The following is a 224,071-nucleotide window of genomic DNA, read 5'->3' as shown; positions in this document are numbered from 1 at the left end:
GCTCGGCCGTGAGGCCGTGGTACTTCTCGTCGGCCACGGGGGCCGCGGTGGTGTCGGTGCTCATGACGGTCTCCTCGGAGATCGGTGCAGGGGTTGCTGCGGAATGTTCAGAGGTCGATGTGGCAGTCGCCGCTCGCGGCGGTGACGCAGATGCGGATCTCCTCGTCCGGCAGGGACGACTCCTCGCCGGTGAGGACGTTGCGGACGGTCCCCGCGGTCTTGGTACGGGTGCACGAGAAGCAGATGCCCATCCGGCAGCCGTACTCGGGCCGCAGACCGAGCTCCTCGGCCTGCTCGAGCAGGCTCGCGCCGGTCGCGGTGGCGGTGACTCCCGAGCGCGTGAAGGACACCTCGCCCTCGACGGCGTCCGCCCCGGCCGCAGCGCGCGCCACGGCGGGCTTGAAGAACTCCATCCGCAGACGCGGGGACAGCTCGCCGGCGGCGTCGGTGTAGGCCGCGGTGACCAGCTCCACCAGGCCGGCGGGGCCGCACAGCCACGTGTCGGTCTCGCGGAAGTCCGGGACCAGGCGGCGCAGCTCGAACTCGCTGAACAGCTGGTCGCCGTAGCGCAGGTGCACGTCGACGCCGTTGTCGGCGGCCGCGATCTGCGCCAGCTCCGTTGCGAAGATCTGGTCCTGGGGACTGCGGGCGAAGTGCAGGAAGGTGACCTTGCGCCCCGCGTGGCCGTCGTACCCGTCACGCAGCAGGGTCCGCACCATCGACATGGCGGGGGTGATCCCGGAGCCGCCGGTGATGAACACCAGCCGGCTGATCGTCGGGGTGGCCGGGCTCTCGACCAGCGTGAACTCGCCCTGGGCCTGGCTCAGGTGCAGCAGCTGGCCGGGCCGCGCCTCGCGGACGAGGTACGACGACACCTGGCCCTCGTCGTGGGCGCGGATGGTGAGGGTGAACTGCTCCCCCGGCCCGGAGGCGGCCGAGGAGATCGAGAACGCCCGGGTGTGCCGCCGGCCGGAGCCGGGCAGGTCGACGCCGACGAGCACGTGCTGGCCGGCGCGGTGACCGCGCCAGGTGGCGGTGGGCTGCAGGGTCAAGGTCGCGACCGGGGCGGAGCCGGCGGCGCCGGACGTCTCCCGGTGCACGGCGACGACCTGCGCACGGACCTCGTGCGCAGCCCACATCGGGTTGAACCGCTCGAGATAGCGGTCGACGCCGTGCGGCGTGGCGAGGGCCGCGGCCAGCCGCGAGCGCAGGAGCCGCCCGGCCAGCCGCCCCGGGACGCCGGGGGCCGGCGGAGAGATGAGCGCGGACATCGCGCCTCCTTCGTTGGCGGAAGTTTCGGTGTACGTCTGTACTCTCAAACTCTGACCGCTGGACGTGGCGATGGTCAACGACCCCACCGCGTGACAGTGCACACATGTACACTCACGTAGGATCCGGGTATGACCGAGACCCGCGTCGAGCGCAAGGAGCGGACCCGCCGCGCCATCCTCGACGCCGCGCTGGACCTGTCCGAGGGCTCCGCGCTGGTCGCCCTCTCGCTGCGCCAGGTCGCCAAGGAGGTCGGCATCGTCCCGACCGCCTTCTACCGGCACTTCCCCTCGATCGAGGATCTCGGCCTGGCGCTCGTCGAGGAGGCGCTCGACACCCTCCGCGTGCTGCTGCGCGAGCTGCGCCGGGCGGCGGGAGAGGACGCCGCGACCATCATCGACGGCTCGGTGGCGGTGCTGGTCGAGCAGGTGCGCAAGGACCACGCGCACTACGGCTTCATCGCCCGCGAGCGGTTCGCCGGGCCGGCGGCGGTGCGCGACGCGATCGCCCGCGGCATCGAGCTGGCCGAGCGCGAGCTGGCGATCGACCTCGCCCACCTGCCCGGCACGGACGCCTGGAGCGCCGCGGACCTGCAGGTGCTCTCCGAGCTGATCGTCGCGGCGATGGTGACCACCGCCGAGCGGCTGCTCGGCACGGCCCCCGGCTCGGCCGCGGAGGAGCGGGTGGCCGCCGCCGCCCGCACGCAGCTGCGGATGATGCTGGTCGGCGCGCGGAACTGGCGCTCGCGGACGCCCTGACCGTCCCCGGCGTCCGGCGTCGCGCTCGTCACGTTCGGTGGACGCCCGTGGCGGTGGGCCGACACCATGTCGCGGTGCCGACCGCAGCCGACCTCCTCAGCACCGCCGCCCGCAACGCCTGGGCGATCTCCCCCCTCGGCGACGGCGTCGAGCAGTACGACGGCCTACCGGCCACCGTGCTCTCCGACGCCCCGCACCGGCGGCTCCTGCGCTACGACCGGACGCGGTCGGCCCGCGCCCGACGGCCGGTCCTGCTCGTGCCTCCGTTGGCGGTGTCGGCGCGCTGCTTCGACCTGCGCCCGGGCCAGAGCCTGGCCGCCCACCTGCTGGCGCAAGGCCGCGCGACGTACCTGGTCGACTACGGGCGGATCACCTTCGCGGACCGCGCGATGGGCTTCGAGGCGTGGATCGACGACATCCTTCCCACCGCCCTCCGCGCCGTGCTCGCCGACCACGCGGCCGGCGGCGACGAGGCGGACGGCGTGGACCTCGTCGGCTGGTCGCTCGGCGGCACCCTGAGCCTGCTCACCGCCGCCGCCCACCCCGACCTCCCGATCGGGTCCCTGACCGCGTTCGGCACGCCGGTCGACTACACCAAGATCCCCGCCATCCAGCCGCTGGTCATGGCGGACCGAATGCTCGGCACCCGCGCCGTCACGGCCCCGACCGCGGCCCTCGGCGGCGTCCCCCGGCACCTGGTGCGCGCCAGCTACCGCGCGATGGCGCCGAAGCGCGAGCTGACCAAGGCGGTGCACCTGGCGAAGAACATCCTCGACACCGAGGCGCTCGCCCGGACCACCGCCGTCGACGCGTTCATCGGCGAGATGCCCGGCTACCCCGGCCGCGCCTACCACCAGATCCACACCCGCCTCATGGTGCGCAACGAGCTCGCGACCGGCACGGTCCACCTGAGCCGCCGGCGGGCGGTCCGGCTCGCCGACGTCCGCACCCCCGTGCTCTTCATCGGCAGCGCGACCGACAACATCGCCGACGGCCCCGCCGTCCGCGCCGGCGCCGACGTCGTACCGGGTGCCCGGTACGCCGCGGCCGACGGGCTGAGCCACCTCGGCCTGGTCGCCGGGCCGCGCGCCCGCGAGCTCAGCTGGCCCCTGCTCGACGCCTTCCTGGACGGGATCCCGGCCCCCGCCGGGGCTGCTCATTGACCGGCTCCGGCGCTTCTTGACCGCTGCAGGGGGCAAGAGGCGCGGGAATCGCCGCTCCAGCGGTGACTCCCGCGCCTCTCGCGCAGCGTGTCAGTGCCCTGCGGCAGCACCCTCCGGAGCCTCGACCTTCGACGGCAGCAGCAGCGCCATCGCGATCACGACGAGGCCGATGGCGGCGCCGGTGAAGAAGGCCCACTGCAGGCCGCCCATGAAGGCGTCGGCCGGAGCACTGCCGGACTCGGCCAGGCTCTCGGTGCGGTTGGTCATGATCACCACGAGGAGCGCGGTACCGATCGCGCCCGCGACCTGCTGCAGGGTGCCGAGCAGCGAGCTGCCGTGCGAGTACAGCTGCGGCGACAGGTCGCCGAGGCCGATCGTGAACACCGGCGTGAACACGGTGGCCAGGCTGGCCATCAGCGCCACGTGCAGGGCGAGGATGACGGCGTACGGGGTGTCGACGCCGATCCTGCTCATCCCGAACAGCAGCGCCACCATGGCCACCGAGCCCGGGATGACGAGCGGCCGGGAGCCGATCCGGTCGTAGATCTTGCCGACCTGGGGGCCGAGCAGGCCCATCGCCAGACCGCCGGGCATGACCAGCAGGCCGGTCTGCAGCTCGCTGAGACCGCGCAGGTTCTGCAGGTAGAGCGGCAGCAGCAGCATCGACCCGAGGAAGGCCATGAAGCCAGCCGACATCAGGACCAGCGACACCGCGAAGTTGCGGTGCTTGAGGGTGCGCAGGTCCATCAGCGGGCGCTCGCCGCGCTGCAGGACCAGCTGGTAGACCGCGAAGGCCGCGATCAGCACGACACCGCCACCGATGAGCAGCGCGGGCTCGGGCCACTCGGCGTTGCCGACCTTGCTCAGGCCGTAGACGAAGGTGCTGAAGCCGCCCGCGGCGAGGAGGACGCTGAGCCAGCTGATCGGGCTGCGGGTGGTCTCGCCGACGTTCTCCAGCTGGCGGAACCCGAAGAAGCCGACCAGCACGGCGATGGGGAGCACGACGACGAAGATCAGCCGCCACGAGCCGAAGTGGAGCAGCACACCGGACACCGCCGGCCCCAGCGCCGGGGCGCAGGACATGGCGAGCGTGACCTGACCCATCACGCGTCCCCGGTCCTCGACCGCCACCACGGTCATCAGCGTGGTCATGAGCAGGGGCATCATCACCGCGGTGCCACCGGCCTGGACGACCCGGCCGACCAGGAGCACGCCGAAGGTCGGGGCGAGGGCGGCGACCAGGGTGCCGGCGCTGAAGGTCAGCATCGCGGTGGCGTACGCCGTCCGCGTGGTGACCCGCTGCAGGAACCAGCCCGTCACGGGGATGACCGCGGCCATGGTGAGCATGAAGACCGTCAGCGACCACTGGGCCGTCGTCTCGCTGATGTGGAAGTCCGCCATCAGCCGCGGCACGGCGTTGACCAGGGTGGTCTCGTTGAGGATGACGACGAAGGTCGCCGCGACCAGCAGCTTGATGACGAGCGGAGTCCGTCCCGGGGTCGCCGGGACGCTCGTGAGCTCCTGCTCGAGGTCGGCGATGTCGCCGGCCTCGGCGGATCCGGAGGGCGCAGTCATGACAGGTCCTATCGGTTGTGTGGCATGGTCCAGCGGTGGCCGACCAGGTGACGCCGGGGCGGTGCGGGCGGGCCGTCGCTTCATCTGAACGACGAACCTGCACCCACCGATTCGACACGGCGAGCCGAGGAAATTCATCGGCCTGCCGCGCCGGGCGCTGACAGGAGTCAATCGTCCCCCACCGGCAGGCATTCCCGCCAATGGTTAAAAAGGCCTCGCCAAGTCCCAGGAGCCACAAGTTTCACCGGCTGGCCGGTGAAACTGTCCAGGTTGGACGACAAAACTCACGCTTGGACGATGAAACTTCTTCGTCCAAGCGTGAGTTTCACCGGCTGGCCGGTGAAACTGTCGCGCGCTCAGCGCGTGAACACGATCTTCCCGAACACATCCCCCTGCGCCATGGCGGCGAAGCCGTCCCGCGCGTCGGTCATCGGGAGCACCCGGTCGATCACGGGGCGCAGGCCGGTGCTGTCGAGCAGGGTGACCAGGCTGGCGAGCTCGCCGCGGGTGCCCATGGTGGAGCCGATGACGCTGAGCTGGAGGAAGAAGATGCGGGTCAGCTCGGCGTCGTCCAGGTTCGGGCCCGAGGTGGTGCCCGAGATGACGATGCGGCCGCCGGGGCGCAGGGCGCGGATGGAGTGCGACCAGGTCGCGCGACCGACGGTCTCCATGACGGCGTCGACCTTGACCGGCAGCCGAGCACCGGACTCGAAGACCTCGTGGGCGCCGAGCTCGAGGGCCCGGGCGCGCTTCTCCTCGTCGCGGCTGGTCGCCAGGACCCGCAGTCCCCCGGCGCGAGCGAGCGCGATGAGCGCGGTGGCGACGCCGCCACCGGCGCCCTGGACGAGGACGGTGTCCCCCGCCTTGAGGTCGCCCTGCGTGAAGAGCATCCGGTACGCCGTGAGCCAGGCCGTCGGAAGGCAGGCCGCCTCCTCGAAGGACATGGACGCGGGCTTGGGCACGACGTTGCGCGTCGGTACGACGACCTTGTCCGCGAAGGTCCCCTGGTGCCGCTCCGAGAGCAGCGAGCGGCGCGGGTCGAGTGTCTCGTCGCCCGTCCAGCCCGGGTCGGAGACGACGGCGTGGACGACGACCTCGTTGCCGTCCTCGTCGTAGCCTGCCGCGTCGCAGCCCAGGATCATGGGCAGCGCCTCCGACTTGAGGCCGACGCCCCGCAGGGACCAGAGGTCGTGGTGGTTGAGCGAGGCCGCCTTGACGGTGACCGTCGTCCACCCGTCGGGGGCGACCGGGTCGGGACGCTCGCCGACCACGAGGCCGGTCAGCGGGTCGTCGGCGGAGCTGGCGAAGGAGTCGGCATAGACGGCGAACACGAGTCCCGACCCTACCGAGCCCGACGGGAGCCCAGGCCCCCCGTTCGGAGGGTGACCTCAGATCCGGGCGACGCCGTCGCGGCGCGCGGCCTCGGCGACCGCCGCGGCGACGGCCGGGCCGACCCGCGGGTCGAACGGCGACGGGATGACCAGGTCCTCGGAAAGGTCGTCGCCGACCAGTGCGGCCAGCGCGTCCGCCGCGGCGACCTTCATGCTCTCCGTGATCGCGCTGGCGTGGACGTCGAAGGCGCCGCGGAAGATGCCCGGGAAGGCGAGCACGTTGTTGATCTGGTTGGGGAAGTCCGAGCGGCCGGTGGCCACGACCCGCGCGTGACGGTGCGCCACCTCGGGGTGCACCTCCGGGTTGGGGTTGGCCATCGCGAAGATGATGGCGTCGTCGGCCATGGTGGCGACGACCTCCTCGGGCACGGTGCCGCCGGATACGCCGATGTAGACGTCGGCCCCGTCGAAGGCCTCGGCCAGGGTGCCGCGCCGGCCGCACTGGTCGGCGGTCAGCTCGGCGAGCGCCTTCTTCGACGGCGTCAGGTCGGTGCGGTCGGAGCTCACGACGCCCTTGCGATCGGTGACCGCGATGTCCTTGATGCCGGCGGCCAGGAGGATCTTGGCGATCGCGACGCCGGCGGCGCCCGCGCCGGAGATGACCACCCGGGTCGACTCGGGCGTGCGACCGGTCAGCTCGAGGGCGTTCACGAGGGCGGCCAGCGTGACCACCGCCGTGCCGTGCTGGTCGTCGTGGAAGACGGGGATGTCCAGGGCCTCCTTGAGGCGGTCCTCGATCTCGAAGCAGCGCGGCGCCGAGATGTCCTCGAGGTTGATGCCGCCGAAGCTCGGCGCGAGGCGCACGACCGTCTCGATGATCTCCTCGACATCGGTGGTGGCCAGGCAGATCGGGACGCCGTCGACGCCGCCGAACTGCTTGAACAGCACGGCCTTGCCCTCCATCACGGGCATCGCGGCCGCCGGACCGATGTCGCCGAGGCCGAGCACCGCGGTGCCGTCGGTCACGATGGCCACCGTGTTGGGCACCCAGGTGTAGTGCCGGGTCAGCGCGGGGTCGGCCGCGATCGCCTCGCACACCTCGGCCACGCCGGGCGTGTAGGCCAGCGAGAGCTGGTCGCGGGTGCTGACGTCGGCCGTGGGTACGGTCGCCATCTTCCCGCCGAGGTGCAGATCGAAGACCGGCTCACCCGCGCGCGGGTGGGGGGAGGGAACGACGTCAGCCACGGTCGTTCATCCTTTCACACCGACGGGGTGCGCCGCGGAGGTGTCCGCATGGGACGGGTCACAGCAGCCGGGGCCACGGCCACAGCCGGGCTCGTACGACGCCCGCGACGTCGTCGTCCGGCACGACTCCGCGGTGGCGGGAGTCGACGCCGGCGGCGGCGTTGTCGCTGAGCAGCCACCACCCGCCGGCACGCCGCTCCGCGGCGCGCTTCACGGCCAGCGTGCCGTCGGCGAAGCGGGCCACGACGACCTTCCCGGCGCGCACGGGCGCGCCGTACACCACCAGCAGGCGCTGTCCGGGGCGGAGCGCGGGGGTCATCGACGCGCCGCGGACGACCGCCATGCCGACCCGGCGCCGACCTCCCGTTGTCCCCCGACCCATGGCGAGTAGTGTCGCAGGCAGCATTTCCCTGCCCGTCTGAACTTCTGAGAGGACCGACATGTTCTCCCGTCTCACCGCGACCCTCCGCGCCGCCGTCCTGGCTCCCACCGTGGACGTCTCCGCCCACTGCGACCTGCCCTGCGGCGTCTACGACCCCGCCCAGGCCCGCATCGAGGCCGAGTCGATCAAGGCCGTGATCGCCAAGGCGCTCGACAGCGACGACCCCGACTTCCGCACCCGCGCCATCCTCATCAAGGAGCAGCGCTCCGAGCTGGTCAAGCACCACCTGTGGGTGCTGTGGACCGACTACTTCAAGCCCCCGCACTTCGAGGCCTACCCGCAGCTGCACACCCTGGTCAACGAGGCCACCAAGCTCGCCGGCGCCACCGGGACCAAGGGCACCCTCGACCCGGCCAAGGCCGACGAGCTGCTCGCCAAGATCGACGAGATCGCCGAGATCTTCTGGGCCACCAAGAAGGCCTGATCACAACGGACTAGTCCGCACGGGCCACAAGGCCCAGGCCACACGGGCCGCACGTCCATTTCGGGCGTGCGGCCTGTGTTTTCGGCCCCACGGAAGTCCTTCCTCCCCTAGCGTGACGGCAGGTCAGGCACGTCGTTGTCTGCACTGAAATCGCCAACCGACCAGGGAGCACGGGTCGGGGGGACCCACACCATCCGGAGGGAGAAGCCGCGATGCATCGCGCCCTTTTCAAGATCATGATCGGCCTGGCGGTTGCGCTCGGCCTGACGCTCACGTCGGCGCCCGTCGCCCAGGCCGCGCCCCAGGCGCAGGTCCAGCAGGCGGCCGCCGCGGCCGACTGCACCGGCCAGGCCAACGCCTACGTGAACGCGACCAACAACTACAACGCGGCCAACGCATACGTCGCCAAGGCGGACGCCAAGGTCAAGAAGCTCAAGAAGAAGCTGAAGAAGGCCAAGAAGAACCACGCGCCTGCCAAGAAGATCAAGAAGCTCAAGAAGAAGCTGAAGAAGGCCAAGAAGGCGCGCAAGGCGGGCATCGCCTACCGCGACCAGGCCGCGGCCCAGCGCAACGCCACGGCTGCCGCGCTCGTGGCCTGCCGCACCTCCGGCGGCACCCAGGCCCCCGTCACCGGCTCCAGCCCCATCCAGGCGCTGTGCGACGCCGTCCCGCAGCTCCAGGCGCTGTGTGACGCGCTCGGCAACCTCCCGGGCGTCGGCGGCACCGGTACGCCGTTCGACACCCTGTGCGCTCAGTTCCCGGAGGCCCAGCCGCTGTGCGACGCCCTCAACGCGGGCCTGAACGACCCGGCCGGTCTCATCCAGATCATCAAGACCACGCTCACGAACCTCGGCCTCGGTGACCTCGTCGTCGCCCTGGACCCGGTGTTCGACGGCCTGGACCAGATCCTGGGCCTGCTGATCGGCAACCTGCCGACCGACGGTGGCCTGCCGAGCATCCCGGGCCTGCCGAGCCTGCCCGGCCTGCCCGGCCTGCCGAGCGGCGGCGACAACCCGCTGTGCGCCATCCTCCCGCTCCCGGGCGTGTGCTGATCGCGACCAGCTGAACCTGCAGGGCCCCGGGACGTTCGTCCCGGGGCCCTGTCATAGAACCCGTACCACATGCCCTAGGCTCTCCTCCGAGCCGGGCATCCGTGATCCGCCCGGCGCCATCATCCGGCCGTCGTGGGGGGCACGAGGACGGCCGGCTCACCCTGAGGGAGATTCCGGCATGCACCGTGCCCTGTTCAAGCTGATCCTCGGCGTCGCCGTCGCACTCGGCCTCACGCTGACCGCCGCCCCCGTGGCGTCCGCCGCACCGTCGGCGGCCCCCGCGCAGGCGGCGCCCAGCTGCACGCTCCAGGAGAACGTCGCCAAGAGCGCGCAGAAGGCCCACGCGGACGCGCAGGCCAAGGTCGTCAAGCTCAAGCAGAAGATCAAGAAGCTCAAGAAGAAGATCAAGAAGGCCAAGAAGGCCCACGCCGTCAAGCTCGAGAAGAAGCTCAAGAAGAAGCTGAAGGCGAAGCGCAAGAAGATCCGCCAGGCGCGCCTCTTCCGCGCCCAGGCCGCGACCATCGCCACCTCGACGGCGTCGGCCTACGCCGCCTGCCAGCGCGGCGAGATCGCGCCGATCGGCACCCCGGACAAGGACAACCTGCTCGACTACGTCGGCGACCTGCTCGACAGCATCGGTCTCGGCGACCTGGTCCGGACCCTCGGGCTCGAGGCGGTCATCGACCTGCTCGACCAGACCGGCCTGCTCGACCTGCTGGGTCTCGGCGACCTGCGCGACTGACGACGTCCCTGACCCGTCCTCGACCAACGGCCGTGCCCTCGCCGGGCACGGCCGTTGGCGTAGGGTCGTCCCACCTGGTTTCCACGCCTACCCGGAGGATTGCGGCATGTCCGAGACGAGCAGCCCTGCTGTCGGTGGTACGACGGCCCCCGGCCGGTCGGACGAGGTCCAGCTGCGCCTGCCCGCCGACGGCGCCTACGCCTCGGTCCTGCGCACGCTGACCGCCGGACTGGCCGCCCGCCTCGACTTCACGATGGACGACATCGAGGACCTTCGGATCGCGGTCTCCGAGGCGGCCGCGATGGTGCTCGACGAGGCCGACCCCGGCGCCGTGCTGGAGTGCGGCTTCGCACTGGGCGACAGCGCCCTGGCGCTGACCATCGCCGCCGCCGCCCAGGCACCGAGCGCCCCCGACTACGAGAGCTTCGGGTGGCAGGTCCTCGCGACCCTCGCCGACGAGGCCGCGATCGACGCCGTCCCGGGCCACTACTCCGTCCGACTGCTCGTTCGGTCCTCGCTGGCGTCATGACCACCGACCTGTCTCGGGACGGCGTCCAGGACGGGGGGCCGCCGACGAACATCGAGCTGACCCGCCGCCGCAGCGCCCAGCTCTTCGACACCTTCCGCGACGACCTGTCGTCGCAGGCCGAGCGCGACGTCGCCCGCGAGTCGCTGGTCCACCTGCACATGCCCCTCGTGGAGCACTGCGCGCGCCGGTTCCGCAACCGGGGCGAGCCCTACGAGGACCTGGTCCAGGTCGGCACGATCGGCCTGATCAAGTCCGTCGACCGCTTCGACACCGACCGCGGGGTCGAGTTTTCGACCTACGCGACGCCGACCATCATCGGCGAGATCAAGCGCTACTTCCGGGACAAGGGCTGGGCGATCCGGGTACCCCGCCGGCTGCAGGAGCTGCGCATGCAGATCAGCGCCAGCACCGCCGAGCTGACCCAGTCGCTGGGACGCTCCCCCACCCCCCGCGAGCTCGCGGAGTCGATCGGCTGCTCGGTCGAGGAGATCGTCGAGGGCCTGGAGTCGAGCAACGCCTACTCCACCCTCTCGCTCGACGCCTCCGACGACGACTCCGACGGGGGCGCCGGCCAGAGCATGCTCGACGCGATGGGCATCGACGACGAGGCCCTCGAGCACGTCGAGATCCGCGAGTCGGTCAAGCCGTTGCTGGAGAACCTGCCGCCGCGCGAGAAGAAGATCCTGCTGCTCCGCTTCTTCAAGAACATGACCCAGTCGCAGATCGCCGAGGAGATCGGCGTCTCGCAGATGCACGTCTCCCGCCTGCTCACCCGGACCCTCGCCCAGCTGCGGGAGTCGCTGGAGGCGGAGGCGTAGGAGGCGCTGCGGCCCCGTCTCAGTCCTCGCCGCGCGCGGCGCCGGGCCGGTCGTCGAGGGCGGCGAGGGTGTCGCGATGGACCAGCGCCGCGACGACCACCAGGCCCACGACCGCGAGGCCGAGGGCGGCGAGGACGTGCTCGCGCAGGTTCCAGGCCAGCCCCAGCACGATCAGCTGGGTGATGAGGACCGGGCCGCGCGCCCAGCCGTGCCGACGCCACAGCGCGAACGCCGCACCGATGAGGACGACGCCGTACGCCGCGAAGAAGAGCGACGTGGACAGCCCGAGGCCCACGCGGTCCGAGGAGACGCTGGCCAGCTCCAGCACGGCCACCACGAGCAGCACGAGCCCTTGCACGGCGGCCAGCGAGGCGGCCACCGTCAGCGGCGGCGGGGGGCTCGCGGCGGCGTCGGCGGGGTGGTCGGTCGGCCCTTCGGTCACGGCCGCAGCCTAGGCCGTCGTCGCTCGGGCCGAGCGCCGGCGGGGGTCCAGCATGCGGTTGTGACCCAACAGACCACCCGAATCGCTTGATTCGCGGGGCAATCCTTGGAAACCTTGCGGGAGCGATCGTGAAGCCGTTCACTTTTGCGGCTTCATGCGTGCCCGGTCGAAGGGCACCCCCGGTAGTGAAAGAAGAGGGCATCCCCACCCATGGATTGGCGACACCGTTCCGCATGCCTCGACGAGGATCCGGAGCTGTTCTTCCCGATCGGCAACACCGGCCCCGCCATCCTCCAGATCGAGGAGGCCAAGGCCGTGTGCCGACGCTGCGACGTGCGCGAGCAGTGCCTTGCGTGGGCGCTCGAGGCGGGGCAGGACCACGGTGTCTGGGGAGGCCTGAGCGAGGACGAGCGCCGCGCACTCAAGCGCCGCAACGCCCGGGCCCGCGTCCGCACCCCCGTCTGATCGGAAGGGCGCGAGCGCGTCACTCCACCGGGATGCTGATCCCCGCCCGGGTGCCGCCGTCGGGCGCACGGCCCAGGGTCAGGTGGCCCCCGAGCTCGGACTCGACGAGCGTCCGCACGATGGACAGGCCCAGGCTCGTCGCCGTGTCGAGGTCGAAGTCCGCCGGCAGCCCCCGGCCGTCGTCCTCGACGGCGACGTCGAGCACGGCGCCGTGCCGCTCGGCGCGGATCACGATCTGACCCGAGCCGCCGGCGTCGTAGCCGTGCTCCGCGGCGTTCTGCATCAGCTCCATGACGACCATCGCCAACGGGGTGGCGACCTCGGAGTCCAGGACGCCGAAGCTCCCCTCCCGGCGGACGCCGACCTGCGCGGTCGTCGAGCCGACGTCGGTCACCAGGCGCGCCAGCCGGTCGGCGATGTCGTCGAACGGCACGACCTCCTCGACCGCGTGGCTCAGCGTCTCGTGCACGATCGCGATCGAGCCGACCCGGCGTACCGCCTCCTCCAGCGCGGAGGCGGCCTCCGGGGAGCCGATCCGGCGGGCCTGGAGGCGCAGGAGGGCGGCCACCGTCTGCAGGTTGTTCTTCACCCGGTGGTGGATCTCGCGGATGGTGGCGTCCTTGGTGACCAGCTCGCGGTCCCGGCGGCGCAGGTCGGTGACATCGCGCAGCAGGATGATCGCCCCGATGTGCTCCCCCTTGGGCCGCAGCGGGATCGCGCGCACGATGAGCGCCGCACCGTCGCCGGGCCCGCCGGAGGCGCCCAGCTCGGTGTCGCGGTGCGCACGGCCGCCGAGGACGGCGCTGAGAGTCTCCTCATCGGGCCGCTTCTTGGGCGGCACGAGCTCGCGGGTCAGGTCGGGCAGGCGGTGGCCGGTCAGGTCGCCGGTGAGGCCCAGCTTGCGATAGGTCGAGAGCGCGTTCGGGCTCGCGTAGATGACCCGGCCCTCGGCGTCCACGCGCAGGAACCCGTCGCCGACCCGCGGGGAGTCGGCATGGTCGCTGCGCTGTCCGGTGGCCGGGAACAGGCCGGCGGCGATCATCTGGGACAGGTCCGTGGCGGCCTGGAGGTAGTTGATCTCGAGCAGGCTGGGCGTACGGACGCCGAGCAGGTTCGTGTTGCGGCTGATCACCGCGATCACCCGTCCCTCCCGCCGCACCGGGATCGCCTCGACCCGCACGGGCACGTCGTCGCGCCACTCGGGGTCGCCCTCCCGGGCGATCCGGCCGAGCTCGTAGGCCGCATCGACCAGCATCCGGCGCCCGGCCGCGACGAAGCTGCCGACGATGTCGTCGACGTACGCCGTCGGGCCGGTCGTGGGGCGCATCTGGTCACCCGCCCAGAACCCCGCCCCGCCCCGGTCGGGCAGCCACAGGACCAGGTCGGCGAAGGAGAGGTCGGCGATGACCTGCCAGTCGGCCTGGATCAGCTGGAGCCAGGCGATGTCCGCGTCGTCGAGGTCGGTGTGACGCCGGGCGATCGCGGACAGGGAGGGCACAGGCACAACCTAGCGCCGCCGTACCACCGCGGACTCCCGACGCAGGGCCTCTTCAGGTCGTTTGGCAGGATGGACCCCTGGGGGATCAAGGCTCGGCTGCTCCGGAGGGTGTGGGTTGATGGTGTCGGTGGACTGGGCGCGCCTCCAGCAGGCCCTCCGCGACGGTGAACGGCGACCCCCGGCCGATCACTCGCTCGGCGACCTGACCGCGCAGCTCACCCAGATGCTGGGCGACCCGGATCCCCAGGTCCGCGACGGGATGGCGTACTCCTTCCTCGCGACCTGGATCGAGCACGGCGTGTACGACGACCTGCTGGCCGGGCTGGGGGACGGCATGTGCGCCGGCCTCAACACCGGCATCGGCGAGCGCGACACGGACACGGTCTTCCGCCGCAGCTTCTCGGTGCTCCTGCTCGCCGAGTGCATCCAGCGCGACACCCGGATCCGGCGGCTCCCGCCGAGCAAGGTGCTGCACTGGGGGGACCGGATCGCCGCGTGGTACGTCCGCGAGCGCGACCTCCGGGGCTTCGTGCCCGGCAAGGGCTGGGCGCACGCCGCGGCCCACGGCGCCGACGCCATCGCCGCGCTGGCCGCCTCGCGCCACTTCGGCATGACGGAGCTGACGGTCCTCCTCGACGTCGTCGCCGACCGCGTGCTCAACTCGGACAACCCACCGCTGGTCCACGGCGAGCCGGACCGGATCGCGCACGCGGTGATGGAGGTGCTCCGTCGCGACCGCGTGCCCCTGAACGTCCTGGAGCCGTGGGTGGTGCGCCTCGAGCAGGGCGCCCGGGCCAAGCCCCGCGGCGGGCGCGATCCCTACCGCGCCACCGGCAACGCCCAGGCGGTGCTGCGCGCGCTCTACCTGCAGCTCACGATCTCCCCCCGTCACCCCGCCGTACGGCCCGACCTGCTGCTCGCGCTGGTCGCCTCGCTGCGGCGGGTGCACCCGTACTTCCTCGACGACGTCGGCTGACCCGGCGGCTTCGACCTCGTGGGCGCGGCGCGGCGCGGCGCGGCGCGGCGCGGCGCGGATTCACCACGGGATGTAGGCCGATCCGAGCTTCCCCTGCGGAGTTCCGCTACAGAAGCGACGACTCACCTACATCCCGTGGTGAATCCGCCGCCCGCGCACCAGCCCCCGCGCCCACCTGCCCCACCGGCTCCGACTGGCTAGGGTGCGGGAGTGACCACCACCGCGGACGGCATCCCCGAGCCCAGCCAGCTGACCGGCCACGCCGGCGAGATCGCGACGAGCGTGGCGCGCGCCCACGGCGTCGAGACGATGTTCACCCTGTCGGGGGCCCACGTGTTCCCGATGTACGACGGCGCGGTGCGCTCGCAGCAGGACGGCGGGACGCCCGTGCGCCTCGTCGACGTCCGCCACGAGCAGACGGCGGCCTTCGCCGCGGAGGCGACCGGCAAGCTCACCCGGGTGCCGGGGCTGGCCGTGCTCACGGCCGGTCCCGGCGTGACCAACGGGGTCAGCGCGCTCGCGCAGGCGCGCTTCGCCGGCTCTCCGATGGTGGTCGTGGGAGGCCGGGCCCCCAACAACCGCTGGGGCACCGGCGCGCTGCAGGAGATCGACCACCTGCCGATCGTCGCGCCGGTGACCAAGCACGCGGCGACGCTGATGACCGCCGACGACGTGGCGGCCGGGTTCGACCGGGCGTTCACCGAGGCGCGGTCCTCGCACCGCGGCCCGACGTACGTCGACGTCCCGATGGACGAGTTCTTCAACGCCGGCACCGGTCCGGCACCCTCGGTCGGCTCCTTCCGCGGTGCGGAGCCCGACAGCGACGCGATCGCACGGATCGCCGCCCTTCTCGCCGCCGCCGAGCGCCCGGTGCTCGTGCTCGGCACCGACGTGTGGGCCGACCACGCCGAGGAGGCCGCGCTGCGGCTGGTCGAGGAGATGCGGCTGCCGGCGATCACCAACGGCATGGGCCGCGGCGTCGTCCCCGGTGGCCACCCGCTGCTCGTCACCAAGGCGCGCGGGATCGCCCTCAACGGAGCCGACCTCGTCGTCGTGGTCGGCACGCCCCTCGACTTCCGGCTCGGCTACGGCGTGTTCGGCGGCAAGGAGGGTGCCGAGCCGGCGGCGGTGGTCCACATCGCCGACTCCCCCGGCCAGCTCTCCGGGCACGCGAGCCTGGCCGCGTCGGTGAGCGGCGACCTCACCAGCGTCCTGGACGGGCTGCTCGAGGCGCTCGCGCGGTCCGCCCAGCCGGACCGCGCCGCCTGGCTCTCCCGCCTGCAGGACACGGTCGCCGCCGCGAGCGCGAAGGACGCCGAGCTGCTGGCCGCGGAGGCCGACCCGGTGCACCCCGCGCGGATCTACGGCGAGCTGGTCCCTCGCCTGGCCGACGACGCGGTGGTGATCGGCGACGGCGGCGACTTCGTGTCCTTCGCCGGGAAGTTCGTCGAGCCCCGGCGCCCGGGCTGCTGGCTGGATCCCGGGCCCTACGGCTGCCTGGGGGCCGGCCTCGGCGCGGCGGTCGCGGCGCGGATCGCTCGGCCCTCCTCGCAGGTCGTGCTGCTGCTCGGTGACGGCGCCGCGGGGTTCTCGCTCATGGACGTCGACACCCTCGTCCGCCACGGCCTGCCGGTCGTGATGGTGATGGGCAACAACTCCGCGTGGGGGCTGGAGAAGGGCCCGATGCAGATGCTCTACGGCTACGACGTCGCCGCGGACCTGGCGCCCCGCACGGCGTACGACCAGGTCGTGTCCGCCCTCGGCGGAGCGGGCGAGACGATCACCGACCCCCGCGGGATCGGGCCGGCCCTCGACCGGGCGTTCGCCGCGGACGCGCCGTACCTCGTCAACGTGATCACCGACGTGGACGCCGCGTACCCCCGCAGCACCTTCGGCATCTGATGTCGCCGACCATCCGAGGAGCCTGACGCCATGAGGTTCACCGTGACCGAGGCCGACACCGCCCTCGCCGTGGGCTCCGGGAGCCTGCCCGTCCTGGGCACGCCGCGGCTGCTCGCGTGGTGCGAGGCGGCCACCTGTGCGGCGGTCGAGGACGAGCTCGCCGAGGGGCAGACCAGCGTCGGCACCCGGGTCGAGCTGGAGCACCTGGCCGCCACCGCGGTCGGTGGCACGGTCGAGGTCACCGCCCGGCAGGTGTACGCCGACGGCCGCCTGCGCCGCTACGCCGTCGCCGCGCGCGAGGTCGGGCCCGACGACCGCCCCGGCAGGCTCGTGGGGTCCGGCGAGGTGACCCGCGTGGTCGTCGACGCCGCCCGGTTCATGGCCCGGATTTCGGGCTGACCCGGTCGGCTGAGAGAATGGGCCGATTCACGACTTCAGGAGGAACCATGGGCAAGACCGGCCGCAAGCGCCGCGCGCGCCGCAAGAAGGGCGCGAACCACGGCAAGCGCCCCAACAGCTGAGCGCAGGCACCGACGAACCCCCGAGACCCCCGTGGTCCGGGGGTTCGGTCTTTCCGGGCGCGGCCGCGCCGGAGACGGCCCTCAGCCCTCGGTGATCTGCACCTGGATCTGCTGGATCTGGATGCGGACCCGCTCGCGCAGCTCGACAGGAGCGGTCTCACCGCACGAGCGCGCGACGACGGCCTTCACCGTCCGCTGGAGGTCGTAGCGCTCCAGACACGGGCTGCAGGAGTCGATGTGGGCCCGGACGACGGCGCAGTCGCCGGCCTCGAGCTCGTTGTCGATCAGCCGGACGATGCGCTCGAGGAAGTCGGCACACTCGGCGTTGCTGGGGTCGTCGGAGACGTGGACGTGGTCGTGCCCGGCGCCGTCGCGGTGCTCGGCCATCACTTGTCTCCCTCGAGCGGGGCGTCGCCGCCGGTGCGGACGTAGTCGGAGAGCATGTCGCGCAGCTGGCGCCGACCGCGGTGGAGGCGGGACATGACCGTCCCGATCGGGGTGTCCATGATCTCGGCGATCTCCTTGTAGGCGAAGCCCTCGACGTCGGCGAGGTAGACCGCGAGCCGGAACTCCTCGGGGAGCCGCTGCAGTGCCTCCTTCACCTGGCTGTCGGGAAGGTGCTCAAGAGCCTCCATCTCGGCCGACTTCAGCCCGCCGGCGGTGTGCGACTCCGCGCGTGCCAGCTGCCAGTCCTCGACGTCCCCCGTGTCGCCGGCGAGGGCCTGCTGCGGCTGGCGCTGCTTCTTGCGGTAGGAGTTGATGAAGGTGTTGGTCAGGATCCGGTACAGCCAGGCCTTGAGGTTGGTGCCCGGCCGGAACTGGTGGAATGCGGAGTACGCCTTGGCGAAGGTCTCCTGGACCAGGTCCTCGGCGTCGGCCGGGTTGCGGGTCATCCGCATCGCCGCGCCGTACAGCTGGTCGAGGAACGGCAGCGCGTCACGCTCGAAGCGCGCGGCCCGCTCCTCGGGGGTCTCCGAAGCGACGTCGACGGGGTCGACGGCGAGCAGGTCCTCCTCGGGGGAGGTCTCGGCGTCGAGGGACGAAAGATCGGAAGTCTCGGTCATCGCGTCCCAGCCTACGATGCCCGCTCGGGTCGGGCGCTCCAGCGTCGCGATCATGGAGGCAGAACACCCTCCGCGCGACCGGCATTCCCGGGCTCAGCCCGCGCCGGCGACCTCGCGCACGATCCACTCCAGGGTCGACTCGACGACGATGCCCAGCGCCTCGTCCTGGCTCAGCTCGCCACGCTTGGGGACGGCGAGGCCGTGGTCGGCTCCCGGGACGACCGCGAGGTCGGTCCGCCCGGGAAGGGGGTCGGGGAACTCCTCGGGGCGGCCGAACGGGTCCCGCTCCCCCTGCACGACCAGGGTCGGCACGCCGGCACCGGCGAGCTCGGCGAGCCGCGAGCGCTCGGGCCGGCCGGGCGGGTGCAGCGGGAAGGAGAGCGCGAGGCAGCCGGCCGCACCGAGCGCGCTCGCGGTGCGGCACGCGGAACGGGCGCCGGCCGAGCGGCCTCCGACGACCAGCGGGCTGCGCACGCGCAGCGCCGCGGCGGCCGCCCGCAGGCCCCCGTCGAGGCTCGCCGGCGGGCCGGCGACCTTGCGCCCGGCGCGACGCCACGGCTGCTCGAACCGGGCGACGCTGATCCCCTGCGCGGGCAGCTCCGCGGCGAGCGCCTCGAGGTCGCGGGCCTCGATGCCGCCTCCGGCGCCGTGGCTGAGCAGCAGGGTCGCCAGCGGCGACCGTGCCCGGCGGACCACGAGCCGCCCCTCGCCGTACTCGGTCGCGACCAGGCGCTCGGCGCCCGCTGCGCTCACAGCAGCGTCCCCTGGGGGTCGCCGTCGTCGTCGCCGTCGAGCGGGATCGGCTCGACCAGCTCGGGACCGTTGTTGGCGACATTGCCCACCGCCGTCGAGACGGGGTACGCCGCGAGGCCGGTCTGCTGCGCGGGCCGGAGCAGGCCGAGAAGGCCCGGCAGGTCGTCGGCGGGCGTGCGCGGGTCGAGCCACTCCGCGCGTCGCTCGGGCTCGACGAGCAGGGGCATCCGGTCGTGGATGCGCCCGAGGTCGTCGGTGGCCTCCGTGGTGAGGATCGTGCAGGTCCAGCGGAACCGGTCCGCGGCGTCCTCCGGCTTCGCGGGGTCGCGCCAGATCTCGTACAGCCCGGCCATGGCGAGGCTGGACCCGTCACCGGACGTGATGAAGAAGGGCTGCTTGACCGGCTTGCCCTTCGCCGTGCGGCGCTGCGTCTCGTACCACTCGAAGTAGCCGTCCGCCGGCACGATGCAGCGACGGGCCGCGAACGCGCGGCGGAAGGCGGGCTTCTCGGCGACCGTCTCCATCCGGGCGTTGATCATCCGGCTCCCGATGCTGGCGTCCTTGGCCCACGAGGGCACCAGGCCCCAGCGCAGAGCGCGGAGCTGGCGGACCGGCTCCTCGGCGCGACGGCCGTCCTCGTCGCGTGGCGCGCGCTCCATCACGGCGTACACCTCGTCGGTCGGCGCGACGTTCCACGACGGCGGGATGGCCCGCTCGAGGCGCGGGTCGAGCACCTCGAACTCCTCGGCAAGGTCCTCCGGGCTCCGGCTGGAGGCATAGCGCCCGCACATGCGGTCAATGTAGCGGCCAGGCGCGCGGGCGGCGGACCTGTAGCTATCTGTTCGTGTCGCTACCTGACCCGTAGACCGGTACGCCAGTGACACGAACAGATAGTTACAGCCCCCGCCCGCGTCTGCCCGCACCCCGCCCGGGTACCACCCGACCATGGCACTGAGCAGACTGATCGCCCGACCGCTGCTGGCGTCGTACTTCCTCGCCAACGGCGCCCAGGACCTCAAGGACGCCCCGGCACTCGCGCAGCAGGCGGCACCCGTCACCGAGGCCGTCGCGCCCGTGCTCGACAACGCCACCCCCGAGAGCGTCTCGGTCCCCCGCGACCCCGTCCTGTGGGTGCGCGCGAGCGGCGCCCTCCAGGTGGCGGCCGGGCTGGCCCTGGCCACCGGCCGGCTCCCGCGGCTGTCCGCGGCGGTGCTCGGCGCGACCCTGGTGCCGTCGACCGCGGCGCGGTACCGGTTCTGGGAGACCACCGACAAGGACCAGCGGCGCGAGCAGCTCACCCACTTCGTGAAGAACGCCGCCCTGGCGGGCGGTCTGCTGATCGCGTCCCTGGACACCGCCGGCAAGCCGGGGGTGGCCTGGCGTGCCAAGCACGCGACCCACGACGCCCGTCGCGAGGCCGCCCTGGTGGGGGCGAAGGTGAAGGCGCGGGTTCACTAGACTCACGCGGGAGATGACGACTCCTGCCGCGCATGCCGACCTCTGGCCCGCCCCGACCACGACCGGGCCGCTCGACGCGACGGTGACCCTGCCGGGCAGCAAGTCGCTCACCAACCGCGCGCTGGTGCTGGCCGCGCTGGCCGACGGGCCGTCCGTCGTACGCCGCGCGCTGCGCTCGCGCGACACGCTGCTGATGGCGCGGGCCCTGACCGCGCTCGGTGCGACCGTGGACACCGCGACGGAGGACTGGACGGTGTCGCCGCTCGGCGGCGCGCTCCCCTCCGGCCGGGCCGAGGTGGACTGCGGACTGGCCGGCACGGTCATGCGGTTCGTGCCGCCGGCCGCGGGGCTGGTGCGCGGCGCGGTCGCCTTCGACGGCGACCCGCACATGCGCAAGAGGCCGGTCGGCGAGATCCTCACCGCGCTGCGCACCCTTGGCGTCGCCGTCGACGACACCGATGGCGCCCTGCCCTTCACCGTCCACGGCACCGGCGCGGTCGCGGGGGGCACCGTGGTGATCGACGCCTCCGCGTCGTCGCAGTTCGTCTCGGCCCTCCTCCTCGCGGGCGCGCGCTTCGAGACCGGGATCGAGGTGCGCCACGAGGGTGAGCCGATCCCGTCGCTGCCCCACATCGAGATGACGATCGCGATGCTGCGCGACCGCGGCGTCGCGGTCGACGACGGCGAGCCCGACCGCTGGGCCGTGGCGCCCGGACAGGTCGAGGCCCGCGACGAGACGATCGAGCCGGACCTGTCCAATGCTGCGCCCTTCCTGGCCCTCGCCGCGGTCTCCGGCGGCTCGGTGGTCGTGCGGGACTGGCCGACCTCGACCACCCAGGCGGGCGACGCACTGCGCGACCTGCTCGCCCGGATGGGCTGCACGGTCGAGCGCGTCCCCACGGGGCTGCGGGTCACCGGACCGGCCGACGGCTGGCGCGGTCTGCAGGGCCTCGAGGTCGACCTGCACGACGTCGGCGAGCTCGCCCCCGCCGTCGCCGCGCTGTGCGCCCTGGCCGGCTCCCCGTCTCGGCTGACCGGGATCGCCCACATCCGCGGCCACGAGACCGACCGGCTCGCCGCCCTCGCGGCGGAGCTCGGTGGGCTGGGAGCCGACGTGGTCGAGCACCCCGACGGCCTCTCCCTGCGCCCCGCGGCCCTGAGCGGAGGGGTGTTCCACACCTACGCCGACCATCGGATGGCGCACGCCGGCGTCATCATCGGCGCCGCGGTGCCCGGCGTCCTCGTCGAGGACGTCGCCACCACGGGCAAGACCTTCCCCGACTTCGCGGGCTTCTGGTCCGGGCTGTTCTGAGGCGCCACCGATGCCCCGGTACGACGAGCACGACGTCGAGCACTACGACCGTCCGCGCCGCCGTACCCGTCCCCGCACCAAGGAGCGCCCCGCCCACGACGACGCCGTCGACGGCGTCGTCGTCACGGTCGACCGAGGCCGCTTCACGCTGCTGGTCGGCGCGGGGTCCGAGAGCCGGGTGGTGATGGCGATGAAGGCGCGCCCCCTGGGGCGCAAGGGCGTCGTCGTCGGCGACCGGGTCCGGGTCGTCGGCGACGTCTCCGGCGCGGACGGCTCCCTCGCGCGGATCGTCGAGGTCACCCCGCGCGCCACCGTGCTGCGGCGCACCGCGGACGACGACGACCCGGTCGAGCGGGTCGTCGTTGCCAACGCCACCCAGCTGGTCGTCGTCACCGCCCTGACCGACCCCGAGCCGCGCCCCCGGCTGATCGACCGTGCCCTCGTCGCCGCGTACGACGCCGGACTGGCGCCCCTGCTCTGCCTGACCAAGTCCGACCTCGCTGATCCCGAGGTGCTGCTGTCGACGTACCGCTCACTCGGGGTGCCGTGGGTGGTCACCCGGCGCGGCCCCGACCGCTCGATCCTCGGCCTCGAGGAGGTCCGCGAGCGCCTCGCCGGCCAGGTGAGCGTGCTCGTCGGGCACAGCGGCGTCGGCAAGTCGACCCTGGTCAACGCGCTCGTGCCGGATGCGCGCCGGGAGACGGGGCACGTCAACGCGGTGACCGGGCGCGGACGGCACACCTCGACGTCCGCGGTGCTGCTGGCGCTCCCCGGCTGGGGCGACGGTGGCTGGATCGTGGACACCCCCGGGATCCGGTCCTTCGGGCTGGCGCACGTGCAGCCCGAGCACCTCATCGAGGCCTTCCCCGACCTCGACGAGATGACCGAGGACTGCCCTCGAGGATGCACCCACGGGGAGGACGAGCCGGAGTGCGGTCTGGACGAGGCGGTCGCCTCCGGAGCGGCGGACCCGGAGCGGGTCGCGTCCTTCCGGCGCCTGCTGGCGGCCCGGTCGGTGACCGACTACTGACGCACCCTAGGCGCCCCACACCGCGTCGGCGCCCGAGTGCCCGGTGACCACGACGATCACGATCACCGCGACGGCCGCGACCGCCACGAGTGCACCGAGCAGCCACCGCACCGCGGCCTTGGCCGGGTTCAGCACCGCGGAGACCAGCACGACGACGCCGAAGGCGATCGTCCACCACAGCAGGTAGCCGCCGAGGTCCTCGTGCGTCTGCAGCTTCTCCGCGAACTCACCGGAGGCGGTGGCGAAGCGGTCGGAGTCCCGGAAGTCGCCGCCGGACAGGTAGGCGGCCACCACGGCGCCCACGGCGACCAACGCGCCGACCAGTGCCGGCCACCGCAGCCGCTCGCGCCACGACGGCACGAGGGAGGCGAGGGCGAGCAGGGCGGCCAGCGGCGTCAGCACCACCGCGGCGTGGACCACGAGCGGATGCAGCGGGATGCCGTCGATCTCCATGGTTGAATCGTGCACTACCGCGTCAACCTCGGCCAGACCCCGGTGACGGCGACCACTAGGCTCCCCCTGTGGCAGCCCCCGACTACACCGACGACCTGCGCCTGGCCCATCTGCTGGCCGACGACGCCGACTCGCTGACCCAGGCGCGGTTCAAGGCGCTCGACCTGCACGTCATGAGCAAGCCGGACCTCACGCCGGTGACCGACGCCGACCAGGCCGTCGAGGAGTCGATCCGCCGTACCCTCTCGCGGGCGCGGAGCCGCGACGCCGTCACCGGCGAGGAGCAGGGCACCTCCGGGCACTCGCAACGGCGCTGGATCGTCGACCCGATCGACGGCACCAAGAACTTCGTCCGCGGCGTGCCGGTCTGGGCGACGCTGATCTCCCTCGTCGTCGACGACGAGGTCGTGCTCGGCGTCGTGTCCGCGCCCGCGCTGCAGCGGCGGTGGTGGGCCTCGGCCGGCCAGGGGGCCTGGACCGGGCGGTCGCTGATGAAGGCGACCCCGTGCCGGGTCTCCGACGTACGCCGCCTGGAGGACGCGTCCTTCTCCTACGCCTCGCTCGGCGGATGGGAGGACCGCGGGCTCGGCGAGGACGTGCTCGCCCTCATGCGCCGGGTCTGGCGGACCCGCGCGTACGGTGACTTCTGGTCCTATGTCCTGCTGGCCGAGGGCGCCGTCGACCTGGCGGCCGAGCCCGAGCTCGAGGTCTACGACATGGCGGCGCTCGACGTCATCGTGCGCGAGGCCGGTGGCCGGTTCACCTCGCTCGAGGGCCGCGACGGTCCGTGGGGCGGGAACGCGCTGGCCAGCAACGGGCATCTCCACGAGGCGGCGCTGTCCTATCTGGGCGGCGTCCCGGACAGCGACGACGACCCGGACTGGCCCCGCACCGGCCCCGGCAGCGTGTCGGACCTGCGCTCGCGCCGGCACCGCTCCGCGGACGAGCGCCGTGACGACGAGGACGGCGCAGAGTAACCTGCGTCACATGCGCATCGCTGACGTGCTCCAGTCGAAGTCGCTCCGCGACGTGGTCACCATCAGTCCCGAGGCGGGGGTGCGCGAGCTGCTCGCCACCCTGGCCGAGCACAACATCGGCGCCGTCGTGGTCAGCACGGACGGCAGCTCGCTCGACGGGATCGTGTCGGAGCGGGACGTCGTACGCCGCCTGCACAGCGACGGGACGGTCATCAACAACGTCGTCTCGGCGATCATGACCTCCGAGGTGAGCACCTGCTCCCCCGCCGACGACCTCGACCAGGTGCTGCAGGTGATGACGGAGCGCCGCTTCCGCCACATCCCCGCCGTCGAGGGCGACCAGGTCGTGGGGATCGTGAGCATCGGCGACCTCGTCAAGCACAAGATCGACCAGCTGCAGTTCGAGCGCGACCAGCTCGACTCGTACGTGCACCAGTCCTGACGCCACCCGGCAGCAACGGGCGCCCGGGCGACGCCGACCCGGCAGAGGCTGGCGTTCGTGGTGCCATTTTCTGCCGGGTCGGGGTGCAACTCAGGCACGTTCGCGCCGGGTGGGTCAGCGGCGGAGCAGGCGCCTGGCCCGGGCGACCAGGTTGTGCATCCCGCGGCGCACCCACGCGATGGGGCCGCGCCCGACCAGCGCACGTCCCAGCCGAGCGAACGCGCCGCGGACCCGGTCCACGCCAGCACGCCACGGCACCGACGCCAGGGAGAACCGGGCGAGCACCCGGCGCCACCACGGCGTCGCCTTGCGGATCCGGCGCAACGCGGTGTCGACGTCGGCCCAGTAGGCACGGGCCTCCTCGAGACTGGGCTCCACGGCGCCGTACACATGACGGTCCGCAGTGTGGGCCAGCGTGACGACAGGCACCGCGTCGTAGCGCTCCGCCGCGGCGTAGGCGCTCTCGCGGCGGGTGGCGCCGGGCGCCGGCCGTACGCCGAGGTCCCGCATCCGGTCCGCGAGCTCCCGCCAGGCGCCGGTCATCCGCACGGTCGCGTCGTCCGCCCGGCGGCGCCGGCGGCGGCGCAGGAACTTGTAGAGCAGCACACCCCACAGTGGCGAGAGGAGGAGCGCGACCTTCGCGACGTCGAGAGCGACGCCGAGGATCGTGCCGAGCACCGCGAGGATGTCGAGCTCCTTGCGGTGGCCGTCGCCCTGCTGGAGGTTGTCGGTGGCCTCCTTGGGCTCGCCGGGCACGCGCGGCGGCTGCAGGACCTGCGGCTGCGGGTCCTCGTTGGGGTCGTCGTTGGGACGCCGCAGCTTCTGGTCCTCGGGCGGGGTCGGGTCCAGGGGCACCCAGCCGGCGCCCTCGAGCTTGACCTCGGTCCAGGCCGAGACGTTCTCCCCGCGGACCTCGCCGCCACCGGGCGGCACCTTGAAGCCGATCACGACCCGGATGGGCAGGCCCATCCGCTGGCCCACGAGCGCCATCGCCGCGGCGTACTGCTCGGCGTTGCCGACGGGCGTCGCGGTCTTGGTGAGGACCGCGAGGCGTGCCGCGCCGTGTCCCGCGGGGACGTCGTCGTCGATGCCGTCGGAGTAGAAGCCGTGCTCACGGAAGGCATCGCGCAGGAACTGCGCCAGCAGGCCGTCGGTGCCTCCGCTGAAGCCGTCCTCGGTCTGCCAGCGCTGGACCCGGTCCACCAGCTCCTCGGGGACGATGGCCGGCGGCGGCAGGGACACCGAGTTGTCGGCGTTGAGCAGCGCGATCTCCTCGTCGACCAGGCTGGGCGGAGGGGTCGCCTCGATCTCGAAGGTGGTCCCCCGCTCGACGCCCCCGATCTGCGCGACCGTGCCGGTCTGCCGGTTGATGACGAGCTCGCCGACGGCCTCGCCGTCGGTGCGGCCGTCCTTGATGGGCGTCATCGCCAAGGTGTCGCCGACGCTGGGCACCCAGACGCCGGTGTAGTCGTTGACGGTGATCCGGCCGTGCACGCTCGCCTTGGCGTTGGCGTCCGGGTCGCTGCGCAGCCGCCGGAAGGTCCCCGAGTCGTGCGCCGACCCCGGTCCGCCGGAGACGTTCCAGACGACCCCGTCGTAGCTGTCCATGACCGCGAGCCGCACGAGGGTGCCGCTCTCCAGGCCGTCGACCGTGAACAGGGAGGTGCCGGTGCGCAGCGGCTCCTTCTTGTAGGCGCGGAACTTCGCGAGCGGGCTCGGGTAGTCGCGTGGGTCGAACGGCGGGTCCACGTGGTCGCGCAGCACGACCCGGTTGGCGTCGGGGTCCGCGGTCGCCGCCAGACCCGTCGCCGCGGCGCCGGCCACGCCGATCACGGCCAGCGTCGACAGGACCCGACGCCCCCAGCGGGCCCGGACGTCACGCATCGACCGCCAGCGCAGCCACACCACGCCGACGACCGCGACCGCCAGGCCGCGGGTGAGCGCGGCCGGAGCCGCGACGTCGCCGAAGGCCGAGGCGAGGACCAGGACCAGGCCGAGCACGAGGCCGGCGAGGCCGGGCCACCGCGACCGCCACAGCAGGACGGCGGCGACGAGGCCGCCGACCAGCCCCGTGACGAGCGGCACCAGCAGGACGATGCCGTTCTCGCCCAGCGGCACCGGCAGGGTGAGCGACTCGCGCCAGGCGCGCACCAGGCCGACCACCAGGTCGCGCAACGAGTCGGCCGTGGGCACGAAGCCGTTGGCGGTGCGGTTGGGCACGGCGACCGCGGAGCCGACCGCGAGATAGCCCGCCACCGCGGCCAGCGCCGTCAGCCACGGTCCCCACCGCCAGCGGGCGCCGAGCCAGCCGACGGCGACGCCGAGGACGAGCCCGGTGACGACGGCCACGAGCCACCGGTCCCCGGTGTAGGCCTGGCCGAGCGGCCAGGCGCACAGCGCGCCGAGCACCACGATGAGCGCCGCGTCGACCAGGGCCAGCCACCACGGCGGGAGCGAGCCACGGCCGCGGCGGCGCTCGGGGACGATCAGGACCGGGGCGCTCCGGCTGGCCGAGCGGACCGGGGGCGCGCTCGGCGGAGGCGGCGGGGGCGGGTGCTGCGACGTCATGCGGACACCCGCCGTACGGCGACGCCGAGCTCCTCGAGCCGGCCGACCGTCGCGACGCCGAGGTCGCCGAGCCAGCGCACCGAAGGGTCGTTCCCGACCAGGCAGCGCACCGCGATCACCCGCGTGTCGACGGGCAGGAACTGCCGCGCCCGGCGCAGCTCGGTGATGCTCACCCCCGAGCCGATGCACAGCACCATGACGCTCGCGGCGAGCTCGTCGACGCTGAGATAGCGGGCGACGTCGACGAGGTGCCGCGCCTGCCAGTCGTAGGTCAGCCCCGACAGGCCGTCGAGGAAGCGCTGCGCGCTGGCCGAGGGCAGCGAGGCGTGCGACGCGACCGCGCTGAGCTGCTGGCCGTCGGCGAGGGCCTGGGTGCCCAGCGAGCCCGCGATGGAGATGGCCAGCTCGAACTCGTCGTCGCTGGCGTAGTCCTCGAGCCGCGAGCTGACCATCGTCAGCAGGTGGGAGCGGCGGGTCTCCTCGAACTGACGGACCATGAGGGTGCCGGTCTTCGCGCTCGACTTCCAGTGGATGTGACGGCGGTCGTCACCGGCGACGTAGCCGCGCAGGGCGTGGAAGGAGACGTCGTTGTCGGAGACCTTCGGCACCGTGCGGCCCTCGAGGTCGCGGACCAGGCCGGCGGCCGAGCCTTCGACGCGCAGGGTCTTGGGGTGGACGTAGAGGGTGTCCATCTCGCTGAGATGGCGCTCGCGGCGCAGCAGTCCGAGCGGGTCCGCCCGGACGGCGGTCACGGGCCCGACGTCGAGGACCGCGCGGTGCGCCGTCGGCACCGCGAAGAGCTCCTCGTGCTCGGCACCCGGAGCCAGGCTGGGGAGCTCGAAGGCCGTGCGGCCCGCGCCGACGGGGAACTCCACGACCAGGCTGCGCGATCGGCGTCCGCTCGGGTTGGCGACGGTGAGATAGCCGTTGGCCCGCTCCCCCACGATGACGCGGTCGCGGGCCAGGTCGAGGCGCGCCAGCAGCGGCAGGCGCCCGACCACGAAGACCACCGCGATGAGGAGCAGCAGCGCCAGGAAGATCCCGCCGACGATCAGCTCGCGCCAGTGCAGCATCGGCCCGGCGACCAGGAGCGCGACCGCCATCACCGCCACGACCCAGCCCGCCGGCGTGACGGTGCCCGTGACCGGCGCGACGGCCCGGCGGACCCGCTGCGTCCGCTCGGCGATGCCGTCGCGCAGCCGCCCGCCCAGCGCCTGTCGGCGGCGGGAGAGGTCGGAGAGCGAGCGGCGCACGCCGGCCGCCCAGGAGCGGGGACCCTTCATCGGCTCATCGACCGGCCGGCTCCAGCGGCACCGAGACCCGCTCCAGGACCCGGCGGACGACCTCCTCGGTCGTGGTACCGCGGAAGTCCTCCTCGGGGTCGAGCACCATCCGGTGCGCCAGGACCGGCACGGCCAGGGTCTTCACGTCGTCGGGGACCACGTAGTTGCGCCCGTAGGACAGCGCCTGGGCACGGGCAGCCCGGACCAGGGCCAGGCCGGCGCGGACGCTCGTGCCGAGGACCACCTCGGGCGCCTCACGGGTGCCCTCGGTGATGCTCGAGACGTAGGAGTAGATGGCCTCCTCGACGTGGACCTGCTGGGCGAGGCGGATCAGGTGCAGCACGTTGTCGCCGCTGATGATGGGCCGCAGCACGGTGGCCGCCTTGCCCTTCGGGGCGTTCGCGAGGATCTGGACCGTGTTCGCGTGGTCGGGATAGCCGAGCGAGGTCTTGATCAGGAACCGGTCCAGCTGTGCCTCGGGCAGCCGGTAGGTGCCGGCCTGCTCGATCGGGTTCTGGGTCGCGATGACCATGAACGGCTGGCCCACCTGGTGGGTGACGCCGTCGACGGTGACCTGGTTCTCCTCCATCACCTCCAGCAGCGCCGACTGGGTCTTCGGCGACGCCCGGTTGATCTCGTCGGCGAGCACCACGTTGGAGAAGATCGGGCCCTGGTGGAACTCGAACTGCTGGCTGCGCTGGTCGAAGATGGTCACGCCGGTCACGTCGCTCGGGAGCAGGTCCGGCGTGAACTGGATCCGGTGGTGGTCGCCCTGGATGGTCTGCGCGATCGCCCGCGCCAGCGAGGTCTTGCCCGTCCCCGGATAGTCCTCGAGCAGCAGGTGGCCCTCGGCGAGCAGGGTGACGAACGCGAGACGCACGACGTCGGTCTTGCCGACGATCGCCTGCTCGACGTTGGCGACGAGCTGGGCGAAGGTCTGCGAGAACCACTCGGTCTCTTCGGAGGTGAGCGACATGGTGTCCTTTCGGGCGGGACCTGGCAGGCCCGGCGGGCCCGGGCGGGGTCGAGGCTAGTGGGCGGGCTAGTTGGCGGGGAGGTACTTGATGGCGGTCATGTCGCGGATCGTGACCTTCGCCGACCCGTTCCCGCTGAACCGGCACCCGTCTCCGACGTAGTAGGAGAAGGTGCCCAGCCCGTTGGCCGAGACGCTCCGGTCGTAGGCGCCGCACTCGCCCGACGCGGCGCCCTCGACGAGGCCGCTGATGGTCGTCTGCGTCTGGCTCGACTGGGGCGACTTGAAGAAGCCCTTGCCGTCGACCGCGAGGAGGCAGCCACCCCGGTTCGCGTTGCAGAACTCCCAGCTGAGCGTGAGCTCCTTCGGCTTCGACCGAGCCGTCAGCGGCACGACGTCGCTGTACTGCCGGTCGCCGCTCGCCGTGGAGACGGTGCGGGCGCGGATGGTCCGCTCCGTGCCTCCCTCGCCGACGTCGATCCGGTACGGCTGGCTGAGCGAGACCTCCTCGAAGGCGCCGCCGTCGACGCTGATCTCCACGCCCGTGACGGGCTTGCCGTTGGCGTCGCCCTGCTCGATCGAGAAGTCGACCGAGTACCAGCTGTTGCTCGTCGTGTAGCGAAGGGACGGCGTACCCGGCTTGCCCCAGGTGTCGATGCCGCCCAGCGAGTCGGACTCGCCCTCCACCGCGCGGTCGCCGTTGAAGGTGACCGCCCACACCTTGATCGAGTGGGTCGCGTTGGTGGGGAACTGGATGGCCGTGCCGTTGCCCGGCGCCGAGCCGACCACGGTGGTGGAGCCGGTCTCCGACTGCACGACGTAGTGCCGGATGGACAGGCCGCCGTCGTCGGCGGGCGGGTCCCAGGCGATCGTGGCCGTGCGGTCCGACGGCGACTCGCCGATCTCGCGCAGGTTGCGGACCGGGCCGGCCTTGGTCCACGGGCGTCCGGAGACGCTGGGACTCTTGTCGCTGGTGCCGGCGTCGTTGGTCGCGGCCACGGTGAACGTGACGGTCTTGCCCTTCTCGATCCCGTCGTTGACGTCGAAGGTCTTCGACGAGGTCGAGGCGTCGACGACGTACGTCGACCGGCTGCACCCGCTGCAGGTGATCGTGTAGCTGGAGACCGCGCTGCCGTTGCTCTGCGACTCCGACCACTTCGGCCACTCGACGCGGACCCACGGCTCCGCGGTGAACGGGCTGTCCTCGCTGGCGGTCAGCTGCGGCGCCGACCCCGAGCGCATGGGGATCCCGAACGGTGCGACCGCCTTCGACGGACCGGAGAACTGTCGGCGCGGCTCCACCTCGTTGATCGCGCGGATCTCGAAGGCGTACGGCGTGCCGTTGGTCAGGCCGCCGATGGTCATCGACCGCTCGTTGCCGCCGGCCTGCCAGGTGCGGCTGCTGCCCGCCTCCTTGATCTCGTACGCCGTGATCGGCGAGCCCTCGTTGGCGGGCGGGCTCCAGCGCAGGGTGAGCTGGCGGTCCATCCGCCCACCGGTCGGCTTGGGCTCGTTGACGATCGTGGGCGGGGACATGACGTCCGGCGCCTTGTTGGGGACGACCTCCTCCGAGGCCGGGCTCGCCTCACCCCAGCCCTCGCTGTTGTGGGCGCGCACGGTGAAGGTGTAGGCCTTGCCAGGAGTCAGGCCGACCAGGCGGCAGGTCGGCGAGCTGCAGCTCTGCTCGTAGCCGGGGCCGGTGACCTTGTACTCGTCGATGGGAGCTCCGTTGGAGTCCGGCTCCCGCCACGACAGGACGGCCGACGACGCCTCCACCGACGACAGGACCGGCCGCTGCGGCGCGCCGGGAACATCGATCACCTCGACGTTGATCCGTGCCGGCACCTCGCGGGCCTTGTCGCCGGAGGCGTCCGCGACGGTCACCTTGATCGTCGAGGTGCCCGTGGCCGTCGGCGTGAAGGACACCTCCGAGCCGTCGGCCTTGAGGTCCGCGAGCCGGCCATCGCCCTCGAGGACCGGCTTGCTGACCTTGATCGGCTCACCCGGATAGGGGTTGACGGCGTACTCCGCGACGTCGACGACCATCGACTTGCCCTCGTCGCCGGTGACGTTGATCGGCGGGATGTCGAGCAGCGGCCGGTCGCTGTCGACGATCCGGGCGGTGACGACCGCCTCGTCCGTGCCGCCGTGGCCGTCGTCGGCGATCACGACGACACGGAGCGTCTCGCCGTCCTTCGCGCCACCGCCCGCCTTGACCGAGAGGACGCTGTCGGACTCGATACGGGCCTCGAGGCCGCTGTCGGCCGACTCCACGGTCCACTTCATCGTCGACAGGTCGTCCTCGTTGGCGTCGCGCGTCAGACCGGCGAGGTCGACCTCCGCGGCGTCGCCGTCGGCGGTCACGTCCACGGCGGCGTCGCGCATCGTCGGCGCCACGTTCTCCGACGGCTCGACGTCGATCGGGATCGTGAGCAGGGACGACAGGGCGCCGTCCTCGGCGGAGGTGCGGCCGTCGGTGACCGAGACGGTGACCGAGGCCGGGCCGACGTGCCCACGCGCGGGCATGAAGGACAGGGAGGTCGGCTCGCCCTCGACGGCCTCGACGGCGCCGTTGACGGCCGTCGGCGTCGCGTCGGCCGCGATGCTGGGCTCCCGGCCGGCGCGGGTCACGACGATGTCCTTGAGGTCGAAGACCACCGGCTTGTCCACGACGGCCTTGACGGGGACCTTGCTCTTGTCGGTGGTCAGCTGCGGCGGGACGTTCTCGGTGCCCGTCACGTAGATGACGCCGAACGTGCCCGTCGACTCCTCGTCGGCGTCGTCGAGGCTGTACAGCACGATCTGGTCCTCGGCCTTCAGCTCGACCCGCACTGTGGCCTTGCCGACGACCTCGCAGGTGCCCTTGCTGCCGGCGTCGCAGCCACTGACCTCGAGGTCCGCCTTGGCGCCGTCGAAGTCGAGGTCGTTGTCGAGGACCGGCACCTCGACCATCGCCCCCGGCTCGCGGCCGATGATCTCGCCCAGCTCGGCGACGTCGTCGCGGGCGATGGGGGCGTAGAACGGCGCGTTGCGGCTGGCCGTCACCTTGAGCACGGCCTGGTCCGTCGCACCGCCGGCGTCCTGGATGGTGTACCCGACGTTGGTCGCCGCCACGCCGAGCTCCGGCGCCTCGCCGACCTCCAGCTCGACGAACCCGTTCTCGTGCTTGGGCTCGGGCGAGGCCGTGCTGTTGAGCTCCTCGACCCGCAGGGGGTCGTCGTCCGGGTCGACGTCGTTGGTGAGGACGTTGTAGGAGATCGTCCGGTTGGGCTGGACGAGCACGTTGTCGTCGAGCGCGACCGGGGCCTGGTTCTCGGTCTCCTCGGGTACGACGCCCACGCGGACCTCGGCGACGCCCGTGGCGCCGTACTTGTCCTGCACCATGATCTGGAAGAAGTCGGTGCCCGTCTTGTTCTCGAACGCCTCGTACCGGATCCAGTCCACGCCGGTGTCGAGCACGCGGCCGAACGACGGCGCGGTCAGGATGCTGCGGAACGACACCGCGTCGCCGTCGGGGTCCGCGCCGACGAGGTCGACGGAGATGACCTTCGGCCGCCCGGCGATGACCCGGTCGATGATGGGCTGCGGCAGCGGCGGGTGGTTGTTCTTCGCGGAGTCGGCGACGACGTAGATGCTGACCTCGGCGGACGCTTTGAGCCCGTCCACATCGCGCACACCGTAGATGACGGAGTAGTTGCCGGGCTCCTCGGGAGCGCGCAGGCGCAGCGTGTCGCCGGCGACCCACACGTCGAGGTCCTGGTCGTTGATCAGCTCGGACTGGAACAGCCGCGGCTTGCCGCCGTCGGGGTCGGAGTCGTTGCCGAGGACCGGGACGGTGGTCACCGATCCGGCGCGGACCGTCACCTGGTCCTTGTTGGCGATCGGGTGCCGGTTCTCCTGCGTGGCGCGGCGCTGGGCGATCACGAGCTGGCCGACGGTCGAGCTCCGGCCGTCGGAGACGACATAGTCGACCGTCGCCTGCTGGCCGACGATGTCGGTCGCCGAGCTGACGACGGCGAGCCGCTTGTCGACGATGGACACCTTGACGCCGGGGATCGACGGCCGCCCGACCCGCTTGACGACCAGCACGTCGCCATCCGGGTCGAGGTCGTTGAGCAGCAGGTCGACCTGCGCCGTGCCGCCCGCGGTGATCACGGCCTTGTCCCGTACGGCGACCGGTGGCCGGTTGTCCTTCGGCGGCGACTCGATGTCGAGGCGGATGAAGGACTTCTCCGTCGCCGAGGAGTTGTAGGCGGTGTACTCGAGGTAGTAGCTGCGCGCCTTCGAGGAGTAGAAGGTGAAGGTGCCGGACTCCAGGTCCTTGGAGATCTCGGTGCCCTGGTCGTCGCCGACCACCTTCACGCTCTTCAGGGTGAGGTCGCCGCCCTCGGGGTTGCGGTCGTTGGTGAGCGGCTGGACCACGACCCGGCTGTCGGCGACGCCGGAGGCCAGGTCGGGGACCAGCTCGGGCGGAGCGGTGGCGCCGAGGATCTGCACCTTGAGCTTGCCGTTGAGGACGTCGTCGAAGCCGTCCTCGATCGTGTAGTCGATCTCGGTGACCTTCGCGCCCGCGCCCGTGTCGGAGAAGGTGATCGTCCCGTCGGGACGGAACTCGACCTCGCCGCCGCGTGCGGTCGCCTCGGTCAGGGTGAGGTCGTCGCCGTCCATGTCGAAGAAGTCGGCCAGCAGGTAGTAGCTGGACGTCGCCCCGCTCGCCACGGTGAGCACCGGCTCGCGGTCCTCCATCATCTGCGGCTTGGCGTTCGCCCCGTTGTCCCGGATCGTCAGGTGGACCTCGGCCCAGACCTCCTCGTTGACCCGTCCGTCGGTCACGTAGTAGCGGAACACCGAGGTGCCGACGGCGTCGGCGGGAACGGCGACCTGCAGCTGGGTGCCGCCGCCGACGATGCGGACCTCGAGCTCGGGACCACTCACGTGCTGGGTCTTCGAGATGCTGATGATGTCGCCGTCGGGGTCGTGGTCGTTGAGCGCGACCACGGGGAGCACCGTCGACCGGCCCGGACGCGCACCGAGGTCGTCGTTCTGCGGCTCGGGCGGGCGGTTCTCCTGGTCGGGGATCTCCTCGGTCGTCTCCTTGAGCTTCGACTTGTTCTGGTTCTGCGGGTCGACCGCCGGCCAGTTGTCGATCTTCGCCTTGCCCGGCTCCTGGACCAGCCAGGAGTCTCCGGTGATGGCGTCGTTGAGCACGATCACGTCGCGGTTCACCCGGAACTGCAGGAAGGCCCCGGGCTGCATCGCCGGCAGCGGCGAGGTGTCGTCGTCGCTGTCGTCCTCGCAGTCGCGCAGGTAGTTGTTGGGCGACTGCGGGTCCGACCAGGCGGCGTACACGCAGCCGGTCCCGGTCATGTGGACGGGCGCCGCCGGGCGCCCGGCGACGGTCCCGCGGCTGATCCGCTTCAGGTCGCCGCCGCTGACCGGGGTCACCTCGAGGCCCTCGCGGGTGGCCAGGTAGAGCTCGTCGGCGTCGTCGGAGGGCTGCTGGAGCTCGACCTCGGACGGGTCGGGGGTGTCGACGGCGACGGGGTCGGCTCCCGGCCGGGTCAGCTCGAGGGTCGACCGGTTGAACAGCACCGGGGTGTCGCCCACCACGGTGAGAGCGACCATCGCCGGGTCCGTGCCGACGTGGTCGCCGAGCTCGATCTCGTCGCCGGCCACGGCGCTGCCGGACTCGTCGATGGTGAACGGCGTGACGACGCCCTTGCGGTCCAGGACGTAGGCGCGTCCGTCGGTGCCGACGGTGGCGCTCAGGGCGTTCTTGAGGTCGGGAGGCGTGGACTTGGCGGAGAAGCCGCGGAAGCCGTCGGCCGAGCGCACCCAGGCCTTCCCTGTGACCGCGTCGACGACCGCGAAGGTCTCGCCGCCGTTGGCGACGACGGCGCCGGTGGGCAGCGTCGTCGGGTCGAGGACCACGGCGGTCGCCACGTCGACGGGCTTGACCGCGCGCTCGGAGGAGGCGTCGTCGACGTACAGGTCGGTCTCGCGCTGGAAGATGTCGAAGTCGGTGCTCGTGGCGTCGACCCCGAGGTCGAGCTCCTTGATCTGCGGGTTGAGCCGGGCCACCAGACCCATGTCGCGGTTGGTGACCCACACCCCGCCGTCGTTGAGCTCCACCTCGGTGAACGGCTTGCCGTCGTGCTGGTAGGCCAGCACCACCAGGGTGCCCAGGAGCAGGGTCAGCGCCGTCGCGGACGCCACCCGGCGCCCGCGGCGCCACTTGTCGAACCACTTGCCGGAGCTGGTCATCGGCCCACCACACAGTGCTGGTCGGAAGGAGCGGAGGACTGGGCGCCCTCCCGCAGGACGGATACCTGGATGCAGACCGTCGCGCCGCGCGCCACGGTCACGGTCTTGCTGGTCGCCTCGGTGTACTCGGGCTCGGTCTGGTCGACTCCCCCACCCGTGAGCCGCACCTTGAACTCATCGCCCTGGCGCGGGTCGTCGTACGTCCACGAGAAGGTCCAGCGCGCGCCCTTGCGGTCCGAGGTGACCACCGGCGCCGGCGGCGCGTCGATCACCTCGACCGGGTCGGCCGGACCCTCGCCACGGACGGGGCCCTTGTCGGGACCCTCGTCGCCGGGCTTCCCCGCCAGGAGGGCGTAGCCGACCGCCCCGACGAGCGCGAGCACGACCGCCCCGATGCCCAGCCGGGCGGCCCAGCCGAGGGTGCGCTCCCCCGACCGCTGCGGGGGCGGACGGCGCAGCGAGCCGCCGCCGGTGGCGCCGTCGCCGGGCCGGCGAGTGTGCTCCTCGACCGCCGGCTGGACCGGTCCGGGCCGGTCGTGCACGGCGGCCGGGATGATCACCGAGACCGGACGCACCAGGGTGCGCGCGTCGTTGGGATGCTCCTCGCCGAGGGCGGACGGCGAGGCGTCCATCACCTCGAGCCGGGTCGGGGACTGGCGCAGCTCGATCTGCACGTCCTGCAGCTGGCGACCGAGCACCATCGCCGAGACGGGGCGCTTGTCCACCTCGACGGACATCGCCCGGCGCAGCACGTCGACGAGCGAGGGCGGGACGTCCGGCCGGCGCAGCGGCGTCATCTGGCCGCGCTCGATCCGGGTCATCAGGCTGGCGTTGTCGTTGGGCGCGTCGCGGCGCTCGAACGGCGGGTGCCCGATGAGCAGCGAGTAGAGCGTCGCCGCCAGGGAGTAGACGTCGCTGCGCACGTCGTGGCTCTCCGCGGACAGCGTCTCGGGGGGCGCCCACGGGATCGACAGCCCCTGCGCACCGGCCCCGGTCTCGCCGACGACGGACGCGATGCCGAAGTCGGTGAGGAGCGGGACGCCGAAGGTGCTGGTCAGGATGTTGTGCGGCTTGATGTCGCGGTGGAGGATCCCGGCCCGGTGCGCCGTCTCCACCGCGCTGGCGATCTTCACGCCGATGTCGAGCACCTCGCCGACCCCCAGCGGCTGGGTGCGATAGCGCTGGGCGACGTGGGGCGGCGGGCAGAACTCCATCACCAGGAACGCGCGGCCGTCCGAGCTCACCCCGGCCTGGTAGATCGGCACGATCGAGGGGTGGTTGGACAGCTGCGCCATCACGTTCGCCTCGGCGCGGAAGAGCTCGATGGACGCCGCGTCGCTGCCGCTGCGGAGGACCTTGATCGCCACCTGGCGGGTCGGCAGCTCCTGCTGGTAGCGGAAGACGTCGGCGAAGCCACCCTCGCCGACCAGGTCGACGAAGGTGAAGCCGGGGATCTGGGGTGCGTGCACTAGCCGACCTCGTCCGGGGCCGGGACGACGCTGGCCGTCAGGCCCTTCGAGAGCGTGAGGACGTCGCCGACCGCGATCTCGGTCGCCACGCCGGGCTCCAGGGGCTGCGGGAGCCGCCCCTGCCGCGCCAGCAGGGTGCCGTTCGTGGACAGGTCGGTCACCGAGACCCGCGCACCCTCGGCCGTCACCTCGAGGTGGGTGCTGGAGACGTAGGGATCGTCGAGGGTGACCAGGGCGGGCAGGTTCTGGCTCCCGCCGACCTGCTGGATGCGCGGGCTGCGTCCGATCAGCACCCGCCGCCGGACCGGGACGACACGGCCCGTCGACAGCGCCAGCGCGACCACGGCCCGGGGGGCGGACGCCTGCGGCGAGGGGACGGCGGGCTGGGCGGCGTTCGCGGCCCGCAGCGCCTGCAGCTGGGCCGGCGTGATGGTCCGGCCGTCGTGCTCGGCCGAGCCGGCTCCGGCCGGACCCGGCTGCCAGGCCGGCGGCGGTGCGGACGGCGGTGCTGATGGAGGTGCTGATGGAGGAGCGGATGGAGGAGCGGATGGAGGAGCGGACGGCGGTGCTGTCGGAGGCGCCGGCGGGGCGAACGGCGCGGCCGAGGGCGGCGCGCCGAGCGGGGCGCCCGCGGGAGTGCCGGTGGGTGAGCTCGCGGGCCGGCCGGCCGGTGGGCCCACCGGCGGCGTCGTGGCACCGATCGAGGACGCCGGGGCCGGGGGTGCCGGCGGGCTCGCCGGCGCGGCAGGACGGGGGGCGCGTACCACGGTGTACTCGGTGGCCGGGGGATGCTCAGCGGCCCCGGGAGCGGCCCCGGGAGCGGCCCCGAGAGCGGCCACGGGAGCGGCCGCCGGCGCGGGCTGCGGAGTGGGCCGCTCCGTCGTACCCGCCAGCGTCGGGCGCCAGGTGATCCCGGCGCTGCGGACCACACCGGCGACGAGAGGCAGCTCCGGCCCCGCGCTGGGCGGGCCGAGCGGGGCGATGTCGACGACGACGCCGGGCGCGACCGGCGCCGTGGCCTCGGTCCACATCGTGGCGTCCCGGCCGTCGACCTCGACGTCGGCCACGCGGACGGCGAGTGCGCCGCGGACCAGGATCCGGGCCTCGGCGCCGTCCAGGCGCACGACGGCGAACTCGGGCAGCGCCCGCAGGTCGCCGCGCGACAGCACCTCGACGACGGTGGGTGCCTCCAGGTCGCGCTCGCGCAGGGCGGCGACCTCGGCGAGCCGGTCGGGCGCGCACACCACGACCCCCTGGTCGGTCAGGAGCGTGGCCAGCTCGCCGGGCCGGTAGGTGGCGACGGGGTCGGTGCTCATCGGAGCCTCCCCGGGCCCGGCGCGGTGTTCTCGCTCGCCGGCGCGGTCGGGCCGTCCGCCACGACGTCGACCAGGACGACCGTGACATTGTCGTGTCCGCCGGCGGCGACCGCTGCGTCGACGAGCGTCTGGACGGTGTGGTCGGGGGCCATGCCCGCGGACAGGATGTGCAGGATCGCTGTGTCCGAGAGCTCCGAGGTCAGCCCGTCGGAGCACAGCAGCAGCCGCGAGCCCGGCTCGGCGGGGACCAGCGCGAAGTCGGCCTCGGACCGGGTCAGCGCCCCGATCGCACGGGTGATCACGTGCCGCTCCGGGTGACCCATCGCCTCGTCGCGGGTCAGATGGCCCGCGTCGATGAGCTCCTGCACGACGGAGTGGTCCTTGGAGATCTGCTCGAGCCGGCCGTCGGTGTAGCAGTAGGCCCGCGAGTCACCGATGTTGGCGAGCAGCCAGTAGCCCCGACCGTCCTCGAGGACGTACGCCGCGCTGACCAGGGTCGACCCCGGAGCGGAGCTGAACTCGGCGGCGAGGGAGGCGACGCGGGTCTGGGCGGTCGCGATCGCGGCCTCGACGTCGGCGGGCTGCACCTCGCGCAGCGTGGCCAGCGAGGCGAAGGACTCGACGACCAGCCGGCTCGCGACGTCCCCCCGGGCGTAGCCGCCCATGCCGTCCGCGACGAGGAACACCGGGGGTGCGACGAGCGAGGAGTCCTCGTTCACGGTGCGCACGCGTCCCGGATGGGTGCCGGCCGCATGGACCAGCCGCGTCGGCCGACCTGGCGACGACCAGGTCGCCGCACCCGTCGCATCGACCCGCACCGCTCGAACCCCCGAGACCCGTCCCATGTCCCCCCGCCCACCGGTGGGGACCCGCCGGGGGGCAGCCTAACCCGCAGGAGCGCGTCGTAACCCATCGACCGGGAGACAGTCCGCAAGACACTAGGGTGAGGGGATGAGCCAGAAGCCCGAGATCGACTTCGTCGACCCCACGCCCCCGACCGACCTCGTCATCACCGACCTGACCGTCGGGGACGGCGCGGAGGCCGCCGCCGGCAGCACCGTCTCGGTCCACTACGTGGGCGTCGCCCTGTCCAGCGGCGAGGAGTTCGACGCGTCGTACAACCGCGGCACGCCGCTGCAGTTCCGTCTCGGCATCGGCCAGGTGATCCAGGGCTGGGACACCGGCGTGCAGGGCATGAAGGTCGGCGGCCGGCGCCAGCTCGTCATCCCGCCCCACCTCGGCTACGGCGACCGCGGCGCCGGTGGCGTGATCAAGCCAGGCGAGACGCTGATCTTCGTCGTGGACCTGCTCGACGTGAAGTGAGCTGACGCGCGCATCGAGGGAAAGGGCGGGCCCGGAGGGTCCGTCCGCCGCCGGGCCCGGAGGGTCCGTCCGCCGCCGGGCCCGGAGGGTCCGTCCGCCGCCTCGATCGGCGACACGCTCGGCAGTATTACCAGGGCAGGTTGTCCGGGACGTCCTCGTCGGACACCCGGGCGGCCTGCCCCTGCAGCTCCACCACGTCGCCGACGACCAGCTGGCGGCCGCGGCGGGTCTCGACCTCGCCGTTGACCCGGACCAGCCCGTCGGCGATCACCGGCTTGGCCTCGGCACCCGACTCCACGAGGTTGGCGAGCTTGAGGAACTGGCCGAGCCGGATCGACTCGTCGCGGATCGGGACGTCCATCGGCTCGGGCACCCGGCCAGCCTAGGTCCTGGCGCGGCCCGGCTCAGTGCAGGGCCGACGAGAGGGCGTGGATCAGCACGCCGACGAGGCCGCCGACGATCGTGCCGTTGATCCGGATGAACTGCAGGTCCCGGCCGACATGCAGCTCGATGCGCCGCGCCGCCTCCTTGCCGTCCCACCGCTCGATCGTGTGGGTGATCACCGCGGTCAGCTCGGCGCCGTAGCGGTCGACGGCGAAGACGGCCGCGTCGGCCGCGAGCCCGTCGAGCCGCGCGCGCAGCGCGGCGTCGGAGCGCAGCCGGGCGGAGGCGCCCTCGACCTCCACGAGCAGGCGGCGGCGTACGGCGCCCTGCGGGTCGCTGAGCGAGCCGAGCAGGGCCTTGCGCAGGGCCTGCCACAGCGAGACGGCGCTCGCGATCACCGCCGGATGGTCCAGGACGCGGTCCTTGAGCCGCTCGGCGCGCTCCTGGGTGGCGGGGTTGTCCAGCAGGTCCTCGGCGAGCTGGCCGAGCATCGAGTCGAGGGCCCGGCGCGCGCGGTGGTCGGGGCGCGCCCGGATCTCCTCGACCCAGCGCACCATCTCCAGGTGGAGGCGGTTGATGACGTAGGTGTTGACCGAGTCCGGCGCCCACCAGGGCGCCCGCTCGCCGAGGACCTCGTGCACCGTGTCGGGGTTGGCGAGGAGCCAGGCGTGCATCTCCTCGAGCATGAGGTCGACCAGGCCGTGGTGCAGGTCGTCACGGATCGCCTCGGAGAGCAGGCCGCCGAGGAGAGGCGCGATCGGCTCCTCCCGGAAGCGCGGCACCAGCGCCTCCGTCACCAGCGCCTCGATGTGCTCGTCGCGGACCTTGCCGAGGGCGAGCGCGGCGATCTCGGAGCCTTCGGTGACCAGTCGCTCGGCGTTGGCCGGGACGGCGAGCCAGTCCGCCACCCGCTGCGCGATCTGCACGCCGAGCACGCGCTCGCGGATGATGTCCTCCTGCAGGAAGTTCTCCCCCACGAACTGCTCCAGGCCCTTGCCCAGGTCGTCCTTGCGCTTGGGCACCAGGGCCGTGTGCGGGACGGGCAGCCCGAGGGGGTGCTTGAACAGGGCCGTCACGGCGAACCAGTCCGCGATCGCGCCGACCATCGACGCCTCCGCACCGGCGTTGACGTAGCCCCAGGCGCCCTCGGTGCCGAGGGTCGCCACGTAGACCGCGGCGGCGAGCAGGAGCAGCGACACGGCGACCGTGCGCATCCGCCGCAGGGCGCTGCGGCGGGCGGCATCGGCCGAGGGGTCGGAGGGGATCAGCGGGCCGGACACGGGGCCCATCCTTGCCTACGCCGCACGCGACGGACGGGGGCACGCCCTTGCGTCGGCTCCGGGGCCCGACCGCGGGCCGCGTGGCCCCCGGGGCGATCACCCCGGGGGCCGCGGCGAGGATTCGCGGAACCCCCCAGTCACCGCAACCTCGTACGCGATCAACGAGCAGGCGCGGGAGAGGTTCCGGATTTACCCGTGATCTGTTGTCACGCCTATTGAACGCCTGTCAGTGAGCCGGGCGCGGCTCACCCGCAGAGCGGACCCGCGGCACCAGCGCGGCGGCGGCCAGCTTGGCCGGGGCACGGAGCAGGTCCACGCGCGTCGCCCGGTCGCCCACCACGGTGAGCAGCACCAGCGACGTCAGCACGCCGTCCTCGCGCAGGCCGATCGCGGGGGCGCCGTTGGCGTGGACGAGCTCGATGTCGACCTGCACCCCGGCCGCGGCGACGTACTTCCCGACCAGGCCGGCCAGGAAGCGGGCGACCCGGTCGGCGCCGTGGACCGGCCGCCGCGCGGCACTGACGACGCCGCCTCCGTCGGAGGTCAGGACGACGTCGGGGTCGAGGGTCGCCAGGAGTGCGGCGAGGTCGCCGCCGGCCGCCGCCGCGAGGAAGCGGTGGAGCACCGCCTCGTGCGCGGCGCGGTCGACCTCGAACCGGCCGGGCTGGGCGGACAGGTGGGCACGGGCCCGGGAGGCGAGCTGCCGCACCGCCGCGGGCGTGCGTCCCACGACGGCCGCGACCTCGGCGAAGGGCAGGCCGAACACGTCGTGGAGCACCCAGGCGGTGCGCTCGGCCGGGGAGAGCGACTCGAGGACGACGGCCAGCGCGTAGCTCACCGTCTCGTCCAGGGTCACTCGGTCCACGGGGTCGTCGAGGCCGTCGGACGGTCGGCCGACGAACGGCTCGGGCAGCCACGGGCCGACGTACTCCTCGCGCCGGACCCGGGCCGAGCGCAGCACGTCGGTCGCGGCGCGGGCCACGGCGACGGTGAGCCACGCCGAGAGGTCGCGGACCGCCTCGCGGCCGTCGGCCTCGACCAGCCGGGGCCAGCAGTCGGCGACGACGTCCTCGGCCTCCGCGCGGCTCCCCAGGATGGCGTAGGCGACCCGGGTCATGCGTGGGCGCAGCGCGTCGTACGCGACCGCCAGCTCCTCCGCCCGGGCAGCGGGCTCGACCGGTGGCTCAGCCACCGGCGAGCCAGGCGTCGAAGGTCTGGGTCCCGAGCGTGGCGCCCTCACCGGGGAGCAGACCTCCGGCACGCACCTGGCGGCCGACCCGTCCCACCATCGGCAGCGGTACGACGAGTCGGCGCGGTCCCCTCGTGCGGACGACGTCGCGCACCATCCGGCCCGTGTCCTCGGGCCGGGGACCGCCGAGATCGGGCAGCAGCCCGGCCGGCTCGCCGAGCACGGCCGCGACCAGCGCCGCAGCGACCTCGGCGGCCGCGACGGGCTGGCTGCGCATCCGCGGAGCCAGCGCGAGCGGGCGCGGACTGCGCTGGACGAGCTGCGCGGCGAACTCGTGGAACTGCGTGGCCCGCAGCACCGACCACGGCACCGGCCCGGCGGCGACCAGCTCCTCCTGGCGGCGCTTGCCCCGGTAGTAGGGCAGGTCGACGCGGTCGCAGCCGACGATCGAGAGCGCCACATGGTGCCGCACCCCGGCCTCCGCACCGGCGCGGAGCAGCTGGCCGGTCGCCGCCTCGAAGAAGGCGACGGACCGCGCCCCGCTCAGGGTCTCGACGTTGCTCGCGTCCACGACCGCGTCGACGCCGGCCAGCGCCTCGGCGAGCCCCGTGCCGTCGGTGAGGTCGATCCCCCGCGAGCGGGCGATGACGACCGGCGTCGCGCCGGAGCGTCGTACCTCCTCCACGACCAGCGCGCCGACCAGTCCCGTGCCGCCTGCGACGGCGATCCTCGTGTCCATGCCAGGAGGACGAGACGGCCCGGTCGCGTGTGACATCAGTCCCCGCGGGCCTCGAGCGCCGCCGTGAGCAGCGCGACCAGCGCCTCGGTCTGGAGGTCGACGGCGACACCCTCGACCTCGTCGCCGGCGCCGTCCAGCGCCCGCGCCGCGAGCCCGGCCTTCTTGTCGATCAGCTCGGCGATGCGGGTGTCGAGGGTCTGGGTCGCGATGACCCGCCAGGCGGTGACCGGCTCGGCCTGGCCGATGCGGTGCACCCGGTCGATCGCCTGGGTCTGCTCGGCATCGGTCCAGGAGAGCTCGGCGAGCACCAGGTTGGACGCGACCTGCAGGTTGAGGCCGACGCCGGCGGCGGTGAGCGAGCAGACCGCGACCTGGACCTCGGGGTCGTTGACGAAGGCGTCGATCTCCTTCTGCCGCGTGGTCGAGCTCTGGTCGCCGCGCACCGAGCTGTAGCGGATGCCGCGCTCGGCGAAGGTGCGCTCCGCGGTGTCCATGACGTCGATGTGCTTGGCGAAGAACACGACCTTGCCGACGTTGCGGGCCAGCTGGGCGGTGTAGTCCGCGGCCAGCCCGGCCTTGGCCTGGCCGATCCGCCGCATCATCGTGAAGACGTTCTCGCCGGTCTTGGCGGAGTTGTCCTCGCGCTCCCAGCCGGCGACCTGGCGGACCAGGCGGTGGTCGATGCCCTCGACCTCGGCTCCGGTACGCCGGGTGGCGATCGCGGCGTCGTACCGCTCCACCATCCGGCGGGCCAGCTCCTGCTCGGCCTTGCGGATCGAGCGGCCGGCCTCGCCCTCGAGCTCGACCGGGATGTCGGCGATCCGGCGGGCGGGGATGTCGGAGGCGACGTCGATCTTGCGCCGGCGCACGATGCCCTGCTCGATGACGGCGCGGCGGGCGGCCGGGTAGAAGGCCGGGTCGGCCGGGGTCAGCCCGGTCTCCTCCAGCGCCTCCATCAGCGCACCCTGCGGGACGACCTCGTCGATCCAGCCGAGGAACTGCCAGATCGCGCGGAAGTCCTCGATGTCGTTGATCAGCGGGGTGCCGGTGAGGGCCATCATCAGCGGCCGCGCGATCCGCGAGCGGATCCGCGAGGCGATCTCGAGGACGTTCTGCGATCGCTGCGAGGTCTTGTTCTTGATGTAGTGGGCCTCGTCGACGATCATCCCGCGGAAGCCGTGGGTGCCGAGCCAGCCGACGTGGCGGTCGAGGATCTCGTAGTTGACGACGAACACGTCGGCGAAGCCGTCGGCGTCGTCGCCGTCGCCGTGCAGCACGGTGGCCCGCCGGTTGGGGGTCCACAGCTGGACCTCGCGCGCCCAGTTGGTCTTCACGACGTTGGGCACGACCGCGAGCAGCGGGAACGCGCCGGCGGCCTCGGCGGCGAGCAGCGCCTGGGCGGTCTTGCCGAGGCCGGGCTCGTCGGCGAGTAGGTAGGTGCGGTGCCCGGACGCGGCCGAGGCGACGAGCTGCGCCTGGTGGGCCATCAGCTCGCGCCCCACCGGGGCGTGCCGGCCGGTGAGCGAGGTGAGCTGGTCGGCGTCGGGCAGCGGCATGCAGGCGGGCGCGTCGGGCGCGGCCCGCTCGAACGAGCGGAAGAGCGGCTCGAGCAGCTCCCAGCCGGCGAGCCGGCGCGGAGGCACGCGGACCCGGGCATGAGCGAAGTCGGGAGCGAGGAAGGGGTGGGCCAGCTGGTAGGCCTGGACCGACAGCGGGACGACCCGCTTCTCGGCGAGCGCGGCCAGCTCGGGGTCGACCGCGACCGGGACGGGCTCGGGCTCCGGCTCCTCGACGCCGGCCTTGCGCAGTAGCTCGCGGCGCATCGCCTTCGCCGACTCCGAGACCTCGGCGTTCTCGTCGAGCAGCGTGAAGAGCGTGCTGTCCCTCGCGGCGGTCTGCGCGAGGATCGTCGCGATGCCGTCGAGCCGCTTGAGCTCCTCGCCCCGCCGGCTGTCGGACAGGTCGGGGTCGGACTTGACCCGGGCCCGCTCCTCGCGCGCCAGCAGCGCGACGACCTGGAACTTCGCGCGGACCTCCGGCATGGCCGAGCGGCGGGCCACCGCCGCCTCGACCTCGCGCACGGCGCGGGCCAGCTGGGGGATGATGCCCTCTTCGTTGCGGCGCGTCCGCGCCGACTGCGAGCCGCGGCGCTGCTGCGTCGCTCCCCGCTGGCCTCCTCGAGCCACAGGTGTCCTTCCATGCGGTCACCGACCATCGGGACCTGCAGGTTGCGTCGGCGGCTCGCGCTGCTGCGGGAGAGCGCCGATCGGGCGTACGTCACCGGGTTCCCGTCGGGAGGACGGCGTCCGGTGGTGGGGCCAGCGTACCCCACCCCCTCCTCCCCCGCCGCGCGACGCCCGCCGCGCGCGCTCAGACCAGGGCCAGCGGAGTCCGCCCGCTGTACGCCGCCAGCCGGGTCAGCGCGTCGGCGTCGGCCGGCGCCGCGACCTCCTCGGCGAAGGCCCGTCCCCGCGCGCCCGGGACGACGCGGGCGGCGAGCCCGCCGACGTACCCGACGAGCTCGTCGCTGGCGGTGATCGGCGCTCCGGTCGCCTGGGCGTAGTCCCAGGCGTGGAGCAGCAGCTCGACGGCCACGATGCCGGCGAGGACCGGCGCAGGCGCCTCTCCGAACGGGCTGCGCGCCAGGCCGTCCAGCCCGCGCCGCCGCCACGCCTCGATGACGTCGGCGGCGAGCAGGGCGACGGTGTCCTCCAGGTCGATCCCGTCGCGCCTCGTCAGGTCGGCACCGGCCATGGCGCCGAAGGAGACCAGGGAGTCGAGGAGGTGCTCGGTGAGCTCCTCGACGGTGAACTCGCTGCACGGCGTCGGACGCCTCCCGTCCTCGGGCCGGACCTGACGCAGCACCTGCTGGAGCACCGCCAGGGCGGCCTCCGCGGCGACGATCTCGTCGAGCGGGTCGGGCGCCGCCGCCCAGGCGTCGGGGCCGGCGTCACCCTCGACCGCCGCGGTCTCCAGCCGCCCGAGGAAGTGGTCCCACCCCTCCTCGTGGCCGGCCTCCTGCTCGGCGTCGAGGCCGTCGTGGACGAGGGTGACGCTCGAGCCGTCGCCGTCGGGCTCGACCGTGATCGTCACGGTGCCGAGCGCGCCCTCGTCGGCGGGCAGGTGGCCCCATCCCCAGCCGAGCACCACCCGGCGGCCGGGCTCGACCTCGTGGACGGTCCCGGCCGCGACATTGCCCGGCGTCACCGTCCAGCGCCAGTCGCCGCCGGCGCGCAGGTCGATCCGCGCGGTGACGCCCAGCCAGCGGCGCAGCCGCTCGGGACGGGTGACGAGGTCGAACGCCTCGTCGGGCGGGATGGGCAGGGTGACGGTCTTGCGGTAGGTCATGGCTTCTCCTCGGTGCGTCGGTCGCGGCCGGCGGGTCGCGCGGCGGCGAGGTCGTGGGCGTCGGCGACGAGCTGGTCGAGCTCGGCGGTCCAGAAGCGGTCGATCTCGGCCTGCAGCCGACGCAGGCCGTCGGGCACGACCCGGTAGATCCGCTGGCGGCCGGCCTTCTCGGCCTCGACCAGGCCCGCGTCGACGAGCACGAGCAGGTGCTGGCTGATCGCGGACCGGGTGACCGGGAACCGCCCGGCCAGCTCGCTGACGCTCGCCGGACCGGCCGCGAGCAGCTGGAGCAGGCGGCGCCGGGTGGGCTCCGCTGCGGCGCTGAACGGGTCGGTCACCCCACATACGTTAGTCACTGCTAACGCGTTAGTCAAAACTGACGCATTGCGCCGACCCGAGGGCGACGCACAGGTGGCTCTCAGGCGGGTCGCAGCCGAGGCCCAGGCCCGGGTCGCAGGCTCGGACCGGCCCGCACCCGGCGGGCGACCTGAGAGGAGCAATCGATGAGCACGTACCGCATGCGCGCCGCGGCCCTGCTGGCCGCGGGCGCCGTCGCCGGCGGCCTGAGCGCGACCGCCCTGAGCGCGACCGCCGACAGCCCCGAGGACACCATCAGCGATACCGCGACCGACGCCGGCGCCACCGGGGGCCTCGCCCGGGCCGGACATCCCGGCGGCCCGGAGGGGCCGGGCGGGCGCATCGGGATCGACACCGCCGCGCTGGCGGAGGCCCTGGGCGTCAGCGAGGAGAAGGTGAGCGAGGCGCTCGACGAGATCCGTGAGCAGCTGCGGCCCGACGCCGCGGCGCGTCCGTCCGGGGACGAGCGGCCCGCCCCGCCGACCGACGAGGAGCGCGCCGAGCGGGAGGCAGCCTTCGCGAGCGCCCTGGCCGCCGAGCTCGGCCTGGACGAGCAGGCCGTGGCCGACGCTCTCGACGAGCTCCGGGCGGCGCACGAGGCCGAGCGCCGGGAGGAGCTGGCGGAGCGCCTCGACGAGGCGGTGGCCGAGGGCGAGCTCACGGACGCCGACCGTGCGTCCGTGCTCAAGGCGTACGACGCCGGCGTGCTCAGTCCGCGATAGGGACGGGCTGGCCGAGCGCGTCGGCTCCGAGGTGGACCAGCGTCGTCTCCGGCGTGAACGGGTGGAACTTCGCCGCCCTGATGTCGCGGTAGCACCGCTCCACCACGGATCCGCGGAAGAACGCCGGCCCGCCGGCGACCTCCATCGCGAGGTCGCAGACCTCGACGCCCGCCCGGGCGACCTCCGCCTTGGCGTTCATCACCGCGAGGAGGGTGGCCCGCGCGGGCGCGGGGTCGTCGCCGACGAGGCTCAGGGCGCCGTCGAGCGCCCAGGCGGCGACCTGGAGCCGGGAGCGCATCAGTCCGACCTGACGCTGGACGACGACGTCCTCGGCCCGGCGCGCAGCCGCGGCCACCGCAGCGTCGTACGCCGCCTCGGCGACGCCGAGATAGGCGCCGCAGATGATCGGGAAGGCGATGCTCGAGATGACCTGCAGCGGCGGGTCGACGACCCCGTAGGGCCGGTTGGCCAGCACCTTCTCGTCGGGGACGAACACGTCGACCAGGTCGATGTCGTTGCTGGCCGTGCCGCGCATGCCCAGCGTGTCCCAGTTGTCGGCGACGGTGACGCCGCCAGCGGCGACGGGAACGGCCATGTTCAGCACGCGCCGACCCTGCTCGGGGTCGTCGAAGCACGCCATCGTCGACATGACGGCGCCGTGCCGGGACTGGCTGGCGAAGCGCTTGCGGCCGGTGACGCGGTAGCCGCCCTCGACCTTCACCGCCTCGCCCTGCGGATGGGTGTAGTCGCCGCCACCCGTCGAGACCAGCAGGATCTGCTCCTCGGCGACCCGGCGCAGCGTCGCCTCGGCTCCGGGCAGTCCACGGCGGTAGCGCCACGCGGTGAACGCCACCACGTGCTGGTGCATGGCGCTCGCCAGCGCCGTGGCCCCGCAGTGGTGACCGAGCTCGCGCTGGAGGTCGACCAGCTCGCGGACGGTGGCGCCGTCGCCGCCGAGCTCGACCGGGACGGCGGCCCGGAGCAGGCCGGCGGCCCGCAGCTCGTCGTAGGCCTCGGAGACGAAGGTGCCCTCGGCGTCGTGGCGGGCGGCGTGGGCGGCGATGCGCGGGCCCAGCTGGGCGGCCCGTGCGGCAGGGGTGAGGTGGGTGGCCGGCTCACCGGTCGGCTGGAGTGTGGTGGTCATGGGTCCAATGTCCGCCGCAGGGGGTCCGGCCTCCAGTCCACAAAAATGACCTGACCGGTCCAGGTTCGGGACTACCCCGCCCGGCCCCGCGGGAGGACCATGGGCAGATGCCCGACTACGGCAACTACTGCCCCGTCTCGATGGCGTCCGAGGTGGTCGCGGACCGCTGGACGCCCCTGATCATCCGCGAGCTGGTGCTCGGGAACACCCGCTTCAACGACATCGCCCGCGCGATGCCCGGAATCTCGCGCTCGCTGCTGGTGCAGCGCCTGCGCCATCTCGAGCGCCGCGGCGTGCTGGAGACCTGGCCGGCGCCGACCGGACGCGGGAGCGAGTACCACCTCACCCCGGCCGGACGCGACCTCGAGCGGGTGATCGACAGCCTCGGGCGCTGGGCGATCGAGTGGCTCTTCGAGGAGCTGCGTCCGCACGACGTCGCGCCGACCACCCTGATGTGGTGGATGCACCGGCGCGTCGACCTCGACCGCCTGCCGCCGGGCCGGACCGTGGTCGAGTTCCGGCACACGGCGCCGGACCCGACCACGATCTGGCTGGTGATGGAGCGCACCGAGGTCTCGGTGTGCCTCCAGCATCCCGGCTTCGACGTGGACGTGGAGGTCGCGGCGAGCACGCCCGCCCTGGCGGACGTCTTCCAGGGCTACTGCTCCTGGCACGAGGCGGTCGACGCGGGACGGGTGCAGGTCGCCGGGCTCCCGCGCCTGGTCGGGGCCTTCCCGCAGTGGTTCCTGTGGAGCCCGTGGGCCGGCGTGACCCGCGAACGGGCGGACCGCGCCCTCGCGCACTAGAACCTGTTCTAGAGTCGCCCGGGTGAGCACCTACGCAGTCACCGGCTCGGCCTCGGGCATGGGCGCGGCGGTCGCCGCCCGCCTGCGCGCCGACGGGCACACCGTCATCGGCGTCGACCTCCGGGAGGCGGACGTCGTCGCGGACCTCTCGACCGCCGGCGGGCGACGCGCGGCCGCGGCGGCGGTCCTCGACCTGTCCGGCGGCCGGCTCGACGGGGCCGTCCTGGCGGCGGGCCTCGGTCCCGCCCCGGACGGGACCGACCCCGGCTGATCGCCGAGGTCAACTATCTCGGCGTCGTCGAGCTGCTCGAGGCGTGGCGCCCGGCCCTGGCGGCGACCGGGAGCGCCAAGGTCGTGGTGTTCTCCAGCAACTCCACCACGACGATGCCGGTCGTGCCGCGGCGGGCCGTGCGCGCCCTGCTCGACGGTGACGTGCCCACAGCACTGGCGGCACTGCGCCGCTTCCGCGCCATGGCCCCGTCGTTCGCCTACGGGGCGAGCAAGATCGCCGTCACCCGCTGGGTACGACGACAGGCGGTCACCCCTGCCTGGGCCGGCGCCGGCATCCGCCTCAACGCCCTGGCGCCCGGCGCGATCCGCACGCCCCTGCTCGAGCAGCAGCTGGCGACACCGGCCGAGGCGAAGCGGGTCAAGGCCTTCCCCGTGCCGGTCGGCGGCTTCGGCGACCCGGGCCAGCTGGCGGCCTGGGTGGTCTTCATGCTGTCCGATGCCGCCGACTTCCTGTGCGGGAGCGTCGTCTTCGTCGACGGTGGCTCGGACGCCTGGTTCCGCGCCGACGACTGGCCGCGGACCGTGCCGGCCCTGCGACTGCGGCAGTACCTGTCGCGGATGCGGGAGTTCCGCGCGTCCTGAGCGGCTACGGGGCGCAGGGCCGGGCGGCGTACTGCTCGCGCAGTGCCGCCACCATCCGCGTGGCGGCGGGGGCGACCGGCGGCCCTGCCGTCAGGGTCGCGTAGAGACCGCGGGTGGGCGCCTCCGCGACGGGGACGGCGACCACGTCGCGACGCAGCGCGGGGACGAGCAGCCCGGGGACCAGCGCCACGGCATGACCGGCCGCCACCAGCGCCACCTTGCCGACGAGGTCCGCGGCCGCGAGCTCGATGCGTGGGACGAAGCCGGCACGAGCCGCGGCCCCGCGCAGCAGCGCGGCGGAGCCGTCGTTGTCCTCGACCCAGGTCTCGCCGGCGAACGCGGCCAGGCCCGGCGGGCCCTCCCCCGTATCGGCCGGGCGCGGGGGCCGCACGGCCGCAGGGTGCCCGGCCGGGACGACGACGCACATCGGGTCGGACCCGATCGCGTGACGGACCAGCCGGTCGTCGTCCGCGAGCCCCGGCGGCGCGTCGGTCACCACCGCGAGGTCGAGCGCACCGGTCGCGACCAGCTCCTCCAGCTCCGACGACAGCCCGGTGGCCAGCGACCACGGCGTCGTGCCGAGCGCTCGCAGCGCCGCCGGGACCAGCCCGGCCGCCGCCGACGGGGTCGCCCCGACGGCCAGCACGCGCCCGCCGCCGGACGCCTCGCGGGCGGCGCGCAGCGCGCGGTCGGTCGCGGCCACCGCCGCGCGGGCGTGCTGCGCGAAGGCCTCTCCCGCGGCCGTCGGTACGACGCCTCGGGCCCCGCGCTCGAGGAGCGGCTGCCCCACCTCCCGCTCGAGCGCCGCGACCTGGCGCGAGATCGCCGACTGCGTGTAGCCCAGCTCGGCCGCGGCGGCGGTCAGCGAGCCGAGGCGGCGCACCGCGAGGAAGGTCCGCCACGGGGTCAGAGCCATGACTCCATGCTATGCCGGTCACGCATGGGGGTGATGCGACATCTGCGCTGGTGGCATCGGCGCGCGCGCCCGACGATGGACCCATGACCCAGATCGCCCTCCTCGGGCTGGGCCGGATGGCTGCCGCCCTGGCATCCCGGCTCAGCGAACGCGGCCACGCCGTGACCACCTGGACCCGCTCGGGCCGGACCCTCGACGGCCTCCCCGCCGCGCCGAGCCCGGCGGCGGCCGTGCGGGGCGCCGAGGTCGTCCTGCTCTGCCTGTACGACGGCGCTGCCTGCGAGGCCGTCCTCGCGGTGGTCGGGGACACCCTGGGGCCCGCCATGGCGGTGGTCAACACCGCCACGGTCGGCCCGCACGAGGCGACGCAGCTCGCGGCCAGGGTCGCGAAGTCGGGCGCGCGGTACGTGCACGCACCCGTGCTCGGCTCGACCGGCGCGGCAGCGGCCGGCACGCTGCGCGTGCTGACGGGCACGGACGACGTGGAGGAGGCCACCGACCCGGGCGATCCGGCGAGCGCGGCGGTGGACGTCCTCGCCGACCTGGGCGACGTGCTCGCCTGCGGCGACGTCGCCGCGGCGGCCGCCGCCAAGCTGGTGGCCAACGGCGTCCTCGCCGGAGCCCTCCTCACCGCCCGGGACGGCCTCGCCCGTGCCGACCGCCTCGGACTGGACGCCTCCGTGGCCCTCGACCTCCTGGAGCGGACCTCGCTCGGCGGGCTCGTCGCCGCCAAGCGGGACCGCCTGCTGACCGGCGGGCTCGCCGACGCCGACTTCACCGCCGCGGCCCTCGCCAAGGACGTCGGCCTCCTGGCCGCGGCGCTGAGCCCCGGCGACGACATCGCCGGCCTCGTCCGGCCGTTGCCGCACGGGCTCAGCCTCGCCCCCGGCATCGACGGCCCGCCCGCGGCGATCGCGCCGCTGCGGGACTACGTCGCCGGACATGCGACCGGCGACCCGTCGTACCACCGGCGTGCGTTCCTGCCGAGCGCCCACGTCGAGGGCCTGCGCGACGGCGCGTTCACGTCCTGGTCCCTCGACGAGTACTGCGCGCTCTTCACCGGCAGCCCCGCGCCGGACGAGGCGCGGCGGCGCCGGCGGGTCGACGAGCTGGTCGTCCGCGGGTCGACCGGCTCGGCGGTGATGACGCTGTGGCACGGAGCGGACGTCTTCACCGACACCTTCGTGCTGCTGCGGGTCGACGGGGCCTGGCGGATCGCGAACAAGGCCTACCACCGCGCGGCCTCCTGACCGGCTCCTGCGCCTCTTGACCGTTGCACCGGCCGGGAAGCGCGGGAATCACCGCTCCAGCGGCGATTCCGACGCCCCGCCTGCACCTCGTTGCGCAACTAGTTGCATAGCCCTCTGGATTGCTGCATCCTGAGCGCATGGCCCTCGAGCACGCGATCCTCGTCTCCCTGAGCGAGCGCGCGGCGTCGGGCGCGGACCTGGTGCGCCGCTTCGACGCGTCGATCGGCTTCTTCTGGTCCGCCACCCACCAGCAGATCTACCGGGTGCTGGGGCGGATGGAGGGCGACGGCTGGGTCAGCGCCGCGCCGGTCCCCCAGGCGGACCGACCCACCAGGAAGGTCTACGCGGTCACCGACGCCGGCCGGGCTGAGCTCGCGCGCTGGATCGCCGAGCCCACAGCGCCGGACGCCATGCGCAGCAGCGTCAGCGTGAAGATGCGCGGGGCGTCGTACGGCGACCGTGCGGCCCTGCTCGACGACCTGCGCCGCCAGCTCGACGAGCACACCAAGCGGCTCTCGCTCTACGAGTACCTCGCCGCCCGCGACTTCCCGGACCCCGAGGCACTCGACGGTGCCGACCTCGACATCTACCTCGTGCTGCGCGGCGGCCTCCTGATGGAGGAGTTCTGGATCCGCTGGCTCACCGAGTACATCGACGCCCACACCCGCAGGACCGGCAAGGAGACCCCCCGATGACGCACTACCCGCTGCTCACCTCGCCCGCCGTCGTCGGCGGCCTGGCCCTCCAGTCCCGCGCGGTGATGGGATCGATGCACACGGGCCTGGAGGACCGACCCTGGCACGTCGACGAGCTGGCGGCGTACTTCGCGGAGCGCGCGGCCGGCGGCGTCGGCCTCATCGTCACCGGCGGCTACTCCCCCAACATCCGCGGCTGGCTGCTGCCGTTCGGCTCGCAGATGACGACCCGTCTCAACGCGCACCGCCACCAGCGGGTGACCGACGCGGTGCACGAGAACGGCGGGCGGATCGTCCTGCAGCTGCTGCACGCCGGACGGTACGGCTACACGCCGTTCAGCGTCTCCGCCAGCGCGACGAAGTCGCCGATCACCCCGTTCAAGGCCTCCGCCCTCTCCGGGCGGGCCGTCGAGCGCACCATCGACGACTTCGTCGCCTCGGCGAAGCTGGCGCGCAAGGCCGGCTACGACGGCGTCGAGATCATGGGCTCCGAGGGCTATCTCATCAACCAGTTCCTCGCGGCCCGCACCAACCGGCGTACCGACAGGTGGGGCGGCTCGGCGGAGAACCGGATGCGCTTCCCGGTCGAGATCGTGCGTCGGATCCGCCAGGAGCTGCCGGACTTCTTCGTGATGTACCGGATGTCGCTGCTCGACCTCGTCCCCGACGGCCAGACCTGGGACGAGACGGTCGCCCTGGCGCACAAGATCGAGGCGGCCGGCGCCAGCGTCATCAACACCGGCATCGGCTGGCACGAGGCGCGCGTCCCCACGATCGTCACCAGCGTCCCGCGCGGCGCCTGGGTGGACAGCACCCTGCGCCTCAAGGAGGTCGTGTCGATCCCGGTCTGCGCGAGCAACCGGATCAACACGCCCGAGGTCGCCGAGTCCGTCCTCGCACAGGGCGTCGACCTGGTGTCGATGGCACGCCCCTTCCTCGCCGACTCCGAGCTCGTCAACAAGGCCCGTGACGGGCGCGCCGACGAGATCAACACCTGCATCGGCTGCAACCAGGCCTGCCTCGACCACACCTTCCAGGCCAAGCGGGCCTCCTGCCTGGTCAACCCCCGCGCCTGCCACGAGACCACGCTCGTCCTGGGTCCGACCCGCGCGGCCAAGCGGGTCGCGGTCGTCGGCGGCGGACCCGCCGGACTGGCCACCGCGGTCAGCGCTGCCGAGCGCGGTCACGACGTGACCCTGTTCGAGGCGAGTGAGGAGATCGGCGGCCAGTTCCGCCTCGCCATGCAGATCCCGGGCAAGGAGGAGTTCGCCGAGACCCTGCGCTACTTCCGACGCCGGATGGAGGTCCTGGGCGTCAACGTGAAGCTGGGCACCCGCGCGACCCCCGCCCTGCTCGACGGGTACGACGAGGTCGTGGTCGCCACCGGCGTCGAGCCGCGCACGCCGGCCATCCCGGGCATCGACCACCCGAAGGTCGTCTCGTATCCCGACGCCATCACCGGCCGGGTCGAGGTGGGCAGGCGGGTCGCCGTCCTCGGGGCGGGCGGGATCGGCTTCGACGTGACCGAGCTGCTCGCCCATCGCGAGGAGAGCCTCGCGGAGTGGAAGGCCCACTGGGGCGTGGCCGACCCGGCCGTCGTACGCGGCGGAGTGACGGACAAGGCGCCGCGCGACCCGAGGCGGGAGGTCTGGCTGCTGCAGCGCAAGGAGTCCGCGCAGGGCAAGGGCCTGGGGAAGACATCGGGGTGGGTGCACCGAGCCGTGGTCAAGGACCTCGGCGTGCACCAGCTCACCGGGGTCGCCTACGACCGGATCGACGACGCGGGCCTGCACGTCACCGTCGACGGACACGCGCAGGTGCTCGACGTCGACCACGTCGTCGTCTGCGCCGGGCAGGAGTCCGTTCGCGGCCTGTACGACGACCTGCTCGCCGCGGGCTTCCCGGGCACGGTGCACCTCATCGGCGGCGCGGACGTCGCGGCCGAGCTGGACGCCAAGCGCGCGATCAAGCAGGGCACCGAGCTGGCGGCGGCGCTGTGAGTGCCGGGGCCTCGGGAGGCGCCGGGGGCGGCTTCCGGGCCGCGGTCGAGGCACGCGACCTCGCGGCGATGCGCGCCTGCCTGGCCGACGACGTCGTCTTCCGCAGTCCCGTCGCCCACCGCCCCTACGAGGGCAAGGCGATCACGGGGGCGATCCTCGCCCACGTCATCGAGGTCTTCGAGGACTTCCGCTACGTGCGGGAGCTGGAGGACCGCGACGGCCACGCCCTGGTCTTCGAGGCGCGCGTCGACGGCCTCCAGCTCACCGGCTGTGACTTCCTCGTGCTCGACGAGGAAGGCCTGGTCACCGACTTCACGGTGATGGTGCGGCCGCTGCGCGCGGCCGAGGCACTGGCCGCGGCGATGGGCCGCCGGTTCGACCAGATCGTCGCGATGGCGTCCGAGGACGCGACATAACGCGAACTGGGACGAGGAAACTCACGCTTGGACGATGAAGCTTCCTCGTCCAAGCGTGAGTTTCACCGGCCGGCCGGTGAAACTCGCGCCGGGCCTCAGAGCGCCGGGTTGTCCATGTCTCCCGGCTTCACATCCCCACGCCAGGCACCGGTCTCGGTCCCGCGCGCCTCGATGAACTTCTTGAAGCGCTCGAGGTCACCCTCGGTGCGGCGGTCGATGATGTTGAGGGCGTCGCCTGCCTTCTCGACGATCCCCTCGGGCTCGAACTCCATCCGCAGCGTGATCCGGGTCGACTGGCCCAGCTCGTCGGGGGCGAAGGAGACGGTGCCGTCGTTCTTGGTGCCGTCCAGGGCGCGCCAGGTGATCCGCTCGTCCGGCGTCTGGTCGACGATCTCGGCGTCCCACTCGCGGTGCACTCCCGCGATGTCGGCACGCCAGTGCAGGTGGGTGTCGTCGAGCTGGCGGACCTCCTCGACGCCCTCCATGAAGGACGGGAAGGTCTCGAACTGCGTCCACTGGTCGTACGCCGTCCGCACGGGGACGTCGACGGTCACGGACTTCTCGATCGTGCTCATGGGTTCGTGCTCCTCTCGTCGGTTGTCCCGGGCGGTACCCGGGCCCTCGGAGCGGAACCGGGCCGATCCGTCCCTCGTGACTCCTGCCACGGTGCCTGGACCCCGCTGGCGCGAAGGTCCGCCGCGTTGTCCCCCGAGCACCGTAGGGTTCGACGCATGGGGATCGAGTTCCGCGATGTCGGCAAGACCTACCCCGACGGCACCGTCGCCGTGACGGGCTTCTCCTGCACCGTCCCCTCGCACCGCACGCTGGCACTCGTGGGCACCTCCGGGTCGGGCAAGACCACGCTGATGCGGATGGTCAACCGGATGGTCGAGCCGACCACCGGGACCGTTCTCATCGACGACCGCGACGTCCTCGGGCTCGACCGGGTGGAGCTGCGCCGCTCCATCGGCTACGTCCCGCAGGCCGGCGGTCTGCTCCCCCATCGCCGGGTGGTCGACAACGTCGCGACCGTGCCCGTGCTGACCGGTACGCCGAAGCGGGCAGCACGCGCGGCCGCGCTCGACCTCCTCGAGCTCGTCGGCCTCGATCCGGCGCTCGGCCGCCGGTACCCCACCCAGCTCTCGGGCGGCCAGCAGCAGCGGGTGGCGGTCGCGCGCGCCCTGGCCGCCGAGCCCAACGTGCTCCTCATGGACGAGCCCTTCGGCGCGGTCGACCCGATCGTGCGCCGCGGGCTGCAGGACCAGCTGCTCCAGCTCCAGGCCGAGCTGGGCAAGACCATCGTGCTGGTCACCCACGACATCGACGAGGCCTTCCGGCTGGGCGACGAGGTCGTCGTCCTCCGCACCGGCGGGATCGTGGCCCAGACGGGCACGCCCAAGGAGATCATGGCCGATCCCGCCGACGACTTCGTGCGCGACTTCATCGGCTCCGACCGCGCCGAGCGCTCCCTGCGGACCGTCGACGTCGACGGGCGCCACCTGGTGGTGGACGGCGACGGCCGTCCCGTCGGGGTGCTGGAGTGAGGACGCCGTGACCTGGCTCCGGGCCAACCAGGAGTACGTCCTGGAGATGCTGGTCCAGCACCTGCGCCTGGCCGTGCCCGCGATCGTCGTCAGCGTGCTGGTCGCCGTGGTGCTGGGCCGCGTCGCGTGGCGCTGGCCACGGGCCGGCACCGTCGTCCTCGGCACGGCGAGCCTGCTCTACTCGGTGCCCGCGCTGCCGCTCCTCATCGTCATCCCGGTCCTGCTCGGCATCCCGCTGCGCTCGGGCCTGACCCTCGTCGTCGCGCTCGCCGTCTACGGCACGGCGCTGCTCGCCGGCACCGCCGCCGACGCCTTCCGCTCGGTGGACCACCGGGTCCGGGAGGCGGCCGAGGCGATGGGCTACTCCCCCGTCGGGCTGTTCTGGAGGGTCGACCTCCCCCTCGCCGTCCCGGTCCTGCTCTCCGGGATCCGGGTGATCACGGTGAGCACGGTCAGCCTGGTGACGATCGGCGCGCTCGTCGGCATCCCGAGCCTGGGCAACCTGCTCACCGACGGCTTCCAGCGCGACATCCGTCCCGAGATCGTGACCGGTGTCCTCGCCACCATGCTGCTCGCGATCGCACTCGACGGCCTGCTCGTCCTGCTCGGCCGCGTGCTCACGCCGTGGCGCGGGACCGTCCCGACGGGGGTGACGGCATGACGCTCTTCGGCGACGCGCTGGCCTGGATCGCCGACGGCGCCCACTGGGGCGGTCCCACGGGGATCGACCACCGGATCGTGCAGCACCTGCTGGTCACCTTCGCGGCCGTGGCGATGGCGGCCGTGCTGGCGCTGCCGCTCGGGGTCCTCATCGGCCACACCGGCCGCGGGCGCCTCGTCGTGGTCGCCCTCGCCGGCGCGGTGCGCGCCGTGCCCACCCTCGGTCTTCTGACCTTGCTGGGGCTCGCGCTCGGGATCGGCATCGAGGCCCCGCTGCTCGCCCTCGTCGCGCTCGCCTTCCCCTCGCTCCTGGCCGGCGCCTACGCGGGCGTCGAGTCGGCCGACCGGGCCGCCGTCGACGCGGCCCGCGCCGTCGGGATGAGCGAGTGGCAGCTCGTCACCCGCGTGGAGATCCCCCTGGGAGCCGACGTGATCCTCGGCGGCATCCGCGCCGCCACGTTGCAGGTCGTCGCGACGGCCACCCTGGCGGCGTACATCTCCGACACCGGGCTGGGTCGCTATCTCTTCTCCGGCCTCAAGTCCCGTCAGTACGAGGAGATGCTGGCGGGCGCCCTGCTCGTCGCCGGCCTCGCCCTCCTGCTCGACCTCGCCCTGGCTGCGCTGCAACGGGCCAGCCGTCCCACCACTGGAAAGGTTCCGTCATGACCCGCACCCCTCTCCTGTCGGCCCGCAGGCCGGCCCGTCGGTCGACCCAGATCGGCCTGGCGCTGGTCGCCGTCGCCTCGCTCGCCCTCGGTGCCTGCGGCGACGGCGAGTCCGACCCGCTCAGCTCCGGCGGGGAGGGTGGCGACACGATCGTCATCGGCTCCCAGGACTACTACTCCAACGAGATCATCGCCGAGGCCTACGCGCAGGCCCTCGAGGCGGCGGACATCGAGGTCGAGCGCGACTTCAAGATCGGGCAGCGCGAGGCCTATCTCCCCGAGATCGAGGGCGGCTCGATCGACCTCTTCCCGGAGTACACCGGCCCGCTGCTGCAGGTCTGGGAGCCCGACACCGAGGCACGGCTCGCCGACGACGTCTACAGCGAGCTCGAGCAGGCGGCCGAGGACAAGGGCCTGCGCGTGCTCGACCAGTCCCCCGCCACCGACCAGGACTCCTATGTCGTGACCCGGGCGTTCGCCGAGAAGTACGGCCTGGAGACGATCGAGGACCTGACGAAGGTCACCGAGAAGATGACCTTCGGCGCCAACTCCGAGGCGGAGAGCCGCCCCAACGGCCCGAAGGGCCTCAAGGACACCTACGGCGTGGACGTCGCGTTCACGCCGATCGAGGACGGCGGTGGGCCGCTCACCGTCAAGGCCCTCAAGGACGGCGACATCCAGCTGGCGATCATCTACACCGCCGACCCGTCGATCAAGAAGAACGACCTGGTGGCACTGCAGGACACCAAGGGACTCTTCCTCGCCTCCCACGTGGTGCCGGTCGCCAGCGACGACCTGAGCGACGAGGCAGCTGGGATCATCAACAGGGTCAGCGCGGCGATGTCGCCGGAGGACCTCGTCGACCTCGACGCCCGCAGCGTGGACGAGCAGCTCCCCGCCGCCACGATAGCCAAGGACTGGCTCGAGAAGGAAGGCCTCGTGTGACGATCGCCGTCACCGGCGCGACGGGAGGGCTCGGGGGGCGCGTCGCCCGGGCCCTCGCGTCGCGCGGCATCGAGCAGCGCCTGCTGGTCCGCGACCCGTCCCGGGCACCGGAGCTCCCCCACGCCACCGTCGCCGCGATGTCGTACGCCGACGACGCGCTCGCCGCCGCCTCGCTGACCGGGGTGGACACGCTGCTCATGGTGTCCGCGGCCGAGTCGGCCGACCGTCTCGAGCAGCATCGCGCCTTCGTCGACGCCGCGGCGGCGGCCGGCGTACGGCACGTCGTCTACACCTCGTTCTACGGCGCCGGGCCGGACTGCACCTTCACCCTCGGACGTGACCACTGGGCGACCGAGGAGCACCTCCGCGCCGCAGGCCCGGACTTCACCTTCCTGCGCGACAGCTTCTACCTCGACTTCCTGCCCGCGCTCGTGGGCGAGGACGACGTGATCCGCGGCCCGGCGGGCGAAGGGCGCGTGGCCGCGGTCGCGCGCGACGACATCGCGGCGAGCGCCGTCTCCGTGCTGCTCGCGCCGGACGGCCACCGCGGCGCGACCTACGACCTCACCGGCCCCGAGGCGCTCACCTTCGCCGCGATCGCCGAGCTCCTCGCCCGGCACACCGGCCGGCCGGTCACCTTCCACGACGAGACGGTCGAGGAGGCCTACGCCTCGCGACGGCGGTGGAAGGCGCCGGACTGGCAGTACGACGCCTGGGTGTCCACCTACACCGCGATCGCGCGCGGCGAGCTGGCCGGGGTGACCGACCACGTCGAGCGGCTGACCGGACGCTCCCCCATCGGGCTGGCGGCGTACCTGTCGCGGGCGGGAGGATCGCCGACATGACGACCCTCGCCCTGGCGTTCGCGACCCTCGCCGCCCTGCTGCACGTCTACATCTGGTTCATGGAGTCGCTGACCTGGACCAGCCCCCGCACTCGGGCCACCTTCGGCACCAGCCTCGCGGAGGCGGAGGCGACCAAGGAGCTGGCCTTCAACCAGGGCTTCTACAACCTCTTCCTCGCCCTCATCACCCTCGGCGGCGTCGCCGCCCTGGCCGCCGACGAGGACACCGTCGGCGCCACCCTCGTCTTCTGCGGTGCCGGCTCGATGGTCGCCGCGGGGCTCGTCCTGCTGGTCTCGTCGCCCGACAAGGCCCGCGCCGCGATCACCCAGCTGAGCCTTCCGGCGCTGGCCGTGCTGCTGCTCGCCGTCGCCCGCTGACCCGGCTGGGTCACCCGGGCGAGGGGTACCAGCAGGGCCATGGACAAGACCGAGAACACCGGGCCGCTGCGTGCCCTCGTCCTCTGCTGCACGCTCAAGCCCTCTCCCTCGCGGTCGAGCTCGGAGCTGCTCGGCCTCCGCGTGCTCGAGGCGCTGCGCGGGCACGACGTCGAGGGCGAGATGGTGCGCATCGTCGACCAGCACGTGGCGTTCGGCGTCAGCACCGACGAGGGCGACGGGGACAGCTGGCCCGAGATCCGCGCGAAGATGCTGGCCGCCGACATCCTGGTGCTCGCCACCCCCATCTGGATGGGCCAGCCCTCCGCCGTCTGCAAGCTGGTCCTCGAGCGCCTGGACGCCGAGCTGAGCGAGACCGACGACGAGGGTCGCATGCTCACCTCCGGCAAGGTGGCCGGCGTCGCGGTGGTCGGCAACGAGGACGGCGCCCACCACGTCTCGGCGGAGGTCTACCAGGCCCTCAACGACGTGGGCTTCACGATCCCCGCGAATGCCGTGACCTACTGGGTCGGCGAGGCCATGCAGGCCGTCGACTACCAGGACCTCGACCCCGAGCCCGAGAAGAGCGCCGGGACCACGGCGACACTCGCGGGCAATCTCGCCCATCTCGCCGCGCTGCTGCGCGCCGCGCCCTATCCGGCGTCCTGAGCCGCCGACGCTCGGTCACGCTCCAGCACGAAGAAGTACGGCGGCGCGCCGCGCAGGTCCATGCAGCCGAGCAGGGTGTCGTCGTCGACGCGCCGGAAGAGGTCGATGATCGGCAGGTGGTCGTAGCTCATGCCGGCGGTGACGACGCCGCGGTACTCCACGTTGCGCAGTCGGGCCCGCGGCCTGCGGGTGCGCAGCACGGGCAGGGCCGCGCCCATCAGCTGCCGCCCCCGGGCGACCACGCCGGAGGGAATCCTGTCGACCATGCCGAACGGGATGCGCCGCGGGTCGACGGAGACGATCGCGCCGGACGGCGCCCGGAAGAGCAGCGGGTGGACCTCGTCGACCGAGTCGAACTGCTTGCCGTACCAACCGGAGGCCTCCAGCAGCCCGTCCATCGGGTGTCCCGTGGCGAGCTCGCGACCGTGCCACCGGCCGGTGACCGCCTCGGCCCGCACGGCGGGGAGGCTGTCGAAGAGCGCCAGTGCGTCGGCGAGGGCGCAGGCCGGCTCGAGCGTGGCGAGCCGTTCGGCGGGAATGACAGTCATGCTGTCATTGTCGCCTAGGTGGTCGCCGCACGCCGCTTGACCTCCGCCCACGGGAAGCGCTGGCGCAGCGTGGCACCGCTGGGCACGCCGTCCTGGTCCTTGGCCCAGGCGGCGTAGTCGGCGAACGTCCCGGCGCTGCCTGGCTCGGCGAGATAGCGGGCCACGATGGCGACCACGTCCTCGTCGCTCCAGCGGCGGCTGGTCGAGCGCGTCTTGTTCGTCGCGACGCCGGCATGCGCGCACGCCGCGTTCCAAGAGCCGAAGCGCCGGATCAGCAGCGCCGGAGACGCGGCCGCGCGCGGGCGCTGCCAGGCGTCGTAGCCCGCCGCGGTCAGCGGCTCGCCGAGCTCGGCGGCCGCGGCGGCGAGGTCCGCGGCGATCTGCTCGTCGGAGTACTCGGGATCGCGCATGCAGCCACCGTAGCGATATCCACCGGTCTGCCAGCATGGTCCGATGAGGCCGAGCATCCTGTGGCTGCGCCGCGACCTGCGGCTCGGCGACCACCCGGCCCTGCTCGCCGCCGCGGGCGACGGTCCGGTGCTGCCGCTCTTCGTCCTGGACGACGCCCTCCTCTCCCCCTCCGGCGCGCCCCGGCGCGCCTTCCTGCTCCGCACCCTCCGCGCGCTCGACCGGGACCTGCGCCGCCACGGCCCGGGCCTCGTGGTCCGCAGCGGCCGGCCCGAGGACGTCGTGCCCGCGCTGGCGGCGGAGGTGGACGCGGCGAGCGTGCAGGTGAGCGCCGACTTCGGTCCGTACGGCGCCGCGCGCGACCACCGCGTCGAGGCGGCCCTCGGGGCGGTCCCGCTCGTGCGCACGGGCTCGCCGTACGCCGTCGCGCCGGGGCGCCTCCTGACCGGGAGCGGCGGCCCCTACCAGGTCTTCACCCCGTTCCACCGGGCGTGGGCGCAGCATGGCTGGCGACCTCCGGCCGAGTCAGACCCCGCCGCCGTGACCTGGGTGGAGGCCCCCGGAGAGGACCTGCCCGCCGAGCCCGACCTCGACGGAGTCGAGCTGCCCGAGGCGGGCGAGGCAGCGGCGCTCGCCCAGTGGCGGGAGTGGCGGGGTACGCCGTACGAGGACGTCCGCGACCGTCCGGACCTCGACGCCACCTCCCGGCTCTCCCCACACCTGCGCTGGGGGACGATCCACCCCCGCACTGTGCTGGCCGACCTGGACGTCCCGCCGGGAGACCCGGACGCCTCCCATCGCGCCACCTTCCGCAAGGAGCTGGCCTGGCGCGAGTTCTACGCGCACGTGCTGCACCACTGGCCCGGCTCGGCGCGGAGCTACTTCCGACCCGAGCTGCGCGCGCTGCCCTATGTGAGGGGCAGGGAGCGGCGACGGCGGCTGGAGGCATGGGCGGCGGGGCGCACGGGCTACCCGATCGTCGACGCCGGGATGCGCCAGCTGCTCGCCGAGGGCTGGATGCACAACCGGGTCCGCATGATCGTCGCGTCCTTCCTGGTCAAGGACCTGCACGTGGAGTGGCAGCACGGCGCCCGCCACTTCATGACCCACCTCGTCGACGGCGACCTCGCCAGCAACCAGCACAACTGGCAGTGGGTCGCCGGCTGCGGCACCGACGCGGCGCCGTACTTCCGGGTCTTCAACCCGACCACGCAGGGCAGGAAGTTCGACCCCGACGGTGCCTATGTGCGGCGCTGGGTGCCCGAGCTCGCCGACCCGTCCCTGGGCGCGTACCCGGAGCCGATCGTCGACCATGCCGAGCAGCGCGCCGCGACGCTCGAGGCATACCAGCTGCTGCGGCGTCATGGATCCTGACCCATCCGCCGACGGGGCCGGCTCCGAAGGACGAGTGATGCCCGAGATGACCTCACCCCCGGCCGGCACCGCGCCCGCCCTCACCGACGCCTGGCTGCCCCGCAGCCCGCGGGCGATCGCCCTCGTGCTCCACGGCGGCGCCCAGCACGGCACGCAGCCCGTCGACGGGCGCAGCCTGTCCTGGCGACGGGGGCGGGCGCTGGCGCGGCAGGTGGCCCGCCCGCTGCGCACCGACGGCATCGGCGTCCTCGTGCTGCGCTACCGCACGCGCGGCTGGAACGCGGGACACGGCCCCGTGCCGGCCCCCGTCGCCGACGCCCGCTGGGCCCTGGACGAGATCGCCCGGGCCCACGGCCTGCCGGTCGCGATCCTGGGCCACTCGATGGGCGCCCGCACCGGCGTCGCCGTCGCGGACCACCCGTCGGTCCGCGGTGTGGTCGCCCTCGCACCGTGGCTTCCGCCGGACGACCCGGTCCGTCCCCTGACCGGCAAGGTGCTTCGTGCCGCCCACGGTCGCCGCGACCGGATCACGTCCGCCCGCGCGACCCGCGCCTTCGTCGCCCGCGCCGCGCGGGTGGCCGACGCGGAGTTCACGGACATGGGCGCCGTCGGGCACTACCTCCTGCGACGGGTCCCCGCCTGGAACGCGTACGCCGTCGCGGGTGTCCGGGAGATCCTCGCCCCCTCCCGGTGACGGTGCGCCGACGACTCCGGGGTCGAGTCGTCACTTCCGACCCGTCGAGTCGTCACTTCCGACCCGTCGAGTCGCCATGTGTCGGCCGGGGCCGGCGACGGCGATTCCCTAGGGTTCCCCTATGAACTGGCTCGTGCCGACGTCGACGCTCGGCTGGATCATCTTCGGCCTGGACATGGTGCTGCGCCTCGCCGCGCTCGGCATCATCCCCGGCAACCGCAAGCCGTCGACCGGCATGGCCTGGCTGCTCCTGATCCTGATCGAGCCGATCATCGGCTTCTCCATCTTCCTGCTGTTCGGCCGGATCCGGCTCGGCACCCGTAGGATCCGGCGCCAGCGAACGGCGATCGCGGCGATCCGCGAGCGCAGCGAGCAGCTCGAGCTGTCCTTCGACACGACCCGGCTGCCCAAGCAGGTGGCCGGGGTCGCCGCCCTCAACCAGAGGCTGGGGGCGCTGCCGATCACCGGCGGCAACGAGGTCGAGCTGTGGTCGGACTACCGCGCGCTGATGAGCGAGATGGCCCGGGAGATCGACCGGGCCCGCAGCCATGTGCACGTGCAGTTCTACATCGCTGCCTGGGACGACGTCACCGACCCGGTGTTCCAGGCGCTGACCAGGGCGACCGCGCGCGGCGTCGACGTACGCTTCCTCTTCGACCACATCGGGTCCCGCCGGATCCCGGGCTACCGCAGGATGGTGCGACGGCTCCGCCGCACGGACATCGCCTGGCACCCGATGCTGCCGATCAAGCCGCTGCGGGGCCGCTTCCGCCGCCCGGACCTGCGCAACCACCGCAAGATCCTGGTGATCGACGGCAGCGTCGGGTTCACCGGCTCCCTCAACCTGACCGAACCCTGCTACAACAAGCGGGCCAACCAGCGGCGCGGGCGCGAGTGGGTCGAGCTGATGGTGCGACTCGAGGGACCGGTGGTCGGCGCGCTGAACGCCGTCTTCGCCTCCGACTGGTACGTCGAGACCGGCGAGGTGGTCGACCTCGTCGCCGTCCACGGCGAGCCGGACCGCCGTCCGGAGGAGATCTTCGACGTCCCCTGCCAGGTCGTGCCGAGCGGGCCCGGCCTGGTCGCGGAGAACAACCTGCGGATGTTCACGACCCTGCTCTACGCGGCGACCGAGCGGATCTCGCTGACCTCGCCGTACTTCGTCCCCGACGAGTCCCTCCTGTACGCCGTCACCACGGCCGCCGAGCGCGGCGTCCAGGTCGAGCTGTTCGTCAGCGAGGTGTCGGACCAGTTCCTCGTCGGCCACGCGCAGGCGTCGTACTACAAGGCGCTGTTGGAGGCGGGGGTGCGGATCTACCGCTATCCCGCGCCGTACATCCTGCACTCGAAGCACTTCACCATCGACGACCAGGTGGCCGTGGTGGGATCGAGCAACATGGACATGCGCTCCTTCGCCCTCAACTACGAGGTCTCGCTGATGATGCCCGACCCGGCGGTGGTGGCCCGGATGCGCCGGATCGAGGACGGCTACCGGGCGCTGTCGACGGAGCTCACCCTGCCCGAGTGGACCGAGCGCTCCCCCGGCGCGAAGTACGTCGACAACGTGGCGCGACTGACCGCTGCGCTGCAGTAGGCGGAAGCCGGGACCGTCCGGCCCGCGTCGCGTAGCCCCTTCGGGCGGTCCGGGCATGTCGATGGTCCCGACCTCGGCCGAACCCGTTGCCGTGGGCCGCGCCGGCCCCGATCCTCGAAGGACCGACCGTCTCGGTCACCGCCGGGGAGGAACCCATGAACGCAGTAGCCGCCGAGCAGGAGCCACGGGCGCGGAGCGCCGCTCCACGTCTCTCGCCCGCGCTGGAGGAGGTCATCCTCGAGATCGCCGCCTCGGAGCGGGCACTGGACGAGCTCCTGGTCCGCGCAGCGCGGCTGCACGAGAGCAACATCCGCCACGACCCGCGCTCCTGCCTGGTCTGCTTCGGACAGCGCTGACGAGGACCTGACGTATCACGGGCCCGGTTTCGGGCACCTTGTGACCATGTACATCGGACTCGGCATCGTCCTGCTCGTCCTCGGGCTGATCCTGGCGCTCGACGTCATCACCGTGGACCTCGAATTCATCAACGACGGCGCGCTGGGCGCGATCCTGATCGCGGCCGGCGTGCTCGCCATCGTCCTCTCGCTGATGATCGCGCCGCCGTGGCGCCGCGAGCGGACCGTCCACCACTACGACGACCGGGTGTGAGGCTGTCATCCGTCCTTCCTTCGTCCGCCGGCCTATGTCCGCCGGTGGAAGCGCACGTCCCCGCTGGCGAGCAGCTCGTGCCGGAACGCGTGGTCGTGGATCCGGTGATGGTGGTGCGAGCAGAGGCTGATCGCGTTCGCGAGGTCGGTGGGTCCGCCCGCCGACCAGGGCGCGAGGTGATGGGCCTCCGTCCAGCTCGCCGGGATGGCGCATCCCTCGGCTCGGCACCGCCGGTCCCGTAGTCGCAGCGCTCGGCGCTGCGCCTTCGAGAACAGCCGCATCCGACGGCCGAGGTCGAGCACCTCCCCCTTCCCACCCAGCACCGCGGGGATGATGTGCGCCTGGCAGGCCAGCCGCCGTGCCTCCCCGGCCGAGATCGCGCCCTCGCCGTCGCCTGCGATCACGCCCGCGGTGGCCAGGTCGGACAGGATCTCGGCAAGACCCAGCGTCACGATCACCGTCGTGGCGTCACCGCCGTGTTCGGGGAGCCGGTCGGGGTCAAGCAGCTCGAGGAGGGCTTCGAACGCGTGCGCGTAGGCGCGGTGCTGCGGCACCCGCTCGCTCCCGGGGGAGTCGTGGCCCCGATGCCGTGGCGACGTGAAGGCCTGGAGGTAGTGCTCGAGTCGCTCGGCCACCGGGGTCGGCAGCGTCCCCCAGATCCGCGTCCGACCGTCGCCGAGATCGCGCAAGCGCAGGGACGCCTTCTCGCGCGCCCGCCGCTCCTCGTCGGCCAGCCGACGCCCTTCCTCCGCCTCGGCGACCTCGGGCGCGACGACCTCCAGGATCCGGCGCCCCAGCCTCCTCAGCTCTCGCGGGGGATGTGCGGCGGCGTACTCCACCAGCGTCCGCTCCGCCTCGACGGCCAGCTCCGGTCCGAGCTCGGGGGCAGGTCCTCGACGGCATCGACGATGACCCGCGCCTGTGCCACGGCGACGACCCCGTCCCGCATCCCGGCCGCGACCCACGGCCGCCGCTCCAGTGCCCTGGCCAGGTGGAGGTCCGCTCGCGTGGCCCGCGGATCCGCCTGCGTGGCATGAGCCAGCCACGCCGCGACGTCCCGCGCGCCGTGCTCGGCCGCGACGTCGTCGCAGGCCGCCAGCACGCGCGCCTTCAGCTCCGCGACCTGGGCCTCGGCCCGCGCGAGCTCGACCAGTGCCCGCTCCTTCTCGGAGGTCGAGAGGAACACCGGCTGGGAGTCGGCGACCCCCGCCACCACCTCGCGCACGCGCGTAGCGCACGCCACCACCGGATGGGGCGGCACGAGGACGGCGGTCGACATCGGTGCTCCAGCAGACGGGCGGGACGGGCGGGGTCTCGCCCTCCAGGAGGAGCCCGACGGCTCAGCGGTCGTGACGACCCTGTCCTGCAGCGCTGCGCCTCAGGTCCCCGGGACCACTCGAAGCATCCCGCCGTACGGCCTGCAGCCATCCTACACGACGTCGAACAGATGTTCGATATCTCGTGCACACCCCTGTCGGCCCATACTGCTGCGGTGACCGACCTCGCCGCGCTCCTGCGCCAGTGGAGCGAGACCCAGCTCGCCGCGCTCGGCACGCACGAGCGCCTGAACGAGGAGGCCGCGCGCTCGGGGAGCCTGCTTCGTGCACCGGCCACGACGGCCGACGTCGTCGCCGCCGAGCAGCGGCTCGGCACGCGCTTCCCGCCGTCGTTCCGCGCCTTCCTGCTGCTCTCGGACGGCGCGTACGGCGACACGATGGGGCCGGTGACCGACAACCCGCCGGGCGAGTCGATGGGCTTCCTGCCGGCGGCCGAGCTCCGGTGGTACCGGGACGTCGAGCCGGAGCTCGTTGCGATGTGGGTGCGCACCCAAGACGAGATCGACGAGGCGAACGGCGGTCCCGACCTCACCCCTGTTCACGAGTACGGCGAGGTGCGGGATCACCGGCCGGTCCGCGACGCGCTGCTCATCGCGCGCGGCTTCGACGCCAACTGCTCACTCCTCGTGCCCGTCGGGGGGCCGGGACCCGGCGAGGAGTGGGAGGTCTGGGACCACTACAAGGAGGGCGCCAGCCGCTGGTCGTCCTTCCGCGCCTTCCTGGTCGACGCCGTCGAGGAACAGGTCGGCGTCGAAGCCGACGAGGGCACGACGCGTCACCTGCTGGCCGCAACGCAGGCGGGAGACGTGCGGGCATCGATCGTCCTGGGCCGGGTCCGCTCCCCCGAGGCCGCGCCTGCATTGATGGCGGCCGCGCGCGACGGAATCGCGACGACGAGCGTCCTCCAGGCGCTCGCCCGCATCGGCGGCCCCGAGGTGGTCGCCTTCCTCGTCGGTCTCGACCTTCCGGACTGGGAGGAGCGTCAGCGACAGCACGCCCTGGCGACCATCGGCACCCCCGCCGCCCTGGACCATCTCGCGGCCGTCGGCGGGTGCTACGAGCTGGCACGGGTGGGTGACCCGCGGGGCACGGAGATCGCCGCGGCACAGCTGCGCTCCACCGACGACGTCTCCACGGCCCTGGTGGCGGCGAGCGTGCTGCGGGCGCAGCCCGACCCCCGCTGGGTGCCCGACCTGCTCGTCGCCCTCGACCGAGCGACCAACGACCAGCTACGGCTGAGCGTCCTCGGCGCGCTGCAGGCGTGCGGTGCGCACACCGACCCCGGCGCTCAGAGTCCCAGCGACTCCAGGTAGAGGTCCCCGAGGTGCCCGGCGCCCAGGATCGCGGTCCAGGCGCCGAGCACCATGAAGGGCCCGAAGGGCAGTGCGGTCTTCCGTCCTGCCCTTCCCCCTGCCATCAGCAAGACGCCGGCCACCGCGCCGAGGAGGAAGCCGAGGAAGGCGCCCACCAGGAAGGTTCCCCACGTCAGGTAGGCGGTCATCGCACCCACCAACCCGGCGAGCTTCACGTCGCCGAAGCCCATCCCGCCGGGTGCGACGTACCAGACCACGAAGAAGAAGAGGGTCAGCGCCGCCGCGCCCTCCAGGGCGCGCAGCAGCGCACCGCCGTCCCCACCGAGCGCCAGCAGGACCGCGAGGACGGGGTACGACGGCAGCACGATCACGTCGGGGAGCCGGTGCACGTCGAGGTCGATGAGGGCCAGTGCGATGCTCACCGCGGCGAACACCAGGTACGCCGGCAGCAGCCGCGGTCCGCCGCCGTCGCTCCCCAAGCGCAGCGCCACCAGGACGAACGCGAGCCCGGTCCCCGCCTCCACCAGCGGGTAGCGCGCGCTGACCGACGCGTCGCAGTCGAAGCACCTGCCGCGCAGCACCAGCCAGCCGAGCACGGGCACGTTGTGGCGGTGGCGGATCGGATGCTTACATGCCGGGCAGGCCGACGGCGGGTGCACCACCGACTCCCCCGCCGGCACCCGGTGGGCCACGACATTGAGGAAGGACCCGATGGCCAGCCCCAGCAGGCCGGCGAAGACCGGGACGGCGACCTCGAGGAATCCCTGCTCGCTCAGCGCTGGTGGCTCCAGTTCAAGACCGTGACCTCGCGGTGGGGAGGGCCCGGCGTCCCGCCCTCGTCGAACAGCTCGACTCGTGACTCGAGCGCGAGCTCTCCAGCGCCGGGCGTGCATCCCGATGACACGCCCGCGCACAGGTACACCTTCAGCCGGACGATCGTGCGCTCGAAGCCGAAGCCCGGCGAGTTGTCAGGCAGCTCGATCACTGCCCCCGGATAGCTGAAGGATCCCGTCTCGAAGACCTTCAGAGATCGGGCGACGACCCCGAACCGGAAGACCGACTCGTCGATGTTGTTGAGCGCGAGGTCGATCAGAGCGAGGGGCGTGTACGTCGTCCCCTGGACGTAGTAGGTCGTCGAGTTGCCGGAGACCTTGATCACGGGGTCTCCTCCCGGGGACGCGACCGAGCCCGACTGGGCCCGCAGGTCCGGGACGTAGTAGGTGAGCTCGAGCCGGATCGAGTCCACCGATGCGGTCTGCGCAGCGCTGCTGAGGGCTGCCCGGTAGGCGAGCGTGGCACCGGTGAAGCCCTTGTCGTGGACGGCTCGCTTCAGGGCCGTCCAGTTCGCGCTGTTGGCACTCGCCAGGACGATCTGGTCCTCCGTCATGGTCGTGCGCACCGGCAGCGGGTAGCTGGTGGCCAGGGCCGTGGTGCCCGACGCGTCCTTGGAGGTGAAGGCCACCGTCGAGGCCGTGCTGTTCGCCGCGCCCTCCTTGTGCCGGATCCGCAGCGTGGCGGCGGTCAGGACTGCCCCCTTCGGGATGGCGGTCGCCGGTGCGAAGCCGTCGACGGTCATCGTCGAGGTCTCGCTCCCCGGGCCGACCTTGGTCCACACCGCCTCGCCTCCACCGGCGTCCTGGAGGGCCGCCGGAGTGGCGCCGGCGAAGCTACCCGGCACGGGCACGGACGTCGCCGTCCGAGCGTTGGCCCCGTCGACCACGGTCGGGGACGGCGTCGATCCGGTCCGCTGGCCGTAGATCGCGATCGGCGGACGGCTCGCGTGGTAGCTGCCGCAGATCTCGACCGCGGTGGACTGGCCGTTGGCCTCGATGAGCAGTCGGCTCGTCCCTCCGAAGATGAACTGGACGCCCTGGGCGTTGACGTCGTCGATCGGGTTGACGCAGCGGCCCGGCACGGTGGTGTCGCTCGTCAGCGTCCCCGCCACCACCGTCTTGCGACCACCGATCGTCCACACGTTTCCGGTGTTCGGGGCGATGTCGCTGTCGTGCAACGCGTCACCGCTCGCGTTGTGGAAGTCGAAGTAGTACGCCCCCGGCTTGAAGTGGATGAAGCACTGCTGGTTGGTGTTGGTCAGCGCATTGAGCTTCGTGACGTCGTCGTAGTAGCCCGGCTCGAGCTGGACCGAGCCGTTGTTCGGGCAGGTCGCCGGCGGCGTCTGGAGAGACGGAATGCCGCTGCCCGCCAGGACGAGGTCGCTCTGATAGGCGGGGTCCGCGGCGGTGCCCGCGTTGCAGTCGACCACGGGCGCGACCATCGCCGCCGCCGGCGTGCAGCCGCTGTGAGCCCGGATGCTCTCGGTCGACTCGAGGTTGCCGTTGTTGTCCCGCACGATGTCGGAGTTGACCCAGATGCCGCCCTTGACCCGGAAGGCCGCGCCCGAGCCGTTGGTCTTGAAGTTGAACCCAGTCTCGCCTCCGGTGCCGAGTGTCAAGATCGCATTGCCTGGCTTGTTGGAGCTGTTGATGGGAACGGCGGAGCCCTGCTCCCCGGTCGCGTCCTCGGGCTCGCAGACGACCGCGGCGGAAATCACGCTGGCGGTGTCGCCACCTTGCGTCGGAATCAGGTTGTCGAGGGTCAGTGTGTCCTTCGGCGTCGTCGCCCCGCCGCTGCCGTCGAACCCGAAGCAGCCGGTGCCGACCCTGTTGGTGTAGTACCACGGATCTGGCTCGCCCGAGCCCACGTTGTGGCCCGTGCGCAGCGCGTTGATCGCGGTCTGCGCTGCCCCGTCGGCGGCGTACGACGAGCGCGCCACGTCCCGCAGGGCGACCGTGGCCCGAAGGCTCCCGTCGCCGCGGGTCAGGACGACCCCGGTCACGACCGCGACGACGGCGACGACGAAGATCGCGATGATCAAGATGGCGCCTTCGTCGTCGCGTCGGCGAAGGGAGGGACGGTGGCTCATGACTGTCTCCGTTCGCCGGCGAGCGTGGCCGTATGGGCGACCGTGCCGTTGCCCTCGGGATCGAGGACCGACATGCTCAGCCGGACGACACGCGGCACCTGAGCACCCGACCCGCTGCAGGCGATATCGCACGTCACCGTGGGGATCTGGTTGAGGCTGTGCGCGACCTCGACCGTGGAGACCACTGTCGAGCCGTGGCAGCGGCGCCGGACCAGGTCGTACCGACCACCGTCGGGTTGCGCGACATAGCTGACCGTCACCGGGCTCGGCACCGCCGTGGAGTCCAACGAGGTGTAGGCGCTCCATGCCAGGGTCACGACGGTCGTCCCGGCGGGAAGGGTGCAGGCCGGCGTGACCCCCACCGACTGCTGGAGGGGGAAGGTCTTGGTCCCGGCGTCATAGGACCGCACACCGATGCTCGCGACGTCGCGCTGCCAGTAGGCCGCCGCGAACTGGACGTCCAGCGACTCGGTGAACCGCGCCTGGGTGTCGACGGTGGTCTTGAAGTAGCTGATCACGATCCCGCACAGGGCGGTGACGATGACGCCCATGATGGCGACCGTCATCAGCATCTCCACCAGGGTGAAGCCACGGTCGTCACGCAGCGGGCGCCTGTCGGTCATGGGCACGCCGTACCCGTCCCGCACGCTCGTCGGACGACGATCGTCAGTCGCTCGGTGGCCCGCCCGTCGGCACTGCCGACCGTCAGCCTGAGCCGCTGGACGCCCCGGTCGCGGCCCGGGCAGGCGCCGGTCGCGATGACCGCACCGTTGCCGTCGAGCGGCTCGGCTGCGGCCTGTGCCGCCGTGTAGCCGGTCGGCGGCGAGTATCCGACGACGGCCGGTGCGTAGGCACCGGCGCCGGCGCAGCGCACGTAGTGGGCGTCGTCGTCGAGATATCTCTCGATGGCCTCCGCGTAGCTGCGGACCGACGACCCGCCGGTCGACTGCTTCCGGTGGATATCGGATGTCTGCACGCTGAGCTGGAGCCCGGCCAGGATCGCGACGCCCGCGATGCTGAGGACCGCCAGCGCCACCAGCGTCTCGACCAGCGTCACTCCGGCGTCGGGGCCGGAGGCCAGTCGGCGGCGCAGGCGCGGGACCATCAGATCTCGACCTGCTGGAAGATGCCGTACATCGCGGACACCAGCGCGACCGCGACGAAGCCCACGATGCCGCCCATCACGATGATGACGGCCGGCTCGAAGAGGGCGGTCAGCTTGCTGATCTTGTAGTCGAGCTCGTCCTCGTAGTACTCCGCCGTCACCTCGAGCTGGGTGTCCATGGAGCCGGTCTCCTCACCGACCCGGAGCATCGCCGTGGCGGTTCCAGGGAACAGGCCGGTGCGCGCGAGCGGACCTGCGATGCCCTGGCCTTCGAGCATCTGCTCGGTGACGCCGTTGAGTCGCCGTACGAAGACGCGGTTGCGCAGCGAGTCGGTGGCGACGCGGATCGCCTCGGGGAGGTTGACCCCCGCCGAGACCATCGAGGCCATCACGCGGCAGAAGCGCTCGACCAGGGCGTACTGGATGGTCTCCCCCAGCACCGGCACCTTGAGCAGGAAGGCGTGCCACGCGTGCTTGCCGCGCTCGAAGCGCTGGGAGAGCGCGAAGAGCAGCGTCCATGCGCCGACGGCCGCGGCGACCGCCCACCACCACTGGCCCAGCCAGCGCGTCGAACCGAGCAGCATCCGCGTCGGTAACGGGAGCTCGGCGTCGAGCTCGAGGAAGAAGTCCTCGAACTTCGGGAGCACGTAGAGCGCGAGAACGAGGACGGTGACCACCGACATCACGGCCACGGCGATGGGATAGATGAGGGCAGACTTGATCTTGCGCCGCGCCTCGAGGTCGCGCTCGATATAGCGGGCCAGCCGCGCCAGGACCGTGTCGAGCTCGCCGGTCAGCTCCGCAGATCGGATGATGCCGCGGTAGTACTCCGGGAAGACCTTGGGATAGCGCTCCAGGGTGTCGGAGAACCGCTCCCCCGTCCGCAGGCCGTCCTCGATGTCGTGCATCATCCTGCGGACCGACGAGTTCTCGCTCTCCGCGCCGATCGAGTGCACGGCGTCCAGGATCGGGAGACCGGCGCGGAGGAAGGCGGCGATCTGGCGGGAGAGGTGCATGACCTCGTCCTTCTTAATCCGCGGGCCCGTGATCTCGTACTGGAGGATGCTCTTCTTCTCGGTGACCCGCAGGTCGCGCAGGTCGCGCTGGTAGAGAGCGACCTCGGCATCGCTGCGGCTGGGCGCCCTGTGCGTGCCCTTGACGCGCTTCCCTTCCAGGTCGACTCCGGCGAAGGCGTACTTGGGCATCTCAGACTCCCGCGACGTAGATCGAGCGCATGACCTCGGCCGCCGTGGTCGTGCCGTCCGAGACCAGCCGGACGGCCTGCTCCTGGAGGGTGCGCATGCCCTGGCTGCGCGCCAGCTTGCGCATCTGGTCGTGCGGCGCGCGGTCGACGATCAGCTCGCGCACCTCGTCGGTGACGACCAGCATCTCGTAGACGCCGATCCGCTCCAGGTAGCCGGTGTGGGCGCAGAGGTGGCATCCGGTGCCGTGCCGCCAGCCGGCGATCGGCTCCTGGCCACCGAACTGCTGCACGAAGGCGAGCTCGTCAGGCGAGGGCTGGTAGCCCTCCAGGCAGGACGTGCAGCTGCGCCGGACGAGGCGCTGGGCGACGACGGCGGTGACGGAGGAGGCGATGAGGAAGGCCTCGATCCCCATGTCGAGCAGCCGGTAGAGGGCAGAGACCGCCTCGGTGGCGTGCAGCGACGACAGCACGAAGTGGCCGGTGAGGGCGGACTGGACCGCGATCCGCGCGGTGTCGACGTCGCGGATCTCGCCCACGAGGATGACGTCGGGGTCCTGGCGCAGGATCGACTTGAGCCCTCCGGCGAAGGAGATGCCTGCGGCCTCGTTGATCTGGATCTGGTTGATCGAGTCGAAGGTGTACTCGACCGGGTCCTCGATCGTCATCAGGTTCTTCTCGGGGCTGTTCAGCTCGCCGAGGGACGCGTACAACGTGGTGGTCTTGCCGCCGCCGGTCGGCCCGGCGCAGATCACCATGCCGAAGGGTGAGCGGATCAGCTGGGAGTAGCGGAGCGCGGTGTCGGCCGGCATGCCGAGCTGCTCGAGGTTGAAGAGTGACCGGCTCTTGTCCAGGAGCCTCATCACGACCTTTTCGCCGCCCACGACGGCGGTGGTCGACACACGGATGTCGATCTCGCGCCCGTCGGCCTCCATCGTGATCTGCCCGTCCTGCGGTCGACGGCGCTCCACGATGTTCATCCCGGCCAGGATCTTCACCCGGCTGACGATCGCCGGGCCGATCGATGCGGGCAGGTCGAGCACCTCGGTCAGCGCGCCGTCGATGCGGTAGCGCACCCGGACCCGCTCCCCCGTCGGCTCGACGTGGATGTCGGAGGCCCGGTCCCGCAACGCCTGCGTGATCACGGAGTGGACGACCCTGACGACCGGCGCCTCCTCGTTGACGGTGACGTCGGAGAGGCCCTCTGCCTCCCGGCGCAGGACGTCGCGGGCCTCGAACGCCTGGATCTGGCCCCCGACCTCCTGGGTCGCGCGGTACGACGTGGCGATCCCGCGGTCGAGGTCGCGTCGGGTGGCGACGACCGGCCGCACGGGCAGCTCGAGCACGGCGGCGATCGCCCGCACCCGCTCGGGAGCGGGGTCGAGGACGGCGACGAGCACGCCGGTGTCGTCGACGGCGATCGGCAGCGCGTCGAGGGTGACCGCCTGGTCTCGGGTCAGGAGGCTGAGCGCCTCCGCCGAGGGCACCAGGGCTCGGAAGTCGGCCAGGGCGACACCGTGGTGCTCCGCCAGCGTGCGAGCCAGGGTGTCGTCCGTGATCGCTCCGCTCGCGACCAGCCGCTGACGCAGCGGGCCGTCCTGCTCCCGGACCGCGTCCAGCTGGTAGGGCTGGACCCGCCCCGCGGAGACCAGGATCCGGCCGAGTCGCTCGTCGTCCTCGTCCGTGCGCGGGACGGCGACCGGCGCCTCGACCTTGCTGTGCCTACCCTTCAGCCTCATCTGGTGCGCCGCCTAGCCGCCGACACCCGCGGCGAACCGCGGGCGCGCGTCGATGTCCTTCGGATAGAGGCTGCGCGCGACGGCCTCCTCCTCGGCGACGACCCCGTGCTGGATGAGGTGGGAGAGCGACTTCTCCAGAGTGACCATGCCGTCCTGGGCGCCGGTGACGAGGGAGTTGCGCAGCTGGTGGGTCTTGCCCTCCTTGATCAGGTTGCGGACCGCGGGCGTCGCGGTCAGCACCTCGTACGCCGCGACCATGCCGCCCCCGATGCGCGGGATGAGCCGCTGGTAGACCACGCACGAGAGAGCCGCCGCGAGCTGGACCCGGATCTGGGACTGCTGCTCGGCCGGGAAGACGTCGATCATGCGGCCGAGCGACTGCGCGGTGTCGTTGGTGTGGAGGGTGGCGAAGACGAGGTGTCCGGTCTCGGCGACGGTGAGGGCGAACTGGATCGACTCCAGGTCGCGCATCTCGCCGACCAGCAGCACGTCCGGGTCCTCGCGGAGCACCGAGCGCAGCGCGTCGTGGAAGCTCCCCGTGTCGGTGCCGACCTCGCGCTGGTTCACGGCGGCCATCTTGTGGTCGTGGACGTACTCGATCGGGTCCTCGACGGTGATGATGTGGCACCCGCGATGCGTGTTGATCAGGTCGATCAGCGAGGCGAGCGTCGTCGACTTGCCCGAGCCGGTGGGGCCGGTCATCAGGATCAGCCCCTGGTGACGCATCGCGAGCTCGCGCAGGACCGGCGGCAGGCCGAGCTCGTCGGGCGTCGGCACCGTCCGGGGGATCATCCGCAGCGCCACGGCCGTCACTCCCCGCTGGGTGAACGCGTTGCCTCGGATCCGCGCGTGCTCGCGCCAGGAGAAGGAGAAGTCGTACTCGTGGCTGATCTGCCACACCTCACCCTGCTCGGGTGTCAGCACCTCGGCGAGCAGCGCCTCGGTGTCCTCGCGGGTGAGCGCGGAGTGACCGGGGACCGGGGCGAGCGTGCCGTCGATGCGGAGCATCGGCGGGAGGCCGACCGTGAGCATGAGGTCTGTCCCCCGGGCCTCCCAGAGGGCGGAGAGCAGCTGGTCGACGCGGTCGCCGATGCGGTGCGGATGCTGGAACAATCGAATCTCCCCGGAGTCTTTTCAGTCCCGCGGGGCGGACCGTGCGGGTAGCACGGTCCGCCCGCATCGAGCCAGATCAGCAGGCCGCGGCGGCGTCCTGGTCCGCAGCGTTCAATGCCTCCGGCGGGGTGCCGCCGATCTTCGTGACGTACTCGGTCGGCACCTCCTTGAGGAATTCGGGGACCAGGGCAGCGACATTCGCCGGGTTGGAACCGTGCTCCGCGTAGTAGGCCTCGATCGCGGTGTTCACGATGCGGTACTCGGTCTTGCAAGCCGCCGACTTGCTGTTGTCAGAGATGCCTCGCACGGAGAACACCACGATGGCGGCGAGCACGGCCAAGATGATGATGACCACGAGGAGCTCGATGAGCGTGAAGCCGCGGTCCTCGCGGCGTGCCGCCGCAAGGCGGTCGAAGAGTCTGCGCATGCCAAAGCCTCCGGAAGGAGAGAGGGGTTGATGAGAAGGAGCAGCCCCCGAGCGCCTGTGACAAGGAAACGCCTGTCCCGACGCGGCGTCACGACAATCCAGATTTCTTTACCGACCGTCGGAAGACCCCGAACTTTCGGGCTTCTCGGCGTCCACCGGCATCGAGGAGGCCGGACGACGCAGCGCGCGGTCGACCACGAACGGCAGGTGCCGGATCGCGAGAGCGGCGAGCCGGCTGTCGCGACCGGGCACGACGAGGAAGCCGCGGCGCCGGCGCAGCGCGCGCATCATTGCGTCGGCGACGGCCTCGGGAGTGAGCGTCGCGACGCTCTCCTCGGCCGCAAGCACCTCCGGGGGCTTGAAGCGGCTCTCCTCCTCGAAGCCGGGGGTCAGCGTGTTCGGCGGGCAGAGCGTGAGCACGCGCACGCCGTACGGTCGAGCCTCGCGGCGCAGTGCCTCGGAGAAGCCGACGACGCCGAACTTCGTCGCGCTGTAGACGGTGTAGCCGAACACGCCGGCGAGACCGGCCATCGACGAGGTCGTCACGATGGTGCCGCCGCCCGCGGCGCGCAGGTGCGGAAGCACCGCCCGGCAGACGTGGACGGTGCCGAGGAGGTTGGTCGCCACCATGCCGCTGACGTCCTCGGCCGGGATCTCCTCGAGCCAGCCGGGCCGCGCGTAGCCCGCGGTCGTCACCACCAGATCCGGTACGCCGACCGCGGCGACGACCGCGTCGACGACGGCGCGCGTCGCGTCGGCGTCCGTCACGTCGACGACCTCGGCACGCGCTCGCTCCCCGAGCCGGGCCCGGGCCGCGTCGAGCTTGCGCGCCGACCGCGACAGGACGACGACCTCGCGGCCCTGCGCGACCAGGCGCTCGGCGACGGCGAGCCCGATCCCCTCCGACCCGCCGAACACGAACGCGACACCGACCATCGGCACAGGCTGCCAGATCAGTGCCCCACGTGCTCCTCGAACACCAGGACCGTCTGCGTCGCCACGACCTCGGGCAGCGACTGGATGCGCTCCAGCACCAGCTCACGCAGGTGCTCGGCGTCCCGTGCCCGGACCAGGATGACCGCGTCGAAGTCGCCACTCACCAGCGCGACGTGCGCAGCCTCCTCCAGCGCCCAGACCTTCTTGCGGAAGGACTTCCAGGAGTTCTGCTTGGTGCGCACGTGGATGTACGCCGACAGCCCGAGCCCGACGGCGGCGGGATCGACGTCGATGGTGAACGCACGGATCACCCCGGTGTCGACCAGCCGCTTCACCCGCGCGTAGGCGCTGGCCCGGCTGATCCCGAGCCGCTCGGCCACCTCGCGGATCGAGGTCCGCGAGTCGGCGCGCAAGATGTCCAGAATTCCCTGGTCGACGGCATTCATACCGGACAGATTGCCACCAGATCGGCCCTCTCCGCAGCCAACCGTCTGAGGACGCTCGCAATCGTCTGGACCGGGTCACACAATGCCGACATGTTCGAGGAAGCCCAGTACTTCGCCCCGGTCACCGCCGACGAGGACGGATCGCTCAAGGTCCACCTCGGCGCCGACCACCCCGGCTTCGCGGACCCGGAGTATCGCGCCCGCCGCGACGCCCTCGCCACGCTCGCCAGCAACTGGCGCCCGGGTGAGCCCTGCCCGACCGCGGAGTACACCGACGAGGAGCACGAGGTCTGGCGCGTCGTCAGCGAGGCGCTGGTGACCAAGCACCGTGCGTACGGCTGCCGCGAGTTCCTCGACGGCAAGGAGTCGCTCGGCCTGCCGATCGACCACATCCCCCAGCTGGCCGAGGTCAGCGAGTGGCTCGCCCCGTTGACGGGCTTCGGCTACCGCCCGGCCGCCGGCCTGGTCCCGCTGCGGGAGTTCTACGGCTCGCTGGCCGACAAGGCGTTCTGGTCCACGCAGTACGTCCGCCACCACTCGGTGCCGCTCTACACCCCGGAGCCGGACGTCCTGCACGAGGTCGTCGGGCACGGCAACACCCTCGCCAACCCGCGCTTCACCGCCCTCTACGAGCTCGCCGGCCAGGCGTCCCGTCGGGTCCAGACCACCGAGGCCCTGGAGTTCGTCAGCAAGGTCTTCTGGTTCACCCTCGAGTTCGGCGTCCTCTGGGAGGCCGGCGAGCTCAAGGCGTACGGCGCAGGCATCCTCTCCTCCCCCGGCGAGATCGAGGCGTTCCGCGGAATGACGATCCGCCCGCTCGACATCGCGACCATGGGCACCCAGGTCTACGACATCACCGACTACCAGGACGTCCTCTACGTCGCCGAGTCGTTCGCCCAGATCGAGGACGTGGTCGGCTCCTTCTGGGCCGAGTGCACGGACGACTCGATCGCCGAGATCCTGGCGCGCACCCCCGCCCACGCCTGAGCGCCGGGGCCCGCCCCGGCGAGGAGACCTAGCGGCGCGCGGCCCACGCGACGAGCTCGCGCGCGGGCCCCTCGGGCGGGTGCGGCCCGCCCTTCCAGACCGCGTGCAGCCGGCGGGTCAGGTCGAGCCCCGTGACCTGGATCCGCACCAGCCGCCCGGTCGCCAGGTCGTCGCGGACCGCGTGTGCGCCGACCGCCGCGGGGCCGGCTCCCGCGGCGACCGCGGCGCGCACGGACGCCGTACTCGACAGCTCCAGGGCCGGCGCGGCCCGCGGCAGGTCCGCGAGCGCACGCTCCAGGACGGTCCGCGTCCCCGAGCCCTCCTCGCGTACGACGAGGGGCGTGGCCGCGAGCGTCTCCGCGCTCACGCGGCGGCGGGACCGCTGGGCCCACGGGTGGCTCGGGCCGACGACCACGACGAGCTCGTCGGTGCCCACCAGCCGGCGGCGCAGCCCGCGTGGAGCCTCGGGCCCCTCGACGAAGCCGAGCGCGACGTCACCGGACTCGACGAGCTCGGCGACCCGGGCGGTGTTGGTCGCCGTCATGGTGACATCGGTCGGCTGCTGCCCGCGCTGCACCTGCTGGGCGCGCAGTCCGACCAGCCAGCCGGGCAGCAGGTGCTCGGCGATGGTCAGGCTCGCCGCGATGTCGAGATGCCCGCGCCGGTCCGCGCGCAGCGCGGCGATGCCGGCGTCCAGCTCCTGCGCCGCGTCGAGCACGCGGTCGGCCCACTGGACCACCAGCTCCCCCGTCGGGGTCAGCTCCGAGCCGCGCTTGCTCCGGGCGACGAGGGGCTCCCCCACCAGCGCCTCCATGGTCCGCACCCGCGAGGATGCGGCCTGCTGGCTGATGCCCAGCTCGGTCGCCGCGGCGCCGAGGCTGCCCGTCCGCGACACGACGACGAGCAGCTCCAGCGCGCGCAGGTCGGGCACATGAGGTCCGAGCATGTCACAAGGCTACCTTGTGAGCACCCAACCACAACCTCGTTCTGTGACCGGGTCGGGCCGACGAGACTGACCAGCATGACTCTTCGGGTAGCGATCGTGGGCGGCGGCCCCGCCGGCATCTATGCCGCCGACATCCTCACCAAGTCCGACGCCGACGTCTCCGTCGACATCCTGGAGCGCCTCCCCGCGCCCTTCGGGCTGGTCCGGTACGGCGTCGCCCCGGACCACCCGCGGATCAAGGAGATCATCAAGGCGCTGCAGCGGGTGATCGCCAAGCCGGAGGTGCGCTTCCTCGGCAACGTCGAGTACGGCGTGGACGTGAAGCTCGAGGACCTGCGGGAGTTCTACGACGCGGTCGTCGTCTCCACCGGAGCCATGGCCGACCGCGATCTCGGCATCCCCGGCGAGGAGCACTCGCTCGGCGCCGCCGACTTCGTCTCCTGGTACGACGCCCACCCGGACGTCCCGCAGGAGTGGCCCCTGGACGCGACGAGCGTCGCGGTGCTCGGCGTGGGCAACGTGGCGCTCGACGTCGCGAGGGTCCTGGCGAAGACCGGTGACGAGATGCTGGTGACCGACATCCCGGCCCACGTCCATGCCGCCCTCCGGGCGAAGACGATCACCGACGTGCACGTCTTCGCGCGCCGCGGCCCGGCGTACGCGAAGTTCTCCCCGCTCGAGCTGCGCGAGCTCAACCACTCGCCGAACGTCGAGGTGATCGTCCACCCCGAGGGCTTCGACGTCGACGCGCACGGGATGGCCCACATCGCGGAGCACAAGTCGCAGAAGATGGTGCTCAACACGCTGACCAGCTGGGTCGGCGCGGACCCGGTCGGCAAGCCGCACCGGATCCACCTTCACTTCGCCGAGGCGCCGGTCGAGATCCTCGCCGACGACGCGGGCCGGGTGACCACGCTCCGCACCGAGCGCACGCACTCGCCGAACGCCGACGGCCGCGTCGAGGGCACCGGTGAGATCACCGACTGGGAGGTGCAGCAGGTCTACCGCGCGATCGGCTACCGCAGCACCGCGCTCCCCGGCCTGCCCTTCGACGACCGCGCCGCCGTGATCCCGAACGACGGCGGCCGGGTGCTCGACCTGGACGGCGACCCGATCCCCGGCACCTACGTGACCGGCTGGATCAAGCGCGGCCCGGTCGGCCTGATCGGGCACACCAAGAGCGATGCCGCAGAGACCGTCGGCCACCTGCTCGCCGAGACACGGCCGACCGCGACCGCCCGCCGCCCCGAGGACGTCGACGCCTATCTCGCCGAGCGCGACATCGAGGTCGTCACCCACACCTCGTGGGAGCGCCTGGACGTCCACGAGGTCGCCCTCGGCGAGGCCGAGGGCCGGGCCCGGGTGAAGGTCGCGACGCGCGAGGAGATGCTGGCCGCGGGCCGTCCCACCGGTGGTTGAGAGGCCGGGCCGCCCGCGACCGAGCCTCGACGGCTCCTCTACGTTGGACGGGTGAGCCGACCGACCATCCTCCGCGTCCCGCCACTCAGCCCGCAGCTGCACGACGCCGTCGCCGAGCGGTACGACGCCGTGGACCCGGCCGACCTGGACACCCGCGCCGGCGACGTGGTCGGGATCGTGTGCACCAACACCGGCCCGGTGGACGCCGACCTGATCGCCGCGCTGCCGCGGCTGGGGGTCATCGCCAACCACGGCGTCGGCTACGACAACATCGACGTCCCGGCGGCGCTCGCGCGGGGCATCGCTGTCAGCAACACCCCCGAGGTCCTCGACGACGCGGTCGCCGAGACGGCGCTGGCGCTGCTGCTCGCCGTACGCCGGCAGGTCGTCGTAGCGGACCGCTTCGTCCGCGACGGCCGCTGGCTCGACGGCGCCTTCCCGCTGACCGACCAGGTCGCCGGCAGCCGGGTCGGCATCCTCGGCCTGGGCCGGATCGGGCGCGCGGTCGCCACCCGGCTGGAGGCCTTCGGCTGCACGGTCAGCTACCACAACCGCCGCGAGGTGCCCGCGGTGCCGTACGCCTATGCCGCGTCCGCCGCCGAGCTGGCCGCCGGCGTCGACAGCCTGGTGGTCGTGGTCCCCGGCGGCGCCGGCACCGAGGCGCTCGTCGACCGCGAGGTGCTCGACGCCCTCGGCCCGGAGGGCGTCCTGGTCAACATCGCCCGCGGCTCGGTGGTCGACCAGCCCGCCCTCGTCGCCGCGCTCCGGGAGGGTCGTCTCGGCGGCGCCGGGCTGGACGTGTACGCCGACGAGCCGCGGGTGCCCCAGGAGCTGACCGCCCTGGACAACGTGGTGCTGCTCCCCCACGTCGGCTCGGGCACCCACCCGACCCGGGCCGCGATGCGCGCGCTGACGCTCGACAACCTCGCGTCCTGGCTGGCGGACGGCACCCTGCGCACGCCGATCCCCGAGATGGCCGACCGCCCGGGTCAGTAGCTGAACGACGTCGCGGCGTCGTCCCCGATCCACTGCCACATCGGGATGGTGCCCCCGAGCTCGGCGCCCTCGACCAGGTCCTCCGGGTCCAGTGCCTTGGCGTTGAAGCACAACGGACAGACCAGGTAGGTGCCGCCGGCGGCGAGATAGCGCTCGAGCAGCTCCGGCAGGGTCGGGCAGCCTTCGCAGGCCCGGCCGACCGCCGTACCGGGCACCGCCAGGCGCACCGCCTCCTTGGTCAGGAACATCAGGGTCGGGCGACCCTGCTCGGCCGCACCGAGCGCGACCAGGAAGGCGACGGTGACCCGCTCCGGGTCCTCCATCCCGGTCGCCAGACTGATGACCGCCTTGTTCGACATGTCCTTCTCCTTCGCGTGGGATCCACCTCGGGGCGGTGGCTCCACCCCCGCCGCCGAAGGTAGGAGTCCGGACCCCGTGGCGCGTCCGCGCCGGCACGCAGTCCTGCGGCGCCCCGCCCACCGCACGCGTACGCGTGCGGGCAGCTCAGGCCAGCACCCGCGCCACCGCGGCCGCGCGGGCCGTCCGCCCGGAGAGGCCGAGCTTGAGATAGGCGTTCTGGAAGTGCCGCTCCACGGTGCGCACGCTGAGCGTGAGCCGATCGGCGATCGCGGTGTTGTCGAGCCCCTCGGCGGCGAGGAGCAGGATCTCCCGCTCGCGGGCCGACAGGTGACTCGCCGGTACGACGACGCGGTCGGCGTCCAGGAAGGCGGTCACCTCGTCCCGGAAGACCTGCCAGGCAGGCTCGTCGGCCAGCAGCACGTGGTTGCGCGACTGCAGCAGGACGAGCCGGGCGTCGGGCACAGCGGCCGCGAGCCGCGGCCCCCAGCCCGGAGCGACCCGGTCGCCCTCGGCGTGGAGCACGAGGGTCGGCGCCGCGATCCGGGGCAACAGCGCGCGCACGTCCACCTCATGACGGGCGACCCTGCTGCACACGGCGTTGTCGGTGTTGGTCGACGTGCGCTGCAGCTCGTCCATCCAGGCCATCTGCTCCTCGGTGGCGTCCGGGATGAAGGCGTTCGTGAAGACACGACGGAAGAGTGGGTCCGGCCGCGCCCAGCCCGCCCGGATCATCGCGCGGAACGCCTCCTCGGCCGCCTCGTCCTCCTGTTCGAGGCCACCGCCGGCCATCCCGCCGTAGAGCACCAACCGGCTCACCCGCTCGGGATGCGCGTGTGCGTACGCGATCGCGACCGGCGCGCCGCCGGACATCCCGAGCACGGCGAAGCGGCCGAGCCCGGCCGCCTCGACCAGGGTCTCGAGGTCCGCCACCCGTCGCCCGAGGGAGAAGTCCGAGACGTCCCATTCCGACAGGCCGAAGCCGCGCTCGTCGTACCGCACCACGGTCGCGACCTCGCCGAGGTCGTCGAGGAAGTGCCGCCACACCGGGCTGTGCCAGTCGTGCTGCAGGTGACTGAGCCAGCACGACACGATGAGCAGCGGCGGACCGGACCCGTGGCGCGCCCACGCGAGCCGCACCCCGTCGTCGGCGCGACAGAAGCGCACCTCCTGCTTGTCGGCGCCGGCCATCTCGGCAGCGTACGCCGCCCGGCGCGCCCGCGGGCTTCATCCGCCGGCCCCAACCGGGTGCCGGATTCTTGGCCGGGACGACAGCACGGAGGCGTGCCCGACTCCCGATGCTGGACGTCATGCACCAGCAGGCACCCGGCCATGCCCTCCCGGCTCTCGCGGAGATGGTCGCCGACATCGAGGCCCTCGTGACCTGCGAGTCGCCGAGCGAGGACCTCGACGCCGTCGCCCGCAGCGGCGAGACCGTCGCGGCTCTCGGCACCCGCCTGCTGGGTGTCGCCCCGGAGCGGATCGTGCTCGACGGCTGGACCCACCTGCGCTGGCGTTTCGGCGCGCACCCCCGCGTGCTGCTGCTCGGGCACCACGACACCGTGTGGCCGCTCGGCTCCCTCGAGACGCACCCGTTCGCGATCGACGGCGGCGTGCTGCGCGGGCCCGGCTGCTTCGACATGAAGACCGGCCTGGTGATGGCGATGCACGCCCTCGCCGTCCTCGACCTGCGCGACGGCGTCACGCTCCTCGTCACCGGCGACGAGGAGATCGGCTCGCCGTCCTCCCGCCGTCTCATCGAGCACGAGGCGCGCGGCTGCGCGGCGGCCCTCGTGCTCGAGGCCGCCGCTCCCGGCGGCGCGCTCAAGACCGAGCGCAAGGGGGTGTCCCGCTACGACGTCCTGGTCACCGGCCGCGCCGCCCATGCCGGGCTGGAGCCCGAGCGCGGGGTGAACGCGACCGTGGAGGTCGCGCACCAGGTGCATGCGGTCGCGGCGATCGCCGACCCCGAGCGGGGTACGACCGTCACGCCGACCCGGCTCGACGCCGGCACCACCATCAACACGGTCCCGGCCGCGGCCGGCTTCGGCGTGGACGTACGCGTGCGCGACCAGGACGAGCAGGACCGCGTGCACCGCGCGATGCACGGCCTGCGGCCGGTCCTCGCCGGCGCGGAGGTCGAGGTCGTCGGCGGGCCCAACCGCCCGCCGCTCACGCCGGCCGCGACCCGTGGACTCTACGAGCGCGCCGCCCGGATCGCGGCCCGCCTGGGCATCGACCCACCCACGTCCGCGTCGGTCGGCGGCGCCTCGGACGGCAACTACACCGCCGGGGTCGGCACCCCCACGCTCGACGGCCTCGGCGCGGTCGGCGGCGGAGCCCACGCCGACGACGAGCACGTCGTCCTCGCGGAGCTGCTCGACCGGACCCGGCTGCTGACCGCGCTCGTGGCGGACCTGCTGGCCGAGCCCACCCGTCCCGCGGGCTCCGTGGGGACCGAGGGCCGCCCGTGACGAGCGAGGCATGGGACGCGGCGGAGAAGGCCGCCGCAGGTGCCGGGATCGCGATCCGCACTCTCGACGACATCGCCGCGCTGGAGGACGTCCGCCGCCTCTTCGAGCGGATCTGGCGCACCGGCGCGACCAACCCGCCCGTGACCGCCGACCTGCTGCGCGCGATGGCCAAGGCGGGCAGCTACGTCGGCGGCGCCTACGAGGGCGACGAGCTCGTCGGGGCCTGCTTCGGGTTCTTCGCCGCCCCCGTCCGCGACGCCCTGCACAGCCACATCGCCGGTGTGGCCCGCCGGGTCGCCGGGCGCCATGTCGGCCTCGCCCTCAAGCTGCACCAGCGGGCGTGGACCCTCGCCGAGGGCGCCGGGGCGGTCACCTGGACCTTCGATCCGCTCATCCGCCGCAACGCCTGGTTCAACCTGGGCAAGCTCGCGGCGGACGTCGTCGAGTACCTCCCGGACTTCTACGGACCGATGGACGACGACATCAACCGGGCCGACCCCACTGACCGGGTGCTCGTGCACTGGCCACTGCGCGCGCCGGCGACCCTCGCGGCCTGCGCCGGGACGCCCCGAGCGCGCGACGCCGCGCGACTGCGCGCGGACGGGGCGGTCGTCGCGCTGGAGGCCTCCGCCGCGGGCGGCCCGATCGTGCGACCCGCCTACGGGCGCACGGTCCTGGTCGGCGTACCGGCGGACATCGAGGCTCTGCGCGAGCAGGACCCCCGCTGCGCCGCGGAGTGGCGCACAGCGCTGCGCGAGGTGCTCGGCGGGCTCCTCGCCGGCGGCGCGCGGGTGCGGGGGTTCGACCGAGCCGGATGGTACGTCGTCGAGAGGCAGGACGAGCAGTGAAGCTGACCGGAGTCGAGACCAGGACCGTCGAGGTGCCGCTGGTGGCGCCCTTCCGGACCTCCTTCGGGACCGAGACGGTCCGCAGGGCCCTGCTGGTCCGCGCCGTCACCGACGACGCCGAGGGCTGGGGCGAGTGTGGCGCGGGGACCGGGCCCTTCTACTCCTCGGAGTACACCGAGGGGGCGGCCGACGTGCTCGAGCGCTTCCTCGTCCCCATGGTGGCCGCGGTCGACGACCTCGACGCCCACCGGGTCGCGCCGGCGCTCGAGAGCGTCCGCGGCCACAGGATGGCGAAGGCCGCCCTGGAGACCGCCGTCCTCGACGCCGACCTGCGTGCGCGAGGAGTCTCCTTCGCGCACGCCCTCGGTGCCGTCCGGAGCGCCGTCCCGTGCGGAGTCTCGGTCGGCATCACCGACTCGATCCCCGCCCTGCTCGACGTCGTCGAGGGCTATCTCGCCGAGGGCTACCTGCGGATCAAGCTCAAGATCGAGCCGGGATGGGACGTCGCCCCGGTGCGCGCCGTCCGCGAGCGCTTCGGCGACATCCTCCTGCAGGTCGACGCCAACACCGCCTACCGCCGCGGCGACGCGCGCCACCTCGCCCAGCTGGACGCCTTCGACCTGCTCCTCCTCGAGCAGCCCCTGCCGGAGGACGACCTGCTCGGGCACGCCGCGCTGGCCCGGCAGCTGGCCACCCCGCTGTGCCTGGACGAGTCGATCGTCTCCGCGCGCGCCGCGGCCGACGCCATCGCGCTCGGCGCCTGTGCCATCGTCAACATCAAGCCGGGCCGGGTGGGCGGCTATCTCGAGGCCCGGCGGATCCACGACGTCTGCGCCGCGCACGGCGTACCGGTGTGGTGCGGCGGCATGCTGGAGACCGGCCTCGGCCGGGCCGCCAACCTCGCGCTTGCCGCCCTCCCGGGCTTCACCCTGCCCGGTGACACGTCGGCGTCCGAGCGCTACTACCGCACCGACCTCACCGCGCCGTTCGTGCTCGACGAGGGGCATCTGGCGGTGCCCACCGGTCCCGGCCTCGGCGTGAGCCCCCTGCCCGACGTCCTCGACGAGGTCACGATCGCCCGGTCCTGGCTTCCCCTCGGGTGACCCGCTCACTGGCCTGGGACTGATGGCGACCGACGAAGTTCTGTGATGATTTCGTCGTGCAGGACGAACGGGGACCCCGCCTCCCCCGGCTAGCGTCGGGTGGGTGACCGTGGCCGACCTGCCCCGCGCCGGGCTCGCTCGCGTCGTCGAGGAGCTCGGCAGCACCCTGCTCGACGTCGTCTGCGGCGACGTGCAGCGGCCCGAGGAGATCGGCGGCGTGGTGATCCACGACCCCCTCGACGAGCCCGAGCTCCCCGAGCACGCGCTCGTCCTGGGCGTCGGGCTGCACGAGCCGGGTGAGATCGCCGAGGCGCTCACCCGGATCGGCGGCCAGGGCGCGCTGGGGCTCGTCGTACGCGCGCCAGTGGAGGTGACCGACGAGCTCGCCACCGCGGCACGGCGCGCCGGGGTCACGCTGCTGACCCTCGCCCGCGGCGCGGCGTGGACGCATCTGGCCGGCATGATCCGCAGCCTCACCCACGAGGGGGCCCAGCTCGACCCCGAGCCGCTGGGCCGCACGGGCGCGGGCCTGCGGCAGGTCGTCGGCTACCAGTCCGGGCTCGACGACCTCTTCGCCGTCGCGAACGCGATCGCCGCGCTGCTCGACGCGCCGGTCACCATCGAGGACCGCAGCTCGCGGCTGCTGGCGTTCTCGAGCCGGCAGGAGGAGGCGGACACCTGGCGGGTGCAGACCATCCTGCGCCGACAGGTCCCCGAGGAGTACACCCGGCTCCTCGAGGAGCGCGGGGTCTTCCAGGAGATCTACCGCAGCACCCGCCCGGTGTGGGTGCCTCCGCTGTCCGCCGACGAGCCCGCCGGCAGCGGTCGCGCGGCGATCGCGGTCCGGGCCGGCGACGAGATCCTCGGGACGATCTGGGCCGTCGTCAACGAGCCGATCGACGAGGCCCGCGGCCAGGCGCTGTACGACGCCTCGAAGCTGGTCGCGATGCACCTGGTGTGGGCGCGCGCCGACGCCGACGTGGAGCGGCGGCTGCGCGCCGACCTGCTCAGCACGGCGCTGGAGAGCGGCCCGCGCACGGTGGAGACGCTGCGCCGGCTCGGGCTGAAGGACGAGCCCGCCGTCGTCCTGGCGCTCACGGTGGTGGGGGCGGGCGCCGAGCACCCCCTCCCCGCCCAGCTGGCCGTGGAGCGCAAGCGGGTCGCGGACGCCTTCGCGCTGCACCTCACGGCGGTCCATCCCCGCAGCGCCGCCGGTCTCGTCGGCGACGTGGCCTACGGGATCCTGCCCGTCGCCCGCGGGCGGAAGGACGGCGAGGAGCGGGCCGCGGAGATCGCGGCCGACTTCCTGGCCCGCGTCGACTCCCGGCTCCGGCCCCTCGTGGGCGTCGGCCCCCTCGCGCCGGGCAGCGCCTCGCTGAAGCGCTCGCGCACCGGGGCCGACCGCGCCCTGCGGGTGCTGCGCTCCCGCCCGGCCGGCGTACCGTCAGCGGCGCGCCAGGTCGCCCGGCTCGACGACGTCCATCTCGAGGCGCTGCTGCTCGAGCTGGCCGACCGCGTCCCGCGAGGCGACATCCCGAGCGGACCGGTCGCCCGCATCGTCGCCTACGACCAGGAGCACCAGAGCAGCCTGGTCGACACCCTGCGCGCCTGGCTCGACGCCTTCGGCGACGTCGCGCTCGCCTCGGCGGCGATGTACGTCCACGCCAACACCTTCCGCTACCGCCTGCGCCGCGCCGCCGAGGTCGGCCGGCTCGACCTCGCCGACCCCAACGCCCGCCTCGCGGCCATGCTCCAGCTGCGCCTCATGGACCTCACCGCCCCCGACGAAGTGTGACGTGCGGGGGCGCGAGGTGTGACTTGTGGGGGCGCGACGTGTGACTTGTGGGGGCGCGAGGTGTGACTTGTGGGGGCGTCAGGTGCCCTCGTACACCCCTTTCTCACGCCTCGTACGCTCACTTCTCACACCTCGCGCCCCCACACCTCACACTTCGTCGATCCCGAGCTGTTGGAGGAGGAAGCCGAGCCACTCGACGTCCTGGGCGAGGATCACGTCGGGGTCGGTGGCGGCGCCGTGGCCGGCGTCCTCGAACACGTGCAGGAGGATCGGAGCCTCGCCCTGCTGGGCGGCCTGGAGCCGGGCGACGAACTTGCGGGCGTGCCAGGGTCGGCACCGCGGGTCGTTCGCGCCGGCCTGCACGTAGACGGCGGGGAACACGCCCGGACGCACCAGCTCGTACGGCGAGCGCCCGATCATCCGGCGTACGTCGACAGGATCCTCCGGGTCGCCCCACGCCTTGCGGATCACGAAGTCGAGATAGGGGTCGCGCATGCCGGCGACGAGGTCGAGCAGCGGAGCCCGTGGGAGGACAGCCCGCCACAGGTCGGGGCGCGTGGTGAGCGCGACGCCGCACATCAGGCCGCCGTCGGAGCCGCCGGTGAGCGCGAGCCGGTCGGACGTCGCGCGGCCGCTCGCCCGCAGGTGCTCGGCGACGGCGACGAGGTCGTCGTCGCGGACGTGCTTGTTCTCGCGGTGCCCGGCCAGGTACCAGTCCCGTCCGAGCTCGCCCCCGCCGCGCAGGTAGGCCTGCACGACCGTGCCGCCGGCGGCGACGAACGCTGCCAGGTCAGGCTGGTACGACGGCAGCGTCGGCACGTTCGCGGCGCCGTACGCCGTGACCAGGGTCGGCGCTGGTCGGGCAGCGGCACCACGGGGGCGGACGACGTGGAAGGGCACGCGCACGCCGTCGGGCGCGGGCGCCGCTCCCTCCTCGACCTCCGCGTCGAGGGTGACCGCGGGCGGCACGAGAAGCTCCGTCCGCGCCCTGCCGGGCCGGTGCCGGTGCACGCTCCACGAGGTGGTGAGGGTGGAGAACGCGAACAGGAAGTCGGGTGCCGGCGGGCCGACTGCGAGACCGGTGAGCGCGAAGAAGGGTGCGGCCAGGGCGCCTCGACCGGGCAGCGGCAGCTCGCCGACGACCCGGCCGGAGCCCTCGAGGATCCGCACCCGGGCGAAGGTCCGGTCGAGCTCGCTGAGGTAGAGATGCGCACCCACGGGCGTCACCCCGCGGAGCACGGTATCCCCTTCGGGCACCAGCACCTCCCAGCCCGTGGGGTCGGCGGGGTCGGCGGCGTCCAGCGGGATCGCCACGAGCCGGCCTCGGGCCGCGCCGACGTCGGTCACCGCGACGTACCGGTCGCCGACGACGTGTCCCGCGATCGTCCCGTCGCAGGCCGTGACGAACGGTCGCCAACCCTGCTCGGGCCGCGTGAGGTCGCGTACGGCGACCGGTACCGGACTGCCCACGCGATGGGCAGCGAGCAGCCAGCGTCCGTCCGGCGACGGCTGGACGAGCGTGTACTCCCGCGACCCCGCCGGCACCGGCACCGGCTCGACGACGGTCGCCCCGGTCGCCAGGTCGTGCCGGAAGGTCGCCTGCACGAAGTCCTCCGGCGCCCCGGTCAGCGCAAGGAACCAGAAGGCACTGCTGTCGACCGCCCACGCGACGCCGCCCGCCCACGCGCTGTGCAGCACCTCGGCCGGCGCCGGCAGCCGCTCACCCGACGCCACGTCGACGAGGCGGATGGTGTTGTGCTCGCTGCCGTCGGTGCAGACTCCGACCGCGAGCACGCGCCCGTCGGGCGAGGGGACGAACCACGAGAGCACGGCCCCGTCCTCCAGTACGACGACCGGCCGGCCCTCGGCGTAGGGCTCGTCGGCCACCACCACCGCGCTACCGGACGGGCGGAACCACCGCCCGGCGGCGTGCCGGGGCAGGGCCGGGCGCGCGCCGGCGTCGTGCCGTTCGACGAGGGCGCGCAGCGCGTCCCGGTCGTGGCCACCGAGGATCGAGCCGGTCGCGATCTCCGCCTGGCGCCGCTGCCAGGCGTGGACCTCGTCGTCCTCCGCCTCCAGCCATCGATAGGGGTCGGGCACCCGGACCCCGGCGGGGGTGGCGACCGCGTCGACCACGCGCGCGGGCGGGTACGGCGCGGCGAGCTCGCGGCGCAGCCGCTCGAACGCGCCGGGGACGCGGTGCACCTCACCGAGCTCGACCACCAGGTCGAACCCGTCGTCCAGCGTCGGTCCGGCCACGTCCTCCTCCAGCGCCACACTCCAGTCGAACGCGCGCGCCGAGCGGTCGGTGATCCGGACCACCGGCCCCGAGGCGAAGGTGGTTCCGATGACCACCAGCTCGCCGCCGAGCCCCCTTGCGAGCAGGCCGCCGAGCGTGGGGGCGCCGTCGTACGGCATGCGCTGGACGTGCCCGTTGTGGGCGCTCACCAGCACCCGCTCCTCGCGCTCCAGGACCCAGCGCACGGTGTCCGCCATGAAGGCCTCGCGGTCCGGCCCGTCGGCCCCGTCGGCGAACGCGCGGACGCAGGCGGCCAGCCGCGCCGTGACGGGGTCCGGGTCGGCGAGCGCCCGCTCGGCGAGGGCACGCAGGTCGCTGCGCAGCCGTTCCCGCTCACCGTCGACGAGTCCGGCGTACCGCAGTGCCGCCTCCACGCGGCCACCGAGATCGCTGCGGGCCAGCAGCTCTGCGTCACCCGGCTGCGCAGGCAGGCGGTCGAGCAGGGCGCGGACGGCAGGGCCCGGCGAGGTGGTCCCTCCGGCGAGGTCCATGCCGTAGACGCGGACCCCGCCGTGCGAGCGCATCCAGGCGAGCTGACGGTGCACCTCGACGGCGTTGCCGAAGCCGTAGGAGACCGCGTCCCGAGCGACGTCCTCGACGGAGCCCGGCCCCCCACGCACCCACGCGTCGAGCTCGAGGCCCTCGGGGAAGCCCGACTCCACCACGAGGGCGGTGAAGCCGCGCTGCTCCACGAGCTGCCGGAACAGCCGGTCCCGGAGCTCGTGGAGCTCGGCGATGTTGTGGCCGGCCTCGCCGAGCGCGACGACACGGGCGTCACCGATGGCGGCGAGCACCGCGGCGAGGTCGACCATGCGTGTCTCCTACTTCGTGAGGTACCAGAGCTCGGGGCTGTACAGGAAGCTCAGCAGGGAGTGGAAGGACTCCGGCGGCCCGGAGAGCGTGTCCTTCCAGACCACCAGCGTGTGCGGCGTCGGGAAGAAGAGCACCGGCAGGTCCTCGGAGACGGCGGTGGTCTCCTTCGCCAGCACGCTCGGGTCCGCGCCGAAGGTCGACTCGTCGATGAGGGCGTCGACCTCCTCGTTGGAGTAGGACCCGAGGTTGAAGGTGCCGGTCGTGTTGAAGACCGTGTTGCTGCTCGGGTAGCCCGCGGCGAGGTAGATCGCTCCGTAGTCCTGCATCCCCCACTCGTTCTTCTTCGCGGGCGCGAAGCTGTTGCCGTAGTTGGAGTACATGTAGTTCAGCGACTTGGTGACGACCTCGACCTCGATGCCCAGCTTCTTCGCCTCCGAGGCGAAGGCGACGTCGCGCGCGCCGACGTACGACGGGGTGTTGGCCGAGGCGAGCGTGAAGCTGATCTTCGCGCCCTGCGGGATCCCCTCGCCGCACTGGTCCTCTCCGGTGCCCGGCCTCTCGCAGGTGGTGGTGCCGTTCGGCACGACCTTCCAGCCGTGCTGGGTGAGCAGCTCCTCCGCCTTCGCGGGGTCGAAGGGGTAGGTCGCCTCGGCGCCGAACTCCGGCGGGTACGGCGTGTCGGCTCCGGCCACGCTGTAGTTCTCCGAGGCCGTGCCGTTGTAGACGCCGCGGCTCTCGATGTAGCCCTTCTGGTCGATCAGGTGCTGGAGCGCCTGCCGGACGTACGGCTGCGCGGCGATCTTGCCGAAGCTCTCGACGGTGTTCTCGAAGTTGAACGTGAGCGGGTCGATGCGGGCCGGCGCGGGGGCGCCGTACACGTGGTAGCCGTCGCTCTTCAGCGTGTCGATCTCGGAGGCGAAGCTCGCGTCCAGGGTGCCGACGGTCAGGGTGCCGGCCTTGTACTGGTTGAGCACGGCCGAGGCGGAGGTGAACGCCTTGAAGTCGACCTGGTCGAGCCGCTGCTCCCCCGGACCGCTGAACTCCTCGTTCGCCACCAGCGAGAACGAGCCGGTGGTGGGGTCGAAGCTCTTCAGCCGGAAGGGTCCGTTGACGACCTGCCACAGCGGGTTGGTCGTGAAGCCCGCCTGGTCCTCGGCCTGCTGGGTGAGATACGTGTAGATCGCCTTGGCGTTCTTCGGGTCGCGGAAGTCCAGCCGCGGACCACCCGTCTCCGCGATGCTCCACTCCTCCGACGGCATCACGTAGAGCAGGGCGAGCATCGACAGCAGGTAGGACTCGTTGTACGCCGTCTCCAGGCTGAGTGTCACCGTGCCCTCGTCGGTGGCCTCGGCGCTCACCCCGTCGGGGAACTGGCCGGGCGTGTAGAAGCTCCAGTTGCCCGGGCTCTTCGCGATCGCCGCCTTGAGCAGCTCCAGCGAGAACACCACGTCGTCGGCGGTGACCTTGCGCCCGTTCGACCACTGGTAGTCCTTGAGGCGGATGGTGACCGTCGTGCGGTCCTCGCTCGTCTCCGGCAGCTCCGCCAGGCTCTGCTCGGCGTTCACCACGGCGTCGCCGGTGCCGCTGGGACGGTAGAGCGCGCGCCACATCAGGCCGCGCGCGATGACCGTGCCGCTGACGGACGCCGGCGGGTAGGGGTAGATGTAGTTGGGCGTCAGACCCGGCGTGAGCGCGACGGTGATGGTGCCGCCGTCCTGGGGCGTGCCGGTCTCGGCGGGGATGTCCTTGTACTTCTTCGCGACGTCCTTCGTCGATGCTCCCTCGCTGGAGCATCCCGAGACGAGGAGGGCGACCACCGCGACCAGGGCCACGCCGAGGCGGCCGCGTCGCTGTCCACGCAGGTGGGTCATGTCAGTTCTCCGCAGTGTGGGTCGGGTGTGGGCTGTTCGGTCGAAGATGCACCAGCCGCGAGGAGCCCGGTTCGTCCGCGCCGACGATTCCTCGGCGAGGGCTCGGTGGACCTGGACAGGGACGGGCCTGGTGGTCTTCTGGGTCAGTCGGCCTTGCGTCCGACGGCGTCCCGGAGCGCGTCGGCGAGCAGGTTGAGGGCGAGCACGGTGAGCACGATGAAGCCGCCGACCGGGTAGATGAGCCACCAGTAGTCGGCAGAGATGTAGGTGACCCCGCTGGCGAGCTGGCTCCCCCAGTCGGTGGTCGGATAGCTCAGCCCGAAGCCGAGGAAGCCCAGCGCGGCCACCACCAGGACCGCGTCGGCCACCTGGAAGGTGATGTTGACGATGATCACGCCCATCGCGTTCGGGATCAGGTGGGTGAGGATGATCCGCCGCCGGGACGCGCCCATCACCTTCGCGGCGAGGACGTACTCCCGCACCCGCAGGGTGAGCACCTCGCCGCGCACCAGGCGGGCCGAGATCAGCCACGAGAAGGCGCCGATGACGAGCGCCAGCGTCCAGGCGTTGGCGTCGAAGCGCGCGGACAGGATGAGTACGAAGAACAGGAAGGGCACGGACAGCAAGACGTCGACCAGGCGCATCATGAAGCCGTCGACCACCCCGCCCGCGAGGCCGGCCACGGCGCCGTACACGGTGCCGAGGGTGGTGGCGAAGAGCGCGGCGAGGAGGCCGATCTGCAGCGACACCTGGCCCCCCTCCATCAGCCGGCCGAGGACGTCGAAGCCGTTGGTGTCGGTGCCGAGCGGGTGCCCCGGACCGGGTGGGAGCGCGGCGTCGAGCAGGTTGACGTCGGTCTGGTTGGTGCGCCACAGCAGCGGTCCGACGAAGCAGAACGCCACGATGGCCAGCAGCAGGCCGGCGCCGGCCAGGCCGAGCGGGTGATGGCGCAGCTGACGCAGCGCGGTGCGCAGGGAGGTCGGCGGGGCCGGCGCGAGGGCCGCCTGCTCGGCGGCGTCGGTGGCCGCGGCGGTGGCGGCGTCTGCGGCCCCCGGACGGGGGTTCACGGTGCTCATGCGGCCAGCTCGATCCTGCGGTCGGCCAGGGCCACCGCGATGTCGGCGATGAGATTGCCCACCACGGTCAGCACGCCGCCGATCAGCGTGTAGGCGAGGAGGATGGGATAGTCCTCGCGGTGCAGGCTGTTGAGGAAGAGCAGCCCGAGCCCGGAGTAGTTGAACAGGGACTCGACGATCAGGTTGCCCGCCAGGAGCAGCGGGATCATCGTGCCGACCAGCGTGACCACCGGCAGGCAGGCGTTGCGCAGCAGGTGCCGGGTGAGCACCAGCCGCTCGGGCAGGCCCTTGGCGCGCGCGACCCGGATGTAGTCCTGGCCGAGCTGGTCGAGGGCGGCGGAGCGCTGGTACTGGCTGAAGATCGCGATGCTCGTGACGGCGATCGTGATGACCGGCAGAGCCATCGAGCGGGGGTCGGTGAACACCACCCACGGTGAGTGCGACTGCGAGGCCTCGGCGGGCAGCAGGTCGAGCTGCTGGCTGAACACGGCGATCAGGACGAGGCCGAGCAGGAAGGCCGGTGTCGCATAGAGGACGTACGCGACACCGGTCGCCAGCCGGTCGACGAGGCTGTTGCGCCGCACGGCCTGGAGGATCCCGAGCGGGACGGCGACGAGGAGCGCGACCACCAGGCCCGCCAGCGAGAGCATGGCGCTGCGTCCGGCGTTCTGCTGCAGCAGGGTGGAGACGTCCTGGTTCAGCTTGTACGAGCGACCGAGGTCTCCCTGCAGCAGCTGGCCGAGATAGCTGAGGTACTGCACCACGACCGGCCGGTCGTACCCGTGCTGGTGGTTGAAGTCGGCCACCGCCGCGGGCGAGGCGCGCTGGCCCAGGACCACGCGGCCGGGACTGTCGGAGACCAGGTGGAGCAGGAAGAAGACCACCGCGGAGATGCCGAGGAGGACCACGACGGAGACCGCGAGCCTCCGCGCGACGTACCAGGCCATGTCAGGAGCCTCCGTCCTTCTGGGCGACCGCCGGGGTGCTGGGCTGGAGTGGGAAGTGGCAGGCGACCTGGTGGCGGGCGCCGTCGGGCGCGAGCACGTCCGCGAGAGCGGGCTCGACCTGCGCGCACAGCTCGGTCGCCAGGGGACAGCGGGTCCGGAAGCGGCAGCCGCTGGGAGGGTCGAGCGGGCTGGGCAGCTCTCCGCGCACCCGGTCCACCGTCGGGACGGGGAGCTCGGGGGCGCTCGGCACCGCCTCCGGAACGGCGGCCAGCAGACCCGCGGTGTAGGGGTGCGCCGACGCGGCGTACACCCGCTCGGTGGGGCCGGTCTCGACGATCTTGCCCAGATACATGACGCCCACCCGGTCCGCGAGATAGCGCACGACCGCGAGGTCGTGGGAGACGACGACGCTGCTCAGGCCGCGATCGCGCTGGATCCGCCGCATCAGGTTGAGCACCTGCGAGCGGATGGAGACGTCGAGGGCGCTGACCGGCTCGTCGGCGACGAGTACCGTCGGGTCCAGGGCCAGCGCACGAGCGAGGGCGACGCGCTGGCGCTGACCGCCGGACAGCTCGTGGGGGAAGCGCTCGAGGACCGCTGCGGGCAGGCCCACGTCGTGGAGGAGCTCGCGGGCGCGGGCGGTCCGCTCCGCGCGGGTGCCGATGCCCTGGATGGCCAGCGGCTCCCGCAGCGCCGCGCCGATCCGCATCCGCGGGTCGAGGGCGGCGCTGGAGTCCTGGAACATCATCTGCAGGCGGGCGCGGTGCGCGCCGAGCTCGCGGGGACGCATCGTCGTGACCGAGCGTCCCTCGAAGACGACCTCGCCCGAGGTCGGCTGGTCCAGCGCGACGAGCATCCGCCCGAGCGACGACTTGCCGCAGCCCGACTCCCCTACCAGGCCGTAGGTCTCGCCCGCGGCGACCTCGAGGCTGACTCCCGACACGGCCCGCACGGTGCGCCGCGGACCCAGCCAACCGCGGTGTCCGGCCGGGTACTCCCGGTGCAGGTCCACCGCGCGGAGCCGCGCGGTCTCGGTCCCGGTCGGCGTGGTCACGGCGGGCGCGCTCTCCGCGATGCGGACCGGGACCCGCTCGAGGGGGCCGGCGGCCGGGTGCCAGCAGGCGAAGGCGTGGTCGCCCTCGGTCACGACGGGCGGCCGCTGCGTCCGGCACTGCGCGGACGCGGCCGCGCAGCGCGCGGCGAACCCGCAGCCGACCTGCTCCGCACTGAGATCCGGCGGGGCGCCGCCGATGCTGAACAGCTCCTCGCCGCGGTCGTGGGTCAGCGAGGGGATCGAGGCCAGGAGGGCCTGGGTGTAGCGGTGGCGGGTCCGGTCGAACAGGGCGGCGGTCGGTCCGGTCTCGGCCAGCCCGCCGGCGTACATGACACCGACGCGGTCGGCGTGCCGCGCGATCACCCCCATGTCGTGGGTCACCAGGATCATCGCCATGCCGAGCCGGGCACGGAGGTCGTCGAGCAGGTCGAGGATCTCCGCCTGGATGGTCACGTCGAGGGCGGTCGTCGGCTCGTCGGCGATGACCACCCGAGGCTCGCACACCAGCGCCATCGCGATCATCACCCGCTGCCGCATGCCGCCGGAGAGCTGGTGCGGATGGTCGTCCATCCGCTCGGCGGGGCGCGGGATCCCCACGAGCGCCAGCATCTCCTCCGCGCGGCGGCGGGCCGCGCGGCGCGACAGGCCCAGGTGGAGGCGGGCGGGCTCGGCGACCTGGTCCCCGATGCGGCGGGTCGGGTTGAGCGCGGTCAGCGAGTCCTGGAACACCATGGCGATGTCGTTGCCGCGGATCGCGCGGTACTGCGGGCCCGGGAGGCCGACCAGCTCGGTGCCGCTGAGGTCGATCGAGCCGGACGTCACCCGCCCGCCTGCCGGGAGCATCCCCATGATGGCCAGACCGGTCATCGACTTGCCCGAGCCGGTCTCCCCGACGATGCCCAGGGTCTCGCCGCGGTGGAGGTCCAGGCTCACCCCGGAGACGGGCCGGACGACCCGGTCGCCGCGCCGGATCTCCACCCCCAGGTCGCGGACGGTGAGCACCCGCTCCGACGCGGCCGGCTTGCTGTTCGCGGCGCGCACGCCAGGGCGGTCCCCCACGTCCCCTCCCGGGCTGCTCCCCGGGCTCGTCCCCGTGCTCACTGCTGCGCTGTGCTGGGCCACGGCACGATGGTGCGACGCGCGTCACCCGCGATGTTGGTGCGAGCCACCGGAGCTGGGGGTCGCGGTTCGTCCGGCCGCACGAACGGCGCCCAGGGGCTCATCCAGCCCGACCGAGCTCGGCGCGGTAGAGGCGTCGTACGTTCTCGCCGAGCACGGCGACCACGTCCGCCTCCGGCCAGCCCCGGCTCAGCAGGGCCTCGGTGACGAGGGGCAGGCCTGCGGGACCCTCGAGGCCCGGCAGGTAGGCGTCGGCCCGCACGCCCTCGACGAAGGCCACCTCGCAGCAGGGCGGCGTCGTGTCGGCGAGCACCTCCTTGATGAAGTCCGGGCCCAGCCCCACCTGCGCGATGCCGGCGACCGAGACGACATGCTCGAGGTGGTCGACCAGGCGGTCCACCGTGAAGTCCACGGCGTGGAGATAGGGCGCGAAGAAGTTCACGCACACCACGCCTCCACGCTCGGCGATCCCCCGGATCTGCTCGTCGTCGAGGTTGCGGTGGTGGTCGAAGAGCGCGCGGGCCGCGGAGTGCGTGGCGATCACCGGCCGCGACGACGCCTCGAGGACGTGCTCCACGCCGGCGCGGCCGAGATGGCTGACGTCGAAGAGCATGCCGAGCCGCTCCATCTCCGCCAGCGCGGCAACGCCCGCCCTCGTGAGCCGGCCTCCCGTCGCGTCCTCGCCGCTGCCGTCGGCGAGCGCGGTCCGTCCGAAGTGGGCCAGCGAGGCCACCCGCACGCCGAGGCGGAACAGGGTCTCCAGCAGCTCGACGTCCTCCCCCACTCCCGGCGCGCTCTCGAGCGCCAGGACCAGCGCGATCCGCCCGGACGCCAGTACCTCGTCGATCTCGTGCCCGTCCCGGCACAGGGCGACCTCGTCGTCGTTCCCCTCGGCCAGCCGGTGCGCGGCCTCGACCATCCGCAGGGTGCGGCGCAGCGCGCCCTCCGGGCGGTACCCGTCCTCCACGAACACGGGCAGGGTCTGCAGGTCGACCCCGCCGGCACGCAGCTGCGGCAGCCACTGCTCACGGAAGAACGCGGCCCAGCGGTCGGCCGGGCGCGCCACGACGGCGCAGAGGAGGTCGTTGTGCGTGTCGGCGACGACCGCCGACCGATGCAGCTCGTTCACGACACCCTCCGGTCGGCGCGTCCGGTGTGCAGGTACGCCGCCCGGCCGGTCCCGTCGTCGCCGAGAAAGGCCACCGGCTGGTGGGTCCCGCCCTCGGGATCCACCGGCCACAGCGTGTCCCCGCGCCAGGCGACCAGCTCGGTGCGGTACGGCGGCTCGTCGATCTCGGCGAGCACCCCGCGCGGCGTGCGACGCAGCCAGAGCCGGCCGTGCGCGTCGCCGCTCACGACGGTCTCGGCGACGTCCGAGACGTAGGTGCCGGCGTACCGGAGGGGCTCGGGGGTCCGACGCGTCGCCGGCGGGTCCGGCACGCCCGGCAGCTCGACGTCGGCGAGCGTGCGCAGGACGTGGCCCGCGATCGCGCGGTGCAGCCGCTTGCCGTCGCCGCCGTTGGTGAGGACCGCGACGGCCAGGTCGTGCTCGGGGAGCAGGCGCAGGAAGGCCGACTGGCCGATGGTGTTGCCGTCGTGGCCGACGACCGGCGTGGGCGCGAGCCGGAACAGCTCCCAGCCCAGCCCCCACGCCTCGCCCTGGCCGATGTCGGGCAGGGCGACCTGGGGCGCGCGCATGGCCGCGAGCGCCGGCGCGGTGAGATGGTGGCGGGCGAAGGCCACCAGGTCGCGCGCCCGCATCGCGAGCATCGACCCGGCGGGCGCGTTGGACCGGGCGAGGGCCCAGGTCGTGGTGGGATGCAGCCCGGCGCGGTGCGCGGTCTCCACGTGCCCGACCGCCACCCGGTGCAGCACCGCCTCGTAGGGGTCCGTCGCTGCGTGGCTCAGGCCGAGCGGGGCGAGCAGGTGGGCGCGCAGGCAGGCGTCGTACGGCGCTCCGCGGACGACCTCGACCAGCCGGCCGAGCACGCAGAACGCGGCGTTGTTGTAGGACCACATCGCGCCGGGCGGGAAGAGCTGCGGCACGTCGGCCAGCAGGTCGACGTACCGCTCCAGGCAGTCGTCGCCCTTGCCGGTGTCGGTGAAGACGTCACCTTCGAAGCCGGCGGTGTGGGTGAGGAGCTGGCGCACGGTCACGGTCGCGGCCGCGCCCTCGTCGCCCAGCCGCAGGTCGGGCAGCCAGGTGCGCGCCGGGCGGTCGAGCTCGACCAGGCCCTCCTCGACCAGCTGGTGCACCAGAGTCGCCGTGAGCACCTTGGTGATCGAGCCGATCTGGAAGATGGCGTCGGTCGTCGCCGCGACGCCGGTCGCGGTGCTCAGGGTCCCTGCGGCGGCGTCGACGAGCTCGTCCCCGTGCACGACCGCGACCGCCGCCGCCGGCACGCCGGTCTCCTCCAGCAGCTCCGGCAGCCGCTCCCGCAGCCACTCCCCGATCCCACGCATGGCCGCAGCCTAGGCGCGCACGTCCCTCGCCCCTTCGTCGAACGGCACCACCTCACCGCCACTCCTTCGTGCGCCCCGACCGTGGAGTCGTCACTTCCGACCCGTCGAGTCGTCGGTAGCGGCCGCTCGAGTCGTCGCTCGTGACCCGTCGAGTCGTCACCTCTCAGGTGAGCGCCTCCGGCGACTGCCGAACAACGCCGGGTCGACGGGTCGGAAGTGACGACTCGACGGGTCGGAAGTGACGACTCAACCCGAACGGGTCAGGACATGTGGGGGTAGCGGTGGTCGGTGGGCGGGACCAGGGTCTCCTTGATCGAGCGGGGGGAGGTCCAGCGGAGGAGGTTGAGGGCGGAGCCGGCCTTGTCGTTGGTCCCGGAGGCGCGGCCGCCGCCGAAGGGCTGCTGGCCGACCACGGCACCGGTCGGCTTGTCGTTGACGTAGAAGTTGCCGGCGGCGAAGCGCAGGTGGTTGCTCGCCCAGTCGATCGCGGCGCGGTCGGTGGCGAGCACCGAGCCCGTGAGCGCGTACGGCGCCGCGGACTCGGCCTGCCGGACGACCTCCTCGAACGCACCGGGCCGGCTGTCGTCGTACACGTGGACGACGAGGATGGGGCCGAAGTACTCGGTGGAGAACATCTCGTCGGCCGGGTCCTGGGCCACCACGACGGTGGGCCGCACGAAGTAGCCGACGCTGTCGTCGACCTCGCCGCCGGCAACGATCTCCAGCCCGCTGGTGGCCCGGGCCCGCTCGATCGCGGCCTTGTGCTTGGCGAAGGCGCGGGCGTCGATGACGGCGCCGGTGAAGTTCGCGAAGTCGGTCGGGTCGCCCACCGGCAGGGCGTCGGTCTGCGCGGCGAGGTCGGCCCCCATGCGCGCCCACAGCGAAGCGGGCACGTAGGCGCGCGAGGCGGCCGAGCACTTCTGGCCGGAGTACTCGAACGCCCCGCGGATCAGCGCCGTGCGCAACACGTCCGGGTCCGCCGAGGGGTGCGCGATGACGAAGTCCTTGCCGCCCGTCTCGCCGACCAGCCGCGGATAGGTCCGGTACGACGACAGGTGGGCGCCGACGCTCGCCCACAGCCGCTGGAAGGTCGCCGTCGACCCGGTGAAGTGGATGCCGGCGAGGTCCGGGTGGGCGAGCGCGACCTCGGAGACGGCCAGGCCGTCGCCGGGCAGCATGTTGATGACGCCCGGCGGCATGCCCGCCTCCTCGAGGAGCTCCATGGTCAGCGAGGCCGCGAGCTGCTGGGTCGGCGACGGCTTCCAGATCACCGTGTTGCCCATGAGTGCCGGGGCGGTCGGCAGGTTGCCGGCGATGGCGGTGAAGTTGAACGGGGTGATCGCGTATACGAAGCCCTCGAGCGGGCGGTGGTCGGTGCGGTTCCAGATGCCCGGCGCGTTCGCGATCGGCTGCTCGGAGAGGATCTGGCGGGCGAAGTGGACGTTGAACCGCCAGAAGTCGATGAGCTCGCAGGCGGCGTCGATCTCTGCCTGGAAGGCGGTCTTCGACTGGCCGAGCACGGTGGCGGCGTTGAGCCGCTGGCGCCACGGGCCGGCGAGGAGCTCCGCCGCGCGCAGGATGACCGCGGCCCGCTCGTCGAAGGGCAGCGCCTGCCAGCCGGGGGCCGCCTCCCGGGCCGCCGCGATCGCGGACTTGGCGTCGTCGGCCGTGCTGTTGCGCAGGACGCCGAGCACCTTCTGGTGCGCGTGCGGCTGGACGACGGCGATCTCCTCGCCGCCGCCGACGACCCGTTCGCCGCCGATGTGGGCGTCGAGCTGGCGCGTCGTACCGCTCAGGGCGTCGAGCTGCGCGGCCAGCTCCCCACGCTCCGCACTGCCCGGGGCGTAGGTCAGGTTCGGCTCGTTGACCGGGGCCGGCGGGGTGGTGATGGCGTCCATGTCGGGTCCTCTCGGGGGCGGGATCGGCGGGTCAGCGGGGTGAGCGGGTCAGCGGTGCGCGAGCGCGCGCAGGAAGAAGGCGACATTGGCCGGGCGCTCGGCGAGGCGCCTCATGAAGTATCCGTACCAGTCGGTGCCGAACGGCACGTAGACGCGCATGCGGTGGCCGTCGTCGACCATCCGCTGCTCCAGGTCGGTGCGCACGCCGTAGAGCATCTGCGCCTCCCAGCGGTCGGGGCCGCGCCCAGCCACCGCCGCCTGCGCGACCGCCCGGTCGAGCATCGCCGGGTCGTGGGTGGCGATCATCGGGTAGCAGTCGGAGGCCATGAGCGCGTCGATCGCCCGCTCGTAGGCGTGGTCGACCTCGGCCTTGCGCTGCAGCGCCACCGACGCGGGCTCGCGGTAGGCGCCCTTGACCAGGCGGATCCGCGCGCCGGTGCCGTCGAGATCGGCGATGTCCCCGGGCGTACGACGCAGGTTGGTCTGCAGCACGTTCCCCACGAAGGGGTACGTCGCCCGCAGCGCGGCGCCGATCGCGAGGGTGGAGTCGACCGTGGTGTGGTCCTCCATGTCGAGGGTCACCGTGCAGCCGAGGGCAGCGGCTGCGTCGGCGATCTCCGCGGCGTGGTCGGTCGCGACCGGCGTACCGCCGTCCAGCGCCTGGCCCATCGCGGACAGCTTGAGGGAGACGTCCGCGTCGGCGGCGCAACCGGCCTCGGCGAGGGCGCTGAGCAGTGCGAGATAGGCGTCGCGCATCGCGCGCGCGCCGGCGAGGTCGAGGACGTCCTCGCCGAGCACGTCGATGGTCACCGAGCGCCCGGCGGCGACGAGGCGGCGAGTCGCCGCGACGGCGTCGGCGGTGGTCTCGCCGGGGACGAACCGGTCCACCACCTTGCGGGTGAGCGGGAACGACTCGACGGCGCGTCGGGTGCGGGCGCTGCGTGAGGCGCGGTTGAGGGTGGCGCTCAGGGCCTGGTCGAGCATGCCTCCACGGTAGGAGCGTCCCGGGTCACACGAAAGCGACACCTGCCACGCCTTGACGGGCGAGCGGTGTGACACTTGTCCAATGAGTTCGCTGGACGACCTGGTCGAGGACATGGCCCGGCTGACCGACGCCCCCTGCACGCTCGAGGACCCCGCCTTCCGCCTGATCGGCTTCTCCGACCACCGCGGCGACGACGTCGTGGACTCGATCCGGCAGCGCTCGATCCTGCAGCGCCGCTCGACCGACGAGGTGCGCGCGTGGTTCCGCGGCCAGGGCATCGAGGACTCCCAGGGGCCCTTGCGCACCCCGGCGGACCCCGACCTCGGGATCGTGGCCCGGCTGTGCGTCCCGGCCCGTCACCTCGACCGGGTGCACGGGTACTTCTGGCTGATCGACCCCGACGGCACGATCCCCGAGTCGACCTGGCCCGAGGCGGTCCGGATCGCGGAGTCGGCGGCGCGCCTGCTCAACGTCGCCGAGCGGCGCCAGTCCCATCGCGACGCGCTCTTCCGCGAGCTCGTCGAGGGTGGCCGCCTCGCCGCGCGCGAGTCGGCCGCCGACCTCGCGCAGGCGGGCGGGCTCGACCTGCAGGAGCCGGTGACCTGCGTGCTCCTCGAGCGCCCCGAGCTGCTCGACCAGGTCGCCAGCCGGCCCTCGCGCCCCGGGGTGGTGTGGGTGCGGTCGAGCCCGGGGGCGGCGTGCGCCGTCGTCCGGGCCGAGCTCGTCGAGCCCACCGCGGGGCTCACCGACCTGCTGGGCGCGCTGGGCCTCGGCCGCCGGGTCGACAGCCTGGACCGGGTGACGCGTGCGGGGACCGGCCCGACCATCGCCGGGATCGACGCCCTCGCCGCCGCACACCGGGGCGCTCGGGTCAGCCTGCGCGTCGCGCGCACCGCCGCCCCCGGCACCGTCGTGCGCTGGGAGGCGCTCGGTCCGCTCGCCCTGCTCGGCGTCACCCGCGACGACGACCTCGAGGCCGCCGTGATCGACCCGCCCGTGCGCGCCCTCCTCGCGGGGGCCGGACCCGACGTGCTCGAGACCGTCCGGGTCTGGCTCGACGAGGCCGGCAGCGCCTCCCGTACGGCGGCCCGGCTCGCCGTGCACCGGCAGACCGTCTACCACCGGCTGGGCCAGGTGGAGCAGGCGACCGGGTACGACCTCGCTCGCGGCGCCGACCGGCTCCGGCTGCACCTCGCGCTCGAGCTGGCGCCCTATCTCAGCGCAGGATGAGGCTCTGCTCCAGCCCCGCGAAGGCGTGGCACAGGGCCGGGTCGACGACCTGCGCGCCGGACTCGACGTCGAACCAGCGGTCGACGTGCGCCCAGTGGTGCGGGTGGACCATGTAGTCCACCACCAGGCCGTCGAGGTCGGCGTACTCCTGCTCCCAGACGAAGGTCCACGGCGCGCCCGGGCCGGCGTCCCACGCGAGGGGGACCGCGCGGCTGAGCCGCCAGTTGCGGATGGCCGGGATGTGCGCGGGCATCGCGAGGGTGTCGCGGGCGAAGGCGTCCGCCACGTCCGCGGACACCCCGGGCAGCAGCCGGAAGAGCGCGGTGCGCTTGACGCCGTCCTTCAGCCCGGGGTCGCGGCCGCCGGCGCCGACGGTCTCCAGCCCGAGAGCGGATCGGGCGGCGCAGTGCTCGTCCAGCGCGGGCAGCAGGACGTCGGTCCACAGCGGCGAGGTGCGGGCGGCCTCGGCGGTGGCGCGGTCCGGGTAGACGAGGTCCCAGGTGAAGTGGCCGGCACCGTAGTCGGCGACGTAGTTCGCGCTGAGGACGGCCGCGTCGATCCCGGGCAGCTCGACCGCCCGGGCCAGCACGGCCGCCAGCGCACCGAGCTGCGCCTCCCCCGCCCCAGCAGGCAGGTGGAGCTGGGCCGTCTCGCGCCACGCGGTGGGCTCGGCCGCGAGGCCACTGGTGTCCTCGGGGGCGGGTGGCAGGGCGTCCGGCGCGAGCGGGTACTGCCGCGACCGGGCGACCACGAGGGCGTCCACGGCTGCCCAGAACGCGCCGACAGCGGGGTCGTGCGACTGGGCGCGGGCCGACCAGAAGGCGCCGACGTCGGGCAGCGTCCAGCGCACGGCGAGCGTGACCGGCTGGTCGGCGAGGCGCAGAGGTGGCGCCACCCGCTCCTCCACGAGGGTGAGGCCACGCGCCGCCGCGCCGGCCGCATAGTCGGCGAGCAGCGCGCGCAGCCGTGGCAGGTCCGCGGCGAAGAGCTCGAAGCGGTCCTGGACGACGATCGGGTCGCCCACCGGGGCGGCGCTCACAGGTCCGCCACCTTCAGCACGATCTTGCCGCGGGTGTGCCCGGTCTGGATCGCCTCGTGTGCGGCCGCCGCATCACGCAGGTCGAGCACGCGGATCTCCGGCAGCAGCACCTCGCCGCTCGCGACCATCGCGGCGATGGCGCCGAGCGCCGGGGCACAGTCGACGTCCGTCATCATCGAGTACACCCGCTCCACGCCGCGCTCGGCGGCGGCCGCCATCTCGGCCGGGATGTCCCCGTCGTCGACGAGCGTCGGGATGCTCACGAAGGTGCCGCCGCCGCGGACCAGGTCCAGACCGTGTGCGAGCGAGCTCGCGCCGGCGGTGTTGACGAGCAGGTCGAGCCCCTCGGGCGCCCACTCCTTGACCGCCGCGGTGACGTCCTCGGCGACGTAGTCGACGACCCGCTCGACGCCGAGCCCTCGCAGGTAGGCGACATTGGCGGTGCTGCACGTCGCCGCCACCTCGGCGCCGGCGGCCCGAGCGAACTGCACGGCGAACCCACCGAGGCCGCCGGACCCTCCGTGCACCAGCACCCGCTGGCCGCGTCGGACCCCGCCGTTGTGCTGCAGGGCCTGCCACGCGGTGAGCGCGGCGACCGGGAGCGCCGCCGCCTCCGCGAAGCCCAGCCCGTCCGGCATCGGCGCGACCCGGTCGACCGCCGCGACCACCTGCTCGGCGTAGCTGCCGTGCGCCCCCTGGCCGTGGTTGGTGGGCGTGAGGACCCGGTCGCCGACGGCGAAGGCGGTGACGCCCTCGCCGAGCGCGTCGACCACGCCGGCGGCGTCGAAGCCCAGCACGTACGGGAAGACATAGGGCCGGAAGGCGGCCAGCATGCCCTGCCGGTTCTTCCAGTCGGCGGGGTTGACGCCGGCGTACGCGACCCGGATCCGCACCTCCCCCTGACCGGGCTCGGGCGTCGCGATCTCGCCGTACTGCAGGACCTCGGGCCCACCTGTCTCGTTCATGATCACTGCGTGCATGGGCGCGAGCGTGGCCGCGGTCACATCGCGGCCCGGCGGTTCTCCCGCTCAGCGGGACGTCCGAACAGGACCCCCAATTCGGTGGAGCCCAGCCCGCGGGTCGACGTACATTCGACGGGTCGGACCTCGCGCAGAGGTCTTCTGCCTTTCACGCCCTCGTGGCCGAACGGAAATCCGGACCCTGGACGATCCATCCGACAGGCGCCGGACGACCACGCGACCGAAGGAGGTGACGGCAGCCGTGACCACCGTGACCCTGCTCAACGCCTCCTACGAGCCGCTGGGCACCGTGACCTTCCAGCACGCGGTGCGCATGCTGTTCCGCGAGGTCGCCACCGTCGAGGAGGCCCACGAGGACCGGATGATCGGCCCGCACCCGTGGCCGCGGGTGATCCGGCTGGTCCGGTACGTCGCCGCGAAGTGGATGTACCGCCCGGCGGCGTACTCGCGGGCCAACGTGCTCAAGCGCGACCGCCACCGCTGCGCCTACTGCGGGTCCCACGCGACGACCGTCGACCATCTGCTCCCCCAGAGCCGGGGCGGCGGGTGGACCTGGCACAACACCGTCGCCGCCTGCGGCCCGTGCAACGGGCGCAAGGCCAACCGCACCCCGGCCGAGGCGGGCATGCGCCTGCGGCTGGACCCGTTCGTGCCGACTCGCGCACAGCTGGCCGTGGCCTGACCCCGCCGCCCGACCGTCGCCTCGGTGTCTGGCATCCCAGACACCGAGGCGCCGCCGGGTGTTCCGCCGCGCCTCGGGACGCGGTGCACTGGACGGCGATGAGTACGACGATCACCCGCGCGGCCGACCTTCCCCGGGTCCCCTGGCGCAACGGACAGGGACGGACCACGGAGATCGCACGCGACGGCGCCGGAGCCGAGTTCACCTGGCGGGTGAGCCTCGCGGAGGTCGCGCGCAGCGGCGACTTCTCCCCGTTCCCGGGCGTCGACCGGATCATCGCGCTGGTGGAGGGAGACGCGATGACCCTGCACCTGCCCGACCGCACGCACGTCCTGCGGCCGGACGAGCCCTTCGCCTTCGACGGCGGTCTGCCCGTGCGCTGCGAGGTGGACCGGCCGACCCGGGACCTCAACGTGATGACCCGGCGCGGGGCGGCCGCCGCCAGCCTGCGCGTGCTGCGCCTGGCCGCGGGCGAGCGGCCCGTCGTCGTACCGGCGGCGGACGTGGTCGTGCTCGTGGTCCTCGACGGCACCGCCGAACTGGAGGCCCCCGACCGACCCGCAGGGCTGCGGGCGGGTGACGCGGCCGTCACCGACGCCGCGGTGCGGGTGAGCGGAGCCGGACGGGTGGCGGTCGCCACGATCTCGGGACTACCCACGAGTAGGTAGTGACGAACCCTCTCCACAACCGGTAGAACACGTTTCAACTCTTCCGGTTGTGATGGAGGTCACATGTCTCACCGCCCCCGCTCCGCGTCCTCGCGCCTCACCCGCCGCGGCTTCCTCGCTGGCACCGGCGTCGCGGTCGGCGCCGCGTCCCTCGGCGCGCCTGCACTGACCGCTCCCGCCGCCGGCGCCGCCATCGGCAACGGAGCCCAGGTCCCCGCGCTCGTCATCGGCACCGGGTACGGCGGCGCGGTGGCCGCGCTCCGCCTCGCCCAGGCCGGCGTCCCGGTCGAGATGGTCGAGATGGGGATGACCTGGGACACCCCCGGCCCGGACGGCAGGATCTTCCCCAAGGTGACCTCACCGGACCAGCGCGCGTACTGGCTGCGCACCCGGACCAAGGCGCCGGTGAGCAACTTCTTCGGCTTCCCGATCGACAGCGACATCCCGCGCTACACCGGGATCCTCGACGCCGAGGAGTTCGCGGGCATCACCGTCTACCAGGGCCGCGGCGTCGGAGGTGGCTCGCTGGTCAACGGCGGCATGGCCGTCACGCCGAAGCAGTCCCGGTTCGCCTCGATCCTGCCCTCGGTGGACCCGGTCGAGATGTACGCCACCTACTACCCGCGTGCGAACGCCGGTCTGGGCGTCAGCTCGATCGACCCGGCGTGGTTCGAGACCGCGGCGTGCTACCAGTACGCGCGGGTGGGCCGGAAGCATGCGCAGCGCTCCGGCTTCGCGTGGACCTTCGTCCCCGACGTCTACGACTGGAGCTACATGAAGGCCGAGCAGGCGGGCACCGTCCCCCGCTCGGCGCTCGACGGCCAGGTCATGTACGGCAACGACCACGGCAAGAAGTCCCTCGTGCAGACCTATCTCGCCCAGGCCCTCGCCACCGGACGGGTGAACGTCTCGGCCTTGCACAAGGTCACCTCGGTCGCTCCCGCGGCAAGCGGTGGCTACACGGTGACGATCGAGCAGATCGACACCAGCGGCGCCACGGTCGCCACGAAGACCGTGACGGCGGCGAAGGTCTTCTTCGCGGCGGGCAGCGTCGGCACCAGCAAGCTGCTCGTGCGGCTCAAGGCGACGGGCGCGCTGCCGAACCTCAACGGCGAGGTCGGCAAGGGCTGGGGCGACAACGGCAACGTGATGTGCGGCCGCGCCAACCACATGTGGGACCCGACCGGCACGCTGCAGTCCACGATCCCGTGCTCGGGCATCGACAACTGGGACGCGGGCGGCGCCTTCGCGGAGGTCGCTCCCCTGCCGACCGGCATCGAGACCTACGCCTCCCTCTACCTGTCGATCACCAACACCACGCGGCGCGCGGAGTTCACCTGGAACGCCGCCGCCCAGCGGGTCGACCTGTCGTGGCAGACCTCCTGGAAGCAGGACTCGATCACGATGGCCAAGACCATCTTCGACAAGATCAACAGCAAGGAGGGGACGATCTACCGCACCGACCTTTTCGGCGGCTACAAGATCTGGCAGGACGGCCTCACCTACCACCCCCTGGGCGGCGCCGTGCTGAACAAGGCCACCGACAACTACGGGCGCCTCCACGGGTACGCCGGCCTCTACGTCATCGACGGCGCGCTGATCCCCGGCAACACCACGGTGAACCCCTTCGTCACGATCACCGCCCTGGCCGAGCGCAACATCGACGACATCCTCGCCCACGACGTCTGAGGGGACCGGCGGGCAGCTGTAACTACCTGTTCGTGTCACCACCTGAGCCGTCTACGGGTCAGGTGGTGACGCGAACAGGTAGTTACAGCTCCGTCCGCGCGCCGCGCCCGGCTGACGCCAGGGCATGGACCCGGCGCCGCTGGGCACCGCGCGGACATGGGTGACCAGGCGGACAGGGGTGACCAGCTCGCGCGGTACCGGCGGATGCGGGACTTCTCACGGACGCCGGAGCCGGCGGGCGCCGTCGCGCCCGCGAAGGATGCCCCGCGCTTCGTGGTCCAGCGGCACCGCGCGAGCCGCCTGCACTACGACCTGAGGTTCGAGATCGACGGCGTCCTGGTCAGCTGGGCGGTGCCCAAGGGGCCCACGCTGGACCCCGAGTCCCGCCGGCTCGCCATGCACGTCGAGGACCACCCGATCGAGTATCTCCACTTCGAGGGCGTCATCCCCTCCGGCCAGTACGGCGGCGGCGACGTCATCGTGTGGGACACCGGGACGTGGGAGCCGGTGAAGACCGACGACCCGGGCGCGGCCGTCCGCGCCGGCGAGCTGCACGCCGAGGTGCACGGCCACAAGCTGCGCGGCCGGCTGGTCCTGGTCCGCACGGGCGGGGACGGCGACCGCGAGTCGTGGATGCTGCTGCACAAGCACGACGAGCACGCGGTCGACGGCTGGGACCCCGAGGACCACCCGCTCTCCGTCCTCAGCGGGCGCACCAACGAGGACGTCGCCGCGGACCCCGACCGTCAGTGGCGCTCGGGGGCGGACGCCGCCGAGGCGGAGGAGGTCCTGCTGCCCGACCCGCTGCCCGACGAGGCGCTCGACAAGCTCGGCGCCTTCGGCAAGCAGGGAACCTGGGAGGTCTTCGGCCGCTCGCTCAAGGTCACCAACCTCGACAAGGTGCTCTTCCCCGGCGACCCGCCGGTGACCAAGCGCGAGCTCCTCGCCTACACGGCGCGGATCGCCCCGGTGGCGCTGCCGTACCTCAGGGGGCGAGCGCTCAACCTGCACCGCTACCCGGACGGCGCCGACGCCAAGGGCTTCTGGCACAAGCAACGGCCCGACCACGCACCCGAATGGCTCGGCGCCTGGGACAACCCCGACGCCGACCCCGGCGAGACCACGACCTATGTGGTCGCCGACGAGCCGGCGGCGCTCGTGTGGGCCGCCAACTTCGGAGCCCTCGAGTGGCATCCCTGGACCTCGCTGACCTCGGCACCGAACGAGCCGACCTATGCGCTGGTCGACCTCGATCCAGGCGAGAGCACCACGTGGGAGGAGCTCCTCACGCTGGCACGGCTGCACCGTACGGCCCTCGACCACCTCGGCGTCACCGCCCGGCCCAAGGTGACCGGCCGGCGAGGGATCCAGATCTGGATCCCCGTGGTCGCGGGCTACACCTTCGACGACACCCGGGCGTGGGTGGAACAGCTCTCGCGCACCGTCGGCAAGGTCGTGCCGGAGCTGGTGAGCTGGAAGTGGGAGGTCAAGGCCCGCGGCGGGCGCGCCCGGCTCGACTACACCCAGAACGCGATCAACAAGACGCTGGTCGCGCCGTACTCGCCGCGCCCGGCCGCCGACGCGCCCGTCTCGGTGCCCCTCGGGTGGAGCGAGCTCGACGATCCGGACCTGCGCCCCGACCGCTGGACCATCCGCACCGTGCTCGACCGGCTCGCCCGGCGGGGCGACCCCTTCCAGGCACTGCTCGGCTCCGCGCAGGAGCTGCCGGAGATCACCTGAGCGGGCTCCCGGGTGGCCGGGGTGAGCGGGGGTACCACCAGGTCCCCCTCGAAAGGAGATGCGCCATGGTCCTCATCGTCCTCATCGCCGTCCTGGTCATGGTCGGCGCCACCCTGTGGTGGATGCGCGAGCTGCGCCACAAGCGGGTGATCGAGTCGCCCGACGACACCGTCCGGGAGGCTCAGCACCGCGAGGGCTGACCCGCCGAGCCGACCGGCCCGCCGGCGCTGTCGACGGCCCGCCCTAGGGTGTGGCCACCATGCGCAAGACGGACTTCAAGCGAGAGCTCCGCGAGCTGTACGCGCCGACCTACCGCGACTGGCGACCGGTCGACGTCCCGGCGCTCCGGTTCCTGATGGTGGACGGTGCCGGCGACCCCAACCGGGCGCCGCGCTACCGCGAGGCCGTCGAGGTGCTCTTCGGCCTGTCCTACCGGTTGAAGTTCCTCAGCAAGGCCGAGCTCGGCCGCGACCACGTCGTGATGCCGTTGGAGGGCCTGTGGTGGGCTGACGACCCCGGCGTCTTCGTGCGGCGCGAGAAGGACGCGTTCCGCTGGACGATGCTCATGATGCAGCCCGACTGGGTGAGCGAGGCGATGCTCGCGGAGGCACGCTCGGCCCTGCGCGCGAAGGCCGACCTCCCCGCGCTGGGCGACGTGCGCCTGGAGGAGTACGACGAGGGCAGGGCCGTCCAGCTGCTCCACGTCGGTCCGTACGACGACGAGGGCCCGGTGCTCGCCCGGCTCCACGAGGAGTACCTGCCCGCCCACGGCCTGACCTTCAACGGGCACCACCACGAGATCTACCTCGGCGACCCGCGCCGCTCGGCGCCCGAGCGCCTGCGGACCATCCTGCGCCAGCCGGTGAGACCCGTCCGCGGAGAGACGTAGCGCTCAGCGCGCCGCGTAGTGGGCCCGCACCCGCGCGCCCGTCAGGGCCGAGGGATACACGGCGACCTGGTCGACCTCGCCGGGGAAGCCGGCACTCGTGGTGAGCCCCAGCGAGGTGCGCACCTTGCCGTGGCCCACGCGCCACCAGCCGCTGTAGGAGGTGGTCCGGGTCGTCGTCCCCGTCGCGACCGCGACACCGTCGACGTACATCGTGCTCTGCTGCTGGTTGCCGGCCGGCACCGCGGTGAGCACCAGGTGGTGCCACTGCCCGTCGTTGTACGTCGCCGGCGAGGTGATGGTCCGGATCTGGACGGCGTTCCAGTCGCCGTACACCAGACGCCCGTCGGTGCGCAGCGTGACCTGCCGGTCGTAGAGCGCGGAGGTATCGCCCTGCGCGGACTCGAAGCCGACCAGCTTGCCCCCGGCGCGCGATGTGGTGCGGAACCACAGCTCGAGGGTGAAGGTCGTGGGATCCCACTGTGCCGGGCCGCCGGACACCACGCGCCCGGTCGTGCCCAGGCTCATGGCGTAGCCGAAGTTGCGCGGCAGCGCGCCCGGCGCCCGGTAGCCGGCGATGCCGGACAAGGTGCCGCGGCGGTCGCGTCCGGAGGCGTCCGCGGCGGTGCTGCCCGACGCCTCGTCGAGGAGGTAGTAGAACGACGGGTCGTCGGCGAGCACCTCGGCGCTGTAGGGCTGCTGCGTGGACCCGGAGATCGCCCAGGAGTTGCCGGGGTTGCGGGTGGTCGCGGTGAACCCCGCGTACGCGCTGTTGGCGTAGGCGACCGCCAGGGCCAGGGCCCCGGCGAGCACGAGGCCCCCGACGACGACCGGGGCTCTCGTCGGCCGGCGCTCGCCCCGGCGGTCCCCCCGGCGGTCCCCCCGGCGCCGTCCCGCCCCCGGAGCGGCGAGGAGGACGACGAGGATCGCCGTCAGGGTGAGCGCGGTCCAGGCGACCAGCGCGGTCACGTCCCCCGTGCGCCACCAGTACGACGGCAAGCCGATGAGCGGGACGAGGACCCGAGCGCGGGCGCGGAAGGCCTCGCGCGGAACGGCCTCGACGTCTGCGGACGCGTTGGCGTCGCCCTTGGTCACCCAGTCGCCGGTGGCACTGCGCTCGACCACGCGGTGCACCAGCAGGCGACGCGCCTCCGGCCGGGCCGGGTCCTCGAAGACGAACACCCGGCCCGGCTGGACCTGCTCGGTGCGGTCCATCCCGCGCGCCACGACCACGTCGCCGACCTCGATCTCCGGTCTCATCGAGCCGCTGTCGACGACGTACGACTGCCAGTCGGCGACGGCCGGCGCCACCGCGATGACGGCGAGCGTGAGGAGGAAGGCGAGATAGGCGCGGGCGAGCACCTGGGCCGTCAGCGCCGGCCACGTGGTCATCCGCTGCTCCTGTCGGGACGCCTCCGTCAGGAGGACTGCAGCTCCCACTGCATGTCGACACCGGTCTTGTCGCCCTGCAGCTGGTCGATCTCGTTCTGCGTCATGCCGGCGGTGGTGAAGGTCCAGGTGAGGCGGTAGGTGCGGCTCGTCGTGCCGGCCGGCACCTGCCAGCCTCCGACGCCCTGCGCGAAGCTGTCCACGCTCATCATCTGCGCCAGGGTCATCGACGGGACGACCGTGTCCTCCAGCTGGAAGCCGTCGCAGCTGCCGAAGCCGCCGCCCGTGCCGGCCTCCATGCTCACGGTGATGCGGTTCTCGAGCCCGTGCACGGACCGCACCGGGTTGACGGCGTAGCCCTTCACGACGCCGGGAACGGTGGTGTTCGCGGTGACCTTCAGGCACTTGGTGCCCGTCTGGCCGGGGACGAGGTTCTCGACCTGGAAGCGCGCGGCGCCCGCGTCGTCGTCGGTCAACGCGACCGCGCCCGTCGACCAGTTGTTGCCCGAGTTGCGGGTCTGGCCGCTGAAGGCGGCGTTCGAGGACTGCCACACCATGCCCGCGGCGACGAGGATGGCCAGCGGCGTCGCCGCCGCGGTCGCGATCTTGGCGGTCCGGGGGTTGATCGACTTCATGGTCTCTGCTTCCTGCCGAGGCCACCCCCTGTGGGTGGCACGCTCGTCCCATCGGCAGGCTCCGGCAGCGGCGAAGTGCCCACCGGACCGTCCCGGCATGGCCACTTCGGGCCAGGTCCGGCGTCGATCGGCCCGTCGCTCAGGTGGCGGTGAGGGCGCCGTAGGTGTCCGGCCGGCGGGTGCGCAGGAACGGGAAGAGCGCCAGCCAGTCGTCGCGCTGGCCCAGAGCGAGGTCGGCGACGAGAACGGCCTCCTCGTCGCGCGGAGCCTCCACGAGCACCCGGCCGTACGGGTCGGAGATGAAGGAAGAGCCGTAGAAGCGGATCTCGCCCTCGTCGCCCGTGCGGTTGGGCACCACCATGAACGTGCCGTTGGCGATGCCGTTGCCGACGATCACCTGTCGCCACAGCGGCGCGGTGTCGAAGCCGGGATGGTCGGGCTCGGAGCCGATCGCCGTCGGGTAGGCGAGGACCTCCGCGCCGGCCAGGCTGTAGATCCGCGCCACCTCGGGGAACCACTCGTCCCAACAGGTCGGCAGGCCCAGGCCGACGCCGTCGAGGAAGTCCGGCCGGTGGACGGGGTACGCCGACGCCGCCGGTCCGCCCCGGAAGTAGGTGTCCTCGTGGTAGCCGGCCGTCACCGGGATGTGCAGCTTGCGGGTGCGCCCGGCCAGCTCGCCGTCGGGGCCCACCAGGATCGCGGTGTTGAAGCCGAGCCCGTCCTCGGCGGGGGCGCGCTCGTAGAGCGAGGCATGCACCGCCACCCCGTGCCGCCGTGCGGCCGCGGCGGCGAAGCGGTAGGTCGGACCGTTCGACAGCTCCTCGGCGGCCTCGCCCGGCATGCCCTCGGCCGGTACGAAGGCCGGGTAGCGCGAGAGGGTGAGCTCGGGCAGGAAGACCACCCGAGCACCCCGCCGCGCCGCCTCGGCGATGGCCCGGTCGAGGTGGTCCGCGAGTGCCCCGGCGTCGGCTCGCCAGGCGTGCTGGACGAGGCCGACGCGCAGCGGCGGACGGTCGTCGGGCCCGGTCGCCGCCAGGGACGGGGGCGGGGTGAGCGCGGTGCGGACGAGCATCGAGATCTCTCCGATCAGGTGTAGAGGTGCGGCCGCCGGTCGGCGAGCCGGTCGTTGTGGCGGGAGACGGACTTGTCGCGCGCCTCGGCGAGCGCGCAGGGCGCGAGCAGCGTCTGTGCGCGTCCGTCGAGAGCGCTCAGCGCGAGCGGGTAGCCGTCGGGTCCGGCGACGACCGACCCGCCGATCCACGACGTCCCGCGCTCCTCGCCGACGCGGTCGGCGACCGCGACGAACACTCGGTTGGTGGCGGCGGCGACCTGCGCGGTGGCGACCTCCACGGGTCGCTCCCCCGCGGGGCGCCCGGGGTCGGGCCAGTTCACCGGCGCGCAGACCAGCTCGGCGCCGTCGAGCGCCACCCGGCGTACCCACTCCGGGAACTCGAGGTCGTAGCAGACCAGCAGCCCGATCCGGCCGTGGGCGGTGTCGACGACGGGAGGCGCGGCGTCGCCGGCGGTGAAGATCTCCGGCTCGCGCCCCCACAGGTGGACCTTGTGGTAGACCGCCCGCACCCCCGTGGCGTCGACCAGGACGGCGCTGTTGCGCAGCACGCCGGCCTCGTCGAGCAGGGCCAGGCCGGCCGCCACCACCAGGTCGTGCCGGGCGGCCGTGGCGACCAGTGCGGCGACGCTCGGGCCGTCGATGCCCTCGGCGAGCGTGCGCGCCTGCTCCGCGTCAGTGAAGCAGTAGCCGGTGGTCACCAGCTCCGGGAGTACGACGACGCGCGCGCCCGCCGCGGCCGCCGCAGTGACCGCCTCCAGCGCCCGCCGCCGGTTGCCGGGCACGTCGCCGAGGACGGGGGCGAGCTGGACGACGGCGACGGTGGTGGTGGTCGTCGCGCTCATGCCGGCTGCGCCGTCGCCGGGTCGGCGTCGGCCTCGCTCTCGGCGAGATCGAGCTCCGGGGGACGGCGGGTGAAGCCGCGGGTCAGCACGACCAGGTAGAGCAGGCCGAGCCCGAACCAGCTCAGACCCACCTTGAAGGTCGTGGCGGACAGGCTGGTCCACAGCCACGCGGTCAGCGCGAAGCCGATGAGCGGCACCACTCCGTAGCGCACCAGGTCCGCTCTCCCGCGGCGCCGCTCGTCGTGGAGGTAGTGCTTGACCACGGCGAGGTTGACCATCGAGAACGCGACCAGGGCGCCGAAGCTGATCATCGCCGCGGCGAGCCCCAGGTCGATGACCAGCGCGGTGAGGGAGACCGCGCCGACGACGAGCACCGCGAGGACCGGGGTGTTGAACCGCGCGTGCAGCCGTCCGAACACCGCCCGCGGCAGCACCCCGTCGCGGCCCATCGCGAACAGGATCCGCGCGACGCTTGCCTGCGAGGCCATCGCGGAGGCGAAGCAGCCGGCGACGTAGGCGGCCGTGAAGAAGGAGACGAGGAAGCCGCCGCCGGCCACGCGCATCACGTCGGTCGCGGCGGAGTCCACGTCGGTGAAGAGCGACGGGTCGGGGAACACGAGGTGGCCCACCCAGGCGAGGGCGATGAAGAGGAGGCCGCCGTAGAGGGTGACCAGGCCGATCGCCCGCGGGATCGTCCGCCGGGCGTCCCGCGCCTCCTCGGACAGCGTGGAGATCGCGTCGAAGCCGAGGAACGACAGGCACAGCACGGCGGCACCCGCCGCGAGCGAGGAGAACTCCGCGCCCTCGCCGAAGAACGGGGTCCCGAGCGACGGTGCACCCTCGCCGGCCAGGTGGGCGAGCGACGTCGCGACGAAGACCACGATGAAGACGGCCTGCGCTCCCACGAGCACGAGGTTCATCCGGGTCACCAGCTTGATGCCGAGGACGTTCAGCCCGGTCACCACGGCGATGGAGGCCAGGATCCAGACCCACGCCGGGACTGCGGGCCACTGTGCCTCGAGGAAGATCCCGATCACCAGGTAGTTGATCATCGGGAGGAAGACGTAGTCGAGCAGCAGGCTCCAGCCGGCGAGGAAGCCGGCATGGGCGCCGAACGCCTTCTGGGTGTAGGTGTACGCCGAGCCGGCGTACGGGTGTGCGACGACCATCCGGCCGTAGCTGTAGGCGGTGAACAGCATCGCCGCGAGGGTGAGGACGTAGGCGCCGGGCAGATGGCCGTCGGTCATGTCGGTGACGACCCCGTAGGTCGTGAACACCGTCAGCGGGACCATGTAGGCCAGGCCGAACAGGATCAGCTCGGGCGTGCCCAGCACGCGCTGGAAGCGGCCGGTGGGGTGGGACATGGTGGCTCCTGGGTGCGGGATCAGGCGGTGTGGACGACCCGGCCTGCTGCCACGGTGGCGGTGACCCGGGCGTCGGTGGGCAGGACGTCGAGGGCGCGGGTGGCGCCGGGGACGGGCAGGACATCGGTGTCGAGCACGGCGAGGTCGGCCCGGGAGCCGACCCGCAGGACGCCGGCGTCGTCGTCGTGGTTGACATAGGCCGAGCCGGCGGTGAAGGCGCGGAACGCAGTGGTGACGTCGAGCGCCTGGTGCGGCAGGAAGGGCGTCCCGCCGCGGTCCGAGGGGTCGGTGCGGGTGACGGCGACCTCGATCTGGGCAAGGGGGTCCGCGGTCGACACCGCCCAGTCGCTGCCCATCGCCAGGCGCGCGCCGTGCCGCACCAGGTCGGCGAAGGGGAACTGCAGGCGCGCGCGCTCGGCGCCCAGGAAGGGCAGCGTCAGCTCGTCCATCTGGGCGTCACTCTGGGCCCAGTAGGCCTGGCAGTTCGCGACGACGCCCAGCTCCGCGAAGCGGGGCAGGTCCTCGGGCTGGACCAGCTGGAGGTGCGCGATGTGATGGCGCAGGTCGTTGGGCCCGTGGGCCGCCCGTGCGGCCGCGACGGCGTCGAGGCAGTCGCGGGCGGCGCGGTCCCCGATGGCGTGCATGTGCACCTGGAAGCCGTGGCCGTCGAGAGCGGTGACCGCCTCGGCGAGCAGTGCGCGCTCGACGTACGTCAGACCGCGGTTGTCGGTGTGGCCGCCGCAGCCGTCGCAGTAGGGCTCGAGCAGGGCGCCGGTGTAGTTCTCCATCACCCCGTCGGCCATGATCTTCACGGTCGTGGGCCAGAAGCTCCCGACCGCCCCGCCGCCGCGGCGCGCGACCAGCTCGTCGACCTGCTCGAGGCCGCGGTGCCGGTCCCACCACAGCGCGCCCACGACGCGGGCGGTGAGCTCGCCGTTCTTGGCCAGGGCCTCGTACGCCGCCTGCGTGTCGGGCGTGACCCAGGCGTCCTGCCAGCCCGTGATCCCGAGGGCGTGGAGGTGGCGCTGCGCGACCCGGATCGCCTGCTCCCAGTCCGACTGCGCCGGACGGGGCACGAAGCGGTCGTTGAAGGTGTAGGCCGCTCCCTCGTGCAGCGTGCCGGTCGGCTCGCCGGTCGCCGGGTCGCGCTCGATGCGCCCGTCGACCGGGTCGGCGGTGGCGCGGTCGATGCCGGCGAGCTCGAGGGCGCGGGAGTTCACCCACGCGCCGTGCACGTCGCGGTTGAGCAGGAAGACGGGGCGGTCGGGCACGACCGCGTCGAGGTCCTCCTTGCGCGGCGTCCCGCCCGGGAAGTGCTCCATCGCCCAGCCGCCGCCGACGATCCACGGCGCCTCGGGATGGGCTGCGGCGTAGGCGGCGATGTGCGCGAGATAGGCGTCCTTGCCGTCCAGGTCGTTGAGCCAGACCCGCAGCAGGTTGTGTCCGGCGAAGGGCGCGTGGACGTGCGCGTCCTGGAACCCGGGCAGCACGAGGGCCCCGTCGAGCACCGCGGTACGCGGCCCGGTGACGGCGGCAACGTCCGCGGCCCCGAGCGCGACGACCCGGTCGCCGCGCACGGCGATCGCGTCGGCGCTCGGCCTGCTCCCGTCCCACGTGACGACGCGGGTGTCACGGACGACCAGGTCGGCATAGCTCACGGGCATGACTCCTTCTCGTGTGGCGCGGGCCACAGGAAAGCACGTGCCGAAACGTTTCGGCAAGACCCTCCGGCGAAATTCCTCCGACTCGGTAGGTTGTCCGCATGCCGTCCCGCCGCGTGACCATCCGCGATGTCGCCCGGGCGGCCGGCGTGTCGACCACGACGGTCTCCGAGGCACTCTCCGGGCAGGGGCGGATCGCCGTGGAGACCCGCGAGCGGGTGCGCCGGGTCGCCGAGGAGATCGGGTACGTCGCCAGCGCCGCCGCGCGCAGCCTGCGACTGGGCCGCTCGGGCGCCCTCGGTCTCTACGTGCCGGACCGCACCGTGGGCTTCGAGTACTACGTGCAGCTCTCCCGCGGCGCCGCCGAGGCCGCGCTCACCCACGGCATGGCGCTGACCCTGGTGCCCGCCTGGGACAACGTCGAGCAGCTGCGCGCCCTGCACATCGACGGCCTCATCGTCGCCGACCCGGCCGTCGGAGACCCGGTCCTCGAAGTGCTGCGCTCGCTGCCGGTGCCGATGGTGACCGTCGAGGTCGACCTCAGCCCGGGCGCCCAGCCGGCCGGCGTCGTCGCCTCCGACCACGTCAGCGCGACGGGCGAGCTGCTCGACCACGTCGTCGCCACCGGGGCGGGGTCCATCGCCGTCCTCGCGCCGGGCGAGGAGACCTCCTTCGGCCGGCAGATCCGCGCGGTCTGCCGCCGCTACGCCGGCATCCGCGTCGTCGACATCCCCCTCGCCTACCGGCCTGAGGACGCGACGGGGGCGGTCGACGCGGCGCTCGCCGCGGGCGCCGACGCCCTGGTGCTCGTCCCCGACGGCTCGGCGATCGTAGCCCTCCACCACCTCCAGGGGCGCGGCATCCGGGTCCCCGACGACCTCCTGCTGGCGTCGTACGTCGACGGGCCGTCGCTGCAGATCGCCCGGCCGCGGATCACCGCCGTCGACATCGATCCGCGGGGAACCGGGGAGGCGGCCGTCCGAGCGCTCGTCGACATCGTCGTCCACAGCCGCCGCGACGTCGTCGAGACGCGGGTGCCGTCGCGGCTGCACGTGCGCGAGTCGACCCGCGCCTGAACGACCGTCCCCGGCGACCCCGGCCGGAACATCGGGAGCCCACCTCCCTGACCAGGGCCTCGCCGGCGTCACACCTGCCCGCCGACTCCTTCCCCGCTACCCGGGCGAACGCGTCGTAGACGCTCCGGCGGAGGTCGAGGAGGCGTAGTCTGGGATCAGCCGTCCTCGCCGCACCCGGCGCCGAACGACCGGCGGCTGGAGGACAGATGTCAGCATCGCCGGAGCGCATGCACCGACCGCAGCGCGACGACCGGGCACAGCTCGCCGCCTGCCGCGCCGAGGTCGCGCTCGCCCGCTCGCTGCTGCAGGAGGCGCGCACCAGCGGCACCCGGCAGGAGATCGCGCCGCTGCGCGAGCGGCTCGTGGCGGCCCTGGAGGAGTTCGCCTCGCTGGTGGAGCGGTCCGGGGCTCCCCTCCCCCAGCACCTGCATGCCGAGCTGCAGATGTACCGGCGGCTCGGGTCGCACTGAGGACCGCCCGAGCGGGCGTCACCGCCGTCGGAGGCCGCTCCCGACGCGCCGAGCCGAGGCGTCGCGACCCAGCCGCCGCGCCACCTCGCCGAGCCGTTCCGGCGGGACGCCCGGACTGTAGAGGTAGCCCTGCCCCTCGTCGCAGGCCCGGCGCCGGAGATAGGCCTCCTGCGCGGCGGTCTCGATCCCCTCGGCGACGACGCCCATGCCGAGGGCGTGGGCCATCACGATGATCGCGTCCACGATGGCGGAGTCGTCGCCCTCGGCGGTGATGTCGGCCACGAAGGAGCGGTCGATCTTGATCCGGTCGATCGGGAAGCGGGTGAGATAGGCGAGGCTCGAGTAGCCACGGCCGAAGTCGTCGATCGCGATCCGGACGCCCAGCGCGCGGAGCGCGGTCAGGATGTCGGTCGCGTCGCCGTTGTCGTCGATCAGCAGGCCCTCGGTGATCTCGATCTCGAGCTGGTCCGGCTCGAGACCCTCGCGGGCGAGGGTGTCCGCGACGGCGCCGGTCCAGGTCCGGCTGCGCAGCTGGCGCGGCGAGACGTTCACCGCCAGGCGCAGCGGCCGGCCGAGCTCCCGCTGGAGGCGGGCGACGTCCGCGCAGGCGGTGGCGAGCACCCACTCTCCCAGCTCGGTGATCATCCCCCCGTCCTCGGCCACCGGGATGAACCGCTCGGGCGACACCGGGCCCAGGTCGCGGCTGTTCCAGCGCGCCAGCGCCTCGACGCCGACCAGCCTCCCGGACGGCAGCTCGACCTGGGGCTGGTAGACGACGGAGAGCTCCCCCCGGTCGAGCGCCCGCCGGAGCGCGCTCGCCAGGGCGAGCTTGTCCCGGGTCGCGTCGAGCATCTCCGGAGCGAACCACTGCGCGTGGTCGCGCCCGGCGGCCTTCGCATGGTTCAAGGCCGTGTCCGCGTGCCGCAGCAGGGTGATCGGCGCCGACCCGTCGCGCGGGTACGTCGCACCGCCGAGGCTCGCGGTCATCGCCAGCTGGTAGCCGAGGACGTCGAGCGGCGCGAGCACGCCGCGGAGCAGCGCCTCGAGACGCTCGGTGACCTCCTCCTCGGCCCGGAGGCCGGCGAACATCACCGCGAACTCGTCGCCGCCGAGCCGGGCCACCAGGTCTCCGTCGCGGCGGTGGGCTGCCAGCCGCTCCGCCACCCGCACCAGCAGCTCGTCGCCGGCGTGGTGGCCGAGCGAGTCGTTGACCCGCTGGAAGTGGTCGAGGTCCAGGAGGACCAGTGCGACCTGTGCACCGGTGGGCTCCGCCGCCGCGATCGCCTCCGCCAGCGCGGACAGCAGCAGCGCCCGGTTCGGCAGGTCGGTGAGCGCATCGTGCGTGACCATGTGCTCCATGCGGTGCCGTGCCTCGATCCGGCTCCCGATGTCGTAGGCCACGACGAGGAAGCCGGTCCGGGCCTCCCCCGCCACCTCCATGGCGACGACCGACTCGCTGACGGGCACGCGGCTTCCGTCGTCCCGCACGTAGGCCCATTCGCGCTCGCTTCCCTCGAGCGCGTCGAGGTCCGGTGACCCGTCGCAGCGCAGCGCACGCGGCTCGGCGTCGATCTCGCAGACGGACGCCCCGACCAGGACGGCACTCGGCCGGCCGAGCAGCTCCTCGGCGGCGGGGTTGACCGTCGTGATCCGGCCGGCCTCGTCGGTCGCGATGATGCTGAGAGGGATGCTGTCCAGGATCGACCGACGCAACCGGTCCTCGCGCACCGCGGCGATGGCCGCCTGCCCCCGCAGCCGCTCGGTGATGTCGATGACCGACGCCAGCACGAACTGCTCGTCACCGATCCGGATCGGGTTGAGGCCGATCTCGATGGGCAGGTCCGTGCCGTCCTTGCGGACGCCGCGGAGCTCACGGCCGAGGCCCATGCCCCGCCTGCTGGGGTCGGCCAGGTACGCCGTGCGGAACAGCTCGTGCGCGGCGCGCGACGCGGCGGGCACCAGCTCCTCGACCGCCATCGACAGCAGCTCGTCACGGCTGTAGCCGAACGCCCGGACCGCCTCGGAGTTCGCCAGGACGATGCGACCCGAGTGGTCGACCATCACCATCGCGTTGGGGGCCGCCTCGATGACGAGTCGGAAGCGCTCCTCGTCGTACGCGGCACGTGCCTGCGGTTCCATCGTCCCTCGCTCCCTGGGCAGTCGGCCGCACGACACTCACGGGACCGCACGGGGAGTCTAGGGACGCGTCCCGGCGATGAGCAGGACAACGTCCGCAAAGGACACGATCGGCCCGACCTCGTGGCCCGTCGGGACTATTTCAGGGTCGTCACGGTCCGCCGGGACGCCGGGGACGCCTAGTCTCCGGGGGACGAAAGGGACACGACATGTGGAGTCTGCAGCGCACCGCGGGGGTGTTGGTCCTCGGCACCGCGGCACTGGGCGCCGGGCTGATCTGGTGGTCGGTCGCGGACCAGGGCAGCCGGTTCGCCGAGCGTCCATCCCACACGCTCGTGCTCGGCACCTGGGACGTGCTCTACGACCGGGCGGTGCCCTCGGTGGGCACGCTGGCGGCGGCCTGCGGCCTCGCGCTGCTCTTCGCCGCCGGCGTGGCGGCGCTGGAGAGGCGGTTCTCCAACACGGCACGACGCAGCGTGGACCCCGCCCACCGTCCGCTCGCCCCGCGGATCGTCATGCGCGAGACCCGCGGCGTCTTCCACGGCCCCGTCACCCTCACGGTCCTGATCCCGGCGCACGACGAGGAGGCGTGCATCGGCGCGACCATCGCGTCGCTGCTGGGACAGTCACGTACACCGGACCGCGTCGTCGTCGTGGCGGACAACTGCACGGACGGCACCGCAGCCGTCGCACGGGCCGCCGGCGTCGAGGTCTTCGAGACCCGGGGCAACGCCGACAAGAAGGCCGGAGCGCTCAACCAGGCACTCGCCGGCCTGCTCCCGGAGCAGGGCGAGAACGACCTCGTCATGGTGATGGACGCCGACACCGTCCTGGACGACGGATTCCTCGAGAGCGCGGCGCGACGGATGACCGACGACCGCGCCCTGATGGCCATCGGCGGGCTGTTCTACGGCGAGGAGGGCCACGGCCTGATCGGTCTGCTCCAGCGCAACGAGTACACGCGCTACGCCCGCGACCTGCGCCGCCGCCGCGGGCGGGTCTTCGTGCTGACCGGCACCGCCACGGTCTTCCGGCCTCGCGCGCTGCGTCGCGTCGCAGCGGAGCGCGGCACGAACCTCCCGGGAGTGCCCGGCGACGTCTACGACACCACGGTGCTGACCGAGGACAACGAGATCACCCTCGCCCTCAAGAGCCTGGGCGCGCTGGTCATCGCCCCCTCGGACTGCACCGTGGTCACCGAGGTGATGCCGACCTGGCGCGCCCTGTGGGCGCAGCGGCTCCGCTGGCAGCGCGGTGCGCTCGAGAACCTCGGCGCCTACGGCGTCCGGACGCAGACCTTCCGGTACTGGGCCCAGCAGCTCGGCATCGGGTACGGCGCGATCGCGCTGGCGTCCTATCTGCTCCTGATGCTGCTCATGCTGGTCTCGTTCGACTCCTGGGTCTGGTTCCCCTTCTGGCTCGGGACCGGCGTGCTGTTCGCGCTCGAGCGCGTGGTCGGCGTGTGGCGGGGCGGCTGGCGGGCGCGGGTCCTCGCCGCGCTCGTCGTACCGGAGCTGCTCTATGCGCTCTTCCTCAACACCGTCTACGTCAAGGGCGTCATCGACGTCGCCCGCGGCCGGCAGGGCGCGTGGGAGCACGTCGCCCGCGGCCGGCAGGTCGTAGCGGAGGCCTCGTGAACGGCTTCGTGGCTCCGCTGGGGATCCTGCTCCCCGAGTCCGTGCTGCGCGCGGAGTGGTTCGGCGTGCTCGCCGCCTTCGTCGCGCTCAACACGGTCATGTACCTGGCGCTCGCGGTGGCCAAGATGCTGCCGAAGGTCTACTTTCGCGACCTGCTGCCCCGTCGCTACGAGCGCGCCGAGACGCGCAGCATCCATCCCGACGGCCCCCGCTAGGCCCTCGTCTCCCGTGCGGTCCGGAGTGGGCCGCGCGGCGTACGAGCGTGCCCTCGGCACGCCGGGGGGCCGTTCGGCTCCACTTCGCCACCCGACCGGACTATTCGGACCGCAAGCGCCCACGCCGGAGCCGCCGCGGCCCTAGCGTGGATGACATGGACACAGCCAGTCTGCGCGTGGCATTCGCCGTCGTCGCTCTCTGTGTCCTCGTCCTCTTCTACGGCGCGACCTACCGCACCACCCGGGCGCCGTACTCGGGCTGGTGGTGCGTGTCGATGGCGCTCTACATCGTCGGCGCCTCGGCGTTCCTCGCCAACGGCACGGCGTTGCAGGCGGTCGGAACCCCCACCGGCAACACGCTCGCGGTCGCCGGCGCGGCCAGCGTCCTCGGCGCGGCCCGCAGTCTCCGCGGGCGGCGGACCTCTCTGCGCTTCCTCCTGGCGTTGCCTGCGCTCGTCCTCGTCGTCACGGTCTTCGACCACCCCGGACGGGACATCTGGGCGGGTGGCACCATCTTCCTCATCGGCATGGCACTGTCCTTCGGGCTGGCTTCCTGGGAGCTGCGCCAGGTCCTGCGCGAGGGTGCCGAGGCCGAGGACGGATGGGAGCAGCACCGCTTCTCCCTGGGTGCGGTGCTGGTGGTCGCGAGCGCGGTCGCCGTGTTCTACAGCCTGCGTGCCCTCGTCTTCGTGGCCGTCGGCCCGGAGCATCCCGCCTTCCGGTTCGGGTTCGGCTCCCAGGTCACCACCTTGCTGTCGATGGCGATGCTGGTGGTCGTCACGTTCAGCATGTCGTCGCTCAGCCACCTGCAGCAGACCAGTGAGCTCAGGGTGCAGGCGGCGCACGACGGCCTCACCCGGCTGCTCAACCGCAACGCGTTCCTGCGGCAGGCCGAGCTCGTCTTCGACGACGACAGCGCGCTCGCGAGCGGTGTGGTCATGGTGGCGGACCTCGACGGGTTCAAGGCCCTCAATGACGGCTTCGGCCACGCCGCCGGGGACCGTGCGCTCACCGCCTTCGCCGACGTGTGCCGCAGCGTCGTCGGCCAGGACGGCCTGGTCGGCAGGCTCGGCGGCGACGAGTTCGCGGTGCTGCTGCCGCGCGGCGAGCACGCGGAGCAGATCGCCGACACCATCAGCCGGCGATTCCAGGAGTGCAATGCCGAGCTCGCCAACCCGACGGTCAGCTTCGGCATCGCCCCGATCGACCGCGATGTCGGCGTCAAGGACACGATCATCCGTGCCGATGTCGCGCTCTACCAGGCCAAGGCCGCCGGTCGCGACCGGGTCGAGAGGTACGACAGCACGGTGCCCTGAGGCGCTCCCCGGATCGGCGCGTCCACGCACGCGGCCCGTTCGCCACGCAAGCCGTCACAGGCGCGGATCGACCGGCTCCGACTCGAGCGCGAGGACCGCGAAGACAGCCTGGTGCACCTTCCACAGCGGCGCGCGGTCCACGAACGCGCTGAGGGCCTCGAGACCGAGACCGTGCTCCCGCAGCGCAAGCTGCCGCTTCTTGCCGAGGTGGCGCTGGCGGAGCACGTCGAGCGAGTCGGTGTAGTCGGGGCCGTAGACGATCCGAAGGTACTCGCGGCCGCGCACCTTGATGCCGGGCTGGATGCGCCCGGTGGTCAGGTGCGCGGGCTTGACGACCATGCCCTCTCCGCCGGCCGCGGTCAGCTCGAGCCACCAGTCGATGGCCGCCTGACGCTCCTCGTCCGATGAGAGGTCCACGAAACGGTGCCGGGTCGGCGTGATGAGGTCTCCCTCGAGCGTGGCCAGCTCGGCGAGATGCCACGCGTGGGACTCGGTCAGCGCGAGGGCACGGCCTTCGACGGCGAGGATCTGGAACGGCGCCAGGGTCACTCCCTCGAGGCCGTCGGTGGGATGGACGTAGGCGGCGTACGCGTCGCGGAAGGCCTCGGCGTTGTCGAGGCGCCGCTCGACCCGACTGGTCAGCTCCGCGACGTCGAGGCCGCGGGCCGACGCCTGCTCGAGGAGCGCCCGCGCCCCGGGCAGGACACGGCGCGCGGCCGCTCCCACGGAGGCGTACTGCTCCTCGATCAGGCCCATGGCCTTGGCCGACCAGGGCAGCAGCTCGCAGTCGAGGGCGAGCCAGTCGGTGTCGAGCGACTCGAACAGCGGCGCGGCGCACAGGCGCAGGCGGTCGACCAGCTCGGTGGTGTCGGCGAAGAACGGGCGCCCCGTCCGGGTGTAGACGACGCCGGTGGTGCCGTCGCCGACGCCGAAGCGGCGCTCCGCTGCGTCGGCGTCCCTGGCGATGACCGCGATGGCGCGCGAGCCCATGTGCTTCTCTTCGCAGACGACGCGGCCGACGCCCCAGCCGGCGTACTCGTCGAAGGCCTGGGCGGGGTGCTCGAGATAGCCGTCGAGCGTGGAGGTGGCCACCGGCGACATGGTCGGCGGGAGGTAGATCAGCCACCGCGGGTCGACGGCGAACCGGCTCATCACCTCGAGCGCGGCAGCGGCGTTCTCCTCGGGGATCTTGACCTTCCCGGCGTGGGTGGTCTCCAGCCATCGGGTGCCGGCGACGTCGCCGATCTTGAGCACCGATGCCTCACGGTCGCCAGCAGTCGGCGCGAGGGGCCGGACCGGTTGGTACCACTCCTTCTCGGCAGGTACCGAGACGATGTCTCGCTCCGGGTAGCGCAGCGCCGTGAGCTCGCCGCCGAAGACGACGCCGGTGTCGAGGCAGATGGTGTTGTTGATCCACGCAGGCGTAGGGACCGGGGTGTGGCCATAGACGACCATGGCCTCTCCGCGATACTCCTGTGCCCACGGGTAGCGCACCGGGAGGCCGTACTCGTCGGTCTCGCCGGTGGTGTCGCCGTAGAGGGCGAACGATCGGACGCGGCCGGAGGACCGGCCGTGGTAGGCCTCCTTGAGTCCGGCGTGGGCGACGACGAGCTTGCCGTCGTCGAGGACGTAGTGGCTGATGAGGCCGTCCATGAACGCCAGCGCCTGGGAGCGGAAGTCCTCGGACTCCTCCTCGAGCTGGGCGAGTGACTCGGCGAGCCCGTGGGCCACCGTGACCTTGGAGCCGCGCAGGGCACGCACGAGCTTGGCCTCGTGGTTGCCGGACACGCAGAGCGCGGTGCCGGACGCGACCATGCCCATGACCAGGCGCAGTACGCCGGGAGTGTCCGGGCCGCGGTCGACGAGGTCGCCGACGAAGACCGCTTGGCGGCCCGCCGGGTGGGAGGCACCGACGGCCGCGGTGCCGTCGTACTCGATGTCCCAGCCGAGCCGGACGAGCAGGCTGCGGAGCTCGGATGCGCAGCCGTGGACGTCGCCGATGATGTCGAAGGGGCCCCGGATCTCCCGGCGGTCGTTCCAGGGCCGCTCGCGGAGGATCTCGACGGCCTCGACCTGGTCGGTGCCGCGCAGGACGTGGACGCGCCGGAAGCCCTCCTTGTGGAGGCGTCGGAGGGAGCGCTCGAGGTCACGGTGCTGCCGGGAGATGACGTGGTCGCCGAAGTCGCGGTCGGGCCGTTGCTTGTTGCGTGCGATCGCGACGGACTCGGGGACGTCGATGACGATGGCGTCGACGAGGACGTCATGGCTCTTGGCCAGCTTGACGAGCGAGGCACGTGCGGCCTGCTGGACGTTGGTGGCGTCGACGACGGTGAGCAGCCCGCGTCGCAGCCGCGTGCCGACGATGTAGTGGAGCACGTCGAAGGCGTCCGGGGTCGCGGACTGGTCGTTCTCGTCGTCGGCGACGAGACCCCGGCAGAAGTCGCTGGAGACGACCTCGGTCGGCTTGAAGTGGGTGCGGGCGAAGGTGGACTTGCCGCTTCCCGAGACTCCGACCAGGACGACCAGGCCCATGGCGGGCACGGTGACCTGCTGCTTGTCCGTTGCTGCCTCAGTCATCGGTCCCCTCCTTCCGGGTGAAGATGGCCATCTGGGTCGGTGTGCCGTGGGCGTCGTCGCGGTCGCCGATGCCGCGTCGCTCGACGGCGTAGCCGTGGGCGGCAGCGACGCGCTCGGACCATTCGGCGAACTGGTCGCGGGTCCACTCGAACCGGTGGTCGGGGTGCCGCATGCCGACTAGGCCTTCGTAGAGCACGTTGTACTCGCTGTTGGGCGTCGTCACGATGACGGCACCGGGTGCCGCGGCGCCGAAGACGACCCTCTCCAATGCCTCGAGGCGAGGCGGATCGACGTGCTCGATGACCTCCATGAGCACCGCGGCGTCGTAGCCGGCGTAGCGCTCGTCCTCGTAGGTCAGCGCACCGTGGAACAGCTGGACGCGCTCGGCCTGTCGCTCGCTCATCCGGTCGAGATGGAGGCGTCGGGCGGCGTCCTGCAGCGAGCGCGTCGAGACGTCGGAGCCGGCGACGCGCGTGAACGCCGAGGTCCTGACGAGCCGGTCGAGGAACTGACCGGGGCCGCAGCCGAGGTCGATCACGGACCGCGCGCCGAGCTCGAGCAGCACCTGGTGCACGGCCTCGTGGCGCTGGGTGTTGAGCGGGACCCTCGTCTCGGCGGGCTGGAGGACCTCCTCGTCCTCCGCGGACTCGACGGCCTCCTCCACCTCGTCGCCGACCTCCGCGAGACGGGCGAGAGCGACGCAGGTGAGTCCGCCGCGGCGACCGAGGTAGCGACGGGTGACCAGGTGGGCGTCCGGGTGGGTGGCGAGCCACCCCTCCCCCGAGCGCATCAGCTTGTCCACCTCGTCGGGTCCCTGCCAGTAGTGCTTGGACTCGTCCAGCGCGGGCAGGAGGACGTGGAGCTGGTTGAGCGCGTCGGCGAGGCGGAGGACGCCGGTCAGGCGAAGCCGGACGTAGCGGGAGTCGCCCCAGTCGGCGAAGGCGTCGTCGAGCGGGATCGGGTCGGCCTCGACCGTCCAGCCGAGCGGCTCGAACAGGCGGTGCGCGATCGCGGGACCGCCGCGACAGGGCAGGACGGGAACCACGATCTCCAACGGGATGGCGGAGTCGGCGAGCTCCTGTCGGGAGCCGCAGCGGCCGCTGCGGGCGGTGCTGAAGACGTCGGCCATCGCGACTCCGAGGAGCGACGAGGCGGCGTACGAGCGGTCGTTGACGTACTGGGCGAGGCTGAAGTCGGGCGCGTTCCTGCCCCGTGACCGCGCCAGCCGGACGGGGTCGACGTCGAGCATGAGTGCGGCGGTGCACCGCTCGTCGCTGGCTTCGGGGTAGAAGACCGTCGCAGTGCCGAAGGACTGCTTGAACTCCTGCACGCGCTCAGGATGCTTGTGCAGGAGGTAGCCGAGATCGGTCGCCGGCCGGTGGGTGGTCGTGACGGTCAGGAGCACAGCGTCATCCTGTCTGAGGTCGGGGGTCGAGTGGTCGGATTCGGCGGCGCCGGTGCGGCGACTGCCCGCGAGGACAGCCGCCGCACCTCAGACCCCGGTCAGAACGGCCAGCGCTGCTCGCGTCCCGCCTCGAGGAGCGGGATCGCGGCGAAGCCCTGGTCGGTGAGCCCGCCGAAGGTGTGCCGGTTGCCGGCACCCGACGGGCCGTGGCCGTACTGGTAACCGGCGAGGTTGAACGTGTACACCGGCACCCGCTCAGGCACCGCCTTCGTCGGCTCCTGGCCCCACCGGCCCGCCCACGCCTGCTCGTCGGTGACGATCACGACGCGGTCGTGCCCACGGTAGTGGCGACGTACGGCGTCCGCGGTGTTGGTTCCACCGAGATTGCCGAACCGGCCCGCCAGCGCCAGCACGGACTCTCCGCGCCGGATCCGGACGACCCGGTTGTCGGTCCCGAACTCGACGAGGTCCGCGTGGGCGGCACGCATCGCGAGGGAGGCGCCGAACACCGCCGCGGCATCGGCCCGCGTGAGGACCGAACGCCGCGAGAGCCGGGTGAACATGGACCCGGACCGGTCGACCAGCACCAGCGTCCGACCCGGCAGCGACGGCACCGCGCGGAGGCTGGTCTGCAGCGCCCGCTCCAACGCCCAGCTCCAACGGAGCGAAGGCGCGGTGCGGTAGGCCGCGAGGAACCGCAGCGGCAGCTGCCGCGAGCGAGCGACCTCCGCCGGATCGGACAGGCGCTCCGCGACCTGCGACGCGACCTCGTCGGAGACTCCCGCCTCGTCGAAGTTGCGCAGGTTGCGCAGCAGCGCCATGTAGCCCATCGTCGGGATCAGCGCCTCCCACGCGGCGGCGTCCAGCGGACCCTGCAGCCAGCCGGCGACCTGCTCCCAGGTCATCGCGGCCGGCGCCAGCACCCGATCGCCCTGCGCGAGGACGGCGCGCCGCTGCTCCACGGGAACCGACAGCAGCTGCTGCCGAGCCCGCAGCACCCCGAGCTCGTCGGGGATCACCTCGGGCCGGTCGTGGCGACGGTCGATCGCGTGCCGGAACAGAGCGCTCTGCCGGGCATCGCGCGGCGAGGGGTGCGTCAGCTCCAGCACGTCGGCGAAACGGAAGCCGCGCGCCTGGCCGTCGTACTTGACCAGGGAGCGCTCCGAGTACAGCCGAACGGCACCGTCGGCGACACCCCGCTTGACGGGCTTCGGGAAGGTGCGGCCGTAGCGTCCAGCCCAGTAGGCCAGGAACTCGCCGGGCTCATCTCCACGGTCCAGAGCAGCATCCACGATGGCTCGGTTGCCGCCCGCGATCCCCGCCGCGAGCCGAGCGCGAACAGCCTCAGCCGCGACGACCATCGCTACCGAGCGCAGGTGGACGCCCGTGCGCAGCCAGCGCACGAGCCGCAGGACCCAGTCACCGTCGTCGACGGCGACCGCGGCCACCAGGTCGCGCAGGCGGGCGTCCCGCTCGGCCGCCGCCTCGTAGAAGGTGTCCTCGGCGACGAAGGAGGTGACCGCGAGCAGGAACAGCTCGCTCTTGGCGTCGCGCGCGTATCCCGGCGCGCCCTCGAAGGTCACGCCGGTCGGGCGCTCGGCGGTCACGACGGCGCTGGGGCCAGTGCGGAGGACGCCCCGCAGGTTGAACTTGCTCATCTTTGTGTCCCTCCTTCCGAGGGGTCTGTGGGTTGATGTGATTGGAATGGGGTGTCCGAGGACAGAGGCGACGGCGGCAGCGTCCTCGCTGTGAGCGAGGTTTCGATGTGGAGGCGAAGTAGCCGCTGTCTTCGCACCGGACACCTGGCGCAACGCGGAGTGCCGAGGACAGAGGTCGACGAAGGTGCTCTTGGAATGCTCTGCCTGGCTGAGCTACATCCGGCTACCCGGATGGCGGGATTCGAACCCGCGCCCGTCCCATCAGTTGGAGTGAAGTAACCCTCGTCTTCGCACCGGCACTACGGCGTTGCGACGTCTTCAGTTGTGCTCGCCCCGGGGGTCTCGGAACGACGAGAGCCGCCGGCTGCGACAGCAGCGGGCGGCTCTCCTGCGGTGCGGTGACGCACTACAGGAGAGACCCAGGGGGCTCGTTCTCGAAGCGACCCTGGCGTCGACACGGCAGGCTCGCGGCGAGCCTGCCGGCCCACCGGGTGATCTGCGCCGTGCGCGTCATCGGATCTCCTCGACTTCGTCCGCGGCGGGTGCCGCGGGGAGACAGTCTGGATGCCGCTCGGGCGTGGCGCCAAGCGATTTATCGCTGCGCTGGATGCTTCGACAGTCGCTGGGCTGACCGATGTAGGTCACCTCGATGACGACAAGGAAGGGTCAGGAGCGGTGGCGTCGCCAAGAGAACTCGACAACTGAGTGCGGCGATCCCCCTGCTACTGGTTTCAAGCTGCTCCGGACTGCGAGCGGACAGCTGCTAGGAGCGTCGCCATCAGAGGTCCAGGACGATGCGATCGGACTTGGCGCGAGAGACGCAGACCATGATGGTCTTGCCAGCCTCGCGCTCGGCCCCGGACAGGATCGAGTCCCGGTGGTCGGGCTCGCCGTCGAGCACCGCGACCTCGCACGATCCACAGGTGCCCTCCTGGCACGAGTACACGACGGGGACCCCTGCTGCTTCGGCGACGTCGACGATCGACTCCTCGGGTGACACCGTCACGCTGACGCCGCTCCGGACGAACTCGACCTCGAAGGTCGAGTCCGTGCCGTCCTCCTCGACCGGGCGGGCAGCGAAGCGTTCAACGTGCAGGGAACCGGGGGACCAGTGGGCGGACGCTGCCTGGACTGCGGCGAGCAGCGGCTCGGGTCCGCAGCAGTAGATCAGGGCATCGGGGTCGGGTTCCGCCAGGAGACAGGGGATGTCGAGATGGCCGTACTGGTCCTGAGGCCTGAGGAGGACGCGCCGGCCGCCGATGGCGAGGAGCTGTTCGGTGAAGGCCATCGATGCGGCTGTGCGGCCGCCGTACATGAGACTCCAGTCCGCTCCCGCTCGATGCGCTGCCTGGATCATGGGCACGATGGGCGTGATGCCGATGCCACCGGCTATGAAGAGGTAACGGCCGGCGTCGACCAGGCCGAAGTTGTTGCGGGGACCGCCGATGCGGACCTCGTCCCCCACGGCCAGGACGTCGTGGACGAACGACGATCCGCCGCGCCCCTGCGGCTCGCGCAGTACCGCGACCTGGTAGGTGGTGAGGTCGGCGGGTGAGGAGCACAGGGAGTACTGCCTGACGCGAGACGGGTCTCCCAGGTGGAGGTCGATGTGCGCGCCAGGATGCCAGGGTGGCAGCTCGGCCGCCTCTGATCCGGCAAGGGTCAGAAGCACCACCCCGTCGGCCACCATCTCCTTGGCGACGACGTTGGCCCGTAGGGTCGCGGTGGGGGGCATGATCAGCTCCTCGTTCGATGCGTCTCGCCGACGTGGCGGTAGAAGTCCAGAAGCTCGGGACGGTCGACGGCGTGTGCCTGAGCGGCCCCGGGGATGCCGCGCAGGATCGTCTTCACCGGGACCTCCAGCTTCTTGCCGGTGTGGGTGTGCGGGATGCCTGGGGCTCGGATCACCTCGTCGGGGACGTGGCGCGGAGAGACCTTGTGCCGCACTGCCGCCTTGATGGCGGCCACGAGCGCGTCGTCGAGAACGACTCCCTCGGCGAGGGTGACGAACAGGGGCATCCAGTAACCGCCGTCGGGTTCCTCCAGGCCGACGACGAGCGCCTCTGTGACCTCGGGAAGCTCCTCGACCGCGTGGCAGATGTCGGCGCTGCCCATGCGGATCCCGGCCCGGTTGAGCGTCGCGTCGGAGCGGCCGTGCACCACCACCGAGCCGGTCGCGGTGACGGTCACCCAGTCCCCGTGCCGCCAGACACCGGGGAACGTGTCGAAGTACGCGGCGCGATAGCGGCTGCCGTCGGGGTCGTTCCAGAAGCGGATCGGCATCGACGGCATCGGGGAGCTGACGACGAGCTCGCCGACCTCGTCGACCAGGGGCTTGCGAGTCGGGGACCAGGCGTGAAGGTCCACGCCGAGGCAGCGCACTGCGATCTCGCCCGCGCGGACCGGCTCCGTGGGCACGGACCCGGCGAAGCCGCTGACCACGTCGGTGCCGCCCGACGTCGAGCCGACCAACACGTCCGGACCGAGCTCCGAGGCCGCCCACTCGTGGATGGGCGCCGTCAGCACCGAGCCGGTGCAGCCCACGGAGCGCAGGGCGGAGAGCGTGAAATCGACGGCGGGGCGTATGCCGGCGTCCCGTGTTGCGGCGAGGAACCCCGGACTCACCCCGAAGTAGGTCAGTCCGCCATGGCTGGCGAGGCCCCACAGGTTCGCCGGGGTGGGGGCACCGTCGAAGCAGTGCACCGTAGCGCCCCGCAGCAGCCCGGCGGTGCGGAGGTTCCACATCATCCAGTTCAGCGTCGTGTACCAGAAGAAGTGGTCGCCGGGGCCGATGTCGAGGTGCAGGCTGAGGGTCTTGAGGTGCTCGACGACGACGCCGGCATGGCCGTGCACGATGCCCTTGGGCGGGCCCGTCGTTCCCGAGGTGAACAGCACCCACAGCGGATGTCCTGCCGGGACCGGCAGCGCCGAGAGCGGCCGGCCTCTGGGCGCGGTGGCAGCGTCCCAGGCGAGGACCGGGTCCGCGTCGTGGACCTCGCCGACGAGCACAGTGGCACGCAGGCTCGGTAGCTCCGCGCGCAGCCGCGAGACGTCCTGGGCCCGGTCGATCCAGCGGCCGCGATGGTGGTGCCCGGCCGCGGCCACGAGCACGACTGGCTCGAGCTGGCCGAAGCGGCTGCGGGCGGCGTCGGCCGCGAGGTCGGTGCCGCAGCCGGCCCAGACCGCGCCGATGCTCGCCGTGGCAAGGAACGCGATGATGGCCTCCGGGATGTCGGGAAGGTAGCCCACGACCCGATCTCCGGCGACGACGCCCAGATCGGTCAGGGTGGCCGCGAGGGCGGCGACCCGGGCCTCGAGCTCGTGCCAGGTCACCGACCGCCTGGCACCGGTCTCGTCGTGACCGACGATCGCGACACCGTCGCGGGGTGATCGGAAGACCTGGGACACATAGTTGAGGCGCCCGCCGGGGAACCAGCCGGTAGCCGGCATCGGTGCGCCGTCGGTCACGGCCGAGGGCGCTGTATCCCATGCGACGTCGCAGAACTCGGCGACGGCGTTCCAGAAGGAGGTCAGGTCCCGGACCGACCAGCGCCAGAGCTCGTCGTACGACGAGCCGGGTGGCGGGCCGCCGTACCGGGCAGCGAGCTCGGCGAACGCGGTGATGGCCGCCCGGTTCACCGCTTCGGCGGTGGGTGTCCAGACGGTCGCCGGCGTCACGCGTGCGCTCCTCGAGTCCAGGGGCGATCCCGGCGGGGCAGTCCGACCCGGGCGGTCGGCACCGGGATCGGCTCGACTCCGGGCACGATGCGGTTCGAGACCGACCCGATGCCCTCCACCACGAGGGTGACCATGTCACCGGGTTGGAGCGGCGGCGGCTCCTCGACACCGAGACGGGCCCAGTACTCGAGCAGGCAGCCAGCCCCGGAGGTGCCCGAGGCGAGCACCTCACCTGTCCGCAGCTCCACGCCACGCGAGGCGTAGGCGACCAGCTCCTCGAACGACCACGACATGTTGGCGGAGCTGTCTCCGCCCGCGGGCAGGGGGACGCCGTTGAGCTCGGCGTGCATCTCCAGCGCGAGCCGATCACCCTGGCGGTAGGGCTCCAGCTCGTCGGCGGTGACGATCCAGGGGCCCAGCGTGTTGGCGAAGTCCTTGCCCTTCACGGGCCCCATCCCGAACCCGATCACCGGCCCCATCAGGTCACGGGCCGACCAGTCGTTGAAGATCGTGTAGCCGGCGATGTGCTCGGCCGCCTGGTCGGGGCTGAGGTCCTTGCCGGGCTTCCCGATCACCGCGGCCAGCTCCAGCTCGAAGTCCAGCTTCCTGCAGCCGGGCGGCACCTCGATCGGCGCGTCGGGCCCGACCACGGCGTTCGCGTTGGAGAAGTAGAACAGCGGTTGGCCGAACCACGCCGGATGCGGCTCCTGTGCGCCGAGCAGGCCGAGGCTGCCTTCGAGGTGCTCCTCGAACACTAGGAAGTCGCGCAGAGCGCTGGGCTGGACCGGCGCGAGCAGAGGTGCGCCCGACAGCGGCACCGGGTCACCTTCCCGGGAGTTGTCGACGATCTCCGCGCGCTCCTCGGGTGAGGCTGCCAGGAGGCGCTCGACCGTCGTGTCCGCCGTCAGCGGCTGCAGGCCCTCGTCCTCGACGACGCCCACCCGTGGGTCGCCGTCGACCTGGAGTCGAGCGATCCTCATGCCGGCGTCCCGTCCGCGGGGCCCGCCGTACGGGCGCACAGATGCACCGAGGCCATCAGATCGAACTGCTCCAGTCGCCCGGCGCGCGGCATGGCCGGGTCGAGCTGCTCGTAGACGTTGGTGACGTTGGCGGCGATGCGCTCGTGCTCGGACATCTCGGGGAACCCGCTCAGGTCGATCGACGCGATTGCCTCGGCCAGGTCGAGTCCGGCCTCGAATCGCCTGGTCGCCTCCTGCTCGACGTACACGAGGTAGTCACGAACGCGTGCGACACCCTCCTTGCCGGTGACGGGCCCGTGACCCGGGACAACGGTCGTGACGTCGAGGTCGAGGAGCAGGTCGCATGCGGCGATGCAGCGTGACAGCGGACCGTCCCACACAAGGGGCGCACCGCCGATGAAGAGGATGTCGCCGGTGTAGACGACCTTCGCGTCGGGGACGTGTACGACGACGTCACCGGCCGTGTGCGCCGGGCCCACCTGGACCAGCCGCACGTGCCGGCCGCCGACGTCGAGGTCCAGCTCGCCACTGAACGTGCGGGTCGGCGCGGTGGCTGTGACCCCGGTCGGGTCGAAGGACCCCGCCACCGAGCGAACGAAGTCGCCGACCCGGTCCTCGCGCGCCCACAGGCTCGCCAGCTCGGCTGCCACCGCCGCGGTCATCGACGCAGCGGCACTCTCGGAGGCGATGATCTCCACCCCGGGACCCGCAACCAGCTCGTTGCCGAACCAGTGGTCGCCGTCGGCGTGGGTGTTCACCACGGTGCGGATCGGGTGGTCCTCGACCAGCGTCGCGATCCCCTCCAGCATCTGCCTGGTCTGCGTGAGGTCGATGAGGGTGTCCACCAGGAGTGACTCGCCCGACCCGCGGACCAAACCTGAGTTGCTCTCGCCCCAGCCGCCCTCGCCGACCAGCCACGCGAAGCAGTCCCGGCCGAGGTCGTGCGGCCCGTACGACGCGGCCATCAGGCCCCTCCCCCCGCTCGAACCACGCGGACCGGCAGCGAGGCGAACTTGCGCACTGTCTGGCTCGGGTCCCGCTGGGGCGTGCCCGCCCGCTCGAATCGCTCGACGAGAGGGATCAGCGCCGTGAGCACCGACGCCGCCTCCATCCGAGCGAGCGGCTGGCCCAGGCATAGGTGCAGCCCGGTGCCGAACGCCAGATGCGTGCGGGCGTTCGCCCGCGTGATGTCGAGCCGGTCGGGATCGGCGAACTGGCGGGGGTCACGGTTGGCGGAGCCGAACAGCACGCCCACCGACGCGCCCGCCGGAACCGTGACTCCCCCGATCTCGGCCTCGGCCCGGGTGTGCCGGTAGAAGACCCGGAACGGTGCCTCATACCGGAGCAGCTCGTCGACTGCGTTGGGGACCAGGTCCGGACGCCTCCGCAGGAGCTCCCACTGGTCCGGGTGCTCGATGAAGGCGTCGATCGCGTTTCCCAGCAGGGCGCCGGTCGAGTCGATACCGGCGAGCCAGATCGAGGCCAGCGTCATCAGCCGCTCGGAGCCTTCGGGGTCGAGCCGGCCGTCGACCCCACCGTTCGCCATGATCAGGTGGCCCAGGCAGTGTGCGGGCATCTGCCCGATGCCCTCGGCCACCAACCAGCCCAAGGCGTCGCTGAGCAGCTCGAAGTGGCGCGTCGTACCCGCCGGCTCCTCTGCCCGTACGACCGCGTCGCTCCAGGCCACGAGCGTCTCCGGGCTCGGCGGAGTCAGGCCCGTCAGCAGCTGCATCGCCCGGTCGGGCATCGGGGTCGCGACGGCCTCGACCGCGTCGAACTCGCCCAGGGCGACGGCCTCCCCCGCGATCTTCGCTGCGGCCGCCTCGATCTCGGGCCGCAGCGTCTCGATCGGGTCCTTCATGAAGGCGGGCTGCAGGGACCGGCGGATGCGTGTGTGGTCGGGCGGGTCGCTCTCGAGCAGCGGGAAGCGCTCGGTCCGGAGCGTCGCACCGGCGTAGGTCACTCCGTCTCCTGAGACGAAGGCGCCGTGGTTGCGCAGGACGCTGGATGCCTCGGCGTGCCCTGACACGAGCCAGATGTCGCGACCCGGGACGTAGACGACCGGACCATGTTCGCGAAGCCGAGCGTAGAACGGGTAGGGGTCGGCCAGGGCCTCGGGCTGATAGGGGTCGAACTCGCTCGGGGCGACCGGAGCTGCTGTCGGTAGGTTGCTCACAGAGGTGCCTCTCCTCGGCTGATTTGCACTCGGGTGCAGATGGGCTGGAGAAACTCTGCACCGCAGTGCAAATTGTGTCAAGCGTCACGACGCACGATGAGGAGTGTGTATGTCGGCAGTCGGGCCAGGACCGGCGTCGCGGCCGGGACAGCGGCGTGCTGAGATCACCCGGGATCTGCTCTACGAGGCAGCAGCGGAGCTCTTCGTCGAGCGCGGCTACGAGAACACCACGATGGCCGACATCGCCGAGCGGGCACGGACCTCTCGCCGTACGGCGTTCAACCACTTCCCCAACAAGAGCGACATCCCCATGCGGTGGGTCCGGCGCATGGCCGATGTTGCGATCGACGCCAGCGGCCCACCCGAGCATGAGGACACCACCGCGTGGGTGCGGTCCTACTTCCACCTCATCGGCGAGATGGTCCAGGCCGAGCCCGAGCTGTCCGGGCAGATGCTGTTGGGCTGGACGGTTGCCGCCGGTCCCATCCGCTACGAGTCACAGCTGCTGGCTGACCTCACCCCGACACTGCGGAACGGTCAGGCTCGCGGGCACATAGACCCAGCCGTCGACGCCGCCACCATCGCCCGCACTCTCAGTGACGTCCTGATGGGCGCCGCCTTCCGGTGGGTCCGCGAGCGTAGCGCCCAGCACTCGATGCGGGAGCTCGTCGACGCCGGCATCGATCTCGTTCTCCGGGCTTGCAAACCCTCCGAGCCGACTCGGTGATTGCTGGCGATCCGTCCGCTGGCCGAGATGGAGGCTGGCCCCCAGGACCGCCACGTCTTCTCGGCGAATCCGCTTGCCGCCTACGGCCGTACTGCGCGGCACGGCGATCGACCGGTTCGTCATTCCGTCCAGCGCTCCCTTGACCTGAGGACCATCCCGACTTTGCTTCCCGCCGAGCACGAAGGATGGGCTGGTCGCCGCGCTCCCGTCCACCACCGGCCGGTGGAGAACGTCGGGTCGAGCCAGGCGCACAGCACTACTCGACCAACGACGAGGGAATGCGTTGAGTTCGGGATGGGTCGACCGCGACCTCCAAAAGCAGATCGAGGCCAGACGATGTCTGGCCTCGATCTTTTGGTAGCGGGGGCAGGATTTGAACCTGCGACCTCTGGGTTATGAGCCCAGCGAGCTACCGAGCTGCTCCACCCCGCGTCGGTGAACCCAACGTTAGGGCATCGCCCCAAACAGAGCCAAATCGGGGGCGTCAGGCGGCGGACGGCGGAGGCGGCTCCAGCCGCGAGACGGGCGCCCGCCAGCCCCGGCGTACGGCGACCAGGCGCCAGCCGATCGTGACCAGGGCGGCGGGGGCGAGGATCACGCCGTGGGCGACGCCGAGCTCGGCGCCGGTCGCGGCGATCGCGGCGCCGGCGAGCGCGGGGATCGCGTAGAGCTCGCCCGTCCGGAAGATCACGGGGACGCGGCCGGCCAGCAGGTCGCGGATGATGCCACCGCCCACGCCGGTGACGACGCCGAGGGCGGCGGAGGGCGCCGGGCCGAGGCCGTACTCCTGGGCCTTGAGGGCGCCGGCGACACAGAACAGGCCGAGGCCGAAGGCGTCGAACACGTTGATCTCGCGCTCGAGGCGGCCGACGGCGGGATGGAGCCAGAAGGTGACCAGGCCCGCGACGGCGGGCACCACGAGATAGCGCCAGTCCGCGACCGCCGGTGGCGGCACCGCGCCGATCACGACGTCGCGGATCACACCGCCGCCGAGTCCCGTCGCCATCGCCAGGACGACGACCCCGACGATGTCGAGCTGGTTGCGCACGGCCACCAGCCCCCCGGAGATCGCGAAGACGAAGATCCCGACGAGGTCGAGGGTCAGCAGCATGCGGCGATGATGCCGCATGCTGCCGGCCCACGGAGAACCGCTACTGGGCGTCCCTCTGGTCCGCGAGCTTCACGGCCTTCTCGACGGCTGCCTGCGCCTTCTCCAGCTGCGCCGCCCACTCGGCGGTCTCGTTCGCGGCCTGAGCCTTCGCGGCCGCGTCGAACGCGTCCTGCGCGTCGCGGAGCGCCTGCGCGATCTGCTCGTCGAGCGACCCGGTCGGCGGGTCCGGTGTCTCCTCCCCCGGCTCCTCCGGGTCCGGCGTCTCCGGGTCGGTGCCCGGCAGGGGCGCGCCGGTCTCGAGGTCCACACCCAGCGCCGCGGCCAGCGCGAGCGGCAGGTCGCGGTCGATGCCGACCTTGTCGCCGTACTTCACGATCACGTACTGCAGGATCGGGAACGCCGAGGTGGCGCTGCGCGCGGCGTACACCGGCTGGATGTAGATCAGACCGCCGTCGACCGGCAGGGTCAGCAGGTTGCCGAACCGCGGCGGGGTCGCGCCCGACACGCGGTACTGCTGCAGCTTCTGCGAGACGTCGTCGTTGCCCTGCATCTCGTTGGCGACCTGACCGGGGCCCGGCGTGTCCTGGTCGGCCATCTCGAGCAGCCGCAGACGCCCGAAGTCGTCGGAGGTGGCGTCCGAGTTCACCTGCAGGTACGACGTCAGCGTGTTCTGGTCACCCCACGGCTTGAACACCGAGGTGAGCGACCAGTCGTTGGTGCCGTCCACGCCCGTCGAGAACAGCCGATACGGCGGCTGGAAGACCTCGCGCGACGCGTTCGGGTCCTCGGGCACCTCCCACCGCTCGTCGTCGGAGAAGAAGATCCCCGGGTCGGTGACGTGGTACTTCGCCAGCTGGTAGCGCTGCACCTTGAACAGGTCCTCGGGATAGCGGATGTGCTCCATCAGCGCCTCGTCGATGGACGACTTGGGCTCGACCGCGCCGGGGAAGACCTTCATCCAGGTCTTGAGGATCGGGTCGCTCTCGTCCCACTGGTAGAGGGTGACCGTGCCGTCGTAGGCGTCGACCGTCGCCTTGACCGCCGAGCGCATGTAGTTGATCTCGTCGGTGGGGATGGTCTGCAGCCCGGTCTCCTGCTGGAGCGAGTCGTCGATCATCGCGTCGAAGGACTCGCGCTGCGCGTTCGGGTAGCGGTCGGTGGTCGTGTAGCCGTCGAGGATCCACTTGATCCGCCCGTCGACCACGGCCGGGTAGGGGTCGCCGTCAACGGTGAGCCACGGCGCGACCCGCTCGACGCGCTCGGTCGGAGTGCGGTTGTAGAGGACCTTGGAGTTCTCGTTGACCCGCCCGGAGAGCAGGAAGTTCGGCTCGCCGAACTTGATGGCGTACATCAGCTGGTTGAAGGTGCTGCCGACCGGCACACCGCCCTTGCCGTCGTACGTCGTGCGGGTGTCGGCGTCCTCGTCCTCGGTGTCGCTCTCGTCGAGACCCAGCTCGACGTCGTTGCCGCCGGGCGCCTTCCCGACGACCGAGTACGACGGGCTCTGCTCGCCGTAGTAGACGCGGGTCTCGAACTTCTCCGCGTTGGTGAGGTCGGATCCGCCTTCGTCGCCCTCGCTGCGGATGCCCTCGGCCCAGACCATCCGGCCGTTGGCCTCGTCGTTGACGTCGATCTGGTTGGCGTAGGCGGCGATCAGGCCGTCGCCGTGCGTATACACGGTGTGCAGGTTGAGCCAGTTCTGCGAGGACGCGCGGATGCCGCTCTGGTCGAGCTCGCGCACGCCCAGGACCAGGGGCACCTCCTGGCCGTTGAGCTCGTAGCGGTCGACGTCGAGCACGGCCGGGACGGAGTAGTAGCCCTTGCTGCGCTGACGCTGCTGGAAGGTCTCGCGGACCTGCAGCGGGTCGACCACCGGCGTGGTGCCGAGCTGGGCGAGCACCTGGTCGCCCTGCTCCTTGGCGCCGGCGCCCTCCTCGGCCTCGGTGGAGGCGATGCCCTGGTAGTTCGGCACCACCTCGATGTCGCTGAGGCCGTAGGCATCGCGCGTCGCGTCGATGTTGGCCTTGATATAGGACTTCTCCTTGTCGGCCGCGGACGGGTTCACCTGGACGTTCTGGACGATCGCCGGCCAGATCATGCCGAGCAGCACGGCCGACAGGGCCAGCAGCGCGAGGCCGACGGACGGCAGCTGCCAGGTCTTGCGCCACACGTTGAGGAAGAACAGCACGGCGCAGATCAGCGCGACGCCGACCAGGATGTTGCGCGCCGGCAGCATCGCGTTCTCCGCGGTGTAGTTCATGCCCGTGAAGAGCCGGTGGTCGTCGGTGACCAGGTCGTAGCGGTCCAGGAAGTAGTCGACCGACTTGGTCAGGACGAAGGCGCCGAGCAGCACCGAGAGCTGCACCTGCGCGGCCGCGGAGAGCCGGTCATGAGCGACCTGGAGCCGGATGCCGCCGTACAGGTAGTGCACGACCGCCGTGGCGATGATCGAGACGACCGCGACCGCCATCACGAAGTCGATGACGAAGTTCCACCAGGGAAGGTCGAAGACGTAGAAGCCGATGTCCTTCTTGAAGTACGCGTCCTTGCTGCCCCAGGTCTCGCCGTTGCGCCACAGCAGGAAGGTGCGCCACTGGCCGATGGCCGAGGTGCCCGCGAAGATGCCGACGACCACGCCGACGCCGGCCAGCAGCCAGCCGCGGATCGGGGTGACCGCGTCGCGATAGCGGTCGACGCCGTCGGGCCCGGCCATGAGGAACATCGGGCGGAAGCGGAAGGCGAGGTACATGTTGAGCGCGACGACGCCGCCCATCAGCGCGCCGAAGGCGAGGAAGAGCCCGACCCGGGTCCACAGCATCGTGCTGAAGACCTCGCCGAAGCCGACCTCCTTGTACCAGAGGCGGTCGGTGTAGATCCCCGCGAAGGCGCTGAGCAGGAAGAACCCGACGATCAGCACCACACCGGTGATGACCAGGGCTCGGGTACGGCGACCCGGTCGCTCGGGCGCCGGACGCTCGGGCTCCTCGTCGAACAGCTCACTCATCGTTCTCGTCCTCCAGCAGGGTGGCCCGGAGCAGCTCGATGAGCCCGGGCACCAGGTCGTTGCCGCCCATGACGGCACTGTCCTCGTCGTGGCTGCGCATCCGCAGCGCGCAGTAGCTCGCGCCGTGCCGGGTCACCCCGGCGACGATGCGGACCTCCTCGGCGTCGGGGTGCTCGCGCGCGAACTCCGCAGCCGCCTCCGGGTCCTCCGGCACCTGGCCGTCCGCCGCGGGCGGCAGCACGAGGCGCTCGACGACCGCCGCGCAGCCGGTGACGACGTCGGGCCACTGGATGCCGGGGAGCACCTCCTCGAGCTGCTGGCCCTCTGGCAGGTCGTCCTGCTCGACCGGCGTCAGCGAGCCCTGCTCTGCGGGGGCGTCGAGGCCGAGCTGAGCCGCCAGCGCGGGCTCCTGCGCGACCAGGTGGCCGGTGTCGACGAGCGCGTAGAGGCGCGCCGGCTGGTCCCAGCCCGCGCGCGCGTGGTGGCCCTCGATCTCGAGCACCGCGGCGGCCAGCGCCGGGTCGACGTCCAACTCGTAGTCCATCGGTTGTCCGCTCGCTCCTTCAGGATCCGTCAACAGCTCGGCAGGTCCGCGTCGTGGTCGCCGACCCACGTCTCCAGCGCGAGACGCGCGTCGTGCATGGTCGTCGCCTTCACCAGCCGCAGGTCGGGGTCGAGGCCCTTCACGTCGGGGCAGTTGGCGGCGGGCACGAAGAACAGGTCGGCGCCCTCGGCCTCGGCGCCGGCGATCTTCTGCTCGATGCCGCCGATCGGGCCGACCTTCCCGTCGGGCGCCAGCTCGCCGGTGCCGGCGACGTTCGCGCCGCCGGTCAGCGAGCCCGGGGTGAGGGTGTCGTAGATGGCGAGGGAGAACATCAGGCCCGCGCTGGGGCCGCCGACGGCGGGGTCGACGCGCAGGGTGATGTCGAACGGGAACTCGTAGCCGAGCCCCAGCGTGACGCCGACCCGCGGCTTGCCCTCGATCTGCTCGGGCTTGAGCCGCACCGTCAGCTCCCGGTCGTCGCGCAGGATGCGGAGCTCGACCAGGGACCCGTCGTCGTGCTTGCGCACGGCCTCGACGACCTGCTCGGCCTTCGTGACCGGCTCCCCGTCGACCTCCTTGAACACGTCGCGCACGAGCAGCTTGTCCTTGGCCGGCCCCTCGTCGTCGACCTGGGCGACCTGGACGGCCTTGGGCACGTCGTACCCGAGCTCGGTGAGCGCGACCGCCTTGGCGACGTCCTGCGAGGTCGTCATCTGGATCGCGCCCTCCGCCTCCTCGTCGGCCCGCGTCGTCTCGGGCGGATGCACGACGTCGTAGGGCAGGACCGCCTTGTCGGGGTCCACCCAGCGCGACAGTGCCTCGCCCAGCGAGAGCCTCTGGCCGAAGGAGGAGGCGACGACGGTCGTGAACCGGATCTGCCCGTCGTCGTAGTAGGCCTCGTGCCCGTCGACCTGGATCACCTCGGCCTCGTCGGAGTCCTTGCCGAGGATGTCGTACGTCGGGCCCGGGCTGTAGGAGGCATAGGGCAGCGGTACGACGAGCGCGATGCCGCCCAAGATCAGCACCAACGGAGCCGCGATGCACGCGGCGATCAGGCGCTGGCTCATGGCGCCTACCTTGTCAGACGTGTCCAATCAGGACGCGCGGCGGTCACCCGTCGCGCCGTCGGTCTGGCGGTCGGGCTGCGGGTCCGACGCATCCGACGTCTGCTCCCCGGCCCCCGCGACCACCGACGGACGGGTCTGCGACGCGCGCAGCGCGACGCCGGTGTGTCGCTCCGGTCGTCGCTTCGGTGCGGCGTACCCGGGACGCGAGGCCTGCTCGCGGGTCAGCGCCTCTCCGAGCCGTCGTGCCGCGGTCTCGCGGTCGACCTCGCCCCGGCCCTCACGGCCCCACCACGCGACCCACGCCATGGAGGCGAGGGTGAGCGCGGCGGCCGGCAGCAGCCAGAGCAGGATCTCCACCCCACGAGAGTAGGTCGGGTGCGGTCGCCCGACCGTCAGGACACGCGGCCCCCGGTGGTCGAGGTGCGAGGAGCGCCGGCGACGAGCCTCGAACCGCCCCGCTCACCTACGGACTCCCCACCCACTCGTCCGAGCCGTCGGTGAACCGCTGGTGCTTCCAGATCGGCACCTCCGCCTTGAGGGTGTCGATCAGCGCCCGGCTGGCCTCGAAGGAGGAGCCGCGGTGGCCCGCGGTCGTCGCGACGACGACGGCGAGCTCGCCGATGTCGAGGTCGCCGACCCGGTGCACGGCGGCGACTCCGGAGACGTCGTACGCGTCCGCGATCCGCTCGCACACCTCGCGCAGCCGGTCGAGCGCCGAGGGGTGCGCGGAGTACGACAGACCGGTGACGCCCTGGCCGCGGTCGTGGTCGCGGACCCGCCCGACGAAGAGCACCAGTCCCCCCGACGCCGGGTCGTCGAGGCTATCCAGCACCTCGCTCACCGAGAGCGGCTGGTCCGAGATCGCGACGAGGCGCACGGCGGGGTGGGTCATGGCCCCACTCTAGGGACCGGGACCGGGGTCCGCTCAGGGCTCTCCCCTACACCGACGGTTGGTGATCGGGCGTAGTTTTGACCCATGAGCGATAGTCCGGGCACCCCGGGTGACGACCAGCCGAACCCCTTCAAGGGCACGCCGTTCGAGCAGATCTTCGGCGCCCTCGGCGGCGCGCTCCCCGGCGGCGCCTTCCCGGGTGGCGCGGGTGGCGGCATGGCGTTCTTCCAGCAGCTGCAGTCGCTGATGCAGCCCCACGACGGCCCGCTGAACTGGACCGCCGCCACCGACATGGCCCGCCAGGCGATCGCCCAGGAGCAGGACCCCTCGCCGTCACGGCGCGACCAGGACCGGGTGGCCGACGCGGTCCGGCTGGCCGACCACTGGCTCGACACGGCGACCGGCTTCCCCTCCGGCGTCGGTACGACGGCGGCGTGGAGTCGCGCCGAATGGCTGGTCGAGACCCAGCCGGTGTGGAAGGTGCTCGTCGAGCCGGTCGCGGCCCGGTCGGTGACCGGCCTGTCCAGCGGCCTGCCCGAGGAGATGAAGGCCGCCGCCGGCCCCCTGGTCGGCATCATCGGCCAGGCCGTCGGCGGGATGATGGCGATGCAGATCGGCCAGGGCCTCGGCGCGCTGGCCGGCGACGTGCTCACCGCGTCCGACATCGGCCTGCCCCTCGGCTCCCCGGGCAAGGCGGCGCTGGTGATGAGCAACGTCCGGGCGTTCGCCGACGGACTCGACGTGTCCGAGGACGACGTGGTGCTCTACCTCGCGCTGCGCGAGGCGGCCCACCAGCGCCTGTTCGCCCACGTCCCGTGGCTGCGCGAGCACCTGATCGGCGCGGTGACCGACTATGCGCGCGGCCTGGAGATCAACGCCCAGCAGATCCAGGAGCGGGTCCAGGAGCAGCTGCGCAGCATCGACCCGACGAACCTCGAGGCGATGCAGGGCCTGCTCGAGGGCGGCCTGTTCGACCCGCCGCAGACCGAGGCGCAGACGGCGGCGCTCTCGCGCCTGGAGATCGCGCTCGCCCTCGTCGAGGGTTGGGTCGACGAGGTCGTCGGGCAGGCCACGGCGGAGCGGATGCCGGCGGCCGCCAAGCTGCGCGAGGCGGTCCGCCGCCGCCGCGCCGCGGGCGGTCCCGCCGAGCAGACCTTCGCCGCTCTCGTGGGCCTGGAGCTGCGCCCCCGGCGCCTGCGGGACGCCTCCACCCTGTGGGGTGGGCTGCGCACGCGCTCGGGCCAGGAGGCCCGCGACGGCGTGTGGATGCACCCCGACCTGCTCCCGACCGCCGCCGACCTCGACGACCCGCTGTCCTTCCGCGACGAGGCCGTCGCCCCGGAGGCGCTGAGCGAGGACGAGTTCGACGCCGAGCTGCGCAAGCTGCTCGAGGGCGGCCCGGAGTCCCCCGGCGCCCCCGACTCGCCCGGCTCGCCCGGCTCGCCCGACGACGAGTGACGCTCCACGCCGACGCGCTCGCCACGCTGACGGCGTGGAGCGCGCCCGACGCCACCCAGGAGGCGCTGCGCGAGCGCTATGTGCGGCACCTGAGCGCGACGCCCGACGGCATGTGGCGATCGTCGTACCCCGACCACCTGACCGCCGGCACCCTGGTCCTGGACGCCTCCGGCGACCGGGTGCTGCTGAACCTGCACCGCAAGGCCGGCCGCTGGTTCCACTTCGGCGGGCACGCCGAGGAGGGGGACGCCACGCTGGCGGGGGTCGCGCTGCGCGAGGCGCGCGAGGAGAGCGGACTCGCCGAGCTCGACGCGCATCCCGAGCCGCTGCAGCTCGACGTGCACGTGGTGCCCTTCTGCGACCCGCGGGGTGGGGTGAGCCATCTCGACGTGCGCTACGCCGCCCGGGCCCGCCCCGGGGCGCGGGAGACGGTCAGCGACGAGTCGCTCGCGTTGCGCTGGTGGCCGCTGGACGGGCTCCCCGAGCTGGAGCCGGCGATGCACGTCCTCATCGCGCGCGCCCGCGAGGTCCTCTGCTGAGGAGGGGCGCGCTGTCGGCTCAGTCGACGTCCTCGCCCGGGACGACCCGCTCGGCCGGCGGCCGGTCGATCCGCGCGGCGTCGGACCACCCGGCCAGGTAGCCCTTGGCCTTCTCCGCGGCCGGGTAGTGGGCGACCCACCCCCAGAACCTCTCGTCGTGGTGCGGCTCGATGAGGTGGGCCAGCTCGTGGACGATCACGTAGTCGATCACCCACTCGGGCATCCGCTGGAGTCGCTCGGACAGCCGGATCGAGCGGTCCTTCGGGGTGCACGATCCCCAGCGCGCGCGCTGGTTGCCGACCCAGCGCACCGACTCAGGGACGGCCAGGCCGCCCAGGTACTCGTCGCTCAGCTGCCGCGCGCGTCGCGCCAGGTCCTCGTCGCTCCACCGCCGCGGCGAGCCGGCGCGGCGCTCCTTGCGCTCCACCCGGGCCACCATCTTCGACACCCAGGCCCGCTCCTCGGTCACCGACAGGTTGTCGGGCACGAGCACCACGATGGTCTCCCCTTCGCGATAGGCCGTGACGGTACGGCGGCGGCGCTCGGACCGTCGTACCTCCACGCGCGGGGTGGGCATGTCCCGACCCTACGGCGTCGCCCACTCCAAGAGGCGCTCCACCGGCCACGTGTTGACGATCCGATCGGCGTCGATGCCGGCGGCCTCGGCACGCTCACAGCCGAGCAGCGGGTAGTCCAGCTGGCCGGGAGCGTGCGCGTCGCTGTCGATCGAGAACAGGCAGCCGATGTCGCGCGCCAGCTCCAGCAGGCGGGTCGGCGGGTCCCGGCGCTCGGGGCGGGAGTTGATCTCGACCGCCACGCCCTCCTCCGCGCACGCCTCGAAGACCGCCCGCGCGTCGAAGCGGGACTCCTTGCGCACCCCACGGCTGCCCGTGACCAGCCGTCCGGTGCAGTGGCCGAGCACGTTGGTGAACGGGTTGCGGACCGCCGCGACCATGCGGCGGGTCAGCGGCTCGGGGTCCATCGCGAGCTTGGAGTGCACGCTGGCGACCCGGACGTCGAGCTGCGCGAGCATCTCGTCGGTCTGGTCCAGCGAGCCGTCGTCGAGGATGTCGACCTCGATGCCCTTCAGCAGGCGGAAGGGCGCGGAGCCGGCGGCCTCCCGCACGTCGCCCATCGCCGCACCCAGGTGGGCGTTGACCGCCTCGACCACCCCCAGCTGGCGCGTCAGGCGCTCGGCCGAGAGCCCGCGCGCGACCTTCAGCCGGGGCGAGTGGTCGGTGAGCACGAGATACTCGTGACCGAGCTCCATCGCCGTCATCGCCATCTCCTCGATCGGCGAGCCCCCGTCGGACCAGTCCGAGTGGGAGTGGAGGTCGCCGCGGAGCCGGGCGCGCAGCGCGGTGCCGGCGCCGTCGGCGGTCTGGGGCCCGCCGTACGTCGCCTCGGCCTCGGCGAGCTTGTCCGGCACCCGGCCCTGCACCGCCTGCGCGATCACCCGGGCGGTGCTCGCGCCCACCCCGGGCAGCTCGGTGAGCGTGCCGGCCGACGCGCGGGCGGCCACCTCCTCCGGCGCCAGGGACAGGATCGCCGACGCGGCCCCCCGGTAGGCCTTGACCTTGTAGCTGTCCGCGCGACCGCGCTCCAGCAGGAACGCGATCCGGCGCAGCGCCGCCACCGGCGTGCCGCCGTAGGCCTCCTCGCTCACGCACCCTCCTCGGGAAATCTGTTGTCCACAGGCAGTGGAGGAACCTGTGGGCGCCATCCTCGCTGGTCACCCTCGGGTAGGCCGCCCCCAGCCTCCCCCGGACCGGCGCTCCTTCCACAGGCTCGTCCCCATTCTTGCGGGTCCATCCACGGCTCCCGCGGTTGGTCCACAGCTCTATCCACAGCTGTGTCCACAGCTAGCGCGCCACCCGGATTGACCGCGCCGGCCCGGGTGCCTAGCGTCGTCCCCGACGAGGCCCCTGGGGCCGCAGCACCTCGCTCGCAAGGGGAAGGCAAGCGAGGCGCCGCGGCACCGGGGGTCTCCTCACGTCCCGCCGGTCCCCGCGCCTCCAGGCCCGGTCAGCGGCCGGTGAAGACCGGGGCGCGCCGCTCCTGCGCGGCGCGGATGCCTTCGAGCAGGTCAGCGGTCGCCAGGGTGACCGGCTGGGCGAGCCCCTCCCACTCCAGCGCCGTCTCGAGGTCGGCATGGCCCCGCTGCAGCGCCCGCTTGGTCAGCCGCGTGGCGATCGGCGCCGCCGCCGCGACCTGCGCCGCGCTCTCCAGCGCCTGCCCACGCAGCTCCTCCGGCTCGGCGACGCGCGAGACGAGGCCGAGACCGAGCGCCTCCTCGGCGTCGACCAGCCGTCCGGTCAGGAACAGGTCGCGCGCCGCCGCGGCGCCCACGACGTCGGGGAGCAGGTAGGTGCCGGCCATGCCGGGGTGGATCCCCAGCCGCGTGAACGGGACGCCCATCCGCGCCCCGCGGGCGGCGTAGCGGATGTCGCAGGCCAGCGCCAGGCACAGGCCCGCTCCGATCGCGGCGCCGTTGATCGCCGCGATCGTCGGCACCTCGAGGCGCCGGATGGACAGCCACGCGCGGTAGAAGGGCAGCATCCGCGCCCGCAGGTCGTCCACGGTGGCGTCGGGCTCCGAGGCCAGCCAGGAGAGGTTCCCCCCGGAGCAGAAGGCCGGGCCCTCACCGGTCACCACGACGGCCCGGACCGTGGGATCCGCGGCCAGGTGGTCGACCGCGCGGACCCACGAGGAGGTCATCTCCTCGCTCATCGCGTTGCGCAGGTCGGGCTGGTCCAAGACGAGCAGCGCGACCCCCTCACTGGGCCGCTCGAGGCGCAGGTGGGTGAGGGACGGCGGCTGCGCGGGGTTCACACCGGTTTCAGACATGCGGGGCACGCTACTGCGACTGCGCGGCGGCGTGCCGTAGGGTCGTGGGGGTTCGGAGTGATCCTCCGGACCCCGACGGGCTTCCCCCCATGTCCCCCCGTCGCGACGACCGAACGAACAAGATGAGCAAGGAGGCCGTCATGGCGGAGACCTGGAGCGGCGAGTTCTACTGCGTGAAGTGCAAGGAGAAGCGCGAGGCCGAGGGCGAGGTCAAGGTCAACGACAAGGGCACCCGGATGGCCAAGGCCGTCTGCCCCGTCTGCGGCACGAACCTCAACCGCATCCTCGGCAAGGCCTGAGCATCCCACTCAGAGGCTGACTGCCGACCTGACGCGGGCGGCTCCACTGCGGTGGAGCCGCCCGCGGCGCGTTCTCAGCCCCGCACGGCCCCCGCAGCTGCCTGTGGAGGACGGCGGCCGGCCGGGGCGCGGCCATGGCACCCTGCCGGCATGGCCTCCGCTCTCCGGCCCCTGCTGCGTCCCGGCACGGTGGTGCTGCTGCGCTCCCCCGGCGTGCTGCAGGTGGGTCTGAGCGGGCCCACCCTGTGCCTGCCGGACCTGCCGGAGGTGCGCCGCCTCCTCACCGGGCTCCGCGAGCCGCACGGCCCCCACGCCGTGGCCGAGGCCGCGCAGCTGCCGGCCGCGGCCGCCCAGGCGCTGGAGCGCCTCCTCGGGGCCGGTCTCGCGCTGCCCGCCCCCGCCGCGGCCGCGACGCCCCCCGAGCTCGCGCCCTTGCTGCCCCCACTGCTGGCGCAGACCGGCCCCGACGCCGTACGACGGGCCGCGGCGCGCCGCTCGGCGGCGGTGGTCCTCGACGTGCCCGACCGGCTCCGGCGCGTCCTGGGGCCCCTGCTCGACGCGGCGGGCCTGCGCGCGGTGGAGCCGGGTGACGAGGGACGGGTGCGTCTCGTCGTCGCCGACGGCGTCCTCGCCCGCGAGCGGCTGGACCCGCTGGTGCGCTCCTCCGTCCCGCACCTGGTCGTGGCTGGCGACGCGGCGCGGCTGCGCGTCGGCCCGTTCGTGGACCCGGGCCGCACCGCGTGCCTGCGCTGCGTGGACGCTCACGAGTCCCTGCACGACGAGCGGCTCCCGCTCCTGGTGGCCCAGGCGGCCGAGCAGTGCTCCCAGCGACCACCGCCACGCGACCCGCTGCTCGACCGGCTGGCGCTCACCTGGGTCGTCCGCGACCTGGCCCGCTGGCTCGAGGGCGACGAGCCCAGCACCTGGTCGGCGACGGTGGACCTCGACCCGACGGCCGCGCCGTCTCTCACCCGGTGGGGACGCCACCCCTACTGCGGGTGCGCCTGGGACGGATTCCTCGACGTGCCCTGACCACGCGAACGACTCGGCCCGCGCGTCACCACCACTCGGTGGCGAGCTTGGCCTCGAGGGAGCGCAGGTGCGTCCGGGAGCACTCGTCGCAGAAGCGCAGCAGCCGACCACGCTCCACGGACGAGGTCCAGGTCAGCGGCGGCTCGTCGCTCCCCGCAGGGCGGCCGCAGAAGTCGCAGGTGACGCTCACGCCCCCAGCCTAGGCCGGCACGGCCGGCATGCCGCGGAAAAAGCCGGAAGGGCCGGACCGACGATCCGTCGGTCCGGCCCTTCCTCGTCACCCGCGATCAGGTGCTCTCCGAGGAGGCCTCGGAGAATTCCGGTCTCGCTGGTCCGCGGTGCGGACCTAGCCGTCACAGAGCGCGAGCGAGGGCGAGACGAGCCTGCTGCGCTGCACGCTCGGCCTTGCGGCTCAAGCGGCGGGCGCGGGCCATCCTGCTGGCCGCGCGCAGCTGCTGCGCCTCTCCCAGGCGCATGGCCATCTGGGCACGGGCCAGGTCTTCGTTGATCAAGTGGGACATCTCAAGCTCCAAAAGGGTGAAAGGTGGAAGGTTCGAAGGGAGGGTGGCTGCTGGACTACGCCGCGGCGTCCTTGCGCGGGCGGCCGCGGGGCCGCTTGCGTGGGATCACCACGCCGGCCAGGAACAGCTCGCCGCCCCAGACGCCCCACGGCTCACGCCGCTCCAGGGCACCGGCCAGGCACATCTCCTGGACGGGGCAGTCCAGGCACAGCGCCTTCGCGGCCTCGACGTCCGACGGGGACTCTGCGAACCACAGCTCCGCGTCGTTCAGCCGGCACGGCAGCAGCTCGTCCAGCGTCGGCTCGAGAACACTGGTCGTCATCTGCTTTTCACCTCCTCAACTCTGACCTGATCGCGTTGTCATTTCCGTGGGGTCCGGGACTTCGCGATTTCTCGGTCGGAGAAGCACGAAGGCCGCGGATCCCGGTCTGTTCGGGTTCCGCGGCCTGGAGGCTGCCGAGCTGATGGTGGATCAGATCGGTGGGCTCCAGGCGGGTGAACCCGGGACGAGGGCGAAGACGCCACGGTGTCCCTTGCCGGTGAAGGCGCGCTCCCGCTTGGCGGCATCGGTGGCCACGGCGGCGCACGGCGCGACGAGGGTCGTCGCCGGACGCGTGGCAATGCCCTGGACCTCGAGGGTCGCGAGGGCAGAGGTGGCCGCGCCGAGGGATGCGGACAGCGTGAGCTGCCAAGCGGACGCGTTCGCCGGGATCGCCGGGTTCATCGTCATGTTCTCCATGGGTGCCACCTCCTTCGGTGCGTAACGGGCGCCAGCCGTGCCAGGGCTGTGATGCGCAGTGGAACTTGCCTGACGACCGTAATGGCCCGTCAGCAGGGCGCGCAAATCATTTATCGAGGTTTTTTCGAGGTTTTTTCAAAGCCCGCTCGCGCGGGGTCCCTCAACCGCCCTCGGCGACCAGGGCGAGGACGGCCTCGCCGTACCTCTCGATCTTGTGGGGGCCCACGCCGTTGACCTTCGCCAGGGCGGCCATCGTGGCCGGCTTCTGCTCGGCGATGAGCTCGAGGGTGGCGTCGGTGAACACGACGTACGCCGGCAGCGGCTTGCCCTCGTCACCCGCCTCCCGAGCGGTCTCGAGGCGCCAGGCCTTGAGCCGGTCGAAGAGCGCCTCGTCGTAGCGGACGGGGTGATGGGCGCACCGACCGCGCTTCTTCTCCGCCGCGCTCGACAGCGGCTGCAGGCACTCGCGGCAGCGGGCGACCTTGGTGCGCCCGCGGTTCTGCTGCGGCTGCTGGCTCGCGGGGAGCATCGGCACGATGAAGCGCGAGGGCTGCCTGCGCGGCGCCTGGCCGGGGTTGCGCGCGGCGGCCCAGGACACCATCAGCTCGCGCCGGGCGCGGGTCACGCCGACGTACAGCAGACGGCGCTCCTCCTCGACCGCGTCGGGCCGGGCCCCACCCTGCTCGGCGTACACGATGGGGACCGTGCCGTCCTGGACGCCGCAGCAGAACACCGCGTCCCATTCCAGCCCCTTGGCGGCGTGGAAGGTCGCCAGGGTGACGCCGTCGGCACTCGGCGCGTGCTGCTCGGCCGCGCGGCGGTCGAGCTCCTCGACGAAGGCCGTCACCGACGCCTCGACGCCGCGCTCGGTGGCGAACTCCTCGGCCTGGTCGGCCAGCGCCTGGAAGGACTCCCAGCGGTCGCGGACCTGACCGCGCGAGGTCGGCGGCTCCGCGGTCCACCCCATGCCACCGAGCACGCCCTTGACCGCCTCCAGCCACGGCACCCCGTCGCCCTCACCCGACCGCGCGGCGCCGCGCAGCCGGGTCACGGCCTCGCGCACCTCGCGTCGCTCGAAGAAGCGCGCGGCGCCGCGCACGATGTAGGGGATGCCACGGTCGGCCAGGGCGTCCTCGAAGGTCTCTGACTGGGCGTTGATCCGGAACAGCACCGCCATCTCGCCGTAGGGGGTCCCGGCCCGGTGCAGGCGCAGGATCCGGTCGGCCACGCTGCGCGCCTCGGCGACCTCGTCGGGCTCGCCGGAGAAGCGCACCGGCGAGCCGGAGCCCTGCTGGGAGCGCAGCTCCACCCCGGCGCTCGCGGTGCCGGCGAGGAGGCTGTTGGCGGTCTCGACCACCTGCGGGGTCGAGCGGTAGTTGCGCACCAGCTCGATCGACGTCGTGCCGGGGTAGCGCTGCGGGAAGTCGCGCAGGTAGGTCGCGTCGGCGCCGGCGAAGCTGTAGATGGTCTGCGCGGGATCGCCGACGACGCACAGCTCGTCGCGTCCGCCGAGCCACAGGTCGAGCAGCGCCGACTGCAGCGGCGAGACGTCCTGGAACTCGTCGACGACGAACCACTTGTACTGGCGGCGGACCTGCGCAGCGACCCGCTCGTCGGAGGCGAGCACGCCGGCCGTCAGCAGCAGCACGTCCTCCATGTCCATCCGGCCCTGGTCGCGCTTGACCTGCTCGTAGGCCGCGATGACCCGCCCGATCGTCTCCGGCGTCTGGTCCGCGACGGAGCGCCCCTTGGCCGGTGCGATCCGCGGATAGTCGTCGGCGCTGACGTTGCTGACCTTGGTCCACTCGATCTCGGAGGCGAGGTCGCGCAGGAGCGCCTGCTCGGTGCGCAGCCCGAGGTTGCGGCACGCGAGCGCCAGCATCGGGATCTTCGACTCCGTCAGCATCGGCAGCTCGGTGCCGTGGACGTGGGGCCAGAAGTAGCGCAGCTGGCGCAGGGCGGCGCTGTGGAAGGTCCGTGCCTGCACGCCCGGAGCTCCCAGCGCACGCAGCCGCTGACGCATCTCCCCGGCGGCGCGGGTGGTGAAGGTCACCGCGAGCACCTCGGTGGGCGCGTAGACGCCCGTCATGACCCCGTGCGCGATCCGGTGCGTGATCGCCCGCGTCTTGCCCGTTCCCGCACCCGCCAGCACCCGCACCGGGCCGCGCAACGTCTCCGCGACCTGCCGCTGCTCGGGGTCGAGCGCGGAGAGGAGCCGTTCGATGGACTCGGACATGGCGGGGGAACATCTCCTTCTGCAGCATGGTTGGGTGGACGCACAGACCCTAGACGGCGGAGGCGACACAACGATGAGCTCGTTCACCATGTACACGACCCCCTGGTGCGGCTACTGCAAGCGGCTCAAGAGCCAGCTCGACCGTGAGGGCATCGCGTACGAGCTGGTCGACATCGAGCAGCAGCCCGAGGCGGCCGCCATCGTCGAGTCCGCCAACGACGGCAACCAGACCGTGCCGACCCTGGTGTACTCAGACGGCACGGCCCAGACCAACCCGAGCGTGGCCCAGGTCAAGGCCAAGCTCGACGAGCTGCAGCAGCTCGGCGCCTGACCCTCACCAGCTGCCGGGCAGCGGCCCGCCGTACCAGTCCTCCACGAGGGAGCGGCTGATCGAGACCCCGCCGGGCAGCACCAGGCTGCCGTCGGCGGCCTGCCGACGCATCTCCTCGCGGGTGAACCAGCGCGCGTCCTCGACGTCGTCGTCCTCGAGCCGGATCTCCTCCGACAGCGCACGGCCGTGGAAGCCCAGCATCAGGCTGGACGGCAGCGGCCAGGGCTGGTTCCCGAAGTAGCGCACCTCCCCCACCGCGACCCCGGTCTCCTCGAGCACCTCGCGGCGCACCGCGTCCTCCAGCGACTCCCCCGGCTCGCAGAACCCGGCCAGGGTGGAGAAGCGGCCCTCCGGCCAGCTGTGGTTGCGACCGAGGAGGCACCGCTCGTCGGGAGCTCCCGGCTCGCCCGCCGCGACCAGCATGATGACCGCCGGGTCGGAGCGCGGGAACTGCGGCTTGCCGCAGTCCGCACAGACCAGCTCGTGCCCGGCAGCGCGCGGCAGGAGCGCGCCTCCGCAGCGCGGACAGAACCGGTGCGACCAGTGCCACTCGGCCAGTCCGATGGCATGGAACACCAGGGGGGCCTCGCCAGGACGGTCGCCGGCCAGGAAGGGCAGCAGCCCGCGCAGCGGGAGCCACCGGTCCGGCTCGGCACGGGCGACCTCGCCCGGGACGATCACGGCCCACCAGGTGACCTCGTCGCGGATGCCCAGCAGGAGGCGGAGGCCGTCGGGAGCCTCACTGGTCGAGAGCCATTCCAGCCCCTCGGCGCCGGGGCGCACCCGGGTGCCGGAGATCACCAGGACCCGGCCCGCCGGGTCGGCCCACTCCCGCTCCAGCCAGGCGTCGTCGGTCCGGTGCAGGCCGCGGCGGTCGTGGGGGTCGGCGACCAGCGAGAGGTGCGGGAACGTCACGGACCGAGCCTAGGGCGTGGCTCAGCCGAGCAGCTTCTCCACCTCGCCCCGACCCGGGAGCTGGTCGTGCACGACCAGCTCCCCGGTGCGCACGTAGAAGAAGCCCGCCCGTACCCGCTCCGGCGCGATCCCCTCGAGCTCGGCCCAGGCCAGTCGGTACAGCGCGAGCTGCAGCGGGTCGGCGTCCTGACGCGCGTTGGTCTTCCAGTCGACGACGAGGAAGGAGCCGTCCGGCTCGGCGTACACCGCGTCGATCCGGCCGCGCACGACCTGGCGCCTGCCCTCGGCACCCTCCAGGACCAGGGCGAAGGGCGCCTCCACGGCGTGCGGCACCCGCGAGCCGAACGGGCCCTTCTCGAAGTGGGCGATCAGCTCCTTGAGGTCGGCCTCGTCGTCGATGCCCGCATCGGCGCGGCCGGACAGCTCGTCGGGGTCGAAGAGGCCCTGCTGGCCGAAGCGCGCCTCGACCCACGCGTGGAAGCGCGTGCCGAACCGGGCGGCCGGCGCCGGCGGGCGCGGCATCGGTCGAGCCAGCTCGCGGGCGAACCCCTCCGGGTCGTCGCGCAGGCGCCCCAGAGCGGTCGCCGACAGCGAGGACGGCAGGGGGACGACGACCTCGCTGCCGGCTCCCGCCGCCAGCCGCGCCTCAGCGAGCAGCTGGTCGATCTCGGCGTCCCATTCGGCGACCCGGGCCGCCGTGACGATGTCGAGGTCCGGGTCGGGCTCGTCTGGGTCGGCCTGGGCGACGCGCGCCGCGGCTGCCAGACGCAGCCGTGCCTCCTCGCCAAGACCGTCCACCGGCCAGGGTCGGGCAGGGTCCTCGGCGTCGTACGGGTTGGCCGCACCCTTGTCGGGTCGGGCCAGCCACGGCTCCGGCGCGCATCCCCAGGAGGTCAGCATCTCGCGGACTGACTGCTGGTAGGCAGAGGGGCCGAAGGGCGTCTTGCGCGGGCCCCACTGGTACGACGTGACCGCGAGGCGGTGCGCGGCGCGGGTGAAGGCGACATAGCCGAGGCGCAGCTCCTCGTCGGCCTCGTGCGCCTTCGAGCGCTGCCGGTAGTCGTCGAGAGCGGCCTTGTCGAAGCCCTCGAGCTGCGGAAGGTCCCCTGCGTCGCCGCGCAGGGGCGAGGGCAGCACCGCCGGGGAGGACACCCACAGGGTGCGCCCCTGCGACGAGGGGAAGCGCGACTCGCACACGCCGACACAGAAGACGGTGTCCCACTCGAGTCCCTTCGAGCGGTGGACGGTGAGCAGCTTGACCGAGTCGGCCTCGGTCGGGGTGGCCACGTCGAGCCCGTTGCCCTGGTCGTCCTCGGCGGTGAGATAGGCCAGCAGCGCCGGCAGGGTGACGTCGCCGTCGACCGCCTGGAAGTCGGCCACCGCCTTGACGAAGAGGTCGAGGTTGTCGCGCCGCGCTGCCGCGGCGGGGCTGACGGCCGAGGCCAGCTCGACGTCCGCGCCGGTGACGTCGATGATCCGCCGCACCAGGTCGAGCAGCGGCTCCCCGACCGCGGAGCGCAGCAGTCGCAGCTCGTCGCGCAGGAGCGAGAAGCGGGCGAGCGCCTCCGCGGAGTAGGGCGCCTCACCGGGGTCGGCGAGAGCGTCGTCGAGCGCCGGGAGCTCCGCCGGGTCGATGCCGTCCGCGATCGCGACGAGCTGCTCGGTGACGGAGACCTGCTCCCCGGAGCGTCCGCGGCGGCCGGCGAGCTCGGCGGCGCGCTGGCCGAGCAGGCGCAGGTCGCGCGGGCCGATGGCCCACCGCGGTCCGGCGAGCAGGGTCAACAGCGCCGCGTTGTCGGTCACGTCGTGCAGCAGACGCAGGACGGCCACGATCTCCGCGATCTCGGGCAGGCGGAGCAGACCGGAGAGGCCCACGATCTCCACCGGGATGCCGGCCGAGCTCAGCGCGTCGAAGACCAGCTCGGCATGGGCGTTGTCGCGCGTGAGCACGCCGATCCGCGCCCAGTCGCCGGGGTCGCCGCCGTGGGCGTCGCGGACCGCCTGGGCCAGCCAGGCGAGCTCGTCGCGCTGTGTCTCGAAGGTGTGAGCCTCCACCTCCCCGTCGACGGCTCCCTCCGGCGCACGCAGCCTCGCGACGCCGGCGCCGCGCGCCTCCAGCGCCGCGTACAGGGGCTCGGCGAGGTGGCTGGCGACGTCCAGGATCCGCCGGTCGGAGCGCCGGTTGACGGTCAGCGCGTGGGTGTGCGGGGTGCCGTCGAGTGCGGGGAAGGTCTCGGCGAAGTTGAGGATGTTGGCGACCGAGGCACCCCGCCAGCCGTAGATCGCCTGGTTGGGGTCTCCGACCGCGGTCACCGCGTGTCCCCGGCCGGACGAGGCGTCGGGACCGGAGAAGAGCCGGGACAGCATGATGGCCTGGGCCACCGAGGTGTCCTGGTACTCGTCGAGCAGGACGACCTTGAACCGGCCGCGCTCGATGGCCCCCACCTCGAGGCGCTCGGCCGCGAGTCGGGCACCGAGCTCGATCTGGTCGGAGAAGTCCATCAGCCCGAGGTCGGCCTTGAGCCGCCGGTACGACGCCACGAGCTCGAGCAGCTCGGCCCGCCGGTCGATCGCCGAGATCGCCCTGTCGATCGCGTCCAGATAGGTCTTGCGGGCCTTGCCGGACAGCTCCTCGGCACGCGCCCGCTCGAAGCCGCGGCGCGCGTTCGCGTCGTGCGCGCGCACCTGGTCGGGACCGACGAGGTGCTCGCTCATCGCCGAGTCGAGGGCGAGCAGGTTCTGGATCGCCGTCTCGGGGTGGTCGGTGAGATGCTCGATGTCGCCGGTGAACCGGTCGACCACCCGGGCGCCGAGCTGGTAGCGCGCGGCGTCGGTGATCACGCGGGTGTCGGGCTCGTGCCCGATCCGCAGGCCGTGGTCGGTCAGCAGCGCGGAGGCGTAGGCGTTGTACGTCGCGACGGTCGGCTCGAGCACCTCCTCGGCCTCGTCGTCGGCGGGACCGCCGGCCAGGTCGAGCGCACCCGCGTCACGCAGGGCGGTGCGGATCCGCTGCCGCAGCTCGGCGGCGGCCTTGGTCGTGAAGGTCAGGCCGAGCACCTCCTCCGGCCGGACCTGGCCGGTCAGCACGAGGTAGACGACACGTGCCGCCATCAGCGTGGTCTTGCCCGATCCGGCGCCGGCGATCACCACCGCCGGCCGCAGGGGGGCGCTGATCGCCGCCCACTGCTCCTCGCTCGGCGGGAAGGGGGCGTTCATCGCCCGCTGCAGGTCGGCGGGCGTGTCGATCGGCCGGGCGGCCACCGAGGTCGCTGTGCTCATCGGGCCACCACCGACCCCGCGCTCTTCGCCGGGCACAGGGACAGGAACGTGCAGGTCCGGCACTGCTGGCCGGCGACGGCCGGGAAGTGCTCCTCGCGGATCAGCGTGGCGGCGTGGGACAGGCGCAGCCGCAGGTCGTCACGCTCCGGACCGTCCTCGGCGTGCACCGGCTGCCGCTGGACGGTCGCCTCCGGCCCCCCGTCGACCAGGCCGAGCTGCACCAGCTCCGCGCCGCCGGCCCGGCGGCGCTCGGCGGGCCCGTCGGCGGGCTCCTCGGGCGACGGGTCGAGGGCGCCGTGGTCCACGGCGTACTGGTAGAGCGCGAGCTGGACGTGGGTGCGCACGGAGGTCTCGCTGGGCTTGGCGCGACCGGTCTTGAGGTCCACCACGATCACCCGGCCGTCGGCGCCGAGCTCGATCCGGTCGGCGTACCCGGTGACCTGTACCTGGTCGCCGTCCACCTCGACCACCGTGGAGAAGCGCTCCTCCCGGCCGACCAGGATCCGTGGGTTGGCCTCGTGCCAGTCGACGAAGCGCTCGAGGGCCGCCCGGACGCGGTCGTGCTCGCGCTGCTTGGACCACGGCGTGCGGAAGTCCAGGCGGTCCCACACCTCGTCGACGTAGGCCATCAGCGCGTCCGGGTCGGGTGGCGCGTCGCCCGCCGCGACCCGCTCGGCGAGGGCGTGCACCAGCTCGCCGAGGTTGGCCGACTGGTGCGCGCGGGCGATCCCGCCGGCCTCCCGGGTCAGGAACCACTGGGTCGGGCAGACCGCCAGCGCGTCGAGCATGCTCGCCGAGACCGGGACCGGACGGCTCTCGTCGCGGATCGGCTCGGGCGACCGGGTGAGGGCGCGGGTGCCCCACCAGGTCGCCGGGTCGGCCGCCGGCACGGCGGGGCGCCGGCCCACCCGCTCGCGGGAGAGGCGGGCCAGGCGCCGGGCGGCCGCGTCGCGCAGGGCCGGGTCCGCCTCCGGGTCGGCGAGGGTACGGCGCAGCTCGGCGACGAGGCCGTCGAGCGAGAGCGGGCGGGGCGGACGGCCCACGACGTGCTCCACGGTCGAGCCGAGCTCCTCGAGGAAGCGGGAGGGCTGCTCCCCCTCGTCCTCCGCTGAGCGCACGGCCGTCACGACCAGCCGCTCGCGGGCGCGCGTGCAGGCGACGTAGAAGAGCCGGCGCTCCTCCATCAGGAGCTCACGGACCGTCACCGGTGGCACCACCGAGCCGACCAGGCCGCCGGCCGTCGAGGGTCCGATCCGGTCCGCCTGGAGGAGCGTCGAGCGCCGCCGCAGGTCGGGCCAGCCCTCGGCCTGGACGTGGGCGACCACCACCAGGCGCCATTCCAGGCCCTTGCTGCGATGGGCCGTCAACAGCCGGACCGCGGCACCCCGCGCGCCGCTCTCGGCCAGCGTGTCGGCCGGGATCTCCTGCTGGACGAGCTCCTCGAGGAAGGAGGCGACGGCGAGATGCTCGCGCCGCTCGCCGGCGCGGACGGCGACGTCGAAGAGCGCGCAGATCGAGTCGAGGTCGCGATGGGCGCGACGCGCGGCGGCGCCACCGGCCTCGACCGAGCGGCGCAGCCGCTGCGGCCAGGAGGTGCCGGACCACAGCGTCCACAGCAGCTCCTCGGCACTCGCCCCGGCGTCGAGCTCCGCGCGGGCACGGGCGAGGAGCGCCCCGAGGGCCTTGGCCCGCTCGGCCTCCGGGGCGTCGACGGCGGCGAGGTACGACGGGTCGAGGACCGCCAGCCGGACCAGCTCCCGCGAGCTGCGCGGGGTCCCGCCCGTCTCCTGGCACAGGTCCTTCTCCCGGTTGCGCAGCAGCCGCGCCAGGCGACGCACGTCGCCGGCGTCGAGACCGCCGAGCGGTCCGGTCAACAGCGCCTCGGCGCGCGCCGCGTCGACGTGCTCCACGTGCTCGGGGTCGTCGTTGTCGAGGTTGACCACCGCCCGCAGGGCGTCGAGCAGCGGCAGCACCGCCGGGTCCCGGACCAGCGGCACCTCGTCGCGCGCGACCTCGACCGGAACCCCGGCCGCACCGAGCGCGCGGCGCAGGGGCGCGATGCTGGCCCGGCCGGACCGGACGAGCACGGCCATCTCGTCCCACGGCACGCCGTCCTCGAGATGCGCACGGCGGAGCAGGTCGGCGAGATGCTCGGCCTCGGCGCGCTCGGTGTCGAAGGTGCGGACCTGCACCCGGCCCGGCCCGTACGCCGACCCGTCGGCCTGCGGCGCGAGGAAGCGCTCACGGGCCTCCGCGGGAATCGTGCCGCGCAGCCCGATCCGGCCGGCGACCCGTTGCGCAGGGGCGAGGATGCCGGGACCGAAGCGGCGTACGGTGCGCAGCGCCACCACGTCGGCGGGCGAGCCGTCGGCGCGGGCGAACTCGGTGGGGAACTCCAGGATGCCGCGCACCTCCGCGCCCCGGAATCCGTAAATGGACTGGTGCGGGTCGCCGACCGCGACGAGGTCGCCCCCGTCCCCCGCGATCGCCTGCAGGAGGGCGACCTGACCGGGGTCGGTGTCCTGGTACTCGTCGACGAAGACGTAGCGGAACTGCTCGCGCAGCTCGGCGCGATGGTCCTCCGCCTCGATCCGGGCCCGGCGGATCAGGTCGGCGTAGTCGGTGGCGCCGAGCGAGTCGAGCGAGTCGAGGTACTGCTCGAGGAAGAGGCCCGCGGCCACGAACTCCTCGATGCCCTCCGTCTCACCCAGGCGCCGCAGCGCCTCGCCGTCGAGGCCCTTCTCGCGGGCCCGCCCGAGCACGGCGTGCACCTCGCGAGCGAAGCCGCGGGTCGTCATCGCCTGCCGGAACCGCTCCGGCCAGCGCACCGACTCCGGGTGGTCGGTGAGGAGCTCGCGAAGGATGACGTCCTGCTCCGGGGCGGAGAGCAGACGCAGGGGCGCCTCGTAGAGCTCCGCCGGGGCGTAGCGCCGGACCAGCGCGTAGGCGAAGGAGTGGAAGGTGGAGCTCAGCTGGGTGCCGGTGGTGCGGCCGAGCCGGGCGGTCACCCGGTCACGCAGCTGGTCGGCGGCCTTGCGCGAGAAGGTCAGCGCGAGCACCTGGTCGGGGCGCGCCCCGCGCTGCTCGACCCGGTCGACGATGGCCTCGACCAGGGTCGTGGTCTTCCCGGTGCCGGGACCCGCCAGGACCAGGAGCGGACCCCCTGGGTGGTCGACGACCTGCCGTTGGTGCTCGTCGAGCACCGGCACCGCCGCGACCGGGGGCGCCGGCGCGAAGCGGTAGCGGGTCGGGGCGGTCGGGCTGTCCACGGGCGCCACTCAACCATCCCCGCCCGACAGAACCTGCTCCTGGCTCCGCGTGCTCGCCGGTCAGACGAGCTCGAAGTCGGCGAAGTCGAAGCCCGGGGAGACCAGACAGCTGACCAAGGCGTCGTCGTCGGAGACGACGGTCCGCTGCCAGACCCCCGCCGGCACCAGCCCCTGCCCGGACCCCGGGCCGACGACCAGCGCGGTGCATCCGTCCTCGTCCGGGGCGGGGCCGGCGCCGCCGAGCTCGACCGTCACGCTGCCCTCGTGGGCGAGCCAGATCTCGTCCGACGTCACGCGGTGCCACGCCGACGACTCCCCGGCGGGCAGCAGGAAGTAGATCAGCGTCGCCGTCGGCCGCACCCGGCCGTCCGGGAGGCTCACGCTGACCGGTGACGCCCAGGTCTGCCGGTACCAGCCGCCCTCGGGATGCGGCTGCAGGTCGAGCTGGACGGCGAGGGGTGGGCGGGCATCCATGGCGCCAGTCTGCCGGGACGCGGGTCGAGCGCGGACCGCGGCGCACGCTCCTCCACAGGCTTTCCCCCATCCTGGGGATGGCGTGGGGATGAGCGCGGGCGTGCTGTGGAGAACCTGCGGCAGCTCTGTGGAGGACACGCCGAAGCTCAGTGGATGACCGGAAAACCCCGAAAAACTTGGCGGAAACCCCTTGCGAGCATTCGATGGACGGGCGTAGAACTTCACCCACGCACTCCTCCGGGAGAGCGGGATCAGCCGGAAGGCGTCGATCCAGCCGGCCGGGCCGCGACCTTCGGGTCGAGGCCGAGGCGGCCCCTCACGGGGACGCTGGCCGCGCGAGCCGGGTGACGAGGCTCGCGGGATCGCAGCAGCCGGGTGGTCGACCGGGAGCGTCACCAGTACCGGTCACCTGAAGGGCCCTTGTGACTCATACTCACGAGGGCCCTTCTCCTTTGTGGGCCCCGTCGGGGCGGGCAGGGGCGCGGGCGCGGGCAGGCGCGGATTCACCACGGGATGTAGGTGAACGCGCACACCCCGTGCGGAACTCCGCTACAGAAGTTCCGATCCGCCTACATCCCGTGGTGAATCCGCCCTCCGGGCACCCGGACCGAGCCATCCCACCGCACCCGTCTGAGTACCGGTGCTCATCCCACGTGAGTCAGCGCCCGCTGCCGGAGGGCGGCCCGCGCTGACGCAATGGACCCATGCGCTACGCCGACCCTCTCCTGTGCCCCGACTGCCGCTCCGCGCTGCCTGCCGGCATCCCCGTCTGCCCGAGCTGCGACCTGCTCGTCCGCCACCCCCTCGCGGTGGAGCTGTTCGGCACGCTGCAGCGCGCCGACCTGGTCCTCGGGCGGCTGCGCACGGCGAGCGCCGCGTTCCACGACCGGCCTGCCGCGGTCGCCGCGCAGTCGGGCCTGGGCGGCCCGCTCGTCCCGCCGTCCACGCCCATGCCCCCGAAGCGCGTCGCGCCCGGGCTGTCGTCGTACCCGGCTCCCCCGAGCGGCCCGGCCGGTCCCACCAACCCGACCGTTGCGGCCGGCGGCGTCTCGTTCGCGTCGGTCCCGAAGATCCTGCTGGGACTCGGTGCGCTGTGCCTGCTGGTCGCCGCGGTCACCTTCCTCGCGGTGTCATGGTCGGCCCTGGGCGTCGGCGGACGTACGGCGGTCCTCGCGGCGCTCACGATGGCGTCCGGCGCCGCCGCCCTGCTGCTCCACCGGGCCGGGCTCCGCATCGCCGCCGAGTCCCTCGTCGTCGTGGCGCTCGGCCTGCTGGGGCTCGACGTCCTCGGAGCCGGGGCGGCCGGCTGGCTGGGCGACGGAGCCGACGCCGCGGTCGTCTGCACCGCCGGGGTGGTCGTGGCCGTCGCTGGAGCCCTCCTCGGGCTCGTCCGCCTCGGTGGCCGTCCCCGCCTGGCCGCCCCGCAGGTGGTCGCGGGCCTCGGCCTGCTGGTCGGGTACGCCGGCGGGGTCGGGGCCACCGACCACGTGCTGGTCGTCGGCCAGGTCTTCACGCTCGCGGCTCTGCTGACCACGGCAGTGGCCGCCCGCTCGGGCGCGTCCGTGCTGCTCTGGAGCGCGGCGGGCACGGGCGCCCTGACCTGGCTCGCCACGGCCGGCTCGGCCTTCGTCGCGTCCGCGGTGACGCCCGACCTGCGCCAGCTCTGGGTCGAGGGCAGTGGCTGGTCGCTCGTCGCCAGCGCCGCCGCCCTGGTGGCGCCGGGCGTCGTGGCACGTCGCCGTCGTCTCCTGCTGGCCGGGACCAGCGGTGCCGCTCTCCTGGTGACCGTCGTCCTCACGCTGCCGTGCATCGGCACCGACCCGCGCACGGTCGGCCTGGTCGCCCTCGGTACGACGGCCGCCTGGGCGCTCGCACTCGGCCTGCTGCCCCACCCGGTCCGGCTGGTCGCGGTCGCCCCCGCGGGCGCGGGCAGCCTGGTGCTGGTCGCGCTCGCGCTGCAGGCAGTCGCCGACGTACTCGCCCGATGGAGCGGCATCGCCGCCGTCTTCGACCGGCCGGCCGGCGTCCGGCTCACCGGCCCCGATCCGGTCACCGAGCCGTTGCTGCTCGTCCCGTCCCTCCTCGCCGTGCTCGGCTGCCTCGCCCTGGCCGACCGCGAGAGGACCCGCCGCACGCTGCCCGTCTGGGGCCGGGTCGCGGGTCTCGTCACCAGCGTCGGGACCGCCGCCACCTTGGCGTCGTACGACGTGCCGCTCGTCGTGCCGCTCACCGTGCTCGTCCTCGTGGCTGCCACCGCGGCGGCGCTCGCGCTCCTCGTCGCGAACGAGGCGGCGGCGTGGGCGGGCATCGCGGCGACCACCACGGCGGCGGTCGCGCTGGGTGCCCTGCCGAGCGACGGGCTCGTCGCGGCCGCCCTCCTGCCCTTGTCGGCCGCCCTCGTCGCCGTCGCGGTGCGCGGACGGGACGCCACGACGCGGGTGCTCGCGGGAGCTGCCGCGCCCGCGGCGCTGGGCCTGGCGACCGCGGCGGTCGTGAGTCTCGTCGCCGACGACGCGACCTGGACGGCGCTGCTCGTCCTGTTGGCCGTGGGGGTCGTCGCCCTGGCCGTGCCCCGGCTCCCGGTCGAGGCCACGGCGGTCGTGGTGGCCGTTCTTGCGCTTCCGGTCTCGCTGGCGTCGGTCGACGACGTCGGCGGCCACGTCGCCTTGTGGCTCACCGTCGCCGGGTTCCTGGTCTCGGGCACCGCGCTGCTGCACGAGACCCGGCGTCCGTGGGCGTGGGTCGGCAGTGCGCTGCTCCTCCTCGCCAGCTGGGTCCGGCTCGCGGACCTCGGCGTCACCGCACCGGAGCCGTACACGCTGCCGCTCGCCGGAGCGCTGACCGCCTTCGGGCTGTGGCGGCTCGGGCGCTCGCCGGCCGCCGGGACCCTGACGACACTCGCGCCCGGCCTCCTGCTGGCGACCGTGCCGTCCCTCATGTGGGTGCTCGAGGACCCGGTGTCGCTGCGCGCGCTCGCCCTCGGCGGCGCCTGTCTGGCGCTCACGGTGGCCGGCGCGTCACTGCGCTGGAGCGCACCGCTGGTGGTCGGCGCCGGGATCGGCGCCGCGGTGGTCCTGCGCGAGCTGGGCCCGTACGCCGGCGAGTTCCCGAAGTGGGTCTGGATCGGGCTGGCCGGCGCTCTCCTGACCGTCGTCGGGATCACCTGGGAGCGGCGCCTGCTCGACGTGCGGCGCGCGGTCGGCCTGCTCGGCCGGCTCCGGTGACGGACCGGTCCCGACGACCTGCTAGACAGGAGACATGGCTACCACTGCACTCGGGGGGAACCCCGTCAACACCGTCGGCGAGCTGCCCGCCGTCGGCGCCCCTGCCCCGTCGGTCTCCCTGGTCGGCGCGGACTTCTCCGCCGTCACCCTCCCCGAGGGCCAGCGCACGGTCCTCAACATCTTCCCCAGCATCGACACGGGCGTGTGCGCCGCGAGCGTGCGCAAGTTCAACGAGCTCGCCGCCGGCCTCGACAACACCGCCGTCATCAACGTCTCGCAGGACCTGCCGCCGGCGCTGAACCGCTTCTGCGGAGCAGAGGGCATCGAGAACGTCCAGGTCGGCTCCGCCTTCCGCTCCACCTTCGGTGACGACTACGGCGTGCGGATGACCGACGGCAAGCTCGAGGGCCTCTTCGCCCGCTCGATCGTCGTCCTCGACACCGACGGCACCGTGCTGCACTCCCAGCTCGTCCCCGAGATCGCCACGGAGCCCGACTACGACGCCGCCATCGCGGCGCTCGGCTGAGCCTGCCCCTCGCTGCGGGGGAGCCTTACTCCCCGGTCGCCGGGTCCCAGAAGGCCCGGCGCATGTCGAGGGTGCCGCTGCCGCTGCGCAGCGGTGTCCCCTCCGCCAGATACTCCGCGCGGGCCCGGTCGTCGTGGCTCGGTGGGAGCGTGCCGTCAGCACGCACGACCCGCCACCACGGCACCGGGCCCCCGTACCGCGCCATGACGGACCCCACCTGACGCGGTCCGCCTCCCGCCACGGCGGCGACGGCGCCGTAGGTCGTCACGCGCCCCGGTGGCACCTGCTCGACCAGCTCGAGCACCCGCTCGACGTATCCCTCGTCCACAGCGCGATCATGCCGTGCCCGCCGGGCAGGCCGAGAGCCCCGTCCGATGGGACGAGGCTCCCGTTGCTCCCTCGGTGCGCCGGCGCAGGATGGCCGACGCATCTCCGATTGGTGCGACACGGCCACCTGGCCGCGTACCCGGACCAACGACGGATCGCCCCTCCGGTTACGCTCCCGCGCCTCGCCGACCCCGCTCCCGGACAAAGTTCGACCGTCCCTCTTGCGCGCAGGCGGGCGCGTCGTGTGGGCTACGTCACGCACCGGATTTGCGCTCGGGGGGCCGGTGCACACTCGGGCCTCCCTGTGCGACTGCCGGTCGCTCCACCCACCCACTCGGAGGCAACCGTGAAGAAACTGGCATCCGGCATCGTCGCCGGCGCCGCAGCCCTCGCACTCGGAGGCACTCTGGCCCAGCCCGCGCAGGCGATCCCTGCAACGGACGGGCCGGCGCCGCAGGCTCACGCCCACGGCAAGAAGCACGACCGACCTGGTCCGAAGACCAAGGAGCAGCGCCAGAAGATGCGCAAGGCGCGGACCCTGCTGGCCAACGGCAGCGCGCAGCTGCAGCGGCAGGCCGGCGGCGGCGCCGTCGTGGAGCTCGCCGACGGGGAGTACGTCGAGTTCCCGGTCGACCGGACCGACAAGGTGCTCACCATGCTCGGCGAGTTCGGCACCCAGACCTCGGGCAGGTACGGCCGGACTCCCGGTCCCCGCCACAACGAGATCCCCCAGCCGGACCCGGCGGTCGACAACTCGACCTACTGGGTGCCGGACTTCAACAAGGCGCACTACGACGAGATGTTCAACGGCGACGGCGAGTCCTTCCGCGACTACTACCGCGAGGTCTCCGGCGGCCGCTACGACGTCAGCGTCACGACCGAGGACTGGGTGACGGTCCCCGGCAACGCCTCCAGCTACGGCGACAACGCGATCGAGGACAACGGCGGCTCGTGGGCGTTCATCGCCGACACCGCCGACGCCTGGTACGCCGCGCAGGTGGCGGCCGGCAAGACCCCGGCGGAGATCGACGCCTATCTCGCGCAGTTCGACGTGTGGGACCGCTACGACTTCGACGGCGACGGCGACTTCAACGAGGCCGACGGCTACATCGACCACTTCCAGGCGGTCCACGCCGGTGGCGGCGAGGAGGGCGGCGGTGGCGAGGACGCCATCTGGTCCCACCGCTGGTACGTCAACGGCAACCTGTACGGCCAGACCGGCCCGACGGTCGGCGGCACGCAGAACCTGTACGGCGGCACGCAGGTCGGCGAGTCGAGGTACTTCATCGGCGACTACACCGTCGAGCCGGAGAACGGTGGCCTCGGCGTCTTCGCCCACGAGTACGGACACGACCTCGAGCTGCCCGACTTCTACGACACCGCGGGCGGCGAGAACGGCACCGGCTTCTGGACGCTCATGTCGTCCGGCTCCTGGCTGGGCCACGCTCAGGGCAACATCGGCACCACCCCCGGCCTGATGGGGCCCGAGGAGAAGCTCTTCCTCGGCTGGCTCGACTACACCGAGGTGAACGCCGGACAGAGCGGCAGCTTCACCCTCAGCCCGTCGCAGGAGACGGCGGTCGGCCAGGACCAGGCGGTCAAGGTCAACCTGCCCGACAAGACGACCACGGCGACCTACACGACCCCGGCGACGGGGGCGCACGCGTGGTACTCCGGTCGCGGCGACAACCTCGTCAGCACGCTGACCCGGCCGGTCGCAGCATCCTCGCGGGTCACGGTCAGCGCCGACGTATGGCATCAGATCGAGGCCGACTACGACTTCCTGTACGCCGAGTACTCCACCGACGGCGGCAAGTCCTGGACCCAGCTGGGTGCCCTCGACGGCAGCTCCGACTGGTCGGGCCACCGCTGGGCCTACCGCCCGAAGGGCGCGGCCTCCCTGTTCCGGTTCCGCTACGCCACCGACGGCGGCGTCAACGAGGCCGGCGCGTTCATCGACGACATCGTGATCAACGACGGGACGACGACCTTCACCGACGGCGCCGAGAGCGGCGACAACGGCTGGACCGTGTCCGGCTTCACCGCCTCGACCGGCACGGAGAGCAAGACCACCGGCCGCTACTACCTGCTCGAGAACCGGCAGTACGTCGGCTACGACAGCACGCTGCAGGTGGGTCCGTACCAGTTCTCCGAGGCGGTCACCCGCCCGGACTGGGTCGAGCAGTTCCCGTACCAGAACGGGATGCTCGTGTGGCTGGTCGACCTGGCGCACGCCGACAACAACACCAGCGTGCACCAGGGTGAGGGCTACGCGCTGCCCGTCGACGTCCGGCCGGACTCGTTCACCTACCCCGACGGCACCAGCCCGTCGAACCGTCGTGAGCCCTTCGACGCCACCTTCGGGCTGGCGTCCACGACGACCGACGCGGTCTGCCTGCACAAGCAGGTGGCGACGAAGACCGGCTACACCACCCAGGAGGCCTGCGCGCCGTCCGTGGCGAACGTGCCGACCTTCGACGACAGCGACCCGAACCGGTACTGGACGGCCGCGAACCCGGAGAACTCCGTCAAGGTCGCCGGCGCGGGGGTGACCGCGACGGTCACCGCCGAGAACACCGACGGCAGCATCACCGTCCAGGTCCGCAACCCGTAGCGGACCAGGGCTGATCGGGGACGAGCGAAGGGCCCCGCGATCCGGTCGGATCGCGGGGCCCTTCCGCGCGACGCGCCCGCGCCGATCAGGGCAGCGCTGGCGCCACGCTGATCAGTACGACGGCTGGCTGGGGTCGATCTGGTTCACCCAGGCCACGACCCCGCCGCCCACGTGGACCGCGTCGTCGTACCCGGCACCCTTGATGATCGCCAGGCACTCGGCCGAGCGGACGCCGCTCTTGCAGTGCAGGACGACCTGCGTGCCGGAGTCGACCGGCGGGAGCTGGCCGAGGGCGTTGCCGTTGAGGAACTCGCCCTTGGGGATGAGGACCGCGCCGGGGATGTGGTTGATCTCGGCCTCGGCGGGCTCGCGGACGTCGACGAGGACGAAGTCGCGGCTGCCCTCCTCCTTCTCCTTGATCATCGAGGCGAGCTGGGTCACCGAGATGGTGGCGTCGACCGCCGCGTCCGCTGCCTCCTCGGAGATCGCGCCGCAGAAGGTCTCGTAGTCGATGAGCCCGGTGACGGTCGGGTTCTCGCCGCACAGCGCGCAGTTCGGGTCCTTGCGGACCTTCAGCTTGCGCCACTCCAGCTCGAGGGCGTCGTAGATGACGAGCTTGCCGATGGCGGGCTCGCCGGCGCCGATGAGCAGCTTGATCGCCTCGTTGACCTGGATCGAGCCGATGCTCGCGCACAGCACGCCGAGGACGCCGCCCTCGGCGCAGGACGGGACCATGCCCGGCGGCGGCGGCTCCGGGTAGAGGCAGCGGTAGCACGGGGCGTCGTCGGCCATCGTGGGCGCGAAGACGGACGCCTGGCCGTCGAAGCGGTAGATCGAGCCCCAGACGTAGGGGATCCCGAGGAAGTACGCCGCGTCGTTGACCATGTACCGCGTGGCGAAGTTGTCGGTGCCGTCGACGATGAGGTCGTAGCCCTTGAAGATCTCGAGGACGTTGTCGTTGTCGAGCCGGGTCTCGTGGAGGACCACGTTGACCAGCGGGTTGATCTCGAGGATCGACTCCTTGGCCGAGAGGCCCTTCGACTTGCCGAGGTCGGACATGCCGTGGATGACCTGGCGCTGCAGGTTCGACTCGTCCACCTCGTCGAACTCGGCGATGCCGAGCGTCCCGACCCCCGCCGCGGCCAGGTAGAGCAGCGCCGGGCTGCCGAGGCCGCCGGCGCCGATCACGAGGACCTTGGCGTTCTTGAGGCGCTTCTGCCCGTCCATCGCGACATCGGGGATGATCAGGTGGCGGCTGTAGCGGCGGACCTCGTCGATGGTCAGCTCGGCGGCCGGCTCGACCAGCGCGGGAAAGCTCACGGCGTACTCCTCGGGTACTGCAGATGGGATGGGGGCGGTCCAGGGCCAACACGGCGGTGGCCCCGGGTGTTCCCTCGACCCTGCCATGGTCCCTGTCGGATGCTGGGCACGGGCGCCACGTCCCGACATCCGGACCCGGGCTACCAGCGAGTAGTCTCAGGTGCGTGGTGACCGAGCAGTTCGACCTGGACGAGCCCCGACCCCGCGGCGTACGACTCCCGCGGCGCGAGCGACGCGCACAGCTGCTGTCCGCTGCCCTGGAGGTCTTCGTCGCCCAGGGCTACCACGCCGCCGCCATGGACGACATCGCCGAGCGGGCCGGGGTGTCGAAGCCGGTGCTCTACCAGCACTTCCCGGGCAAGCTGGAGCTCTACCTCGCCATCCTCGACGCCGCGTGCGACTCGATCATCGCCAACTGCCGCCGCGCGCTGGAGTCCACCCAGGACAACAAGCAGCGCGTGGCTGCTGCGATCGACGCGTTCTACGCCTATGTCGGCCACGACACCGGCGCCTTCCGGCTGGTCTTCGAGTCCGACCTCACCAACGAGCCGGCCGTGCGCGGCCACGTCGACCGGGTCACCACGGAGTGCGCCGCGATGATCGCCGCCGTGATCGAGGACGACACGGGCCTGCCCGCGGCGGCGTCCCAGCTGCTCGCCGTCTCCCTCGTGGGAATGGCCCAGGTCAGCGCCCGGTTCTGGCTCACCGAGAACGACGGCGCCATGGCGGCGCTGAGCCGCGACGAGGCCACCGCCCTGGTGGCGGGCCTCGCGTGGCGCGGCATCCGCGGCTATCCCAAGACCGACGAGCACTGAGGCCGACACCGTGGCCAGCACGCCGGCGGCGGATCCAACCGGCGCGTCGCTAGGCTGGCGTCCCCACGAACGAGGAGAGTGACATGACCGTCGAGGTCAAGATCGGTGTGCAGAACACCGCCCGCGAGCTGGTCATCGAGACCGGGGAGACCAACGAGGCGGTCGCGAAGCTCGTGCAGGACGCCATCGCCGCCGGCGAGGGCGTGATCAGCCTGACCGACACCAAGGGCAAGGTGACGGTCGTCCCGACCGCCAAGCTCGCCTACGTCGAGATCGGCCGCAGCACCTCCGGCCAGGTGGGCTTCCGCTCCTGAGCGGAGCGAAGGAGCGGAAGCGCTCGCCGGTTGAGGCGCGACTGAGCCTGCGAAGTCGCCGCGAAACCCGCTCCTGAGCGGAGCGAAGGAGCGGAAGCGCTCGCCGGTTGAGGCGCGACTGAGCCTGCGAAGTCGCCGCGAAACCCGCTCCTGAGCGGAACTCCCCCGTGCCGCCGGACGTTGACGGAGCACGACCCCGGGAGGTGAGCGCCGTGCTGCAGTTCCGCTTCGCGGCGCGCAGCGAGACCGGCCACGTGCGCGCGAACAACGAGGACGCGGGCTTCGCCGGTCCGTACCTGCTGTGCGTCGCCGACGGCGTCGGTGGCGCGGAGGCGGGCGAGGTGGCCGCCGCCACCACGGCGTACGTCGTGAGTGCCCGCTCCCTCGCCCATCCCGGCCACGAGCCGGCGCGCCTGCTCGGCGCCGCCGTCCGCCAGGCCCACACCGAGCTCGCCGCGGGGATCGCTGCCGACCCTCGCCGCACGGGCATGGCCACGACGCTGACCGCCGTCCTCACCGATGGCCGGCGCACCGCCCTGGCGCAGGTCGGCGACTCGCGGGCCTACCTGCTGCGCGACGGCGAGCTCAGCCAGCTCACGCACGACCAGACCCTGGTCCAGTCCATGGTCGACAGCGGCCAGCTCACTCCGGAGCAGGCGGCCGCCTCGCCCCTGCGCAGCATGGTGCTGCAGGCCGTGGACGGCGAGCACGTCCCCGAACCGGACCTGCTCCTGCTCGACCTGCGTCCCCGCGACCGGCTCCTGCTGTGCAGCGACGGGGTCAGCGACGTCCTCTCCCCCGACGCGATCGGCTCCTGCCTCCGTCTCGGGAGCAGGACCGCCGCGGTCGACCGGCTGCTGGGCTCCGCGCTCGACGGCGGCAGCCGGGACAACGTCACCGCGATCGTCGCTGACGTCGTCGACGCTCCGGCCATCGTCGCCGCCGGCCTGGTCCTGGGGGCGGCGTGGGACCTGGGGAACGTGGTCGACCCGGCCGCGGTCCGGCCGCTGCGCTCTGCGTGACGGGCCTCCCGCGGCCTACACTGGGAGGATGAGCCAGCGGTCGTACGAGTACGCGCGCCTGTGGGTGCCGCTGTACGACGCGGCCGCGCTCGCCGTGACCCGACCGGTGTACCTCATCGAGGCGGCCGACGGCTTCGAGGGCGTCGCCGCCGAGAAGAACACCACGCTGATGGGCCTGTTCAACGAGCTCGGGCGCGCGGGCTGGCGGATCGACACCACCGCACTGCGCGTCGACCACCCCTCGCCCGAGTTCCAGCTGCTCATCGACGCCACGCTCGACGAGGCCGACCACGCCGTCTCCCCGGCCGAGGTGGCCCACGCCGTCGGCTCGGGCGGTGACCCCGCGGGGGCGGTCACGGAGTTCGACGTCTACGGCATGCGCCGGCGCAGCGACGTCTGAGCCACGGCCGACCCCGCACGCGCGAGGTCAGCCGAACAGGTCGCCGTACACCTCGACGCGCTCCAGCACCTGCGCCGGCGTGAGCTGGTCGAGGCCGAGCGGGTCCTCGGCGCCCTCGGCCACCTCGTCCCAGCCGACCGGCGTGGCCACCTGGGGGCGCGGCGTCCCCCGCAGCGAGTAGGGCGACACGGTCGTCTTGGAGCCCGCGTTCTGCGACCAGTCGAGGAAGACCTTCCCCCGGCGGCGCGCCTTGGTCATGGTGGCCGTCACCAGCTGGGGGTGGGCGGCCTGGAGCTCCTCGGCGATCTCCCTCGCGAGCTCGCTGGTCTCCGCCGACGGCATCGGCGTCGCGAGCGGCGCATACAGATGCAGCCCCTTGCTGCCGCTGGTGACCGGGACCGCCTCGAGGTCGCGCTCCGCCAGTGCCTCCCGGACGTGCAGCGCGACCTGGCAGCACTCGTGGAGTCCCGCGGGCTCGCCGGGGTCGAGGTCGATGACGAGGCGGTCGGCGCCCACCGGCTCGTCGTCCTCGTCGACCGTCCACTGGTGCACGTGCAGCTCCAGGGCGGCGAGGTTCACCGCCCACACCAAGGTGGGCAGGTCGTCGATGATCGGGAAGACGAGGGTGTCGCCGTGCCGGCTGGGGCCGCGGCTGCCGGTCGTCGGGACCTCGGCGGTCCGCACCCAGCTCGGTGTGCCGGCGGGGGCGTTCTTCTCGAAGAAGCTCATGTCGCCGACACCGTGCGGCCACCGGATCCGGGTCACCGGACGCCCGGCCAGGAGCGGCAGCAAGACCGGCGCGATCCGCACGTAGTAGTCGAGCACCTCCCCCTTGGTCGTGCCGCTGCTGGGGTAGAGCACCTTCTCGAGGTTGGTGAGGCGCAACGTGCGGCCCTCGACGTCGACGTGGACCTCGGTCTGCGGAGCCTGGGGACGGTCGGCCTTCGCCATCAGCGCTCCTCGAGGTCGTCGGGCACGAGGTCGCTCCGCACGCCCTGGTAGGACGGCTGCCGCAGACGCTGATAGCCGATCCCGTGGGTCTCCACGTCGACGACGACCACCGGATCCACCCAGACCGTCCCCGTGGCGTCCACGCGCGGCACGTCGTCGACGAAGGGCGGACGGGGCCGGACCAGGGGCGCGAGCAGGTCCGCCAGCATCCGTGACTGCTTCGCCCCGATGCCGCTGCCGACGCGCCCACGGTAGGCCAGCCCCTCGGCCGTGGGCTCCCCCACGAGGAGCGCCGCCAGCCGGTCGCTCGTGCCGACCTGCGGTCGCCAGCCGCCGACCACATAGGACCCGCGATAGCGATGCGGGAACTTCAGCCAGTGGGGAGTGCGCTCACCGGGCCGGTAGGTCGACGCGCGGCGCTTGCTGACGATGCCCTCCAGGCCCTGGGCGCGGGTCGCCTCGAACAGCATCGCGCCGTCGTCGTACTCCCCGGGCACCTGCCAGCCGGCCCGACCGAGGTCGAGGTCCGCGAGCCGGCGCCGGCGCTCGTGGAGCGGCAGCGCGCACAGGTCCTCGCCGTCGAGGCGCAGCAGGTCGAAGACCATGAACATCGCCGGGATCCGCGTGGCCAGACGGGAGACCGTCGCCGCGTTGCGGACGTGCATCCGCTCGGCGAGGACCCGGAAGTCCGGCACGCCCCGCTCGTTGAGCGCGATGATCTCGCCGTCGACCACGAGCTCCCGGAGCCCTGCCGGGGGCGTGACCAGCTCGGGCCACGCGGGCGTGATCCGGTTGTCGTTGCGGCTGGTGAGGGTCACCGTCCCGTCGGCCACCGCGGCCAGCGCGCGCACGCCGTCCCACTTCACCTCGTGACACCACTCCTCGCCCTGCGGCACGTGGGTCCCCGGCGTCGCGAGCATGGGGCGCAGATCCGGCACGCGCCCATCATGCCGGTTTTCGACACCCGGTTCGCTCGCCCGCGACCACCCACGCGGGTAAGTTCGTCTCATGCGAGCGATCTGGAAGGGTGCCGTCTCCTTCGGCCTCGTGAGTGTGCCGGTCAAGCTCTACAGCGCGACCGAGAGCCACGACGTGTCGTTCCGGCAGGTCCACGCCAAGGACGGCGGCCGGATCAAGTACCAGCGCGTCTGCTCCATCGACGGCGAGGAGGTGCCGTACTCCGACATCGCGAAGGGCTACGAGACCGAGGACGGCGAGATGGTCATCCTCACCGAGGACGACCTGGCCAACCTGCCCACGACCTCGTCGCGCGAGATCGCCGTGGAGAAGTTCGTCCCCAGCGACCAGATCGACCCGCTGCTCTTCGAGAAGTCCTACTACCTCGAGCCGGAGGGCAGCGGCGCGAAGCCGTACGCGCTCCTTCGCCAGGCCCTGCTCGACGCCGACCGCATGGCCGTCGTGACCGTCGCCCTGCGCCAGCGGGTGACCACCGCCGTCCTGCGCGTGCGCGACGACGTCATCGTCCTGCAGACCATGATGTGGCCCGACGAGATCCGCAAGCCCGACTTCTCCATCGAGACCGGCGAGGTCAAGGACGCCGAGGTCAAGATGGCCCACATGCTGGTCGACACGCTGGCCGGCGACTTCGACCCCTCCGAGTTCGAGGACGACTACGCCGAGGCGGTCCAGGCCGTCGTGAAGGCCAAGATCGAGGGGGGCGAGGTCAAGCGCACCGAGACCTCGGCCAAGTCCGGCGGCGAGGTCGTCGACCTGCTCGCGGCGCTGCAGCGCTCGGTCGACGCCGCCAAGTCCTCGCGTGGCGAGTCCGAGGCGAAGCCGACGGCCAAGAAGACGGCGAAGAAGACCGCGAAGAAGGCAACGACCAAGAAGAGCGCCGCGAAGAAGACAGCCGCCAAGAAGACCACCGCCAAGAAGACCGCGAAGAAGACGGCGGCCAAGAAGGCCAGCTGATCTCTGGGCGGTCTGACCCGTTGAGTCGTCGGTTGTGACCCGTCGAGTCGTCGGTTCTGACCTGTCGAGTGGTCGGTTCTGACCTGTCGAGTGGTCGGTTCTGACCTGTCGAGTGGTCGGTTCTGACCTGTCGAGTGGTCGGTTCTGGCCTGCGGGGGTGGTGTCGTGTCCGTTTCGGGTTTGCTGGGTGCCAGGTTGATTTTTCGATTGGCGTGGTGGCGCGCCGCTGTGGTTGAGCTGGTTGGCTGGACGCCGCATTTGGGCGTCAGGTCTCTGCCCGTCTGACCCCTGTGGTTGCGGTCGTGTCGGTCCACTTTCGTCACGTCATGTTGCAGTGGTTGTTCACACCCTGCCGGACGGGTTTCGCCTGTCCCCAGGCGGGTTTTCTCCCGTTCGTTGTGTCGTAGGTCGGTGGGAGAATCCAGTCATGGATCTCGGGACCACGGCTCGTTCGACAGCAGTGCTGCTGTCCGAGCTGCGTGCGGGTGTCCAGGACCGTGAAGCCCTGGTTGTCCGGGAGTGGGTCGGGATCGTGGAGTGGGCCAGCCGCCACGTCGTGACCGGTCCGGAGGGTGCGGCGACGATCACGGAGGGCTACCTCGACACCGGGGTTCCGATCGCCGGCGAGGGTGCACCGTTGGTGTCGGAGTTCGCGCTCATGGAGCTGATCGCGGTGCTCGGCCGCTCACCCGATGGAGGGCGGGCGTACGTCGGGCGGGTGATCGAGTGCGCCTGGCGCCTACCGCACGTGTACGACGCGGTGGTCGCCGGGCGTCTGGCGCCGTGGCGCGCGGAGCGGATCGCCGAACGCACCCACGGCCTCAACTCCGAAGCCGCTGCCTTTGTGGACCGGCAGCTGTTCGACGCCACCGGTGTCGGCTGGGCCCAGCTCGACCGGCTCATCACCGAAGCCGTGCTGCGGTTCGACCCCGCCACCGCCGAAGCCGAACGAGCCAAGGCCGCCGACGGTCGACGGTTCGACATCGACCCCCACGTCGACGACCACGGCCTCGTGACGGTGTCCGGACTGTTGGACGCTGCGGACGGGCACGACCTCAACCTCGCGGTCGCACGCCGTGCCGAGGTCCTCGGCCGGCTCGGCGACCAGTCCTCGCTCGACGTACGCCGCTCCAAGGCCGCCGCGGAGCTCGCTCGTGCCGACCTCGCCCTCGATCTCCTCATCCCTGACCCCGACACCGGCGAGGTCGTCGCGACCGTGCCCGGGCGGAAGGTCGAGCTCAACGTCCACATCACCGACACCACCCTCACCGGAGACAACCCGGTCGGTCGGTGGGAACAGGGCGGCTGCCCGATCTCCTCCGAGCAGATCCGGGAATGGCTGCAGGCCCACGACACCACCATCACCGTCCGCCCCGTCATCGACCTGGCCGAGTACATCCCGGTCACGAGCTACGAGGTCCCCGACCGCCACAAGCGAGCCGTCGCCCTCAGGGATCACACCTGCCGCTTCCCGCACTGCACCCGCCCCGCCACCCGCTGCGACATCGACCACTCCCAGCCGCACGGCGACGGCGGACCGACCTGCCCCTGCAACGAGGTCCCCCTCTGCCGACGCCATCACCGCGCGAAGACCCACTCGGCCTGGCGCTACGACACCCTCACCCCGGGCACCTACTTGTGGACCAGCCCGAACGGCCACGCCTTCCGCGTCGACCACCGCGGCACCCACCCCCTCCACACCGCGCCCCCGCCCGACGAGTAGCCACCCCGCCCCACACCCCGCGCGAACCCCCCGCGCGGGGACATCAGCACGTCCACCTCGGGTGGTTGAGGTGCTAGGAGCGCCAGCGACGCGCATCGAAATCACCACCTCCGCCGACCCCGCCTGCACGGCACCTGCGTGTCCGGCACCGGCGTGTCCGGCGCCGGCAGCGGTCAGTCGACCTCGGCCTTGGCGTCCTCGATCAGGTCCTTCACCGCGTCGATGGACCGGATCCGGCCGCTGGTCACGGTCGAGCCCTCGGCCGCGAACAGCGAGGTCGGGATGCCGATCAGCTCGCCGTCCTCGTTGATCGCCATGCCTCCGGAGTTGCCGGGCGCGATGCGGGCGTCGGTGTCGAGCTCCGAGCGCGGGCCGAGATCGGGGTCGTTGAGGACCGTCGAGATCACGCCCGTGGTGACGGTGATCGACTCGCCGTCACCGGCCACGGCGGGGAAGCCGAGGACCGTCACGCTGTCACCGGCGCGCAGGTCGGCGGAGCTCCCGATCGGGACGGTGGGCAGGTCCAGCTCCTCGTCCAGCTCGTCACCGTCCTCGTCGGCGTAGATCTGGATCACGGCGACGTCGAGCTCGCCGTCGGCCTCGACGACCCGCGCACGGTACGCCGCCGGCGCGTTGGTGTCGGTGCCGCCGTCGGTGAGCGAGATCAGCAGGTAGTCCGGGTTGGCGATCTGCACCTCGTCCCCGTACTTCTCCTCCAGACCCGGCGACTCGGGAGCGGCGACGTGGGCGTTGGTGAGGATCAGGCCGTCGGAGCGGATGATCGATCCCGAACCGTGGTAGGTGCCGGTGTTGGAGGGATCGTCCAGGAGGTGGCTCTCCGCCGTGATCTTGACGGTCGCGGCCTTCGCCGCCTCGAGCACGTCGGGGTCCTTGCCGGACGGCTTCCGCGGGTCGTCGCGTCCGACCACGAAGGCGAGCCCGATGACACCGGCGACCAGCAGCAGCGCGGCCGCGATGCCACCGAGGATCGCGAGCCGCCGGCCGAGTCGGCGGCGGGCGATCCGGCGCTCCTCCTCGGCCGCCGACAAGATGGGCACGAGGGTCAGCTCCGGCCCGGCCACCGGGTGTCCCAGACGGAGGGCGACCCGCTCGCCGAAGGGCCGGGTGCCGACCCGGCGACCGTCGAGGAAGGTGCCCTCGTTGGACAGGTTGGTGTAGGTCCAGCCGCCGGGGACCGGGTCGACCCGACCGTGGACCCGCGAGCAGGTCGGATCGCCGATCACGACGGTGCAGTCGCTGCGGCGTCCCACGGTGATCGGCGTGGGGTGGCGGAACCGGTGCTCGCGGCCCTCGGCGACCAGCAGCAGATCCGGTCCGGTGCGCTGGGGGCCCGCGCCGTGCGCTCCCGACGACGCCCGCGGCATGGCGAGGACCTGGGTGGCGTCGTTGCCCGTGAGCGCGGGGGGCAGACCCGCCGCCGGCGCGGGGCGAGCGCCCGGCTGCGGGACGGAGGGGAACGCCGGTGGGCCGGTCGGCGGCGCCCACGACGAGGGCGGAGCGAGCGGCGTCCCCAGCGGCGGGGTCGCCGGGGGCGGGGTGGCCGCCGGGGGCGTCGCGGCCGCCAGGTCGTACTCCGCGGCCGGCACCACCGCCAGGGTCGCCCCGGTGGCGGGCGGTCCGCACCGGACCAGGACCCGTCGCTCGATCGGATACTCGGTGACGCGCTCGTCCTCGACATAGGTGCCGAACTGGCTGCCGTTGTCGACCAGCACCCAGCCGGCCGCCGTGGCCCGGAGCTCGGCATGCTGGCGGGACACGGAGCCGGCGGTGAGCACCACGTCGGCCTCGATCGCGCGGCCGATCCGGTAGACGCTGCGGCCCTCGAGGCGCAGCACCCTGCCCTCGACCTCGACCACGAGTGCGGACATCCGGCTCACCCCCGTCCCGTCGGGATCGGCGCCTGGACCTGCACGGTCGCGTCGCGGATCTGGACCCGGGCACCGGCCACCAGCTCCACGGTCCGGCCGGGCTCGAGCAGGAAGCTCTGGCCGCCGGGGTAGGCGACCGGCCAGGAGAAGTCCGAGGCGTTGTGCAGGCCCCACCGGTCCGCGGCCTCGGGATGGCGGCGGACCTGGCCGAGCACCTGCGGGTGGTCGACCCCGGAGGCGAGGTGGTCGGAGCGGATCACCGACTGAGGGCCGACGGCCACCGTGCGACGCCCCACCTGGAGCAGGTACGGCGGACGCACCTCGGTGCCGTCCTTCCAACAGGTCACGCCCTCGTCCTCCGTGCTCCAGAAGTTGGTGGTGCCGCAGGTCGGGCAGGCGAGCATCCCGTCGCGCAGGCGGTCGAGCGCCTTGATCCACTGGCCCTCGGTGATCCGGCCGCCCGGGTGGTCGAGCCCGTCGACGAACGCCTGGACGAACAGGTCCCGCAGGAACCGCGGGTAGATCCCCCAGTACTGCTGGACGATCGGCGCGGGCCGGTTGTCGGTGCGGGTGGGGTGCATGCAGAACAGCGGGTCGGTGCCGAAATGGGTCAGCAGCCAGTCCGCGTCACGCATCCCCGTGTCGGTGCGCGCCCCCTCGAGCGGGTGGCCCAGGAAGAGCGCGTAGAACAGCAGCACCGCGAGCGAGTGGCGGTCGGTGTCGGTGTTGGGCAGGGTGCGATAGGTCGTGTCCCGCACGACCTCGGGAGCCATGAAGTACGGCGTGCCCAGCACCCGGCCGGTGCCGTTGTCGATGCCCACGTTGTCGTTGTCGCAGATCAGCACGTCGCCGTTGCCCGGGTCGAAGAAGACGTTGCCGAAGGAGATGTCGCGGTAGCACAGGCCGCGGGCGTGCAGCCGGAGGAAGCTATAGCTGAGCTGGCGGCACAGCTCGATGATCGAGGCGAAGGAGACGTCGAGCGGCTTGCCGTCGCGGTCGGCGTTGAGCAGCAGATAGCTCAGCTCGAGGAAGCGCGGGTGGCGCAGCTGCATGACATAGCCGAAGCTCGGCTCGGTGACCACCCGCGCCATGCTGAGCGGCCACAGGAAGCGCTGGTGCGGCGAGCCGATCTCCACGAGCTGCTGCATCTCGTCGTACTGCTGGGCAGTCGCGCTCTCCGACTTGTACCACTTCAGCGCCAACGGCTCCCCCGCCTCACGGCGCACCTCGAAGACGTAGCCCTGCCCGCCCTGGCCGAGCAGCGAGGTCACCCAGGCGCGCCCCAGCGGTCCGAGGTCGACCTCGACGCCCTCTGCCAGCACCATGGGTGTGACCGACCTCCGTGATCGCGTTCGTGGAACCGTGACAGGCTATAACCTGAGCAGTTCGGGGAAGGTTGAAACCCGACCCCGCGGCCCGCGTGGGCACCAAGGCAGGAGGAGACGGATGAGCGACCGGCTCGGCGGGGCCCTCGCGCGCAAGCCGCTGCACTTCGTCTTCGTGCTCGACGTGTCCGGCTCGATGCTGCGCGGCGGGCGGATCCAGGCCCTCAACAACGCCATGACCGAGGTCCTGCCGCACCTGAAGGACGAGGCGCGCGCGAACCCGCACGCCGAGCTGCTCGTGCGGGTGCTCGCGTTCGCCAATGAGCCGCAGTGGATCATCGAGGAGCCGACTCCCGTCGACCGGATCCACTGGACCCGGCTGGAGGCCGTGCCCCGCGGCTTCACCGAGCTCGGCAGCGCGCTGCAGACGCTCGCCGGGGCGCTCGACCATCTCGACGAGGCCCAGAGCGCCTTCCCGCCCGCGATCATCCTGGTGTCCGACGGCCGTCCCACCCAGAGCAGCGGGACCACCTTCGCCGAGGGCCTGCAGTCCCTGCTCAACAACCGCTGGGGCGCCACGGCGGTCCGCCTGGCCCTGGGCGTGGGCCGCGACGCCGACATGCACTCCCTGCGCCGGTTCATCGGCGACGAGGAGGTGCCCCTGCTGAGGGCCGACAACCCCGAGCAGCTCGTCGAGTACATCGTGTGGGCGTCGAAGGCCGCCAGCAAGGTGGCCTCGCGGCCCGTGGTCGGCCCCGGCTCCGGCATGACCGCGGTCCCGCCGAGCCCGATCGGCGACCCGGTCTGGAGCACGCTGGGATGACAGACCGGCCCACGGCCGGCCCGGGCTGGACCACGCTGTCCGGTACGACGATCGGCTCGGTCCACGTGCGCGACCAGCTGCCCCTCCAGGACGCGGTGCTGACCTGGACCGACCCGACGGGCGGGCACGCCGTGCTGGCGGTCGCCGACGGGCACGGCCACGAGCAGCACTTCCGCAGCGACACCGGTGCCGCGCTCGCGGTCGTGAGCGCGGTGGAGGAGCTGCGCCGGATCCTCCCCGACCTGCAGGCGGCGGACGAGAACGCCCGCGACCTCGTCGTACGGGCGGGCGCGGGCCTGGTCGGCACCTGGACCGCGAAGGTCGAGCACCACCTCGCGGCGAACCCCTTCTCCCCCGCCGAGGAGGAGCTCGGCGCCTCCGCCGACCCGCTCCGCGCCTACGGGTCGACGATCCTGGCCGCGGCGGCGGCGGGCGAGGTGATGGTCTTCCTCCAGATCGGCGACGGGGACTCGGTGCTGGTCTCGGCCGACGGCGTCGCGTCGCGGCCGCTTCCGGAGGACCCCGACCTGGACGGGGTGCACACCAGCTCCCTGTGCCAGCCGCGGCCGCTCGACGCGCTCCGGGTCGGCGTCGTGGACGGGGCGGCCGAGCGCGCCGCCCTGGCCTTCCTGTGCTCCGACGGCTTCGGACGCTCCCGGGTCGACGCGCAGGGGTGGTGGCGTCAGACCGGCGAGCAGCTCCTGGAGTTCACCCGCGAGCGCGGGCTGGACTGGGTGCGCGAGCAGCTGCCGTCGTGGCTGGCCGAGCCGGCGCTGGTCGGCGGGGACGACACCACGATGGCCGTCCTGGTGCGCAACGGCATCGCCGGCGCGCGTCGTCCCGACCTCGTCGACACGGTGCCGTCGCCCGGGGCCTGAGCCGGGTCGGGGTCACTCGTCGGAGGGCCACCAGCGCTCGAGCTTGTCGAGGTCGCCTTCGAAGCTCCAGGCGACGCCGTAGCAGTGGCAGTCCTCGGCGTCCCAGTCCCAGTAGAGGGTCGCGGTCTCGCCGTCGGCCTCGCGGTAGGCGAAGTAGCCGCCCTCGGCCTCGCCCTCGCCGAAGCGCCAGGTCCCGCTCCCGCCCTGCGTGGCGGCCGCCGCGAACCGGCCCTTGTAGTAGCGCCGGTCGGCCTTCATCTGCTTGCGCGTGGTGTAGCGCCCGACCGTGACCGCGACCCCGTCGACGCCGGACTCGCAGCTGCTCTCCTCCGTCTCGCCGGCGAAGAAGGTGCGCTGCCGGGTGCAGGCCGCGGCGCTCATGTTGATGTCGATGAACTCCCGCAGCTTCAGGTGGGCCGGAGCCGTCGGCTCCGTGACCCGCGGCGAGGTCGTGGTGAAGCTCGCCACCACGGCGTCGATGGTCGCGGTGCCCTCGCCCTCGAGGGTCGCCGACTGGAGGGCGGCCAGGCTGTCCCAGTAGACGACCGCCGGGTCGGAGGTGCCGCCGCGCTCGGGGTCGTACTGGTAGAGCGAGGTCGTGTCGTTGTCGGCCGTCAGGGTGCCCGCGCGATAGTCGAGCCGGGTGGTCCGGGCGGCGCGCAGCGCGTCCTCGTCGGCGTAGGTGACCAACCGCAGCGTGCCGGTGCTGACGGTGCACCGCACCACCTCCGTCTCGCCGCCGGCGGGGTCGAGCGCCTCGCAGTCGGAGGCGCCGTGGGAGATCGAGCTCGCAAGGGCGTCGTAGCGCTCGTCGAGCGCGTCCGGGGCGACGTCGACGGCCAGCGTCGGGGCTCCTTCGGACTCCCCGGACCGGGGCCCGCGCTCGCCGCCCCCCGCCAGGACCACCGCTCCGGCGACGGCCCCCGCGAGCAGGACCAGCCCCGCGACGGCCGCAGCGACCCAGACGCCCGGTCCTCGGCCGCGCGGACGCGCCGGGACGGAGAACGGTGCCGGGTGGGCGGCGGGCGCGGGCCAGGCGCTGGGCGGCGAGTACGCCGCCACCGGCGCAGGCGGCGGGGGCACGGGCGGGGGCACGGGCGGGGGCACGGGCGGGGGCAAGGGAGCGCCGGCCGGCCGGGCGGAGCGGTATCGCGTCACGACGGTCGCGGTCACCGCGCCCACGGCGTACCCCAGCACGGCCGCGGCCCAGCTCGCCGCGGCGTGGTCGGCACTGCCGCGGTCGCGAGCGAGGCGCGCGCCGACCTCCTCGACGGCGCGCGCCGGGTCCGCGCCGCCGGCGACCATGTGGTCGAGCGGACCCAGGACCCCGAAGCGGACGGCGTCGACGAGCAGGTTGATGTCCCCGACCGTCGCCTGCTCCTCGGTGAGGACGTCGTCGAGGATGCCGCGGAACCCGTCGGCGTCCTCGAGGATCCCGGCGCCGTGCTCGCTGACGAGCTCGCGCAGGACGTCGTGCAGCTCCACGCCCGTCACCCTAGGCCGTCGCCGCGCCCCGTGCCCGCCGTCAGGTCGTCTCCCAGCGGAACAGCCGGGCGGCGAGCAGGGTCACCACCACGGCGAAGCCGGCCAGGATCCCCAGCGGAAGAAGTGCTGCGGACGGCCCCTCCCCGCGCACCATGACGTCGAGCATGCCGGAGTTGAAGTGCTTGAGCGGCAGCAGGTCCGAGAGCCGCTGCAGCCACGCGGGGGCGCCGTCGAGCGGGAAGAAGGAGCCGCTGAGGAAGGCCATCGGGAGGACCAGGAAGTTGGCGAGGTTGACCGCTCCCTCCGTGGTCTTGGCCAGCGCGCCGGCGAGCAGCCCGATGGCCATGAAGCACAAGGTGCCGACCGCGACCAGCGGGACCGACATCCACCACGAGCCGGTCAGGGTCAGCCCGAACGCGGCGGCACCCAGGCCGAGGAAGATGGCCAGCTGCCCGAACGCGATGAGCAGGGTGACCGCGACCCGGGCTGCGACGATCGTGCCCGTGCCGACGGGGGCGAGCTGGAGACGGCGCAGCAGCTTCGACTGCCGCCAGCCCTGCAGGGTCGCCGCGGAGCCGAAGGCCGCACTCATCGCGACGGCCCAGCCGAGCAGACCGGGGGTGACGAACTGGATCACCGACAGCGACTCGTCCTCGACCCGCTCCGCCGTGAAGGAGTACGCCGGGGGCTGGCCGGTCGCGGCGACGTTGGCGCCGTCCACGAAGGCGCGCAGCGTGCCTTGGGTGACGGCGGCCTTCACCTGGTCGGTCTGCGTGTAGTGGGCGACCAGGCGGTCTCCCCGCTGCTCGATCGCCACGTCGGCGTCACCCTTGCGAACCTCTTCGAGGGCCGCGTCGAGGTCGTCCTCCTCGGCGACCTCGAAGGTGTCGGCGAAGGCCTCCGCGGCCTCGTCGGGCAGGTCGTCGACCAGCGGCACCGCGCCGACCTGGATCAGGTCGACCTTCGACTGGTCCTGGTTGCCGAGGATGCCGCCGAAGAGGACGAGGAACATCAGCGGGAAGACGACGGCGAAGAACACCGCGGCACGGTCGCGCACGAACCCGCGCATGATGGCCACGGACAGGGCCCAGAACGCCGACTGCTGGGAGCCGCGCCCGGCCCGGCTCATGCGCGGTACTCCCGTCCGGTCAGGGAGAGGAAGACGTCCTCCAGGGTGCCGGTCTGCACGGTGACCCCGTCGAGATGGGACCCGGCGGCGAGCGCACCGATCACCCCGGCGGGCTCCCGCGTCACGAGCACGACGCCGTCGGCGTCCTCGCGGGTCTCGGTGACCCCGGCGATCGCGGCGGCCTGGTCGAGAGTGAGCGCGCCCGGGGCGACGCGGATCCGCGCCGGTGCGTCCAGTCCGCGAACGAGCGCGGCCGGCGTGTCGAACTGCAGAATCCGGCCGTGGTCCATCACGGCGACCCGGTCGCAGAGGACCTCCGCCTCGTCCATGTAGTGGGTCGTCAGCACGACCGTGCGCCCGCTGTCGTTGATCGACGAGAGCAGGTCCCACAGGTTGCGCCGCGCCTGCGGGTCGAGGGCGGCGGTCGGCTCGTCGAGGAACACCAGCTCGGGATCGTGCACCAGCGCGCACGCGATGGACAGCCGCTGGGCCTGACCACCGGACAGGTCCTCGACCCGGCTCGCGGCCTTGTCCGAGAGGCCCACCCGCTCCAGCCACGCGTCGGCGGTGGCCTGCCCCACGCCGTACAGGCTGGCGAAGGTGCGGATCTGCTCGCGCGCGGTCAGCCGCTCGAAGAAGGACGAGGCCTGCAGCTGCACGCCGATGCGTGGTTGGAGCCGTGGGTTGCGCGGCCACACGGGCTCGCCCAGCACCTGGACACCGCCGGCATCGGGTCGCCGCAGCCCCTCGATCATCTCCAGCAGCGTGGTCTTGCCCGCGCCGTTGGGACCGAGGACGCCGACGAACTCGCCCTCGGCGACCTCGAGGTCGACCTGGTCGACGGCGACCAGGTCCCCATAGCTCTTGGTCAGTCCGCTGACCCGGATGGCAGTAGTCATCGCGGGCGACCCTAGTCGATCTTGGTGAACCCTCGACGCCGAGGCGGCTCAGGCCAGCAGGCCGCGCACCATCCGCAGGCCCACGGACACCTTCGCGATGTCGGCAGGCTCGTCGGCGCAGACCGCGCGCAGGGCACCCACGGCCTTCTCGACGACGCCACCGGACGCCGCGTCCCAGGCCGCGACCCGGTCGGCCGCCGAGTCCGCCGCCGTCGCCGCGAGCACCTGCGCGGTCAGCTGGGCGTGCACCGCGTGCAGGTCGTCACGCAGCGCGGCCCGGGCCATGGTCTGCCACTGGTCGGCCCGGGGCAGGTCGACGATCCGCTGCTGGAGCACCGACAGGCCCAGCCGCTCCCCCAGCGCGAAGTGGACCCGAGCCACCTCGGACGGAGGCAGCTCGTGGCTGTCGGCGATCTCGACGACGTTGAGCAGGGTGTAGGCCACGTCGAAGGAGGCGACCCGGGACGCGAGGTCCTCCGGCACCCCCTGGTCGACCAGCAGCGTGCGCCGAGCCTCGTACGCCGCCAGCTCGGCGCCGGTCAGGAGCTGGGGCAGCTCGAGCATCGCCTCCTGGACCGGCGCGGCGAAGAGCTCCACGTTGCCCTGGCTGTCGAGCGGCGGGCGGCGGTTGGTCACCAGCCAACGCGACGCCCGCTCGACGAGCGTGCGCATCTCCACCCGCATCCGGGTCTGCACCGCGGCGTCGAGGACGTTGTCGTACTGCTCCAGCTCCCGGCGCAGCTCGAGCGATCCGAAGATCTCCCGGGCCACGAAGTTGGCGCGCGTGAGCTCGGCGGCGCTGGCGCCGGTCTCCGCCGCGAGCCGCGGCCAGTAGGTCATGCCGGCACCGTTGACGAGGTCGTTGACGACCTGGGTCACGATGATCTCCCGGCGCAGCGGGTGCTGCCCGATCTGGTCCATGAAGCCGGCCTGGACCGGAGCCGGGAAGTACGACTGGAGGTCGAGCTCGAGATAGCCGTCCTCCGGCAGGTCGGAGGACAGCAGCTCCTCAGCCAGCACGATCTTCGTGTAGGCCATGAGCACCGCCAGCTCGGGCTGGGTGAGCGTCGCGCCGGCCTCGATCCGGCGCGCCACCTCGCGGCTCGACGGCAGCGCCTCGAGCTCGCGGTCCAGCAGTCCCCGGGACTCGAGGTCGCGCATCCACTGCTCGTGCACGTGCAGCAGGGACACCGCGTTCTTCGCCGCATTGGCCAGGGCGAGGTTCTGCTCGTAGTTGTCGCGCAGCACCTGCTCCGCCACCTCGTCGGTCATCGAGGCGAGCAGCTCGTTGCGCTGCTTGCCCGTCAGGTCGCCGGCAGCCACCACGCGGTCGAGCAGGATCTTGAGGTTCACCTCGTGGTCGGAGGTGTCCACGCCCGCGGAGTTGTCGATGAAGTCGGTGTTGATCCGGCCGCCGGCGAGTGCGTACTCGATGCGTCCGCGCTGGGTGAAGCCGAGGTTGCCGCCCTCGCCGACGCAGCGCACGCGCAGCTCGCCGCCGTCGACGCGGATCGCGTCGTTCGACTTGTCCCCCGCCTCGGCATGGGTCTCGGTCGACGCCTTCACGTAGGTTCCGATCCCGCCGTTCCAGAGCAGGTCGACGGGCGCGAGGAGGATCGCCCGCATCAGCTCGGCCGGCGTCAGCTGGCGCACGTCGTCTGCCAGCCCGAGCGCGGAGCGCACCTGCGGGCTGATCGGGATCGACTTGGCGCTGCGGGAGTACACGCCGCCGCCGGGCGAGATCAGCGTCGTGTCGTAGTCCTGCCAGCTCGAGCGCGGCAGGGCGAACAGCCGCTGGCGCTCGGCGTACGACGCCGCGGCGTCGGGCTCCGGGTCGAGGAAGATGTCGCGGTGGTCGAAGGCCGCCACGAGCCGGATGTGCTGCGAGCAGAGCATCCCGTTTCCGAACACGTCGCCCGACATGTCCCCGATGCCGACGACGGTGATGTCCTCGCTCTGGCAGTCGATCCCCATCTCCCGGAAGTGGCGGCGCACCGACACCCAGGCGCCCTTGGCGGTGATGCCCATCGCCTTGTGGTCGTAGCCGACGGAGCCGCCGCTGGCGAAGGCGTCACCGAGCCAGAAGTCGTAGTCGGCCGCGACGCCGTTGGCGATGTCGGAGAACGTGGCCGTGCCCTTGTCCGCAGCGACCACCAGGTAGGAGTCGTCGGCGTCATGGCGGACCACGTCCGGCGGCGGCACCGTCTCGCCCCCGACGAGGTTGTCGGTGACGTCGAGCAGGCCGCGGATGAAGGTCGTGTAGCAGGCGATGCCCTCGGCCAGCCAGGCCTCGCGGTCCGAGCTGTCGGGCAGCTGCTTGGCGTAGAAGCCGCCCTTGGCGCCGACCGGGACGATCACCGTGTTCTTGACCATCTGGGCCTTGACCAGACCCAGGATCTCGGTGCGGAAGTCGTCGCGTCGGTCCGACCAGCGCAGGCCGCCGCGGGCGACCGCGCCGAAGCGCAGGTGCACGCCCTCGACCCGCGGCGAGTACACGAAGATCTCGAACCGCGGCCGGGGCTCGGGCAGGTCCGGGATCGCCGAGGGCTCCAGCTTGAGGGAGAGGTACGGCTTGGGGGCGCCCCGCTCGACCTGGAAGTAGTTGGTCCGCAGCGTCGCGCGGATGTGGGTCAGGTAGGAGCGCAGGATCCGGTCGTGGTCGAGGCTGACCACGTCGTCCAGGGCGGCACGGATCCGCTCGACGAGCGCCTCCTCCCGCTCCGCGCGGCTCTCGTCGGCACCGGGGTCGAAGCGCACCTCGAAGAGCGCCACCAGCAGCTGCGCGAGGTCGACGTTGTCGACCAGCGCCTGCTCGATGGAGTCCACCGCGAACGGGCTGTTGCCCTGCTTCATGTACTTCGCGTAGGCGCGCAGCAGCATCGCCTGGCGCCAGGTCAGCTGGGCGCGCAGCACCAGCCGGTTGAAGCCGTCGACCTCGGTGTAGCCGTCCCACATCGCCCGCATGGCCGCGGAGAACAGCTCGCGGGCGTGGTCGGGGAGCGCCTCGCCGTAGCGCAGGCCGAAGTCGTAGATGTGGGTGACGCGGTCCAGTCCGGTCAGCTCGTAGGGCCGCTCGTCGACCACCTCGACACCCATGGAGGAGAGCATCGGCAGGATCGCGCTGAGCGACAGCGGCTCGCCGACCCGGAACATCTTGAGCCGGGCCTCGCCGTCGGCGGCGTCCACCTCGGCGTACAGCGACTGGTCGCGGCCCTCCTCCCCCTGGATGCCCTCGATCCGACCTAGGTCGACCGCGGCGGTGCGCGGGGTGAAGTCCTCCTTGTAGGCCTCGGGGAAGGCGTCGAGGTAGCGGCGGCCCAGCAATGCGCCGACCTCCTCGCCGTACTCGGCGATGACGGCCTGCAGGAAGTCCTCCTGCCACGATCGAGAGGCCTCGACCAGGCGCCGCTCCAGGTCGGCGGTGTCGATGTCGTCGGGGATCAGCTCGCCCTTGGGCAGGTGGACGACGAAGTGCACGCGGGCGGTCGTGGACTCGTTGATGCTCACGTTGAACTCGACCGACTCCGGGCCGATCCGGCCCTTGCCGATCTGCTCGGTGAGGATCTGCACGAAGCGGTGCCGGACGTTGGTGTTGTAGCGGTCGCGCGGAAGGTAGACGAGGACCGAGAGATAGCGCGCGTAGGTGTCGCGGCGGATGAACAGGCGCACGGCCCGTCGCTCCCGGGCCTGCATGGCGGCTTCGACGATCGGGGCCAGCTCGTCGACCGGCGTGTGGAACAGCTCGTCGCGCGGATAGGTCTCGAGCGTGTCGAGCAGCGCCGCACCGTCGTGGCTGCGGGCGTCGTAGCCGCCGCGCTCCAGCACCTCGTCGACCTTCTCGCGCAGCAGGGGGATCCGCAGCAGCGACTCGGTATAGGCGGCGCTCGACAGCAGGCCGAGGAAGCGTCGCTCCCCCACGACCTCACCGTCGGGCCCGAAGGTCTTGACGCCGACGTAGTCGAGATAGGCCGGACGGTGCACGGTCGACCGGGAGTTGGCCTTCGCCAGCACCAGGAGCCGCTTCTCCCGCGCCTTGGCGCGCACGGCGTCCGGCAGCCGGCTGAACGCGACCGAGGTGTCGCCCTCCGCCGGACTCTCGCGCAGGATGCCCAGGCCGGTGCCGGGAACGGGGCGCAGCACGTCGTCCTCCCCCTCACCGTCCACCGCCATCCGGTCCAGGACGTACTCGCGGTAGCCGAGGAAGGTGAAGTGCTCGTCGGCGAGCCAGCCGAGCAGCTCGGCGCCCTGCCGGACCTCCTCGGCGTCGAGAGGAGGCGGGTCGGACGCCAGGGAGGCGACCACCTCGGAGACCCGGTCCTGCATGGCCGGCCAGTCCTCGACGGCCGCACGGACGTCGCCGAGCACGCGACGGCAGTCGGCCGCGACCCGCTCCGGAGAGTCGTCGCCCTCGCCGCTGAGGCGGCCGATCTCGATGTGCATCCACGACTCGCGGACCGCACCCTCGGCGGGCGCCGCGGAGCCCGATGCGACGGGCTCCGCTGACAGCAGGCGGCCCGCCGCGTCACGGCGTACGTCGAACGTCGGGTGGACGACCGTGCGCACGTCGTGCAGCCCTCGCGAGAGCTCCATCGTCAGCGAGTCGACCAGGAAGGGCATGTCGTCGACGACGACCTCCACGACGGAGTGGCTGCCGGCGGACCAGCCGTTCTCGGCGACCGTCGGAGTGTGGACGCGCACCTTCGCCTGTCCTGGGGCCCGCTCGAGCGCCAGGTGGTGGTGCGACGCGAAGGCGCCGTACACGTCGAGGTCGCTGCGCGCCGCGAGCTCCTCGGTGGCCACGTGCCGGTAGTAGGCCGGGAGGAGGGCCGGCAGCGCGTCGCGCGGTGGGGCCCCGGATCCCTTGGCCGGCCCGGCCGCCGCGGCGGCCTGCTCGAAGATGCGGTCACGGTCAGCCCCCTGTGCCGAGGGCGGCAGCGTCGTCGTTGACACACCTCGACACTAGGACCTCGCCGTGACCCCTCACAACCGGCGGATGCGACATGATGTCTCGTATGCGATACAGCCGAGAGCTCGCCTACGACGCCCCTCCGGCGGAGGTGTTCGCGATGCTCGCGGACCCCGACTTCCGGCGGAAGGTCGGCGCCGCCCAGGACGTCGTGTCCATCGACGTGACCGTCACGCCCGACGGCGCCGGCTTCACCCTGGTCAGCGACCAGGTGCAGGACACCGCCGGGCTGCCCGCGATCGCGAAGAAGATCGCCGGCGACACCACGCGGGCCGTGGTCCGCGAGGAGTGGGCGGACCCCTCGTCGGGGACGGTCGAGATCACCGCGCCCGGCAAGCCCACCCGGGCCACGGGGACCGTGCGGCTCACCGGTGACGGAGCCGGGACCACCTACGCCCTGGACCTCGACGTCACCGTCAAGGTCCCCCTGGTCGCCGGCAAGCTGGAGAGGCTGATGGCCGACAACATCGACGCCGGACTCACCGTGGAGCACGCGGTGGGCACGGCATGGCTGAAGGGAGAGCGCTGAGATGGCGACACGACTGGTGCACGAGATGACCTACGAGGCCCCGGCGATCGAGGTCGCGGCCATGCTGTCCGACCCGGTCTTCCGGGAGACCGTGTGCCGCAACCAGCGCGCGACGTCGTACGCCGTCGAGATCGAGGGCAACGTCGACGCCAAGGCCGTGCGGATCGAGATGGAGCAGCCGACCGACCGGGTCCCGTCCTTCGCGAAGAAGCTCGTCGGCGACACCACCACGATCGTGCAGACCGAGACCTGGTCGAGCCCGCTCAAGGCGACCGTCACCGTCGGGATCCCCGGCAAGCCGGGCGAGATCAAGGGCACCGCGACCCTCGTCGAGGCCGGCGGCGTGACGACCGAGACCGTGGACCTGGAGATCAAGGTCAAGATCCCCCTCGTGGCCGGCAAGATCGAGGAGCTACTGGCCAAGCTGCTCGGCAGCGCTCTGCGCGCCGAGGAGCGCACCGGCAAGGAGTGGCTCAGCAGCCGCTAGCCCCGTCGGTGGGCTGGGTTAGGCCGTCACTCGCGGTCGTCGGCGCCGTCGAGCTCGTCGTCGCCCTCGGCGCGGCGACGGACGGCGATCACGATCCCCAGCACCACGAACGGGCCGAACGCGAGCACGATCGTCGCGATCTGCTCGACGGGGTGCAGGGCACCGAGATGAAGCGGGATCACGACACCATCGTCGCACTCAGGTCGGCTCGTCCTCCGTCGACCCCCGCGCGCTGGACCGGGTCGGCGCCTTGCCCGTACGCCGCCCGCGGGGTGCCCGCTGCCGGCTCGCCGAGGACAGGTCCACGAGCTCGTCGAGCGCGTCGCGCAGGCAGGAGCCGAGCAGCTCCGCGTCCGGGATCCAGTCGCGGTCGGCGGTGATGCCGTAGTAGACCCCGCCGTCGTACGACGTGACGCCGATCGCCAGCGGGTGGCCGGGCGTGAGCGGGGGGACGGGATAGCTCGCCAGCATGCGCGCCCCCGCGGCGTACAGCGGTGTCTGGGGGCCGGGGACGTTCGTGACGGAGAGCTGGTATCCGCGGCGCAGCTCCACTGACGCCACCCGGGACCCGATCGCGTGGAAGGTCGTCGGGGCGAAGCCGGCGATCCCGGCGAGCCGGTTGGCGGCGACGCTTCGACCGGTGTCCTTGTGCGCCTGGAAGGAGTAGGAGACCTGGTGCAGGCGCACGACCGGGCTCGGCTCTCCCACCGGCAGGTCGACGAAGTGCGCGGCGATCTGGCTGCCGAGCGAGGTGGCCTCGAGCTCCTCGTCGATGACCGACACCGGGACGACGGCACGGACCTGCCGCAGCCCGCCGAGGGACTCCGCGCGGGTCATCAGCCACGCGCGGAGCGCGCCGGTGACGGTCGCGAGGATCACGTCGTTCACCGTGCCGCCGTGGGCCTCGCGCACCCGCCGGTAGTCGGCCAGCCGGGTCTCGACGGTGACCACGCGGCGCTGCTGGGACAGCGGCCCGCTGATGACGCCCTTCGCCTTCGGGCGACGGCCGGTCGCCGCGGCGAGGAAGGAGCGGACCCGCTCGCTGCGCCGGTCCGCCGTGCGAGCGAGGGCGCGAGAGCCGGTGCGCACGGTGTCGAGCAGCTCCCCAGGGTCGGTCAGGTTGTCCTGCACGGCGGCGGCGAGCAGGTTCGCCGGGTTCGGCGCGCGTCGCGGCCGCCAGTCGTCGGGCTCGAGCTCGCGCGGGTCGGGCTGGAGGTCGAGCAGCAGCTGGCCCAGGTCGACGGTGTGCACGCCGTCGACGAGCGCCTGGTGGGTCTTGGAGAGCAACGCGACCCGGCCGCCCTCGAGGCCTTCCACGAAGTACATCTCCCACAGCGGCCGGCTGCGGTCGAGCGGGCGGGACACGATGCGCGAGACCAGCTCGAGCAGCTGCGCGGAGGTGCCGGGGCGCGGCAGCGCCGAGCGTCGTACGTGGAAGCCGAGGTCGAAGCCCTCGTCGTCGACCCACACCGGGTTCGCCAGGTGGCCCGGCACGGCCTGCAGCCGCTGGCGGTAGCGCGGCACGAACGCGATGCGGTCGCGGATCAGCTCCACGAGCCGGGCGTGGTCGAACGCGTCGGCGCCCTCGCCGGGGTCGAAGATCTCGATGGTCGCGTTGTGCTGCGGCGTCTGCGGCGTCTCCTGCTCGAGGAACGTCAGGTCGCGCGGTCGTACCCGATCAACCACGTCGCTTCTCCAGCCTCTCGACCGATCCCCGGACGATCGACGGCCGGCCCCATCCGGCCGTCTTGGGATCACGTGAGATTCTGGCAGACAACATCGACCATCCGCGGATCCGTCCGCGGGTGTTCTGCGACAGGAGGAACCATGCAGCGGCTGCGCATCGTCGGCGCGGCGCTCGCCGGGATCACGCTCCTCGGCGCCGCCACCGCGTGCGGCTCCGACGAGAAGGCGGGCTCCGAGGAGAAGGTCGTCGTCGACGTCACGGTCGAGGACGGGGCGATCACCCCGAAGGGCGACCGGGTCGAGGTCTCCACGGGCCAGCCGATCGACCTCGTGGTGACCTCGGATGTCGCCGGCTCGCTGCACATGCACTCCGACCCCGAGCAGGAGTTCGCCTACGAGGTGGGGACGACCACGATCCCGATCTCCATCGACCGGCCCGGCGTGATCGAGGTCGAGTCGCACGACCCGCCGCAGATCATCGTGCAGCTCGAAGTCCGATGACCCCCGGATCCGGGACCGTCGAAGCCCACGGCATCGGCGGTCAAGCCGACCTGCCGATCTCGCTCGAGCTGGCGGTGTCCGGAGCGGTCGCCGCACTGGTCGTCTCCTTCACCGTCCTCGTCGTGGCCTGGCGGCGTCCGCGGTACGACGGCGGCGCCTTCCCCGGCCGGCCCGCGCCGGCCCTGCTCGACGCGGTCACCGGGTCCACGGCCTTCCGGGTGGGGCTGCGCACCCTCGGCATGGTCCTCGCACTGTTCGCGGCGTTCACGGCGGTGTTCGGCGAGGACTCACTGACCAACCCCTTCTTCGGCATCGTCTACGTCTGGTGGTGGGTGGCGCTCGTCTTCGCCTCGGCGCTCCTCGGGCCCGTGTGGCGCGCGATCAGCCCGGTGCGGACGATCAACGCCGCCATCGCCCGGCTGTCGGGCAGCGACCCGGAGGAGGGCCTGCTGAGCTATCCCGACCGGCTCGGCTACTGGCCGGCCGCGTTGGGCCTGTATGCCTTCGTCTGGCTGGAGCTGGCCTCCAGCTCGCCCACCGAGCTCGGCTCGGTGCGGCTGTGGTGCGCCGTGTACGTCGGAGCGATGCTCATCGGCGGCGCCGTGTTCGGCAACCGCTTCTACGAGAACGCCGACCCGTTCGAGGTGTACTCCTCGCTCATCGCGAAGCTGTCCCCCTGGGCGCGCGTCGAGGGCCGGCTCGTCGTCCGCAGCCCCCTGGCGAACCTGTCCACGGTCGCCTCGAAGCCCGGCCTGGTCGCCGTCGTGGCGGTGCTCTTCGGCAGCACTGCGTTCGACTCCTTCGCCGAGTCGGAGTTCTGGGTCAAGACCTTCCAGAACGCCTCGGTCAGCAAGGTGCTGCTCGACAACGTCGCCCTGCTCGCGTTCTGCGTCGCCGCCGGTGCCCTCTTCGCCGTCGGCAGCGCGCTGACGCCGTCGCCGGCCGGGGTCGCGCGCGGCGAGCTGCCACGCCGGTACGCCCACTCCATCGTGCCGATCATCCTCGGCTACATCGTCGCCCACTACCTGACGCTGTTCATCGACGTGGGCACCCAGACGCTCGCCCGGGCCAGCGACCCGCTCGGCCGGGGCTGGGATATGCTCGGCACGGCCGCGGTGGAGCCGTCGTACTGGTTCTCCTACCACCCGGAGGTCCTGGCGACGATCAAGGTGCTGGCCGTGGTGGCCGGGCACGTGGTCGCGGCGGTCGCCGCGCACGACCGGGCCCTGTCCCTGTTGCCGAAGCGCGACCAGATCACCGGCCAGCTGCCGCTGCTGGCGGTGATGGTGGGCTTCACCGCCGGCGGTCTCTTCCTGCTCTTCAGCGCCTGAGGGCCGGCGCCTCGGCCATCGCGTCGAGGACCCGCCCGAGGGCACGGGTCAGCGCTCCGTCGCCGGTCTCGACGAGGAGGCGGCCGGCGACCACGGCCCGGTCCACCGCGGCCTGGTCCTCGGGCAGGAAGTGCACCTCCCGAGGAGGCCCGAACCCGGCGAGCATGGCCCGCACGTCGGCCTCGCGCCACCCGAGCGTCGGGCGCATCCGGTTGACGACCACCCGCACCCGCGCGTCCGGGACCAGCTCGTGGAGGTCCACGATGGCCCGTGCCAGGCGGGCCAGGCCGACCGGGTCGGCCGAGCCGACCAGCACCAGCTCGTCGGCGAGCTGGACCGCCTCCCGGGTGAGGCCGTTGCGCTCGGCTCGGCCGGCGAGCTCGCCGAGGTCCGGCTCGAGGCTGAAGCCGGTGTCGAGGACCACCTGCCCGTCCTGACGGGCGCGGTCGACGATGGCGGTGAGCAGGCCGGGCCGCAGCTCCACCCAGCGGTCCGGGCGGGGCAGGCCGGTGAGCACCCGCAGGTGGTCGGAGACGCGGCGCTGCACGGACGCGAAGCGCTGGTCGAGCGTGCCCGCACCCGCCAGCCGCGCGGCGGAGAGCAGCCCGGAGACCTCGTCGAGGATCCCCAGCTGTTGGGCCACCGCGCCGCCGTGGGGGTCGGCGTCCACGAGCAGGGTCGTCAACCCCCGGCGCGCCAGCTCCCCGGCCAGGCCGCACGCCAGGGTCGTGCGGCCCGGCGCCCCGCCGGCGCCCCACACGGCCACCACCCGACCGGGTGGCTGCTGCCCGACCGGACCGCGCTCGGCAGTCGGTGCGCTCGCCTCTCCGGTCGGCGCGGACGGCGTCGCCACCGCGGACCCGGCCGGGTGGGCGGGCAGCGCGACGACGAGCTCCCCCAGCTCGGCTGCCCGATCGTCGGCGACGACGGTGACGACGCCGATCCGCGCGGCGCGCGGCTGCGCCAGCTCCGGATCCGCGGCCATCCCGACGACGCGGACGCCGTGCTGCTGCAGGTCGTCGACGACATTCTGGTCGAGGCCGGGGAGGTCGGCGGGGAGCACGGCGACCTCGGCCTGTCCGGTGCGCGCAGCGGCGAGGAGGTCCGCGACGTCCACGCAGCGCTTCAGGAGCACCGTGCCGGGATGGTCGTTGAGCGCGCTCAGCGCCCGGGGCTCCCAGGCGGCCCCGGAGGACACCAGCAGGACGACCGTCACGCCGGACACGTGGGCCTCACGACCGTTGCAGGATCCGGATCACCGGGTCCTGCAGCTGTCCGAGCAGCTGCTCGAAGGCGACCGCGTCGTCGTCGGCGACGGCCACGACCAGCTGGCGGGAGCCGCTGACGGCGAAGGCGTCGTCGTACGGAGGCGCGGCCACGACCGTGACGCCGCTGAGTGCCGGCCCTGCCGGGCGGTCCCGCCCACCCTCCGCTCCCTCGTCCGTGCCCGCGGAGGCCGGGGCCGCCGGCGGGCCCGCGCCGTCGGTGAGCCAGACGTCGACGACCGACCCGGCGGAGACATCGGGCGGGACCCGGTGCGGAGCCACCTCCAACGGCACCCGCAGCACGGCCTGCTCCTCGGCGGCCCCCACGGCCGAGCGCGCCAGCAGCTCGCCGTCGCCGACCCCGCGGACCAGGACGAGGTCGTCGGGCACGGGCCGGTCGGCCGCGAAGTAGCGGCTCAGCGTCGCGTCGTCGGCGAACCGCACCCGTCGCACCACCAGGTCGCCGGCGGCGACCGGCGTGCCGGCGCCGCGCTCACCGGCCACCGCCCACACCGTCACCGTGTCGTCGGCGGCGGCCAGCAGCCGCGCACCGGCGACGACCGAGCCGGTCACCAGCAGCACGCCGAACCACAGTCTGGGGTCACGCCACGCCGGCCGGGCCGCCCGTCGAGCGGCCGGTGGGACAGACGTGCCCGTCGAGCTCCCGAGATCTCTGGACACGGGCACATCATGCAGCGCCCGGGGGCGGTCGTCACCTGCTCGTCCACAGCGCCGATGTCCCACCGGCTGCGCCGCGCCCCCGCGGATGCGACGATGGGCCCATGGAAAGCCCGAGGTTCCTGACGCTCGCCGACGTCGCCGAGGTGCTCAACACCTCGAGTGCCCAGGTCTACGCGCTCGTACGACGTGGTGAGCTGCCCGCGATCAAGATCGGCGGGCGCGGGCAGTGGCGGGTCGAGGGCAGCCGCCTCGAGGAGTACATCAAGCAGCAGTACCGCCAGACCGAGCAGTACGTGGCGGAGCACCCGTTCGTGGAGAGCGACGCCGACTGAGCCCGCCCGGCTCCTCGGTCGCGCTCAGCCCTCCTTGCCGTCGAGGGTCACCTGGACCTTCTTCTCCTCCGACTCGCGGGTGAGCGTGAACTCGATCGTCTCGCCCGGCTGATGGGTCCGGATCGCGACGATGAGCGCGTTGCCGTCGGCCACGCGGCTGCCGTTGACGTGCGTGATCACGTCGCCCTTGCGCAGGCCCGCCTCCTCGGCGGGGCTGCCGGCGTTGATCTTGCTGATCTCGGCACCCGCGCCCGAGGGGACGCCGCCCGTCTTCACCTCGGCCCCGATGAGCGGGTACTGCGCCTTGCCGGTCTTCAGGATCTGGTCGGCGGTGACTCGGACCTGCTCGACCGGGATGGCGAACCCGACGCCGATGTTCCCGGCCTCGGAGTCGATCGACCCGCCGCCGGCGGTGGCGATGGCGGAGTTGACGCCGACGACCTCGCCCTTCTGGTTGACCAGCGGCCCACCGGAGTTGCCGGGGTTGATGGCGGCGTCGGTCTGGATCGCGTCGATCCAGGACTGCGAGTCGACGTCGCCGGTCGTGACCGGGCGGTGCAGGTAGCTGACGATGCCGGAGGTGACCGTGTCGGGCAGGCTCAACGGCGACCCGATCGCGACCACGGGCTCGCCCACCTGGAGCTGGGTGGAGTGCCCGAGCTTGGCGGGGGTGAGCTTCTCGTGGTCCTTGACGTAGAGGACGGCGAGGTCGTAGATCGGGCTGCGGCCGACGACCTCGGCGTCGTACCGGTTGCGGTCGTGGTCGACCACGACGATGGGCCCGTTGTTCGTGGCGGCGTCCGCGACCACGTGGTTGTTGGTCACGATGTGGCCGTTGCCGTCCAGGACCCAGCCGGAGCCGCTCGCTCCCGTCGCCTCCCCCTGGTACTCGGCGATGATCTGCACGGTGCTCGGCAGCACCGCCTGCGCGACCTCCGCGACCGAGCCGGGCGCGGCCAGCGGTGGGGCGTCCTCCAGGTCGACGCCGGCGAGGCCGTCGCCGGAGTAGCCGGGGCCGGACGGGGAGTCGTCGGAGATCCGGTCGTAGGCGAGCGCGCCGAGGAGGCCGCCGCCCAGGCCGACCACGAGCGCGACCGCGGCCACGACGGGGATCAGCCACCCGGGCACCCGGGAGCCACCGGAGGGTGCGCGGCCCGCCGGAGCGGGTGCCGGGGGCGGCAGCGGCGGGGAGAGCTCCGGCAGCGGCGCGGTCGGCTCGTGAGCCCGGTCCGCGGCGGGCAGCGAGGAGGCTCCCGGCGCCGGGGGCGCCCACTGCGCGTGCGGGGCCACGACCTGCTCACCGGCGTCGTGCGCGGCCCGGCGATCGGGCGCCTCGATGGGATCCGGGCGCTCGGTGGGCTCCTGAGGCACGCTGGGGTCGTGGTCGGGCACGTCGTTCACAGGTCCATCATGGCCGACCGGCCCACACGGGCCGGGCCGGGCCCGGAGGCGCTCAGGGCAGCATCCGCAGCGGGACCGGCACGGCACCGCCGAGGCCGCCGAGACTGCCCGGGCCGGGGCTGCTGCTCCCGGCCGGCGCGCGGACCGGCGTGTCCGCCGAGCCGGAGCCCGGTGTCCGCGACGGCGACGGGACGACGGAGTCGATCTGCGTCGCCGGGGGCCGGCGCTCGGCGGGGGCCGTGCCGCCCGGCGCGAAGCCGAGCGCGAGCACACCGAGCATGGCGGCGCCCACCGCGCTGCCGCCGATCATCACGGCCCCGGTGGCGCGCCGGTGCGTCCCCGGCGGCTCGTGGGCGGCGAGGAGGGCGTCGCCCGGTGGCATGCTGAGCAGGGATCCCTTGAGGCCGGAGGGTGCGCTGCCCTGGCCGTCGCACAGGCCGGCCAGCCGGGTCTTCACCCAGCCTTCGCGCTCGACGAGGTCCCGGCAGGCGTGGCAGCTGTAGACGTGTGCCCACGCCTCCTCGGTCTCCCGGGCGGAGAGCTGACCGTCGAGGAGGGCGCTGACCCGGTTGCCGAGGTGGCCGATCACGTGGTGGCTCCCCCGACGGAGAGCGGCGCCGGCCCGGCGTACCGGGTCCGTCCCGCGGCGGGCGCCCGGTGCGACAGGGCGGCGCGCAGCAGGGCGCGGCCGCGGTGGATCCGCGACCGGACGGTGCCGAGCTTGGCCCCGAGGATCTCCGCGATCTCCTCGTAGCTGAGGCCCTCGATGTCGCAGAGCACGACGGCCGCGCGGAAGTCCGGAGGCAGGGCGGCGAGCGCGGCGGCCACGTCGTCCTCGAAGGTCTGGTCGGCGTACGCCAGGTCGGGCGCGGGCGACGCGCTGGCGAGCCGGGCGGCACGCTCGTCGGAGAGGGCGTCGAAGCGGATCCGCTGCTTGCGGCGGGCCTGGTCCAGGAACAGGTTGGTGGTGATCCGGTGCAGCCAGCCCTCGAAGGTGCCGGGCGTGTAGGTGTGCAGCGAGCGGAACACGCGCACGAAGACCTCCTGCGTGAGGTCCTCGGCGTCGTGGCGGTTGCCGGTCAGCCGCAGCGCAAGCCGGTAGACCCGGTCGGAGTGCTCCTCGACGATGCGCCCCCAGTCGAGCTCGGACGTGCCCGGCTCGGAGCTGCCCGGCCCGGAGGGCAGGGCGTGGGGATCGGCGGGCTCCCTCATCGTGGCCTTCTTCCGCTGGATCAGCGCCAAGGTGTCCTGGCTCCTCTCACGGTAGGGGTCGGTCCTGAGCGTTCCCTGTGAACTCTCCCATCATTCGCCCCAACGACCGACGACGAGCCGGTGTTCCCGGCGACGGTCCACGGTCGCGGGGCCCGCACGCTCTAGGGTGAACCCGTGGCACCGACACCGATCAACGCGACCAGCTGGACCTTCGCCGACACCTATGTCACCGAGGACGAGGTCCTCGTGGCGGCGCGGAACCGCTCGGAGGAGGTCGGCGTGACGCCGATCGGCGCCGGCACGGGCGCGACCCTGCGCTTCCTCGCGGCCGCGCTCGAGGCGCGAGCCGTCGTCGAGATCGGCACCGGCACCGGCGTGTCCGGCGTCTGGCTGCTGCGGGGCATGCGCCCCGACGGCGTCCTGACGACTGTCGACGTGGAGGCCGAGCACCAGCGCCTGGCGAAGGAGTCCTTCAAGGAGGCGGGCGTCCCTCCGCAGCGGGTGCGCACCATCGCCGGCTCGGCGCTCGACGTCCTCCCCCGGCTGACCGACGGCCACTACGACATCGTGTTCGCCGACGGCGACAAGCGCGAGTACGGCGCCTACCTCGCCGAGGCGCTGCGCCTGCTGCGCCCCGGCGGCGTGGTCGCCTTCGACAACGCCCTGTGGCACGACCGCGTGGCCGACCCCTCCCAGCGCGACGACGAGACGGTCGCCATCCGCGAGCTCGTCCAGCAGGTCGCGGCGACGGACGGCCTCGTCCCCGCCCTGCTCCCCGTCGGGGACGGGCTGCTGGTCGCGAAGAAGGAGTGGGTCCCCGAGGCGGACTGAGCGCGCGGCGCCGTCCCGCGCCGGGCGTCGGCGCCTCAGGCCCCGATGTCCCGTAGCGGGTCGACGGAGCCGAGCCACGACAGCAGCAGACGGGAGCCGAAGCCCGAGGGGCCGGCGGTCCACTCGTGCCACTCCTTCTCGACGTCTCCGACGGAGGCGATGTCGAGGTGTGCCCACGGTACGTCGCCCACGAACGGCTGGAGGAAGAGCGCGGCGGTGATCGCACCCGCGCCCCCCGGGTCGTTGGCCGCGTCGGCGACCTTCGAGGCGAGCTTGTCCTCGTAGCCGCGGTACAGCGGGAAGCGCCAGACCGGCTCCCCGGCTCGCTCGCCGGCCCGGTCGAGGGCGGCGGCGAGGGCGTCGTCGCTGGCGAAGAGGCCGCCGACCTGCTGACCGAGCGCCACCTTGACGGCGCCGGTGAGGGTGGCGATGTCGACGACCACGGCGGGGTCGAGCTCCGCGACGGCGTAGGCGAGGGCGTCGGCGAGCACGAGGCGACCCTCTGCGTCGGTGTTGCCGACCTCGGTGGTGCGGCCGCCGTGGTGGCGGATCACGTCGCCGGGGCGTAGCGCGCTCCCGGAGATCGCGTTCTCCGCGGCCGCGACGAGGCCGACGACCCGGACCGGGCAGTCGACGTCGGCGAGGGCGGCCATCGCTGCCAGGACCACGGCGCCACCGGTCATGTCGCGCTTCATCGAGCCCATCGAGGCGGCCGGCTTGATGGAGAGCCCCCCGGAGTCGAAGGTGATCCCCTTGCCGACGAGGACGACGACCGGAAGCCTCTTCGCCGCCCGCGCGGAGACACCTTGGGGCACGTAGTCGAGGCGGATCAGGCGCGGCGGGGTCGCCGAGGCCGCACCGACGGCGAGGATGCCGCCGAAGCCGTCGCGGGCGAGCTCGTGCTCGTCCCAGATGCGGACCTCGAGCCCGCTGTCCGCGGCGATCTCCTCGGCCTGCTCGGCGAGCCAAGCGGGGTTCTTCAGGTTCGAGGGAACCGTCGCCAGCAGCCGCGAACGCCAGCCGGCACCACCGAGGGCGACGGCACGCTCGAGCGCCGCGCGGTCGGTCGTGGACCCCGCGAGCACGACACGACGCACCGGGTGGTGCTCGGGACCGGTCGAGCGCCAGTGGAAGACGAACGAGCCGAGCATCGTGCCGGCCACGAACGCCTCGAGGGCGACCGGGTCGTCGGGCGAGGTGTCCTCGGCCACGGCGGGGATCGAGGTCGCCACCGCACCGCGGTCGCGGGCCGCCTTCGCCATCGCCGCGCCGGCACGGCGCAGGTCGACGGGACGCGCGGCACCCACTCCGACGAGCAGCACGAGGCGAAGCGCGGGGTTCGTCGCGCTGCCCTCCGGCACCGGTACGACGGCCACCTCGGCGGTCGCACCGGTCAGGCCGTGGACCTCGGCGATGCCGACGAGGTCGAGGCCGAGCTCCTCGGACAGCTCAGCGGCTCCCGGCCCCAGGAGCAGCGTGCCCTCGTCGCCCGGCAGCACCGGGAGCGCGACGACGTCGACGCCCTTGATGGCGCCGGGGAACAGCTCGCTGGCAGCGAATTCGGGAGGCGAGACCTGACCCGGAAGGACCGGGCGCCCGGGATCAGCCAAGGACGTTCTGGAGCGCGTCGCCGAGCGCGGCAGCCTCCTCGGCGTTCAGCTCGACCACGAGTCGGCCACCACCCTCGAGCGGGACGCGCATCACGATGCCGCGCCCCTCCTTGGTGACCTCGAGCGGACCGTCACCGGTCCGAGGCTTCATCGCCGCCATGCGGCACCCCTCTTCCACTACCTCTGCGATCCGCCGGACGCCCTGTGCACCCGACTGTGCGCCAGATCATTATCCCTCATGCCCCACGGCGGGCGCAGGCACCTCGGCGGCGACGGCGTCAGCGCACCCGCGCCTCGGCCGCGAGCGCCGCCTCGGCGAAGAGGATCACGCTGTCGCTCTCGTCGCCCTCGTAGCGCCGCATCGCCCTCCCGATGGGATCCTCGAGCCGGCCCGAGGGCATCGCGACGACGGGCACTCCGTCATCGTCCGCGTGCTGCGCCCAGCGGGCGCCGGGCACCGCGCGGACCAGCACCTCGCCGAGGTAGGTCCCGGCCGCCCACACATCGCCGTCCTCCGCCGCCGGACCGCGCCCGGACCGTCGCGACCACTGGTCGAGCGAGGACTCGACCTGGTCGACGCTCTCGAACGAGAAGTCGAGGATGTCGCTGCCCGCGGGGTGGCGGGCGGCCCAGCTCTCGGCCATCACCCGCGCCAGGGCGGAGGGTGCCGCCGCGCTCGTGGGCGCGCCGGCCGGGTCCTCGTCCTCCCGCTCCCGCGCCAGCCGCGAGAGCAGGGCGTCGACCTCCGTCATCCGGTAGCCGCGCAACGCCAGGGAGAAGCGCACCCGGCGCAGGTCCTCGGCTGCGAGCGGACGGTCCGCGGGGACGAGGGCGTCGGGACGGTCGTCGTACGCCGGCGCCATCGGCTCGCCGCGGCCGGCGGCCAGCAGGGCGACGCCGCCCATCGCCAGCACGATGAGGACGGCGAACACCCACATCATCGGATGGGACACGGGCGAGCCTCAGCCGTGCTGGTCGCGGGCGGCCACCATGAGGGCCACCGCCTCGTCGACGTCGTCGGTCAGGGTGAGCATGTCGATGTCGGTCTGCTTGATCCGCGCGTCCTCCAGCATCGAGCCCTGCATCCAGTCGATCAGTCCCTGCCAGTGCTCCACGCCCATGAGGACGATCGGGAACTGGGTGATCTTGAGCGTCTGGGCGAGGGTCATCGCCTCGAACAGCTCGTCGAGGGTGCCGAGCCCGCCGGGAAGGACGACATAGCCCTGGCTGTACTTGACGAACATCATCTTGCGGACGAAGAAGTACCGGAAGTTGAGGCCGAAGGTGACGTAGTCGTTGAGCTTGGCCTCCCAGGGCAGCTCGATGCCGAGGCCGATGCTCTCCCCGCCGGCCTCGGTGGCGCCCTTGTTGGCTGCCTCCATGGCGCCGGGGCCGCCGCCGGTGATCACGGCGAAGCCCGCCTTCGACAGTGCGGCGCCCACGCGCACGCCCATGTCGTACGCCGGGTGGGTGGCCGGGATCCGTGCGGAGCCGAACACCGAGATCGCCGGGCCGATCTCGGCGAGGTCGTTGAAGCCCTCGACGAACTCGGCCTGGATCTTCATCACCCGCCAGGGGTCGGTGTGCACCCAGCCGCTGTCGCCGCGGCTGTCGAGCAGCCGCTGGTCGGTGGTGGATCCCTCGGGCCGGCCCGCGCTGGGCCGGGGTCCGGGTCCGCTGCGCCTCGTCATCGCTGGTCCTCCGTGTTCGCTCGGGTGCCGCCCAGCAGCCACGAACGCAGCTGCTGCTCGCATCGCTCGACCTGCGCGACCTCGACGTGCTCGTCCTGCTTGTGGGCGAGCATCGGGTCGCCGGGTCCGTAGTTGACCGCCGGGACGCCGAGGGCCGTGAAGCGAGCCACGTCGGTCCAGCCGAACTTCGGGGCGACCTCGCCCCCGACGGCCTCGATGAAGGCCGCGGCGGCCGGGCGGTCGAGCCCCGGCAGCGCCCCCGGCGCGGTGTCGGTGAGGGTGACCTCGAAGCCCGCGAAGTGCTCGCGCACGAAGGCGAGCGCCTCCTCCTCGGACCGGTCGGGAGCGAAGCGGTGGTTGACGGTCACGACGCACTCGTCGGGGATCACGTTGCCGGCGACGCCCCCGCGGATACCCACGGCGTTGAGCCCCTCGTGGTACTCCAGCCCGTCGATCACGGGCCGGCGCGCCTCGTACGCGTTGAGCCGCGCGAGGATCTCGGCCGCCCCGTGGATCGCGTTGACCCCGCGCCAGCTGCGTGCCGAGTGTGCCCGCTCGCCGGTCGTGCGGACCTCGACGCGCAGGGTGCCCTGGCAGCCGGCCTCGACACCGGCGTTGGACGGCTCCATCAGGATCGCGAAGTCGGCGGCGAGCAGCTCGGGGTCGGACTCCCCCAGCAGCCGCAGGCCGTTGTAGGTGGACTCGATCTCCTCCGCCTCGTAGAGCACGAAGGTGACGTCGTGCACCGGCTCCGGCACGGTTGCGGCGAGCTTGAGGATGACGGCGTCGCCGCCCTTCATGTCGCACGTGCCCAAGCCGTGCAGGACGCCGTTCGCCTCGTCGTACCGGCTGGGGAGGTTGCCGTTGACCGGAACGGTGTCCAGGTGGCCCGCGATCACCACGCGGCTCGGTCGGCCGAGCTCGGTGCGGGCGACGACGGTGTGCCCGCGACGGGTCACGGTGAGATGTGGCAGCGCCCGCAGTGCGGTCTCGACGGCGTCGGCGATCGCCTGCTCGTTGCGGCTGACCGACTCGATGTCGACCAGCTGCCGGGTCAGCGACACCACGTCGGTCGTCAGGTCGATCGAGGTCGTTGCGGCGGACACGGGTGACAGTCAACCAGCGTGCCGGGCATCTCGCGCGCGCCGGGTGCCCCGTGTCGCGACCCGCCCCGACCCGGCGCCCTCAGGCGAGCCGGACCGCGATCGCGGCCTTCTCACCCTCCCCGACGGCGACCTCGGCGGCGCCGGCCGGCGCCTCCTCCGTCACCGTGTACGACGTGGCCAGGGTCTCCCCCGCGATGAGGGCCTCGTGGTTCCGTGCGGCGGCCAGGACGGCCGCCGGGCCCGCGACGGTGAGCTCGATCCGGTCGGTGACCTGGAAGTCGGCGTCCCGGCGTGCCTGCTGCACGGCGCGCACCAGGTCGCGCGCCAGGCCCTCCTCCGCGAGCTCCGGGGTCACGACGGTGTCGAGGACGACGAACCCGCCGCCCGGCAGCATGCCGGTGGCGGTGCCCTCGGCGGCGTCGCCCGCGATCGTCTCGAGGGTGAACTCCCCCTCGACGAGGGTGAGCCCGCCGGAGACGACCGTGCCGTCGGCCGCGACCGACCAGTCGCCGGACTTGGAGCCCTTGATGGCGAGCTGCACGTCCTTCCCGAGGCGAGGGCCCGCGGCGCGCGCGTTGACGGTGAGCTTCTGCTCCACGCCGTAGCCCGCCGCCTCCTCGGAGTCGGCGGCGACGAGGCGCACCGACTTGACGTTGAGCTCGTCCGCGATGATCTCGGCGAAGGGCTCGAGGGCCGCGGGGTCCTCCACCACGACGGTGAGCCGGGCCAGCGGCAGGCGGTTGCGGAGCCGGGCCGCCTTGCGCAGCGCCGAGGTGCTCGAGCAGACCTCACGCACCTCGTCCATGGCGGCCACCAGGCGGTCGTCCGCCGGCAGAGCGGAGGCGTCCGGCCAGTCGGCCAGGTGCACGGAGCGGCCGCCGGTCAGCCCGCGCCAGATCTCCTCCGTCGTCAGCGGGAGCAGCGGCGCGACGGCGCGGCACACGACGTCGAGGACGGCCGCGAGGGTCTCGAAGGCCTCCGCCTTGCCCTCCCAGAAGCGCTCCCGGGAACGACGGACGTACCAGTTGGTGAGGACGTCCAGGAAGGACCGCGTGGTCTCGCACGCGTCGGCGATCGCGTAGTCGTCGAGCTCGGCCGTGAGCCTCTCGACGTACTGGCGGGTCTTGGCCAGCAGGTAGCGGTCGAGCGGGTCGGTGCTGTCGGTCGAGCCCTGGGCGTCGTACTGCTCGGCGTTGGCGTAGAGCGCGAAGAAGTACCAGGTGTTCCAGAGCGGGATCATCACCTGGCGCACCGCGTCGCGGATGCCCTGCTCGGTGACGACCAGGTTGCCACCGCGCAGGATCGGCGAGGCCATGAGGAACCAGCGCATCGCGTCGGCGCCGTCGCGGTCGAAGACCTCGGACACGTCCGGGTAGTTGCGCAGCGACTTCGACATCTTGTTGCCGTCGGAGCCGAGCACGATCCCGTGGCTGATGCACGACGAGAACGCCGGCTTGTCGAAGAGCGCGGTGGCGAGGATGTGCAGCGTGTAGAACCAGCCGCGGGTCTGGCCGATGTACTCGACGATGAAGTCGGCCGGGAAGTGCTCCTCGAACCACTGCTTGTTCTCGAAGGGGTAGTGCACCTGGCCGAAGGACATCGAGCCCGAGTCGAACCACACGTCGAGGACGTCGGTGACGCGGCGCATCGTCGACCGCCCCGTGGGGTCGTCCGGGTTGGGCCGGGTCAGCTCGTCGACCCACGGGCGGTGCAGGTCGGGCTGGCCCTGGGCGTTGAGCGGGAGCCGGCCGAAGTCGCGCTCGATCTCCTCGAAGGAGCCGTAGACGTCGATCCGCGGGTACGCCGGGTCGTCGGACTTCCACACCGGCACCGGGCTGCCCCAGAAGCGGTTGCGCGTGATCGACCAGTCCCGGGCGTTGTCGACCCACTTGCCGAACTGGCCGTCCTTGATGTGCTCGGGGACCCAGCGGATCTCCTGGTTGAGCTCGGCCATGCGCTGCTTGAAGGCGGTCACCTCGACGAACCAGCTGCTGACGCCCTTGTAGATCAAGGGCTCGCGACAGCGCCAGCAGTGCGGGTAGGAGTGGTCGTAGGTCTCACGGCGCAGCAGGACCGTTCCGGGGGTGACCGCGCCGGTGCCGGCCTTGAGGTCGTCGATGATGTGCAGATTGGCGTCGAAGACCAGCATGCCGGCGTACTCGTCGACCGGCGCGGTGAACCGTCCGTCCTTGCCGACCGGCATGACCGGCTCGATGCCCTCCCGGTCGGTGACCTCCTTGTCGACCTCACCGAAGGCGCCCGCGCTGTGCACCAGCCCCGAGCCGTCGGTCGTGGTCACCGCCTCGTCCGCGGCGACGACCCGGAAGGCGTTCTCGTGTCCCGCGAAGTAGGAGAACGGCGGGGTGTAGGTCAGCCCCAGCAGGTCCGCGCCCGTGCCCCGCCAGGTGATCGCCGGGTCGTCCGACAGCTCCCGCGCGTACGCCGCCAGGCGCGCCTCGGCGATCACGAGCCGCTCGCCGTCGTGCTCGACCACCACGTAGTCGATCTCGGAGCCGACCATGACCGCGAGGTTGCTCGGCAGGGTCCAGGGCGTCGTGGTCCAGACCAGCAGCTTCGCGCCCTGCAGCTCGCCCGGCGTCGTCACCTCGAAGCCGACGGTGACCGCCGGGTCCTGGCGCATCTGGTAGACGTCGTCGTCCATCCGCAGCTCGTGGTTGGACAGCGGCGTCTCGTCGTTCCAGCAGTAGGGCAGGACGCGGAAGCCCTCGTAGACCAGGCCCTTGTCGAAGAGGCTCTTGAAGGCCCACAGCACCGACTCCATGAACTCGGGGTTCATGGTCTTGTAGTCGTTGTCGAAGTCGACCCAGCGCGCCTGGCGGGTGACATAGTCGCGCCACTCGCCGGAGTACTTGAGCACCGACGCACGACAGGCGTCGTTGAACTTGTCGATGCCCATCTCGACGATCTCGTCGGTCGTCTTGATCCCGTTGAGCCGCATGGCCTCGAGCTCGGCCGGCAGGCCGTGGGTGTCCCAGCCGAAGCGGCGCTCGACGCGCTTGCCGCGCATCGTCTGGTAGCGCGGGACGATGTCCTTGACGTAGCCGGTCAGCAGGTGGCCGTAGTGCGGCAGCCCGTTGGCGAACGGCGGACCGTCGTAGAAGACGAACTCGTTCTCGCCGTTGGCCCCGGGGTCGCGCTGCTCGACCGAGGCGCGGAAGGTGTCGTCCTCCGCCCAGTAGGCGAGGACGCCCTCCTCGATGCGCGGGAAGCGCGGCGAGCTCGGGACGGCGCGGTGCTCGGCGGCCGGTCCGGCGGTCGGGTCGGTGGTGACCTTCGGGTAGGTCATCGGGCTTCGGTCTCCTGGGTCTCGGTCTGCTGCTGCCGTCGCTACCCAGGGACGATCCCTCGGGACCGCGGTACCACCCTGCTTGCCCCTCGCGGGACCACTTCGTTCACGGCTGTGACGGGCCTGCCCGCCGGGTTCTACTTGCCCCTGCTGGATGCTGGCGGCTTTCTTCCCGGAGCTCGCCGCTGATGACGGCTCGAACGCTGTGCCCCAAGCGTACGGTCACCGGGCGGCGTACGGGAAACCGGATTGCGCACGGCCCTACGGTGGGGCCATGACCGGCGAGCTGGCGAACTACCGCGACTACCTGGACCAGTACCGCGCGACCCTGGAGCGCAAGTGCGCCGGGCTGGCCCCCGAGCAGCTCGCGACGCGCTCGGTGCCGCCCAGTGCGATGAGCCTGCTGGGCATGGTCCGGCACCTCGCCCGCGTCGAGCACTTCTGGTTCCAGCGCGCGTTGGTGGAGGTCGAGGGCGAGCGGATCTACGACGACGGCGACGCCGGCTTCGCCCAGGTCGAGCCGACCGAGGCCGCGGTGGCCGAGGCGTGGACCGCCTGGCGCGAGCAGGTGGCCCTGGCGAACGCCTGGCTGGACCGGCTGACCGACGAGGGGCTCGCCCAGGTCGTCACCTTCCGCGGCGGGACGGAGACCGCGAGCGTGCGCGACATCCTGGTCCACATGATCGAGGAGTACGCCCGCCACTGCGGGCATGTCGACCTCCTGCGCGAGTGCCTCGACGGCGCGACCGGCGAGTGAGGACCGCCACGTCGCCGTCGTCTCGCCGCTCCGGCACGATGGACGGGTGAGCCACCTCCTCGACGACGCGGTCGCCTCCGAGGCACTGGGCGACGGTCTGCATCGCGTCCAGGTCACGGCCGACTGGAACACCGCCAACCGGACCCCGAACGGCGGCTACGTGCTGGCACTGCTCCAGCACGCCGTGCTCCAGGAGTCGGTGCACCCGGACGCGCTGAGCATCTCGATCACCTACTTCCGCCCCGCGCAGCCCGGCGCGGCCGACATCCGGGTCCGGGAGGTCCGCAAGGGACGCCGGGTGTCGACGTACGACGCCGTGCTCACCCAGGAGGGCAAGGAGGTCGCCCACGCCGTCGTCAGCACCCACGACTGGGACGCGACGGGCTCCGTCGAGCACACCCCGCACGCCGCGCCGGACGTGCCGCGCCCCGAGGACTGCGTCGACGCGAGCGAGCTCATCCCGACGGGCATGGTCCCGATCCTCGACCGCTACAGCTACCGCGCCCCCGTCGTGGCGGGCTGGCTGCAGGGGAAGCCGAGCGGCGTGACCGAGTCGGTGTGCTGGATCCGCGCGGTCGACGAGCGCCCGGTCGACGCCCTCCTCGCGGGCGCGATGGTCGACGCCTTCCCGCCGGTCACCGCCGAGATCGGGCACCTCGCCTCGGCGACCATCCAGCTCACCGTCCACTACCGGCGCCGCCCCGACACCGTCTGGGCGCTGGGCCATGTCACCACCCGCCACGTGATCGCCGGCTACCACGACGAGGACGTCGAGCTGTGGGACGAGCAGGGCCGGCTGGTCGCCCAGAGCCGCCAGCTGGCGATCCTCGCCGAGGGCTAGACCGCTCCCCCACTAGGATCTCCTCACGTGACTGCCGCATGGGGCTTCGGCCTGACGACCTACGCCGCCGACCAGACCGTTCTCGACACCTGGTTCCCGAGCCCGGCGCTGGGCGAGAGGCCCGAGGGTGCGCAGGCTCCCGCCGAGCTGGTCGCCCTCGAGGGTCCCGACGAGGCACGTGGGGTCACCCGCAAGGTCAACCTGGTGGAGATCGCCGACCTCGCTGCCGCACCGGCGGACACCGTCGAGGTGTGGCTGCGCCTCCACCTGCTCTCGCACCGGCTCGTCGCCCCGCACGGTCAGAGCCTGGAGGGGATCTTCGGGCTGCTCACCAACGTCGTGTGGACCTCCGCGGGACCGTGCGCGGTCGAAGGCTTCGAGCTGACCCGGGCGCGGCTGCAGGCGGCCGGCCACCACGTCAGCGTCTACGGCGTGGACAAGTTCCCCCGCCTGGTCGACTACGTCGTCCCCGCCGGCGTCCGCATCGCCGACGCCGACCGCGTCCGCCTCGGCGCGCACCTGGCGGCCGGGACGACGGTGATGCACGAGGGCTTCGTCAACTTCAACGCCGGCACGCTGGGCACCTCGATGGTGGAGGGCCGCATCTCGGCCGGCGTCGTCGTCGGCGACGGCTCCGACATCGGCGGCGGAGCCTCGATCATGGGCACCCTCTCGGGCGGCGGCAAGCAGGTCATCTCGGTGGGCCGACGCTGCCTGCTCGGCGCCAACGCGGGCATCGGCATCTCGCTCGGCGACGACTGCGTGGTCGAGGCCGGCTGCTATGTCACGGCCGGCACCAAGGTCACCGTCCTCGAGCCCGGGAAGGACCCCCGCGTCGTCAAGGCGGCGGACCTGTCCGGTGCCAGCAACGTGCTCTTCCGGCGCAACTCGGTGTCCGGTGCGGTCGAGGCGGTCCCGTGGCAGGGCGAGGGCATCGCCCTCAACGCGGACCTGCACGCCAACTGACCCGCGTCCGTCCCGCGCTGGTCCCGCTTCCCGCCGGCACTACCACGCCCCACGCACACTGGGAGCCGTGGTGAAGCAGCGAGCCTGGGCGATCGCGGTCGGTCTCGCCGTCCTCGCGACGGTCGCGGCCGTCGGGATCGGCGTGCTGCGCGCGACCGACGAGCTGGTGGGTGGACCGGACGGCGACTGCACCGTCACGGTGGCCGACCACACCGTCGAGATCACGGGCGAGCAGGCAGAGAACGCGTCGCTGATCGCCGCGATCGGCGTACGCCGCGGGCTGCCCGCACGGGCGACGTCCATCGCCCTGGCCACGGCCTACCAGGAGTCGAAGCTGCGCAACATCGACTACGGCGACCGCGACTCCCTCGGGCTCTTCCAGCAGCGGCCGTCCCAGGGCTGGGGCACGCCGGAGCAGGTCCTCGACCCGGTCTACGCGACCAACGCGTTCTACGACGCGCTCGTGAAGGTGCCGGGCTACGAGGACATGGAGATCACCGTGGCCGCGCAGGAGGTGCAGCGCTCGGCCTTCCCGGACGCGTACGCCGACCACGAGGCGGACGGTCGGGCGCTCGCCTCGGCCCTGTCCGGGTTCTCCCCCGCCACCTTCAGCTGCGACCTCGACGGCGGGGCACCGTCGGCCGACACCGAGCTGGTCGCCAGCGGCCTCACGCCCCGCGCCGACACCCTGCGCACCGAGCTCCTGACCCGCTTCGGCCGCCTGCAGCTGGGCGGCTTCGCCCCGGACGGCGTCTCGACCGGTCACATGGAGGGATCGGCGCACTACGACGGGCGCGCGATCGACGTCTTCGTGCGCCCGGTCACCAAGGCCAACCGGACCAGGGATGGGCGATCGCGCACTGGTCGGTCGCGAACGCCGCCCGGCTGGGCGTGCGCACGGTGATCTTCGACGACCGGATCTGGACCGCCGGCCGCGAGGGCTGGCGCGACTACGACCCGCCCGACCGCGCCGGAGACCGGCGGATCCTCGAGCACCGCGACCACGTGCACGTCGACGTCTTCAGGTGACGACCTCCCACCGCAACGGGACCACCGGGTCCGGGACGTAGCTGCAGTGCGCGCCCGTGCGCACGGCGCGGTCGAGGTGCCCGCCGAGCTCGGGGTGCACCTCGGCGACCCGCGCGAGGGCGTAGCGCAACGAGCGGGTCACGCTGGTCCGGGCCCGCTCGGCGGTCCCGCCGGAGGTCCGCAGCCGACCGCCGAGGCCGACCGCGCCGGACAGCTCGGCGAGGAGGTAGTCGCGGTCGCGCTGGGCGAGCAGGCGGCGTGCCTCGTCGTTGTGGCGCTCGGCCTCCGCGAGGTCCTCCTCGACCTCGGCCAGGCGCCGCCGGTACGACGCGCGGGCCTCCTCGTCCAGGACCGGGAGGCCCGCCTCCACGAGACCGGCGCCCGCGAGCTCGACCGCGGGCACCGCCCGGCCGGGGCTGGCGAGCAGGTCCGCGAGCAGCCGGACCCCCTTGAGGTCGGGCAGCCACGCCTCGGCGCCGGCGTACGCGATCCGCCAGCGGTCACCGTCCCGAGCCAGGGTCGCCGTGTGGCCGGGCGCCCGCTCCTCTCCCAGCAGCGCGGCCACCTCCGCGGCGCGACCCGCCGCACCGAAGCCGGCGAACCCGGCGGCCGCGGCCTCCCACTCGAGACGAGCCAGGGCGTCGTCTCCGGCGGTGCGGTGGGCCTGCCCGAGGACCACCCGCGCGCAGGCCGCGTCGTACGGCGCCTCCAGCGCGGCCCATCCCTCGACGGCCGCATGGGCAGCCGCGACCGCACGGCCGGAGTCGCCCGCGACGAGGGCCGCCCGCGCCCGGGCGAGCGCGGCCTCGGCCCGCAGGGCATCGCTCGGGTAGCGCTCGTGGATCCGCGCGAGCTCGTCGGCCGCGGCGCCGGCGACGGGGGCGTCTCCGGTGGCGGCGGCGATCTCCGCCTGCGCGGCGAGCAGGGGCACCCGCCGCAGGTCGCCGAAGGGCGGGCGCTCCTTCCAGGGCAGGTCCATCGGGTGCTCGAGCTCGTCGCGGACCATCGCGGCCGCACCCGCCGCGTCACCGCGCGCCAGCCGGAGCAGGGCGAGTCCGGGCTGGGGCGTCCAGGCGTGCTCGTGCGCCTCCCGGAAGGCGGCCTCGGCGCCGTCCAGGTCGCCACGCCGCAGCCGGATGCTGCCGAGCTCCACCAGCGGCCAGCCGAACTCGCGGCGCATCCACGGCCGCAGCTCCGCGCACGCCGCCAGCGCCTCCTCCTCGGCGGCCTGTGCGGGCCCGGAGATGCGCAGCAGCTCGGCACGGTGCACGCGACAGCGGCCGTGCGTCGCGCCGAACGCCGGCCCGTGCCGCCAGCGCTCCATGACGTCGGTCCACTCGCGGGCCCGGTCGTGACGACCGAGCCAGAGGGCCGCGCAGATCAGCTCGCAGTAGACGTTGCCGGTCGTCAGCGGGTCGTACGACCCGGCCGCGAGGTCCACGGCGAGCTCGTCGAGGAGACCGATGCCCTCGTCGACCTCGCCCCGGTGGATCGCGAGCCGGGCCAGGGCGACCCGGCCGAGGCCGCGGGCCGGGTCGACGCCGAAGCGCTCACCGAGCTCTACCGCCTCCTGCGCGGGCGCCCGGGCTCCGTCGGGGTCGCCGGAGAGGAATCGCTCGTAGCTCGCGGTGATCGCCAGCAGCGCGTGCACCGGCCCCGGCGCGGCGGGTCCGAGGAGGCGCCGGGCGCGAGCCACCCAGCCCCGCACGGGAGCGAGCAGTCCCGTCTCGCAGAGGAGGTTGAGCGCCACCAGGGCCGCCGCTCGGGCCGCGCGCTCGGGCTCGTCGGCCTGCCGGTGGACGTCGTACAGCCGCTCCCAGGCGGCGACGGCGGCCTCGAAGTCGCCCGCGGCGTAGAGCTCGCCCGCCTGCCGCTCGAGGTCCTCGGGGCTCACTGTCGCATTGTGACACCGGTTGTCACGCCTTCACAGGTATCAGGCAACCACTCCGGAAGGACACCGCCATGCACGTCCACACCCTCGACCTGCCGGTCAAGATGAACGCCCTCGGCGCCACCGCCCGCCACCTCGGCGACTTCGGCACCGCCCACGGCCCGCTCGCCGCCGAGCATCTGAGCCTGGCCGCCGGCGTCGACGTCGCTCCCCTGCTCGCGGGGCTCGACGACGACCTGTGCTTCGCCGCGCACTGGGGCTATCTCGTGCGGGGACGCGTCGTGGTGACCTACGGCGACGGCAGCACCGAGACCTGCACCGGGGGCGAGGTCGTGCACTGGCCCGCCGGGCACACCGTGCGCGTCGAGGAGGACACCGAGCTGGTGATGTTCAGTCCCGCGGCCGAGCACCTCGCGGTCATGAACCACATGCTCGAGGTGCTGGCGACCATCCCGGCGTAGGCGGGGCGTGTCCTAGGACGTCAGCCGTGCGGCAGCCGCGGCGATGCGCTCGTCGGTCGCCGTGAGCGCGATCCGGACGTGGTGGGAGCCGGCGGGGCCGTAGAAGGCGCCCGGCGCGACGAGGATGCCCTGCTCGGCCAGGTCCCCGACGAGCTGCCAGCAGTCCGGGCCGTCCGGGCCCTTGGTGGTCCACAGGTAGAGGGACGCCTCGGAGTGGTCGATGGTGTAGCCGGCGGCCTCGAGCGCCGTGCGCAGCGTCGTACGACGCGCGCGGTAGCGCTCGTGCTGTTCCTTGACGTGCGCCTCGTCGCCGAGGACGGCGGCCATCGCGCGCTGCTGGGGCGCCGGCATGATCAGGCCCATGTTCTTGCGGACGGCGAGGAGCTCGGCGACGACCGCGCGGTCACCCGCGACGAACCCGCACCGGTAGCCGGCGAGGTTGGACCGCTTGGACAGCGAGTGCACGACCAGGATGCCGTCGGCCGAGCCGCCCGAGATGTCGGGGTGCAGCACCGACCACGCCTCGCCCTCCCAGACGCAGTCGAGATAGCACTCGTCGGACACGAGCAGGACGCCCCGCTCCCGGCACCAGTCGACGACCTTGCGCAGGTGCTCCTTCGGGAGCACGCGACCGGAGGGGTTCGAGGGCGAGTTGAGCCACAGCAAGCGCGGCGTCTCCGGCCCGAAGGCGGTCAGCGAGTCGGTGGCGACGGCCGTGGCCCCCGCCAGCGCCGCGCCCACCTCGTAGGTCGGGTAGGCGAGGGTCGGGTAGCCCACGAGGTCGCCCGGTCCGAGGCCCAGGAAGGACGGCAGCGAGGCGATGAACTCCTTCGACCCGATCAGCGGGAGCACCTGGTCGAGGCCGAGCCCGGTCACCCCGTGGGTGCCGGCGAGCCAGTCGACCACGGCCTGGCGCAGCTCGGTGGTGCCGACCGTGAGCGGGTAGCCGGGTGCGTCCGCGGCGGCGGCGAGCGCCGCGCGCGCGACCTCCGGCGTCGGGTCGACCGGCGTGCCGATCGACAGGTCGACGATCCCGTCGGGGTGTGCCCGCGCCCGCTCGGCGTACGGGGGCAGCTTGTCCCACGGGAAGTCGGGCAGCCGGCCCGAGACGGCACCGAGGGTCACCATGGAACGGCTCAGTCGGCCCTTCAGTGGTCCTGGTTCTGCGGCTCGAGCGCGGCGACGAAGGCGGCGTCCTTGTCGATCTCGCCCATCTTGGCGGCACCGCCCGGCGAGCCGAGGTCGTCGAAGAACTTCACGTTCGCGTCGTAGTAGTCCTTCCACTCCTCCGGGACGTCGTCCTCGTAGAAGATCGCCTCGACGGGGCAGACCGGCTCGCAGGCGCCACAGTCCACGCACTCGTCGGGGTGGATGTAGAGCATCCGCTTGCCCTCGTAGATGCAGTCGACGGGACACTCGTCGACGCAGGCACGGTCCTTGACGTCGACGCACGGCTGCGAGATGACGTAGGTCATCGAATCCTCCTGGACCAGGAACGGGGCTAGCGGGGCGACACGACGGCGACCCCGATACGAAGGGGTTTCGTGTCGGGGCCCAGCCTAGTATCCCCACCGTGGCCGATGTGCGCCGACCCTCGAATGATGGACACCAGCCGGGACGGCATCTCCTCGGCCCTCACGTGGTGGGCCAGCGCGTCGTCGTACGCCGCCTGCTGCGCGGCGAGACCGGACCCACCGGGGGCCCGGCGTTCACCGACCTGCTCGGCACCTGCCTGTCGTGGGCGGACGGGGCGTGCGTGGTCCAGCCGGAGGCGGGCGAGCCGGTGCGGATCGCCGTCGCCGACATCGTCTCGGGCAAGCCGGTGCCGCCGCGACCGGCCACCCGGCTCCGAGTGAGCGCCCGCGATGCCGAGGCTCGCACGGGGCGGCTCTGGCCCTCCGTCGACCGGCAGTCGCTGGGCGAGTGGGAGCTGCGTGCGGACCGGGCACCGGTCGGCCCCCTGCGCAAGCGGGCCAACTCGTGTCTCGCCATGGGCGATCCCGGCCGTCCCGTCGCGGAGGCCCTGGCCGCGGTCGCGGCCTTCTACGCCGCCCGCGGGCGGGACCCGCTCGCCCAGGTCGAGGCCGACAGCGACGTCGAGAGCGCGATCGCCGGCGCCGGCTGGCGTCGCCTGGAGTACGGCGAGTCCGCCTTCTGGCTGGGCTCGGTGGCGCGGCTGCGACGCGCCCTCCCCTCGTCGTCGGCCGCACCCGCGGTCGAGCTCGCCGTGGACGGGTCCCGGGCGGTGGCGTCGGTCGATGCCGGGTGTGACCCGGTGGCCGAGGCCCAGGCCGCCGTCGACGGCGACTGGGTGGGCCTGCACGGCGTCACGGTGGACCCGGCGCACCGCAGGCGCGGCCTGGCCACCGCGGTCGTCGGCGAGCTGCTCGCGTGGGCCGCCGAGCAGGGCGCGATGACCGCGTGGCTGCACGTGGAGACCGACAACCCTGGTGGGCAGGCCTTCTGGCAGGCGCGGGGCTTCGCGCCCCACCACACGTGCCGCTACTACGCCCCCGGGACGCTCGCGTAGCCTCCCGGCATGGAGGAGAACCCCGCGTCGGAGTCCCGGCACACCACCAGCGGTCCCCCGCCCTTCGAGCGGTTCGTGGACGCCATCAACCTGCGGATCAGCCGCGCGCCGTTCTTCGGCGTGATCATCGTGGCGCTGGCGCTGTGGGCGCTCAGCAAGCCGCTGTGGAGCAGCACCACGAAGTGGGAGCTCGCCCTGCACACCGGCTCGGCCATCCTCTCGCTCCTGCTGCTCGTCCTCCTCGAGAACGCGGGGCGCCGCGGTCAGGAGGCCGCGCAGGAGAAGCTCAACGTGATCGCCGAGGCGCTCTCGGACCTCATGGCCCACCAGGCTGCGGACTCCGAGGACCTGCGCGCGTCCGTCCGGCGCCTGCGCGAGGCCGTCGGCCTCGAGCAGCGTCACTGAGACCGGACGTCCTCCGTCGCGCCGAGCTCGGCCAGCGGCCGGCCGGTGAGCCGGAAGGTCCGCCATTCGTCCAGCGGGCGGGCGCCGATCGCCTCGTAGAAGTCGATCGAGGGCGTGTTCCAGTCGAGGACCACCCACTCGACGCGGGCGTAGCCGCGGTCGACGGCGATCCGGGCCAGCGCCTGGAGCAGCGACCGACCCAGGCCGGTGCCCCGCGCCGCCGGCTCGACGAAGAGATCCTCGAGATAGAGGCCGGGAACTCCCTTCCAGGTCGAGTAGGTCGTGAACCACAGCGCCATCCCGACCACGCGCCCGCCCGACTCGGCCACCAGCACGCTCGCCACGGCGTCCTCGCCGAAGACCCAGCGGTGCAGGTCGTCCTCGGTGGTCTCGACCGCGTCGGGCTCGCGCTCGTAGTCGGCGAGGGCGCGGATCAGCCGGAGGACGTCGGGGACGTCCTCCGGCCGTGCGTACCGGACGCCGTCGGGCAGCGCGGGTCCGGCCTCAGCCACGCGCGAGGAAGTTGAGCAGGTCGTGGCGGGTGAGCACCCCGACCGGCTTGCCGTCCGCGTGGACGAGCACCGCGTCGGCCGACTCGAGCAGCGGCACCGCGGCGGTGGCGTCCTCGGTCGAGCCGATCGTGGGCAGCGCCGGTGACATGTGCTGCTCGACCGAGTCGGTCAGCCGGGCCTTGCCGGTGAACAGCGCGTCGAGGAGCGCCCGCTCGGACACCGAGCCGGCGACCTCGGCGGCCACGATCGGCGGCTCCGCGCGCACGACGGGCATCTGGGAGACGCCGTACTCCTGCAGGATCTGGACCGCCTCGGCAATGGTCTCGTTGGGGTGGGTGTGCACGAGGGCGGGCAGGCCGCCGGACTTGCCGTGCAGCACCTCGCCGATCGTCTGCGCCGGGCGGGGCTGGCCGGTGCTGAAGCCGTACTGGGCGAGCCAGTCGTCGTTGAACACCTTGCTCAGGTAGCCGCGGCCGGAGTCGGGCAGCAGCACGACGATCACGGCGTCGTTCTGGCCCGCCGCGGCGAGCTCCTGAGCCAGCTGGCGCGCAGCGAAGGCGGCCATGCCCGAGGAGCCGCCGACCAGCAGCGCCTCCTCGCGCGCCAGCCGGCGGGTGAACGCGAACGAGTCGGCGTCGGAGACCTCGATGATCCGGTCGGCGACGCCGCGGTCGTAGGTCTCGGGCCAGAAGTCCTCGCCGACGCCCTCGACGAGGTACGGGCGGCCGGTCCCGCCGGAGTACACCGATCCGGCGGGGTCCGCGCCGACGACCTGGACGTCGGCGTTCTGCTCCTTCAGATAGCGGCCGATGCCCGAGATGGTGCCGCCGGTGCCGACGCCCGCGACGAAGTGGGTGATCCGACCCTCGGTCTGGCGCCACAGCTCCGGGCCCGTCTCCTCGTAGTGGGAGCGGGGGTTGTGCGGGTTGGAGTACTGGTCGGGCTTCCATGCGCCCGGCTCGCTGGCCAGGCGGTCGGACACGTTGTAGTAGGAGTCGGGGTGCTCGGGCGCGACGGCGGTCGGGCAGACGACCACCTCGGCGCCGTACGCCTTGAGCACGTTGCGCTTGTCCTCGCTCACCTTGTCCGGGCACACGAAGACGCAGTGGTAGCCCTTCTGCTGGGCCACCATCGCCAGCCCGACGCCGGTGTTCCCGGAGGTCGGCTCGACGATGGTGCCGCCGGGCTGCAGCGCGCCGGACTCCTCGGCGGCCTCGATCATCCGGGTGGCGATGCGGTCCTTCACCGAACCGCCGGGGTTGAGGTACTCGACCTTCGCCAGCACCAGCGGTCCGCCGGTGTCGGGCAGGTCGAGGGAACGGTTGAGCCGGACCAGCGGGGTGTTGCCGATCAGCTCCAGCAGGGACTCGACGTACTCCATGTCCGCAGAATATCCACGGGGGGTGAGGTGCGAGCGCAGCGAGCCTCGAAGCCCTCCGTAGAGTTGCCGCGTGAGCAAGGCGTCCGCAGCCCGCAAGCTCGCCGCCGCCGCGCTGTACGGCGGGGGCGGGCTGTCCGCCCTCGGCGCCGGTCTCTACGGCGTGCTGACGGCCGAGGCGAAGCTGGCCCGCAAGACCATCGGCCCGGCGCGGGAGGAGCCGCCGCCGGACGCGACCGGCTGGTACGGCCGTGGCCGACCGGGTCCGGCGATCCGGATCGCCCTGCTGGGCGACTCGAGCGCGGCCGGCTACGGCGTCGAGCGGGTCGAGGAGACGCCCGGCGCGCTGGTCGCCTCGGCCGTCGCCGAGCACGCCGACCGACGGGTGTACCTGCGGGCCTTCTGCGTGGTCGGCGCCAAGTCCTCCGATCTGGCCGCCCAGGTCGACCTGGCGCTGCCGATCGAGCCGGACGTCGCCGTGATCCTGATCGGCGGCAACGACGTGACCCACGCCGTGCGGCCCTCGCACTCGGTCCGCTCGCTGTCGGAGGGCGTGCGCCGGCTGATCGCTTCCGGGGCGACCGTCGTCGTCGGCACCTGCCCCGACCTCGGCACGATCCAGCCGATCGCTCCCCCGCTGCGCCAGGTCGCCCGCGCGTGGTCCCGCCGGCTCGCCGCTGCGCAGACGATCGCGGTCGTCGAGGAGGGCGGTCGCACGGTCTCGCTCGGCGACATCCTCGGTCCGGAGTTCGCCGCGGCCCCCGCACTGCTGTTCGGGCCCGACCGGTTCCACCCCTCCGCGCAGGGCTACAAGGCGCTGGCCGGGGTCCTCGTGCCCTCGGTGCTGGCCGCGCTCGCGCACACCCCGGACGACGGCGCGCTCGAGGCCTACCGCGGCGAGGGCGTGCTCCCGGTGACCCGGGCCGCCGTCCAGGCCGTCAACGAGCCCGGCACCGAGCTGGGCGGGACCGAGGTCGGCGGTCGCCGGGCCGGCGTCCGGGGGCTCTGGGTCGAGCTGCGCCATCGCCGCTCGCGCCGGCACGTCCCCGGGGAGGCTCCCGAGGAGCACGAGAGCCACGACGGCGGGGGCACCGAGGCGCTGGCCGCCGCCGAGACCGAGTGACGCCGTCTCGGACATGCGGTCCGGACATGCGGTCCGAACAGGCGGCCGGACAGGCGGAAGGGCCGCCCGGGAGTCCCGGGCGGCCCTTCCGCGGTGAGCTCAGTCCTGCTGGAGGATCGCGAGGATCCGCAGCAGGTTGGTGTAGATCCAGACCAGGCTGACGGTCATCGCGAACGACGCGCGCCAGGACTCCCGCTCCGGGATCCCGTTGCGCACGCCCTGCTCGACGAAGTCGAAGTCCATGACGAGCATGAACACACCGAGCACGAGGCCGGCGACCGCGAAC

210 protein-coding genes and 1 tRNA gene (2 of these 211 cut by a window edge) are annotated in these 224,071 nt (G+C 72.8%); 90 read left to right on the top strand and 121 right to left on the bottom strand.

Annotated elements, in window-relative coordinates; translation table 11 throughout:
- Both ACJ5H2_RS07595 and ACJ5H2_RS07590 read right to left on the bottom strand, forming a co-directional pair.
- A protein-coding gene (locus tag ACJ5H2_RS07595) for a fatty acid desaturase family protein (RefSeq protein WP_408898963.1) crosses the window boundary here: on the bottom strand, positions 1–64 show its beginning. It extends 1,082 nt beyond the left edge of the window; the window shows 64 of its 1,146 coding nt (coding positions 1–64); its start codon is at positions 62–64; its stop codon lies off the left edge, out of view.
- 43 nt (positions 65–107) lie between these two features.
- Complete coding sequence (locus tag ACJ5H2_RS07590) at positions 108–1,271, bottom strand: ferredoxin reductase (RefSeq protein ID WP_408898962.1); 1,164 nt, start codon at positions 1,269–1,271, stop codon at positions 108–110.
- A 129-nt stretch (positions 1,272–1,400) separates the two neighbouring features.
- Between ACJ5H2_RS07590 and ACJ5H2_RS07585 the strand changes: the two genes are divergently transcribed.
- Both ACJ5H2_RS07585 and ACJ5H2_RS07580 read left to right on the top strand, forming a co-directional pair.
- The gene (locus ACJ5H2_RS07585) at positions 1,401–2,027 is read left to right on the top strand and encodes a TetR family transcriptional regulator (protein ID WP_408898961.1); all 627 of its coding nucleotides are present in this window, start codon (positions 1,401–1,403) and stop codon (positions 2,025–2,027) included.
- 74 nt (positions 2,028–2,101) lie between these two features.
- The gene (locus ACJ5H2_RS07580; protein ID WP_408898960.1) at positions 2,102–3,190 is read left to right on the top strand and encodes an alpha/beta hydrolase; all 1,089 of its coding nucleotides are present in this window, start codon (positions 2,102–2,104) and stop codon (positions 3,188–3,190) included.
- Between the two features lie 90 nt (positions 3,191–3,280).
- Here the strand turns inward: ACJ5H2_RS07580 and ACJ5H2_RS07575 are convergent, their stop codons facing one another.
- The 4 genes from ACJ5H2_RS07575 to ACJ5H2_RS07560 form a co-directional block, all read right to left on the bottom strand.
- Positions 3,281–4,765, bottom strand: coding sequence for a DHA2 family efflux MFS transporter permease subunit (locus ACJ5H2_RS07575; protein WP_408898959.1), 1,485 nt, complete (start codon positions 4,763–4,765; stop codon positions 3,281–3,283).
- Between the two features lie 356 nt (positions 4,766–5,121).
- Complete coding sequence (locus tag ACJ5H2_RS07570) at positions 5,122–6,096, bottom strand: zinc-binding dehydrogenase (RefSeq protein ID WP_408898958.1); 975 nt, start codon at positions 6,094–6,096, stop codon at positions 5,122–5,124.
- A gap of 57 nt (positions 6,097–6,153) precedes the next feature.
- Positions 6,154–7,269: an NADP-dependent malic enzyme gene (locus ACJ5H2_RS07565; RefSeq protein WP_408899599.1), complete on the bottom strand. Its 1,116-nt coding sequence runs from the start codon at positions 7,267–7,269 to the stop codon at positions 6,154–6,156.
- A gap of 130 nt (positions 7,270–7,399) precedes the next feature.
- Positions 7,400–7,723 carry a S24 family peptidase gene (locus ACJ5H2_RS07560; protein WP_408898957.1) on the bottom strand — a complete coding sequence of 108 codons (324 nt, stop codon included), beginning with the start codon at positions 7,721–7,723 and terminating at the stop codon, positions 7,400–7,402.
- Between the two features lie 58 nt (positions 7,724–7,781).
- Here ACJ5H2_RS07560 and sodN point away from each other — a divergent pair, with 58 nt between their 5' ends.
- The 5 genes from sodN (at position 7,782) to ACJ5H2_RS07535 (ending at position 11,348) form a co-directional block, all read left to right on the top strand.
- Positions 7,782–8,207, top strand: coding sequence for a superoxide dismutase, Ni (gene sodN / locus ACJ5H2_RS07555; RefSeq protein WP_408898956.1), 426 nt, complete (start codon positions 7,782–7,784; stop codon positions 8,205–8,207).
- Positions 8,208–8,419: 212 nt separating this feature from the next.
- A complete protein-coding gene (locus ACJ5H2_RS07550; protein WP_408898955.1) occupies positions 8,420–9,259 on the top strand; it encodes a hypothetical protein in 840 nt (279 codons plus the stop codon).
- Positions 9,260–9,437: 178 nt separating this feature from the next.
- Positions 9,438–10,001 carry a hypothetical protein gene (locus tag ACJ5H2_RS07545; RefSeq protein ID WP_408898954.1) on the top strand — a complete coding sequence of 188 codons (564 nt, stop codon included), beginning with the start codon at positions 9,438–9,440 and terminating at the stop codon, positions 9,999–10,001.
- Between the two features lie 106 nt (positions 10,002–10,107).
- Complete coding sequence (locus ACJ5H2_RS07540) at positions 10,108–10,530, top strand: hypothetical protein (protein ID WP_408898953.1); 423 nt, start codon at positions 10,108–10,110, stop codon at positions 10,528–10,530.
- Positions 10,527–11,348, top strand: coding sequence for an RNA polymerase sigma factor SigF (locus ACJ5H2_RS07535; protein WP_408898952.1), 822 nt, complete (start codon positions 10,527–10,529; stop codon positions 11,346–11,348). Before ACJ5H2_RS07540 ends, ACJ5H2_RS07535 begins: the two co-directional genes overlap by 4 nt.
- Before the next feature lie 19 nt (positions 11,349–11,367).
- Here ACJ5H2_RS07535 and ACJ5H2_RS07530 read toward each other — a convergent pair whose 3' ends face one another.
- Positions 11,368–11,790: a hypothetical protein gene (locus tag ACJ5H2_RS07530; RefSeq protein ID WP_408898951.1), complete on the bottom strand. Its 423-nt coding sequence runs from the start codon at positions 11,788–11,790 to the stop codon at positions 11,368–11,370.
- A 210-nt stretch (positions 11,791–12,000) separates the two neighbouring features.
- On the opposite strand from ACJ5H2_RS07530, the gene ACJ5H2_RS07525 reads away from it, so the two are divergent.
- Complete coding sequence (locus tag ACJ5H2_RS07525) at positions 12,001–12,255, top strand: WhiB family transcriptional regulator (protein ID WP_038678054.1); 255 nt, start codon at positions 12,001–12,003, stop codon at positions 12,253–12,255.
- 19 nt (positions 12,256–12,274) lie between these two features.
- Here ACJ5H2_RS07525 and ACJ5H2_RS07520 read toward each other — a convergent pair whose 3' ends face one another.
- The gene (locus tag ACJ5H2_RS07520; protein WP_408898950.1) at positions 12,275–13,753 is read right to left on the bottom strand and encodes a sensor histidine kinase; all 1,479 of its coding nucleotides are present in this window, start codon (positions 13,751–13,753) and stop codon (positions 12,275–12,277) included.
- A gap of 118 nt (positions 13,754–13,871) precedes the next feature.
- On the opposite strand from ACJ5H2_RS07520, the gene ACJ5H2_RS07515 reads away from it, so the two are divergent.
- From ACJ5H2_RS07515 to ACJ5H2_RS07500, 4 genes are all read left to right on the top strand, one after another.
- Positions 13,872–14,729, top strand: a complete 858-nt coding sequence (locus ACJ5H2_RS07515; protein WP_408898949.1) for a DUF2785 domain-containing protein — start codon at positions 13,872–13,874, stop codon at positions 14,727–14,729.
- A 210-nt stretch (positions 14,730–14,939) separates the two neighbouring features.
- Positions 14,940–16,631, top strand: coding sequence for an acetolactate synthase (locus tag ACJ5H2_RS07510; protein WP_408898948.1), 1,692 nt, complete (start codon positions 14,940–14,942; stop codon positions 16,629–16,631).
- 30 nt (positions 16,632–16,661) lie between these two features.
- A complete protein-coding gene (locus ACJ5H2_RS07505) occupies positions 16,662–17,030 on the top strand; it encodes a thioesterase family protein (protein ID WP_408898947.1) in 369 nt (122 codons plus the stop codon).
- Positions 17,031–17,077: 47 nt separating this feature from the next.
- Entirely contained in the window at positions 17,078–17,152 is a 75-nt protein-coding gene (locus tag ACJ5H2_RS07500; protein ID WP_370249596.1) for a 50S ribosomal protein bL37, read from the top strand.
- An 81-nt stretch (positions 17,153–17,233) separates the two neighbouring features.
- Here the strand turns inward: ACJ5H2_RS07500 and rsrA are convergent, their stop codons facing one another.
- The 4 genes from rsrA to ACJ5H2_RS07480 are packed head-to-tail and all read right to left on the bottom strand — an operon-like array spanning position 17,234 to position 19,760.
- Positions 17,234–17,539 (bottom strand): mycothiol system anti-sigma-R factor, encoded by a 306-nt coding sequence (rsrA, locus tag ACJ5H2_RS07495; protein ID WP_408898946.1) that lies wholly within the window; start codon positions 17,537–17,539, stop codon positions 17,234–17,236.
- Entirely contained in the window at positions 17,539–18,270 is a 732-nt protein-coding gene (locus tag ACJ5H2_RS07490; protein WP_408898945.1) for a sigma-70 family RNA polymerase sigma factor, read from the bottom strand. The genes rsrA and ACJ5H2_RS07490 overlap by 1 nt, the downstream gene beginning before the upstream one ends.
- A gap of 39 nt (positions 18,271–18,309) precedes the next feature.
- Positions 18,310–18,969, bottom strand: a complete 660-nt coding sequence (locus ACJ5H2_RS07485) for an alpha/beta family hydrolase (protein ID WP_408898944.1) — start codon at positions 18,967–18,969, stop codon at positions 18,310–18,312.
- Positions 18,966–19,760, bottom strand: coding sequence for an SOS response-associated peptidase (locus ACJ5H2_RS07480; RefSeq protein WP_408898943.1), 795 nt, complete (start codon positions 19,758–19,760; stop codon positions 18,966–18,968). Before ACJ5H2_RS07480 ends, ACJ5H2_RS07485 begins: the two co-directional genes overlap by 4 nt.
- A 154-nt stretch (positions 19,761–19,914) precedes the next feature.
- On the opposite strand from ACJ5H2_RS07480, the gene ACJ5H2_RS07475 reads away from it, so the two are divergent.
- The 3 genes from ACJ5H2_RS07475 to rsgA are packed head-to-tail and all read left to right on the top strand — an operon-like array spanning position 19,915 to position 22,769.
- On the top strand, positions 19,915–20,427 hold the full coding sequence (locus tag ACJ5H2_RS07475) for a DoxX family protein (RefSeq protein ID WP_408898942.1): 513 nt from the start codon (positions 19,915–19,917) through the stop codon (positions 20,425–20,427).
- Positions 20,428–20,440: 13 nt separating this feature from the next.
- Positions 20,441–21,739 carry a 3-phosphoshikimate 1-carboxyvinyltransferase gene (gene aroA / locus ACJ5H2_RS07470; protein ID WP_408898941.1) on the top strand — a complete coding sequence of 433 codons (1,299 nt, stop codon included), beginning with the start codon at positions 20,441–20,443 and terminating at the stop codon, positions 21,737–21,739.
- Between the two features lie 10 nt (positions 21,740–21,749).
- A complete protein-coding gene (rsgA, locus tag ACJ5H2_RS07465; RefSeq protein WP_408898940.1) occupies positions 21,750–22,769 on the top strand; it encodes a ribosome small subunit-dependent GTPase A in 1,020 nt (339 codons plus the stop codon).
- A 6-nt stretch (positions 22,770–22,775) separates the two neighbouring features.
- Here the strand turns inward: rsgA and ACJ5H2_RS07460 are convergent, their stop codons facing one another.
- Entirely contained in the window at positions 22,776–23,222 is a 447-nt protein-coding gene (locus ACJ5H2_RS07460) for a DUF2231 domain-containing protein (protein ID WP_408898939.1), read from the bottom strand.
- Positions 23,223–23,290: 68 nt separating this feature from the next.
- Between ACJ5H2_RS07460 and ACJ5H2_RS07455 the strand changes: the two genes are divergently transcribed.
- Both ACJ5H2_RS07455 and ACJ5H2_RS07450 read left to right on the top strand, forming a co-directional pair.
- Complete coding sequence (locus ACJ5H2_RS07455) at positions 23,291–24,199, top strand: inositol monophosphatase family protein (RefSeq protein WP_408898938.1); 909 nt, start codon at positions 23,291–23,293, stop codon at positions 24,197–24,199.
- 10 nt (positions 24,200–24,209) lie between these two features.
- Complete coding sequence (locus ACJ5H2_RS07450; RefSeq protein ID WP_408898937.1) at positions 24,210–24,641, top strand: CBS domain-containing protein; 432 nt, start codon at positions 24,210–24,212, stop codon at positions 24,639–24,641.
- 114 nt (positions 24,642–24,755) lie between these two features.
- Here ACJ5H2_RS07450 and ACJ5H2_RS07445 read toward each other — a convergent pair whose 3' ends face one another.
- The 7 genes from ACJ5H2_RS07445 to ACJ5H2_RS07415 form a co-directional block, all read right to left on the bottom strand.
- Positions 24,756–27,209: a transglutaminase-like domain-containing protein gene (locus ACJ5H2_RS07445; protein ID WP_408898936.1), complete on the bottom strand. Its 2,454-nt coding sequence runs from the start codon at positions 27,207–27,209 to the stop codon at positions 24,756–24,758.
- Positions 27,206–28,492 (bottom strand): DUF58 domain-containing protein, encoded by a 1,287-nt coding sequence (locus tag ACJ5H2_RS07440; RefSeq protein WP_408898935.1) that lies wholly within the window; start codon positions 28,490–28,492, stop codon positions 27,206–27,208. Before ACJ5H2_RS07440 ends, ACJ5H2_RS07445 begins: the two co-directional genes overlap by 4 nt.
- 4 nt (positions 28,493–28,496) lie before the next feature.
- The gene (locus ACJ5H2_RS07435) at positions 28,497–29,468 is read right to left on the bottom strand and encodes an AAA family ATPase (RefSeq protein WP_408898934.1); all 972 of its coding nucleotides are present in this window, start codon (positions 29,466–29,468) and stop codon (positions 28,497–28,499) included.
- A 66-nt stretch (positions 29,469–29,534) separates the two neighbouring features.
- Complete coding sequence (locus tag ACJ5H2_RS07430; protein ID WP_408898933.1) at positions 29,535–35,729, bottom strand: Ig-like domain-containing protein; 6,195 nt, start codon at positions 35,727–35,729, stop codon at positions 29,535–29,537.
- Positions 35,726–37,198, bottom strand: a complete 1,473-nt coding sequence (locus ACJ5H2_RS07425) for a serine/threonine-protein kinase (RefSeq protein WP_408898932.1) — start codon at positions 37,196–37,198, stop codon at positions 35,726–35,728. Before ACJ5H2_RS07425 ends, ACJ5H2_RS07430 begins: the two co-directional genes overlap by 4 nt.
- Positions 37,198–38,514, bottom strand: coding sequence for an FHA domain-containing protein (locus ACJ5H2_RS07420; protein WP_408898931.1), 1,317 nt, complete (start codon positions 38,512–38,514; stop codon positions 37,198–37,200). Before ACJ5H2_RS07420 ends, ACJ5H2_RS07425 begins: the two co-directional genes overlap by 1 nt.
- The gene (locus ACJ5H2_RS07415; RefSeq protein WP_408898930.1) at positions 38,511–39,242 is read right to left on the bottom strand and encodes a protein phosphatase 2C domain-containing protein; all 732 of its coding nucleotides are present in this window, start codon (positions 39,240–39,242) and stop codon (positions 38,511–38,513) included. The genes ACJ5H2_RS07420 and ACJ5H2_RS07415 overlap by 4 nt, the downstream gene beginning before the upstream one ends.
- 223 nt (positions 39,243–39,465) lie before the next feature.
- On the opposite strand from ACJ5H2_RS07415, the gene ACJ5H2_RS07410 reads away from it, so the two are divergent.
- Positions 39,466–39,837, top strand: coding sequence for an FKBP-type peptidyl-prolyl cis-trans isomerase (locus ACJ5H2_RS07410; protein WP_408898929.1), 372 nt, complete (start codon positions 39,466–39,468; stop codon positions 39,835–39,837).
- A gap of 127 nt (positions 39,838–39,964) precedes the next feature.
- On the opposite strand, the gene ACJ5H2_RS07405 is transcribed toward ACJ5H2_RS07410, so the two are convergent.
- From ACJ5H2_RS07405 to ACJ5H2_RS07375, 7 genes are all read right to left on the bottom strand, one after another.
- Positions 39,965–40,198, bottom strand: a complete 234-nt coding sequence (locus ACJ5H2_RS07405; protein WP_408899598.1) for an RNA-binding S4 domain-containing protein — start codon at positions 40,196–40,198, stop codon at positions 39,965–39,967.
- A gap of 43 nt (positions 40,199–40,241) precedes the next feature.
- Positions 40,242–41,501 carry a DUF445 domain-containing protein gene (locus ACJ5H2_RS07400; protein ID WP_408898928.1) on the bottom strand — a complete coding sequence of 420 codons (1,260 nt, stop codon included), beginning with the start codon at positions 41,499–41,501 and terminating at the stop codon, positions 40,242–40,244.
- 226 nt (positions 41,502–41,727) lie between these two features.
- Positions 41,728–42,693, bottom strand: a complete 966-nt coding sequence (sigJ, locus tag ACJ5H2_RS07395) for an RNA polymerase sigma factor SigJ (RefSeq protein WP_408898927.1) — start codon at positions 42,691–42,693, stop codon at positions 41,728–41,730.
- Complete coding sequence (locus ACJ5H2_RS07390; RefSeq protein ID WP_408898926.1) at positions 42,686–43,429, bottom strand: SDR family oxidoreductase; 744 nt, start codon at positions 43,427–43,429, stop codon at positions 42,686–42,688. The genes sigJ and ACJ5H2_RS07390 overlap by 8 nt, the downstream gene beginning before the upstream one ends.
- A 35-nt stretch (positions 43,430–43,464) precedes the next feature.
- Positions 43,465–45,615 (bottom strand): DEAD/DEAH box helicase, encoded by a 2,151-nt coding sequence (locus ACJ5H2_RS07385; protein ID WP_408898925.1) that lies wholly within the window; start codon positions 45,613–45,615, stop codon positions 43,465–43,467.
- Between the two features lie 184 nt (positions 45,616–45,799).
- On the bottom strand, positions 45,800–46,777 hold the full coding sequence (locus ACJ5H2_RS07380; RefSeq protein WP_408898924.1) for a TIGR03086 family metal-binding protein: 978 nt from the start codon (positions 46,775–46,777) through the stop codon (positions 45,800–45,802).
- A complete protein-coding gene (locus tag ACJ5H2_RS07375; RefSeq protein WP_408898923.1) occupies positions 46,774–47,115 on the bottom strand; it encodes an ArsR/SmtB family transcription factor in 342 nt (113 codons plus the stop codon). The genes ACJ5H2_RS07380 and ACJ5H2_RS07375 overlap by 4 nt, the downstream gene beginning before the upstream one ends.
- Positions 47,116–47,280: 165 nt before the next feature.
- Here ACJ5H2_RS07375 and ACJ5H2_RS07370 point away from each other — a divergent pair, with 165 nt between their 5' ends.
- A complete protein-coding gene (locus tag ACJ5H2_RS07370) occupies positions 47,281–47,856 on the top strand; it encodes a hypothetical protein (RefSeq protein ID WP_408898922.1) in 576 nt (191 codons plus the stop codon).
- Here ACJ5H2_RS07370 and ACJ5H2_RS07365 read toward each other — a convergent pair.
- A complete protein-coding gene (locus ACJ5H2_RS07365; RefSeq protein ID WP_408898921.1) occupies positions 47,843–49,000 on the bottom strand; it encodes an acyl-CoA dehydrogenase family protein in 1,158 nt (385 codons plus the stop codon). The two genes, ACJ5H2_RS07370 and ACJ5H2_RS07365, sit on opposite strands and share 14 nt — an antisense overlap.
- A gap of 107 nt (positions 49,001–49,107) precedes the next feature.
- On the opposite strand from ACJ5H2_RS07365, the gene ACJ5H2_RS07360 reads away from it, so the two are divergent.
- The 3 genes from ACJ5H2_RS07360 (at position 49,108) to ACJ5H2_RS07350 (ending at position 50,679) form a co-directional block, all read left to right on the top strand.
- Complete coding sequence (locus tag ACJ5H2_RS07360; protein ID WP_408898920.1) at positions 49,108–49,806, top strand: winged helix-turn-helix transcriptional regulator; 699 nt, start codon at positions 49,108–49,110, stop codon at positions 49,804–49,806.
- A 22-nt stretch (positions 49,807–49,828) separates the two neighbouring features.
- On the top strand, positions 49,829–50,077 hold the full coding sequence (locus tag ACJ5H2_RS07355; RefSeq protein WP_408898919.1) for a hypothetical protein: 249 nt from the start codon (positions 49,829–49,831) through the stop codon (positions 50,075–50,077).
- Positions 50,078–50,160: 83 nt separating this feature from the next.
- A complete protein-coding gene (locus ACJ5H2_RS07350) occupies positions 50,161–50,679 on the top strand; it encodes an SDR family oxidoreductase (RefSeq protein ID WP_408898918.1) in 519 nt (172 codons plus the stop codon).
- A gap of 4 nt (positions 50,680–50,683) precedes the next feature.
- Here ACJ5H2_RS07350 and ACJ5H2_RS07345 read toward each other — a convergent pair whose 3' ends face one another.
- Positions 50,684–51,595 carry a LysR family transcriptional regulator gene (locus tag ACJ5H2_RS07345; RefSeq protein ID WP_408898917.1) on the bottom strand — a complete coding sequence of 304 codons (912 nt, stop codon included), beginning with the start codon at positions 51,593–51,595 and terminating at the stop codon, positions 50,684–50,686.
- Positions 51,596–51,678: 83 nt separating this feature from the next.
- Here ACJ5H2_RS07345 and ACJ5H2_RS07340 point away from each other — a divergent pair, with 83 nt between their 5' ends.
- From ACJ5H2_RS07340 to ACJ5H2_RS07325, 4 genes are all read left to right on the top strand, one after another.
- Positions 51,679–52,845 (top strand): nuclear transport factor 2 family protein, encoded by a 1,167-nt coding sequence (locus ACJ5H2_RS07340; protein ID WP_408898916.1) that lies wholly within the window; start codon positions 51,679–51,681, stop codon positions 52,843–52,845.
- Positions 52,846–52,982: 137 nt separating this feature from the next.
- On the top strand, positions 52,983–53,540 hold the full coding sequence (locus ACJ5H2_RS07335) for a PadR family transcriptional regulator (protein ID WP_408898915.1): 558 nt from the start codon (positions 52,983–52,985) through the stop codon (positions 53,538–53,540).
- Positions 53,537–55,540 (top strand): FAD-dependent oxidoreductase, encoded by a 2,004-nt coding sequence (locus tag ACJ5H2_RS07330; protein WP_408898914.1) that lies wholly within the window; start codon positions 53,537–53,539, stop codon positions 55,538–55,540. The genes ACJ5H2_RS07335 and ACJ5H2_RS07330 overlap by 4 nt, the downstream gene beginning before the upstream one ends.
- A complete protein-coding gene (locus ACJ5H2_RS07325; protein WP_408898913.1) occupies positions 55,537–55,956 on the top strand; it encodes a nuclear transport factor 2 family protein in 420 nt (139 codons plus the stop codon). The genes ACJ5H2_RS07330 and ACJ5H2_RS07325 overlap by 4 nt, the downstream gene beginning before the upstream one ends.
- A 95-nt stretch (positions 55,957–56,051) precedes the next feature.
- On the opposite strand, the gene ACJ5H2_RS07320 is transcribed toward ACJ5H2_RS07325, so the two are convergent.
- A complete protein-coding gene (locus ACJ5H2_RS07320) occupies positions 56,052–56,531 on the bottom strand; it encodes an SRPBCC family protein (RefSeq protein WP_408898912.1) in 480 nt (159 codons plus the stop codon).
- Between the two features lie 156 nt (positions 56,532–56,687).
- On the opposite strand from ACJ5H2_RS07320, the gene ACJ5H2_RS07315 reads away from it, so the two are divergent.
- From ACJ5H2_RS07315 to ACJ5H2_RS07285, 7 genes are read left to right on the top strand one after another with little or no spacing between them, the layout of a single operon-like run.
- On the top strand, positions 56,688–57,500 hold the full coding sequence (locus tag ACJ5H2_RS07315; RefSeq protein ID WP_408898911.1) for an ATP-binding cassette domain-containing protein: 813 nt from the start codon (positions 56,688–56,690) through the stop codon (positions 57,498–57,500).
- Between the two features lie 7 nt (positions 57,501–57,507).
- Positions 57,508–58,161: an ABC transporter permease gene (locus ACJ5H2_RS07310; protein WP_408898910.1), complete on the top strand. Its 654-nt coding sequence runs from the start codon at positions 57,508–57,510 to the stop codon at positions 58,159–58,161.
- Positions 58,158–58,826, top strand: a complete 669-nt coding sequence (locus ACJ5H2_RS07305) for an ABC transporter permease subunit (RefSeq protein ID WP_408898909.1) — start codon at positions 58,158–58,160, stop codon at positions 58,824–58,826. The genes ACJ5H2_RS07310 and ACJ5H2_RS07305 overlap by 4 nt, the downstream gene beginning before the upstream one ends.
- A complete protein-coding gene (locus tag ACJ5H2_RS07300) occupies positions 58,823–59,770 on the top strand; it encodes an ABC transporter substrate-binding protein (RefSeq protein ID WP_408898908.1) in 948 nt (315 codons plus the stop codon). Before ACJ5H2_RS07305 ends, ACJ5H2_RS07300 begins: the two co-directional genes overlap by 4 nt.
- Positions 59,767–60,615 carry an SDR family oxidoreductase gene (locus ACJ5H2_RS07295; RefSeq protein ID WP_408898907.1) on the top strand — a complete coding sequence of 283 codons (849 nt, stop codon included), beginning with the start codon at positions 59,767–59,769 and terminating at the stop codon, positions 60,613–60,615. The genes ACJ5H2_RS07300 and ACJ5H2_RS07295 overlap by 4 nt, the downstream gene beginning before the upstream one ends.
- On the top strand, positions 60,612–60,992 hold the full coding sequence (locus ACJ5H2_RS07290) for a DUF1304 domain-containing protein (protein ID WP_408898906.1): 381 nt from the start codon (positions 60,612–60,614) through the stop codon (positions 60,990–60,992). The genes ACJ5H2_RS07295 and ACJ5H2_RS07290 overlap by 4 nt, the downstream gene beginning before the upstream one ends.
- A gap of 39 nt (positions 60,993–61,031) precedes the next feature.
- On the top strand, positions 61,032–61,658 hold the full coding sequence (locus ACJ5H2_RS07285; RefSeq protein WP_408898905.1) for a flavodoxin family protein: 627 nt from the start codon (positions 61,032–61,034) through the stop codon (positions 61,656–61,658).
- Here the strand turns inward: ACJ5H2_RS07285 and ACJ5H2_RS07280 are convergent.
- Both ACJ5H2_RS07280 and ACJ5H2_RS07275 read right to left on the bottom strand, forming a co-directional pair.
- Positions 61,643–62,206, bottom strand: coding sequence for a DUF4334 domain-containing protein (locus ACJ5H2_RS07280; RefSeq protein ID WP_408898904.1), 564 nt, complete (start codon positions 62,204–62,206; stop codon positions 61,643–61,645). The two genes, ACJ5H2_RS07285 and ACJ5H2_RS07280, sit on opposite strands and share 16 nt — an antisense overlap.
- Before the next feature lie 14 nt (positions 62,207–62,220).
- Entirely contained in the window at positions 62,221–62,616 is a 396-nt protein-coding gene (locus ACJ5H2_RS07275) for a homing endonuclease associated repeat-containing protein (protein ID WP_408898903.1), read from the bottom strand.
- 43 nt (positions 62,617–62,659) lie between these two features.
- On the opposite strand from ACJ5H2_RS07275, the gene ACJ5H2_RS07270 reads away from it, so the two are divergent.
- The 5 genes from ACJ5H2_RS07270 (at position 62,660) to ACJ5H2_RS07250 (ending at position 66,885) form a co-directional block, all read left to right on the top strand.
- On the top strand, positions 62,660–63,988 hold the full coding sequence (locus ACJ5H2_RS07270) for a cryptochrome/photolyase family protein (RefSeq protein ID WP_408898902.1): 1,329 nt from the start codon (positions 62,660–62,662) through the stop codon (positions 63,986–63,988).
- A gap of 37 nt (positions 63,989–64,025) precedes the next feature.
- Positions 64,026–64,682, top strand: a complete 657-nt coding sequence (locus ACJ5H2_RS07265) for an alpha/beta hydrolase (protein WP_408898901.1) — start codon at positions 64,026–64,028, stop codon at positions 64,680–64,682.
- 121 nt (positions 64,683–64,803) lie between these two features.
- The gene (gene cls / locus ACJ5H2_RS07260) at positions 64,804–66,276 is read left to right on the top strand and encodes a cardiolipin synthase (RefSeq protein ID WP_408898900.1); all 1,473 of its coding nucleotides are present in this window, start codon (positions 64,804–64,806) and stop codon (positions 66,274–66,276) included.
- Positions 66,277–66,431: 155 nt separating this feature from the next.
- Positions 66,432–66,632, top strand: a complete 201-nt coding sequence (locus tag ACJ5H2_RS07255) for a hypothetical protein (protein ID WP_408898899.1) — start codon at positions 66,432–66,434, stop codon at positions 66,630–66,632.
- Between the two features lie 46 nt (positions 66,633–66,678).
- The gene (locus ACJ5H2_RS07250) at positions 66,679–66,885 is read left to right on the top strand and encodes a DUF6458 family protein (RefSeq protein ID WP_408898898.1); all 207 of its coding nucleotides are present in this window, start codon (positions 66,679–66,681) and stop codon (positions 66,883–66,885) included.
- A gap of 32 nt (positions 66,886–66,917) precedes the next feature.
- Here the strand turns inward: ACJ5H2_RS07250 and ACJ5H2_RS07245 are convergent, their stop codons facing one another.
- Together ACJ5H2_RS07245 and ACJ5H2_RS07240 are read right to left on the bottom strand one after the other, a co-directional pair.
- Positions 66,918–67,724 carry a DUF222 domain-containing protein gene (locus ACJ5H2_RS07245; protein ID WP_408898897.1) on the bottom strand — a complete coding sequence of 269 codons (807 nt, stop codon included), beginning with the start codon at positions 67,722–67,724 and terminating at the stop codon, positions 66,918–66,920.
- Complete coding sequence (locus tag ACJ5H2_RS07240) at positions 67,688–68,110, bottom strand: DUF222 domain-containing protein (RefSeq protein ID WP_408898896.1); 423 nt, start codon at positions 68,108–68,110, stop codon at positions 67,688–67,690. The genes ACJ5H2_RS07245 and ACJ5H2_RS07240 overlap by 37 nt, the downstream gene beginning before the upstream one ends.
- Positions 68,111–68,377: 267 nt before the next feature.
- Between ACJ5H2_RS07240 and ACJ5H2_RS07235 the strand changes: the two genes are divergently transcribed.
- Positions 68,378–69,535 (top strand): SMI1/KNR4 family protein, encoded by a 1,158-nt coding sequence (locus ACJ5H2_RS07235; protein WP_408898895.1) that lies wholly within the window; start codon positions 68,378–68,380, stop codon positions 69,533–69,535.
- Here ACJ5H2_RS07235 and ACJ5H2_RS07230 read toward each other — a convergent pair.
- The 10 genes from ACJ5H2_RS07230 to ACJ5H2_RS07185 all read right to left on the bottom strand — a co-directional run bounded on the left by ACJ5H2_RS07230 (position 69,511) and on the right by ACJ5H2_RS07185 (position 79,425).
- A complete protein-coding gene (locus ACJ5H2_RS07230; RefSeq protein ID WP_408899597.1) occupies positions 69,511–70,254 on the bottom strand; it encodes a prepilin peptidase in 744 nt (247 codons plus the stop codon). The genes ACJ5H2_RS07235 and ACJ5H2_RS07230 overlap by 25 nt on opposite strands.
- A 53-nt stretch (positions 70,255–70,307) precedes the next feature.
- Complete coding sequence (locus tag ACJ5H2_RS07225; protein ID WP_408898894.1) at positions 70,308–72,458, bottom strand: hypothetical protein; 2,151 nt, start codon at positions 72,456–72,458, stop codon at positions 70,308–70,310.
- Complete coding sequence (locus ACJ5H2_RS07220) at positions 72,455–73,081, bottom strand: type II secretion system protein J (RefSeq protein ID WP_408898893.1); 627 nt, start codon at positions 73,079–73,081, stop codon at positions 72,455–72,457. Before ACJ5H2_RS07220 ends, ACJ5H2_RS07225 begins: the two co-directional genes overlap by 4 nt.
- A complete protein-coding gene (locus ACJ5H2_RS07215) occupies positions 73,078–73,563 on the bottom strand; it encodes a type II secretion system protein (RefSeq protein ID WP_408898892.1) in 486 nt (161 codons plus the stop codon). Before ACJ5H2_RS07215 ends, ACJ5H2_RS07220 begins: the two co-directional genes overlap by 4 nt.
- A complete protein-coding gene (locus tag ACJ5H2_RS07210) occupies positions 73,563–74,768 on the bottom strand; it encodes a type II secretion system F family protein (protein ID WP_408898891.1) in 1,206 nt (401 codons plus the stop codon). The genes ACJ5H2_RS07215 and ACJ5H2_RS07210 overlap by 1 nt, the downstream gene beginning before the upstream one ends.
- A 1-nt stretch (position 74,769) precedes the next feature.
- Positions 74,770–76,503 (bottom strand): GspE/PulE family protein, encoded by a 1,734-nt coding sequence (locus ACJ5H2_RS07205; protein ID WP_408898890.1) that lies wholly within the window; start codon positions 76,501–76,503, stop codon positions 74,770–74,772.
- A gap of 12 nt (positions 76,504–76,515) precedes the next feature.
- Positions 76,516–77,616 carry a type IV pilus twitching motility protein PilT gene (locus ACJ5H2_RS07200; RefSeq protein WP_408898889.1) on the bottom strand — a complete coding sequence of 367 codons (1,101 nt, stop codon included), beginning with the start codon at positions 77,614–77,616 and terminating at the stop codon, positions 76,516–76,518.
- 76 nt (positions 77,617–77,692) lie between these two features.
- Positions 77,693–78,043, bottom strand: a complete 351-nt coding sequence (locus ACJ5H2_RS07195) for a type II secretion system protein (protein ID WP_408898888.1) — start codon at positions 78,041–78,043, stop codon at positions 77,693–77,695.
- Positions 78,044–78,151: 108 nt separating this feature from the next.
- A complete protein-coding gene (locus ACJ5H2_RS07190; RefSeq protein ID WP_408898887.1) occupies positions 78,152–78,979 on the bottom strand; it encodes an SDR family NAD(P)-dependent oxidoreductase in 828 nt (275 codons plus the stop codon).
- Positions 78,980–78,996: 17 nt separating this feature from the next.
- Positions 78,997–79,425: an Lrp/AsnC family transcriptional regulator gene (locus ACJ5H2_RS07185; protein WP_408898886.1), complete on the bottom strand. Its 429-nt coding sequence runs from the start codon at positions 79,423–79,425 to the stop codon at positions 78,997–78,999.
- Positions 79,426–79,515: 90 nt separating this feature from the next.
- Here ACJ5H2_RS07185 and ACJ5H2_RS07180 point away from each other — a divergent pair, with 90 nt between their 5' ends.
- The gene (locus tag ACJ5H2_RS07180) at positions 79,516–80,412 is read left to right on the top strand and encodes a phenylalanine 4-monooxygenase (RefSeq protein ID WP_408898885.1); all 897 of its coding nucleotides are present in this window, start codon (positions 79,516–79,518) and stop codon (positions 80,410–80,412) included.
- A gap of 28 nt (positions 80,413–80,440) precedes the next feature.
- Here the strand turns inward: ACJ5H2_RS07180 and ACJ5H2_RS07175 are convergent, their stop codons facing one another.
- Positions 80,441–81,358 carry a LysR family transcriptional regulator gene (locus ACJ5H2_RS07175; protein WP_408898884.1) on the bottom strand — a complete coding sequence of 306 codons (918 nt, stop codon included), beginning with the start codon at positions 81,356–81,358 and terminating at the stop codon, positions 80,441–80,443.
- A 75-nt stretch (positions 81,359–81,433) separates the two neighbouring features.
- Between ACJ5H2_RS07175 and ACJ5H2_RS07170 the strand changes: the two genes are divergently transcribed.
- A complete protein-coding gene (locus tag ACJ5H2_RS07170) occupies positions 81,434–82,777 on the top strand; it encodes an FAD-dependent oxidoreductase (RefSeq protein WP_408898883.1) in 1,344 nt (447 codons plus the stop codon).
- A gap of 51 nt (positions 82,778–82,828) precedes the next feature.
- Positions 82,829–83,773: a 2-hydroxyacid dehydrogenase gene (locus tag ACJ5H2_RS07165; protein ID WP_408898882.1), complete on the top strand. Its 945-nt coding sequence runs from the start codon at positions 82,829–82,831 to the stop codon at positions 83,771–83,773.
- On the opposite strand, the gene ACJ5H2_RS07160 is transcribed toward ACJ5H2_RS07165, so the two are convergent.
- Both ACJ5H2_RS07160 and ACJ5H2_RS07155 read right to left on the bottom strand, forming a co-directional pair.
- Positions 83,767–84,132: a hypothetical protein gene (locus ACJ5H2_RS07160; RefSeq protein ID WP_408898881.1), complete on the bottom strand. Its 366-nt coding sequence runs from the start codon at positions 84,130–84,132 to the stop codon at positions 83,767–83,769. The genes ACJ5H2_RS07165 and ACJ5H2_RS07160 overlap by 7 nt on opposite strands.
- Before the next feature lie 145 nt (positions 84,133–84,277).
- A complete protein-coding gene (locus ACJ5H2_RS07155) occupies positions 84,278–85,321 on the bottom strand; it encodes an alpha/beta fold hydrolase (protein WP_408898880.1) in 1,044 nt (347 codons plus the stop codon).
- A gap of 119 nt (positions 85,322–85,440) precedes the next feature.
- Here ACJ5H2_RS07155 and ACJ5H2_RS07150 point away from each other — a divergent pair, with 119 nt between their 5' ends.
- From ACJ5H2_RS07150 to ACJ5H2_RS07135, 4 genes are all read left to right on the top strand, one after another.
- Positions 85,441–86,604 carry a M20 family metallopeptidase gene (locus ACJ5H2_RS07150; RefSeq protein ID WP_408898879.1) on the top strand — a complete coding sequence of 388 codons (1,164 nt, stop codon included), beginning with the start codon at positions 85,441–85,443 and terminating at the stop codon, positions 86,602–86,604.
- Positions 86,601–87,452 carry a GNAT family N-acetyltransferase gene (locus ACJ5H2_RS07145; protein WP_408898878.1) on the top strand — a complete coding sequence of 284 codons (852 nt, stop codon included), beginning with the start codon at positions 86,601–86,603 and terminating at the stop codon, positions 87,450–87,452. Before ACJ5H2_RS07150 ends, ACJ5H2_RS07145 begins: the two co-directional genes overlap by 4 nt.
- Positions 87,449–88,555 carry an o-succinylbenzoate synthase gene (menC, locus tag ACJ5H2_RS07140; protein ID WP_408898877.1) on the top strand — a complete coding sequence of 369 codons (1,107 nt, stop codon included), beginning with the start codon at positions 87,449–87,451 and terminating at the stop codon, positions 88,553–88,555. The genes ACJ5H2_RS07145 and menC overlap by 4 nt, the downstream gene beginning before the upstream one ends.
- 103 nt (positions 88,556–88,658) lie before the next feature.
- Positions 88,659–90,350 carry a PucR family transcriptional regulator gene (locus ACJ5H2_RS07135; protein ID WP_408898876.1) on the top strand — a complete coding sequence of 564 codons (1,692 nt, stop codon included), beginning with the start codon at positions 88,659–88,661 and terminating at the stop codon, positions 90,348–90,350.
- 147 nt (positions 90,351–90,497) lie between these two features.
- Here the strand turns inward: ACJ5H2_RS07135 and ACJ5H2_RS07130 are convergent, their stop codons facing one another.
- The 9 genes from ACJ5H2_RS07130 to ACJ5H2_RS07090 form a co-directional block, all read right to left on the bottom strand.
- Positions 90,498–93,461, bottom strand: coding sequence for a prolyl oligopeptidase family serine peptidase (locus ACJ5H2_RS07130; RefSeq protein WP_408898875.1), 2,964 nt, complete (start codon positions 93,459–93,461; stop codon positions 90,498–90,500).
- A gap of 9 nt (positions 93,462–93,470) precedes the next feature.
- Positions 93,471–95,333 carry an ABC transporter substrate-binding protein gene (locus ACJ5H2_RS07125; RefSeq protein WP_408898874.1) on the bottom strand — a complete coding sequence of 621 codons (1,863 nt, stop codon included), beginning with the start codon at positions 95,331–95,333 and terminating at the stop codon, positions 93,471–93,473.
- A 143-nt stretch (positions 95,334–95,476) separates the two neighbouring features.
- A complete protein-coding gene (locus tag ACJ5H2_RS07120; RefSeq protein ID WP_408898873.1) occupies positions 95,477–96,409 on the bottom strand; it encodes an ABC transporter permease in 933 nt (310 codons plus the stop codon).
- A complete protein-coding gene (locus ACJ5H2_RS07115) occupies positions 96,406–97,356 on the bottom strand; it encodes an ABC transporter permease (protein ID WP_408898872.1) in 951 nt (316 codons plus the stop codon). The genes ACJ5H2_RS07120 and ACJ5H2_RS07115 overlap by 4 nt, the downstream gene beginning before the upstream one ends.
- A 1-nt stretch (position 97,357) precedes the next feature.
- Positions 97,358–99,532 carry a dipeptide ABC transporter ATP-binding protein gene (locus tag ACJ5H2_RS07110; RefSeq protein WP_408898871.1) on the bottom strand — a complete coding sequence of 725 codons (2,175 nt, stop codon included), beginning with the start codon at positions 99,530–99,532 and terminating at the stop codon, positions 97,358–97,360.
- A gap of 97 nt (positions 99,533–99,629) precedes the next feature.
- Positions 99,630–100,658 (bottom strand): dipeptidase, encoded by a 1,029-nt coding sequence (locus ACJ5H2_RS07105; RefSeq protein WP_408898870.1) that lies wholly within the window; start codon positions 100,656–100,658, stop codon positions 99,630–99,632.
- Complete coding sequence (locus ACJ5H2_RS07100; protein WP_408898869.1) at positions 100,655–101,992, bottom strand: serine hydrolase domain-containing protein; 1,338 nt, start codon at positions 101,990–101,992, stop codon at positions 100,655–100,657. The genes ACJ5H2_RS07105 and ACJ5H2_RS07100 overlap by 4 nt, the downstream gene beginning before the upstream one ends.
- A 260-nt stretch (positions 101,993–102,252) precedes the next feature.
- A complete protein-coding gene (gene pruA / locus ACJ5H2_RS07095) occupies positions 102,253–103,890 on the bottom strand; it encodes an L-glutamate gamma-semialdehyde dehydrogenase (RefSeq protein WP_408898868.1) in 1,638 nt (545 codons plus the stop codon).
- Between the two features lie 48 nt (positions 103,891–103,938).
- Entirely contained in the window at positions 103,939–104,874 is a 936-nt protein-coding gene (locus ACJ5H2_RS07090) for a proline dehydrogenase family protein (protein WP_408898867.1), read from the bottom strand.
- Between the two features lie 82 nt (positions 104,875–104,956).
- Here ACJ5H2_RS07090 and ACJ5H2_RS07085 point away from each other — a divergent pair, with 82 nt between their 5' ends.
- Complete coding sequence (locus ACJ5H2_RS07085; protein WP_408898866.1) at positions 104,957–106,105, top strand: PucR family transcriptional regulator; 1,149 nt, start codon at positions 104,957–104,959, stop codon at positions 106,103–106,105.
- Here ACJ5H2_RS07085 and ACJ5H2_RS07080 read toward each other — a convergent pair.
- Positions 106,092–107,144, bottom strand: a complete 1,053-nt coding sequence (locus ACJ5H2_RS07080) for a Dabb family protein (protein ID WP_408898865.1) — start codon at positions 107,142–107,144, stop codon at positions 106,092–106,094. The two genes, ACJ5H2_RS07085 and ACJ5H2_RS07080, sit on opposite strands and share 14 nt — an antisense overlap.
- On the bottom strand, positions 107,141–108,124 hold the full coding sequence (locus ACJ5H2_RS07075; RefSeq protein ID WP_408898864.1) for an NADP-dependent oxidoreductase: 984 nt from the start codon (positions 108,122–108,124) through the stop codon (positions 107,141–107,143). Before ACJ5H2_RS07075 ends, ACJ5H2_RS07080 begins: the two co-directional genes overlap by 4 nt.
- 241 nt (positions 108,125–108,365) lie before the next feature.
- Here ACJ5H2_RS07075 and ACJ5H2_RS07070 point away from each other — a divergent pair, with 241 nt between their 5' ends.
- The 6 genes from ACJ5H2_RS07070 (at position 108,366) to ACJ5H2_RS07045 (ending at position 113,792) form a co-directional block, all read left to right on the top strand.
- Complete coding sequence (locus ACJ5H2_RS07070; RefSeq protein ID WP_408898863.1) at positions 108,366–108,806, top strand: HNH endonuclease; 441 nt, start codon at positions 108,366–108,368, stop codon at positions 108,804–108,806.
- 98 nt (positions 108,807–108,904) lie between these two features.
- Entirely contained in the window at positions 108,905–109,474 is a 570-nt protein-coding gene (locus ACJ5H2_RS07065; protein ID WP_408898862.1) for a HutD family protein, read from the top strand.
- A 63-nt stretch (positions 109,475–109,537) separates the two neighbouring features.
- On the top strand, positions 109,538–111,163 hold the full coding sequence (locus ACJ5H2_RS07060) for a GMC oxidoreductase (protein ID WP_408898861.1): 1,626 nt from the start codon (positions 109,538–109,540) through the stop codon (positions 111,161–111,163).
- A 156-nt stretch (positions 111,164–111,319) separates the two neighbouring features.
- Positions 111,320–112,903, top strand: coding sequence for a DNA polymerase ligase N-terminal domain-containing protein (locus ACJ5H2_RS07055; protein ID WP_408898860.1), 1,584 nt, complete (start codon positions 111,320–111,322; stop codon positions 112,901–112,903).
- A gap of 65 nt (positions 112,904–112,968) precedes the next feature.
- On the top strand, positions 112,969–113,103 hold the full coding sequence (locus ACJ5H2_RS07050) for a hypothetical protein (protein WP_408898859.1): 135 nt from the start codon (positions 112,969–112,971) through the stop codon (positions 113,101–113,103).
- Positions 113,104–113,162: 59 nt separating this feature from the next.
- The gene (locus tag ACJ5H2_RS07045; RefSeq protein WP_408898858.1) at positions 113,163–113,792 is read left to right on the top strand and encodes a GyrI-like domain-containing protein; all 630 of its coding nucleotides are present in this window, start codon (positions 113,163–113,165) and stop codon (positions 113,790–113,792) included.
- Between the two features lie 3 nt (positions 113,793–113,795).
- Here ACJ5H2_RS07045 and ACJ5H2_RS07040 read toward each other — a convergent pair whose 3' ends face one another.
- From ACJ5H2_RS07040 to ACJ5H2_RS07015, 6 genes are all read right to left on the bottom strand, one after another.
- Positions 113,796–115,181, bottom strand: coding sequence for a signal peptidase I (locus ACJ5H2_RS07040; protein ID WP_408898857.1), 1,386 nt, complete (start codon positions 115,179–115,181; stop codon positions 113,796–113,798).
- Between the two features lie 26 nt (positions 115,182–115,207).
- Positions 115,208–115,813, bottom strand: a complete 606-nt coding sequence (locus ACJ5H2_RS07035) for a hypothetical protein (protein ID WP_408898856.1) — start codon at positions 115,811–115,813, stop codon at positions 115,208–115,210.
- Positions 115,814–115,952: 139 nt separating this feature from the next.
- Positions 115,953–116,885 (bottom strand): nitrilase-related carbon-nitrogen hydrolase, encoded by a 933-nt coding sequence (locus ACJ5H2_RS07030; RefSeq protein WP_408898855.1) that lies wholly within the window; start codon positions 116,883–116,885, stop codon positions 115,953–115,955.
- A gap of 14 nt (positions 116,886–116,899) precedes the next feature.
- Positions 116,900–117,727 carry a nitrilase-related carbon-nitrogen hydrolase gene (locus tag ACJ5H2_RS07025; RefSeq protein WP_408898854.1) on the bottom strand — a complete coding sequence of 276 codons (828 nt, stop codon included), beginning with the start codon at positions 117,725–117,727 and terminating at the stop codon, positions 116,900–116,902.
- On the bottom strand, positions 117,724–119,091 hold the full coding sequence (locus tag ACJ5H2_RS07020) for an APC family permease (protein WP_408898853.1): 1,368 nt from the start codon (positions 119,089–119,091) through the stop codon (positions 117,724–117,726). The genes ACJ5H2_RS07025 and ACJ5H2_RS07020 overlap by 4 nt, the downstream gene beginning before the upstream one ends.
- A gap of 20 nt (positions 119,092–119,111) precedes the next feature.
- On the bottom strand, positions 119,112–120,755 hold the full coding sequence (locus ACJ5H2_RS07015) for an amidohydrolase (protein ID WP_408898852.1): 1,644 nt from the start codon (positions 120,753–120,755) through the stop codon (positions 119,112–119,114).
- A 98-nt stretch (positions 120,756–120,853) separates the two neighbouring features.
- On the opposite strand from ACJ5H2_RS07015, the gene ACJ5H2_RS07010 reads away from it, so the two are divergent.
- Positions 120,854–121,828: a LacI family DNA-binding transcriptional regulator gene (locus ACJ5H2_RS07010; RefSeq protein WP_408898851.1), complete on the top strand. Its 975-nt coding sequence runs from the start codon at positions 120,854–120,856 to the stop codon at positions 121,826–121,828.
- 227 nt (positions 121,829–122,055) lie between these two features.
- Positions 122,056–122,298: a hypothetical protein gene (locus tag ACJ5H2_RS07005; RefSeq protein WP_408898850.1), complete on the top strand. Its 243-nt coding sequence runs from the start codon at positions 122,056–122,058 to the stop codon at positions 122,296–122,298.
- An 18-nt stretch (positions 122,299–122,316) separates the two neighbouring features.
- On the opposite strand, the gene ACJ5H2_RS07000 is transcribed toward ACJ5H2_RS07005, so the two are convergent.
- Complete coding sequence (locus tag ACJ5H2_RS07000) at positions 122,317–124,437, bottom strand: putative bifunctional diguanylate cyclase/phosphodiesterase (RefSeq protein ID WP_408898849.1); 2,121 nt, start codon at positions 124,435–124,437, stop codon at positions 122,317–122,319.
- Positions 124,438–124,643: 206 nt separating this feature from the next.
- On the opposite strand from ACJ5H2_RS07000, the gene ACJ5H2_RS06995 reads away from it, so the two are divergent.
- The 3 genes from ACJ5H2_RS06995 (at position 124,644) to ACJ5H2_RS06985 (ending at position 127,602) form a co-directional block, all read left to right on the top strand.
- Positions 124,644–126,071, top strand: coding sequence for a glycosyltransferase family 2 protein (locus tag ACJ5H2_RS06995; RefSeq protein ID WP_408898848.1), 1,428 nt, complete (start codon positions 124,644–124,646; stop codon positions 126,069–126,071).
- Positions 126,068–126,286: a hypothetical protein gene (locus tag ACJ5H2_RS06990; protein WP_408898847.1), complete on the top strand. Its 219-nt coding sequence runs from the start codon at positions 126,068–126,070 to the stop codon at positions 126,284–126,286. Before ACJ5H2_RS06995 ends, ACJ5H2_RS06990 begins: the two co-directional genes overlap by 4 nt.
- A 155-nt stretch (positions 126,287–126,441) precedes the next feature.
- Positions 126,442–127,602, top strand: coding sequence for a GGDEF domain-containing protein (locus ACJ5H2_RS06985; RefSeq protein ID WP_408898846.1), 1,161 nt, complete (start codon positions 126,442–126,444; stop codon positions 127,600–127,602).
- A 54-nt stretch (positions 127,603–127,656) separates the two neighbouring features.
- Here ACJ5H2_RS06985 and ACJ5H2_RS06980 read toward each other — a convergent pair whose 3' ends face one another.
- From ACJ5H2_RS06980 to ACJ5H2_RS06945, 8 genes are all read right to left on the bottom strand, one after another.
- Positions 127,657–130,179: a polynucleotide kinase-phosphatase gene (locus ACJ5H2_RS06980; protein ID WP_408898845.1), complete on the bottom strand. Its 2,523-nt coding sequence runs from the start codon at positions 130,177–130,179 to the stop codon at positions 127,657–127,659.
- Positions 130,172–131,584 (bottom strand): 3' terminal RNA ribose 2'-O-methyltransferase Hen1, encoded by a 1,413-nt coding sequence (locus ACJ5H2_RS06975; RefSeq protein WP_408898844.1) that lies wholly within the window; start codon positions 131,582–131,584, stop codon positions 130,172–130,174. The genes ACJ5H2_RS06980 and ACJ5H2_RS06975 overlap by 8 nt, the downstream gene beginning before the upstream one ends.
- A 98-nt stretch (positions 131,585–131,682) precedes the next feature.
- The gene (locus tag ACJ5H2_RS06970) at positions 131,683–133,242 is read right to left on the bottom strand and encodes a TROVE domain-containing protein (protein WP_408898843.1); all 1,560 of its coding nucleotides are present in this window, start codon (positions 133,240–133,242) and stop codon (positions 131,683–131,685) included.
- A gap of 778 nt (positions 133,243–134,020) precedes the next feature.
- Positions 134,021–134,977, bottom strand: a complete 957-nt coding sequence (locus tag ACJ5H2_RS06965; RefSeq protein WP_408898842.1) for a PDR/VanB family oxidoreductase — start codon at positions 134,975–134,977, stop codon at positions 134,021–134,023.
- 2 nt (positions 134,978–134,979) lie between these two features.
- A complete protein-coding gene (locus tag ACJ5H2_RS06960) occupies positions 134,980–136,920 on the bottom strand; it encodes an acetoacetate--CoA ligase (RefSeq protein WP_408898841.1) in 1,941 nt (646 codons plus the stop codon).
- Positions 136,917–137,900, bottom strand: a complete 984-nt coding sequence (locus tag ACJ5H2_RS06955) for a fumarylacetoacetate hydrolase family protein (protein WP_408898840.1) — start codon at positions 137,898–137,900, stop codon at positions 136,917–136,919. Before ACJ5H2_RS06955 ends, ACJ5H2_RS06960 begins: the two co-directional genes overlap by 4 nt.
- Positions 137,897–138,865 (bottom strand): MBL fold metallo-hydrolase, encoded by a 969-nt coding sequence (locus ACJ5H2_RS06950; protein ID WP_408898839.1) that lies wholly within the window; start codon positions 138,863–138,865, stop codon positions 137,897–137,899. The genes ACJ5H2_RS06955 and ACJ5H2_RS06950 overlap by 4 nt, the downstream gene beginning before the upstream one ends.
- Entirely contained in the window at positions 138,865–140,076 is a 1,212-nt protein-coding gene (locus tag ACJ5H2_RS06945) for a cytochrome P450 (RefSeq protein WP_408898838.1), read from the bottom strand. Before ACJ5H2_RS06945 ends, ACJ5H2_RS06950 begins: the two co-directional genes overlap by 1 nt.
- Before the next feature lie 109 nt (positions 140,077–140,185).
- Between ACJ5H2_RS06945 and ACJ5H2_RS06940 the strand changes: the two genes are divergently transcribed.
- Complete coding sequence (locus ACJ5H2_RS06940; RefSeq protein WP_408898837.1) at positions 140,186–140,803, top strand: TetR/AcrR family transcriptional regulator; 618 nt, start codon at positions 140,186–140,188, stop codon at positions 140,801–140,803.
- 355 nt (positions 140,804–141,158) lie between these two features.
- Here the strand turns inward: ACJ5H2_RS06940 and ACJ5H2_RS06935 are convergent.
- The 7 genes from ACJ5H2_RS06935 to ACJ5H2_RS06905 form a co-directional block, all read right to left on the bottom strand.
- Positions 141,159–141,235: transfer RNA gene (locus tag ACJ5H2_RS06935), tRNA-Met, on the bottom strand.
- Positions 141,236–141,287: 52 nt separating this feature from the next.
- Complete coding sequence (locus ACJ5H2_RS06930; RefSeq protein ID WP_408898836.1) at positions 141,288–141,914, bottom strand: trimeric intracellular cation channel family protein; 627 nt, start codon at positions 141,912–141,914, stop codon at positions 141,288–141,290.
- 40 nt (positions 141,915–141,954) lie between these two features.
- The gene (locus ACJ5H2_RS06925) at positions 141,955–144,918 is read right to left on the bottom strand and encodes a UPF0182 family protein (protein WP_408898835.1); all 2,964 of its coding nucleotides are present in this window, start codon (positions 144,916–144,918) and stop codon (positions 141,955–141,957) included.
- Positions 144,911–145,462 (bottom strand): PPA1309 family protein, encoded by a 552-nt coding sequence (locus ACJ5H2_RS06920; RefSeq protein WP_408898834.1) that lies wholly within the window; start codon positions 145,460–145,462, stop codon positions 144,911–144,913. Before ACJ5H2_RS06920 ends, ACJ5H2_RS06925 begins: the two co-directional genes overlap by 8 nt.
- Before the next feature lie 29 nt (positions 145,463–145,491).
- The gene (locus ACJ5H2_RS06915; RefSeq protein WP_408898833.1) at positions 145,492–146,529 is read right to left on the bottom strand and encodes a PDZ domain-containing protein; all 1,038 of its coding nucleotides are present in this window, start codon (positions 146,527–146,529) and stop codon (positions 145,492–145,494) included.
- A gap of 27 nt (positions 146,530–146,556) precedes the next feature.
- The gene (locus tag ACJ5H2_RS06910; protein ID WP_408898832.1) at positions 146,557–146,886 is read right to left on the bottom strand and encodes a hypothetical protein; all 330 of its coding nucleotides are present in this window, start codon (positions 146,884–146,886) and stop codon (positions 146,557–146,559) included.
- 106 nt (positions 146,887–146,992) lie between these two features.
- Positions 146,993–147,421, bottom strand: coding sequence for a molybdenum cofactor biosynthesis protein MoaE (locus ACJ5H2_RS06905; RefSeq protein WP_408898831.1), 429 nt, complete (start codon positions 147,419–147,421; stop codon positions 146,993–146,995).
- Positions 147,422–147,505: 84 nt separating this feature from the next.
- Between ACJ5H2_RS06905 and ACJ5H2_RS06900 the strand changes: the two genes are divergently transcribed.
- Together ACJ5H2_RS06900 and ACJ5H2_RS06895 are read left to right on the top strand one after the other, a co-directional pair.
- Complete coding sequence (locus ACJ5H2_RS06900) at positions 147,506–148,879, top strand: zinc-dependent metalloprotease (RefSeq protein ID WP_408898830.1); 1,374 nt, start codon at positions 147,506–147,508, stop codon at positions 148,877–148,879.
- On the top strand, positions 148,876–149,418 hold the full coding sequence (locus ACJ5H2_RS06895; protein ID WP_408898829.1) for an NUDIX hydrolase: 543 nt from the start codon (positions 148,876–148,878) through the stop codon (positions 149,416–149,418). Before ACJ5H2_RS06900 ends, ACJ5H2_RS06895 begins: the two co-directional genes overlap by 4 nt.
- A gap of 19 nt (positions 149,419–149,437) precedes the next feature.
- On the opposite strand, the gene ACJ5H2_RS06890 is transcribed toward ACJ5H2_RS06895, so the two are convergent.
- From ACJ5H2_RS06890 to ACJ5H2_RS06880, 3 genes are all read right to left on the bottom strand, one after another.
- Positions 149,438–149,995 carry a M48 family metallopeptidase gene (locus ACJ5H2_RS06890; protein WP_408898828.1) on the bottom strand — a complete coding sequence of 186 codons (558 nt, stop codon included), beginning with the start codon at positions 149,993–149,995 and terminating at the stop codon, positions 149,438–149,440.
- A gap of 9 nt (positions 149,996–150,004) precedes the next feature.
- On the bottom strand, positions 150,005–151,084 hold the full coding sequence (locus ACJ5H2_RS06885; protein WP_408898827.1) for a PHP domain-containing protein: 1,080 nt from the start codon (positions 151,082–151,084) through the stop codon (positions 150,005–150,007).
- A 359-nt stretch (positions 151,085–151,443) separates the two neighbouring features.
- On the bottom strand, positions 151,444–152,265 hold the full coding sequence (locus tag ACJ5H2_RS06880) for an enoyl-CoA hydratase/isomerase family protein (protein WP_408898826.1): 822 nt from the start codon (positions 152,263–152,265) through the stop codon (positions 151,444–151,446).
- 140 nt (positions 152,266–152,405) lie between these two features.
- Here ACJ5H2_RS06880 and ACJ5H2_RS06875 point away from each other — a divergent pair, with 140 nt between their 5' ends.
- Together ACJ5H2_RS06875 and ACJ5H2_RS06870 are read left to right on the top strand one after the other, a co-directional pair.
- Positions 152,406–152,564: a DUF5679 domain-containing protein gene (locus ACJ5H2_RS06875; RefSeq protein WP_011754982.1), complete on the top strand. Its 159-nt coding sequence runs from the start codon at positions 152,406–152,408 to the stop codon at positions 152,562–152,564.
- Positions 152,565–152,714: 150 nt separating this feature from the next.
- The gene (locus tag ACJ5H2_RS06870; protein ID WP_408898825.1) at positions 152,715–153,596 is read left to right on the top strand and encodes a hypothetical protein; all 882 of its coding nucleotides are present in this window, start codon (positions 152,715–152,717) and stop codon (positions 153,594–153,596) included.
- Between the two features lie 25 nt (positions 153,597–153,621).
- Here ACJ5H2_RS06870 and ACJ5H2_RS06865 read toward each other — a convergent pair whose 3' ends face one another.
- The 5 genes from ACJ5H2_RS06865 to ACJ5H2_RS06845 form a co-directional block, all read right to left on the bottom strand.
- Positions 153,622–153,786 (bottom strand): hypothetical protein, encoded by a 165-nt coding sequence (locus ACJ5H2_RS06865; RefSeq protein WP_408898824.1) that lies wholly within the window; start codon positions 153,784–153,786, stop codon positions 153,622–153,624.
- Between the two features lie 163 nt (positions 153,787–153,949).
- Complete coding sequence (locus ACJ5H2_RS06860; protein ID WP_408898823.1) at positions 153,950–154,117, bottom strand: hypothetical protein; 168 nt, start codon at positions 154,115–154,117, stop codon at positions 153,950–153,952.
- A 55-nt stretch (positions 154,118–154,172) separates the two neighbouring features.
- On the bottom strand, positions 154,173–154,439 hold the full coding sequence (locus tag ACJ5H2_RS06855) for a WhiB family transcriptional regulator (protein WP_408898822.1): 267 nt from the start codon (positions 154,437–154,439) through the stop codon (positions 154,173–154,175).
- Positions 154,440–154,589: 150 nt separating this feature from the next.
- On the bottom strand, positions 154,590–154,856 hold the full coding sequence (locus ACJ5H2_RS06850) for a hypothetical protein (protein ID WP_408898821.1): 267 nt from the start codon (positions 154,854–154,856) through the stop codon (positions 154,590–154,592).
- Between the two features lie 160 nt (positions 154,857–155,016).
- Positions 155,017–157,092, bottom strand: a complete 2,076-nt coding sequence (locus ACJ5H2_RS06845; protein ID WP_408898820.1) for an ATP-dependent DNA helicase UvrD2 — start codon at positions 157,090–157,092, stop codon at positions 155,017–155,019.
- A gap of 73 nt (positions 157,093–157,165) precedes the next feature.
- On the opposite strand from ACJ5H2_RS06845, the gene ACJ5H2_RS06840 reads away from it, so the two are divergent.
- Complete coding sequence (locus ACJ5H2_RS06840; RefSeq protein ID WP_408898819.1) at positions 157,166–157,423, top strand: mycoredoxin; 258 nt, start codon at positions 157,166–157,168, stop codon at positions 157,421–157,423.
- A gap of 3 nt (positions 157,424–157,426) precedes the next feature.
- Here the strand turns inward: ACJ5H2_RS06840 and nudC are convergent, their stop codons facing one another.
- From nudC to ACJ5H2_RS06820, 4 genes are read right to left on the bottom strand one after another with little or no spacing between them, the layout of a single operon-like run.
- Positions 157,427–158,338: an NAD(+) diphosphatase gene (gene nudC / locus ACJ5H2_RS06835; RefSeq protein ID WP_408898818.1), complete on the bottom strand. Its 912-nt coding sequence runs from the start codon at positions 158,336–158,338 to the stop codon at positions 157,427–157,429.
- A gap of 21 nt (positions 158,339–158,359) precedes the next feature.
- Positions 158,360–161,617, bottom strand: a complete 3,258-nt coding sequence (locus ACJ5H2_RS06830) for an ATP-dependent DNA helicase (protein ID WP_408898817.1) — start codon at positions 161,615–161,617, stop codon at positions 158,360–158,362.
- The gene (locus tag ACJ5H2_RS06825) at positions 161,614–164,886 is read right to left on the bottom strand and encodes an ATP-dependent helicase (RefSeq protein WP_408898816.1); all 3,273 of its coding nucleotides are present in this window, start codon (positions 164,884–164,886) and stop codon (positions 161,614–161,616) included. Before ACJ5H2_RS06825 ends, ACJ5H2_RS06830 begins: the two co-directional genes overlap by 4 nt.
- A gap of 60 nt (positions 164,887–164,946) precedes the next feature.
- On the bottom strand, positions 164,947–165,360 hold the full coding sequence (locus ACJ5H2_RS06820) for a cupin domain-containing protein (protein WP_408898815.1): 414 nt from the start codon (positions 165,358–165,360) through the stop codon (positions 164,947–164,949).
- A gap of 704 nt (positions 165,361–166,064) precedes the next feature.
- Between ACJ5H2_RS06820 and ACJ5H2_RS06815 the strand changes: the two genes are divergently transcribed.
- On the top strand, positions 166,065–168,584 hold the full coding sequence (locus ACJ5H2_RS06815; RefSeq protein WP_408898814.1) for an SCO7613 C-terminal domain-containing membrane protein: 2,520 nt from the start codon (positions 166,065–166,067) through the stop codon (positions 168,582–168,584).
- A 34-nt stretch (positions 168,585–168,618) separates the two neighbouring features.
- Entirely contained in the window at positions 168,619–169,110 is a 492-nt protein-coding gene (gene tpx, locus ACJ5H2_RS06810) for a thiol peroxidase (protein ID WP_408898813.1), read from the top strand.
- Positions 169,111–169,135: 25 nt separating this feature from the next.
- Here the strand turns inward: tpx and ACJ5H2_RS06805 are convergent, their stop codons facing one another.
- On the bottom strand, positions 169,136–169,438 hold the full coding sequence (locus ACJ5H2_RS06805) for an MGMT family protein (protein ID WP_408898812.1): 303 nt from the start codon (positions 169,436–169,438) through the stop codon (positions 169,136–169,138).
- A 345-nt stretch (positions 169,439–169,783) separates the two neighbouring features.
- Between ACJ5H2_RS06805 and ACJ5H2_RS06800 the strand changes: the two genes are divergently transcribed.
- Entirely contained in the window at positions 169,784–172,051 is a 2,268-nt protein-coding gene (locus ACJ5H2_RS06800) for an immune inhibitor A domain-containing protein (protein WP_408898811.1), read from the top strand.
- Between the two features lie 111 nt (positions 172,052–172,162).
- Here the strand turns inward: ACJ5H2_RS06800 and moeZ are convergent, their stop codons facing one another.
- A complete protein-coding gene (gene moeZ, locus ACJ5H2_RS06795; RefSeq protein ID WP_408898810.1) occupies positions 172,163–173,371 on the bottom strand; it encodes an adenylyltransferase/sulfurtransferase MoeZ in 1,209 nt (402 codons plus the stop codon).
- Positions 173,372–173,535: 164 nt separating this feature from the next.
- On the opposite strand from moeZ, the gene ACJ5H2_RS06790 reads away from it, so the two are divergent.
- The 4 genes from ACJ5H2_RS06790 (at position 173,536) to ACJ5H2_RS06775 (ending at position 175,922) form a co-directional block, all read left to right on the top strand.
- Entirely contained in the window at positions 173,536–174,186 is a 651-nt protein-coding gene (locus tag ACJ5H2_RS06790) for a TetR/AcrR family transcriptional regulator (RefSeq protein ID WP_408898809.1), read from the top strand.
- 83 nt (positions 174,187–174,269) lie between these two features.
- Positions 174,270–174,500 carry a DUF3107 domain-containing protein gene (locus ACJ5H2_RS06785; protein WP_408898808.1) on the top strand — a complete coding sequence of 77 codons (231 nt, stop codon included), beginning with the start codon at positions 174,270–174,272 and terminating at the stop codon, positions 174,498–174,500.
- Positions 174,501–174,712: 212 nt separating this feature from the next.
- The gene (locus ACJ5H2_RS06780) at positions 174,713–175,522 is read left to right on the top strand and encodes a PP2C family protein-serine/threonine phosphatase (protein WP_408898807.1); all 810 of its coding nucleotides are present in this window, start codon (positions 174,713–174,715) and stop codon (positions 175,520–175,522) included.
- Positions 175,523–175,550: 28 nt separating this feature from the next.
- Positions 175,551–175,922: a hypothetical protein gene (locus tag ACJ5H2_RS06775; protein WP_408898806.1), complete on the top strand. Its 372-nt coding sequence runs from the start codon at positions 175,551–175,553 to the stop codon at positions 175,920–175,922.
- A gap of 27 nt (positions 175,923–175,949) precedes the next feature.
- Here ACJ5H2_RS06775 and ligD (ACJ5H2_RS06770) read toward each other — a convergent pair whose 3' ends face one another.
- Both ligD (ACJ5H2_RS06770) and ligD (ACJ5H2_RS06765) read right to left on the bottom strand, forming a co-directional pair.
- Positions 175,950–176,873 (bottom strand): non-homologous end-joining DNA ligase, encoded by a 924-nt coding sequence (ligD, locus tag ACJ5H2_RS06770; protein ID WP_408898805.1) that lies wholly within the window; start codon positions 176,871–176,873, stop codon positions 175,950–175,952.
- A complete protein-coding gene (gene ligD / locus ACJ5H2_RS06765; RefSeq protein ID WP_408898804.1) occupies positions 176,873–177,811 on the bottom strand; it encodes a non-homologous end-joining DNA ligase in 939 nt (312 codons plus the stop codon). Before ligD (ACJ5H2_RS06765) ends, ligD (ACJ5H2_RS06770) begins: the two co-directional genes overlap by 1 nt.
- Positions 177,812–177,881: 70 nt before the next feature.
- On the opposite strand from ligD (ACJ5H2_RS06765), the gene ACJ5H2_RS06760 reads away from it, so the two are divergent.
- Positions 177,882–178,805: a Ku protein gene (locus tag ACJ5H2_RS06760; RefSeq protein WP_408898803.1), complete on the top strand. Its 924-nt coding sequence runs from the start codon at positions 177,882–177,884 to the stop codon at positions 178,803–178,805.
- A 427-nt stretch (positions 178,806–179,232) separates the two neighbouring features.
- Positions 179,233–180,528, top strand: coding sequence for an HNH endonuclease (locus tag ACJ5H2_RS06755; RefSeq protein ID WP_408898802.1), 1,296 nt, complete (start codon positions 179,233–179,235; stop codon positions 180,526–180,528).
- 173 nt (positions 180,529–180,701) lie between these two features.
- Here ACJ5H2_RS06755 and ACJ5H2_RS06750 read toward each other — a convergent pair whose 3' ends face one another.
- On the bottom strand, positions 180,702–182,417 hold the full coding sequence (locus ACJ5H2_RS06750) for an FHA domain-containing protein (protein WP_408898801.1): 1,716 nt from the start codon (positions 182,415–182,417) through the stop codon (positions 180,702–180,704).
- A 5-nt stretch (positions 182,418–182,422) separates the two neighbouring features.
- Entirely contained in the window at positions 182,423–183,742 is a 1,320-nt protein-coding gene (locus ACJ5H2_RS06745; RefSeq protein WP_408898800.1) for a protein kinase domain-containing protein, read from the bottom strand.
- A gap of 121 nt (positions 183,743–183,863) precedes the next feature.
- Between ACJ5H2_RS06745 and ACJ5H2_RS06740 the strand changes: the two genes are divergently transcribed.
- Entirely contained in the window at positions 183,864–184,565 is a 702-nt protein-coding gene (locus ACJ5H2_RS06740) for a vWA domain-containing protein (protein ID WP_408898799.1), read from the top strand.
- Positions 184,562–185,443, top strand: coding sequence for a protein phosphatase 2C domain-containing protein (locus tag ACJ5H2_RS06735; protein ID WP_408898798.1), 882 nt, complete (start codon positions 184,562–184,564; stop codon positions 185,441–185,443). Before ACJ5H2_RS06740 ends, ACJ5H2_RS06735 begins: the two co-directional genes overlap by 4 nt.
- A 12-nt stretch (positions 185,444–185,455) precedes the next feature.
- On the opposite strand, the gene ACJ5H2_RS06730 is transcribed toward ACJ5H2_RS06735, so the two are convergent.
- From ACJ5H2_RS06730 to ACJ5H2_RS06715, 4 genes are read right to left on the bottom strand one after another with little or no spacing between them, the layout of a single operon-like run.
- A complete protein-coding gene (locus tag ACJ5H2_RS06730) occupies positions 185,456–186,928 on the bottom strand; it encodes a hypothetical protein (RefSeq protein WP_408898797.1) in 1,473 nt (490 codons plus the stop codon).
- Between the two features lie 40 nt (positions 186,929–186,968).
- Positions 186,969–188,057 (bottom strand): ABC transporter permease, encoded by a 1,089-nt coding sequence (locus tag ACJ5H2_RS06725; RefSeq protein ID WP_408898796.1) that lies wholly within the window; start codon positions 188,055–188,057, stop codon positions 186,969–186,971.
- Positions 188,054–188,956 (bottom strand): ABC transporter ATP-binding protein, encoded by a 903-nt coding sequence (locus ACJ5H2_RS06720; RefSeq protein ID WP_408898795.1) that lies wholly within the window; start codon positions 188,954–188,956, stop codon positions 188,054–188,056. Before ACJ5H2_RS06720 ends, ACJ5H2_RS06725 begins: the two co-directional genes overlap by 4 nt.
- 48 nt (positions 188,957–189,004) lie before the next feature.
- The gene (locus tag ACJ5H2_RS06715) at positions 189,005–193,906 is read right to left on the bottom strand and encodes an NAD-glutamate dehydrogenase (RefSeq protein WP_408898794.1); all 4,902 of its coding nucleotides are present in this window, start codon (positions 193,904–193,906) and stop codon (positions 189,005–189,007) included.
- A gap of 62 nt (positions 193,907–193,968) precedes the next feature.
- Between ACJ5H2_RS06715 and ACJ5H2_RS06710 the strand changes: the two genes are divergently transcribed.
- Together ACJ5H2_RS06710 and ACJ5H2_RS06705 are read left to right on the top strand one after the other, a co-directional pair.
- Positions 193,969–194,451 (top strand): DUF2505 domain-containing protein, encoded by a 483-nt coding sequence (locus tag ACJ5H2_RS06710; RefSeq protein WP_408898793.1) that lies wholly within the window; start codon positions 193,969–193,971, stop codon positions 194,449–194,451.
- A gap of 1 nt (position 194,452) precedes the next feature.
- Positions 194,453–194,938 carry a DUF2505 domain-containing protein gene (locus ACJ5H2_RS06705; RefSeq protein ID WP_408898792.1) on the top strand — a complete coding sequence of 162 codons (486 nt, stop codon included), beginning with the start codon at positions 194,453–194,455 and terminating at the stop codon, positions 194,936–194,938.
- Between the two features lie 26 nt (positions 194,939–194,964).
- On the opposite strand, the gene ACJ5H2_RS06700 is transcribed toward ACJ5H2_RS06705, so the two are convergent.
- Together ACJ5H2_RS06700 and ACJ5H2_RS06695 are read right to left on the bottom strand one after the other, a co-directional pair.
- Positions 194,965–195,120 carry a hypothetical protein gene (locus ACJ5H2_RS06700; RefSeq protein ID WP_408898791.1) on the bottom strand — a complete coding sequence of 52 codons (156 nt, stop codon included), beginning with the start codon at positions 195,118–195,120 and terminating at the stop codon, positions 194,965–194,967.
- A gap of 16 nt (positions 195,121–195,136) precedes the next feature.
- Entirely contained in the window at positions 195,137–196,624 is a 1,488-nt protein-coding gene (locus tag ACJ5H2_RS06695; protein WP_408898790.1) for a WS/DGAT/MGAT family O-acyltransferase, read from the bottom strand.
- Between the two features lie 141 nt (positions 196,625–196,765).
- On the opposite strand from ACJ5H2_RS06695, the gene ACJ5H2_RS06690 reads away from it, so the two are divergent.
- Together ACJ5H2_RS06690 and ACJ5H2_RS06685 are read left to right on the top strand one after the other, a co-directional pair.
- Positions 196,766–197,125: a hypothetical protein gene (locus ACJ5H2_RS06690; protein ID WP_408898789.1), complete on the top strand. Its 360-nt coding sequence runs from the start codon at positions 196,766–196,768 to the stop codon at positions 197,123–197,125.
- A complete protein-coding gene (locus tag ACJ5H2_RS06685) occupies positions 197,122–198,456 on the top strand; it encodes a hypothetical protein (protein ID WP_408898788.1) in 1,335 nt (444 codons plus the stop codon). Before ACJ5H2_RS06690 ends, ACJ5H2_RS06685 begins: the two co-directional genes overlap by 4 nt.
- Here the strand turns inward: ACJ5H2_RS06685 and ACJ5H2_RS06680 are convergent.
- Positions 198,446–199,672, bottom strand: a complete 1,227-nt coding sequence (locus ACJ5H2_RS06680) for a CpaE family protein (RefSeq protein WP_408898787.1) — start codon at positions 199,670–199,672, stop codon at positions 198,446–198,448. The genes ACJ5H2_RS06685 and ACJ5H2_RS06680 overlap by 11 nt on opposite strands.
- Positions 199,673–199,688: 16 nt before the next feature.
- Complete coding sequence (locus ACJ5H2_RS06675) at positions 199,689–200,303, bottom strand: hypothetical protein (protein WP_408898786.1); 615 nt, start codon at positions 200,301–200,303, stop codon at positions 199,689–199,691.
- Positions 200,304–200,503: 200 nt separating this feature from the next.
- Between ACJ5H2_RS06675 and ACJ5H2_RS06670 the strand changes: the two genes are divergently transcribed.
- On the top strand, positions 200,504–200,734 hold the full coding sequence (locus ACJ5H2_RS06670) for a helix-turn-helix domain-containing protein (RefSeq protein ID WP_408898785.1): 231 nt from the start codon (positions 200,504–200,506) through the stop codon (positions 200,732–200,734).
- Between the two features lie 24 nt (positions 200,735–200,758).
- Here the strand turns inward: ACJ5H2_RS06670 and ACJ5H2_RS06665 are convergent, their stop codons facing one another.
- Genes ACJ5H2_RS06665 through sigE form a run of 3 tightly spaced genes read right to left on the bottom strand, consistent with a single transcriptional unit; the run spans position 200,759 to position 203,347 of the window.
- Positions 200,759–202,135 (bottom strand): S1C family serine protease, encoded by a 1,377-nt coding sequence (locus tag ACJ5H2_RS06665; protein ID WP_408898784.1) that lies wholly within the window; start codon positions 202,133–202,135, stop codon positions 200,759–200,761.
- Between the two features lie 52 nt (positions 202,136–202,187).
- Positions 202,188–202,724, bottom strand: a complete 537-nt coding sequence (locus ACJ5H2_RS06660; protein WP_408898783.1) for an anti-sigma factor family protein — start codon at positions 202,722–202,724, stop codon at positions 202,188–202,190.
- Positions 202,721–203,347, bottom strand: a complete 627-nt coding sequence (gene sigE, locus ACJ5H2_RS06655; RefSeq protein WP_408898782.1) for an RNA polymerase sigma factor SigE — start codon at positions 203,345–203,347, stop codon at positions 202,721–202,723. Before sigE ends, ACJ5H2_RS06660 begins: the two co-directional genes overlap by 4 nt.
- Positions 203,348–203,521: 174 nt before the next feature.
- On the opposite strand from sigE, the gene ACJ5H2_RS06650 reads away from it, so the two are divergent.
- On the top strand, positions 203,522–204,178 hold the full coding sequence (locus ACJ5H2_RS06650; RefSeq protein ID WP_408898781.1) for an O-methyltransferase: 657 nt from the start codon (positions 203,522–203,524) through the stop codon (positions 204,176–204,178).
- A 35-nt stretch (positions 204,179–204,213) separates the two neighbouring features.
- Here the strand turns inward: ACJ5H2_RS06650 and ACJ5H2_RS06645 are convergent, their stop codons facing one another.
- The 6 genes from ACJ5H2_RS06645 to ileS all read right to left on the bottom strand — a co-directional run bounded on the left by ACJ5H2_RS06645 (position 204,214) and on the right by ileS (position 211,892).
- Complete coding sequence (locus ACJ5H2_RS06645; RefSeq protein ID WP_408898780.1) at positions 204,214–205,788, bottom strand: leucyl aminopeptidase family protein; 1,575 nt, start codon at positions 205,786–205,788, stop codon at positions 204,214–204,216.
- Positions 205,781–205,948, bottom strand: a complete 168-nt coding sequence (locus tag ACJ5H2_RS06640) for a DUF3117 domain-containing protein (protein ID WP_408898779.1) — start codon at positions 205,946–205,948, stop codon at positions 205,781–205,783. Before ACJ5H2_RS06640 ends, ACJ5H2_RS06645 begins: the two co-directional genes overlap by 8 nt.
- 118 nt (positions 205,949–206,066) lie before the next feature.
- A complete protein-coding gene (locus tag ACJ5H2_RS06635) occupies positions 206,067–206,741 on the bottom strand; it encodes a DUF6278 family protein (protein ID WP_408898778.1) in 675 nt (224 codons plus the stop codon).
- Positions 206,742–206,750: 9 nt separating this feature from the next.
- Positions 206,751–207,479, bottom strand: coding sequence for a TIGR00730 family Rossman fold protein (locus tag ACJ5H2_RS06630; protein WP_408898777.1), 729 nt, complete (start codon positions 207,477–207,479; stop codon positions 206,751–206,753).
- Positions 207,476–208,585, bottom strand: coding sequence for a succinyl-diaminopimelate desuccinylase (gene dapE / locus ACJ5H2_RS06625; protein WP_408898776.1), 1,110 nt, complete (start codon positions 208,583–208,585; stop codon positions 207,476–207,478). The genes ACJ5H2_RS06630 and dapE overlap by 4 nt, the downstream gene beginning before the upstream one ends.
- A 79-nt stretch (positions 208,586–208,664) precedes the next feature.
- Positions 208,665–211,892, bottom strand: coding sequence for an isoleucine--tRNA ligase (gene ileS / locus ACJ5H2_RS06620; protein ID WP_408898775.1), 3,228 nt, complete (start codon positions 211,890–211,892; stop codon positions 208,665–208,667).
- A 274-nt stretch (positions 211,893–212,166) separates the two neighbouring features.
- On the opposite strand from ileS, the gene ACJ5H2_RS06615 reads away from it, so the two are divergent.
- The 5 genes from ACJ5H2_RS06615 (at position 212,167) to ACJ5H2_RS06595 (ending at position 215,485) form a co-directional block, all read left to right on the top strand.
- Positions 212,167–212,649 carry a DinB family protein gene (locus tag ACJ5H2_RS06615; RefSeq protein ID WP_408898774.1) on the top strand — a complete coding sequence of 161 codons (483 nt, stop codon included), beginning with the start codon at positions 212,167–212,169 and terminating at the stop codon, positions 212,647–212,649.
- Positions 212,650–212,695: 46 nt separating this feature from the next.
- A complete protein-coding gene (locus ACJ5H2_RS06610; RefSeq protein ID WP_408898773.1) occupies positions 212,696–213,490 on the top strand; it encodes an acyl-CoA thioesterase in 795 nt (264 codons plus the stop codon).
- Between the two features lie 27 nt (positions 213,491–213,517).
- Positions 213,518–214,456, top strand: a complete 939-nt coding sequence (dapD, locus tag ACJ5H2_RS06605) for a 2,3,4,5-tetrahydropyridine-2,6-dicarboxylate N-succinyltransferase (RefSeq protein WP_408898772.1) — start codon at positions 213,518–213,520, stop codon at positions 214,454–214,456.
- Between the two features lie 67 nt (positions 214,457–214,523).
- Positions 214,524–215,360: a hypothetical protein gene (locus ACJ5H2_RS06600; RefSeq protein WP_408898771.1), complete on the top strand. Its 837-nt coding sequence runs from the start codon at positions 214,524–214,526 to the stop codon at positions 215,358–215,360.
- The gene (locus ACJ5H2_RS06595) at positions 215,348–215,485 is read left to right on the top strand and encodes a hypothetical protein (RefSeq protein WP_408898770.1); all 138 of its coding nucleotides are present in this window, start codon (positions 215,348–215,350) and stop codon (positions 215,483–215,485) included. Before ACJ5H2_RS06600 ends, ACJ5H2_RS06595 begins: the two co-directional genes overlap by 13 nt.
- Here the strand turns inward: ACJ5H2_RS06595 and ACJ5H2_RS06590 are convergent.
- A complete protein-coding gene (locus tag ACJ5H2_RS06590; RefSeq protein ID WP_408898769.1) occupies positions 215,478–217,379 on the bottom strand; it encodes a hypothetical protein in 1,902 nt (633 codons plus the stop codon). The two genes, ACJ5H2_RS06595 and ACJ5H2_RS06590, sit on opposite strands and share 8 nt — an antisense overlap.
- Before the next feature lie 68 nt (positions 217,380–217,447).
- Between ACJ5H2_RS06590 and ACJ5H2_RS06585 the strand changes: the two genes are divergently transcribed.
- Positions 217,448–217,837 carry a hypothetical protein gene (locus ACJ5H2_RS06585; RefSeq protein ID WP_408898768.1) on the top strand — a complete coding sequence of 130 codons (390 nt, stop codon included), beginning with the start codon at positions 217,448–217,450 and terminating at the stop codon, positions 217,835–217,837.
- A 12-nt stretch (positions 217,838–217,849) separates the two neighbouring features.
- Here ACJ5H2_RS06585 and dapC read toward each other — a convergent pair whose 3' ends face one another.
- The gene (dapC, locus tag ACJ5H2_RS06580) at positions 217,850–218,965 is read right to left on the bottom strand and encodes a succinyldiaminopimelate transaminase (RefSeq protein ID WP_408898767.1); all 1,116 of its coding nucleotides are present in this window, start codon (positions 218,963–218,965) and stop codon (positions 217,850–217,852) included.
- A gap of 20 nt (positions 218,966–218,985) precedes the next feature.
- Complete coding sequence (gene fdxA / locus ACJ5H2_RS06575) at positions 218,986–219,312, bottom strand: ferredoxin (protein WP_179726966.1); 327 nt, start codon at positions 219,310–219,312, stop codon at positions 218,986–218,988.
- 164 nt (positions 219,313–219,476) lie between these two features.
- Here fdxA and ACJ5H2_RS06570 point away from each other — a divergent pair, with 164 nt between their 5' ends.
- On the top strand, positions 219,477–220,367 hold the full coding sequence (locus ACJ5H2_RS06570) for a GNAT family N-acetyltransferase (protein WP_408898766.1): 891 nt from the start codon (positions 219,477–219,479) through the stop codon (positions 220,365–220,367).
- A gap of 9 nt (positions 220,368–220,376) precedes the next feature.
- Positions 220,377–220,772, top strand: a complete 396-nt coding sequence (locus ACJ5H2_RS06565) for a low affinity iron permease family protein (protein WP_408898765.1) — start codon at positions 220,377–220,379, stop codon at positions 220,770–220,772.
- On the opposite strand, the gene ACJ5H2_RS06560 is transcribed toward ACJ5H2_RS06565, so the two are convergent.
- Together ACJ5H2_RS06560 and ACJ5H2_RS06555 are read right to left on the bottom strand one after the other, a co-directional pair.
- Complete coding sequence (locus ACJ5H2_RS06560) at positions 220,766–221,284, bottom strand: N-acetyltransferase family protein (protein WP_408898764.1); 519 nt, start codon at positions 221,282–221,284, stop codon at positions 220,766–220,768. The genes ACJ5H2_RS06565 and ACJ5H2_RS06560 overlap by 7 nt on opposite strands.
- Entirely contained in the window at positions 221,277–222,665 is a 1,389-nt protein-coding gene (locus ACJ5H2_RS06555; RefSeq protein ID WP_408898763.1) for a cystathionine beta-synthase, read from the bottom strand. Before ACJ5H2_RS06555 ends, ACJ5H2_RS06560 begins: the two co-directional genes overlap by 8 nt.
- Positions 222,666–222,735: 70 nt before the next feature.
- Here ACJ5H2_RS06555 and ACJ5H2_RS06550 point away from each other — a divergent pair, with 70 nt between their 5' ends.
- The gene (locus tag ACJ5H2_RS06550) at positions 222,736–223,785 is read left to right on the top strand and encodes an SGNH/GDSL hydrolase family protein (RefSeq protein WP_408898762.1); all 1,050 of its coding nucleotides are present in this window, start codon (positions 222,736–222,738) and stop codon (positions 223,783–223,785) included.
- 99 nt (positions 223,786–223,884) lie between these two features.
- On the opposite strand, the gene ACJ5H2_RS06545 is transcribed toward ACJ5H2_RS06550, so the two are convergent.
- Positions 223,885–224,071, bottom strand: partial view of a Bax inhibitor-1/YccA family protein gene (locus ACJ5H2_RS06545; protein WP_408898761.1) — the 3' end only. Its footprint extends 650 nt past the window's final position; the window shows 187 of its 837 coding nt (coding positions 651–837); its start codon lies beyond the right edge, outside the window — the gene reads right to left on this strand; its stop codon occupies positions 223,885–223,887.

The sequence above is a fragment of the Nocardioides pymetrozini genome (genome assembly GCF_046058985.1).
In the GTDB taxonomy this organism is placed as follows: Bacteria; Actinomycetota; Actinomycetes; order Propionibacteriales; family Nocardioidaceae; genus Nocardioides.
This window is presented reverse-complemented; position numbering and strand designations above follow the sequence as displayed.

Coding starts and splice junctions, on each gene's coding strand:
- ACJ5H2_RS07590 (WP_408898962.1), bottom strand. CDS start 1,271: ATGTCCGCGCTCATCTCTCCGCCGGCCCCCGGCGTCCCGGGGCGGCTG.
- ACJ5H2_RS07585 (WP_408898961.1), top strand. CDS start 1,401: ATGACCGAGACCCGCGTCGAGCGCAAGGAGCGGACCCGCCGCGCCATC.
- ACJ5H2_RS07575 (WP_408898959.1), bottom strand. CDS start 4,765: ATGACTGCGCCCTCCGGATCCGCCGAGGCCGGCGACATCGCCGACCTC.
- ACJ5H2_RS07565 (WP_408899599.1), bottom strand. CDS start 7,269: ATGGCGACCGTACCCACGGCCGACGTCAGCACCCGCGACCAGCTCTCG.
- ACJ5H2_RS07560 (WP_408898957.1), bottom strand. CDS start 7,723: ATGGGTCGGGGGACAACGGGAGGTCGGCGCCGGGTCGGCATGGCGGTC.
- sodN (WP_408898956.1), top strand. CDS start 7,782: ATGTTCTCCCGTCTCACCGCGACCCTCCGCGCCGCCGTCCTGGCTCCC.
- ACJ5H2_RS07550 (WP_408898955.1), top strand. CDS start 8,420: ATGCATCGCGCCCTTTTCAAGATCATGATCGGCCTGGCGGTTGCGCTC.
- ACJ5H2_RS07545 (WP_408898954.1), top strand. CDS start 9,438: ATGCACCGTGCCCTGTTCAAGCTGATCCTCGGCGTCGCCGTCGCACTC.
- ACJ5H2_RS07540 (WP_408898953.1), top strand. CDS start 10,108: ATGTCCGAGACGAGCAGCCCTGCTGTCGGTGGTACGACGGCCCCCGGC.
- ACJ5H2_RS07535 (WP_408898952.1), top strand. CDS start 10,527: ATGACCACCGACCTGTCTCGGGACGGCGTCCAGGACGGGGGGCCGCCG.
- ACJ5H2_RS07525 (WP_038678054.1), top strand. CDS start 12,001: ATGGATTGGCGACACCGTTCCGCATGCCTCGACGAGGATCCGGAGCTG.
- ACJ5H2_RS07515 (WP_408898949.1), top strand. CDS start 13,872: ATGGTGTCGGTGGACTGGGCGCGCCTCCAGCAGGCCCTCCGCGACGGT.
- ACJ5H2_RS07505 (WP_408898947.1), top strand. CDS start 16,662: ATGAGGTTCACCGTGACCGAGGCCGACACCGCCCTCGCCGTGGGCTCC.
- rsrA (WP_408898946.1), bottom strand. CDS start 17,539: ATGGCCGAGCACCGCGACGGCGCCGGGCACGACCACGTCCACGTCTCC.
- ACJ5H2_RS07490 (WP_408898945.1), bottom strand. CDS start 18,270: ATGATCGCGACGCTGGAGCGCCCGACCCGAGCGGGCATCGTAGGCTGG.
- ACJ5H2_RS07480 (WP_408898943.1), bottom strand. CDS start 19,760: ATGTGCGGGCGCTATGCCTCCAGCCGGAGCCCGGAGGACCTTGCCGAG.
- ACJ5H2_RS07475 (WP_408898942.1), top strand. CDS start 19,915: ATGGCACTGAGCAGACTGATCGCCCGACCGCTGCTGGCGTCGTACTTC.
- aroA (WP_408898941.1), top strand. CDS start 20,441: ATGACGACTCCTGCCGCGCATGCCGACCTCTGGCCCGCCCCGACCACG.
- rsgA (WP_408898940.1), top strand. CDS start 21,750: ATGCCCCGGTACGACGAGCACGACGTCGAGCACTACGACCGTCCGCGC.
- ACJ5H2_RS07460 (WP_408898939.1), bottom strand. CDS start 23,222: ATGGAGATCGACGGCATCCCGCTGCATCCGCTCGTGGTCCACGCCGCG.
- ACJ5H2_RS07450 (WP_408898937.1), top strand. CDS start 24,210: ATGCGCATCGCTGACGTGCTCCAGTCGAAGTCGCTCCGCGACGTGGTC.
- ACJ5H2_RS07445 (WP_408898936.1), bottom strand. CDS start 27,209: ATGACGTCGCAGCACCCGCCCCCGCCGCCTCCGCCGAGCGCGCCCCCG.
- ACJ5H2_RS07440 (WP_408898935.1), bottom strand. CDS start 28,492: ATGAAGGGTCCCCGCTCCTGGGCGGCCGGCGTGCGCCGCTCGCTCTCC.
- ACJ5H2_RS07435 (WP_408898934.1), bottom strand. CDS start 29,468: ATGTCGCTCACCTCCGAAGAGACCGAGTGGTTCTCGCAGACCTTCGCC.
- ACJ5H2_RS07430 (WP_408898933.1), bottom strand. CDS start 35,729: ATGACCAGCTCCGGCAAGTGGTTCGACAAGTGGCGCCGCGGGCGCCGG.
- ACJ5H2_RS07420 (WP_408898931.1), bottom strand. CDS start 38,514: ATGAGCACCGACCCCGTCGCCACCTACCGGCCCGGCGAGCTGGCCACG.
- ACJ5H2_RS07410 (WP_408898929.1), top strand. CDS start 39,466: ATGAGCCAGAAGCCCGAGATCGACTTCGTCGACCCCACGCCCCCGACC.
- ACJ5H2_RS07405 (WP_408899598.1), bottom strand. CDS start 40,198: ATGGACGTCCCGATCCGCGACGAGTCGATCCGGCTCGGCCAGTTCCTC.
- ACJ5H2_RS07390 (WP_408898926.1), bottom strand. CDS start 43,429: ATGGACACGAGGATCGCCGTCGCAGGCGGCACGGGACTGGTCGGCGCG.
- ACJ5H2_RS07380 (WP_408898924.1), bottom strand. CDS start 46,777: ATGACCTACCGCAAGACCGTCACCCTGCCCATCCCGCCCGACGAGGCG.
- ACJ5H2_RS07370 (WP_408898922.1), top strand. CDS start 47,281: ATGAGCACGTACCGCATGCGCGCCGCGGCCCTGCTGGCCGCGGGCGCC.
- ACJ5H2_RS07365 (WP_408898921.1), bottom strand. CDS start 49,000: ATGACCACCACACTCCAGCCGACCGGTGAGCCGGCCACCCACCTCACC.
- ACJ5H2_RS07360 (WP_408898920.1), top strand. CDS start 49,108: ATGCCCGACTACGGCAACTACTGCCCCGTCTCGATGGCGTCCGAGGTG.
- ACJ5H2_RS07345 (WP_408898917.1), bottom strand. CDS start 51,595: ATGGCTCTGACCCCGTGGCGGACCTTCCTCGCGGTGCGCCGCCTCGGC.
- ACJ5H2_RS07340 (WP_408898916.1), top strand. CDS start 51,679: ATGACCCAGATCGCCCTCCTCGGGCTGGGCCGGATGGCTGCCGCCCTG.
- ACJ5H2_RS07335 (WP_408898915.1), top strand. CDS start 52,983: ATGGCCCTCGAGCACGCGATCCTCGTCTCCCTGAGCGAGCGCGCGGCG.
- ACJ5H2_RS07330 (WP_408898914.1), top strand. CDS start 53,537: ATGACGCACTACCCGCTGCTCACCTCGCCCGCCGTCGTCGGCGGCCTG.
- ACJ5H2_RS07320 (WP_408898912.1), bottom strand. CDS start 56,531: ATGAGCACGATCGAGAAGTCCGTGACCGTCGACGTCCCCGTGCGGACG.
- ACJ5H2_RS07315 (WP_408898911.1), top strand. CDS start 56,688: ATGGGGATCGAGTTCCGCGATGTCGGCAAGACCTACCCCGACGGCACC.
- ACJ5H2_RS07305 (WP_408898909.1), top strand. CDS start 58,158: ATGACGCTCTTCGGCGACGCGCTGGCCTGGATCGCCGACGGCGCCCAC.
- ACJ5H2_RS07300 (WP_408898908.1), top strand. CDS start 58,823: ATGACCCGCACCCCTCTCCTGTCGGCCCGCAGGCCGGCCCGTCGGTCG.
- ACJ5H2_RS07290 (WP_408898906.1), top strand. CDS start 60,612: ATGACGACCCTCGCCCTGGCGTTCGCGACCCTCGCCGCCCTGCTGCAC.
- ACJ5H2_RS07285 (WP_408898905.1), top strand. CDS start 61,032: ATGGACAAGACCGAGAACACCGGGCCGCTGCGTGCCCTCGTCCTCTGC.
- ACJ5H2_RS07280 (WP_408898904.1), bottom strand. CDS start 62,206: ATGACTGTCATTCCCGCCGAACGGCTCGCCACGCTCGAGCCGGCCTGC.
- ACJ5H2_RS07275 (WP_408898903.1), bottom strand. CDS start 62,616: ATGCGCGATCCCGAGTACTCCGACGAGCAGATCGCCGCGGACCTCGCC.
- ACJ5H2_RS07270 (WP_408898902.1), top strand. CDS start 62,660: ATGAGGCCGAGCATCCTGTGGCTGCGCCGCGACCTGCGGCTCGGCGAC.
- ACJ5H2_RS07265 (WP_408898901.1), top strand. CDS start 64,026: ATGCCCGAGATGACCTCACCCCCGGCCGGCACCGCGCCCGCCCTCACC.
- cls (WP_408898900.1), top strand. CDS start 64,804: ATGAACTGGCTCGTGCCGACGTCGACGCTCGGCTGGATCATCTTCGGC.
- ACJ5H2_RS07255 (WP_408898899.1), top strand. CDS start 66,432: ATGAACGCAGTAGCCGCCGAGCAGGAGCCACGGGCGCGGAGCGCCGCT.
- ACJ5H2_RS07250 (WP_408898898.1), top strand. CDS start 66,679: ATGTACATCGGACTCGGCATCGTCCTGCTCGTCCTCGGGCTGATCCTG.
- ACJ5H2_RS07225 (WP_408898894.1), bottom strand. CDS start 72,458: ATGAGCCACCGTCCCTCCCTTCGCCGACGCGACGACGAAGGCGCCATC.
- ACJ5H2_RS07220 (WP_408898893.1), bottom strand. CDS start 73,081: ATGACCGACAGGCGCCCGCTGCGTGACGACCGTGGCTTCACCCTGGTG.
- ACJ5H2_RS07215 (WP_408898892.1), bottom strand. CDS start 73,563: ATGGTCCCGCGCCTGCGCCGCCGACTGGCCTCCGGCCCCGACGCCGGA.
- ACJ5H2_RS07210 (WP_408898891.1), bottom strand. CDS start 74,768: ATGCCCAAGTACGCCTTCGCCGGAGTCGACCTGGAAGGGAAGCGCGTC.
- ACJ5H2_RS07205 (WP_408898890.1), bottom strand. CDS start 76,503: ATGAGGCTGAAGGGTAGGCACAGCAAGGTCGAGGCGCCGGTCGCCGTC.
- ACJ5H2_RS07195 (WP_408898888.1), bottom strand. CDS start 78,043: ATGCGCAGACTCTTCGACCGCCTTGCGGCGGCACGCCGCGAGGACCGC.
- ACJ5H2_RS07190 (WP_408898887.1), bottom strand. CDS start 78,979: ATGGTCGGTGTCGCGTTCGTGTTCGGCGGGTCGGAGGGGATCGGGCTC.
- ACJ5H2_RS07185 (WP_408898886.1), bottom strand. CDS start 79,425: ATGAATGCCGTCGACCAGGGAATTCTGGACATCTTGCGCGCCGACTCG.
- ACJ5H2_RS07180 (WP_408898885.1), top strand. CDS start 79,516: ATGTTCGAGGAAGCCCAGTACTTCGCCCCGGTCACCGCCGACGAGGAC.
- ACJ5H2_RS07175 (WP_408898884.1), bottom strand. CDS start 81,358: ATGCTCGGACCTCATGTGCCCGACCTGCGCGCGCTGGAGCTGCTCGTC.
- ACJ5H2_RS07170 (WP_408898883.1), top strand. CDS start 81,434: ATGACTCTTCGGGTAGCGATCGTGGGCGGCGGCCCCGCCGGCATCTAT.
- ACJ5H2_RS07160 (WP_408898881.1), bottom strand. CDS start 84,132: ATGTCGAACAAGGCGGTCATCAGTCTGGCGACCGGGATGGAGGACCCG.
- ACJ5H2_RS07155 (WP_408898880.1), bottom strand. CDS start 85,321: ATGGCCGGCGCCGACAAGCAGGAGGTGCGCTTCTGTCGCGCCGACGAC.
- ACJ5H2_RS07150 (WP_408898879.1), top strand. CDS start 85,441: ATGCACCAGCAGGCACCCGGCCATGCCCTCCCGGCTCTCGCGGAGATG.
- ACJ5H2_RS07130 (WP_408898875.1), bottom strand. CDS start 93,461: ATGGTCGACCTCGCCGCGGTGCTCGCCGCCATCGGTGACGCCCGTGTC.
- ACJ5H2_RS07125 (WP_408898874.1), bottom strand. CDS start 95,333: ATGACCCACCTGCGTGGACAGCGACGCGGCCGCCTCGGCGTGGCCCTG.
- ACJ5H2_RS07120 (WP_408898873.1), bottom strand. CDS start 96,409: ATGAGCACCGTGAACCCCCGTCCGGGGGCCGCAGACGCCGCCACCGCC.
- ACJ5H2_RS07115 (WP_408898872.1), bottom strand. CDS start 97,356: ATGGCCTGGTACGTCGCGCGGAGGCTCGCGGTCTCCGTCGTGGTCCTC.
- ACJ5H2_RS07100 (WP_408898869.1), bottom strand. CDS start 101,992: ATGCGTGGGATCGGGGAGTGGCTGCGGGAGCGGCTGCCGGAGCTGCTG.
- pruA (WP_408898868.1), bottom strand. CDS start 103,890: ATGGACGCCATCACCACCCCGCCGGCCCCGGTCAACGAGCCGAACCTG.
- ACJ5H2_RS07090 (WP_408898867.1), bottom strand. CDS start 104,874: ATGCTCGACCAGGCCCTGAGCGCCACCCTCAACCGCGCCTCACGCAGC.
- ACJ5H2_RS07085 (WP_408898866.1), top strand. CDS start 104,957: ATGAGTTCGCTGGACGACCTGGTCGAGGACATGGCCCGGCTGACCGAC.
- ACJ5H2_RS07075 (WP_408898864.1), bottom strand. CDS start 108,124: ATGCACGCAGTGATCATGAACGAGACAGGTGGGCCCGAGGTCCTGCAG.
- ACJ5H2_RS07065 (WP_408898862.1), top strand. CDS start 108,905: ATGAGTACGACGATCACCCGCGCGGCCGACCTTCCCCGGGTCCCCTGG.
- ACJ5H2_RS07060 (WP_408898861.1), top strand. CDS start 109,538: ATGTCTCACCGCCCCCGCTCCGCGTCCTCGCGCCTCACCCGCCGCGGC.
- ACJ5H2_RS07055 (WP_408898860.1), top strand. CDS start 111,320: ATGGGTGACCAGGCGGACAGGGGTGACCAGCTCGCGCGGTACCGGCGG.
- ACJ5H2_RS07050 (WP_408898859.1), top strand. CDS start 112,969: ATGGTCCTCATCGTCCTCATCGCCGTCCTGGTCATGGTCGGCGCCACC.
- ACJ5H2_RS07045 (WP_408898858.1), top strand. CDS start 113,163: ATGCGCAAGACGGACTTCAAGCGAGAGCTCCGCGAGCTGTACGCGCCG.
- ACJ5H2_RS07040 (WP_408898857.1), bottom strand. CDS start 115,181: ATGACCACGTGGCCGGCGCTGACGGCCCAGGTGCTCGCCCGCGCCTAT.
- ACJ5H2_RS07035 (WP_408898856.1), bottom strand. CDS start 115,813: ATGAAGTCGATCAACCCCCGGACCGCCAAGATCGCGACCGCGGCGGCG.
- ACJ5H2_RS07030 (WP_408898855.1), bottom strand. CDS start 116,885: ATGCTCGTCCGCACCGCGCTCACCCCGCCCCCGTCCCTGGCGGCGACC.
- ACJ5H2_RS07025 (WP_408898854.1), bottom strand. CDS start 117,727: ATGAGCGCGACGACCACCACCACCGTCGCCGTCGTCCAGCTCGCCCCC.
- ACJ5H2_RS07020 (WP_408898853.1), bottom strand. CDS start 119,091: ATGTCCCACCCCACCGGCCGCTTCCAGCGCGTGCTGGGCACGCCCGAG.
- ACJ5H2_RS07015 (WP_408898852.1), bottom strand. CDS start 120,755: ATGCCCGTGAGCTATGCCGACCTGGTCGTCCGTGACACCCGCGTCGTC.
- ACJ5H2_RS07010 (WP_408898851.1), top strand. CDS start 120,854: ATGCCGTCCCGCCGCGTGACCATCCGCGATGTCGCCCGGGCGGCCGGC.
- ACJ5H2_RS07005 (WP_408898850.1), top strand. CDS start 122,056: ATGCACCGACCGCAGCGCGACGACCGGGCACAGCTCGCCGCCTGCCGC.
- ACJ5H2_RS07000 (WP_408898849.1), bottom strand. CDS start 124,437: ATGGAACCGCAGGCACGTGCCGCGTACGACGAGGAGCGCTTCCGACTC.
- ACJ5H2_RS06995 (WP_408898848.1), top strand. CDS start 124,644: ATGTGGAGTCTGCAGCGCACCGCGGGGGTGTTGGTCCTCGGCACCGCG.
- ACJ5H2_RS06985 (WP_408898846.1), top strand. CDS start 126,442: ATGGACACAGCCAGTCTGCGCGTGGCATTCGCCGTCGTCGCTCTCTGT.
- ACJ5H2_RS06980 (WP_408898845.1), bottom strand. CDS start 130,179: ATGACTGAGGCAGCAACGGACAAGCAGCAGGTCACCGTGCCCGCCATG.
- ACJ5H2_RS06970 (WP_408898843.1), bottom strand. CDS start 133,242: ATGAGCAAGTTCAACCTGCGGGGCGTCCTCCGCACTGGCCCCAGCGCC.
- ACJ5H2_RS06965 (WP_408898842.1), bottom strand. CDS start 134,977: ATGCCCCCCACCGCGACCCTACGGGCCAACGTCGTCGCCAAGGAGATG.
- ACJ5H2_RS06955 (WP_408898840.1), bottom strand. CDS start 137,900: ATGAGGATCGCTCGACTCCAGGTCGACGGCGACCCACGGGTGGGCGTC.
- ACJ5H2_RS06950 (WP_408898839.1), bottom strand. CDS start 138,865: ATGGCCGCGTCGTACGGGCCGCACGACCTCGGCCGGGACTGCTTCGCG.
- ACJ5H2_RS06940 (WP_408898837.1), top strand. CDS start 140,186: ATGTCGGCAGTCGGGCCAGGACCGGCGTCGCGGCCGGGACAGCGGCGT.
- ACJ5H2_RS06930 (WP_408898836.1), bottom strand. CDS start 141,914: ATGCTGCTGACCCTCGACCTCGTCGGGATCTTCGTCTTCGCGATCTCC.
- ACJ5H2_RS06925 (WP_408898835.1), bottom strand. CDS start 144,918: ATGAGTGAGCTGTTCGACGAGGAGCCCGAGCGTCCGGCGCCCGAGCGA.
- ACJ5H2_RS06920 (WP_408898834.1), bottom strand. CDS start 145,462: ATGGACTACGAGTTGGACGTCGACCCGGCGCTGGCCGCCGCGGTGCTC.
- ACJ5H2_RS06915 (WP_408898833.1), bottom strand. CDS start 146,529: ATGAGCCAGCGCCTGATCGCCGCGTGCATCGCGGCTCCGTTGGTGCTG.
- ACJ5H2_RS06905 (WP_408898831.1), bottom strand. CDS start 147,421: ATGACCCACCCCGCCGTGCGCCTCGTCGCGATCTCGGACCAGCCGCTC.
- ACJ5H2_RS06900 (WP_408898830.1), top strand. CDS start 147,506: ATGAGCGATAGTCCGGGCACCCCGGGTGACGACCAGCCGAACCCCTTC.
- ACJ5H2_RS06890 (WP_408898828.1), bottom strand. CDS start 149,995: ATGCCCACCCCGCGCGTGGAGGTACGACGGTCCGAGCGCCGCCGCCGT.
- ACJ5H2_RS06880 (WP_408898826.1), bottom strand. CDS start 152,265: ATGTCTGAAACCGGTGTGAACCCCGCGCAGCCGCCGTCCCTCACCCAC.
- ACJ5H2_RS06875 (WP_011754982.1), top strand. CDS start 152,406: ATGGCGGAGACCTGGAGCGGCGAGTTCTACTGCGTGAAGTGCAAGGAG.
- ACJ5H2_RS06870 (WP_408898825.1), top strand. CDS start 152,715: ATGGCCTCCGCTCTCCGGCCCCTGCTGCGTCCCGGCACGGTGGTGCTG.
- ACJ5H2_RS06860 (WP_408898823.1), bottom strand. CDS start 154,117: ATGTCCCACTTGATCAACGAAGACCTGGCCCGTGCCCAGATGGCCATG.
- ACJ5H2_RS06855 (WP_408898822.1), bottom strand. CDS start 154,439: ATGACGACCAGTGTTCTCGAGCCGACGCTGGACGAGCTGCTGCCGTGC.
- ACJ5H2_RS06850 (WP_408898821.1), bottom strand. CDS start 154,856: ATGGAGAACATGACGATGAACCCGGCGATCCCGGCGAACGCGTCCGCT.
- ACJ5H2_RS06845 (WP_408898820.1), bottom strand. CDS start 157,092: ATGTCCGAGTCCATCGAACGGCTCCTCTCCGCGCTCGACCCCGAGCAG.
- ACJ5H2_RS06840 (WP_408898819.1), top strand. CDS start 157,166: ATGAGCTCGTTCACCATGTACACGACCCCCTGGTGCGGCTACTGCAAG.
- ACJ5H2_RS06830 (WP_408898817.1), bottom strand. CDS start 161,617: ATGAGCACAGCGACCTCGGTGGCCGCCCGGCCGATCGACACGCCCGCC.
- ACJ5H2_RS06820 (WP_408898815.1), bottom strand. CDS start 165,360: ATGGATGCCCGCCCACCCCTCGCCGTCCAGCTCGACCTGCAGCCGCAT.
- ACJ5H2_RS06815 (WP_408898814.1), top strand. CDS start 166,065: ATGCGCTACGCCGACCCTCTCCTGTGCCCCGACTGCCGCTCCGCGCTG.
- tpx (WP_408898813.1), top strand. CDS start 168,619: ATGGCTACCACTGCACTCGGGGGGAACCCCGTCAACACCGTCGGCGAG.
- ACJ5H2_RS06785 (WP_408898808.1), top strand. CDS start 174,270: ATGACCGTCGAGGTCAAGATCGGTGTGCAGAACACCGCCCGCGAGCTG.
- ACJ5H2_RS06775 (WP_408898806.1), top strand. CDS start 175,551: ATGAGCCAGCGGTCGTACGAGTACGCGCGCCTGTGGGTGCCGCTGTAC.
- ligD (WP_408898805.1), bottom strand. CDS start 176,873: ATGGCGAAGGCCGACCGTCCCCAGGCTCCGCAGACCGAGGTCCACGTC.
- ACJ5H2_RS06760 (WP_408898803.1), top strand. CDS start 177,882: ATGCGAGCGATCTGGAAGGGTGCCGTCTCCTTCGGCCTCGTGAGTGTG.
- ACJ5H2_RS06755 (WP_408898802.1), top strand. CDS start 179,233: ATGGATCTCGGGACCACGGCTCGTTCGACAGCAGTGCTGCTGTCCGAG.
- ACJ5H2_RS06750 (WP_408898801.1), bottom strand. CDS start 182,417: ATGTCCGCACTCGTGGTCGAGGTCGAGGGCAGGGTGCTGCGCCTCGAG.
- ACJ5H2_RS06745 (WP_408898800.1), bottom strand. CDS start 183,742: ATGGTGCTGGCAGAGGGCGTCGAGGTCGACCTCGGACCGCTGGGGCGC.
- ACJ5H2_RS06740 (WP_408898799.1), top strand. CDS start 183,864: ATGAGCGACCGGCTCGGCGGGGCCCTCGCGCGCAAGCCGCTGCACTTC.
- ACJ5H2_RS06735 (WP_408898798.1), top strand. CDS start 184,562: ATGACAGACCGGCCCACGGCCGGCCCGGGCTGGACCACGCTGTCCGGT.
- ACJ5H2_RS06725 (WP_408898796.1), bottom strand. CDS start 188,057: ATGAGCCGGGCCGGGCGCGGCTCCCAGCAGTCGGCGTTCTGGGCCCTG.
- ACJ5H2_RS06720 (WP_408898795.1), bottom strand. CDS start 188,956: ATGACTACTGCCATCCGGGTCAGCGGACTGACCAAGAGCTATGGGGAC.
- ACJ5H2_RS06710 (WP_408898793.1), top strand. CDS start 193,969: ATGCGATACAGCCGAGAGCTCGCCTACGACGCCCCTCCGGCGGAGGTG.
- ACJ5H2_RS06705 (WP_408898792.1), top strand. CDS start 194,453: ATGGCGACACGACTGGTGCACGAGATGACCTACGAGGCCCCGGCGATC.
- ACJ5H2_RS06690 (WP_408898789.1), top strand. CDS start 196,766: ATGCAGCGGCTGCGCATCGTCGGCGCGGCGCTCGCCGGGATCACGCTC.
- ACJ5H2_RS06685 (WP_408898788.1), top strand. CDS start 197,122: ATGACCCCCGGATCCGGGACCGTCGAAGCCCACGGCATCGGCGGTCAA.
- ACJ5H2_RS06670 (WP_408898785.1), top strand. CDS start 200,504: ATGGAAAGCCCGAGGTTCCTGACGCTCGCCGACGTCGCCGAGGTGCTC.
- sigE (WP_408898782.1), bottom strand. CDS start 203,347: ATGAGGGAGCCCGCCGATCCCCACGCCCTGCCCTCCGGGCCGGGCAGC.
- ACJ5H2_RS06640 (WP_408898779.1), bottom strand. CDS start 205,948: ATGGCGGCGATGAAGCCTCGGACCGGTGACGGTCCGCTCGAGGTCACC.
- ACJ5H2_RS06630 (WP_408898777.1), bottom strand. CDS start 207,479: ATGACGAGGCGCAGCGGACCCGGACCCCGGCCCAGCGCGGGCCGGCCC.
- ileS (WP_408898775.1), bottom strand. CDS start 211,892: ATGACCTACCCGAAGGTCACCACCGACCCGACCGCCGGACCGGCCGCC.
- ACJ5H2_RS06615 (WP_408898774.1), top strand. CDS start 212,167: ATGACCGGCGAGCTGGCGAACTACCGCGACTACCTGGACCAGTACCGC.
- ACJ5H2_RS06585 (WP_408898768.1), top strand. CDS start 217,448: ATGCACGTCCACACCCTCGACCTGCCGGTCAAGATGAACGCCCTCGGC.
- dapC (WP_408898767.1), bottom strand. CDS start 218,965: ATGGTGACCCTCGGTGCCGTCTCGGGCCGGCTGCCCGACTTCCCGTGG.
- fdxA (WP_179726966.1), bottom strand. CDS start 219,312: ATGACCTACGTCATCTCGCAGCCGTGCGTCGACGTCAAGGACCGTGCC.
- ACJ5H2_RS06565 (WP_408898765.1), top strand. CDS start 220,377: ATGGAGGAGAACCCCGCGTCGGAGTCCCGGCACACCACCAGCGGTCCC.
- ACJ5H2_RS06555 (WP_408898763.1), bottom strand. CDS start 222,665: ATGGAGTACGTCGAGTCCCTGCTGGAGCTGATCGGCAACACCCCGCTG.